This is a genomic window from Streptomyces sp. CA-142005, from assembly GCF_050942335.1.
Taxonomy (GTDB): Bacteria; Actinomycetota; Actinomycetes; order Streptomycetales; family Streptomycetaceae; genus Streptomyces.
On record NZ_CP192078.1, the window covers coordinates 6,328,671 to 6,555,040 of the forward strand.

At 71.7% G+C, this 226,370-nt stretch carries 204 protein-coding genes, 2 tRNA genes, 2 pseudogenes and 1 riboswitch (1 of these 209 only partly in view); of the genes and pseudogenes, 124 read left to right on the plus strand and 84 right to left on the minus strand.

Features of this window, described 5'->3' with window-relative positions; all coding sequences use genetic code 11:
• Nucleotides 1–298: 298 nt before the first annotated feature.
• Entirely contained in the window at nt 299–1,321 is a 1,023-nt protein-coding gene (locus ACQPXS_RS29665; RefSeq protein ID WP_433452306.1) for a GNAT family N-acetyltransferase, read from the minus strand.
• Nucleotides 1,322–1,461: 140 nt separating this feature from the next.
• On the opposite strand from ACQPXS_RS29665, the gene fdxA reads away from it, so the two are divergent.
• Nucleotides 1,462–1,782, plus strand: a complete 321-nt coding sequence (gene fdxA / locus ACQPXS_RS29670) for a ferredoxin (RefSeq protein WP_018561461.1) — start codon at nt 1,462–1,464, stop codon at nt 1,780–1,782.
• 125 nt (nt 1,783–1,907) lie between these two features.
• Complete coding sequence (locus ACQPXS_RS29675; protein WP_433456005.1) at nt 1,908–3,005, plus strand: bifunctional succinyldiaminopimelate transaminase/glutamate-prephenate aminotransferase; 1,098 nt, start codon at nt 1,908–1,910, stop codon at nt 3,003–3,005.
• An 83-nt stretch (nt 3,006–3,088) separates the two neighbouring features.
• Here ACQPXS_RS29675 and ACQPXS_RS29680 read toward each other — a convergent pair whose 3' ends face one another.
• Nucleotides 3,089–3,505, minus strand: a complete 417-nt coding sequence (locus tag ACQPXS_RS29680; protein ID WP_433452307.1) for an ATP-binding protein — start codon at nt 3,503–3,505, stop codon at nt 3,089–3,091.
• Between the two features lie 285 nt (nt 3,506–3,790).
• The gene (locus tag ACQPXS_RS29685) at nt 3,791–4,783 is read right to left on the minus strand and encodes a heavy metal transporter (RefSeq protein ID WP_433452308.1); all 993 of its coding nucleotides are present in this window, start codon (nt 4,781–4,783) and stop codon (nt 3,791–3,793) included.
• 96 nt (nt 4,784–4,879) lie between these two features.
• On the opposite strand from ACQPXS_RS29685, the gene dapE reads away from it, so the two are divergent.
• Nucleotides 4,880–5,959, plus strand: coding sequence for a succinyl-diaminopimelate desuccinylase (gene dapE / locus ACQPXS_RS29690; protein ID WP_356301379.1), 1,080 nt, complete (start codon nt 4,880–4,882; stop codon nt 5,957–5,959).
• Between the two features lie 104 nt (nt 5,960–6,063).
• Nucleotides 6,064–6,822, plus strand: a complete 759-nt coding sequence (locus tag ACQPXS_RS29695) for a TIGR00730 family Rossman fold protein (RefSeq protein WP_055707269.1) — start codon at nt 6,064–6,066, stop codon at nt 6,820–6,822.
• 71 nt (nt 6,823–6,893) lie between these two features.
• Here the strand turns inward: ACQPXS_RS29695 and folP are convergent, their stop codons facing one another.
• Complete coding sequence (folP, locus tag ACQPXS_RS29700) at nt 6,894–7,754, minus strand: dihydropteroate synthase (protein ID WP_433452311.1); 861 nt, start codon at nt 7,752–7,754, stop codon at nt 6,894–6,896.
• A 136-nt stretch (nt 7,755–7,890) separates the two neighbouring features.
• Here folP and ACQPXS_RS29705 point away from each other — a divergent pair, with 136 nt between their 5' ends.
• The 3 genes from ACQPXS_RS29705 to ACQPXS_RS29715 are packed head-to-tail and all read left to right on the plus strand — an operon-like array spanning nt 7,891 to nt 9,481.
• Nucleotides 7,891–8,247 carry a DivIVA domain-containing protein gene (locus ACQPXS_RS29705; protein WP_433452312.1) on the plus strand — a complete coding sequence of 119 codons (357 nt, stop codon included), beginning with the start codon at nt 7,891–7,893 and terminating at the stop codon, nt 8,245–8,247.
• Nucleotides 8,244–8,834: a DNA-3-methyladenine glycosylase I gene (locus ACQPXS_RS29710; protein WP_433452314.1), complete on the plus strand. Its 591-nt coding sequence runs from the start codon at nt 8,244–8,246 to the stop codon at nt 8,832–8,834. The genes ACQPXS_RS29705 and ACQPXS_RS29710 overlap by 4 nt, the downstream gene beginning before the upstream one ends.
• 5 nt (nt 8,835–8,839) lie before the next feature.
• Nucleotides 8,840–9,481: a GNAT family N-acetyltransferase gene (locus ACQPXS_RS29715; protein WP_433452315.1), complete on the plus strand. Its 642-nt coding sequence runs from the start codon at nt 8,840–8,842 to the stop codon at nt 9,479–9,481.
• A gap of 833 nt (nt 9,482–10,314) precedes the next feature.
• Here ACQPXS_RS29715 and ACQPXS_RS29720 read toward each other — a convergent pair.
• Nucleotides 10,315–11,118: an enoyl-CoA hydratase/isomerase family protein gene (locus ACQPXS_RS29720; RefSeq protein ID WP_433452317.1), complete on the minus strand. Its 804-nt coding sequence runs from the start codon at nt 11,116–11,118 to the stop codon at nt 10,315–10,317.
• Nucleotides 11,119–11,180: 62 nt separating this feature from the next.
• Here ACQPXS_RS29720 and ACQPXS_RS29725 point away from each other — a divergent pair, with 62 nt between their 5' ends.
• Together ACQPXS_RS29725 and ACQPXS_RS29730 are read left to right on the plus strand one after the other, a co-directional pair.
• Nucleotides 11,181–11,345 carry a hypothetical protein gene (locus ACQPXS_RS29725; RefSeq protein ID WP_433452318.1) on the plus strand — a complete coding sequence of 55 codons (165 nt, stop codon included), beginning with the start codon at nt 11,181–11,183 and terminating at the stop codon, nt 11,343–11,345.
• Between the two features lie 144 nt (nt 11,346–11,489).
• Nucleotides 11,490–11,657 carry a DUF3117 domain-containing protein gene (locus tag ACQPXS_RS29730; RefSeq protein WP_018544333.1) on the plus strand — a complete coding sequence of 56 codons (168 nt, stop codon included), beginning with the start codon at nt 11,490–11,492 and terminating at the stop codon, nt 11,655–11,657.
• Nucleotides 11,658–11,744: 87 nt separating this feature from the next.
• Here ACQPXS_RS29730 and ACQPXS_RS29735 read toward each other — a convergent pair whose 3' ends face one another.
• Complete coding sequence (locus ACQPXS_RS29735; protein WP_433456007.1) at nt 11,745–12,443, minus strand: O-methyltransferase; 699 nt, start codon at nt 12,441–12,443, stop codon at nt 11,745–11,747.
• Nucleotides 12,444–12,689: 246 nt separating this feature from the next.
• Here ACQPXS_RS29735 and sigE point away from each other — a divergent pair, with 246 nt between their 5' ends.
• The 5 genes from sigE to ACQPXS_RS29760 all read left to right on the plus strand — a co-directional run bounded on the left by sigE (nt 12,690) and on the right by ACQPXS_RS29760 (nt 18,353).
• Entirely contained in the window at nt 12,690–13,400 is a 711-nt protein-coding gene (gene sigE, locus ACQPXS_RS29740) for an RNA polymerase sigma factor SigE (protein ID WP_351799302.1), read from the plus strand.
• A complete protein-coding gene (locus tag ACQPXS_RS29745) occupies nt 13,397–14,440 on the plus strand; it encodes a zf-HC2 domain-containing protein (RefSeq protein ID WP_433452319.1) in 1,044 nt (347 codons plus the stop codon). Before sigE ends, ACQPXS_RS29745 begins: the two co-directional genes overlap by 4 nt.
• A gap of 743 nt (nt 14,441–15,183) precedes the next feature.
• Entirely contained in the window at nt 15,184–16,911 is a 1,728-nt protein-coding gene (locus ACQPXS_RS29750; protein ID WP_433456009.1) for a S1C family serine protease, read from the plus strand.
• 84 nt (nt 16,912–16,995) lie between these two features.
• Complete coding sequence (locus ACQPXS_RS29755; protein ID WP_399173419.1) at nt 16,996–17,448, plus strand: sec-independent translocase; 453 nt, start codon at nt 16,996–16,998, stop codon at nt 17,446–17,448.
• Between the two features lie 239 nt (nt 17,449–17,687).
• Entirely contained in the window at nt 17,688–18,353 is a 666-nt protein-coding gene (locus ACQPXS_RS29760; RefSeq protein ID WP_433452321.1) for a hypothetical protein, read from the plus strand.
• 83 nt (nt 18,354–18,436) lie between these two features.
• Here ACQPXS_RS29760 and ACQPXS_RS29765 read toward each other — a convergent pair whose 3' ends face one another.
• From ACQPXS_RS29765 to ACQPXS_RS29775, 3 genes are read right to left on the minus strand one after another with little or no spacing between them, the layout of a single operon-like run.
• Nucleotides 18,437–19,570: an Mrp/NBP35 family ATP-binding protein gene (locus ACQPXS_RS29765; RefSeq protein ID WP_351799313.1), complete on the minus strand. Its 1,134-nt coding sequence runs from the start codon at nt 19,568–19,570 to the stop codon at nt 18,437–18,439.
• A gap of 43 nt (nt 19,571–19,613) precedes the next feature.
• Entirely contained in the window at nt 19,614–20,228 is a 615-nt protein-coding gene (locus tag ACQPXS_RS29770) for a DUF1003 domain-containing protein (protein ID WP_433452322.1), read from the minus strand.
• Complete coding sequence (locus ACQPXS_RS29775) at nt 20,212–21,510, minus strand: magnesium transporter MgtE N-terminal domain-containing protein (protein WP_433452323.1); 1,299 nt, start codon at nt 21,508–21,510, stop codon at nt 20,212–20,214. Before ACQPXS_RS29775 ends, ACQPXS_RS29770 begins: the two co-directional genes overlap by 17 nt.
• Nucleotides 21,511–21,736: 226 nt before the next feature.
• Here ACQPXS_RS29775 and ACQPXS_RS29780 point away from each other — a divergent pair, with 226 nt between their 5' ends.
• Nucleotides 21,737–22,486, plus strand: coding sequence for a hypothetical protein (locus ACQPXS_RS29780; protein ID WP_433452325.1), 750 nt, complete (start codon nt 21,737–21,739; stop codon nt 22,484–22,486).
• Between the two features lie 84 nt (nt 22,487–22,570).
• On the opposite strand, the gene ACQPXS_RS29785 is transcribed toward ACQPXS_RS29780, so the two are convergent.
• Nucleotides 22,571–23,086, minus strand: coding sequence for a hypothetical protein (locus tag ACQPXS_RS29785; protein WP_433452326.1), 516 nt, complete (start codon nt 23,084–23,086; stop codon nt 22,571–22,573).
• 24 nt (nt 23,087–23,110) lie between these two features.
• The gene (locus ACQPXS_RS29790) at nt 23,111–24,241 is read right to left on the minus strand and encodes a magnesium and cobalt transport protein CorA (RefSeq protein ID WP_351799327.1); all 1,131 of its coding nucleotides are present in this window, start codon (nt 24,239–24,241) and stop codon (nt 23,111–23,113) included.
• 485 nt (nt 24,242–24,726) lie between these two features.
• Here ACQPXS_RS29790 and ACQPXS_RS29795 point away from each other — a divergent pair, with 485 nt between their 5' ends.
• Entirely contained in the window at nt 24,727–25,311 is a 585-nt protein-coding gene (locus tag ACQPXS_RS29795) for a suppressor of fused domain protein (RefSeq protein WP_433452327.1), read from the plus strand.
• Nucleotides 25,312–25,351: 40 nt separating this feature from the next.
• Here ACQPXS_RS29795 and ACQPXS_RS29800 read toward each other — a convergent pair whose 3' ends face one another.
• On the minus strand, nt 25,352–26,551 hold the full coding sequence (locus tag ACQPXS_RS29800; protein WP_433452329.1) for an MFS transporter: 1,200 nt from the start codon (nt 26,549–26,551) through the stop codon (nt 25,352–25,354).
• Between the two features lie 117 nt (nt 26,552–26,668).
• Here ACQPXS_RS29800 and ACQPXS_RS29805 point away from each other — a divergent pair, with 117 nt between their 5' ends.
• From ACQPXS_RS29805 to ACQPXS_RS29815, 3 genes are all read left to right on the plus strand, one after another.
• On the plus strand, nt 26,669–27,310 hold the full coding sequence (locus tag ACQPXS_RS29805; protein WP_351799333.1) for a DUF6758 family protein: 642 nt from the start codon (nt 26,669–26,671) through the stop codon (nt 27,308–27,310).
• A 214-nt stretch (nt 27,311–27,524) separates the two neighbouring features.
• Entirely contained in the window at nt 27,525–28,382 is an 858-nt protein-coding gene (locus ACQPXS_RS29810; protein WP_351799336.1) for a PHP domain-containing protein, read from the plus strand.
• Between the two features lie 62 nt (nt 28,383–28,444).
• Complete coding sequence (locus ACQPXS_RS29815; protein WP_351799339.1) at nt 28,445–29,050, plus strand: MarC family protein; 606 nt, start codon at nt 28,445–28,447, stop codon at nt 29,048–29,050.
• A gap of 55 nt (nt 29,051–29,105) precedes the next feature.
• Here the strand turns inward: ACQPXS_RS29815 and ACQPXS_RS29820 are convergent, their stop codons facing one another.
• Entirely contained in the window at nt 29,106–29,258 is a 153-nt protein-coding gene (locus ACQPXS_RS29820; protein WP_194294011.1) for a hypothetical protein, read from the minus strand.
• Between the two features lie 207 nt (nt 29,259–29,465).
• Here ACQPXS_RS29820 and ACQPXS_RS29825 point away from each other — a divergent pair, with 207 nt between their 5' ends.
• On the plus strand, nt 29,466–30,371 hold the full coding sequence (locus ACQPXS_RS29825; protein ID WP_351800187.1) for an NYN domain-containing protein: 906 nt from the start codon (nt 29,466–29,468) through the stop codon (nt 30,369–30,371).
• On the opposite strand, the gene ACQPXS_RS29830 is transcribed toward ACQPXS_RS29825, so the two are convergent.
• Nucleotides 30,368–31,249 (minus strand): alpha/beta fold hydrolase, encoded by an 882-nt coding sequence (locus ACQPXS_RS29830; RefSeq protein ID WP_433452330.1) that lies wholly within the window; start codon nt 31,247–31,249, stop codon nt 30,368–30,370. The genes ACQPXS_RS29825 and ACQPXS_RS29830 overlap by 4 nt on opposite strands.
• 153 nt (nt 31,250–31,402) lie before the next feature.
• The gene (locus ACQPXS_RS29835; RefSeq protein ID WP_433452332.1) at nt 31,403–33,925 is read right to left on the minus strand and encodes a DEAD/DEAH box helicase; all 2,523 of its coding nucleotides are present in this window, start codon (nt 33,923–33,925) and stop codon (nt 31,403–31,405) included.
• Between the two features lie 406 nt (nt 33,926–34,331).
• On the opposite strand from ACQPXS_RS29835, the gene ACQPXS_RS29840 reads away from it, so the two are divergent.
• Nucleotides 34,332–35,078, plus strand: a complete 747-nt coding sequence (locus ACQPXS_RS29840; RefSeq protein WP_199832851.1) for a ferritin-like fold-containing protein — start codon at nt 34,332–34,334, stop codon at nt 35,076–35,078.
• Nucleotides 35,079–35,226: 148 nt separating this feature from the next.
• Here the strand turns inward: ACQPXS_RS29840 and ACQPXS_RS29845 are convergent, their stop codons facing one another.
• The 4 genes from ACQPXS_RS29845 to ACQPXS_RS29860 all read right to left on the minus strand — a co-directional run bounded on the left by ACQPXS_RS29845 (nt 35,227) and on the right by ACQPXS_RS29860 (nt 37,066).
• A complete protein-coding gene (locus tag ACQPXS_RS29845; protein WP_351799351.1) occupies nt 35,227–35,487 on the minus strand; it encodes a hypothetical protein in 261 nt (86 codons plus the stop codon).
• 170 nt (nt 35,488–35,657) lie between these two features.
• The gene (locus tag ACQPXS_RS29850) at nt 35,658–35,885 is read right to left on the minus strand and encodes a DUF3107 domain-containing protein (protein ID WP_323375523.1); all 228 of its coding nucleotides are present in this window, start codon (nt 35,883–35,885) and stop codon (nt 35,658–35,660) included.
• A 134-nt stretch (nt 35,886–36,019) separates the two neighbouring features.
• Complete coding sequence (locus tag ACQPXS_RS29855; RefSeq protein WP_351799355.1) at nt 36,020–36,661, minus strand: TetR/AcrR family transcriptional regulator; 642 nt, start codon at nt 36,659–36,661, stop codon at nt 36,020–36,022.
• A gap of 180 nt (nt 36,662–36,841) precedes the next feature.
• Nucleotides 36,842–37,066, minus strand: coding sequence for a hypothetical protein (locus ACQPXS_RS29860; protein ID WP_433452333.1), 225 nt, complete (start codon nt 37,064–37,066; stop codon nt 36,842–36,844).
• 211 nt (nt 37,067–37,277) lie between these two features.
• On the opposite strand from ACQPXS_RS29860, the gene ACQPXS_RS29865 reads away from it, so the two are divergent.
• The 13 genes from ACQPXS_RS29865 to ACQPXS_RS29925 all read left to right on the plus strand — a co-directional run bounded on the left by ACQPXS_RS29865 (nt 37,278) and on the right by ACQPXS_RS29925 (nt 53,783).
• Nucleotides 37,278–38,261, plus strand: a complete 984-nt coding sequence (locus ACQPXS_RS29865) for an alpha/beta fold hydrolase (protein WP_433452334.1) — start codon at nt 37,278–37,280, stop codon at nt 38,259–38,261.
• Nucleotides 38,262–38,754: 493 nt separating this feature from the next.
• A complete protein-coding gene (locus tag ACQPXS_RS29870; RefSeq protein WP_433452336.1) occupies nt 38,755–40,311 on the plus strand; it encodes a DUF3152 domain-containing protein in 1,557 nt (518 codons plus the stop codon).
• 56 nt (nt 40,312–40,367) lie between these two features.
• Nucleotides 40,368–40,463, plus strand: a complete 96-nt coding sequence (locus tag ACQPXS_RS29875) for an Ms4533A family Cys-rich leader peptide (protein ID WP_351799366.1) — start codon at nt 40,368–40,370, stop codon at nt 40,461–40,463.
• A gap of 169 nt (nt 40,464–40,632) precedes the next feature.
• Nucleotides 40,633–42,351, plus strand: coding sequence for an ABC transporter substrate-binding protein (locus ACQPXS_RS29880; RefSeq protein WP_433452337.1), 1,719 nt, complete (start codon nt 40,633–40,635; stop codon nt 42,349–42,351).
• A gap of 4 nt (nt 42,352–42,355) precedes the next feature.
• On the plus strand, nt 42,356–43,390 hold the full coding sequence (locus ACQPXS_RS29885; protein WP_433452338.1) for an ABC transporter permease: 1,035 nt from the start codon (nt 42,356–42,358) through the stop codon (nt 43,388–43,390).
• Nucleotides 43,387–44,385: an ABC transporter permease gene (locus ACQPXS_RS29890; RefSeq protein WP_433452340.1), complete on the plus strand. Its 999-nt coding sequence runs from the start codon at nt 43,387–43,389 to the stop codon at nt 44,383–44,385. Before ACQPXS_RS29885 ends, ACQPXS_RS29890 begins: the two co-directional genes overlap by 4 nt.
• The gene (locus ACQPXS_RS29895) at nt 44,382–45,974 is read left to right on the plus strand and encodes a dipeptide ABC transporter ATP-binding protein (RefSeq protein ID WP_433452342.1); all 1,593 of its coding nucleotides are present in this window, start codon (nt 44,382–44,384) and stop codon (nt 45,972–45,974) included. Before ACQPXS_RS29890 ends, ACQPXS_RS29895 begins: the two co-directional genes overlap by 4 nt.
• 236 nt (nt 45,975–46,210) lie before the next feature.
• Nucleotides 46,211–47,872, plus strand: a complete 1,662-nt coding sequence (locus ACQPXS_RS29900) for a glycosyltransferase (RefSeq protein ID WP_433452344.1) — start codon at nt 46,211–46,213, stop codon at nt 47,870–47,872.
• Nucleotides 47,872–49,515, plus strand: coding sequence for a hypothetical protein (locus tag ACQPXS_RS29905; protein WP_433452345.1), 1,644 nt, complete (start codon nt 47,872–47,874; stop codon nt 49,513–49,515). Before ACQPXS_RS29900 ends, ACQPXS_RS29905 begins: the two co-directional genes overlap by 1 nt.
• A gap of 348 nt (nt 49,516–49,863) precedes the next feature.
• Nucleotides 49,864–50,823 carry an NAD-dependent epimerase/dehydratase family protein gene (locus tag ACQPXS_RS29910; RefSeq protein ID WP_351799385.1) on the plus strand — a complete coding sequence of 320 codons (960 nt, stop codon included), beginning with the start codon at nt 49,864–49,866 and terminating at the stop codon, nt 50,821–50,823.
• Nucleotides 50,811–51,560 (plus strand): spherulation-specific family 4 protein, encoded by a 750-nt coding sequence (locus tag ACQPXS_RS29915; RefSeq protein WP_356301283.1) that lies wholly within the window; start codon nt 50,811–50,813, stop codon nt 51,558–51,560. Before ACQPXS_RS29910 ends, ACQPXS_RS29915 begins: the two co-directional genes overlap by 13 nt.
• A gap of 63 nt (nt 51,561–51,623) precedes the next feature.
• Nucleotides 51,624–52,802: an adenylyltransferase/sulfurtransferase MoeZ gene (moeZ, locus tag ACQPXS_RS29920; protein WP_323375512.1), complete on the plus strand. Its 1,179-nt coding sequence runs from the start codon at nt 51,624–51,626 to the stop codon at nt 52,800–52,802.
• Between the two features lie 222 nt (nt 52,803–53,024).
• Nucleotides 53,025–53,783, plus strand: a complete 759-nt coding sequence (locus ACQPXS_RS29925) for a DUF6928 family protein (protein ID WP_433452347.1) — start codon at nt 53,025–53,027, stop codon at nt 53,781–53,783.
• 546 nt (nt 53,784–54,329) lie between these two features.
• Here ACQPXS_RS29925 and ACQPXS_RS29930 read toward each other — a convergent pair.
• From ACQPXS_RS29930 to ACQPXS_RS29950, 5 genes and pseudogenes are all read right to left on the minus strand, one after another.
• Nucleotides 54,330–54,743, minus strand: a complete 414-nt coding sequence (locus ACQPXS_RS29930) for a hypothetical protein (protein WP_433452349.1) — start codon at nt 54,741–54,743, stop codon at nt 54,330–54,332.
• A 461-nt stretch (nt 54,744–55,204) separates the two neighbouring features.
• Nucleotides 55,205–55,372: pseudogene (locus ACQPXS_RS29935) on the minus strand (NUDIX hydrolase); the annotation flags it as partial.
• 88 nt (nt 55,373–55,460) lie between these two features.
• Nucleotides 55,461–57,017: an alpha/beta hydrolase gene (locus tag ACQPXS_RS29940; protein ID WP_433452350.1), complete on the minus strand. Its 1,557-nt coding sequence runs from the start codon at nt 57,015–57,017 to the stop codon at nt 55,461–55,463.
• 177 nt (nt 57,018–57,194) lie between these two features.
• Nucleotides 57,195–58,739 carry an alpha/beta hydrolase gene (locus tag ACQPXS_RS29945; protein ID WP_433452351.1) on the minus strand — a complete coding sequence of 515 codons (1,545 nt, stop codon included), beginning with the start codon at nt 58,737–58,739 and terminating at the stop codon, nt 57,195–57,197.
• A 94-nt stretch (nt 58,740–58,833) separates the two neighbouring features.
• Nucleotides 58,834–61,626 (minus strand): lysylphosphatidylglycerol synthase domain-containing protein, encoded by a 2,793-nt coding sequence (locus tag ACQPXS_RS29950; RefSeq protein WP_433452353.1) that lies wholly within the window; start codon nt 61,624–61,626, stop codon nt 58,834–58,836.
• A gap of 186 nt (nt 61,627–61,812) precedes the next feature.
• Between ACQPXS_RS29950 and ACQPXS_RS29955 the strand changes: the two genes are divergently transcribed.
• From ACQPXS_RS29955 to nudC, 5 genes are all read left to right on the plus strand, one after another.
• Nucleotides 61,813–62,199: an MGMT family protein gene (locus tag ACQPXS_RS29955; RefSeq protein WP_433452354.1), complete on the plus strand. Its 387-nt coding sequence runs from the start codon at nt 61,813–61,815 to the stop codon at nt 62,197–62,199.
• Between the two features lie 257 nt (nt 62,200–62,456).
• Nucleotides 62,457–65,882: an ATP-dependent helicase gene (locus ACQPXS_RS29960; protein ID WP_433452355.1), complete on the plus strand. Its 3,426-nt coding sequence runs from the start codon at nt 62,457–62,459 to the stop codon at nt 65,880–65,882.
• A gap of 114 nt (nt 65,883–65,996) precedes the next feature.
• Complete coding sequence (locus ACQPXS_RS29965) at nt 65,997–69,584, plus strand: ATP-dependent helicase (RefSeq protein WP_433452357.1); 3,588 nt, start codon at nt 65,997–65,999, stop codon at nt 69,582–69,584.
• A 53-nt stretch (nt 69,585–69,637) separates the two neighbouring features.
• Complete coding sequence (locus ACQPXS_RS29970) at nt 69,638–71,041, plus strand: dipeptidase (RefSeq protein ID WP_433452359.1); 1,404 nt, start codon at nt 69,638–69,640, stop codon at nt 71,039–71,041.
• Between the two features lie 154 nt (nt 71,042–71,195).
• Nucleotides 71,196–72,140 carry an NAD(+) diphosphatase gene (gene nudC, locus ACQPXS_RS29975; RefSeq protein ID WP_433452360.1) on the plus strand — a complete coding sequence of 315 codons (945 nt, stop codon included), beginning with the start codon at nt 71,196–71,198 and terminating at the stop codon, nt 72,138–72,140.
• Between the two features lie 73 nt (nt 72,141–72,213).
• Here the strand turns inward: nudC and ACQPXS_RS29980 are convergent, their stop codons facing one another.
• Nucleotides 72,214–72,456, minus strand: coding sequence for a mycoredoxin (locus tag ACQPXS_RS29980; RefSeq protein WP_330337918.1), 243 nt, complete (start codon nt 72,454–72,456; stop codon nt 72,214–72,216).
• A gap of 125 nt (nt 72,457–72,581) precedes the next feature.
• On the opposite strand from ACQPXS_RS29980, the gene ACQPXS_RS29985 reads away from it, so the two are divergent.
• The 5 genes from ACQPXS_RS29985 to ACQPXS_RS30005 all read left to right on the plus strand — a co-directional run bounded on the left by ACQPXS_RS29985 (nt 72,582) and on the right by ACQPXS_RS30005 (nt 76,526).
• A complete protein-coding gene (locus ACQPXS_RS29985; protein WP_433456011.1) occupies nt 72,582–74,834 on the plus strand; it encodes an ATP-dependent DNA helicase UvrD2 in 2,253 nt (750 codons plus the stop codon).
• Between the two features lie 164 nt (nt 74,835–74,998).
• Entirely contained in the window at nt 74,999–75,319 is a 321-nt protein-coding gene (locus ACQPXS_RS29990; RefSeq protein ID WP_356317757.1) for a hypothetical protein, read from the plus strand.
• A 169-nt stretch (nt 75,320–75,488) separates the two neighbouring features.
• Entirely contained in the window at nt 75,489–75,857 is a 369-nt protein-coding gene (locus ACQPXS_RS29995) for a WhiB family transcriptional regulator (RefSeq protein ID WP_351799421.1), read from the plus strand.
• Nucleotides 75,854–76,177: a hypothetical protein gene (locus ACQPXS_RS30000; RefSeq protein WP_351799424.1), complete on the plus strand. Its 324-nt coding sequence runs from the start codon at nt 75,854–75,856 to the stop codon at nt 76,175–76,177. The genes ACQPXS_RS29995 and ACQPXS_RS30000 overlap by 4 nt, the downstream gene beginning before the upstream one ends.
• 136 nt (nt 76,178–76,313) lie before the next feature.
• The gene (locus ACQPXS_RS30005; protein ID WP_356317751.1) at nt 76,314–76,526 is read left to right on the plus strand and encodes a hypothetical protein; all 213 of its coding nucleotides are present in this window, start codon (nt 76,314–76,316) and stop codon (nt 76,524–76,526) included.
• Nucleotides 76,527–76,571: 45 nt separating this feature from the next.
• Here ACQPXS_RS30005 and ACQPXS_RS30010 read toward each other — a convergent pair whose 3' ends face one another.
• Both ACQPXS_RS30010 and ACQPXS_RS30015 read right to left on the minus strand, forming a co-directional pair.
• A complete protein-coding gene (locus ACQPXS_RS30010) occupies nt 76,572–77,948 on the minus strand; it encodes an ABC1 kinase family protein (RefSeq protein ID WP_356317749.1) in 1,377 nt (458 codons plus the stop codon).
• Nucleotides 77,941–79,155, minus strand: coding sequence for a TOMM precursor leader peptide-binding protein (locus ACQPXS_RS30015; protein ID WP_433452362.1), 1,215 nt, complete (start codon nt 79,153–79,155; stop codon nt 77,941–77,943). The genes ACQPXS_RS30010 and ACQPXS_RS30015 overlap by 8 nt, the downstream gene beginning before the upstream one ends.
• 321 nt (nt 79,156–79,476) lie before the next feature.
• Here ACQPXS_RS30015 and ACQPXS_RS30020 point away from each other — a divergent pair, with 321 nt between their 5' ends.
• From ACQPXS_RS30020 to ACQPXS_RS30035, 4 genes are all read left to right on the plus strand, one after another.
• Nucleotides 79,477–80,073 carry a M48 metallopeptidase family protein gene (locus ACQPXS_RS30020; protein ID WP_433452363.1) on the plus strand — a complete coding sequence of 199 codons (597 nt, stop codon included), beginning with the start codon at nt 79,477–79,479 and terminating at the stop codon, nt 80,071–80,073.
• A gap of 130 nt (nt 80,074–80,203) precedes the next feature.
• On the plus strand, nt 80,204–81,943 hold the full coding sequence (locus ACQPXS_RS30025) for a TerD family protein (protein WP_433452365.1): 1,740 nt from the start codon (nt 80,204–80,206) through the stop codon (nt 81,941–81,943).
• Between the two features lie 12 nt (nt 81,944–81,955).
• The gene (locus tag ACQPXS_RS30030; RefSeq protein WP_433452366.1) at nt 81,956–82,636 is read left to right on the plus strand and encodes an AIM24 family protein; all 681 of its coding nucleotides are present in this window, start codon (nt 81,956–81,958) and stop codon (nt 82,634–82,636) included.
• A gap of 16 nt (nt 82,637–82,652) precedes the next feature.
• Nucleotides 82,653–83,408, plus strand: coding sequence for an AIM24 family protein (locus ACQPXS_RS30035; RefSeq protein ID WP_351799442.1), 756 nt, complete (start codon nt 82,653–82,655; stop codon nt 83,406–83,408).
• A 61-nt stretch (nt 83,409–83,469) separates the two neighbouring features.
• Here ACQPXS_RS30035 and ACQPXS_RS30040 read toward each other — a convergent pair whose 3' ends face one another.
• Entirely contained in the window at nt 83,470–83,991 is a 522-nt protein-coding gene (locus tag ACQPXS_RS30040) for an NUDIX hydrolase (RefSeq protein ID WP_433452368.1), read from the minus strand.
• Nucleotides 83,988–85,445: a zinc-dependent metalloprotease gene (locus ACQPXS_RS30045; protein WP_433452370.1), complete on the minus strand. Its 1,458-nt coding sequence runs from the start codon at nt 85,443–85,445 to the stop codon at nt 83,988–83,990. Before ACQPXS_RS30045 ends, ACQPXS_RS30040 begins: the two co-directional genes overlap by 4 nt.
• Before the next feature lie 192 nt (nt 85,446–85,637).
• Between ACQPXS_RS30045 and ACQPXS_RS30050 the strand changes: the two genes are divergently transcribed.
• The 4 genes from ACQPXS_RS30050 (at nt 85,638) to ACQPXS_RS30065 (ending at nt 88,793) form a co-directional block, all read left to right on the plus strand.
• Nucleotides 85,638–86,750 (plus strand): SDR family oxidoreductase, encoded by a 1,113-nt coding sequence (locus tag ACQPXS_RS30050; protein WP_351799450.1) that lies wholly within the window; start codon nt 85,638–85,640, stop codon nt 86,748–86,750.
• A gap of 130 nt (nt 86,751–86,880) precedes the next feature.
• A complete protein-coding gene (locus ACQPXS_RS30055) occupies nt 86,881–87,342 on the plus strand; it encodes a molybdenum cofactor biosynthesis protein MoaE (protein ID WP_351799453.1) in 462 nt (153 codons plus the stop codon).
• A 129-nt stretch (nt 87,343–87,471) separates the two neighbouring features.
• A complete protein-coding gene (locus ACQPXS_RS30060; protein WP_433452371.1) occupies nt 87,472–87,645 on the plus strand; it encodes a hypothetical protein in 174 nt (57 codons plus the stop codon).
• Between the two features lie 50 nt (nt 87,646–87,695).
• Nucleotides 87,696–88,793 carry a YlbL family protein gene (locus tag ACQPXS_RS30065; protein WP_433452373.1) on the plus strand — a complete coding sequence of 366 codons (1,098 nt, stop codon included), beginning with the start codon at nt 87,696–87,698 and terminating at the stop codon, nt 88,791–88,793.
• A gap of 72 nt (nt 88,794–88,865) precedes the next feature.
• On the opposite strand, the gene ACQPXS_RS30070 is transcribed toward ACQPXS_RS30065, so the two are convergent.
• On the minus strand, nt 88,866–89,408 hold the full coding sequence (locus ACQPXS_RS30070) for a PPA1309 family protein (RefSeq protein ID WP_433452375.1): 543 nt from the start codon (nt 89,406–89,408) through the stop codon (nt 88,866–88,868).
• A 164-nt stretch (nt 89,409–89,572) separates the two neighbouring features.
• On the opposite strand from ACQPXS_RS30070, the gene ACQPXS_RS30075 reads away from it, so the two are divergent.
• The 4 genes from ACQPXS_RS30075 (at nt 89,573) to ACQPXS_RS30090 (ending at nt 94,755) form a co-directional block, all read left to right on the plus strand.
• Nucleotides 89,573–92,482 carry a UPF0182 family membrane protein gene (locus ACQPXS_RS30075; RefSeq protein ID WP_433456013.1) on the plus strand — a complete coding sequence of 970 codons (2,910 nt, stop codon included), beginning with the start codon at nt 89,573–89,575 and terminating at the stop codon, nt 92,480–92,482.
• 41 nt (nt 92,483–92,523) lie between these two features.
• Nucleotides 92,524–92,597 (plus strand) — tRNA-Met (locus tag ACQPXS_RS30080).
• 204 nt (nt 92,598–92,801) lie between these two features.
• Entirely contained in the window at nt 92,802–94,613 is a 1,812-nt protein-coding gene (locus ACQPXS_RS30085; RefSeq protein WP_433452376.1) for a sel1 repeat family protein, read from the plus strand.
• A 68-nt stretch (nt 94,614–94,681) separates the two neighbouring features.
• A tRNA-Met gene (locus ACQPXS_RS30090) sits at nt 94,682–94,755 on the plus strand.
• A gap of 105 nt (nt 94,756–94,860) precedes the next feature.
• Here ACQPXS_RS30090 and ACQPXS_RS30095 read toward each other — a convergent pair.
• The gene (locus ACQPXS_RS30095) at nt 94,861–95,277 is read right to left on the minus strand and encodes a Fur family transcriptional regulator (RefSeq protein ID WP_351799465.1); all 417 of its coding nucleotides are present in this window, start codon (nt 95,275–95,277) and stop codon (nt 94,861–94,863) included.
• A 156-nt stretch (nt 95,278–95,433) separates the two neighbouring features.
• Here ACQPXS_RS30095 and ACQPXS_RS30100 point away from each other — a divergent pair, with 156 nt between their 5' ends.
• Nucleotides 95,434–96,885: a catalase gene (locus tag ACQPXS_RS30100; protein WP_433452378.1), complete on the plus strand. Its 1,452-nt coding sequence runs from the start codon at nt 95,434–95,436 to the stop codon at nt 96,883–96,885.
• Between the two features lie 118 nt (nt 96,886–97,003).
• Here the strand turns inward: ACQPXS_RS30100 and ACQPXS_RS30105 are convergent, their stop codons facing one another.
• Complete coding sequence (locus ACQPXS_RS30105; protein WP_351799471.1) at nt 97,004–97,399, minus strand: CBS domain-containing protein; 396 nt, start codon at nt 97,397–97,399, stop codon at nt 97,004–97,006.
• 149 nt (nt 97,400–97,548) lie between these two features.
• Complete coding sequence (hisN, locus tag ACQPXS_RS30110; RefSeq protein WP_433452379.1) at nt 97,549–98,349, minus strand: histidinol-phosphatase; 801 nt, start codon at nt 98,347–98,349, stop codon at nt 97,549–97,551.
• A gap of 154 nt (nt 98,350–98,503) precedes the next feature.
• Here hisN and ACQPXS_RS30115 point away from each other — a divergent pair, with 154 nt between their 5' ends.
• Complete coding sequence (locus ACQPXS_RS30115; protein ID WP_433452381.1) at nt 98,504–99,109, plus strand: TetR/AcrR family transcriptional regulator; 606 nt, start codon at nt 98,504–98,506, stop codon at nt 99,107–99,109.
• Nucleotides 99,110–99,119: 10 nt separating this feature from the next.
• Here the strand turns inward: ACQPXS_RS30115 and ACQPXS_RS30120 are convergent, their stop codons facing one another.
• The 4 genes from ACQPXS_RS30120 to aroA all read right to left on the minus strand — a co-directional run bounded on the left by ACQPXS_RS30120 (nt 99,120) and on the right by aroA (nt 102,488).
• Nucleotides 99,120–99,719, minus strand: a complete 600-nt coding sequence (locus tag ACQPXS_RS30120) for a hypothetical protein (protein WP_433452383.1) — start codon at nt 99,717–99,719, stop codon at nt 99,120–99,122.
• A 21-nt stretch (nt 99,720–99,740) separates the two neighbouring features.
• Complete coding sequence (locus ACQPXS_RS30125) at nt 99,741–100,064, minus strand: DMT family transporter (protein WP_351799482.1); 324 nt, start codon at nt 100,062–100,064, stop codon at nt 99,741–99,743.
• 87 nt (nt 100,065–100,151) lie between these two features.
• Nucleotides 100,152–101,162, minus strand: coding sequence for a ribosome small subunit-dependent GTPase A (rsgA, locus tag ACQPXS_RS30130; protein WP_351799485.1), 1,011 nt, complete (start codon nt 101,160–101,162; stop codon nt 100,152–100,154).
• Nucleotides 101,163–101,171: 9 nt separating this feature from the next.
• The gene (gene aroA, locus ACQPXS_RS30135; protein WP_356312935.1) at nt 101,172–102,488 is read right to left on the minus strand and encodes a 3-phosphoshikimate 1-carboxyvinyltransferase; all 1,317 of its coding nucleotides are present in this window, start codon (nt 102,486–102,488) and stop codon (nt 101,172–101,174) included.
• 209 nt (nt 102,489–102,697) lie between these two features.
• Between aroA and ACQPXS_RS30140 the strand changes: the two genes are divergently transcribed.
• Both ACQPXS_RS30140 and ACQPXS_RS30145 read left to right on the plus strand, forming a co-directional pair.
• Nucleotides 102,698–103,126: a peptidase inhibitor family I36 protein gene (locus tag ACQPXS_RS30140; protein ID WP_433452384.1), complete on the plus strand. Its 429-nt coding sequence runs from the start codon at nt 102,698–102,700 to the stop codon at nt 103,124–103,126.
• Between the two features lie 94 nt (nt 103,127–103,220).
• A complete protein-coding gene (locus ACQPXS_RS30145; protein WP_433452385.1) occupies nt 103,221–104,144 on the plus strand; it encodes a hypothetical protein in 924 nt (307 codons plus the stop codon).
• 14 nt (nt 104,145–104,158) lie between these two features.
• On the opposite strand, the gene ACQPXS_RS30150 is transcribed toward ACQPXS_RS30145, so the two are convergent.
• Nucleotides 104,159–104,881: a M50 family metallopeptidase gene (locus tag ACQPXS_RS30150; protein ID WP_351799497.1), complete on the minus strand. Its 723-nt coding sequence runs from the start codon at nt 104,879–104,881 to the stop codon at nt 104,159–104,161.
• A gap of 49 nt (nt 104,882–104,930) precedes the next feature.
• Between ACQPXS_RS30150 and ACQPXS_RS30155 the strand changes: the two genes are divergently transcribed.
• The 10 genes from ACQPXS_RS30155 to ACQPXS_RS30200 all read left to right on the plus strand — a co-directional run bounded on the left by ACQPXS_RS30155 (nt 104,931) and on the right by ACQPXS_RS30200 (nt 114,926).
• Complete coding sequence (locus tag ACQPXS_RS30155; protein WP_433452386.1) at nt 104,931–105,746, plus strand: SOS response-associated peptidase; 816 nt, start codon at nt 104,931–104,933, stop codon at nt 105,744–105,746.
• The gene (locus ACQPXS_RS30160) at nt 105,747–106,373 is read left to right on the plus strand and encodes an alpha/beta hydrolase family protein (protein WP_433452388.1); all 627 of its coding nucleotides are present in this window, start codon (nt 105,747–105,749) and stop codon (nt 106,371–106,373) included.
• A gap of 256 nt (nt 106,374–106,629) precedes the next feature.
• Nucleotides 106,630–107,325: an RNA polymerase sigma factor SigR gene (gene sigR, locus ACQPXS_RS30165; RefSeq protein ID WP_351799505.1), complete on the plus strand. Its 696-nt coding sequence runs from the start codon at nt 106,630–106,632 to the stop codon at nt 107,323–107,325.
• Complete coding sequence (rsrA, locus tag ACQPXS_RS30170) at nt 107,322–107,627, plus strand: mycothiol system anti-sigma-R factor (RefSeq protein ID WP_433452390.1); 306 nt, start codon at nt 107,322–107,324, stop codon at nt 107,625–107,627. Before sigR ends, rsrA begins: the two co-directional genes overlap by 4 nt.
• Before the next feature lie 109 nt (nt 107,628–107,736).
• Nucleotides 107,737–109,050, plus strand: coding sequence for an HD-GYP domain-containing protein (locus ACQPXS_RS30175; protein ID WP_433452391.1), 1,314 nt, complete (start codon nt 107,737–107,739; stop codon nt 109,048–109,050).
• Nucleotides 109,047–110,339, plus strand: coding sequence for an HD-GYP domain-containing protein (locus ACQPXS_RS30180; protein WP_433452393.1), 1,293 nt, complete (start codon nt 109,047–109,049; stop codon nt 110,337–110,339). Before ACQPXS_RS30175 ends, ACQPXS_RS30180 begins: the two co-directional genes overlap by 4 nt.
• A 100-nt stretch (nt 110,340–110,439) precedes the next feature.
• Nucleotides 110,440–111,447: a tetratricopeptide repeat protein gene (locus ACQPXS_RS30185; protein ID WP_433452395.1), complete on the plus strand. Its 1,008-nt coding sequence runs from the start codon at nt 110,440–110,442 to the stop codon at nt 111,445–111,447.
• Between the two features lie 73 nt (nt 111,448–111,520).
• The gene (gene def, locus ACQPXS_RS30190; RefSeq protein WP_351799520.1) at nt 111,521–112,171 is read left to right on the plus strand and encodes a peptide deformylase; all 651 of its coding nucleotides are present in this window, start codon (nt 111,521–111,523) and stop codon (nt 112,169–112,171) included.
• Nucleotides 112,172–112,461: 290 nt separating this feature from the next.
• Nucleotides 112,462–113,547: an epi-isozizaene synthase gene (gene cyc1 / locus ACQPXS_RS30195; protein ID WP_433452397.1), complete on the plus strand. Its 1,086-nt coding sequence runs from the start codon at nt 112,462–112,464 to the stop codon at nt 113,545–113,547.
• Nucleotides 113,544–114,926, plus strand: coding sequence for a cytochrome P450 (locus tag ACQPXS_RS30200; RefSeq protein WP_433452398.1), 1,383 nt, complete (start codon nt 113,544–113,546; stop codon nt 114,924–114,926). The genes cyc1 and ACQPXS_RS30200 overlap by 4 nt, the downstream gene beginning before the upstream one ends.
• 36 nt (nt 114,927–114,962) lie before the next feature.
• Here ACQPXS_RS30200 and ACQPXS_RS30205 read toward each other — a convergent pair whose 3' ends face one another.
• From ACQPXS_RS30205 to nagB, 8 genes are all read right to left on the minus strand, one after another.
• Nucleotides 114,963–115,925, minus strand: a complete 963-nt coding sequence (locus tag ACQPXS_RS30205) for a GlxA family transcriptional regulator (protein WP_433452399.1) — start codon at nt 115,923–115,925, stop codon at nt 114,963–114,965.
• Nucleotides 115,926–116,182: 257 nt separating this feature from the next.
• A complete protein-coding gene (locus ACQPXS_RS30210; RefSeq protein WP_433452400.1) occupies nt 116,183–117,196 on the minus strand; it encodes a ribonucleotide-diphosphate reductase subunit beta in 1,014 nt (337 codons plus the stop codon).
• Nucleotides 117,196–119,571 (minus strand): ribonucleoside-diphosphate reductase subunit alpha, encoded by a 2,376-nt coding sequence (locus ACQPXS_RS30215; protein WP_433452402.1) that lies wholly within the window; start codon nt 119,569–119,571, stop codon nt 117,196–117,198. Before ACQPXS_RS30215 ends, ACQPXS_RS30210 begins: the two co-directional genes overlap by 1 nt.
• 126 nt (nt 119,572–119,697) lie before the next feature.
• Nucleotides 119,698–119,822, minus strand: a riboswitch (cobalamin riboswitch).
• A gap of 52 nt (nt 119,823–119,874) precedes the next feature.
• Nucleotides 119,875–120,381 (minus strand): GNAT family N-acetyltransferase, encoded by a 507-nt coding sequence (locus tag ACQPXS_RS30220; RefSeq protein ID WP_433452403.1) that lies wholly within the window; start codon nt 120,379–120,381, stop codon nt 119,875–119,877.
• 74 nt (nt 120,382–120,455) lie between these two features.
• Complete coding sequence (mctP, locus tag ACQPXS_RS30225; protein ID WP_356312909.1) at nt 120,456–122,084, minus strand: monocarboxylate uptake permease MctP; 1,629 nt, start codon at nt 122,082–122,084, stop codon at nt 120,456–120,458.
• On the minus strand, nt 122,081–122,344 hold the full coding sequence (locus ACQPXS_RS30230) for a DUF3311 domain-containing protein (protein WP_351799540.1): 264 nt from the start codon (nt 122,342–122,344) through the stop codon (nt 122,081–122,083). The genes mctP and ACQPXS_RS30230 overlap by 4 nt, the downstream gene beginning before the upstream one ends.
• 123 nt (nt 122,345–122,467) lie before the next feature.
• Nucleotides 122,468–123,232 (minus strand): GntR family transcriptional regulator, encoded by a 765-nt coding sequence (locus ACQPXS_RS30235; protein WP_351799543.1) that lies wholly within the window; start codon nt 123,230–123,232, stop codon nt 122,468–122,470.
• A gap of 165 nt (nt 123,233–123,397) precedes the next feature.
• Nucleotides 123,398–124,183 carry a glucosamine-6-phosphate deaminase gene (nagB, locus tag ACQPXS_RS30240; protein WP_433452405.1) on the minus strand — a complete coding sequence of 262 codons (786 nt, stop codon included), beginning with the start codon at nt 124,181–124,183 and terminating at the stop codon, nt 123,398–123,400.
• Between the two features lie 144 nt (nt 124,184–124,327).
• Here nagB and ACQPXS_RS30245 point away from each other — a divergent pair, with 144 nt between their 5' ends.
• Complete coding sequence (locus ACQPXS_RS30245) at nt 124,328–124,957, plus strand: TetR/AcrR family transcriptional regulator (RefSeq protein WP_433452407.1); 630 nt, start codon at nt 124,328–124,330, stop codon at nt 124,955–124,957.
• A gap of 399 nt (nt 124,958–125,356) precedes the next feature.
• Complete coding sequence (locus ACQPXS_RS30250; protein WP_433452409.1) at nt 125,357–126,832, plus strand: sensor histidine kinase; 1,476 nt, start codon at nt 125,357–125,359, stop codon at nt 126,830–126,832.
• A 218-nt stretch (nt 126,833–127,050) separates the two neighbouring features.
• Here ACQPXS_RS30250 and ACQPXS_RS30255 read toward each other — a convergent pair whose 3' ends face one another.
• Together ACQPXS_RS30255 and ACQPXS_RS30260 are read right to left on the minus strand one after the other, a co-directional pair.
• Complete coding sequence (locus tag ACQPXS_RS30255; RefSeq protein ID WP_003992873.1) at nt 127,051–127,308, minus strand: WhiB family transcriptional regulator; 258 nt, start codon at nt 127,306–127,308, stop codon at nt 127,051–127,053.
• A 331-nt stretch (nt 127,309–127,639) separates the two neighbouring features.
• A complete protein-coding gene (locus ACQPXS_RS30260) occupies nt 127,640–128,608 on the minus strand; it encodes a diacylglycerol/lipid kinase family protein (protein WP_433452412.1) in 969 nt (322 codons plus the stop codon).
• Nucleotides 128,609–128,757: 149 nt separating this feature from the next.
• Between ACQPXS_RS30260 and ACQPXS_RS30265 the strand changes: the two genes are divergently transcribed.
• Nucleotides 128,758–129,213, plus strand: a complete 456-nt coding sequence (locus tag ACQPXS_RS30265; RefSeq protein ID WP_433452413.1) for a hypothetical protein — start codon at nt 128,758–128,760, stop codon at nt 129,211–129,213.
• 6 nt (nt 129,214–129,219) lie between these two features.
• Here the strand turns inward: ACQPXS_RS30265 and ACQPXS_RS30270 are convergent, their stop codons facing one another.
• From ACQPXS_RS30270 to ACQPXS_RS30280, 3 genes are all read right to left on the minus strand, one after another.
• Nucleotides 129,220–130,356 (minus strand): RNA polymerase sigma factor SigF, encoded by a 1,137-nt coding sequence (locus ACQPXS_RS30270; protein ID WP_351799559.1) that lies wholly within the window; start codon nt 130,354–130,356, stop codon nt 129,220–129,222.
• The gene (locus ACQPXS_RS30275) at nt 130,353–130,769 is read right to left on the minus strand and encodes an anti-sigma regulatory factor (RefSeq protein ID WP_009190566.1); all 417 of its coding nucleotides are present in this window, start codon (nt 130,767–130,769) and stop codon (nt 130,353–130,355) included. Before ACQPXS_RS30275 ends, ACQPXS_RS30270 begins: the two co-directional genes overlap by 4 nt.
• A 323-nt stretch (nt 130,770–131,092) precedes the next feature.
• Nucleotides 131,093–131,353 (minus strand): UBP-type zinc finger domain-containing protein, encoded by a 261-nt coding sequence (locus tag ACQPXS_RS30280; RefSeq protein WP_356312896.1) that lies wholly within the window; start codon nt 131,351–131,353, stop codon nt 131,093–131,095.
• A gap of 61 nt (nt 131,354–131,414) precedes the next feature.
• On the opposite strand from ACQPXS_RS30280, the gene ACQPXS_RS30285 reads away from it, so the two are divergent.
• Complete coding sequence (locus ACQPXS_RS30285; protein WP_433452415.1) at nt 131,415–133,010, plus strand: Na+/H+ antiporter; 1,596 nt, start codon at nt 131,415–131,417, stop codon at nt 133,008–133,010.
• 2 nt (nt 133,011–133,012) lie between these two features.
• Here ACQPXS_RS30285 and ACQPXS_RS30290 read toward each other — a convergent pair whose 3' ends face one another.
• From ACQPXS_RS30290 to ACQPXS_RS30300, 3 genes and pseudogenes are all read right to left on the minus strand, one after another.
• Entirely contained in the window at nt 133,013–133,906 is an 894-nt protein-coding gene (locus tag ACQPXS_RS30290) for a 1-aminocyclopropane-1-carboxylate deaminase/D-cysteine desulfhydrase (RefSeq protein ID WP_433452416.1), read from the minus strand.
• Nucleotides 133,907–133,988: 82 nt separating this feature from the next.
• Nucleotides 133,989–134,147, minus strand: a pseudogene (locus ACQPXS_RS30295) (N-acetylmuramoyl-L-alanine amidase); the annotation flags it as partial.
• Between the two features lie 21 nt (nt 134,148–134,168).
• Nucleotides 134,169–134,762 carry an N-acetylmuramoyl-L-alanine amidase gene (locus tag ACQPXS_RS30300; RefSeq protein WP_433452417.1) on the minus strand — a complete coding sequence of 198 codons (594 nt, stop codon included), beginning with the start codon at nt 134,760–134,762 and terminating at the stop codon, nt 134,169–134,171.
• Nucleotides 134,763–135,046: 284 nt separating this feature from the next.
• Here ACQPXS_RS30300 and ACQPXS_RS30305 point away from each other — a divergent pair, with 284 nt between their 5' ends.
• On the plus strand, nt 135,047–136,453 hold the full coding sequence (locus ACQPXS_RS30305) for a family 2B encapsulin nanocompartment shell protein (RefSeq protein ID WP_433452418.1): 1,407 nt from the start codon (nt 135,047–135,049) through the stop codon (nt 136,451–136,453).
• A gap of 124 nt (nt 136,454–136,577) precedes the next feature.
• Nucleotides 136,578–137,753 carry a family 2 encapsulin nanocompartment cargo protein polyprenyl transferase gene (locus ACQPXS_RS30310; RefSeq protein ID WP_433452419.1) on the plus strand — a complete coding sequence of 392 codons (1,176 nt, stop codon included), beginning with the start codon at nt 136,578–136,580 and terminating at the stop codon, nt 137,751–137,753.
• Nucleotides 137,754–137,974: 221 nt separating this feature from the next.
• Here the strand turns inward: ACQPXS_RS30310 and ACQPXS_RS30315 are convergent, their stop codons facing one another.
• On the minus strand, nt 137,975–138,565 hold the full coding sequence (locus ACQPXS_RS30315; RefSeq protein WP_433452421.1) for a TetR/AcrR family transcriptional regulator: 591 nt from the start codon (nt 138,563–138,565) through the stop codon (nt 137,975–137,977).
• Nucleotides 138,566–138,709: 144 nt separating this feature from the next.
• On the opposite strand from ACQPXS_RS30315, the gene ACQPXS_RS30320 reads away from it, so the two are divergent.
• From ACQPXS_RS30320 to ACQPXS_RS30335, 4 genes are read left to right on the plus strand one after another with little or no spacing between them, the layout of a single operon-like run.
• The gene (locus tag ACQPXS_RS30320; protein WP_365322270.1) at nt 138,710–139,294 is read left to right on the plus strand and encodes a dihydrofolate reductase family protein; all 585 of its coding nucleotides are present in this window, start codon (nt 138,710–138,712) and stop codon (nt 139,292–139,294) included.
• Between the two features lie 26 nt (nt 139,295–139,320).
• Nucleotides 139,321–139,536 carry a hypothetical protein gene (locus ACQPXS_RS30325; protein ID WP_433452423.1) on the plus strand — a complete coding sequence of 72 codons (216 nt, stop codon included), beginning with the start codon at nt 139,321–139,323 and terminating at the stop codon, nt 139,534–139,536.
• Between the two features lie 31 nt (nt 139,537–139,567).
• Nucleotides 139,568–139,990 carry a YciI family protein gene (locus ACQPXS_RS30330; protein ID WP_351799579.1) on the plus strand — a complete coding sequence of 141 codons (423 nt, stop codon included), beginning with the start codon at nt 139,568–139,570 and terminating at the stop codon, nt 139,988–139,990.
• A gap of 40 nt (nt 139,991–140,030) precedes the next feature.
• A complete protein-coding gene (locus ACQPXS_RS30335; RefSeq protein ID WP_433452424.1) occupies nt 140,031–140,363 on the plus strand; it encodes a DUF952 domain-containing protein in 333 nt (110 codons plus the stop codon).
• A gap of 851 nt (nt 140,364–141,214) precedes the next feature.
• Here the strand turns inward: ACQPXS_RS30335 and ACQPXS_RS30340 are convergent.
• Genes ACQPXS_RS30340 through ACQPXS_RS30350 form a run of 3 tightly spaced genes read right to left on the minus strand, consistent with a single transcriptional unit; the run spans nt 141,215 to nt 142,861 of the window.
• The gene (locus tag ACQPXS_RS30340; protein WP_433452425.1) at nt 141,215–141,964 is read right to left on the minus strand and encodes a VOC family protein; all 750 of its coding nucleotides are present in this window, start codon (nt 141,962–141,964) and stop codon (nt 141,215–141,217) included.
• A 43-nt stretch (nt 141,965–142,007) separates the two neighbouring features.
• Entirely contained in the window at nt 142,008–142,424 is a 417-nt protein-coding gene (locus ACQPXS_RS30345; protein WP_351799586.1) for a VOC family protein, read from the minus strand.
• A 38-nt stretch (nt 142,425–142,462) separates the two neighbouring features.
• The gene (locus ACQPXS_RS30350; RefSeq protein ID WP_399173121.1) at nt 142,463–142,861 is read right to left on the minus strand and encodes a helix-turn-helix transcriptional regulator; all 399 of its coding nucleotides are present in this window, start codon (nt 142,859–142,861) and stop codon (nt 142,463–142,465) included.
• Nucleotides 142,862–143,000: 139 nt separating this feature from the next.
• On the opposite strand from ACQPXS_RS30350, the gene ACQPXS_RS30355 reads away from it, so the two are divergent.
• Both ACQPXS_RS30355 and ACQPXS_RS30360 read left to right on the plus strand, forming a co-directional pair.
• Entirely contained in the window at nt 143,001–144,155 is a 1,155-nt protein-coding gene (locus tag ACQPXS_RS30355) for an anion permease (RefSeq protein ID WP_433452427.1), read from the plus strand.
• A 17-nt stretch (nt 144,156–144,172) separates the two neighbouring features.
• Entirely contained in the window at nt 144,173–144,409 is a 237-nt protein-coding gene (locus tag ACQPXS_RS30360; RefSeq protein ID WP_433452428.1) for a hypothetical protein, read from the plus strand.
• A 79-nt stretch (nt 144,410–144,488) separates the two neighbouring features.
• Here ACQPXS_RS30360 and ACQPXS_RS30365 read toward each other — a convergent pair whose 3' ends face one another.
• The gene (locus ACQPXS_RS30365; protein ID WP_433456016.1) at nt 144,489–145,523 is read right to left on the minus strand and encodes a LacI family DNA-binding transcriptional regulator; all 1,035 of its coding nucleotides are present in this window, start codon (nt 145,521–145,523) and stop codon (nt 144,489–144,491) included.
• A gap of 302 nt (nt 145,524–145,825) precedes the next feature.
• Between ACQPXS_RS30365 and ACQPXS_RS30370 the strand changes: the two genes are divergently transcribed.
• Genes ACQPXS_RS30370 through ACQPXS_RS30385 form a run of 4 tightly spaced genes read left to right on the plus strand, consistent with a single transcriptional unit; the run spans nt 145,826 to nt 150,672 of the window.
• Entirely contained in the window at nt 145,826–147,124 is a 1,299-nt protein-coding gene (locus ACQPXS_RS30370) for an ABC transporter substrate-binding protein (protein ID WP_433452430.1), read from the plus strand.
• Between the two features lie 11 nt (nt 147,125–147,135).
• Nucleotides 147,136–148,176 carry a carbohydrate ABC transporter permease gene (locus ACQPXS_RS30375; protein ID WP_433452431.1) on the plus strand — a complete coding sequence of 347 codons (1,041 nt, stop codon included), beginning with the start codon at nt 147,136–147,138 and terminating at the stop codon, nt 148,174–148,176.
• Nucleotides 148,173–149,006, plus strand: coding sequence for a carbohydrate ABC transporter permease (locus tag ACQPXS_RS30380; RefSeq protein ID WP_433452432.1), 834 nt, complete (start codon nt 148,173–148,175; stop codon nt 149,004–149,006). Before ACQPXS_RS30375 ends, ACQPXS_RS30380 begins: the two co-directional genes overlap by 4 nt.
• A 28-nt stretch (nt 149,007–149,034) precedes the next feature.
• Nucleotides 149,035–150,672, plus strand: coding sequence for a glycoside hydrolase family 13 protein (locus ACQPXS_RS30385; RefSeq protein WP_433452433.1), 1,638 nt, complete (start codon nt 149,035–149,037; stop codon nt 150,670–150,672).
• Nucleotides 150,673–150,770: 98 nt separating this feature from the next.
• On the opposite strand, the gene sodN is transcribed toward ACQPXS_RS30385, so the two are convergent.
• On the minus strand, nt 150,771–151,166 hold the full coding sequence (gene sodN, locus ACQPXS_RS30390) for a superoxide dismutase, Ni (protein ID WP_351613554.1): 396 nt from the start codon (nt 151,164–151,166) through the stop codon (nt 150,771–150,773).
• 144 nt (nt 151,167–151,310) lie between these two features.
• Here sodN and sodX point away from each other — a divergent pair, with 144 nt between their 5' ends.
• Nucleotides 151,311–151,745 carry a nickel-type superoxide dismutase maturation protease gene (gene sodX, locus ACQPXS_RS30395; RefSeq protein WP_433452435.1) on the plus strand — a complete coding sequence of 145 codons (435 nt, stop codon included), beginning with the start codon at nt 151,311–151,313 and terminating at the stop codon, nt 151,743–151,745.
• On the opposite strand, the gene ACQPXS_RS30400 is transcribed toward sodX, so the two are convergent.
• Nucleotides 151,649–152,278 carry a CGNR zinc finger domain-containing protein gene (locus ACQPXS_RS30400; RefSeq protein WP_356312863.1) on the minus strand — a complete coding sequence of 210 codons (630 nt, stop codon included), beginning with the start codon at nt 152,276–152,278 and terminating at the stop codon, nt 151,649–151,651. The two genes, sodX and ACQPXS_RS30400, sit on opposite strands and share 97 nt — an antisense overlap.
• Nucleotides 152,279–152,375: 97 nt before the next feature.
• Between ACQPXS_RS30400 and ACQPXS_RS30405 the strand changes: the two genes are divergently transcribed.
• From ACQPXS_RS30405 to ACQPXS_RS30415, 3 genes are all read left to right on the plus strand, one after another.
• Complete coding sequence (locus ACQPXS_RS30405; RefSeq protein WP_433452437.1) at nt 152,376–153,134, plus strand: class I SAM-dependent methyltransferase; 759 nt, start codon at nt 152,376–152,378, stop codon at nt 153,132–153,134.
• A gap of 158 nt (nt 153,135–153,292) precedes the next feature.
• A complete protein-coding gene (locus ACQPXS_RS30410) occupies nt 153,293–153,781 on the plus strand; it encodes a SigE family RNA polymerase sigma factor (RefSeq protein ID WP_356312861.1) in 489 nt (162 codons plus the stop codon).
• Nucleotides 153,778–154,530 (plus strand): hypothetical protein, encoded by a 753-nt coding sequence (locus tag ACQPXS_RS30415; RefSeq protein WP_433452439.1) that lies wholly within the window; start codon nt 153,778–153,780, stop codon nt 154,528–154,530. The genes ACQPXS_RS30410 and ACQPXS_RS30415 overlap by 4 nt, the downstream gene beginning before the upstream one ends.
• Before the next feature lie 90 nt (nt 154,531–154,620).
• On the opposite strand, the gene ACQPXS_RS30420 is transcribed toward ACQPXS_RS30415, so the two are convergent.
• The 3 genes from ACQPXS_RS30420 to ACQPXS_RS30430 are packed head-to-tail and all read right to left on the minus strand — an operon-like array spanning nt 154,621 to nt 157,381.
• Nucleotides 154,621–155,373: an amino acid ABC transporter ATP-binding protein gene (locus ACQPXS_RS30420; protein WP_351800202.1), complete on the minus strand. Its 753-nt coding sequence runs from the start codon at nt 155,371–155,373 to the stop codon at nt 154,621–154,623.
• 50 nt (nt 155,374–155,423) lie between these two features.
• A complete protein-coding gene (locus ACQPXS_RS30425) occupies nt 155,424–156,380 on the minus strand; it encodes an amino acid ABC transporter permease (RefSeq protein ID WP_390680510.1) in 957 nt (318 codons plus the stop codon).
• Nucleotides 156,381–156,421: 41 nt separating this feature from the next.
• Nucleotides 156,422–157,381: an ABC transporter substrate-binding protein gene (locus ACQPXS_RS30430; protein WP_356312857.1), complete on the minus strand. Its 960-nt coding sequence runs from the start codon at nt 157,379–157,381 to the stop codon at nt 156,422–156,424.
• 555 nt (nt 157,382–157,936) lie between these two features.
• On the opposite strand from ACQPXS_RS30430, the gene ACQPXS_RS30435 reads away from it, so the two are divergent.
• The 4 genes from ACQPXS_RS30435 to ACQPXS_RS30450 all read left to right on the plus strand — a co-directional run bounded on the left by ACQPXS_RS30435 (nt 157,937) and on the right by ACQPXS_RS30450 (nt 161,207).
• Entirely contained in the window at nt 157,937–159,157 is a 1,221-nt protein-coding gene (locus tag ACQPXS_RS30435; RefSeq protein ID WP_433452441.1) for an NAD(P)-dependent malic enzyme, read from the plus strand.
• A 193-nt stretch (nt 159,158–159,350) separates the two neighbouring features.
• Nucleotides 159,351–160,316 carry a zinc-binding dehydrogenase gene (locus tag ACQPXS_RS30440; RefSeq protein ID WP_433452442.1) on the plus strand — a complete coding sequence of 322 codons (966 nt, stop codon included), beginning with the start codon at nt 159,351–159,353 and terminating at the stop codon, nt 160,314–160,316.
• A 115-nt stretch (nt 160,317–160,431) separates the two neighbouring features.
• On the plus strand, nt 160,432–160,641 hold the full coding sequence (locus tag ACQPXS_RS30445) for a helix-turn-helix domain-containing protein (protein WP_351799620.1): 210 nt from the start codon (nt 160,432–160,434) through the stop codon (nt 160,639–160,641).
• Nucleotides 160,641–161,207, plus strand: coding sequence for a Clp protease N-terminal domain-containing protein (locus ACQPXS_RS30450; protein WP_433456018.1), 567 nt, complete (start codon nt 160,641–160,643; stop codon nt 161,205–161,207). The genes ACQPXS_RS30445 and ACQPXS_RS30450 overlap by 1 nt, the downstream gene beginning before the upstream one ends.
• A 754-nt stretch (nt 161,208–161,961) precedes the next feature.
• On the opposite strand, the gene ACQPXS_RS30455 is transcribed toward ACQPXS_RS30450, so the two are convergent.
• Both ACQPXS_RS30455 and ACQPXS_RS30460 read right to left on the minus strand, forming a co-directional pair.
• Nucleotides 161,962–163,005, minus strand: coding sequence for a helix-turn-helix transcriptional regulator (locus tag ACQPXS_RS30455; RefSeq protein ID WP_433452443.1), 1,044 nt, complete (start codon nt 163,003–163,005; stop codon nt 161,962–161,964).
• 1 nt (nt 163,006) lies between these two features.
• On the minus strand, nt 163,007–164,017 hold the full coding sequence (locus ACQPXS_RS30460) for a DUF4097 family beta strand repeat-containing protein (protein ID WP_433452445.1): 1,011 nt from the start codon (nt 164,015–164,017) through the stop codon (nt 163,007–163,009).
• A 155-nt stretch (nt 164,018–164,172) separates the two neighbouring features.
• Between ACQPXS_RS30460 and ACQPXS_RS30465 the strand changes: the two genes are divergently transcribed.
• From ACQPXS_RS30465 to fxsT, 9 genes are all read left to right on the plus strand, one after another.
• Nucleotides 164,173–165,042: a hypothetical protein gene (locus tag ACQPXS_RS30465; RefSeq protein WP_433452446.1), complete on the plus strand. Its 870-nt coding sequence runs from the start codon at nt 164,173–164,175 to the stop codon at nt 165,040–165,042.
• A gap of 797 nt (nt 165,043–165,839) precedes the next feature.
• Nucleotides 165,840–166,019, plus strand: a complete 180-nt coding sequence (locus ACQPXS_RS30470; protein WP_046418474.1) for a DUF6104 family protein — start codon at nt 165,840–165,842, stop codon at nt 166,017–166,019.
• 116 nt (nt 166,020–166,135) lie between these two features.
• On the plus strand, nt 166,136–166,543 hold the full coding sequence (locus ACQPXS_RS30475) for a CU044_2847 family protein (protein WP_433452448.1): 408 nt from the start codon (nt 166,136–166,138) through the stop codon (nt 166,541–166,543).
• Between the two features lie 14 nt (nt 166,544–166,557).
• The gene (locus ACQPXS_RS30480; protein WP_433456020.1) at nt 166,558–168,768 is read left to right on the plus strand and encodes a trypsin-like peptidase domain-containing protein; all 2,211 of its coding nucleotides are present in this window, start codon (nt 166,558–166,560) and stop codon (nt 168,766–168,768) included.
• Between the two features lie 193 nt (nt 168,769–168,961).
• Nucleotides 168,962–169,978, plus strand: a complete 1,017-nt coding sequence (locus ACQPXS_RS30485; RefSeq protein WP_351799634.1) for an AAA family ATPase — start codon at nt 168,962–168,964, stop codon at nt 169,976–169,978.
• A 7-nt stretch (nt 169,979–169,985) separates the two neighbouring features.
• A complete protein-coding gene (locus ACQPXS_RS30490; RefSeq protein ID WP_433452450.1) occupies nt 169,986–173,216 on the plus strand; it encodes an SAV_2336 N-terminal domain-related protein in 3,231 nt (1,076 codons plus the stop codon).
• 91 nt (nt 173,217–173,307) lie between these two features.
• Nucleotides 173,308–173,583 (plus strand): hypothetical protein, encoded by a 276-nt coding sequence (locus ACQPXS_RS30495; protein ID WP_356315080.1) that lies wholly within the window; start codon nt 173,308–173,310, stop codon nt 173,581–173,583.
• Nucleotides 173,580–174,851: an aKG-HExxH-type peptide beta-hydroxylase gene (locus tag ACQPXS_RS30500; protein ID WP_433452453.1), complete on the plus strand. Its 1,272-nt coding sequence runs from the start codon at nt 173,580–173,582 to the stop codon at nt 174,849–174,851. The genes ACQPXS_RS30495 and ACQPXS_RS30500 overlap by 4 nt, the downstream gene beginning before the upstream one ends.
• 95 nt (nt 174,852–174,946) lie before the next feature.
• Entirely contained in the window at nt 174,947–177,949 is a 3,003-nt protein-coding gene (fxsT, locus tag ACQPXS_RS30505) for an FxSxx-COOH system tetratricopeptide repeat protein (RefSeq protein WP_433452454.1), read from the plus strand.
• A 153-nt stretch (nt 177,950–178,102) separates the two neighbouring features.
• Here fxsT and ACQPXS_RS30510 read toward each other — a convergent pair whose 3' ends face one another.
• From ACQPXS_RS30510 to ACQPXS_RS30525, 4 genes are all read right to left on the minus strand, one after another.
• On the minus strand, nt 178,103–181,906 hold the full coding sequence (locus ACQPXS_RS30510) for a multifunctional oxoglutarate decarboxylase/oxoglutarate dehydrogenase thiamine pyrophosphate-binding subunit/dihydrolipoyllysine-residue succinyltransferase subunit (RefSeq protein WP_433452455.1): 3,804 nt from the start codon (nt 181,904–181,906) through the stop codon (nt 178,103–178,105).
• 303 nt (nt 181,907–182,209) lie between these two features.
• Nucleotides 182,210–183,325 (minus strand): HAMP domain-containing sensor histidine kinase, encoded by a 1,116-nt coding sequence (locus ACQPXS_RS30515; protein ID WP_356315071.1) that lies wholly within the window; start codon nt 183,323–183,325, stop codon nt 182,210–182,212.
• Nucleotides 183,322–184,062, minus strand: a complete 741-nt coding sequence (locus tag ACQPXS_RS30520; protein ID WP_351799654.1) for a response regulator transcription factor — start codon at nt 184,060–184,062, stop codon at nt 183,322–183,324. Before ACQPXS_RS30520 ends, ACQPXS_RS30515 begins: the two co-directional genes overlap by 4 nt.
• A 113-nt stretch (nt 184,063–184,175) precedes the next feature.
• Complete coding sequence (locus tag ACQPXS_RS30525) at nt 184,176–184,853, minus strand: spermidine synthase (RefSeq protein ID WP_433452457.1); 678 nt, start codon at nt 184,851–184,853, stop codon at nt 184,176–184,178.
• A 196-nt stretch (nt 184,854–185,049) separates the two neighbouring features.
• Here ACQPXS_RS30525 and ACQPXS_RS30530 point away from each other — a divergent pair, with 196 nt between their 5' ends.
• From ACQPXS_RS30530 to ACQPXS_RS30555, 6 genes are all read left to right on the plus strand, one after another.
• Nucleotides 185,050–185,910 carry a rhomboid-like protein gene (locus ACQPXS_RS30530; RefSeq protein ID WP_433452459.1) on the plus strand — a complete coding sequence of 287 codons (861 nt, stop codon included), beginning with the start codon at nt 185,050–185,052 and terminating at the stop codon, nt 185,908–185,910.
• A gap of 94 nt (nt 185,911–186,004) precedes the next feature.
• The gene (gene lon, locus ACQPXS_RS30535) at nt 186,005–188,425 is read left to right on the plus strand and encodes an endopeptidase La (RefSeq protein WP_433452460.1); all 2,421 of its coding nucleotides are present in this window, start codon (nt 186,005–186,007) and stop codon (nt 188,423–188,425) included.
• 143 nt (nt 188,426–188,568) lie between these two features.
• On the plus strand, nt 188,569–189,519 hold the full coding sequence (locus ACQPXS_RS30540) for a serine/threonine-protein kinase (RefSeq protein WP_433452461.1): 951 nt from the start codon (nt 188,569–188,571) through the stop codon (nt 189,517–189,519).
• A 197-nt stretch (nt 189,520–189,716) separates the two neighbouring features.
• On the plus strand, nt 189,717–190,313 hold the full coding sequence (locus ACQPXS_RS30545) for a hypothetical protein (RefSeq protein WP_433452463.1): 597 nt from the start codon (nt 189,717–189,719) through the stop codon (nt 190,311–190,313).
• A 130-nt stretch (nt 190,314–190,443) separates the two neighbouring features.
• Nucleotides 190,444–190,890 (plus strand): DUF1153 domain-containing protein, encoded by a 447-nt coding sequence (locus ACQPXS_RS30550; protein WP_433452465.1) that lies wholly within the window; start codon nt 190,444–190,446, stop codon nt 190,888–190,890.
• Nucleotides 190,891–190,912: 22 nt separating this feature from the next.
• Nucleotides 190,913–191,446 carry a hypothetical protein gene (locus ACQPXS_RS30555; protein WP_433452466.1) on the plus strand — a complete coding sequence of 178 codons (534 nt, stop codon included), beginning with the start codon at nt 190,913–190,915 and terminating at the stop codon, nt 191,444–191,446.
• Between the two features lies 1 nt (nt 191,447).
• On the opposite strand, the gene ACQPXS_RS30560 is transcribed toward ACQPXS_RS30555, so the two are convergent.
• On the minus strand, nt 191,448–193,814 hold the full coding sequence (locus ACQPXS_RS30560; protein WP_433452467.1) for a SpoIIE family protein phosphatase: 2,367 nt from the start codon (nt 193,812–193,814) through the stop codon (nt 191,448–191,450).
• 196 nt (nt 193,815–194,010) lie between these two features.
• On the opposite strand from ACQPXS_RS30560, the gene ACQPXS_RS30565 reads away from it, so the two are divergent.
• The gene (locus ACQPXS_RS30565) at nt 194,011–194,217 is read left to right on the plus strand and encodes a response regulator transcription factor (protein ID WP_351799678.1); all 207 of its coding nucleotides are present in this window, start codon (nt 194,011–194,013) and stop codon (nt 194,215–194,217) included.
• A 4-nt stretch (nt 194,218–194,221) separates the two neighbouring features.
• Here ACQPXS_RS30565 and ACQPXS_RS30570 read toward each other — a convergent pair whose 3' ends face one another.
• The gene (locus ACQPXS_RS30570; protein ID WP_433452469.1) at nt 194,222–195,064 is read right to left on the minus strand and encodes a lysozyme; all 843 of its coding nucleotides are present in this window, start codon (nt 195,062–195,064) and stop codon (nt 194,222–194,224) included.
• 241 nt (nt 195,065–195,305) lie between these two features.
• On the opposite strand from ACQPXS_RS30570, the gene ACQPXS_RS30575 reads away from it, so the two are divergent.
• The gene (locus ACQPXS_RS30575) at nt 195,306–195,797 is read left to right on the plus strand and encodes a MarR family winged helix-turn-helix transcriptional regulator (protein ID WP_433452471.1); all 492 of its coding nucleotides are present in this window, start codon (nt 195,306–195,308) and stop codon (nt 195,795–195,797) included.
• 132 nt (nt 195,798–195,929) lie between these two features.
• Here ACQPXS_RS30575 and ACQPXS_RS30580 read toward each other — a convergent pair whose 3' ends face one another.
• On the minus strand, nt 195,930–196,718 hold the full coding sequence (locus tag ACQPXS_RS30580; RefSeq protein WP_433452473.1) for a protein phosphatase 2C domain-containing protein: 789 nt from the start codon (nt 196,716–196,718) through the stop codon (nt 195,930–195,932).
• 384 nt (nt 196,719–197,102) lie between these two features.
• Here ACQPXS_RS30580 and ACQPXS_RS30585 point away from each other — a divergent pair, with 384 nt between their 5' ends.
• The 5 genes from ACQPXS_RS30585 to ACQPXS_RS30605 are packed head-to-tail and all read left to right on the plus strand — an operon-like array spanning nt 197,103 to nt 202,869.
• Entirely contained in the window at nt 197,103–200,039 is a 2,937-nt protein-coding gene (locus tag ACQPXS_RS30585; protein WP_433452474.1) for a sensor histidine kinase, read from the plus strand.
• Nucleotides 200,036–200,533: a roadblock/LC7 domain-containing protein gene (locus tag ACQPXS_RS30590; RefSeq protein ID WP_433452475.1), complete on the plus strand. Its 498-nt coding sequence runs from the start codon at nt 200,036–200,038 to the stop codon at nt 200,531–200,533. The genes ACQPXS_RS30585 and ACQPXS_RS30590 overlap by 4 nt, the downstream gene beginning before the upstream one ends.
• Nucleotides 200,530–200,940, plus strand: a complete 411-nt coding sequence (locus tag ACQPXS_RS30595) for a DUF742 domain-containing protein (protein ID WP_351799692.1) — start codon at nt 200,530–200,532, stop codon at nt 200,938–200,940. Before ACQPXS_RS30590 ends, ACQPXS_RS30595 begins: the two co-directional genes overlap by 4 nt.
• The gene (locus tag ACQPXS_RS30600; protein ID WP_351799695.1) at nt 200,921–201,580 is read left to right on the plus strand and encodes a GTP-binding protein; all 660 of its coding nucleotides are present in this window, start codon (nt 200,921–200,923) and stop codon (nt 201,578–201,580) included. Before ACQPXS_RS30595 ends, ACQPXS_RS30600 begins: the two co-directional genes overlap by 20 nt.
• Before the next feature lie 35 nt (nt 201,581–201,615).
• Nucleotides 201,616–202,869 (plus strand): styrene monooxygenase/indole monooxygenase family protein, encoded by a 1,254-nt coding sequence (locus ACQPXS_RS30605; RefSeq protein ID WP_433452477.1) that lies wholly within the window; start codon nt 201,616–201,618, stop codon nt 202,867–202,869.
• Here ACQPXS_RS30605 and ACQPXS_RS30610 read toward each other — a convergent pair.
• The 4 genes from ACQPXS_RS30610 to ACQPXS_RS30625 all read right to left on the minus strand — a co-directional run bounded on the left by ACQPXS_RS30610 (nt 202,842) and on the right by ACQPXS_RS30625 (nt 206,071).
• Complete coding sequence (locus ACQPXS_RS30610; protein WP_433452478.1) at nt 202,842–203,915, minus strand: NlpC/P60 family protein; 1,074 nt, start codon at nt 203,913–203,915, stop codon at nt 202,842–202,844. The two genes, ACQPXS_RS30605 and ACQPXS_RS30610, sit on opposite strands and share 28 nt — an antisense overlap.
• 124 nt (nt 203,916–204,039) lie before the next feature.
• On the minus strand, nt 204,040–204,342 hold the full coding sequence (locus ACQPXS_RS30615) for a hypothetical protein (protein ID WP_351799703.1): 303 nt from the start codon (nt 204,340–204,342) through the stop codon (nt 204,040–204,042).
• Nucleotides 204,343–204,346: 4 nt separating this feature from the next.
• Complete coding sequence (locus ACQPXS_RS30620) at nt 204,347–205,006, minus strand: TetR/AcrR family transcriptional regulator (protein WP_356315026.1); 660 nt, start codon at nt 205,004–205,006, stop codon at nt 204,347–204,349.
• Nucleotides 205,007–205,132: 126 nt separating this feature from the next.
• Nucleotides 205,133–206,071, minus strand: a complete 939-nt coding sequence (locus ACQPXS_RS30625) for an AurF N-oxygenase family protein (protein ID WP_433452479.1) — start codon at nt 206,069–206,071, stop codon at nt 205,133–205,135.
• Nucleotides 206,072–206,194: 123 nt separating this feature from the next.
• Between ACQPXS_RS30625 and ACQPXS_RS30630 the strand changes: the two genes are divergently transcribed.
• Both ACQPXS_RS30630 and ACQPXS_RS30635 read left to right on the plus strand, forming a co-directional pair.
• Complete coding sequence (locus ACQPXS_RS30630) at nt 206,195–207,304, plus strand: ferritin-like domain-containing protein (protein WP_433452481.1); 1,110 nt, start codon at nt 206,195–206,197, stop codon at nt 207,302–207,304.
• A gap of 578 nt (nt 207,305–207,882) precedes the next feature.
• A complete protein-coding gene (locus ACQPXS_RS30635; protein ID WP_433456022.1) occupies nt 207,883–208,722 on the plus strand; it encodes a hypothetical protein in 840 nt (279 codons plus the stop codon).
• A gap of 37 nt (nt 208,723–208,759) precedes the next feature.
• Here the strand turns inward: ACQPXS_RS30635 and ACQPXS_RS30640 are convergent, their stop codons facing one another.
• The 5 genes from ACQPXS_RS30640 to ACQPXS_RS30660 form a co-directional block, all read right to left on the minus strand.
• Nucleotides 208,760–210,217, minus strand: a complete 1,458-nt coding sequence (locus tag ACQPXS_RS30640) for a penicillin-binding transpeptidase domain-containing protein (RefSeq protein WP_433456024.1) — start codon at nt 210,215–210,217, stop codon at nt 208,760–208,762.
• A gap of 23 nt (nt 210,218–210,240) precedes the next feature.
• Entirely contained in the window at nt 210,241–211,602 is a 1,362-nt protein-coding gene (locus ACQPXS_RS30645) for an FtsW/RodA/SpoVE family cell cycle protein (protein WP_433452483.1), read from the minus strand.
• A gap of 71 nt (nt 211,603–211,673) precedes the next feature.
• Nucleotides 211,674–212,924, minus strand: a complete 1,251-nt coding sequence (locus tag ACQPXS_RS30650; RefSeq protein WP_433452485.1) for an ATP-binding protein — start codon at nt 212,922–212,924, stop codon at nt 211,674–211,676.
• The gene (locus tag ACQPXS_RS30655) at nt 212,921–213,706 is read right to left on the minus strand and encodes a hypothetical protein (protein ID WP_433452486.1); all 786 of its coding nucleotides are present in this window, start codon (nt 213,704–213,706) and stop codon (nt 212,921–212,923) included. Before ACQPXS_RS30655 ends, ACQPXS_RS30650 begins: the two co-directional genes overlap by 4 nt.
• Before the next feature lie 126 nt (nt 213,707–213,832).
• Nucleotides 213,833–214,342 carry a protein-tyrosine phosphatase family protein gene (locus tag ACQPXS_RS30660; protein ID WP_351799723.1) on the minus strand — a complete coding sequence of 170 codons (510 nt, stop codon included), beginning with the start codon at nt 214,340–214,342 and terminating at the stop codon, nt 213,833–213,835.
• Nucleotides 214,343–214,441: 99 nt separating this feature from the next.
• Between ACQPXS_RS30660 and ACQPXS_RS30665 the strand changes: the two genes are divergently transcribed.
• Nucleotides 214,442–215,245 (plus strand): NERD domain-containing protein, encoded by an 804-nt coding sequence (locus ACQPXS_RS30665; protein WP_433452488.1) that lies wholly within the window; start codon nt 214,442–214,444, stop codon nt 215,243–215,245.
• A 16-nt stretch (nt 215,246–215,261) separates the two neighbouring features.
• On the opposite strand, the gene ligD is transcribed toward ACQPXS_RS30665, so the two are convergent.
• Entirely contained in the window at nt 215,262–216,149 is an 888-nt protein-coding gene (gene ligD, locus ACQPXS_RS30670; protein WP_433452490.1) for a non-homologous end-joining DNA ligase, read from the minus strand.
• A gap of 151 nt (nt 216,150–216,300) precedes the next feature.
• Between ligD and ACQPXS_RS30675 the strand changes: the two genes are divergently transcribed.
• The 5 genes from ACQPXS_RS30675 to ACQPXS_RS30695 all read left to right on the plus strand — a co-directional run bounded on the left by ACQPXS_RS30675 (nt 216,301) and on the right by ACQPXS_RS30695 (nt 226,031).
• A complete protein-coding gene (locus tag ACQPXS_RS30675) occupies nt 216,301–217,353 on the plus strand; it encodes a Ku protein (RefSeq protein ID WP_433452491.1) in 1,053 nt (350 codons plus the stop codon).
• Between the two features lie 232 nt (nt 217,354–217,585).
• Entirely contained in the window at nt 217,586–219,694 is a 2,109-nt protein-coding gene (locus tag ACQPXS_RS30680; RefSeq protein WP_433452493.1) for a protein kinase domain-containing protein, read from the plus strand.
• Between the two features lie 1,080 nt (nt 219,695–220,774).
• Nucleotides 220,775–223,294, plus strand: coding sequence for a DUF4132 domain-containing protein (locus tag ACQPXS_RS30685; protein WP_433452494.1), 2,520 nt, complete (start codon nt 220,775–220,777; stop codon nt 223,292–223,294).
• Nucleotides 223,294–225,639 (plus strand): DUF4132 domain-containing protein, encoded by a 2,346-nt coding sequence (locus ACQPXS_RS30690; protein ID WP_433452495.1) that lies wholly within the window; start codon nt 223,294–223,296, stop codon nt 225,637–225,639. Before ACQPXS_RS30685 ends, ACQPXS_RS30690 begins: the two co-directional genes overlap by 1 nt.
• Nucleotides 225,639–226,031: a hypothetical protein gene (locus ACQPXS_RS30695; RefSeq protein ID WP_433452497.1), complete on the plus strand. Its 393-nt coding sequence runs from the start codon at nt 225,639–225,641 to the stop codon at nt 226,029–226,031. Before ACQPXS_RS30690 ends, ACQPXS_RS30695 begins: the two co-directional genes overlap by 1 nt.
• A gap of 251 nt (nt 226,032–226,282) precedes the next feature.
• On the opposite strand, the gene ACQPXS_RS30700 is transcribed toward ACQPXS_RS30695, so the two are convergent.
• On the minus strand, nt 226,283–226,370 hold the final stretch of the coding sequence (locus ACQPXS_RS30700; RefSeq protein ID WP_433452498.1) for a hypothetical protein. Its footprint extends 629 nt past the window's final position; the window shows 88 of its 717 coding nt (coding positions 630–717); the start codon falls outside the window, past its right edge; the stop codon is at nt 226,283–226,285.

A 226,370-nucleotide genomic window follows, 5' to 3' on the forward strand; every position in this document is an offset into this window, starting at 1 on the left:
CCTTGTCCGCGGCCCTGGCCGTGTCGGCGGTTTCGGCTGCGCTGGCGGTGTCCCGATCGCCGGCCGGGTGCGAGGCGCCAACCTTGTCCGCAGCCCCGGCCGTGTCGGCTGTGTCGGCTGCGCTGGCGGTGTCCCGATCGGCGGCCGGAGCGTCGGCTGTGTCCTCAGCGCCTGCCGGCTCCTGGCCACCGACCGCGGCGGCTGCCCCGCCCCGGCCCGTGGGCGTCTCCGTCTCGTGGTCCTGAGTGTCGGGCCCCGCCGCATCCGGTGCCCGACCCCGGTCCGCGGGCGCGCCCGGCTAGTGGTCCCGGTCGTCCGACTCCGTCGTGTCCGGTGCCCGGTAATGGTGGTAGGCGTGGTGTGGGGTGAAGCCCAGTGCCGCGTACAGCGCGCGGGCGCCCTCGTTGTCCGTCTCGACCTGCAGCCAGGCCGCCGACGCGCCCTCGTCCAGCGCCCGCCGGGCCAGCGCGGCCATCACCTCGGTGGCCAGCCCCTGCCGGCGCCGCCCGGGATCCACCTCGACCGCCGCGAACCCGGCCCATCGCCCGTCCACGACACACCGCCCGATCGCCGCCGGGGGCTCGCCCTCGGCACCCGGCACGGTCGCGAACCACACCGACGGACCCCCGCCGAGCACCCGCAGGGCCACCTCGCTCACCCCCTTGCGCTGGTACCGGGCGAGCCATGCCTCGTCCGCCTGCCGGGACAGCACCACGCCGGTGCCCTCCGCCCGGTCCGCGATCGGCGCCAGGGCACCGGTCCACAGCTCGGCGGTCACCTCCCGCACCCAGCCGCGCCGCTCCAGCTCCGCGCTCAGCAACTCCTGCGTGCCCTCGGCGCCGGTGGCCGTCTGGACGTAGGCGGGCAGGCCACGCTCGCCGTACCAGCGTCGTACGGCGGCGAGGGCGGCGTCGAGGGGGAGGCCGGGGTCGCCGAGCGGCAGCACGCTGTTGGCCCGCCGGGTGAACCCGCCGGAGGCCCGCAACTCCCACTCGCCGAGCCGCTCGGTCTCCAGCGGACGCCAGCCGCGCGAGCAGACGCGCGCGAGCTCCTCGTACGAGGCGGCGGGGCCCCGGCGGCGCGCCGGGGCGGCCGGTACCACCTTGCCCGCGACCAGCGCGGACTCGGCGATCCGGACGCTCTGCCCGTCCCGCCGTGTGATCATGAGCACGCCACTGTCCCATGATGTGAGAACACCCACCGTGTCGGTGAACTTCTCCTGCGCCGCGCCGGGTTCGCTCAACCGCCGTACGGAGACACGTTTTCCCACGTCAGCAGGGGTGATACGGACTTCCAGACGTCCTGCAGCCGAGATTTCCACTGGTCAGTTCACCCCTCCTGTTCGGATCACGCTCCGGAACGGAGATACTAGGGGCGGGCATCGACGACGCCGCGCTCCCGCGCGCCAGGCGGCGGAGCCTGAGGAGGCCCGCCAGCGCCCTATCGAGGAGGAACGACAGCGTGACCTACGTCATCGCGCAGCCTTGTGTCGACGTCAAGGACAAGGCGTGCATCGAGGAGTGCCCGGTCGACTGCATCTACGAGGGCCAGCGGTCCTTGTACATCCACCCGGACGAATGCGTCGACTGTGGTGCCTGTGAGCCGGTCTGCCCGGTCGAGGCGATCTTCTACGAGGACGACACTCCGGAGGAGTGGAAGGACTACTACAAGGCGAACGTCGAGTTCTTCGACGAGCTCGGCTCTCCCGGCGGCGCCAGCAAGCTGGGGCTGATCGAGCGCGATCACCCCTTCATCGCCGCGCTGCCGCCGCAGGGCGAGTGACCGTCTAAGCGCCAAGCGGCCCGCACCGACCGCGCCGCCTCGGTCCCGTACGGCCCGATCGCCCCGATCGCGGCCGTACGGGACCGCGGCGTTTGCCGCACTGTACGAAAGAGAGCCTGATGCCCGTGTCCGCAGTCTCCGACCGGCTCCCCACCTTCCCCTGGGACAAGCTGGAGCCGTACAAGAAGACGGCCGCCGCGCACCCCGACGGGATCGTCGACCTCTCCGTGGGCACCCCGGTCGACCCGGTGCCCGAGCTGATCCAGAAGGCGCTGATCGACGCGGCCGACTCCCCGGGCTATCCGACCGTCTGGGGCACCCCGGCGCTGCGCGACGCGATCACCGGCTGGCTGGAGCGCCGCCTGGGCGCCCGCGGGGTCACCCACCGCCATGTGCTGCCGGTCGTCGGCTCCAAGGAACTGGTCGCCTGGCTGCCGACCCAGCTGGGCCTCGGCCCCGGCGACAAGGTGGCCTACCCGCGCCTCGCCTACCCCACCTACGAGGTCGGCGCCCGCCTCGCCCGCGCCGACTACGAGGTCTACGACGACCCCCGCGACCTCGACCCGGCGGGCCTGAAGCTCCTGTGGCTGAACTCCCCGTCGAACCCGACGGGCAAGGTGCTGTCGAAGCAGGAGCTGACGGACATCGTGGCCTGGGCCCGCGAGCACGGCGTGCTGCTGTTCTCCGACGAGTGCTACCTGGAGCTGGGCTGGGAGGCCGACCCGGTCTCCGTCCTGCACCCGGACGTCAACGGCGGCTCCTACGACGGCATCGTGGCCGTCCACTCGCTCTCCAAGCGCTCCAACCTCGCCGGTTACCGCGCGGCCTTCGTCGCCGGCGACCCGGCCGTCCTGGGCCCGCTGCTGGAGATCCGCAAGCACGGCGGCATGATGACCTCCGCACCGACCCAGGCGGCGGTCGTGGCGGCCCTCGGCGACGACGCCCACGTCCACGAGCAGCGCGAGCGCTACGCCGCCCGCCGTGACGCCCTCCGGGCGGCTCTGCTGGGCCACGGCTTCCGCATCGAACACAGCGAGGCCAGCCTCTACCTGTGGGCCACGAGGGACGAGTCCTGCTGGCGGACGGTCGCCCACCTGGCCGACCTGGGCATCCTCGTCGCCCCGGGCGACTTCTACGGCGAGGCGGGCGAGAAGTTCGTACGCGTGGCCCTGACGGCGACGGACGAACGCGTCCGGGCAGCGGTGTCCCGCCTGACGGCGTAGATCCCACCGGCCTGCGGTAGCCACAAAGGCGAACGGGGCCCAGGGAAACTCCCTGGACCCCGTGTCAGCGGTCACAGCGGCGCTCAGCCACCCAGCGGCAGCCCATGCACCGGCAGGTTGGGCACCCCGCCCTTCGTCACGTGGGACGTGGCGCCCCCGAGCACGTTCCCCGCCGCCCCGGCGGCGTCACCCGCGGCCTTCTGCGCCACCGGCGTCGTCTTCTTCACGGCACCGCCCGTGGTCCTGCCCGCGGCCGGCACCGTCTGCTCGACCGCCTTGCCGCCCGCGTGGCCCGCGAGGGAGGTGACGTTCTGCGCGGCACCGTCGACGGTGTGGCCGGCGTGTGCCGTGTCCAGGGCGCTCAGGCCGCCCAGGTTCGGGGCCGCCGCCGGCAGGTTCGTGGCCGCACCGGCGGAGCCGGCCGCACCGACCCCGGTTGCCGCTCCCGCTGCGACGAGCAGCGCGGCACGGGCGATCCGGCGGGTCAGAGGGAGGGACATGATGCTCCATTCGACGGGAGAGAACGGTGTGTGTCCGGGTCCGTGTCGTGGCCCGGACGCCGTGACTACCGCTCGAAGCCCGCGAAGGTTGCGGACGCGCCAGGTAAAGAATGGATAACGCATCGCATTATCAGGTGTGGATAAAAACGGGCAAAGAGCGTCTGCCCGAAATTCCGCAGAATCCTTACCGCCCTTGATTTCCAAGGGATTCCGGAGACGGCACGCGTCCCGTCCGAACCGCCGCCCGAACCGGCGCCGCACAACCCCCCGGAGTGATCTCCCGTACTACTGTCCGGTCACGATCCGGACGACGTCCATGGACGCCCCCGCGCGGCCGGTCCCGCCCGCAGCGGCCGTCTTCCACTGCCCGCCGTCGATCCCCGCGGCCCACTCCCGCCCCGCGTACGACACCCGCTCGATGTGCAGCGCCGAGGAGTTGGCCACGGCCCACTGCGCCAGCTGCCAGCCCCGCTGCCGCTCGCCGCGCCCGATCGTGTCCACCTTCGTGCCCTGCGGCACCGGCACGGTCACGGTCCGCCCCTGCGCGGTCGCGGTCACGCTCGGCGAGGGGGAAGGCGAGGGTACGGGCGTACCGCCCACCTCCGCACCGGTCTCCTGCAGCGCGTCCCGCCCGAAGTCCCGTACCAGCGCGGCCCGCACCGCGTCCGGGCCCGTCGCCGAGGCCGTGGTCTGCGGGCGCCCGTCACAGGTCAGCGTGGCCGCCGCGCGCCCGGTCAGCGCCGCCGCCAGCAGCTTCGCGTCCGACTCGTGCTTGGCGTACGCCTCCGGGTAGCCGCTGCGCTGGACCTCCTGGGCCGCCCTGGTCAGCGGCAGATCGGTGTACTTGGGCACCTTGGCCAGGTGCGCGTAGAAGATGCCCGCCGCGTACGCCGGGTCCATGATCTGCTGCTCGGTGCCCCAGCCCTGCGAGGGCCGCTGCTGGAACAGGCCCAGCGAGTCCCGGTCGCCGTGCTCGATGTTGCGCAGCCCCGACTCCTGCAGGGCGGTCGCCAGTGCGATCGTCACGGCCCGCTCGGGCATCCCGCGCCCGGTGCCGACGGCCGCGATCGTCGCCGCGTTCACCGCCTGCTCAGGCGTGAACTCGTACGACGTCCGGTCCCCGTCGGCCGAGACCACCTCGCAGCCGCGCGCTCCGCCGCCTCCGGTGACGTACTGCACCACGAGGTACGCGGCGACGCCGCACAGGACCAACAGGGCCGCAGCGAAACGGAAGAGGCGGCCGCGACGCTTGGGACGAGTGGGGGACGGCTCTGGCACGCGTACAAGGTACTGGAGGCCCGACGGACCCTCACCTGGGGTTACCGGACAGCGCTTACCACTGGTCCCGGTGAGCGGCGCGCTAGGGTCGACGCCATGGCCGACACCTCGCTTGACCTCACGCTCGACGCCGCCGCGCTCACCGCGCAGCTCGTGGACTTCCCCTCCGAGAGCGGCACCGAGAAGCCGCTCGCGGACGCGATCGAGACCGCCCTGCGCGCCCTGCCGCACCTTGCGGTCGACCGCTACGGCAACAACGTGGTCGCCCGCACGAACCTGGGCCGCGCCGAGCGCGTGATCCTGGCCGGCCACATCGACACGGTCCCGATCGCGGACAACGTGCCCTCACGCCTGGACGAGGACGGCGTGCTGTGGGGCTGCGGCACCTGCGACATGAAGTCGGGCGTCGCGGTACAGCTGCGCATCGCGGCAACCGTCCCCGCCCCCAACCGCGACCTGACGTTCGTCTTCTACGACAACGAGGAGGTCGCCGCCGAGCTCAACGGCCTCAGGCACGTGGCCGTGGCCCACCCCGAGTGGCTGGAGGGTGACTTCGCGGTCCTGCTGGAGCCCTCCGACGGCGAGGTCGAGGGCGGCTGCCAGGGCACCCTGCGGATGCTGCTGAAGACCACGGGCGAGCGGGCCCACTCGGCGCGCTCCTGGATGGGCTCCAACGCCATCCACGCCGCCGCCCCCATCCTGGCCCGCCTGGCGTCCTACGAGCCGCGCTACCCGGTCATCGACGGCCTGGAGTACCGAGAGGGCCTGAACGCGGTCGGCATCAGCGGCGGGGTCGCGGGCAACGTCATCCCCGACGAGTGCGTGGTGACGGTCAACTTCCGCTACGCCCCCGACCGCACGGAGGAGGAGGCGGTCGCGCACGTCCGCGAGGTGTTCGCGGACTGCGGAGTCGAGGAGTTCGTGGTCGACGACCACAGCGGCGGCGCGCTGCCCGGCCTCTCCCACCCGGCCGCCGCTGCCTTCATCGAGGCGGTGGGCGGCATCCCGCGCCCCAAGTACGGCTGGACGGACGTCTCCCGTTTCTCCGCGCTCGGCGTCCCGGCCGTCAACTACGGTCCCGGCAACCCGCACTTGGCCCACAAGCGCGACGAGCGGGTGGAGACGGCGAAGATCCTGGCGGGCGAGGAACGCCTGCGCGCCTGGCTCACCGCGTAGGACGCCCGTACGGCGCACGCGCTCCGGACATACGCATGTCCCCCCTCCGTAACCGGTGTGGATCTACGCTGAGGTGGAACCACCCCCGAGCGGAGGGAGCGCACATGCCTACCGGCAACCCCGAGGGGAAGAAGATCCCGCCGGACGAGCAGCGTCTGGGACCGGTCCTCCGCCGACGAGGACAGGTGACGGCGAGCACGACGGACCAGCGCCTGCTGGACGCCGGCGGCCCCTCGGACTGGGTCCACACCGACCCCTGGCGCGTGCTGCGCATCCAGTCGGAGTTCATCGAGGGCTTCGGCACGCTGGCCGAACTCCCGCCCGCCATCAGCGTGTTCGGCTCGGCGCGTACGCCGGTGGACTCGCCCGAGTACGACGCCGGCGTGCGGCTCGGCCGGGGCCTGGTGGAGGCGGGCTGGGCCGTGATCACGGGCGGCGGGCCGGGCGCGATGGAGGCCGCCAACAGGGGGGCGTGCGAGGCGGGCGGCGTCTCGGTCGGCCTCGGCATCGAGCTGCCCTTCGAGCAGGGCCTGAATCCCTATGTCGACATCGGCCTGAACTTCCGCTACTTCTTCGTCCGCAAGATGATGTTCGTGAAGTACGCGCAGGGTTTCGTCGTCCTGCCCGGCGGTCTCGGCACCCTCGACGAACTCTTCGAGGCGCTGACCCTCGTCCAGACCCAGAAGGTCACCCGCTTCCCGATCGTCCTCTTCGGCAGCGAGTACTGGGGCGGCCTGGTCTCATGGCTGAAGAACACCCTGGTCGCCCAGGGCAAGGCCGCGGAGAAGGACCTGCTGCTGTTCCACGTCACGGACGACGTGGAGGAAGCGGTGGCACTCGTGTCGAAGGAGGCGGGCCGCTAGGGCACGGCCACCGGGGGCTCCGCCCAGACCTTCCCGCGAGCGGGGGTCCGGGGGACGGGCCCCCTGGTCGGTCAGGCCAGGCCCCGGCGAGCCACCGCGGGGACCCGGTGTCCGGCGATGGACGCCACCATGTCCAGCACCTGCCGGGTCTCGGCGACCTCGTGGACCCGGTACACCTGCGCGCCGAGCCACGCGGACACCGCGGTCGTCGCCAACGTACCGATCAGCCGTTCCTTCACCGGCCGGTCCAGCGTCTCCCCGACGAAGTCCTTGTTGGACAGCGACACCAGCACCGGCCACCCCGTGGCGACCATCTCGTCCAGCCGCCGCGTCGCCTCCAGACTGTGCCGCGTGTTCTTCCCGAAGTCGTGCCCGGGATCGATCAGCACCGACTCACGCGGCACCCCGAGCGCCACCGCCCGCTCGGCCAGACCCACGGTGACGTCGAGGATGTCGGCCATCACGTCGTCGTACGTCACCCGGTGCGGACGCGTACGCGGCTGCACACCACCCGCGTGCGTGCACACCAGCCCCACCCCGTACCGCGCCGCGATCTCCGCGAGCCCCGGGTCGACGCCACCCCACGCGTCGTTCAGCAGATCCGCCCCCGCCTCGCACACCGCCTCGCCGACCTCGGCCCGCCAGGTGTCCACGCTGATGATCACGTCCGGGAAGCGCCGCCGTACCTCCGCCACGAAGCCGACCGTCCGCCGCGCCTCCTCCTCGGCCGTGACCTCCTCGCCCGGCCCGGCCTTCACCCCGCCGACGTCGATGATCACGGCACCCTCGGCCACCGCCTGCTCCACGCGCGCGAGGGCCGGCTCGTCACGGAACGTCGCCCCTTGGTCGTAGAAGGAGTCCGGAGTCCGGTTCACGATCGCCATGATCACCGGCTCGTGGGGCCCGAATTCCCGCCTGCCCAGCCTGAGCATCCGCTGTGACCTCTCCTAGTACGTTCCGCAGCACGGCCGCCTGCGACCCTAACTGTCAGACTCGCATGGCACGATCGGACCCAGACAGTTTCAGCGTCCGGCACACGGCCGGCACGGAGCGTGGGGACCCCTGGCGATGGTGATGTTCTTGTTCCTGGTCGTCGCGCTGGCCGTCGTGGTCGCGGCGGTGACGCTCGGCGTGGTGGGCGGCGGCGGGACCGGCCCGCTGCCCGAGGTGGCACCGGAGCGGCTGCAGGACCCGCTGCCCCCGGACCGCCCGGTGAGCCGCGCCGACGTGGACAGCCTGCGCTTCCCGGTCGCCCCGCGCGGCTACCGCATGGCGGACGTGGACGACGCCCTCGGCCGGCTCGGCGCCGAACTCGCCGAGCGGGACGCCCGGATCGCCGACCTGGAGTCGGCGCTGGCCGGCGCCAGAGCCGCGGCGGCACACGTCCGCATGGAGAAGCCCGATCACCCGGAGGGCCGGCGATGAGCGACGGCGCCGCCCTGGCCGGGCCCGACGGCGCCCTGCGCTGCCCCTGGGCGCTGTCCACCGAGGACTATGTGTCCTACCACGACGAGGAGTGGGGCCGCCCGGTGCACGGCGACGACGCCCTCTTCGAGCGGATCAGCCTGGAGGCCTTCCAGTCGGGCCTGTCCTGGATCACGATCCTGCGCCGCCGCGAGGGTTTCCGCGCGGCGTTCTCCGGCTTCCGCATCGAGAAGGTCGCCGCGTTCACCGACGAGGACCGCGAGCGCCTGCTGGTGGACGAGGGGATCATCCGCAACCGCGCCAAGATCGACGCCACGCTCGCCAACGCGCGCGTGCTCGCCGACTGGGCGGAAGGCGAGCTGGACGAGCTGATCTGGTCCCACGCCCCCGACCCGGCCGGCCGCCCGGCCCCTAAGACCCTCGCCGACGTACCGGCCGTGACCCCGGAGTCCACAGCCCTGTCCAAGACGCTGAAGAAGCGGGGCCTCAGATTCGTCGGCCCGACGACGGCGTACGCGCTGATGCAGGCGTGCGGCCTGGTCGACGACCACCTGGAGGCGTGCGTGGCGAGAGGAGCGGGCGCCTGACCGCCATGGCCCGGACCCTGGCCGACATCCTGGACGCGGCGGCGCGGGGCCGCTTCCCGGCACCCGACGGCGGTACGACCGTGGTGCCGCAGCCCAGCCGCCGCGACGCCGGAGTGATCGCGTTCACCGCGCACTCCGTGGTGTTCACCGACGAGGACCCGCAGTGGGTGCGAGGCACGCTCGCGTCCCTCGACTGCGACGAGCTGGCGGCGGCGATGAACCCCCGCTTCCTGAGCGCGTTCCTGGCCCGCACGGGCCGCACGACGGACTGCGTCGATCTGCTCACCGTGGCGGGCTCCCTGCCCGGCGACCCCCCGGTGGAGCTGCGCGAACTCACCGACCCGGACCATCCGCGCGTGCACAGCGCCCGCAAGCGCCGGGACGACGTGCGCGTCTGGGCGACGGACGGGGGAGTGCTCGTCCTCGGCCGGGGTGTCGCGGGCCGCTGGGAGACGGCCGTCGAGGTGGACGAGGACGTACGGCACCGGGGGCTGGGCCGGGCCCTGGCCACGGCCGCCCGGCACCTGGTGCCCCCGGGCCACTGGGTCTGGTCACAACAGGCCGCCGGCAACGCCCGCAGCGTCCGCGCCTTCCAGGCGGCGGGCTACCGCCCGGTCGGCGCGGAGGCCCTCCTCATCGCCCACTAGCCCCCCGAGCCCCCGCCCCGCCCCGACCGGCCCGCACATCGCGCGCGGGGGCCGCCCGGTCCGCTGTCGCTGCCGCTGTTCGTCGCCGTCCGGTGGGTGTGAAGGCCCGGCTCATCGCACGCCGGACCGCTGTGTCTGCGGCCTCGTCCGGCCGCCTGCCGGCGCGGAGGTCCCTGCGCGTCGCGTGCCCGGGGCTGTCCGGCCGCCGTCCGCCGCGGGGTCCGCTGTCGCTGGGGCCGGTCTGCCGCTGTTCGTCGCCGTCTGTGGGTGTGGAGGTCCGGCTGGTCGTACGCCGGGCCGCTGTGTCTGCCGCGTCGTTCGGCCGCCTGCCGGCGCGGAGGTCCCTGCGCGTCGCGTGCCCGGGGCTGTGCGGCCGCCGTCCGCCGCGGGGTCCGCTGTCGCTGGGGCCGGTCTGCCGCTGTTCGTCGGCGCCTGGTGGGTGTGGAGGCCGGGCTGGTCGCGCGCCGGGCCGCCCGTCGGCAGCACGCCGCCGCGTTCGCGGTCGCCGGTCTGCCTCTGTTCGTCGGCGTCCGGTGGGTGCGGAGCCCGGCTGGTCGTACGCCGGGCCGCCGCGTCTGCCGTCTCGTCCGACCGCCTGTCGGTGCGGGGCCTCTGCGCGTCGCGTGCCGGCAGGCGGTCCGCAGCCTGCCGCCCCGTCCGACCGGCTGCCGGCGCGGAGGCCCTGTGCACCGCGCGCCAGGGCCGTCCGGTCCGCCACTCGTCACCGGGCCCGCGGTCGCCGCTCGGGCCTGTCGGTATCCGGCAGGGCCGTGGCGAAGGGGGCACGGCGCTGCCGGGGCAAGCCGGTCACCGATCGCTGTGGTGCTCCGGCCTCAGCGGCCCAGGTACTTCGGCTTCTCCTTGTTCACGAACGCCTGCACGGCGATTGCGTGGTCCTCGGACTGGCCGGCGCGGGTCTGCAGTTCGTCCTCCTTCTCCAAGGTTTCGGCGAGGGAGTGCGTGAGGCCGTAGGACACCGCCTCCTTGATGGCCGCGTACGCCACCGTCGGGCCCTCGGCCAGTGCCCGTGCCGTCTTCTCGGCCTCGGCGCGCAGCTCGGCCGCGGGGACGACCCGGTTGGCGATGCCCAGCTCGAGCGCGTCCTGGGCGCTGATGCTGCGCGGGAAGAGCAGCAGGTCGGCGGCGCGGCCCGGGCCGACCACCCGGGGCAGGGTCCAGGAGATCCCGGAGTCGGCGGTCAGGGCGACGCCCGCGAAGGAGGTGTTGAAGGCGGCCGTGTCGGCGACGACCCGGTAGTCCGCGGCGAGCGCGAAACCGAAGCCCGCCCCGGCCGCCACGCCGTTCACCGCGGCGACCACCGGCTTGGGCGCCCCGGCGAGGGCCCGCACGATCGGGTTGTAGTGCTCCTTGACCGTGCTCATCGTCTGCCCGGACCCGGTCTCACGGTCCGCCGCGAGCAGCCCGATGTGCTCCTTGAGGTCCTGGCCGACGCAGAACGCCCGGTCCCCGGCCGCGGTCAGCAGGATCGCCCGTACGGCCGTGTCCCCGGCCGCGGATTCCGCCGCCTCCCGGAGGGCGACCTTGGTCGCGACGTTCAGCGCGTTCATCGCCTCGGGGCGGTTCAGCGTGATCGTCGCGAGTCCGTCGCTGACCTCGTAGAGCACGGTGTCGGCCATGGCGCATCCCCTCCGGTTAGCGGGTGACGTACCGCTCAGTACGTCCGTGTATGAAGCACAGCATGGCGGAGATCGCCGCCCAAGGGCCGGACCGGACATGTGACCTGCATCAAAGAAAAAAAGAGCGAAGCCAGCCGGCGGATGTCCGTGCGGCGGTGCAGTATCGCAGCCACATCGCCGAATTGGGTGGTTTTGCTCGCGCGCGTTGCCCAAGCGATGCCGACTGATGTTGGTCATCGGGTCCTGCGATGCGGGATAATGGCTGGGAAGCAATGTGTTCGATGCCGGTGTCGCGTGTCCGTTTCGGAGTCGCGGATGCCCTCCCAGGGCTCTCGGCAGACGATGAGCTGGTTTCAGGAAGGGGAACGAGCATGGCGGCCATGAAGCCGCGGACGGGTGATGGCCCGCTCGAGGTGACCAAGGAGGGGCGGGGCATCGTCATGCGCGTTCCGCTCGAAGGCGGCGGTCGACTCGTCGTCGAGCTGACCCCTGACGAGGCCGAGGCGCTCGGCGACGCCCTCAAGAAGGTCGTCGTCTGACGTCCCAGCGATCCTGTCCTTCGGACTGCCCCGGCATCGTACGCGGTGCCGGGGCAGTCGCGCTTCCGGACCCGCGCAGCGGGCCGTTCACCTCTTGACGGCGCACAGCAGGCCGTCGCCCACCGGCAGCAGCGACGGGACCAGTTCCTGGCTCTCGCGCACCGCGCGCAACAGCTCCCGCAGCCGCAGCACCTCCGTGGGCTGCGGTCCGGAGTCCACCGTACGGCCGTTGGCGAAGATGCCCTCGAACACCACCAGCCCGCCCGGCCGCAGCAGGCGCAACGATTCAGCGAGGTAGTCCAGGTACTCCAGCCGGTCGCCGTCGCAGAAGACGAGGTCGTAGCCGGCGTCCGCGAGCCGGGGCAGCACGTCGAGCGCGCGGCCGGGGATGAAGCGGGCCCGGTTGCTGGCGAATCCGCAGGCGCGGAAGGCCTGCCGGGCGAACTGCTGGTGCTCCGGCTCCGGATCGACCGTGGTGAGCACCCCGTCCGGGCGCATGCCGTGCAGCAGATGGATTCCGGACACTCCGCAGCCCGTGCCGATCTCCGCGACCGCCTTCGCGTCCACGGAGGCGGCGAGCAGTCGCAGCGCGGCGCCGGTGCCGGGCGACACCGAGCGCAGCCCTGCCTCGCGGGCCCGGTCGCGGGCCCACCGCAGCGCGTCGTCCTCGGCGACAAAGGCGTCGGCGAACGCCCAGCTCGTCTGCCGGTTGCCGGTAATGACCCTCTCCTGTCCCCGTGGTTGCCTGGGCGTGACTGTATCCGTTGGCGCCGGGAACCCGCAGATGGGACCGGGCGTTTAAAGGGTTGAGACGGTGGCCGGGACGCGACGGGGGGTAAGACGGGGGTGCAGGACGTGGATCGGGACGCCGAGCAACTGCTGACGCAGCCGTATGAGCCGTATCAGCCCAGATCAAATTCTCGTAAAACCGCTTATGGGGAGCTAACGGGCGAGGTGGCTATGGTAGGGGCTCCACTGGACACCACCAGAGCTGACAGGGGAGGTGCGGCTGCGCCCGGAGACCGGGGTGGAGTGCTGCGGCGCTTCCTCGGGTCGGCGGGCAGGCCGAAATCCGTGACCGACACCGCTGCTGACCACCACGCCGGTTTCGCCGCAGGCGAGGCCCAGACCGCGACCTTCTCCACCGACGCGGACGGGCAGGCGTGGACTCCGCCCACGTGGGAGGAGATCGTCAGCACGCACAGCGGCCGGGTCTACCGGCTGGCCTACCGTCTGACGGGCAATCAGCACGACGCCGAGGACCTCACCCAGGAGGTCTTCGTCCGCGTCTTCCGCTCCCTGTCGACGTACTCGCCGGGCACCTTCGAGGGCTGGCTGCACCGCATCACCACCAACCTGTTCCTGGACATGGTCCGGCGCAAGCAGCGCATCCGCTTCGACGCCCTCGGCGAGGACGCGGCCGAGCGCCTGGCCAGCCGCGAGCCCAACCCGCAGCAGCTCTTCAACGACGCGCACTTCGACGCCGACGTCCAGCAGGCCCTGGACACCCTCGCGCCCGAGTTCCGTGCCGCCGTCGTCCTGTGCGACATCGAGGGACTGTCGTACGAGGAGATCGCCGCGACCCTCGGCGTGAAGCTCGGCACCGTCCGCTCCCGTATCCACCGTGGCCGCTCCCAGCTCCGCAAGGCCCTCGCGCACCGGTCCCCGGAGGCGCGCGCGGCCGAGCGGCGCTCCTTCGTGGCCCGTGTCCCCGCTCTGGGGGGAGGGGGCGCGACCGCGTGAGTGGAACCCGGCCCAAACCTGCGGAGGCACACCTCGCAGAGCAGCACCTTGGAGACCGGCTCTCCGCCCTGGTGGACGGAGAGCTCGGTCATGAGTCGCGTGAGCGGGTCCTCGCCCACCTGGCCACCTGCGCCAGGTGCAAGGCGGAGGCGGACGCCCAGCGCCGGCTGAAGAACGTGTTCGCGGAGGCGGCGCCGCCTCCTCCCTCGGCGAGCCTCCTGGCCCGCCTCCAGGGCCTGCCCGCGGGAGGTGACCCGGACGGTGACGGCATGTCGCCGCCGGGGGGAGGACTCTTCGGCCCCGGCCCCGGTGACGACGAGACCACCGGGCCGGCGGGAGCCTCCGGCGTCTTCGGTGTCTTCGGAATGAGGCGCGGCGAGCGCTTCGCGTTCGGATACGTCCCCGCCCGCCCGCACGGCCCCGCGCATCCGGACAGCGCGCTCCCGTCCGCCGAGGAGCGCGGCTTCCGCATCCATCCCGTCGGCCGCCCGGACGACGGCCGCTCCGCCTCGCGCGGTCTGCGGTTCGCGTTCGCCGCCGCCGGCGCGGTGTCGCTGGCCGCGGTTGCCCTCGGCGGTGTGACCACCGCCATCCCCGGTGACAACACCGCGGACCCCCGCGGCGGCACCGGCACCGGCAGCAATGTGATCCCGGCGCGCTCGGCGGGCAGCGGCGGGGGCGCCGGGTCGGCCACGCCCGACACGCAGCGGCGCCGCTCGGGCGGACCGCTGCTCGCCCAGGGCGGCACCCAGCTCGGACCGACGCCGGCCGTCCCGACCTCGATGGCCGCGCCGCTGGTACCCGGACTGCCGACCCCCGGCACCGGCAGGATCCAGGGCGACGGCGTCATGCGCGGCCTGACCGCGCCGGTGATGGCCGGTGCGGCCGCGGTCTCCCCGCTGATACGTCCGCTCGACGACACCGTGGTCTATCCGCTCACCGCCTGGTCCGGGGTTCCCGGAGTGACCGGCTCCGGCCTGCCGTCCGCCCCCCTCCCCGCTCCCACACCGTCCCCCTCCACACCCCCCCAGACCCCCTGACCCGGCCCCTGCTCCACGGCCCGCGAACCTGGTTGAATCTGTGCGGGCCGTTCCCGCGGCGATGACCCGGGGGCGTAGTCGACGTTCCGCGCCCGCACGCTTCGGCGGCGGCCGCGTCCAGCCGTGGGGAGAGCATGAACGAGGGGAACCGTGTCCCACCGGAGGACGACCCGGAGGGAACGGCGGGGGCGCCACCGACCACCCGAACCGATGCCGAGCAGATACGGCTTGAGCCGACCGACTTCGAGTTGGCACGCCCGGAGACCGTGCGGATCTCCGAGGGGGAGCAGACCGGAGTGGCGGACGCCGGGGACTTCGAGCTGGCCAAGCCGGTGTCCGGGGTGACGGGCGGTGCCGGGGCGGACAGGGAGCCCGGGGACAGCGCCTGGGCGGCTCCCACCGAGCGGCCCAAGCCGTTGCACGACCCGGACCCCTACAGCACCCCGCCGTACGGCGAGCCGGGCCCCTGGGCGCCCGCACCGCCCGTACAGCACCCGGCGGTCACCGCGGCCCACGGAACGCCCGTGCCCGCTCCTACGGCCCCGCTGAGCGAGGCCGCCTCCGGGACTCCCACCCTCGTACCCGGGCCGTCTGCCCCGGCAGCCGGTGCACCCGCGCCCACACCCGTACCGGGCGCATCCACGCCCGCAACCGGCGCACCCGTGCCCGGCACCACCGCCGCCATCCCGGCTCCCGGCGCGCCCGCGCCCGGCGTTCCGGACGCCGGGGCGCCCGGCCCCGGCATTCCGGCCGCTGGCGTTTCCGTCCCTGCGGCCGTCGCTCCTGGCGTTCCTGCCGCGGGGTCTCCGGCCGCCGGCGTTCCGGCCCCTGCGGCCGCCGCCCCCGGTGTTACCGCCTCCGGCGTTCCCGTTCCCGGTGCTCCTGCTCCCGCCCCCGGCTCTCCTGCCGCTGGCAGTCCGGCCGCTGGCGTTCCGGCCCCTGCGGCCGCCGCCCCCAGTGTTACCGCCTCTGGCGTTCCCGTTCCCGGTGCTCCTGCTCCTGGCTCTCCCGCCCCTGGCGTCCCCGCCTCCGGTGCTCCCGTTCCCGACTCTCCAGGCGCTGGCGTACCAGCCCCCGGCTCCCCGGCCGCTGGCGTTCCCGCCCCCGCAGCCGCCGCCCCTGCCCCCGCCGCCCCCGGCGTTCCCGCCCCCACAGCCCCCGCCCCCGCCTCTCCAGCCCCCGGCGTCGCCGCCCCCGGCGTCCCCACCCCCGCAGGCCCCCCGGTACCGCCGGCCTCCTCGGTGGGGGAGTCGGGGGCGCGTTATGACCCCTGGGCCGCTGGGTCGCCCAAGGAGCAGATGTTCGGGCAGGGGGCCTTGCAGCAGACCGGTGTCGGGGTGTTGACGGAGGAGCAGCGGAAGCGGCGGGGGAGGCGGCTGTTGGCTGGATGGACCCTTGCGGTCGCCCTAGTCTCCGCGGCGATCGGCGGGGTGGCCGGTGCCTGGGTCGAGAAGGAGGGCCTCGGGGACGACGTACGTCTGCCGCAGGCCGGGCACGTGCCCGCCGGACGGGCGCCGGACAGCGTGGCCGGGATAGCCGCCCGCGCGCTGCCCAGTGTCGTCACCCTGCACGTGACCGGGACCGAGCAGAGCGACACCGGCACCGGCTTCGTGCTCGACACCCGCGGGCACATCCTCACCAACAACCACGTCGTCGCGCCCGCCGGGTCAGGCGGTGAGATATCCGTGACGTTCAGCAGTGGCGACACCGTCAAGGCCAAGGTGGTCGGCCGCGACAGCGGCTACGACCTCGCCGTCGTCCAGGTCCACGGTGTGCACGGACTCACCCCACTGCCCCTCGGCAACTCCGACGACGTCCGGGTCGGTGACCCCGTCGTCGCCATCGGCGCCCCCTTCGACCTCGCGGGCACCGTCACCTCCGGCATCATCAGCGCCAAGGAGCGGCCCATCACGGCCGGCGGGGAGAAGGGCGACGGGAGCGACGTCTCGTACGTCGACGCGCTGCAGACCGACGCCCCGATCAATCCCGGCAACTCCGGCGGGCCGCTGCTCGACTCGCGGGCCCGGGTCATCGGCATCAACTCCGCCATCCGTTCCGCAGACGGCGGCTCCGACTCGGACAGCGAACAGGCCGGATCCATCGGTCTCGGCTTCGCCATCCCCGTGAACCAGGCCAAACGCGTCGCCGAGGAACTGATCAACGACGGCCACGCGACCCACCCGGTGATCGGCGTCACGCTCGACATGGCGTACACCGGCGACGGCGCCCGTATCGACGGCAAGAGCGCGAACGGCGGCCCCGCCGTGACCCTGGGCGGCCCTGGTGAACGGGCCGGTCTCAAGGCGGGCGACGTCATCACCGAGGTCGACGGGCAGCGCGTGCACACGGCAGAGGAGCTCATCGTCAAGATCCGCGCCCACCGGCCCGGTGACCGGCTGCGGCTGACGGTCCGGCGCGACGGCACGGACCGGGAGGTCCCGCTCCGACTGGGCGCGGCAGCGCAGAACTGACAGAAGTCTCACCTCGGGACGGTACCGGTCGGACAGGAACGCCGGGTACCGTTGAGCGACCGAGGACATCGCAAGGAGCGTCAGGTGTTCAATGACATAGGACCGCTGGAGCTGGTGACGATCATCGTGCTCGCCGTGCTCGTCTTCGGTCCCGACAAGCTCCCGAAGGTCATCCAGGACGTCATGCGCACGATCCGGAAGATCCGCGAGTTCTCGGAGAGCGCCAAGCAGGACATCCGCGAGGAACTGGGTCCGGAGTTCAAGGACTTCGAGTTCGAGGACCTCAACCCGAAGACGTTCCTCCGCAAGCAGCTGGACAACGACGAGCTGGGCCTGAAGGAGATCCGCAACGGGTTCGACCTGAAGAAGGAGATGGCCGAGGTCACGGACGCCGTCCACGGTCGGGAGACCGAAGCGTCCTCCTCGTCGTCTGCGTCTTCCTCGGGTTCGGCCTCCTCCGGGCGTATCGACATGACGAAGAAGCCGGAGGAGCCCGGCAAGGACGAGCGGCCGCCCTTCGACGCGGACGCCACCTAGTCGCACAACCCGGCGCCGACACGCGCACGCGTGCGTATGCCGCGCACGTGACGCGTTTCATAGCCCGCACCCGTCGCACACGGCCTGAACAGGTCGTTCGCACGACCCACGCATCCAGCGCCTGCCCTGAGGCTCTCATCGGTGTGGATATGCTGCCGAGTTGTTGTGCGGACCGGCGAGTACGCCCGAAGGGGGGCGGGCCATCCCGGTCCGACGAGAGCGAGGAGGCGTCCGGGCAGATGGAGACGACGAGTCGGGTGGGCGCGCACGCGCCGGCCGCGGAGGATGGACAGCAGCTCCCCTTCGCCCGGCGTACGGTCGACGGTTATCTGCAGGCACCCTTCCCGTGGTACGGCCTCGACGAGGCGTTCACCGGGCCGCGCTGGCTGATGCAGGTGGGTACGGCGGCCGACGGTGCCGTCGAGCACGGTTCGATCGGGCACGGCGACGAGCCCACCGTACGGGGCGAGGCCGGCTCCGCCGGTGAGCCGCGGGAGAAGTTCGCGGTGGTCGTCACCGTCGCCGCGCAGCCGTCCCGCAGGAGCGCCGACGGTACCGGGCTGCTGGAGGCCACGTCGGTGTCCTCGGCGGCGTGGCTGGCCGGGGTGGGGCTGCTGTCGTTCACCTGGCCCGGGCAGATGGACCACAGTCTGCGGGACGACTGGCTGGAGCAGCAGACGGAGACCGCGTGGGCTCTGGCCGACGATCTCGAGGGGCCGGAGTGGAGCCGGCTCTCTCTTCCGGTGGACGGGGTCGCCGCCTCTTTCCATTACCGGGAGTCGGAGTTCGGGTGGGTGCTCGCCGGTACCACTGAGGCGGGGGTGCACTTGGGTGCGTACGGGCGGGGGATGAGTGCGTACGGGCTCGGGTTCGCCGTGGTGAAGGACATTTCCGCTTACGCATGACAAAGGGGCGCCGATCGGTTTCGGTGCCCCTTCGCCGTATTGCCCGTATTGCCCGTATTGCCAGGAACGCGCCGGAAGACTCTCTAGAACTTGTTCTTCGGCGTGATTCCCAGCGACAGGCCCGAAAGACCCCGCTGACGTCCTCCCAGCTTCCCGGCGATCGCCCTGAGCGCGCTGCCCGCCGGGGAGTCCGGGTCGGTCAGGACCACCGGCTTGCCCTCGTCGCCGCCCTCGCGGAGGCGGACGTCGATCGGGATGTTGCCGAGGACCGGGACCGTCGTACCCGTGGTGCGGGTGAGGCCGTCGGCGACCAGCTGGCCGCCGCCCGTGCCGAAGACGTCGACCATCTCGCCGCAGTGCGGGCAGGGCAGGCCGGACATGTTCTCGACCACGCCGACGATCTTCTGGTGGGTCTGGACCGCGATGGAGCCGGCGCGCTCGGCGACCTCGGCCGCCGCCTGCTGCGGGGTCGTCACGACCAGGATCTCGGCGTTCGGGACCAGCTGGGCGACGGAGATCGCGATGTCGCCGGTGCCGGGCGGCAGGTCGAGGAGCAGGACGTCCAGGTCGCCCCAGTACACGTCCGCCAGGAACTGCTGAAGGGCCCTGTGCAGCATCGGGCCGCGCCAGACGACCGGGGCGTTGCCCGGGGTGAACATGCCGATGGAGATGACCTTCACGCCGTTCGCCGACGGCGGCATGATCATGTTCTCGACCTGGGTGGGACGGCCGTCCGCGCCCAGCATGCGCGGCACGCTGTGGCCGTAGATGTCGGCGTCGACGACGCCCACCTTGAGGCCGTCGGCGGCCATGGCGGCCGCCAGGTTCACCGTCACCGAGGACTTGCCGACGCCGCCCTTGCCGGAGGCGACCGCGTAGACGCGGGTGAGGTTGCCGGGCTTGGCGAAGGGGACCTCGCGCTCGGCCTGGCCGCCGCGCAGGGCCGTCGCCAGCTCCTTGCGCTGCTCGTCGCTCATCACGTCGAGCGTGACGTCGACACGGGTGACGCCCTCGACCCGGGAGACCGCCTCGGTGACGCGCTGGGTGATCGTCTCGCGCATGGGGCAGCCGGAGACCGTCAGGTACACGGTGACCGCGACCGCGCCGTCCTCCCCGATCTCCACCGATTTGACCATTCCCAGTTCGGTGATGGGGCGGTTGATCTCGGGGTCGTTCACCGTCGCCAGTGCCTCGCGCACCGCGTCTTCCGTAGCCATAAGCACGATGGTACGGCGCGCCGAGGGGCGTCCGGGATGCCCCTCAGCGGTCGTCTGTGTCACGTCCCGGTGGCCGATCCGACCGTTCCGCCGGGAATACGACATGCCCGGCGTGCCCGTCGTGCCGTCGCCTGTCCTCCAACTCCTTGACCAGATCCTGCAGCTCCGAGCGGATCCAGTCGCGGGTCGCGACCTCGCCCAGGCCCAGCCGCAGCGCGGCGATCTCCCGGGTCAGGTACTCGGTGTCGGCGATGGACCGCTCGTTCTGCTTGCGGTCCTGCTCCAGGTTGACCCGGTCGCGGTCGTCCTGCCGGTTCTGCGCGAGGAGGATCAGCGGGGCCGCGTAGGAGGCCTGCAGGGACAGCGCCAGGGTCAGGAAGATGAAGGGATATTCGTCGAAGCGCAGGTGGCTCGGCGCGGCGATGTTCCACAGCACCCACATGATGATGACGGCCGTCATCCAGACGATGAAGCGTCCCGTGCCCAGGAAGCGGGCGATCCGCTCCGACAGCCGGCCGAAGGCCTCCGGGTCCCACTCGGGCAGCAACCGGCGGCGCGGCGGGCGCGGCTGGTCCAGCCGGGGCACACGGGGCCGGGTGGCGGCCGTGGCGCCCGACGCAGTGCGCTCGCGGGTCGCGGTGTCACGCTCCGGAGCCATAGGTACCCACCCCCTCGTTCTCGTCGTTCAGGTGGAACTCGGTCTCCCGCCAGTCCTCGGGCAGCATGTGGTCCAGTACGTCGTCCACGGTGACCGCGCCGAGCAGCGACCCGGACTCGTCCACGACGGGCGCGGCGACCATGTCGTACGTGGCGAAGAACCCGGCGATGACACGCAGCGCCGCATCCGGGTCGAGCGGCTGCAGGTCGGTGTCGACGATGGAGCTGACCAGGTTGTAGGGCGGCTCGCGCAGCAGCCGCTGGAAGTGGACCGTGCCCAGGTACTTGCCGGTCGGGGTCTCGTCCGGCGGGCGGCAGACGTAGACCTGGGCGGCGAGCGACGGGGAGAGGTCGGGGTTGCGGACCCGGGCGAGCGCGTCGGCGACGGTGGCGTCCGGGCGCAGCACGATCGGCTCGGTGGTCATCAGACCGCCGGCCGTGTGCTCCTCGTACGACATCAGCCGGCGTACGTCGGCCGCGTCGCTCGGCTGCATCAGGCTCAGCAGCCGCTCCTTGTCCGCCTCGGGCAGTTCGCCGAGCAGGTCGGCCGCGTCGTCGGGGTCCATGGCCTCCAGGACGTCCGCCGCGCGCTCCTCCTTCAGCTTGCCGAGGATCTCGATCTGGTCGTCCTCCGGGAGTTCTTCGAGCACGTCGGCCAGGCGGTCGTCGTCGAGCGCGGCGGCGACCTCGGCGCGCCGCTTGGGGGACAGGTGGTGCAGGACGTTGGCGAGGTCGGCGGGGCGCAGCTGCTCGAATGTGGCGAGCAGGCTCTCGGCGCCCTGTCCGTGCTCCTCCAGGGAGAAGCCGGTGACGGCCGACCACTCGACGGTCAGCGTCTCGCCCTTGGCCCGCCGGAAGGCGCTCGCCTTCCTGCCCTTGCGGACGAAGACGCGGTCGACCTCCCAGTCCCGGCGGGCCGGCAGCTGCTGCACGGACAGGTCGAGGACGGTGACCTCCTCGCGGGTCTCCACCAGCGTCACCCGCCGGTCCAGCAGCTCGCCGAAGACCAGCCGCTCGGTGGGCCGCTGCTCGAAACGCCGGACGTTCATCACGCCGGTGGTGATGACCTGCCCGGACTCGACACCGGTGATCCGGGTCATGGGCAGGAAGATACGGCGCCGGGTGGTCAGTTCGACGACCAGCCCGAGCAGCCGTGGGGGCTTGCGGCCCACGCGCAGCATCACGACCAGGTCGCGCACGCGGCCCACCTGGTCGCCGTTCGGATCGAAGACGGGGACCCCGGCGAGGTGCGAGACGAAGATCCGGGGGGCGCCGGCTGCCATGGCTCTGCTTCCTCTGCTGATGTGGCCTGGGAATCGCCCTTCACTGGGCCGTTCCGCTTTCTTTGTGAATTGCTCGGATTTGCCCGCTCGGGTGCGCTTCAGGCTAGCCCGTACCGGTCGGATACGCCCTGGTGGGGGGTCCGGACGGACTCGCTCCGCCCGGCGGCCGGGGCACCGGTACGCTGCCTCACGCCGCTCAGGAACCGTCAGAAAGGCGACCCCACCTGTGACTGCGATTCCCCAGGGCCGTACCCGCCGGGCCGCGCTGGCGACCGCGATCTGCGTACTCGCCGTGACGGGTTCAGCGGTGCTGACCGGGTGCGGCGGCGAGGATCCGGACGCGGGGACGAACGGCGTGGGCAAGCTGCCCGCCGGCCAGATCCAGGCGAAGACCCGGGCGGCGGCCCAGGGGGCAGCGGCGGTACGGCTGTCCGGCACCGTGGTCACCAGCGGCCGCACGTACCAGCTGGACATGCGGCTGAAGGCCGACGGCGGCACCGGGTCGGTGACCTCGAAGGGGGCGACCTTCAAGCTGCTGCGGGTCGGCAAACAGCTGTATCTGAAGGCCGACGCGGACTTCTGGAACCAGGCCGACGGCAAGGACGGCGGCGACGGCACGGCGCAGAAGCTGAACGGCAAGTACGTGAAGGTGCCGCAGGGAGACCCCGCGTACCGGAAGTTCAGCGGCTTCACGGACAAGGACGTCCTCCTCGACGGACTGCTCACACTGCACGGCACACTGGCGACGGACGGCCACCACGACGACGCGGGTACCCGCACCATCCGCATCACCGGCGACAAAGGCTCCGGCGGCAGCCTCGACGTCTCCCTGGAGGGCACGCCGTATCCCCTCCGCCTGGTCCGCGGCGGCGGCGCGGGGACCCTCAGCTTCTCCGACTGGGGTAAGGACTTCGCCGTGACCGAGCCCGCGAAGGGTGAGACCGTCGATTACGGCAAGCAGTTGCCGACGTCGTAGCCGTTCGGGCAGGCAGGCGTGGCGGACGGGCCGGGCAGGGTCCGGCACCGCCGATCACCGGGGCAAGGATGCCGGTACCGGGCGCTACCGTCCCTTGCGGCGTTTGGCGAGAAGCTTCGGCAAGCCCGCCGGGACCGGCCGGCGCGTGGTCGCCGGAGTCGCCACCGGCCGCTCCGCCAAGCTGCCGTCGGGCAGCGGCGCCACAGACCCGGCCGGAACCAGGCGCAGTACCCGGCACTCGCGTGCCCAGCGGGCCGGCATCTCCTCGCCGTCGGGGGCGTTCAGGCGCTTGCCCTTCAGCTCGGCGACGGCCGCCTCCCACTCCTCGGAGCCGGAGGGCAGCTCGGACACGGTCGCCGGGAACGTCACCAGCCGGCCGCCCTTGTCCTTGCTGCGCACGGTCACCTCGGCGGTGCCGCCGTCGACCAGCCCCTCCAGCGGCTGCTCACCGGGCCCGTCGCCGACCAGGCACACCGCGCCCTCGTGCCACACGTGCCACAGCGCACGCGCGGCGGAGGCCCCGGCGGCCCTGACCCAGATGAGGCCGGACTTCTTGGAGGCCTCCTCGATGAGGGCCCGGTCGAGCAGCTCGCTTGTCATGCGCCCAGCCTATCCAGCGCCCGCTCACAGCCAGCCGTTGCGCTTGAGCGTGCGGTGGATGCCGAGACAGATGGCGACCGTGATGCCCATGATCACCGGGTAGCCGTACTTCCAGTGCAGCTCCGGCATGTACTTGAAGTTCATGCCGTACACACCGCACACCATCGTCGGCACGGCGATGATCGCGGCCCAGGCGGTGATCTTGCGCATGTCCTCGTTCTGCGCGACTGACGCCTGCGCCAGGTTGGCCTGGAGGATGGAGTTGAGGAGTTCGTCGAAGCCCAGCACCTGCTCCTGGACCCGGGCGAGGTGGTCGGCGACGTCCCGGAAGTACTTCTGGATGTCCGGGTCGACCAGCCGCATCGGCCGCTCGCTCAGCAGCTGCATCGGGCGCAGCAGCGGTGCCACCGCGCGCTTGAACTCCAGCACCTCACGCTTGAGTTGGTAGATCCGCGCCGAGTCCACACCACGGGACACCCCGCCCTTGCGGCCCGGCGAGAAGACCTCGGTCTCCACCTCGTCGATGTCGTCCTGCACCGCGTCGGCGACCGCGATGTAGCCGTCCACGACATGGTCGGCGATCGCGTGCAGCACGGCCGAGGGGCCCTTGGCGAGCAGCTCCGGGTCGTCCTGCAGCCGGTGCCGGAGGGCCCTGAGCGAGCCCTGGCCGCCGTGCCGGACGGTGATGAAGAAGTCCCGGCCGGTGAAGCACATGACCTCGCCGGTCTCCACCACCTCGCTGGTGGCGGTGAGCCGGTCGTGCTCGATGTAGTGGATGGTCTTGAACACGGTGAACAGCGAGTCGTCGTACCGCTCCAGCTTGGGCCGCTGGTGGGCCTGCACCGCGTCCTCCACGGCCAGCGGGTGCAGCCCGAACTCGCTCGCGATACCGGCGAATTCGGCCTCGGTCGGCTCGTGCAGACCGATCCACACGAAGCCGCCGTCGCGCCGCACCTGCCGCATGGCCTCGTGCGGGCTGAGCGGCTTGGCGCTCGCGACCCGCTTGCCGTCGCGGTAGACGGCGCAGTCCACGACGGCCGACGGGGTGGCCGGGTCACGGGTGGTGTCGTACGACGCGTTCGACGCGCTCGTGGGCTTGCGCAGCGAGACGCGGGACGGACGGACCACGGCGCGCAGGTCGCGGATCATCGACATGGGCAGGCTCCTTCGCGACAGGCAACGAAAGACCGCCGGCGACGGGTGGAACTACCCGGAATGGGGACGTCCTGACTGCGGGATGTTTGGCACGTCCACAAAGCGGGGAGCACCGCACCGTCGCGGTGGCGACTTCGCTACTGATGCAGAACTGATTCGATCAGGCGATCGGGTGATCAGACGATCAGGGCAAAGCGAAACGAAGTGCTCTTCCGAAGGGCAACGCGCACGGGAAGGCGTCAGGCAGCCGGAAACCAGCCAGTGACTACATCAGCGGGCGGAAGAGCGAGTGGTACTGCACGGTCGACTTCGATCCATGACAGCCCCACCTCCTCCGGCCGGTCCCTCGTAAGGGAGTCTCATCGGCGTCGGGACTCGATAGCGACGCTTCTGCGTGCTGTCCCGAACCACCGGCTCAGCGTAGCAGCCGCCCGATGTGTCAAGGCGCAGCTTTGCCCGCTACTGACGAGTTCTATGCTCACGGCATGGTTGATGTTCTTCCTCTGGTCGAAGCACGGTTGACCACCGCGCTGGGCGAACCGGACGCGCGCGCCGCCGTCACCTTCCTCGGCACGGACCGCATCGAGGTGCTCCGATTCAGCGAGGGGGACCTCGTGCGGTACGCCACCCTCGGCATGTCCGCGCACCCCATGACCGATCCCGCCGCGATGCTCGCCGACCCGGTCAAGGGCCCCCGCGCCGAGCTGGTCCTCTCCGTTCGCGCGGGCCTCGCCGACACCGACAAGGTGCTCCGCCCGCTCGCCGTGCTGGCCGCGACCCCGCAGGTGGAGGGGCTGATCGTGACCCCGGGCGCCTCCCTGGACGTCGGCGAGCCGCTGTGGCCCGGCGCCCCCTTCACCTCGGTCCTGGTGGGCGAACCCGGCGGCCTGGTCGAGGACCTGGAGCTGGACGACCCGATGGAGCCCGTACGGTTCCTGCCGCTGCTGCCGATGACCCCGAACGAGGCCGCGTGGAAGCGGGTGCACGGCGCCCCGGCGCTGCAGGAGCGATGGCTCGCGAACGGGACGGATCTGAGGGATCCCGCCCGCAGGTCCGTCCCGCTCGACTGACCCGAAGTGACCGATCTCACCAACGCCAGGCCGGATTCGGTCAGTTGGCAAAGACGGTGACGCCGTCCTCGGTGGCGTGCGCCGTCTCCGGTTCCTCCGCCTCGTGGGCGAGGGCCCGTCGCCGTACGGCGACCACGGCCGCACCCAGCAGCGCGGTGACCGCCGCCACCACGAACGGGATGTGGATGTCGCTCCACTCCTCGATCTTGGGCGCGAAGTATGGCGCGGCGGCGGCCGCGAACCAGCGGACGAAGTTGTAGCCCGCGCTCGCCACCGGGCGCGGAGCGTCCGACACGCCGAGGGCCAGTTCGGTGTAGACGGTGTTGTTCACGCCGATGAGCGCTCCGGACAGGATCGTGCAGACGATCGCGGTGGTGTGGTCGCCGTAGCCGAGGACCAGGACGTCGGCGGCGAGCAGCACCAGCGAGCCGCCGAGCACCTTCGGCGAGCCGAAGCGCTCCTGCACGCGCGGCGCCACGATCACGGAGAAGACCGCCAGCAGCACGCCCCAGGCGAAGAACACCGCGCCGGAGCGGTACGGGGTCATGTCGAGCACGAACGGCGTGAAGGCTAGCACCGTGAAGAACGTGTAGTTGTAGAAGAACGCGGAGATCGCGGCCGTGGCGAGACCGCCGTGGCCGAGTGCCCTGATCGGGTCCAGGGGCGAGGTCCTGCGGGCCGGCTTCGGCTGCTCCTTCAGGAACGCCGTGATGCACAGGAAGCCGATCGCCATCAGCGTGGCCGTGCCGAAGAAGGGGTAGCGCCAGCTGAGGTTGCCGAGGACCGCGCCGAGCAGCGGGCCGCAGGCCATGCCGAGGCCGAGCGCGGACTCGTACAGCAGGATCGCCGCCGCGCTGCCTCCGGCGGCCGCGCCGACGATCACCGCGAGCGCCGTCGAGACGAAGAGCGCGTTGCCGAGGCCCCATCCCGCCCGGAAGCCGACCAGTTGGCCGACGCTGTCCGAGGTGCCGGCCAGGCCCGCGAAGACGACCACGAAGGCGAGGCCGAGCAGCAGGGTCTTCCGGCCGCCGATGCGGCTGGAGACGAACCCGGTCAGCAGCATCGCCACCGCGGTGATCAGGAAGTACGAGGTGAAGAGCAGGGACACCTGGCCGGCGGTGGCGTGCAGGCCCTGCGCGATCGAAGGCAGGATCGGGTCGACCAGGCCGATGCCCATGAAGGCGACGACGGAGGCGCCGGCCGTGGCCCAGACCGCCTTGGGCTGCCGCAGCAGGTCCATCTGTACTCACCACTCCCATCACAAGTTAGCTCTGCTAATTGATGTATATTACATCGAGTTGGCCGGACGGGTGATCGTCCTTGACGTGGGCGGGCCGGGGTAGGACCGTGGAGCCCTATGAGGGGCGAACCCAGTTGCCCGAGGTGCGGTGGCCGGGTCAGGGCGCCCGGACTCTTCGCCGATTCGTGGCAGTGCGATGTGCATGGCACGGTGTATCCGCTGCAGCCCGTGATCCCGCCCAGTGTGGAGGCCCTCGCTGCCGTCGTGCACCGCACGCACGTTCCGGTGTGGATGCCCTGGCCGCTCCCCGTCGGCTGGCTCTTCACGGGCGTGGCCTACGCGGGCGACGACCGCAGTGGTGGCCGCGCGACCGCCGTCGCCTGCTCCGGGCCCGGCCCGCTGGGCGGCCCGGCCGAACTCATCCTGGTCGCCGAGGAGCTCGGCGTCGGGCTCGGCGCGCGGTACGCGGGCATCGACGGCCCGGACCCGGGATCGTACATGAACGTCGAGAAGCCGCCCCAGGCCAAGGTGCTGGCCGTCGGCCGGCCGACCCCGCTCTGGCACGTCTACCGCACCCCCGACGACCGGGCCGTCTTCGCCGGTGAGGCGCTCGGCATGTGGCTGTGGGCGGTGATGTGGCCCGAGCAGGCGGGCCTGCTCATGTACGACGAGCTGGTGCTCACGGACCTGCGGGACGCGGGGGCGGAGCTGGATCTGGTGCCCTTCGGAGCGTTGTCGCCGCGCTTGCTCCGGCCGTGACGCCTCCTGGGGTGCAGGGTTCTCGTCCTTGGCGGCTGCGGGTCTCGTTGTGGTTGCTCGCGCCCACGCGGCGGAGTCGCGTATCGAGGACAGCCTCGCGCCCCTAGGGAGTTGCGGTAGGGGGCGCTGGGTGGGTGCGGGTGTGACAGTCGGGCTTCAAAACCCCGCTATCCTTAGGTGTCCCCTTCCGTAGCCGTCCCCGTCTGGAGTCACCGTGCGCGTCGATCTGCACTGTCACTCCACGGCGTCCGACGGTACGGACACCCCGGCCGAGCTGGTGCGCAACGCCGCCGCGGCCGGGCTGGACGTCGTCGCGCTGACCGATCACGACACCACCCGTGGGTACGCCGAGGCGATCGCCGCGCTGCCCAAGGGGCTCACGCTGGTCACCGGTGCCGAGCTGTCGTGTCGTGTCGACGGCATCTCGATGCACATGCTGGCCTACCTCTTCGACCCCGAGGAGCCCGCCCTGCTCGCCGAGCGCGAGCTGGTGCGGGACGACCGGGTGCCGCGGGCCAAGGGCATGATCGCCAAGCTCAACGGGCTGGGCGTGCCGGTCACCTGGGAGCAGGTCGAGCGGATCGCGGCCGGCGGTTCCGTGGGGCGCCCGCATGTCGCGACGGCACTGGTCGAGCTGGGCGTCGTACCGACCGTGGGCGACGCGTTCACCGAGCAGTGGCTGTCCGACGGCGGCCGGGCCTTCGTGGAGAAGCACGAGACGGACCCCTTCGAGGCGATCCGGCTGGTCAAGAACGCGGGCGGGGTCTGTGTGTTCGCGCACCCGGCCGCCGCCAAGCGCGGCCGTACGGTCCCGGAGGCGCGGATCGCGGAGATGGCCGAGGCCGGTCTCGACGGCATCGAGGTCGACCACATGGACCACGACGCCGACGCGCGCGACCGGCTGCGGGGCCTGGCGAAGGAACTGGACCTGCTGGTCACGGGTTCCTCGGACTACCACGGCAGCCGCAAGACCGTGACGCTGGGCGCGTACACGACCGACCCCGAGGTGTACGGGGAGATCACACGGCGGGCCACCGGGGCGTTTCCCGTGCCGGGGACCGGCGGGGCCTGAGGCCCCAAGGGGCCCCTCCGCGCCCGTAGTTCACCCCTTCCAGCAAGGCCAGTACTTCCCCCATGTTCGACATCGCCGTCTTCGGCTCTCTGTTCCTGACCCTTTTTGTCATCATGGATCCCCCCGGGATCACCCCGATCTTCCTCGCGCTCACCGCCGGCCGTCCGGCCAAGGTGCAAAAGCGCATGGCCTTCCAGGCCGTGTGCGTGGCGGGCGGGGTCATCGCCACCTTCGGCGTCCTGGGCCACCAGATCCTCGACTACCTGCACGTCTCCGTGCCCGCGCTGATGATCGCGGGCGGTCTGCTGCTTCTGCTGATCGCGTTGGACCTGCTCACCGGCAAGACCGACGAGCCGAAGCAGACCAAGGACGTGAACGTGGCGCTCGTGCCGCTGGGCATGCCGCTGCTGGCCGGGCCCGGTGCGATCGTGTCCGTGATCCTGGCCGTGCAGAAGGCCGGCAGTGTGGCCACGCAGATCTCGGTGTGGACCGCGATCCTCGCGATCCATGTCGTGCTGTGGCTGGTGATGCGTTACTCGCTGCTGATCATCCGGGTCATCAAGGACGGCGGCGTCGTGCTGGTGACGCGGCTCGCGGGCATGATGCTCTCCGCGATCGCCGTCCAGCAGATCATCAACGGGATCACTCAGGTCATCCGGGGGAGCTGAGCCCTCGTCGGCTCGGCTCCCCCGGAAAGCTTGAGTGGCGCGCAGCGCGTGAGCGTTACGAGGCCTGGGTGTCGGCCGGGCGGATCCACAGGCGCTGTCCGATGGCGGCGGCCTGCTGAACGATCCGGTTGACGGAGGCGGCGTCCACGACGGTGCTGTCCACGGTGGTGCCGTCGACCTCGTCGAGTCGCATGATTTCGAAGCGCATGGGCTTCTCCCTTCGTCTGGTCATCCTCCTGAGGAGAACTACTCGGTGGGCCGCAGACGTCTGCGGCCTCGTGAGTAGTCAACGGGCTGCTTGTTACAAACATTCCCTACGCTAAAGAAATTTTTCGAACGACTAATTACTGAGTGGTAAGTGGAGGGTGCGGGACCGATCGGGAGCGGTTGTGTTCGCAGCGTGACCAACGGGACAATGGAGGCGATGAACGACGACCTGGCGGCCCTGGGCGCCCGCATCGACCACACGAACGAGCTGCTGGAACGCATGCTCGCCGAAGTGGCGAAGACGCCCTCCACCCACGCGATCTTCGTCGACGCGGGTTACCTGTACGCGGCCGCGGGCCGGCTGGTCGCCGGGACCGAGGACCGCCGGGCCTTCGACCTCGACGCCGAGGGCCTGATCGAGGCCCTCATCGACCGGGCCCGCCAGGTCTTCGCGGACAGCCGCCTGCTGCGCGTGTACTGGTACGACGGCGCCCGCCGGCGCATCCACACCGCCGAGCAGCAGTCCATCGCCGAACTCCCCGACGTCAAGGTCCGCCTCGGCAACCTCAACGCCAACAACCAGCAGAAGGGTGTCGACTCCCTGATCCGCAGCGACCTCGAATCACTGGCGAGGCACCGCGCGATCAGCGACGCGGCCCTGCTCGGCGGCGACGAGGACCTGGTCTCGGCGGTCGAGGCGGCGCAGGGCTACGGCGCCCGCGTCCACCTGTGGGGCATCGAGGCCCCCGAAGGCCGCAACCAGGCCGAGCCCCTCCTCTGGGAGGTCGACAGCCAGCGCACCCTGGACCTGGAGTTCTTCAAGCCGTACGTCTCCCGCCGCACGGCCGCCGCCTACGACGCCACCGCCGGCACTCGCCCCACCCGCGAGGACGTCCGCTTCGTCGGCGCCCAGATCGCCGCGAAGTGGCTCGTCTCCCGAGGCCGCGAGGCCCTGGTCGAACTGCTCCCCGGCCACCCCTACCTCCCGGGCTCCGTCGACCAGGACCTGCTGGTCGAGGCCGAAGGCCTGCTCCAGTACTCCCTGCGCGGCCAGGCGGACCTGCGCCGCGCCCTGCGGGACGGCTTCTGGGACCATCTGCAGGCGCAGTACTAGCCCCGTCCGGCGGTGCTGTCCCAGAAGTCGGCGATGGCGCGGGCCGTGGCGAGGGGCTGGTCGGTGTTGGGGGAGTGCTCGGCGTTCTCGATCACCGTCCGCCGTGCGTTCAGCCGTGCCGCCATCTCGTCCAGCAGGGGCAGCGGCCAGGTGTCGTCCCGTGCGCCGGACAGGACGTGGAACGGCAGCGGCAGCGCGGCCAGTTCCGTGACACGGTCCGGTTCCGTGCACAACTGGCGTCCGGTGGCGAGGAGTTGGGCGGGCTTGGTGCTCAGCCAGCGGCGCTGCAGGTCGTCCCGGTCGTCGAGGCCGCCGTCGAGCGCCGCCGTCTCGGTCTCCTCCGGCGTCTCCATCGCCCGCATCGCGTCCCACACCTGGCCCATGGTCATCACCGCGAGCGCGTCCCGCAGCAACTTCACGCGCTGCTGCTGGGGTTCGGAGATCTGCGCGGGGCCGGACGCCATGAGGGTGAGCGACCGGAAGGGCGCGTGGTCGAGCAGGACGGCCGCACGCGAGATCTGCCCGCCGAGGGAGTGCCCCAGCAGATGCACCGGCTCCCCGAGCGCCTCGGCCTGCGCCAGCACGTCCCGCGCCAACTCCTGCTGGGCGTAAGCCGATTCGTCGGTCTCGGGCCCGTCCGACTCGTGCTGCCCGCGCCCGTCCACAGCCACGGTCCGGTACCCGCGCCGCGCGAGCGGAACGTGCAGCGGATTGAAGTCCTCCTTGCTCCCGGTGAACCCCGGCAGCAACAGCGCCACCCCCCGGGGCTCCACCCCGGCAGCCACGGGAGCGTCGACGACGGCGAACTCCCCGCGCGCGGTCCGCAGCGCGTACGCGCGGGCACCGGGAGGCGGGACAAAGGTGGCGGGCCTGCTCATGGGGAGAGGCTATCGGGCCGGGGACGTCCTGCGCTGCGACCGGGGCGGGGACGCCCCGAAGACGCGCGGAGCACGCGGGAGCGGCGCGGCATCCGGACACGGCGACGGCCCGGTCCCCATCGGGGACCGGGCCGTCGCTCGTCGGGTGCCGGATCAGCCCTCGGCGGCCTCGACGGCGGCCGTGGCCTTACGCGCACGGCGCCGCGGCTTGGCCTCCGGCTCCTCGGTGGCCTGTGCCGGGATCTCCGCGGTGACCGCCTTGGCGACGGCCTTACGGGTCCGCCGGACCTTCGGCGCGGCCACCTCGGCATCCCCGTCCGCCTCGACGACGGCGGCGGCCGTCTTGCGGGTGCGGCGGGGCTTGGCCTCGGCCTGGGGAGCCTCGGTGGTGTCCGGGGCGGCGGCGGCCTTCTTGCGGGTGCGGCGCGGCTTGGTTTCCGTGCCCTCGGCCGTGTCGACGGCGACCTCAGCGGCGGCGGCCGTCTTGCGGGTGCGGCGGGGCTTGGCCTCGGCCTCGGGAGCCTCGGCGGTTTCCGGCGCGGCGGCGGCCGTCTTGCGGGTGCGCCGCGGCTTGGCCTCGGCCTCCGGGGCTTCCGTCGTCTCGGGCGCGGCGGCGGCCGTCTTGCGGGTGCGGCGCGGCTTGGCTTCCGTGCCTTCGGCCGTGTCCACGGCGGCCTCGGCCTTCGGGGCCTCGGTCGTCTCCGGTGCGGCGGCGGCCTTCTTGCGGGTGCGGCGCGGCTTGGGCTCCGCCTCCGCGTCCGCCGGTGCCGCCTCGGTCGCTGCGGCCTCGGTGACGGCGGCGGCCGTCTTCCGCGTGCGGCGGGGCTTCGCTTCCGTGCCCTCGGCCGTGTCGACGGCTGTCTCGGCGGCGGGCTCGGCGGTCTTGCGCGTCCGGCGGCGCGGCTTCGCCTCCGCAGCCTCCACGGGCGCGGCCTCGGCCTGCGGCTCGGCGGCCACCTGCGCCGCCTCGGGGGCGACGGCCGTCTCGGTCGCGGCCGGCTCCGCCGACTTGCGGGTGCGGCGGCGGCGCGGCTTCTCCGGGGCCTCCGGGGTCTCCAGCTGGGCCGGGCCCTCCGCCGTGTCCACGGACTCGACGGCGGCCTCGGTGGCCGTCACCTGCTGCGCCGGCGCTCCGCCGCGCGTACGGCGACGGCGGCGCAGTGTGCGAGGAGCGCTGGACTCCTCCACGCCGGCGGCATCCGGGGCGCCCGAGTCGGACGCCGGAACCGCGGTGGTCGCGGCGGCGTCGACCGGTGCTCCGCCACGGGTGCGGCGGCGACGGCGCGCCGTACGGTCCGTACGCTCGTGCTCGGCGGTGCCGGACTGGGGCCGGCCGTCACGCTCGCCCCGGCCACCACGGCCACGGCCGCGTGCGCCACGCCCGCCGGTCTCGCCGAGGTCCTCCAGCTCCTCCGCGTCCAGACCGGCACGGGTCCGCTCCGAGCGCGGCAGGGTGCCCTTGGTGCCCTCGGGGATGCCGAGGTCGGAGAACAGGTGCGGGGACGAGGAGTACGTCTCCACCGGGTCGTTGAAGTCCAGCTCCAGCGCCTTGTTGATCAGCTGCCAGCGCGGGATGTCGTCCCAGTCGACGAACGTGATCGCCGTACCCTTGGCGCCCGCGCGGCCCGTACGCCCGACCCGGTGCAGGTACGTCTTCTCGTCCTCGGGGGACTGGTAGTTGATGACGTGGGTCACGCCCTCGACGTCGATGCCGCGCGCGGCGACGTCGGTGCAGACCAGGACGTCCACCTTGCCGTTGCGGAAGGCGCGCAGCGCCTGCTCGCGGGCCCCCTGCCCGAGGTCGCCGTGGACCGCGCCGGAGGCGAAGCCGCGGCGCTGGAGCTGCTCGGCGATGTCGGCGGCCGTACGCTTCGTACGGCAGAAGATCATCGCCAGTCCGCGGCCCTCGGCCTGCAGGATGCGGGCGACCATCTCCGGCTTGTCCATGTTGTGCGCGCGGTAGACGAACTGCTTGATGTTCGCGACCGTCGCGCCCTCGTCGTCCGGCGCCGTGGCGCGGATGTGCGTGGGGCGGGACATGTAGCGGCGCGCGAGGCCGATGACCGCGCCCGGCATGGTCGCCGAGAACAGCATGGTCTGGCGCTTGACCGGCAGCATGTCGATGATCTTCTCGACGTCGGGCAGGAAGCCCAGGTCGAGCATCTCGTCGGCCTCGTCGAGGACCAGGCACCTGACGTGCTTCAGGTTCAGCTTCTTCTGGCCCGCGAGGTCGAGCAGCCGGCCCGGGGTGCCGACGACCACGTCGACGCCCTTCTTCAGGGCCTCCACCTGGGGCTCGTAGGCCCGGCCGCCGTAGATCGCGACCACTCGTACGTTACGGACCTTGCCCGCGGTCAGCAGGTCGTTGGTGACCTGGGTGCACAGCTCGCGCGTGGGGACGACGACGAGCGCCTGCGGGGCGTCGGTGAGGGATTCGGGGGCGGCGCGTCCGGCCTCGACGTCGGCGGGGACGGTGACGCGCTCGAGGAGCGGAAGACCGAAGCCCAGCGTCTTGCCGGTGCCGGTCTTGGCCTGGCCGATGACGTCCGTGCCGGAAAGGGCGACGGGGAGCGTCATCTCCTGGATGGGGAAGGGAGTGATGATGCCGACGGCCTCCAGGGCCTCGGCGGTCTCGGGGAGGATCCCGAGGTCTCGAAACGTCGTAGTCAGGGTCATGCCTCTTCTGTGTGCGCGGCGCGAGGCGAGCGCGGGGGTCATGTGCGACCGTGCCGGGGACGTCGGCTGCCGTACGGGCGAGCCACTCAAGGCAAGCCGTATGACACGGGACCTCTGCCGACGCTCTAGCGCTCGTACCGCTGAGGGTGTCCCTCCGGTCGTCGTACGTACTGTGCCGTACGGCCACGGAGGGCTGTCGGGTCGGAGCCGATCGGGCCACCGACCGGGCATCCTCATGCGTGCGGCCTGTGCGGAGCCGTCGAACACCGTCGACGCACTCTGGCAGGCGCATTACCACCATACCCCGGATTCGCGCACATGCGATGGCCGATTTGGTCACGTCATGGTCGTCACACTGATCGGCCATGACCTTCCGGCGCCACGCGAGCGGGCTATTGTGCGCCTCATGACTAGCTCTGACAAGCCTGAGAACGCGTCCGCCGCCTCCGCCGAACCCACCGGTGTCGCCGCCCAGGACTGGGCGCAGGCCTCCGCCGACCCGCAGTACCGCGCCGCCGTCGTGGACCTGCTCGGCGCGCTCGCGTACGGGGAGCTGGCGGCGTTCGAGCGGCTCGCGGAGGACGCGAAGCTCGCGCCGACCCTCGCGGACAAGGCGGAGCTGGCGAAGATGGCCTCGGCCGAGTTCCACCACTTCGAGCGGCTGCGGGACCGGCTGACCGAGATCGGCGAGGAGCCGACGGCCGCGATGGACCCGTTCGTCGCGGCGCTGGACGGCTTCCACAAGCAGACGGCGCCCTCGGACTGGCTGGAGGGCCTGGTCAAGGCGTACGTCGGCGACTCGATCGCGAGCGACTTCTACCGGGAGGTCGCGGCGCGCCTCGACTCCGACACCCGTGAGCTCGTCCTCGCCGTCCTCGACGACACCGGGCACGCCGGGTTCGCGGTGGAGAAGGTGCGGGCCGCCATCGATGCCGACCCGCGGGTCGGGGGCCGGCTGGCGCTGTGGGCGCGGCGGCTGATGGGCGAGGCGCTGTCGCAGTCCCAGCGGGTCGTCGCCGACCGGGACGCGCTGTCCACGATGCTCGTGGGCGGGGTTGCCGACGGCTTCGATCTCGCCGAGGTCGGGAAGATGTTCTCCCGGATCACCGAGGCGCACACCAAGCGGATGGCTGCGCTGGGCCTCGCTGCCTGAGAAGCGGTGCGCTCTGTGGGGGCGCGGGGGCTCGAGGACGCGGGGCGCTCGCGGCTGCGGCTGCGGGTGCGTTTGCGGTTGCTCGCGCCCCGCGGCGGAGCCGTGGATCAAAAACAGCCGCCCCGCGCCCGTGGTGGCTCGGCGGCGCCTACGCCGTCAATGATCGTCGGCGGAGCGGGCGGAGCAGGAGGGACAGGGACGCCGCCGAGATGATCGCGGCGCCCAGCAGGCTCAGCCAGGCGGTGCCGGTGCCGAGGGCGGTGTGGGTGACGAAGTCGCCGAAGAGGGCGCCGGCGACGCCCGTGCAGAGCACCAGCGGGCGGGCCGGCAGGCGGTGGGACAGGCGGTAGGACGCCGCCCAGGCGAGGACGAGACCGAGCACGGCGGATCCAAGCGCTTCCAGGATCATCTCCAGGTCCCTCCCACGGCACGTCTGCCCTTGACGGTCGTAGCCCGTCATACCCGTGACCTGCGGAGTGCAATCCTCCGCTGTGGAGGAGTTGTGCTCCGTCCGTGTGCTTCGCTCATACAGAAGGGCCCGGCGGCTCGCGGCCGCCGGGCCCTTGTGCATGACGTCGTCTACAGCGCGCCGAACCCCACCTTGCGCACGGTCGGCTCGCCGATCTCCACGTACGCCAGGCGGTCCGTCGGCACCAGGACCTTGCGGCCCTTCTCGTCCTGGAGGGTCAGCAGCTGCGTCTTGCCGGACAGCGCCTCGGACACCAGGCGCTCGACCTCCTCGACACTCTGACCGCTCTCCAGAACGATCTCGCGGGGCGCGTACTGCACGCCGATCTTGACCTCCACGGCTATGTCCCTCCGACGGTCAGTGATGTGCGCGATCTTCCGCGCCGTACCCAGCACACATTAGCCCGGTGAGAGGACCCGCACGCTGTCGGCCGGAACGCCGTCAGCGAACAGCGAACGGGAACAAACGGCCGTCAGTGGTGTTCGGCGCCGTGCAGCGGGAAGCCGGCGATGCCCCGCCAGGCCAGCGAGGTCAGCAGCTGCACCGCCTGGTCGCGCGGCACGCTGCGGTCGCTGTGCAGCCAGGAGCGGGCCACCACCTGGGCCAGACCGCCGAGGCCCGAGGCGAGCAGCATCGACTCCGCGCGCGACAGGCCCGTGTCCTCGGCGATGACGTCGCAGATCGCCTCGGCACAGTCGTTGGTGACCTTGTCGACGCGCTCACGGACCGCGGGCTCGTTCGTCAGGTCCGACTCGAACACCAGCCGGAAGGCGCCGCCGTCGTCCTCGACGTAGGCGAAGTAGGCGTCCATGGTCGCCCGGACGCGCTGCTTGTTGTCCGTCGTCGACGCCAGCGCGTTGCGCACGGACTGGATCAGCGACTCGCAGTGCTGGTCCAGCAGGGCGAGGTAGAGGTCGAGCTTGCCGGGAAAGTGCTGGTAGAGCACGGGCTTGCTCACGCCGGCCCGCTCGGCGATGTCGTCCATCGCCGCCGCGTGGTACCCCTGCGCGACGAAAACCTCCTGGGCGGCGCCCAGCAACTGGTTCCGTCGGGCTCGGCGTGGCAGACGTGTGCCACGCGGGCGTGCTGCCTCAGTTTGCTCGATGGCTGTCACGCCGCCTCCCAAAGTCGTCCATATCGCGGTGTCAGCCGCGCGGCCATCGTACTTTTCGGTAACCGTGGTGTGCGCGGTGCGAGCGCAGAATTTCACGTACCGGACGGCGACGAAAGCTGCAGGCGGACTCCTCGCGAAGTGCAGCGGGCTCTTCGCACGGCCCGCGGGAGTCCGGCGAGGTCAGCGATAGTCGTCCTCGTCGAGTGAGACCACACGCGTCTGTTCGACCAGATCGGCCTCGTTCGCGCGGTCCGGATCCACGCCCGTCAGGGGGTCGTCACGGTCCGGCTTGATGTCGGCGTGCTGCTCGGCGGCGTCCACCTCGTTGGCTTCGACGTCGATCTCGGGAGCCGTTTCGGCTTCCAGTTCCTCGATCGTGTCGGGTTCGGTGGGGTCATAGGCCATGGTGGGCTCCCTTCCTACGAACGTCCCTGGAACAGCAGGGGCCACATACGGGTGCCCTGTGTACGAGCCTAGGAGACGGCGCAACCGGATGCCATGCCGTCCCGCCCGTTCGCAGCCCGGCCGGTTCGGCTCCGGTTCACTCGTGACCCGCGGGTCACTCTGTGACGCCGAACACATGAATCGCGACGTGATCACCTCGTAACATTGCCGCATGTCTTCGACCGAGTCGCCGTCCGTGCCGGCCGCCAGCGTCCTTCCGAGGGTGGCGCCCGTCCGGGTCGGCGAGGGCGAACGTCTGCGGTCCGTAGGGCTGCCCGGTGTCACCCTCTCGATCCGGTCCCGCCGTCCCGCGCGCGAGGGCCTGCCGCCCGCGCTGTACGTCCACGGGCTCGGCGGATCCTCGCAGAACTGGTCGTCGCTGATGGCCGAGCTGGACGGCGTCGTCGACAGCGAGGCGGTCGACCTGCCGGGCTTCGGCGACTCCCCGCCCCCGGACGACGGGAACTACTCGGTCACCGGCCACGCGCGCGCGGTGCTCCGCTATCTCGACGCCGCCGGCCGCGGCCCGGTCCACCTGTTCGGCAACTCGCTCGGCGGCGCGGTCGCCACGCGCGTGGCCGCCGTGCGCCCCGACCTCGTCCGTACGCTCACGCTCGTGTCGCCGGCCCTGCCGGAACTGCGCATCCAGCGCACCGCGGCGCCGACCGCACTGCTCGGCGTGCCCGGTGTCGCCGCCCTGTTCACCCGGTTCACCAAGCAGTGGACGGCCGAGCAGCGGGTGCGCGGTGTCCTGGCGCTCTGCTACGGCGACCCGGGGCGGGTGTCGCCCGAGGCGTTCCAGCACGCCGTGGAGGAGCTGGAGCGGCGGCTGCAGCTGCCGTACTTCTGGGACGCGATGGCCCGCTCCGCGCGTGGCATCGTCAACGCCTACACGCTCGGCGGGCAGCACGGTCTGTGGCGCCAGGCCGAGCGCGTGCTCGCGCCGACCCTGCTGATCTACGGCGGCCGCGACCAGCTGGTCGGCTTCCGCATGGCCCGCCGGGCCGCCCGCGCCTTCCGCGACTCGCGCCTGCTGTCCCTGCCGGACGCCGGGCACGTGGCGATGATGGAGTACCCGGTCGTGGTGGCCACGGCGTTCCGGGAACTTCTCGCGGAGGCCGGGGACGCCGGCACCGACTCGGGCACGGGGAGCTGAGGCCGGCGTGGGACGCCACAGCCGCCGCGGCCCGTCTCCCAAGAGCGACTCCGCGGACACGACCGCCGTCGGGCGGACGAGCGGTGCCCGGCCCGGACAGCCACTGCTGCCCGGCCAGCGCCAGGCACCGCCGAGCCCGACCGGCTCCGGTGCCGGGTTCCCGCCCCCCGACCGGCAAGAACCGCCGACGTTCCTCCCGGCCGGCCCGCCGGCACATGATGTGCCGCGGTTCGCGGAGGGGATCCTGGTGCAGGGCGTGCCGCCGCTCGCGGAGGGGAGTCCGGCGCAGCGTGCGCCGCGGTTCTCCGGGGGGACTTCGGCGCAGGGTGCGCCGCGTTTCACGGACGGCACCCCCGCGCATGGCGTGCCCCGTCTGCCTGACGGCACACCGGCACGTGGTGTGCCTCGGCTTCCGGAGGGGATGCCTGCGCGTGGTGTGCCGAGGTTCCCTGACGGCACTCCCGCGCACGGTGTCCCGAGGTTCCCGGACGGGATGCCGGCCCACGGTGTGCCGGGTTTCGGCGAGGGTGGTCCGGTGCGTGGCGTGCCCCGTCTGCCCGATGGCACACCGGCACGTGGTGTGCCTCGGCTTCCGGAGGGGATGCCTGCGCGTGGTGTGCCGAGGTTCCCTGACGGCACTCCCGCGCACGGTGTCCCGAGGTTCCCGGACGGGATGCCGGCCCAGGGTGTGCCGGGTTTCGGCGAGGGTGGTCCGGTGCGTGGTGTGCCCCGTCTGCCCGATGGCACACCGGCACGTGGTGTGCCTCGGCTTCCGGACGGGACGCCTGCGCATGGCGTACCCCGCTTCCCCGACGGGACGCCCGCGCGCGGTGTCCCCAGGCTTCCGGACGGCACTCCCGCGCACGGCATGCCCCGTCTTCCCGACGGCACCCTCGCGCACGGTGTCCCCCGTCTTCGTGAGGGGGCTCCCGCTCGCGGTGGGCACCCCGAGCAGCGGGAAGCCGGTGGTGGTCGGGGTGAGTACGCGGGGGCGGCCGGGCCCGGTGCCGTGCTTCCACGGCAGCGGCCCGCCGGCCCGGGGGGCGGGGCCGGGCCCCGACAGGAGTACCTCGACGCCTTCGCCGGGGGGCGCGCCGCCGGCGTCGGCCTCGACGACGACATCGACGTCTTCGCGCCCCGCACGGGGAAGCCTGGTCACGTCGAAGAACACCCGGCCGACGCGCCGGAGACGGACGCCGACGACGCACCCCCGGCCGGCCCGCCCGCGCAGCACCCCGTCGGCCTGCCCGCGCAGCGCTCCGGCGGCAAGGGGCGGGCGTTCACCGGAATCGCGGCGGCCGCCGTCACCACCGTGCTCGCCGTGGTCGTCGGCGGCCAGGTGACCGGCTCGCACCGCGACGGCGAACAGCCGAGCTCCGCCACCGACCAGGCTCAGGACGCACACGCCCCCGGCGCCGAGGGCCCGTCCGCCTCACCCGGCACGGTCGCGCTGTCGTACGAGCAGAAGATGGACCGGACGTACCCGCTCAGCGCCACGCTGAAGGGCTCGGGCAAGTTCGAGACCGTGCCCGGTTCCGCCAAGGCGCCCGGCAAGGGGCAGAAGTACACCTACCGCGTGGACATCGAGCAGGGACTCGGCCTGGACGGCCGGCTGTTCGCCGAGGCGGTGCAGAAGACCCTGAACGACGACCGCAGTTGGGCCCATGACGGCGCCCGTACCTTCGAGCGGATCTCCTCCGGCAAGCCCGACTTCGTGATCACGCTGGCCAGCCCCGGTACGACCGCCACGTGGTGCGCCAAGTCCGGGCTCGACACCACCGAGGACAACGTCTCCTGCGACTCGGCCGCCACCGAACGAGTGATGATCAATGCATACAGGTGGGCCCAGGGCAGCAAGACATATGGGGACAAAATCCACGCCTACCGGCAGATGTTGATCAATCATGAGGTCGGTCACCGGCTCGGCCACGGCCACGTGACGTGCCAGAAGGACGGCGAACTCGCCCCCGTCATGCAGCAGCAGACAAAGTTCCTCGACCATGACGGAATCCACTGTCTGCCCAACCCCTGGCCCTATCCCACGAGTTGACAGCCGCCGCTTATGTCACATTGACATGAGCCGCAAGTTCGTTCATATTTCTGCCCATGTGGTCTAGTCATGCCGTCCGTAAGAGCGCAGCCATCGAGCTGGCGCTCATCGGCGTGACCGCACTCTGCGTGGCCGACATCCACTGTCGCTGACGCCGCCCCCTGGCGTTCGCGTCGCGACCGTTTTCCTCTTTTTTGCGTCCGTGGCTGAGTCACGGGCTGAGCCATGGATTTTCGACGACCCGACGCCGGGGCTGACGTCTGCCCGCAATCGTCTCACTCCTTGTCTGTCAGTCTCAGTATTCGAGAGGTCGTCATTCCGATGCGTCAACCGTCCGTCATAGCGCGCCGCGTGGCAGCGGCATCCGTCAGCCTGGTCGTGGCAGCGGGCGCCGCCGCCTGTGGCCCGAAGGACAACGATGCCAAGGGCTCCGGTGGCGACTCCACGCCCCACAAGGGCGGCACCCTCACGGTGCTGAACTCCGAGCCGCAGACCGACTTCGACCCGGCCCGCCTCTACACCTCCGGCGGCGGAAACGTCCCTTCGCTGGTCTTCCGCACGCTCACCACGCGCAACCGCGAGAACGGCGCGGCCGGCGCCAAGGTCGTCCCCGACCTCGCCACCGACACCGGGCGTCCCAACAAGGACGCGACCGTGTGGACGTACACCCTGAAGAAGGGCCTCAAGTACGAGGACGGCACGCCGATCACCTCGGCCGACATCAAGTACGGCATCGAGCGCTCCTTCGCCCCCGAACTCTCCGGCGGCGCACCCTACTTGAGGGACTGGCTGGTCGGTGCGGCCGACTACCAGGGCCCCTACAAGGACAAGAAGGGGCTCTCGGCGATCGAGACGCCGGACGCGCGGACCATCGTCTTCCACCTGAACAAGCCCGAGGGCGAGTTCCCGTTCCTCGCCACGCAGACGCAGTTCACCCCGGTGCCGCAGAGCAAGGACAACGGCACCAAGTACGAGGAGCACCCCGTCTCGTCCGGCCCGTACAAGGTCGTCAAGAACGAGAACGACGGCGAGCACCTGGTCCTTACGCGCAACACGTACTGGTCGGCGGGCGTCGACGACCAGCGCAAGGCCTACCCGGACACGATCGACGTCCGCTCCGGGCTCGACTCGTCCGTGATCAACCAGCGGCTGTCCGCGTCCCAGGGTGCGGACGCGGCCGCGGTCACCACGGACACCAACCTCGGACCGGCCGAGCTCGCCAAGGTCAGCGGCGACAAGGAACTGGCCGCGCGCGTCGGCACCGGTCACTTCGGTTACACGAACTACATCGCCTTCAACCCCACCGTGAAGCCGTTCGACAACCCGAAGGTGCGGCAGGCGATCGCCTACGCCGTCGACCGGTCCTCGGTGGTCAACGCGGCCGGCGGCAGCGCGCTCGCCGAGCCCGCCACCACCTTCCTGCCGAACCAGAAGTCCTTCGGCTACACGCCGTACGACCCGTTCCCGGCCGGTGCGTCCGGCAACGCGGCCAAGGCCAGGGAGCTGCTCGCCCAGGCCGGCTACAAGAACGGGCTCACCGTCACGCTGACCCACTCCAACGCCAAGGACTTCGAGACCAGCCCCGAGATCGCGACCGCCGTCCAGGACGCGCTCAAGAAGGCCGGCATCACGGTCAAGCTCCAGGGTCTGGAGTACAACGACTACCGGGACAAGATCCACGGCGTGAAGACCGAGCCCGGCTTCTTCCTCGCGCACTGGGGTGCCGACTGGCCCTCCGGCGGCCCCTTCCTGGCCCCGATCTTCGACGGTCGCCAGATCGTCAAGGACGGCGCGAACTTCAACACGGGCCTGCTCGACGACAAGTCGGTCAATGCCGAGATTGACGCGATCAACAAGTTGACCGACCTTGACGCGGCCGCCAAGCGGTGGGGTGCACTGGACGAGAAGATCGGCGAGAAGGCCCTCGTCGTGCCGCTGTTCCACCCGGTCTACAAGCGTCTGTACGGCAAGGACGTCAAGAACATCGTCATCAGCGACTGGACCGGCGTCCTGGACATCTCCCAGGTCGCGGTGAAGTAGCGCCGTGAGCGAGGCACTCGTCGCCGTCGAGGCCGCCGGGACGGACGTCTCCGTCCCGGCGGCCTCGGGGGCCCGTCAGTTCTGGCGGCGGCTGCGCGCGCAGCGCGCCGCCCTGGTCGCCGCGGCCGTCGTCGCGCTGCTCGTCCTGGTCGCGCTCGCCGCGCCGCTGCTCACCGCGCTGGAGGGCCAGGACCCCACCACGTACCACCCGTCCCTGATCGACTCCGCGCGCGGGGGCGTGCCCACCGGTTCCCTCGGCGGTATCGGCGCCGACCACTGGCTGGGCGTCGAACCGCAGACCGGCCGCGACCTGTTCGCCCGCCTGGTGTACGGGGCACGGGTGTCGCTGGGCGTCGCGCTCGCGGCCACGGTGGTGCAGGTCGCCATCGGGGTCGCGGTCGGTGTCGGCTCCGCGCTCGGCAACCGATGGGTTGATCAACTGTTGAGCCGCGCCACGGACATCATCGTCTCGATGCCGTTGATGATCATGTCGTTGGCCCTGCTGGCGATCGTGCCGTCGAGCTTCCCGCGGCCCGTCCTGGTCACCCTGGTCATCGGCCTGATCGCGTGGGGCAACATCGCGAAGATCGTGCGGGCCCAGACGCTCTCCCTGAAGGGGCTCGACTACGTCTCCGCAGCCCGGCTGAGCGGCTGGGGCGCCTGGCGGGTCGCCCGCCGTGAACTGCTCCCCGGCCTCGCCGCGCCCGTCATCACGTACGGCGCCCTGCTGGTGCCCACGAACATCTCCGTCGAGGCGGCGCTGTCCTTCCTCGGCGTCGGCGTGAAGCCGCCCACCCCGTCCTGGGGACAGATGCTGACCGCCGCCGACGTCTGGCACCAGGCCGCGCCCCAGTACCTGCTGCTGCCGGCCGGCGCCCTGTTCGTCACCGTCCTCGCCCTCACCGTCCTCGGCGACGGCGTGCGCACCGCCCTCGACCCGCGCGCCGCCTCCCGCCTGCGCGTCGGCACCGGCCGCAAGGACGCCAAGGGCGTCAAGGGCGTCAAGGGCGTCAAGAGCGACAAGGAGGCAACCGCATGAGCGGCCTCGGCGGCTTCCTGCTGCGCCGCGCCGTCGGCGTGGTGGTCACCCTGCTCGCCATCTCGGTGATCGTCTACGTCGTCTTCTACGTCACCCCCGGCAACGTCGCCCAGATCACCTGCGGCCCGCGCTGCTCACCGGAACAGGTCCACCAGGTGGCAGAGCAACTGAAGCTCGGCGATCCGCTGTACCTGCGCTACTGGCACTTCCTGGAAGGGCTCTTCGTCGGCCAGGACTTCTCCACGGGCACCGCGGTGGAGCACTGCGCCGCGCCCTGCCTGGGGCAGTCGTACCAGACCGACCAGCAGGTCCTGGACATCATCCTGACCAAGCTGCCGGTCAGCCTGTCGCTGGTCGTCGGCGCCATGGTGGTGTGGCTCGTCCTCGGCATCGGCACCGGCGTGCTGTCCGCGTGGCGGCGCGGCCGTGTCTCCGAGCGCGTGCTGACCGCGATCACCCTCGCGGGCACGGCCACGCCCGTCTTCGTCATCGGCCTGGTGCTGATGATCGTCGTCTGCGGCGAACTGCAACTGCTGCCCTTCCCGCAGTACGTGGACTTCTCGGACGATCCCGAGCAATGGGCGTGGAATCTGCTGCTGCCCTGGCTCTCGCTCGCCCTGATCGAGGCCGCGGCCTTCGCCCGCCTCACCCGCGCCGCCATGCTGGAGACCCTCGCCGAGGACCACATCCGCACCTTGCGGGCGTACGGCGTCGCCGAGCGTTCCATCGTCGGCCGGCACGCCCTGCGCGGCGCCCTGGCGCCCGTGATCGCGCTGAACGCCAACAACGTCGGCTCGGCCGTCGGCGGCGCCGTCCTCACCGAGACCCTGTTCGGGCTGCCCGGCATCGGCCAGGAGCTGGTGCACGCGGTGAACGTCGTCGACCTGCCGGTGGTCGTCGGCATGGTCCTGGTCATCGGCTTCTTCGTGGTCCTCGCCAACGCCGTCGCGGACGTCCTGTACGCGGTGGCCGACCGACGGGTGGTACTCCAATGAGCCTGGTGGAAGTCACGGACCTCACCGTCGGGTTCGGCGCGCTGCGGGCCGTGGACGGACTCTCCTTCAGCCTGCCGAAGGGCGCCGCGCTGGCCCTGGTCGGCGAGTCCGGCTCCGGCAAGTCCACGGTCGCGAGCGCCCTGCTGGGCCTGCACCGCGGCACCGGGGCCCGGGTCACCGGCTCGGTCCGCGTCGCCGGCACCGACGTACAGGCGGCTTCGGACGAGGAGCTGCGGCGGCTGCGCGGCGCCAAGGCCGCCATGGTCTTCCAGGACCCGCTGTCCTCGCTGGACCCGTACTACGCGATCGGCGACCAGATCGCCGAGGTCCACCGCGTGCACACGCGCGTGTCGCGTCGTGCCGCACGCGCGCGTGCCGTGGAGGTGCTGGACCGGGTGGGAATTCCGGACGCGGCACGGCGGTCCCGGTCCCGCCCGCACGAGTTCAGCGGCGGCATGCGCCAGCGCGCCCTCATCGCCATGGCCCTCGCCTGCGAGCCGGACCTGCTGATCGCCGACGAGCCGACCACCGCCCTCGACGTCACCGTCCAGGCCCAGATCCTCGACCTGCTGCACACGCTGCGCGAGGAGACCGGCATGGGCCTGCTGCTCGTCACCCACGACGTGGGCGTCGCCGCCGAGAGCGTGGACGACATCCTCGTCATGCGGCACGGCAGGGTCGTCGAGCAGGGCACGGTCGGCACGGTCCTCGCCGCGCCCACCGCGGCGTACACCCGGGAACTCCTCGACGCCGTCCCGCGCGTGGACACCCGGCGTACCGGCTCCCAGGCCTCCGACGAGGTCGTGCTGGAGGCCACCGGGGTGCGGCGCGAGTTCGGCCGCGGCAAGCAGGCGTTCGCGGCCGTGGACGACGTCTCGCTGACCGTCCGCCGCGGCGAGACGCTCGGCGTGGTCGGCGAGAGCGGCAGCGGCAAGACCACGCTCGGCCGGATGCTGGTCGGGCTGCTGGAGCCGACCGCCGGCGCGATCCGCTACGAGGGACGCCCGCACACCGGCGTGAACCCGGCCGTCCAGATGGTCTTCCAGGATCCGGTCTCCTCCCTCAACCCGCGCCGCAGCGTGGGCGAGTCGATCGCCGATCCGCTACGCGCGCGTGGGGACCACGACGAGGAACGCATCCGGGGGCGTGTGAGGGAACTGCTGGAGCGCGTGGGGCTCGAAAGGGCGCACTACGACCGCTACCCGCACGAGTTCAGCGGCGGCCAGCGCCAGCGCATCGGCATCGCCCGGGCACTCGCCGCCGACCCGCGCGTCATCGTCTGCGACGAGCCGGTCTCCGCGCTCGACGTCACCACACAGGCCCAGGTGGTCGAGCTGCTCGGCGAACTCCAGCGGGAACTCGGCCTCGCGCTGGTCTTCATCGCCCACGACCTCGCCGTCGTACGGCAGGTCAGCGACCGGGTCGCGGTGATGCGCCAGGGCCGGGTCGTCGAGTACGGGTCCGCCGACGAGGTGTACGACAGCCCGCGCGAGCCGTACACCAGGCAGCTCCTGGCCGCCGTACCGGCGCTCGACCCGGAGCTGGCGGCACAGCGGCGTGCGGCGCGGCGTGAGCCGGCCGTGGCGTAACGTTTCGTGCACGGTCGATCGCCCTGTGAGGCCTTAGCGCGGCCGAACGCGACCCGCACGCGAAAGTTACGACCGTTCACCCCTTTTGGTGGCGCGATGGACAACCGTCCGTCGCGCCACCGCCTTGTCCCCTTACGTTCGTCCCGCTGCGAGCCTCCGAACGGCGGCTCACCGGACGGGAGATCGGGGGTGCACACGTGCGCATCGGACTGCTTACGGAAGGTGGCTACCCGTATGTGAGCGGTGACGCCGGACTCTGGTGCGACCGGCTCGTGCGCGGGCTCGACCAGCACGAGTTCGACATCTACGCGCTCAGCCGCAGCCGGCACCAGGAGGACGACGGCTGGGTCGCGCTCCCACCGCAGGTCAGCCGGGTGCGCACGGCGCCGGTGTGGATGGCCGAGGACGACGGGGTCGCCCACGGACGGCGCACGCGCCGGCGCTTCACCGAGTGCTACGGCGAACTGGTCGCCGCCGTGTGCGCCGGAGCCGACCCGGTGTCCGGGGACGGAGCGACCGACATGGCGGACCGTTTCGGCAGCGCGCTGTACGGACTCGCCGAACTCGCCCGCGAGGAGGGCGGCCTGGCCGGCGCCCTGCGCTCGGACGCCGCCGTACGCACCCTCGAACGAGCCTGCCGCGCCCCCGGCGCGCTGCGCACGGCGCGCGAGGCGCGCGTACCCGATCTGCTCACCGTCACCGCACACCTCGAACGCGCCCTGCGCCCCCTCTCCCTCGACTGGTACGGCGACGAGGACCTCGGCGCGGCCGACCTCTGCCACGCCACCGCCGGCGGCCCCGCGGCCCTCACCGGGCTGCTCGCCCGGCACTTCTGCGAGGTGCCGCTGCTCGTCACCGAGTACGGCGTGCAACTCCGCTCGCACTACCTGGCCCTCGGCCCCGACACCGCCGCCCCGGTCGTGCGCGCGCTGCTCGGCGCCTTTCACGGCAGGCTCGCGGCGGAGGTCTACCGGCGCGCCGAGGTCCTCACCCCCGGCAACGCACACGCCCGCCGCTGGCAGGAGCGGTGCGGCGCTGACCGGGCCCGGATCCGCACGGTCTACCCGGGCATGGACGCCACCGGCTTCGCGGAGGTCGGCGAGGCCCCGGACCGCGCCGACCCCGGCGCTCTGGTCTGGGTCGGGCGCGTCGAACCCGCCAAGGACCTGATCTCGCTGCTGCACGCCTTCGCCGAGGTCCGCAAGGAGGAGCCCAAGGCGCGCCTCAGGATCGTCGGCGCGCCCTCCGGACCCGAGGGCGCGGCCTACCTCGGTCACTGCCGGGCGCTCGCCGCGCAGCTCTTCCCGGACGAGGCGGAGGGCGTGCACGCCGTCGGCGACAACCCCGTCTCCTTCGAGGAGATCGGCGATCCGGAGGCGCCCACGCTGCCGGAGGTGTACGCGGCCGGCGCGGTCGTCGTGCTGTCCAGCGTGGTCGAGGGCTTCCCGATCGGCCTGATCGAGGCCATGTTCTGCGGCCGGGCCACGGTGTCCACCGACGTCGGTGCGGTGGTGGAGGTCATCGGCGGCACGGGACTCGTCGTACCCCCGCGCAATCCGCGGGCGCTCGCCGAGGCGTGCGTGGCGCTGCTGCGCGACCCCGAGCGCCGTGAGCGCCTCGGCGCCGCCGCACGCGCCCGCGCGCTCGAACTGTTCACCGTCGAGCAGAACATCGCGGCATTTCACGGCATTTACCTGCAGATCGTCTCGCACTGCCCGGTCCGCCGGGTCGTCCTCGACGAGGCCGGTGACCCCTTGCCGTTCGCCACGCCCGCCGAGTCCCACGTCCCGGGCCGCTGGACCGGCCCCACGGCCCGCGTCCTGCCCCGGACCGCCCCCAACTGGGCCACGGCCCCACCGGTACGCGCGACACGACTGGCCGCCGCAGAGGGGGCGTGATGAACACACGGGACGACCGCACGGGTGCCGACCGCACGGGCGGAGAGCGCACCGGGGCGCTGGACGAGCTGACCGAACGGGGCACACCGGGGGACCTCGGCCCGTGGGGCACGGGGGCGCCGGATGGGCTGGGGGACGCGGATTCCACCGCGAGTGTGCCGGAGGCGCTGAGCGGGTCGAGCGCGCGGGGCACTGGGGTGTCCGGAGAGGCGGAGGGCTTGGGTTCGGCTGCCGGGATTGCGGGGGAGCCGGGCGGGCTGGGCGGGCTGGATCGGCCCGGGATGCCCCGTGCCGCTGAGCCCTGGGACGCGCGGTCGGGGGCGTGGTTCGAGACAGAGCGCGGCGGTGAGGGGTGCCTGCCCGGCGAGGACTCGTCGGTGCCGTCCGCCTCCGTGTCCGATGCGGCGGGCTCAGCCGACGTCGCCGAGCCGGACGGGCGGCCGGGCCGCCCCGGGGCGCTCGACGCGGCCTCCGTCACCCAGGCGGCGCCGGACAACTCCCGGTCCGGCGAAGGCGAGTCGGGCAAGGGGCGCGTCGTCGCGCCCCGGCGGGGAGCCGCCGACCCGGTGAAAGCCCTGATGCACCGGCACCGTGAGCTGTGCGAGCGGGCCGTGGACCCGTTGGAGATCGCGGCCGGACTGGAGGCGCACGGCGTCACCGACCGGACCGCCGCCCGCTTCCGCCACCGCGACGTCTTCTCCCTCGCCGAGGAGCTCTACGCGCGCGTGCCGCGAGGCGGCGAGCACGGCCCGGAGTCCGAGCCCCCGCCCGTGCCCCGCGTGCGCGCGGACTGGATCCTGCTCACCCTCCTGCCCGGCGCCCTCGGCGCGGCCACCGTGGCCGGACTGCGCCTTACCCACGGCCAACCCCGCCTCGGGGCCGCCGCCGTCGGCATCCTCGCCGTAGCCCTCGCCACGCGTGCCGCACTGTGCCGCGGCCCCCTCGCCGGTCCGCCCGGCACGCGCGCGTGGCGCACCTACGGCACGCGCGCGTGGACCCTGTGGCTGCTCGGGTACGCCCTCCTCGGCGACGGCCTCCTGCACGCCGTCGTGACCGGTGGCCCCGAAGCCCTGCCGACCGGCGCCCCGGACGGCCCCTGGCCCACGGCCGTGGCGCCCGTCCTGGCCCTCACTATGGTCTGCGCCCCGGCGGCCTGGTGCGCCCACCTGCTCGGCGCGGGCGCCCGCCGCAGGCTCGCCGGCAGCCGGGGTCTGGGGGACTTCAAGGCCGCCGCCACGCCGTTGCTGTTCGGCACGTTCGCCCTGTTCATGGGCGCGCTCACCGCCCTGCTCCTGGTGTGCGGCGCCGTCCTGCACGACCCCGTGGCCTATCCACAGGCCCTCACCTTGGGCGCCCTGCTGCTGCTCGCCCGCCTGCTCACCGTGCACGGCCACCGGCACGCCCCGGCCGTGGCGCTCGGTGCCGCGGCGGCCATGGAGGCGATGACGCTCGCCCTGCCGCTGGCCGGAAGGCTGCCCGGTAGCGCCGTCCTGTCGTCCCCCGTACGGGCCCTCGTGGAGGCCTGGGGGGAGGCCGCCGTCCCGGCCCTCGCCTGCGGCACGGCCGCACTGGCCCTGTTGTTCCACGCCGGCCGCACCCTCACCCAGGCCTCGGCGCACGCACCCACGGCAGGCCCCGAGTGAATCTTCCGCCGCCGGCCCGAACCGCCGCCGGAGGCGACCGCATCACCCCTTTTTTGAAGGAGACCACCAGATGACCACCTCCCGACCCGGAGCGTCCGGAGCCCCCGGATCCTCCGGCGCGTCCGCAGCAGTCGCAGCCGCGGATGCACAAGCCGGGCCCGCCGGAGCCGGAGTCCGGGGAACCACCGGATCGGCCGTCACCGCGAGCGCGGGCGGACCCGTCGCACCCTCTTGGCCCAGCGCACGCCACTGGCCCACGGCACCTGCCGGCCCCGCCGGCCACAGCAGCGCCACCAGTCACATCGGTCCCGCCGGTCACACCGGCGCCCACACCAGGGGAGCCGCCCGATGAGGGTCCTGCTGATCGGAGCCAACGGATACATCGGCCGCTTCGTCGCCGACCGGCTGCTCGCCGACCCGGCCGTCCAGCTCACCGCGCTCGGGCGCGGCGACGACGCCGACGTCCGCTTCGACCTCGCCACCGGCAGTCCCGGCGCGCTCACCCGCTTCCTGGACGCGGTCCACCCAGGGGTCGTCGTCAACTGCGCCGGCGCCATCCGCGGCGGCGCCCGCGAACTGACCCGGCACAACACCGTGGCCGTCGCCACCGTCTGCGAGGCCCTGCGCCGCAGCGGCTGCGGAGCCCGTCTGGTGCAGATCGGGTGCAGCTCCGAGTACGGCCCGAGCCAGCCCGGCTCCTCCACCGCCGAGGACGCCGTACCGCGCCCCGGCGGCCCGTACGGCGTGAGCAAGCTCGCCGCGACCGAGCTGGTCCTCGGTTCCGGACTGGACGCCGTCGTGCTGCGGGTGTTCTCCCCGGCCGGCCCCGGCACCCCGGCCGGCTCCCCGCTGGGCCGGCTCGCCGAGGCGATGCGGCGCGCGATGCAGTCCGGCGACGGCGAGCTCAAGCTGGGCGGCCTCGGCGTGCAGCGCGACTTCGTCGACGTACGCGACGTCGCCCGCGCCGTGCACGCCGCCTCGCTCTCCGCGGCGCAGGGCGTCATCAACATCGGCTCCGGCCGCGCCGTCCGCCTCCGTGACGCCGCAGCAGTCCTCGCGCGCGTGGCGGGATACGGCGGCGCCCTGCACGAACTCGACGCCCCGCCCGGCCCGCTGCGCAGCGCCATCGGCCACCCCCGCGCCGACGCCGAACACGCGGGCCCGGTGGCGTACCCCTACCCGGACGGCTGCGGCAGCTGGCAGCAGGCCGACGTGCGCACCGCGCGCGACCGGCTCGGCTGGCGGCCCCGCATCAACCTCGAAGAATCCCTGGCCGACATCTGGATGGAGGCGGCATGCCGCATCTGACCAGCACCACAGCGGGCGCCACGAACACCGGCCTGCGCACCGCCATCGGCGTACCCGGCTACGCCCACCCGCTCGTCGCCCCCGCCCAGTGGGCCGAACTCGCCCGCCCGGGCACCCCACTGGACTGGGTGGTGCTGAACGTCGCCGCCGGCCCCGGCACCCGCCCGGACCCGCACTGCCTGGAGGCCGCGGGCCGGCTGCGGGGAGCGGGCGTCCGGGTCCTCGGCCACCTGGACCTCACCCACGGCGCCCGCGCCTTCGCCGACCTGCTCTCCGACGCCCACCGCCACCTCGACTGGTACCGGGTCGACGGCTTCCTGCTCGACCGCTGCCCCACCGACCGCAGCGCGCTCCCCGAGGTCCGCCGCGTGGTCACCACGCTCCGGACGATCAGTGACACCGCCCACATCGTCCTCGGCCACGGCAGCCATCCGCACCCCGGGTACGCGGAGAACGCCGATCAACTGGTGACCTTCTCCGGCGCCTGGGCCGACTACCGCTGGTCGCAGGTCGCAGAATGGACCGCCGACTACCCGCCCGACCGCTTCTGCCACTTCGTGCACGGCGTGCCCCGCGGCCATCTGGAGGAGGCGCTGCGCATCGCCCGCTGGCAGGGTGCGGCGACGATCTACTTCACCGACCGCACGGACCGCGGCGGCCGCACCGACCCCTGGGAGACCATGCCCGGCTACTGGGACGAAATCGTCTCGCGTATCGGAACAGGTGTCTCGGAATGAAGAAGGCCGTGGCAGTGTTACGGGGAGAACAACTGTAGTGATTGACCGACCAACGGAGTCCCCGTGTCGCTGCCACCCCTGGTTGAGCCAGCCTCTGAGCTCACCGTAGACGAGGTCCGCAGGTACTCCCGCCACCTGATCATCCCCGACGTGGGCATGGACGGGCAGAAGCGGCTGAAGAACGCCAAGGTGCTCTGTGTGGGCGCCGGCGGCCTGGGTTCGCCGGCGCTGATGTACCTGGCCGCCGCGGGCGTGGGCACCCTCGGCATCGTGGAGTTCGACGAGGTGGACGAGTCGAACCTGCAGCGCCAGATCATCCACAGCCAGTCCGACATCGGCCGCTCCAAGGCCGAGTCCGCCCGTGACACCGTCAAGGGCATCAACCCGTACGTGAACGTGGTCCTGCACGAGGAGCGGCTCGAGGCCGACAACGTGATGGACCTGTTCAGCCAGTACGACCTGATCATCGACGGCACGGACAACTTCGCGACCCGCTACCTGGTCAACGACGCGTGCGTGCTGCTGAACAAGCCGTACGTGTGGGGTTCGATCTACCGCTTCGACGGCCAGGCCTCCGTCTTCTGGTCCGAGCACGGCCCCTGCTACCGCTGCCTCTACCCGGAGCCCCCGCCCCCCGGCATGGTCCCCTCCTGCGCCGAGGGCGGCGTCTTGGGCGTGCTCTGCGCGTCCATCGGCTCCATCCAGGTCAACGAGGCCATCAAGCTCCTCGCGGGCATCGGCGAGCCGCTGGTCGGCCGCCTGATGATCTACGACGCCCTGGAGATGACGTACCGCCAGGTCAAGGTCCGCAAGGACCCGAACTGCGCGGTCTGCGGCGAGAACCCGACCGTCACCGAGCTCATCGACTATGAGGCCTTCTGCGGCGTCGTGTCCGAGGAGGCCCAGGCGGCGGCCGCCGACTCCACGATCACTCCGAAGCAGCTCAAGGAGTGGATCGACGACGGCGAGAACATCGAGATCATCGACGTCCGCGAACCGAACGAGTACGAGATCGTCTCCATCCCGGGCGCCAGGCTGATTCCGAAGAACGAGTTCCTCATGGGCACCGCCCTGGAGGGCCTCCCGCAGGACAAGAAGATCGTCCTGCACTGCAAGACGGGTGTCCGCAGTGCGGAAGTCCTCGCCGTCCTGAAGTCCGCGGGCTTCGCCGACGCCGTCCACGTCGGCGGCGGCGTCATCGGCTGGGTCAACCAGATCGAACCGCACAAGCCGGTCTACTGATCAAGGGTCTCGCCGACCAGCGGGACTGAGGAAGCCCACGGCTCTGAGCTGCTCAGAGCCGTGGGCTTCTGTCGTTTTCTGTCGTTGTCGGTCGGTCGGCATCAGGTGACCTCGCGCGGTCCAGGGACGGCCCGGCTTGGCAGCCGGGCTGAGTCGCCTCCGTTGTCGGTGCGTGCGGCTATGGTGCGTTCGCCATCAAGGGCAACGCTCTGGGGAGGGGCTTTGGGAGCCAAGACGGGACTGCTGGTGTACGCCGACGGCGACGTGCCGGGCCTGCTGCGACAGGTGGACGCGGCGGACCTGGACCGGACGACCGCCATGATGCGGCGGCTCTACCCGGGCTGGGAGATCGAGGAGTGCGGGGGCTCGAATCTCTGGGACGGCGTCTACCCCCCGAAAGGAACGGCGTACGCGGCCAGCTGGCCGGGCGTGGATGTCATCGGCGACCAGAGGGTGATGATCGACGCCCCCTCTGAGCTCCCGGAACACCTCGTGGCGGCAAGCGCCGGCCGACGACTCGTCCTGCACGGGATGCACAGCGTGGTCGACTGGCTGGCGTTCGCCGTATGGGAGGACGGGCGCCTCGTCCGCTCCCTGAGCCTGTCCCCGGACAGCGGCATCATCGAGAACATCGGCGAACCGCTCCCCTTCGAACTGCCCTACTGGGCCGGAGACCGCCCGGCCGACACCGTCCCCTGGCCCGACGAGGAGGAAGAGCCCTACGCCCTGCCCTTTCACCCCTTGGAACTGGGCGAAGATGCGTTGCGTGCGCTCTGCGGCTTCATCCAGGAAGGCCGTCCGCAGCCCGATGATGTCGACGCGGAGGCCATCGAGTTGTACGGATTCCACGTGCGAGACCCACAAGGGCGTGATCGTGCCGAGCAGGAAGCGGCGCTACGGAAGGCGGTCGAAGCGATGCAGCCGCCGCGCGTTTACACCCTGGGGCCCGACGGCTCGCTGATCGAGCGCGACGGCCTGTAGCTCAGCTCAGCCACAACTGATCGGCGGCCGTGACCTGCGGCCGCCTGATCGATCAACGTTCTGACCTGCTGCTGAGCTGTCGGCAGTTGTCGACGTCGGTCATCGCCGAGCGCCCTGCCGCGGCGTGTCGAAACGGGGCTAGGTGGTTGCTCGTCGATCCGGCTGGGGCCGCCTTGGTGCGCCATCGTTCGCCGCCGTTGATGTCAACCTGCCGGCCTGCGCACTGATGGGCAACCCCCGTGCCCGCCGCTGGGCTTCGGCCCTCAGTTCCTCTGGGCGGCCGTGGCCTCATGATTGGCCATGCTCGATCCAGAACACTCGCGTGTTCTCCGCCATCAACTGGCTGAGGAGCGCTTGTGCCTGCTCGAAGTGCCAACCGTAGACTCCTGCCACCGCTGGAATAGGGCACGAGCGCTTCAACACCCCCTGAGCCGACCACAGTCGGTCGGAACTGGCGAGAGCAGTAGCTTCCATGAAGTTTCCAGCTGCGCCATGGCTGAGAGCCGCAGGCTGCCGACTGCTGCCGACAGAGCATGCGTCTCCTGCTCACCGTTCTCCCGCTCCCGGCACAACTCGCCTGTATCCGGCCTCTGCTGCGCGGCGGTACCACTCTTGAGCCTCATCTTCTTCACCATGCCGGCTCAGCCAATACGCCAGATTCGCCATGGCCGGCGGAGATCCGTAGGCCGCCGCGTGCCGGTAGACCACAAGGGCGTCATCTTGATCGCCCGCATGATCGAGGGCGAGCGCGAGGTTGAACAGCTGAAGTCCGGCCTTGTAAGGCGTCAACTTGGACAGATACTGCTGTTCGACATACTCCAGTCCGTCGCGGCGGTAGGCCTTGAGCAGGAGATCCGTCGCGCCTCTGGTACCCAGCGGGGTGGAAGCCCAGGCAAGCGGCAGACCAATGAAGATCGCCAGTACCGCGATCATCCACGACGCCCAGGTCGGTGCGCCCATCACAGAATGACTCCACCCCGTGACGGCTCCCATGACGAGCATCGCCGGGACTCCCACTGAGACCGCGAAGAGCAGCACGAGCGAACGTCTACTCCAACCGTAAGTCACTTCATAAGGTGAGCATGCGGAGCAACGGGCCTTCAAGGGCCGGTCACTCACTAAGCCGACGGAGCCTCAGTCAGGGCACCATCGATCGGCCGACAGCTCGGCAACACCTCGGCCACCGTTTTCCGTACGTACTCGTCCCTGGACAGATCACAACGGCAACGGCGAACCCTCGACCACCATGGAGTGTTGACCTCGTCGTCCCCAAGCAACTTGCGCTTGGCCCCTGCCTCGGGCCGGGTGCCTCTCACCTCGGCGGATGGTCTGCGGGCGTCCGCGCTTGTTCGCGGTGTACGTCGGCGTTGTCACGCAGTTGGACACTCAGGGCGACGGTTCTCCGATCCAGTCCTCACTGTCAGCTCCGCTTGGCGGGCTGGGCCATCCAAGCGAGTGAGCCACTCGACGGCTGTCGACTCGGTCGACGTGCGCTTGGTGCCACCGGAAGGCTTGCAGCGGAAGACCAAGGCCACGATGCCTCAGGTCGTGTTCATATGGACGCCGGTGAGTTCGTCGACCTCGATGTATTGCCTGACTTGCCGGTTTACTGAGCCGGTTCCCCGGTGTGGATGGGGCGGACCTCGGGTGCGTACGGCGCCCGGGCCCCCGTCCGTGTCAGGAGCAGACCTTGCCGTCCTTCGGCACCGTTCCGTTCAACAGGTAGGCGTTCACCGTCGAGTCGACGCAGTCGCTGCCGTTGCCGTACGCGCCGTGTCCCTCGCCCTTCCAGGTGAGTTCGATGCCGACGCCCTTGCCCAGTTCGTCGGCCATTCTGCGGGCGCCCTCGTAGGGTGTGGCCGGGTCGCCGGCGTTGCCGACCAGCAGGATCGGCGCCGCTCCCGGTGCGCTGACCTCCGGAGTCGTGTACTGGCCGGGCACCGGCCAGTCGTGGCACCAGCCGGCCGTGTCCCAGCCCAGGTAGTCCCCGAACACGGGCGAGATCCGCTCGAACTCCGCCAGCCGCTTCTTCGTCTCGGCGGGCGTCGGCCGCTCCTTCTCGTCCAGGCACGATATGACCCGCTGGGAATGGGTCGTCGTGCCGTAGTGACCCGAGGTGTCCCGGTCGTTGTATTCGTCCGCGAGCGCCAGCAGCGGTGAACCGTCGCCCCTCTCCGCCGAGTTGAGAGCAGCGGTCAGCCTCGGCCAGCCGGCCTCGCTGTACAGCGGCACGACGATTCCGGTGACCGCGAGGGTCTCGGTCAGCTTCCGTCCGGACGTGGCCGGCAGCGGTTTCGCGTCGATCCGCTTGAGCAGGGTCGCGATCTTCCGGCTGCCCTGTTCCGGGTCCTGGCCGGTCGACTTCAGGTAGTCGTCCAGTGCCCGCTGGAAGCCGCGGGTCTGGTTCTCGGCCTGGCCCACGGTGTCCGCGGTCGGGTCGACCACCGCGTCCAGGATCATTCGTCCCACCCGCTTCGGGAACAAGTGGGCGTACACACCGCCGAGTTCGGTGCCGTAGGAGACGCCGAAGTAGTGCATCCGCGGGTCGCCGAGGACCTGACGCATCAGGTCCATGTCGCGTGCGGTGTCGGTGGTGGACACATGGGCCAGCAGCTTGCCGGCAGCCTTCTGGCAGCCTTTGCCGAAGTCGGCGGCGTCCTGGAGGAACGCCTTCTCCTCCTGTGCGGTGTCCGGTGTGCCGTCCACGGTCTCGGCGGCCTCGATCTGCCGGTCGCCGCGGCAGCGGACGCCCTCGCTGGCGCCGACCCCGCGCGGGTCCCAGCTCACCACGTCGTAGCGCTCGCGGAGTCTCGAGACGGTGTTCGCGTAGTACGGCATCATCTCCAGGCCCGAACCGCCGGGGCCGCCGAAGTTGAACAGCAGCGAGCCGATACGGCTCCCGCCCGTCGCCTGCGCGCGGATCAGCGCCAGACCGATCGTCGCACCGTCCGGCTCGGACCAGTCCAGTGGCACCTTGAGCGTCGCGCACCGCCAGTCGCCGCTCGGCGCGGGGGAGTCCCCTGTGGCCTTGCACCCGTGCCAGTCGAGGCGCTGGGAGGTGAGGGAGGCGGGCAGGTTCGTCGCTGGCGAGGGCGGGGGAGCCGCGCTCGTGCTCTTGTCCTCGCCGCCCTCGTGCCCCTTCCCGTTGTCGCCCCTGTCCGACGAGCCGCCGCCGCAGCCGGCCACCAGCAGCGCCGCGGCCACCGCGGCCGTCCAGCGCAGGAATCGCCTCATGCGCACCCCCCTCACAGGCCCTTCGCGTCGTGCCGCGCCGGGCGTCCAGGCCATGGTAGGCACACCCGGCCGATCCTGTGGCGGGCTGTGGATAACGCCCTGACCTGTGGTTCTCGCAACTGCGGGGTGCTTCAGGCTGCCGGGAGGAGGCTCGGGGCGTTTCAGGCTCGAGGTGTTTCAGAAGCAGACCGTGCCGGCCTTCGGTTCCCTTCCCTCCAGCAGATAGCCGTTCACCGCGCGCTGCACGCACCGGTTCTTGCTGTCGTACGCACCGTGCCCCTGGCCCTTGTACGTCAGCTCGACGGCGACGCCCTTGCCGAGCGCGTCCACCATCTTCTTCGCGCCCTCGTAAGGGGTGGCCGGGTCGCCGGTGTTGCCGACGACGAGGATGGGCGCCGAGCCGGGCGCGCTGACGTCGGGATGGTCGGCGGCACCCGCCACGGGCCAGTCGGTGCAGCTGAGCATGCCCCAGGCCAGGTAGTCCCCGAACAGCGGGGAGACGGCACGGAACTCGGGCAGCTTTTGCTGGACGTAGTCGGCGGTGTACCGCGGCTTCTCGTCGGCGCAGTTGATGGCGATGTTCGCTGCGGTGATGTTGCTGTACTCGCCGTTCTCGCTGCGGCCGTTCAGCGAGTCGGACAGCAGCATGAGGATCTTCCCGTCGCCCGCGTACGCCTGCTCCAGGCCCGCGGTGAGGTACTGCCAGAAGTCCTTTGAGTACAGGGACTGCGCGATGCCGTTCGTCGCGGCGGTCTGGGTGAGCTGGCGTGGCGCGATGCCGGGGATGGGCCTCTTCTCCAGGTCGTTCAGCAGTTTCGCGATGCGGTTCTTCACATCCTGCGCAGTGGTGCCGACAGGGCACTGTGTGGTCTTCGAGGTGCAGTCCTCGGCGTAGTTGTCCAGCGCGAGCTGGAAGCCCTTGGCCTGTCCGAGCGCGCTCTGTTCGGGGTTCTGCGTGGGGTCGACGACGGCGTCGAGCACGGCCCGGCCGACGTTCTTGGGGAACAGGTGGGCGTACACGCCGCCGAGTTCGGTGCCGTAGGAGATGCCGAAGTAGTGCAGCTTGTCGTCGCCGAGGACCTGGCGCATCAGGTCCATGTCGCGGGCCGCGTCGGTGGTCGCGACGTGCGGCAGGATCTTCTTGGAGTTCTTCTCGCAGGCCCCGTTGAACTGCTTGGTACGGGCGAGGAGTCGGGCCCGTTCGGCGCTGTCGTCGGGTGTCGCGTCCTGCTGGAAGTACGTGTCCAGTTGGGAGTCGGTCTCGCACTCCACCGGGGCGCTGCGGCCGACCCCGCGCGGGTCGAAGCTGACCAGGTCGTAGCGGGTGCGCAGGGCGGCGTAGTCCGAGCCGAACGCGGGCAGCGTGCTGACGCCGCTGCCGCCGGGGCCGCCGAAGTTGAACACGAGTGAGCCGATCCGCTTGCTCGCGGGGCCGCTGGCCTTGGCGCGGATCAGGGCGATGCCGATGGTGTCGCCCGTCGGCTTGCTCCAGTCCAGGGGGGCCTGCATGGTGGCGCACTGCCATCTGCCGCCGTTCGGCAGCGGAGACGGGGCGCTGCCGCCGCCCTCGGCCTCGGACGGAGCCGGGCAGTCCTTCCAGTCCAGCGTCTGCGTGGTGAGGTCGCCGGCCTCGGCGCGGTCGCCGCATCCGGCCAGCAGGGCCGAGAGCAGCAGGGCAGCGGTGGTCAGGGCGGCGGCGCGCAGCCGGGTGGGGTTCGCCATGCTTCCATCCTGGAGGCGCGCACGCCGGGGCGCGCGGGGCGCGAGCCGTACGAGGTACGCGCACACCCGCGCCGGCGGGATACGCGCGCGTGCCCTACAGGGCTCCCTTGCGGGTGAGCTGGTTGAAGGCCAGCCAGCCCGGCAGCACCGGCAGCCACAGCGTCAGCAGGCGGTACAGCAGCACGGCCGGGGCGGCGACCTCCTTGGGCAGGCCGACGGCGATCAGGCCGACCGTCAGGGTCGCCTCCACGGCGCCCACGCCGCCCGGGGTGGGCGCCGCGGAGCCGAGCGCGTTGCCGGCGAGGAAGACCACGGCGACGCTGGCGATGCTGAGCGAGGTCGAGCCGTCGCCGAACGCCCGGATGGAGGCGTCCAGGCACATCACGAAGCAGAACGTCAGCAGCAGGATGCCGCCGATGCCGGTGATCAGCTTCTGCGGCCGCTGCAGCACGTCGAGCATGCGGGGCACGACACCCGCGAAGAGCGACCGCACGCGCGTGACGACGAATTTCCGCATGAACGGCACCGAGGTCACCACCAGCACCAGCACCGCGACCGTCAGCAGGCCTGCGATGACCGTCCGGGACGGCGACAGGGACGGCGTCTTCTCGGTGCCGGTGAGATAGCCGAAGGAGAGCAGCATCAGGATGTGGAAGCCGAGCCCGGCCAGCTGTGAGGCGCCCACGCTGGCCACCGCGAGCCCCGGCCGGACCCCCGCGCGCTGCAGATACCGCGTGTTGAGGGCCACACCGCCGACCGCGGCCGGTGCCACGATCTTCACGAACGAGCCGGCCACCTGAGCCGCCACGGCCCGCAGGAACGGAACCCGCTCCGGCACGAACCCCAGAAGCTGCATCGCCGCCGCCACGTAGCTGACCGCCGAGAACAGCACGGCGGCGGCGACCCATCCCCACTGGGCGTTGGCCACGAGCGGCCCGAACTCGATGTGGGTGAGCTGCGTCAGCAGGAAGTACGCGCCGATGGCACCGGCGAAGACGCTGATCAGCGTGCGCGGCCGCACCCGCTCCAGCCGGGCCGGCTCCACCGGCGCCTGCGGCCTGATCCGCAGCACCTCATGGCGGATCAGGGTGAGCAGATCCTCCTCACGCGCTTCCTCGAGGGCCTCGTCGATGGCCCGCTTCTCCGCCCGCGCCTGGGCGCGTACGGCTTTCTTGTCGGCTTTGCCGACGGCCTCAGCGCCCTCCGCTGCGGCTTCCTCCGCCCGCACCTGCTTGGCCTGCCGGGAGGCCTCCAGAACCGCCTCGCGCTCTCGCTGGGCCTGTTCCCGGGCCAGTTTGCGCAGCGTCGCGCGCGTGGAGCGCGTCAGGGCGATCGGCTGGAGCAGCGGCAGGCAGTCGGCGACCGCGTCGGGTCCGAGCACCCTCACCGCCGAGGCCACCGCGCGCTCGGCGCCCACCCGCAGACCGAGCGTCGTGAGCAGCTGGGCCACGTCCATGCGCAGCAGCAGCTCGCCGGCCGCGATCTCACCGCCGCGCAGTTCGGTGAGGATCACCCTGCCGGAACGATCCACCAGAATGGCGTCACCCGCGAGCCTGCGGTGTGCGATGCGCCGCGACTGCAGCGCCTGCACCTGGTGCCAGGTGTTGCGCAGCAGCTCGTCGGTGATCTCCTCGTCGGCCAGTGAGTCGAGGGTGCGCCCGCCGGTGTGCTCGTAGACGAGCATGACGGCGTCGGGACCGAGTTCGGAGGTGGCGATCAGCTTGGGCGCGTTGGCGCCGGCCGCGATCGCCGCGTACGCCAGCAGTGCCTCCTGTTCCAGCGCCTGGCGCAGTGACTGGAGGCTGGAGCGGGTGGCGAAGCCGCGCAGGGTGAGATTGCGCCACGCGCGGTAGAAGAAGCCCTGGGCCTGCTGTTCCCGGTCCACGACCGTGACGTCCAGCGGCGGGCCGTCCTCCAGAGTGACGAAGTAGCGCCGGCCGCGGTCGCCGTTCTCCGTCTCCACGGCCTCCTCGCGGGCCGCGCTGACAGGGTGGAAGCCCACGTGCCTGAGGCCGGCCATCAGGGTCTGCCCGGTGGGGCGCACGTTGGGGGAGCCGACCGCGTACAGCGTGCCGTAGGCGATGGTCCAGCCGATCAGCACCGTCAGGATGATCGAGAACGGGGTCGTGTAGCCGGTGACCAGCATCGAGAACGCGTCGAGCAGCAGCACGATCCACAGCACCGCGCGCCATCTGGGTCTGCGGGACATGCCGACGGCCGTCATGTAGGCGATGACGGGTGCCAGATAGCCGTGTACGGGGTCGGTCAGGGCGTGGATGTCGCCCGGGGAGGGCTGGGTGAGCGCCTCCTGGATCGAGTCCGGGGCGGCTCGTGCGACCCACAGGTCGGTGGCGAGGGTCACTCCGTGGGCGAGGACCGCCGCGAGGACGCCGTCGGCGATGCGCAGCCCGTCACGTTTGATCAGCCGTTCGATCGCGAAGGCGACCGGCACCAGCAGGATGGCGATGCTGGACGCCAGACCCGCGATCTTGATGAGCAGGTCGGGGGCCTGACCGGTGCCCTTGTTGATGTCCTGCTCGAAGCCCGAGGTGGTGCCGTGCGCGAACGCGGCGATCGCGAGCAGCACCACGATGGCGAGCACGCCCACCAGGAGCCGCATGAGGTCCGAGGGGCGGTGCACGCGCGCGGGGAGCAACGGTTCGTCGCCCTCCACGGCCTCGGCGTGCGGATCGTCGTCGGCACCCGGACCATGACCGGGAGGCGTGTTCTCCGGGACGTGCGCTCCCTCGGTGTCGTCGCCTGCGTCGGCCGCGCTGTTCTCACGCGCGCGCGTGCTGTCGTCCTGCGCGCCGTCGGCGGTGTCGGGGCGCGCGGCGGCGGCAGGGGTGCCCGCCGCGCCTTCGGGGTGCACGCCCTGCTGCTTCATCGTCTCTTCTTGGTCTCGTATCACCAGTCACCGCCCGCACGATGGTGGCATGCCCCACCGACACACGGGGGCATCAGGGTGCGGATGCGCGGGCGCACAGTCTGCCGGAAGCGCCGCCCGGGGGCGAGAGGGCCGCTCCCCGCGGTCCGCGCCGCGATGTCGGTGGGGTGCGGCAGGATGGGGCGAATGAGCGAGCGGAGCCCTGGCGAGGACACCCACGAGGAGTACGCGGACGCGCTGCCGGAGTACGCCGAGCGGGTCCTCGAGGTCGCCGAGCGGATCCCGCCGGGGCGGGTCATGACGTACGGCGATGTCGCCGAGTGGCTTGACGAAGGCGGACCGCGCCAGGTCGGCCGGGTGATGTCGCTCTACGGAGGTGCCGTCCCGTGGTGGCGTGTGGTGCGCGCCGACGGGGCGCTGCTGCCCGGCCACGAACTGCGCGCGCTCGCCCACTACCGCGCGGAGGGCACGCCGCTGAAGGAGGCGGCCAGGAGCGCCGAGGGGCATCTGCCGCGGATCGACATGCGGCGGGCCCGATGGGACGGCGGAACGGACGCGGGTGGTCACATCTGACAGCTTCCGCCATCCGATGCCCTCGGGGAGAGCCCGTAGCCCGTATGGGTGACGTGGGGGACATCCGTGGCATGACGTACGTTCGTGGGTTGTGGGACTTACGTGGCACCAGCGCCGCGAGGGAAGAAGCGGAAGCCCTGCTTCCGTCCCCTGCGGCGGCGTAGCGTCGGCTGCGCGTGTCCCCCTCACCCCGCGGCCACCGCCCCGCACGCGTGACCGCCCGCCCATCAGCACGAACACCAGGACCGGCCGATCACGTGAGCTCCTCTTCCTCCACCAGGCGCCTGCCGCACCCCCCGGTGCGGCAGGCGGGTCGTGGCGCTTACCGACTGGTCCGTACCCCGCCGGCCGCCGTCGACCCCCCTCGTCTGGACGCGGCACAGCGCGCCGTGGTTGACCACCGCGCCGGCCCCCTGCTCGTCCTCGCCGGTCCCGGCACCGGCAAGACCACCACGCTCGTGGAGTCCGTGGCCGCCCGGATCGCCCGCGGCGCCGATCCCGAGCGCATCCTGGTGCTGACCTTCAGCCGCAGGGCCGCCGTCGACCTGCGCGACCGCATGGCCCTGCGGATCGGCGCCGCCCGCGCGCCCCGCGCGACCACGTTCCACTCGTTCTGCTACGCACTGGTGCGCGCCCACCAGGACAGCGATCTGTTCGCCGAGCCGCTGCGGCTGCTCTCCGGCCCCGAGCAGGACGTCACCGTCCGTGAGCTGCTCGCCGGGCAGCCCGAACTGCAGCGGCTCGGACTGGCGCACATGCGCTGGCCCGACGAGCTGCGCGCCTGTCTGACCACCCGTGGCTTCGCCGACGAGGTCCGCGCGGTCCTCGCCCGCAGCCGCGAGCTGGGCCTCGGTCCTGATGCGCTGGACGCCTTCGCCCGCCGTATCGGCCGCCCCGACTGGCGCGCCGCGGCCGCGTTCCTCGCGGAGTACCTGGACGTGCTCGACATGCAGGGCGTGATCGACTACGCGGAACTGGTCCACCGCGCGGTCCTGCTCGCCCGCCGCCCCGAGGCCGCCACGCGGCTCGCCGCCCAGTACGACGCCGTGTACGTCGACGAGTACCAGGACACCGACCCGGCCCAGGTACGGCTCCTGCACGCGCTGGCCGGCGGTGGACGGACCCTGGTCGCCTTCGGCGACCCCGACCAGTCGATCTACGCCTTCCGGGGCGCCGACGTGAACGGCATCCTCGACTTCCCGGCGGCCTTCCCGCGCGCGGACGGCCGTCCCGCCCCTATCGAGGTGCTGCGCACCTCCCGCCGCTCCGGCGCCGCCCTGCTGGCCGCCACGCGCCTGATCACCCAGCGCATGCCGCTGCCCAGGCTGCCCGCCGACAAGGTCCGCGCCCACCGCGAGCCGGCCGCCCTGCGGGACGGGGGCCGCGTCGAGGTCTACACGTACCCGACGGCCGGTACAGAACTGGACAACATCGCGGACATCCTGCGCCGCGCGCACCTGGAGGACGGCGTCGCCTGGAGCGACATGGCCGTCCTGGTCCGGGCCGGCTCCCGCACCCTGCCCACCCTCCGCCGCGCCCTCACCGCGGTCGGCGTTCCGCTGGACATCGACGGCGACGACCTGCCCCTGCGCCACGAACCGGCGGTTGCCCCCCTGCTGACGGCCCTGCGCGCGGTGGCCACGGCGGAGGCCCTGAGCCACGAGGAGAACGCAGGGGCTCCCGTCCTTTCCGAAGAACCCGGGGAACCTGGAGAACGCGAAAAGACCGCCTCTGAAGAGGCTGCCGCCGCGGACGCCACTCCCGCGGACGCCGCCCCCGAGGACACCGCAGAGCCGGCCCCGGACGTCTCCTGGCTCGACACCGAGACCGCGCTCACCCTGCTCGCCTCCCCCCTCGCCGGCATGGACCCGGCCGACCTGCGCCGCCTCGGCCGTGCCCTGCGCTGGGAGGAGCGGGCGGCCGGCAACCCGCTGCCGCCCCCCTCGGACGTACTGCTCGCACGAGCGCTCGCGGAACCCGAGCGCCTGGCCGTGCACGACCCGGCGTACGCGCGCGGGGCGCAGCGCCTCGGCGCGCTGCTCCGCAAGGCCCGCGAACGGCTCGCGGGCGGCGGTACGGCCGAGGAGGCGCTGTGGGACCTGTGGGAGGGCACGCCGTGGCCCGCGCGCCTGGAACGGGCCGCCCGGCGCGGCGGCGCGGCCGGCCGCAACGCCGACCGGGACCTGGACGCCGTCTGCGCGCTGTTCGCCACCGCCGCGCGCGCGGAGGAGCGCACCGGAGGCCGCGGCGCGCTGAACTTCCTGGAGGAGATCGACGCCGAGGACATCGCCGCCGACACGCTCACGCGCCGCGCCGTACGCCCCGACGCCGTCCGTCTGATGACCGCGCACCGCGCCAAGGGCCTTCAGTGGCGGCTCGTCGTCGTCGCCGGTGTCCAGGAGGGCCTGTGGCCCGACCTGCGCCGGCGTGGCTCCCTCCTGGAGGCCGACCGCATCGGCCGCGACGGACTCGCCGAACCGCTCACACCGGGCGCACTGCTCGCCGAGGAGCGCCGCCTGTTCTACGTGGCCGCCACACGCGCGCGCGACCGTCTCGTCGTCACCGCGGTGAAGGCACCGGCCGACGACGGCGACCAGCCGTCCCGCTTCCTGACCGAGCTCGGCGTCGAGCCCCGGGACGTCACCGGCCGCCCCCGCCGCCCGCTGTCCGTGGCCGCGCTCGTCGCCGAGCTGCGCGCCACCACGGTCGACCCGCGCGCGTCCGCCGCCCTGCGGGAGGCCGCCGCCCGCCGCCTGGCCCGGCTCGCCGCCCTCGCCGACGAGGACGGCCGCCCCCTGGTGCCCTCGGCGCACCCCTACCGCTGGTGGGGCATGTACGACCCCACGGAGAGCAAGGTTCCGCTGCGCCACCGCGACCGGCCGGTCGTGCTCTCCGGCAGCGCCCTCGACCAGCTCGCCAACACCTGTGCGCTCCAGTGGTTCCTCGGCAGAGAGGTGAAGGCGGACGCCCCGGCCACCACCGCACAGGGCTTCGGCAACGTCGTCCACGTCCTCGCCGACGAGGTCGCCTCCGGCCGCAGCCCGGCCGACCTCGACGTCCTCATGGAGCGCCTGGACTCGGTGTGGAACGCGCTGGCCTTCGACGCGCCCTGGAAGTCGCAGCAGGAGAAGGACAACGCGCGCGTGGCGCTCGAACGCTTCCTGAACTGGCATGTACTGGACCGCACCGGCCGCACCCCGGTGGCGAGCGAGCAGGACTTCGACGTCACCCTCGAAGCCGGTGACTACGAGGTCCGCATCCGCGGCCAGATGGACCGCGTGGAGACGGATGGCGAGGGCCGTGCCTACGTCGTGGACTTCAAGACGGGCAAGCAGGCACCGAGCGCCGCCGAGGTGGCCCGCCATCCCCAGCTCGCCGTCTACCAGCTCGCCGTCCGGGAAGGCGCCGTGGACGAGGCCTTCGACGGCGTACGTCCCGAACCCGGAGGCGCCGAACTGGTGCACCTCAGGCAGGGCGCCGCCAAGCGCGACGGGGGCGACAGCGTGCCCAAGGTGCAGACCCAGGAGCCGCTGGCGGGGGAGTGGGTCGGCGAGCTGCTGGCCACCGCCGCCGGCAAGGTCCTCGACGAGCGGTTCGCGCCGAACACCGGCCAGCACTGCACCCACTGCGCGTTCCGCGCCTCGTGCAGCGCCCGGCCAGAGGGGCGGCACGTCGTCGACTGAGCCACCGCCAGGTGCCGGAGTGACGCATGGCACCACATGGGCTGACCTGCGCTTCTTCCTCCCCGAAGGGCGGAACGGCGCTCGACTGTCAGTCCCCGCCGCTAGCCTTCCGGCATGCCCGCCCGTATCAGCGATCCCGAGCAGCTCAAGGAGCTCCTCGGCATCCCGTTCACCCCGGAGCAGACGGCCTGCATCACCGCGTCGCCCGCCCCGCAGGTGATCGTGGCCGGAGCCGGGTCGGGCAAGACCACCGTGATGGCCGCCCGCGTGGTCTGGCTGGTCGGCACCGGCCAGGTCGCTCCCGAACAGGTCCTCGGCCTGACCTTCACCAACAAGGCCGCCGGCGAACTGGCCGAACGCGTCCGCAGGGCCCTGATCAAGGCCGGCGTCACCGACCCGGACGTCATCGATCCCGACAACCCGCCCGGCGAGCCCGTGATCTCGACGTACCACGCCTTCGCCGGCCGCCTCCTCACCGACCACGGTCTGCGCCTCGGCCTGGAGCCCACCTCCCGGCTGCTCGCCGACGCCACCCGCTACCAGCTCGCCGCGCGCGTGCTGCGCGAGGCACCCGGCCCCTACCCCGCGCTGACCCGCTCCTTCGCCGACCTCGTCAGCGACCTGCTCGCCCTCGACTCCGAGCTCGCCGAACACCTCGTCGACCCCGAGGAACTGCGCTCCTGGGACGCGGACCTGCTGCGCACCCTCCAGAGCGCCAAGCTCACCAACGCCGACCTGCGCAAGGTGCCCGAGACGGCCGCCGCCCGCCGCGAACTGGCCGACCTCGTCCGCCGCTACCGGAGGGCCAAGCGCGAACGCGACCTGCTCGACTTCGGCGACCAGATCGCCCTGTCCGCCCGCCTCGCCCGCATCCCCGAGGTGGGCCGGCTGCTGCGGGAGGAGTTCCGCGTGGTGCTCCTGGACGAGTACCAGGACACCTCCGTGGCCCAGCGCGTCATGCTGGCGGGCCTGTTCGGCGGCGGCACGGGCCATCCGGTGACCGCGGTCGGCGACCCCTGCCAGGCCATCTACGGCTGGCGCGGCGCCTCCGTCGCCAACCTGGACGACTTCCCCGCGCACTTCGCGCACGCCGACGGCCGCCCAGCCACCCGGCAGGCCCTCAGCGAGAACCGTCGCAGCGGCGGCCGCCTCCTCGACCTCGCCAACGGCCTCGCCGAACCCCTGCGCGCCATGCACGCGGGCGTGGAGGCCCTGCGCCCGGCCCCCGGCGCCGAGTACGACGGCACGGTCCGCTGCGCCCTGCTCCCGACCCACGCCGAGGAGATCGACTGGATCGCCGGCTCGATCGCCCACCTCGTGCACACCGGCACGGCCCCCGGCGAGATCGCCGTACTGTGCCGTACGGCGACCGACTTCGCCGAGATCCAGGGCGCCCTCGTCGCCCGGGACGTCCCCGTCGAGGTGGTCGGCCTGTCCGGGCTGCTGCACCTCCCCGAGGTCGCCGACCTCGTCGCCGTCTGCGAGGTCCTGCAGGACCCCGGCGCCAACGCCGCCCTGGTCCGCCTGCTGACCGGCCCCCGCTGGCGCATCGGCCCCCGCGACCTCGCCCTGCTGGGCCGCCGCGCCCGCCTGCTGGTCGCCCACGCGCGCGTGGACGACACCGACGACCCCGACCGCAGGCTCGCCGCCGCCGTCGAAGGAGTCGACCCGGCCGAGGTGATATCGCTCGCGGACGCCCTCGACACCTTCCTCGAAGCACCCATGGACGCCGAGGCGGATGACGACGGGCTGCCGTTCTCACCGGACGCGCGCGTGCGCTTCGCGCGCCTGGCCGCCGAACTGCGCGATCTGCGCCGCTCGCTGTCCGACCCGCTGATGGACGTCCTGCACCGCGTGCTCGCCGTCACCGGCCTGGAGGTGGAGCTGTCGGCGTCCCCGCACGCCCTGGCCGCCCGCCGCCGCGAGACCCTGTCCAACTTCCTGGATGTCGCCGCGTCCTTCGCGGCGAGCGACGGCGAGGCCACCCTGCTCGCTTTCCTCGGCTTCCTGCGCACCGCCGCGCAGTACGAGAAGGGACTCGACAACGCCCTGCCCGGCGGCGAGAACACCGTCAAGGTGCTCACCGCCCACAAGTCCAAGGGCCTGGAGTGGGACGTCGTCGCCGTCCCCGGACTGGTCAAGGGCACCTTTCCCAGCGCACAGGGCCGCGAGAAGTGGACGGCGCAGGCCAAGGTGGTGCCGCACGCCCTGCGCGGCGACACCGACACCCTGCCCGACGTCGACAGCTGGGACGCGCGCGGCATGAAGGCCTTCCACGAGGCCATGAAGGACCACCAGCACACCGAGGAGCTCCGCCTCGGCTACGTCACGTTCACCCGCCCCCGCTCCCTCCTGCTCGGATCCGGCCACTGGTGGGGGCCCAGCCAGAAGAAGCCGCGCGGTCCCTCCGACTTCCTCCAGGCCCTGCACGACCACTGCGCCGCCGGATACGGCGAGATCGAGGCCTGGGCCGAGGAGCCCGCCGAGGACGAAGAGAATCCCGCCCTGCACGCGGCCGGCGCCGACCAGGTGTGGCCGCTCCCGCTGGACGCCGCGGCCCTGGCCCGCCGCCGCGCGGCCGCCGAGACCGTCCTCGCCCACCTGGACACCCTCGCCACCCAGGACACGGCCCACCCGCCGGCCGCCCACGACCCCGCCGCCCTCGACGACCCGGACTGGCCCCCGCCCCCGGACGACGATCCCTACGGCGAGGAGCCGTACGGTGACTTTCCGCACGACGGGGATCCGTACGACGAGGATTCGTACGGTGACGATCACTTTCTTTACGACGAGGACGTGCCGGCCGGCGAGGGCCCCCGGGGCGCCGCGGTCGCCGTCGGCGACGAGGAACCGCCGCACGACGCGTCCGCCCCCGCCCCGGACGCCCCCGCCCGCCGGGACGCCTGGCGCGCCGGCCGGCCCACGGTCCCGCACCAGGCGCCCGCCCCGCCGCACCACCTCCGCCCCGCCGAGCCGCGGAACCTTACCGACCTCACTCCGGAGGAGGCCCGCACCATCGCCTCCTGGGACCGTGACCTGGACGCGCTCACCGGAGAGCTGCTGCGCGCCCGGCAGACCGTCACCGACGTCCCGCTGCCCGCCGCGCTCACCGCCTCCCAGCTGCTGCGCCTGGCCGAGGACCCGGAGGGGCTCGCGCAGGAACTCGCGCGCCCCATGCCACGCCCTCCGCAACCGGCCGCACGCCGGGGCACCCGGTTCCACGCCTGGGTCGAAGCCCGCTTCGAGGAGCTGACGCTGCCCCTGCTGGAGCCCGACGAGCTGCCGGGCAGCGACGCCGAGATCGCCGACGAACAGGACCTGGAAGCCCTGAAGGAGGCCTTCGAACGCACCGAGTACGCCCGGCGCACCCCCTACCGGGTCGAAGCGCCCTTCCAGCTCACCCTCGCCGGCCGCGTCGTACGGGGCCGCATCGACGCGGTCTACAGACACGGCGACGGCGACGGCGCGACGTACGAGATCGTCGACTGGAAGACCAGCCGCACCCGCACCGCCGATCCGCTCCAGCTCGCCGTGTACCGGCTGGCCTGGGCCGAGCAGCAGGGCGTGCCGCCCGAGTCGGTCACGGCCGCCTTCCTGTACGTGCGCACCGGCGAGGTCGTACGGCTGCGGGACCTGCCGGACCGGGCCGCCCTGGAACGGCTCCTCACGGAAGACGCCGAAACGGCGAACCAGGCAAGCTGAGTGTGACGAACCGCCCGCCGAGGATGTCGGCGCGGGCCGATAGGCTCGTGAGCATGAGCCAGACCCCGGACAGCGCCGTCCGCACGTACATCGAGCAGCACCGCGCCGCCTTCCTCGACGACCTCGCGGCATGGCTGCGCATCCCCTCCGTGTCGGCCCAGCCCGACCACGCTCCCGACGTACGGCGCAGCGCCGACTGGCTCGCCGCCAAGCTCAAGGAGACGGGCTTCCCGACCGCCGAGGTCTGGCAGACCCCCGGCGCCCCGGCCGTCTTCGCCGAGTGGCCCTCCGGCGACCCCGAGGCGCCCACCGTCCTGGTCTACGGCCACCACGACGTGCAGCCCGCCGCCCGCGAGGACGGCTGGGACAGCGACCCCTTCGAGCCGGTCGTCCGCGGAAACCGTCTCTACGCGCGCGGGGCGGCCGACGACAAGGGCCAGGTGTTCTTCCACACACTCGGTGTCCGCGCCCACCTCGCCGCCACCGGCCGCACCGCCCCCGCGGTCAACCTGAAGCTGCTGATCGAGGGCGAGGAGGAGTCCGGCTCCCCGCACTTCCGGGCCCTGGTCGAGGAGCACGCGGGCCGGCTCGCCGCCGACGCCGTGATCGTCTCCGACACCGGCATGTGGTCCGAGGACACCCCGACCGTCTGCACCGGCATGCGCGGCCTCGCCGAGTGCGAGATCCGGCTGTACGGCCCCGACCAGGACATCCACTCCGGCTCCTTCGGCGGTGCCGTACCCAACCCGGCCACCGCAGCGGCCCGCTTGGTCGCCGCCCTGCACGACGAGCACGCGCGCGTGGCGATCCCCGGCTTCTACGACGGCATCGTGGAGCTGACCGACCGCGAACGCGAACTCTTCGCCGAGCTTCCCTTCGACGAGCAGCGCTGGCTGGACACCGCCAAGTCCCGCGCCACCCACGGCGAGGCCGGATACAGCACCCTCGAACGCATCTGGGCCCGCCCGACCGCCGAGGTCAACGGCATCGGCGGCGGCTACCAGGGCCCCGGCAACAAGACGATCATCCCGTCCTCGGCCATGGTCAAGCTGTCCTTCCGGATGGTCGCCGGCCAGGACACCGACCACCTCGAGAAGGCCGTCCGCGCCTGGGCCGAGACCCAGGTGCCCGCCGGGATCCGGTGCGAGATCGGCTTCGGCGCGGCCACGCGCCCGTGCCTGACCCCGCTCGACCACCCCGCACTGCAGTCCGTGGTCCGCGCCATGGGCCGCGCCTTCGAGAAATCGGTCCGCTTCACACGCGAGGGCGGCTCCGGACCCGCCGCCGACCTCCAGGAGGTCCTCGGCGCCCCCGTGCTCTTCCTGGGCATCTCCGTCCCCTCCGACGGCTGGCACGCCCCGAACGAAAAGGTCGAGCTCGACCTCCTCCTCAAGGGCGTCGAGACCAGCGCCTACCTGTGGGGTGACCTGGCCGAGCACTGGCGTCACACGCCCTGACCGGCCGGTGCCGTACGGGAGGGCATCGTGTACGGGGCACACTGGAAGGACCGTCCCGCCCGTCCCGCCCGCGCCCGGCCCGGTGCCCTCCCGCCCACGTCCCGCCGAACCGCCCGCCGAACGAACCGCTGCACTGGGGGAGTTGGAAGCACCCGTGACCACCTGGACCGACGACACAGCCGATCGACCCATCTCGCTGACCGCTCCGAGCGGCATCGACCGCGCCGCGCACCACCGGCTCGACGAGGCCTGGCTCGCGGCGGCGTGGAGCCACCCCACGACCCGCTGCTTCGTGGTCTCCGGCGGCCAGGTGCTCATCGACGAGACGCCGGACGGCCGGACCGAACTCGTCATGACACCCTCCTTCGAGGCCCCGCTCACCGAGGCGCACCGCTACTTCCTCGGCATCGACGAGGACGGCGTCAGCTACTTCGCGCTCCAGAAGGACGCGCTGCCCGGCCGTATCGACCAGTCCGCACGCCCCGCCGGGCTGCGGGAGGCCGGCCTGCTGCTCTCGCCGCGCGACGCCGGGCTGATGGTGCACGCGGTCGGCCTGGAGAACTGGCAGCGCACCCACCGATTCTGCTCCCGCTGCGGCGAGCGCACGGTCATCGCCGCCGCCGGTCACATCCGCCGCTGCCCGGCCTGCGGCGCCGAGCACTACCCGCGCACCGACCCGGCCGTGATCATGGCCGTGACCGACGCGGACGACCGCATCCTGCTCGGCCGCCAGGTCCACTGGCCCGAGGGCCGCTTCTCCACGCTCGCGGGCTTCGTCGAACCCGGCGAGTCCATCGAGCAGGCGGTGCGCCGCGAGGTGTCCGAGGAGGTCGGTGTCACCGTCGGTCCCGTGGAGTACGTGGCCAGCCAGCCCTGGCCCTTCCCGTCCAGCCTGATGCTCGGCTTCATGGCCCGCGCCACCTCGACCGCGATCGACGTCGACGGCGACGAGATCCACGAGGCCCGCTGGTTCTCCCGTGAGGAACTGCACGACGCCTTCGAGTCCGGCGAGGTGCTGCCGCCCTACGGCATCTCCATTGCGGCCCGCCTGATCGAGATGTGGTACGGCAAGCCGCTGCCGACGCGCAGCTTCGTCTGAGACACAGCGGGGCGGCCCCTGAAAGGATCAGGGGCCGCCCCGCTGTGTGGTCGCCGCGGAAACCCGCGGAGCGTCAGGCGGCGAGCTTCTGCTTCACCTGGGCGAGCGACGGGTTCGTCAGCGTGGTGCCGTCCGCGAAGAGCACCGTCGGGACCGTCTGGTTTCCGCCATTCGCCTTCTCCACGAAGGCGGCGGACTCGGGGTCCTGCTCGATGTTGATCTCGGTGTAGGCGATGCCCTCCCGGTCCAGCTGGCTCTTCAGCCGCCGGCAGTAGCCGCACCAAGTCGTGCTGTACATCGTCACAGTGCCCTGCATGTCTCTCGCGCTCCTCAGGCAGCTCGGAAAATCGTCCGGGGGGAGAACGTACGCGAGCCGCCCTCCATTCCCACCCCGGGTATCCACAGGTGGCTGTGACGCCTGCCGCATTCCTACGACTATGTGTGCCCGCCTGTGGACAACCGGCACGGCAGTCCCGGGCGACCTGGCAGCATGGCGGTGTGACAGCAGCAACGTACTCCACCCTCTTCCCGCAGGCACCGGACTCTGCCGACGCGGTGCTCGAAGGGCTCGACCCCGAGCAGCGCGCGGTGGCCACCGCCCTGCACGGCCCGGTGTGCGTCCTGGCCGGAGCGGGCACGGGCAAGACACGGGCGATCACGCACCGCATCGCCTACGGCGTGCGCGCCGGCATCCTCCAGCCCTCCAGCGTGCTCGCCGTCACCTTCACCAACCGCGCCGCCGGAGAGATGCGCGGCCGGCTGCGTCAGCTCGGCGCCCACGGCGTCCAGGCCCGCACCTTCCACTCCGCCGCCCTGCGCCAGCTCCAGTACTTCTGGCCGAAAGCGATCGGTGGCGGCATGCCCCGGCTCGTCGACCGCAAGATCCAGCTCGTCGCCGACGCCGCCGCAAGCCTGGGCACCCGGCTCGACCGGGGGGAGCTGCGCGACGTCACCGCCGAGATCGAATGGTCCAAGGTCACCCAGACCATCCCCGCCGACTACCCGTACGCGGCCGCGAAGGCCGGCCGAGAGGCCCCGCGCGACCCCGCCGAGATCGCCCACCTCTACGCGGCCTACGAAGACCTCAAGCGCGACCGCGCCGTGATCGACTTCGAGGACGTCCTGCTGCTGACCGTGGCCATCCTCCAGGACCGGCACGACATCGCCGAACAGGTCCGCGCGCAGTACCAGCACTTCGTCGTCGACGAGTACCAGGACGTCAGCCCCCTGCAGCAGCGGCTGCTGGATCTCTGGCTCGGCGACCGTGACAACCTGTGCGTCGTCGGTGACGCCAGCCAGACGATCTACTCGTTCACGGGAGCAACGCCCGACCATCTCCTGGACTTCCGCGCCCGGCACCCCGGCGCCACCGTCGTCAAACTCGTCCGCGACTACCGCTCCACCCCCCAGGTGGTCCACCTCGCCAACGGCCTCCTCGCCCAGGCCCGCGGCCGCGCCGCCGACCACCGGCTGGAACTGGTCTCCCAGCGCGCCCCCGGTCCCGAGCCCGTCTACACCGAGTACACCGACGAGCCGGCCGAGGCCGAAGGTGCCGCCCGCCGCATCCGCGAGCTGATCGACGCGGGCGTCCCGGCCGCCGAGATCGCCGTGCTGTTCCGGACGAACGCCCAGTCCGAGACCTACGAGCAGGCCCTCGCCGACGTCGGCGTGCCCTACCAACTGCGCGGGGCGGAGCGCTTCTTCGACCGGCCCGAGGTACGCAAGGCCGGCATCGCCCTGCGCGGCGCGGCCCGCTTCGGGGGCAACGACTCCCTGCTGGACGACGCCGTGGACCTGCCCTCCCAGGTGCGTGCCGTCCTGTCCGGAGAGGGCTGGACCACTGAGCCTCCGGCCGGCTCCGGCGCCGTCAGGGAGCGCTGGGAGTCCCTCGCCGCCCTGGTCAGCCTCGCCCACGACCTCGCCGCCGCCAGACCCGGCGCGACCCTCGGCGACTTCGTGACGGAACTCGACGAGCGGGCGGGCGCCCAGCACGCCCCGACCGTCCAGGGCGTCACCCTCGCCTCCCTGCACGCCGCCAAGGGCCTGGAGTGGGACGTCGTCTTCTTGGTCGGCATCGCCGAGGGCATGCTGCCCATCACCTACGCCAGAACAGACGAGCAGATCGAGGAGGAACGCCGGCTGCTCTACGTGGGCGTCACCCGGGCGCGGGAACGGCTCCACCTTTCCTGGGCGCTGTCCCGGTCACCCGGCACCCGCCCCAACCGCCGGCCCAGCCACTTCCTCGACGGTCTGCGCCCCGGCACCACAGCGACCGTCGGCCACACGGGCGGCGCCGTCCCCGGAGGCATCGAGCGCGGGACCGTCACCGGCACCATCGCCGCTCCCCGGCGCGCCCAGCGCACCCCCGCCCGCTGCCGGGTCTGCGGTCGCACGCTCACCGAGGCCGGCGAGATGAAGCTGATGCGCTGTGAGGACTGCCCCTCGGACATGGACGAAGGGCTCTACGAACGGCTGCGGGAGTGGCGTGCGGTCCAGGCCGAGCGCAGCGGGCAGCCGGACTTCTGCGTCTTCACCGACCGCACCCTGATGGCCATCGCCGAGGCGCGGCCCGGGAGTCCCGCCGAGCTCTCCCGCATCCCGGGCGTCCTCAGCCGCAAGCTGCGCAGCTACGGAACCGACGTTCTGGCCATCTGCGCAGGCCACGAGGTCGGCGAAGCCGACGAGGACGGCTGATGCGAACTCGTCGAAAAAATAGTTTGCGCATGCCCACCAATCCCCATAGGTTCTAGGCACGGAAGCAGCGGCCTTCTCGAAGGGGCCTGCTCCGTGATGTACTTGCATATCCGAACGGGCTGGTTCACCCCAGTCCCTTGAGACGCCGAGAGGAGGCGAGTCCAGTGATCAGCATCAACACCAGCACCATCAGCACGGCCAAACTGACCGATCGCTCGGCCGTCTCCCTGTGCATGCTCGGCGCCTCCCACCAGGGCACCGGTCTGTCCGGCATTCGTGCCGACCGTCCGGCGTCCTCCCTCGTTCTCGCGGGCCTCCCCGTCCGTGAGCGCAATGAGCGACCGACCAAGGCACTGGAAGCGGTAGCGGCACAGGCGCAGGCCTATGCCTTTGCGGCGGCCGGTGCCGGATTCCGGAAGCAGACGACGCAGCACCACCTGATGTGGGCCTTCCGTGGGCCAAAACCCTGGAGTGATCCAGCCTGATCCGATCAGGCCGGCGCCTTCAGGGCCGCGGAACCCCATCCGGGATCCGCGGCCCTTCTGTTTTCCCCGAACGGGGACGACGGAGCGAAGGGGCCTCGGGACAAAAGAACCCGGTACCAAGCCGACACCCGGTCAACCGGCCGGACCGACCAGACGAGGAAGACCAACCGTGCAACTCGAAGCGCACGCCCCGTCCGTACCGCCTTCGCAAACGATCCCCCCGCCCGGCCTCACGGAGGACCCCACCTTGATCCCCCTCACCGCGCTCACCGCGCTCGACGACGCCATCGAGAACCTCGGCGTACCCGTCCCCTGCCGCTCCTACGACCCGGAGGTCTTCTTCGCCGAGTCGCCCGCGGACGTCGAGTACGCCAAGTCCCTCTGCCGGACCTGCCCGCTGATCGAGGCCTGCCTCGCCGGCGCCAAGGAGCGGCGTGAGCCCTGGGGCGTCTGGGGTGGCGAGCTGTTCGTCCAGGGTGTCGTCGTCGCCCGGAAGCGGCCGCGTGGCCGCCCGCGGAAGAACCCGGTCACGGCATGAACACCACAGGAACAATCGACCGTCCTCTCACGCACGACCCCCAGAAGCAGGCCCCGATGAAGCCGTCCACCAGCGAGCCCGCAGGCTCCGCGACTCCAGATGTCACCACCTCCGGCGCGACCGAAGCGCGCCAGAACAGGACCCGAGAGATGCAACTCATGCAAGAAGCCCTGGCTCGTGCGCATATGCACGAGCGACACCGTGACGCCGTGCGGGAACGCCGGGCCGTGCGCCTGGCGGTCGCCCAGCGGATGCAGCGCCGGGCCGAGCGTGCCTCGCTGCGCGCCCGGCGCGCGCTCGCCATGGCGGTCATGCAGTAACGATCACCTGCGGAAGCGGTGGCCTCCCGGTCCGGGAGGCGAAGTCTTCTGAAACGGGGGCCGGTCCGGCCGAACGGACCGGCCCCCGCGGTGCGTTGCGCAGGCGATCCGCGGCCGACGGGGTTATCGTCGCCAGGTGACGAGTCTTCCCGGAGGAAGTGATCAGGGCGGCTCCACCCCGGAGCGCCGCGTGCTCGTGTGCGCCCGCTGCGGCACCCCCGCCCACGGCACCCAGCCGGCCACCTGGACCTGCTCCGTGGAGAACGGCGTCCGCCAGTATTTCTGCGACCGCTGTTCCAGGGAGAACCTGAGGGCGATCGAGGGGCGGCTGGACTCGTCCTGGTGGTGAGTCGTTCACCCACGCCGCGGAACGTGCCCCCGCCAGGAGTCCCGGTCAGGCCTCCGCTGCCGTCTCCTCCTCCGTCTCGGCCGGGTCTTCCTCGAGGACGAAGCCCGGCAGCCAGTCCTCCAGCTCCTCGCGCAGCCGTACCGTGGCGCCGAGTTGGCACAGGACGCCGATGGTGCTCAGGGTCACCCGGTGGATCAGCAGATAGGCGGGCGGCAGGTTGAGCCGCTTGCCCAGCTGGTAGGCGGGGGAGCGGGGGTCGGCGATGCGGGCGGCCTGGTTGCGCATCCAGGTGCGGTTGAAGGCGAAGGCCTCGACCCGGGCCGGTTCGATGATCGGCAGCAGGTAGTCGAGCACCGCGTCGGGGTCCAGCTCTATGGACTCCTTGACGAATCCTTCCTCGCAGAGGAGTTCGTAGACCGGTTCGGCCTCGCCGTCCAGTGTCATGCGCAGCGAGATGCCGATCGGTGTCGGCAGACCGCCGGGCAGCCGGTCGACCGTGCCGAAGTCCAGGACGCCCAGGCGCCAGTCGTCCTCGCCGGCCGGGCCACCGGGCAGCAGCCGGAAGTTGCCGGGATGCGGGTCGGCGTGCAGCAGGCCGGTGCGGGCCGGGCCCGAGAAGAGGAACCGGGCCAGGAGCTGGCCGGCGCGGTCGCGCTGCTCAGGGGTGCCGTCAGAGATCACCTCCGACAGCGGGATGCCGTCGATCCACTCGGTCACCAGGACCTGGTCGCACTGGTGCACCACCGCCGGGACCACCACGTCCGGGTCGCCCGCGAACTCCTCCGCGTGGACGGTCTGGGCTTGCGCCTCCAGGGCGTAGTCCAGCTCCTCGGAGACGCGGTCCCTCAGCTCCGCGATGAGCGGCTTGATGTCCATGCCGGGAATCAGCGGTCCCAACAGGCGAGCGAAGCGGCTCAGTTGGCCCAGATCGGAGAGCAGGGCCTCGCCCGCGCCCGGGTACTGCACCTTGACCGCCACCTCACGGCCGTCGTGCCACACGGCCCGGTGCACCTGCCCGATCGAGGCCGCGGCGGCCGGCTTGTCCTCGAACTCTTCGAACAGATCACGCCAGTCCGGTCCGAGCCGTTCCTCCAGCACCGCGTGCACCGTGCGGGTCGGCATCGGCGGCGCCGCCTCCTGGAGCTTGGTCAGCGCGGCGCGGTAGGGCCCGGCGATCTCCTCGGGCAGCGCGGACTCGAAGACGGACAGGGCCTGCCCGAACTTCATCGCACCGCCCTTCAGCTCGCCCAGCACCTTGAACAGCTGCTCCGCCGTGCGCTGTTGCAGCTCCCTGCCGACGATCTCCGCGGACTCACCCACGATCCGCTTGCCCAGCCCCCAGGTCGCCCGGCCGGCGAAGCCGAGCGGGAGCGCGGCGAGCTTGGCGGTCCGGGTGACCGCCTTCCGGGGAAGATCAGACATGCGCCCTCCAAGTCCCTGCCGGCCGCTCCGCGCCTGCCTTGCGTCGTCGCTTCGTCGACGGCCGTTGCACCGCCATTGTCGCGCGTGCTTCGCCGCCGGTTGAGGAGTGCTCCCCTTTAGGTCTGTCCGCAGCGCCGCAACCGCATGCCGGATGTGGCCCGACCGGTCGGGCGTGCCAGTTCAGACCGGGTGTGGTCACCTCCCAGCGGGTGCCCGTGCTGGACGGCGACTCCCCGTCGAGAAAGGCGAGCGCGTGCGCCGCGGCCAGTCCGGCGACCGCCGTGGCCAGCGTCAGATCGCAGGCCGCGACCCGGCGGGCCCTGGCGCACCGCCACTGGGCGGTCAGCCGCGGCCAGGCCGGGTCCCGGTCCCCGCGCTCGAGGTGCAGACAGCCGGCGCAGGACGACTCGCCGGGCAGGACGAGCGGTCCGACGACTCCGGTGCCCTCCACGACGCCGGCGTACAGGTGGGGGGTCCCGGAGGCCATGAGCGGCTCGGCGTCGGCCGGGTCCGGGGCGTGCACGGCGACGTCGTCCCGGGGAGCGAGGATCACCAGGGAGAACCCGGGGTCCTGGGCACCGGAGCCGGGGGAGTGGGCGCGGCGCGGCGGGCGGTCGGGTGCCGCACGGCGCACGGCGGCCCGCGCGGCCGTGTCCCGCCGCTCGCCGAGCGACTCGGCGGGCAGCCCGCCCGGCGCCACGTCCCACGGCTCCACGCGCCCCACGTCGCGCACGTCGACCTCACCGACTCCGGCGCCCGACAGTGCCGATGCCAGCACCGCGCCGACCCGTCCCGCGCCCCGCACCTGCACGCGCAGGGCGCGGCGGGCGGCGAGCCGGGCGAGCGCGCCGCCGGGCTCGGCCGTGGTCAGGGACAGCGCGGCGAGGTCGGCGCGCAGCCGCCGCAGGACGTCCGTCCTGGCGCGCAGCGCTTCGGCGGCCGGTCCGCCGCCGCGCGCGTCGTCGACCAGGCCCGCGCGGGTCAGCCGTTCCAGCAGGGTGTCGACCTGGCCGGCCGGGAGGTCCAGACGGCGGCCCTCCTCGCGGATCAGGGGCACCCCGCGGGTGCCGTCGAGCAGATCCAGGAAGCCGCGCGTCGCCGGGTCCATCGGCCCCAGTGTCAGCGCGTGCGCCGGGGTCATCCCGAACTGCACGTTCTCGCGATCACGCCAGCCGCGCCGCAGCGCGGGCTTCATCACCGGATGCATGACTGGCCCCCGTATCCCTTGAAAGCATCCCGAACCGAAAGCAACCCGAAGATTTCGTCGCCGGTGGAACCGGTCACGCTCCCCCGACGCCTGCCAGCATGCCGTGCCCGTCTGCCCGGCGCCGAGAGTTATCCACAGGTTGGGGGTGTTCGTCGCATAAGCGGACTGAACAAACTGCGCCAAACCAGACGTGCGGGGCGCCGTAAACCGGATGTGCGGATCAGTCGTAGGAATCACAGGAATCAAACGCAAGGTGGTGGATCGGCGTCCAACCGTTCCGGAGCCGGGACTTCGGCCCTGCCCAGCGGGTAACGTCGGGGCGTGCCCGCCGACCCACTGCACCGCGCCGGAATGCCACAGCGCAGCACGACGAGCCAGCCGCCCGGCGGCTCGGGGGCGAGCGCGATCGAGGTCCGCAGGAGTTCCCGGCGCCGCCGGACGGTCTCCGCGTACCGCGAGGGCGATCGCACCGTCGTGCTGATCCCCGCCCGGATGTCGAAGGCGGAGGAGCAGCGCTGGATCACCGTCATGCTCGACAAACTCGCCGCCCAGGAGAGCAGGCGGGTGCTCGGCGACGCCGAGCTCGCCGAGCGTGCCGAGCGGCTGTCCGCCCAGTACTTCGACGGCCGGGCGCGGCCCGCCTCCGTACGCTGGGTCACCAACCAGAACACGCGCTGGGGTTCCTGCACCCCGGCCGAGGGCAGCATCCGGCTTTCGCACCGGCTGCAGGGGATGCCCGAGTACGTCGTCGACTACGTCCTCTGCCATGAGCTGGCCCATCTGCTGGTCCCCGGCCACGGGCCGGACTTCTGGCGGGTGTTGGAGGCGTACCCGCGCACCGAGCGGGCCCGGGGGTACCTCGAAGGCGTGGTCGCCGCGGACCGGCTGCCGCATGTGCCAGGGGCGCGCGGGGAGTGAGCCGGGCGCCGTCCGTCCGCCTCAGGGCGCGGTTGTGTACCGGGTCTGTACCGGCTGCGTCCGCTGTCCGACTTTGCCGTTAGCCTGGCGCGACGCAACTCACATTCGGGATGGGGGACGGTCGTTACGCATGGCCAGGGAATTCCAACGCGGCCACAAGGCCAGGATCAGTGACCTCACGGCGGGCACGGATCTGTACGTAGGCGTGCAGATCTCCGCCCCCGGGCTGACCTTCGACATCAGCTGCTTCGGTCTGGACGCCGACGAGCGCCTCTCGGACGACCGGTACTTCGTCTTCTTCAACCAGCCGAAGTCCCCGGAGGAGTCCATCCAGCTGCTGGGGGCCCAGGCGGGCGACACCGAGTCGTTCCGGGTCACCCTGGACCGTATCCCGTCGCACATCCACAAGCTGTCCTTCACGGCGACCATCGACGGCACCGGGCAGATGTCCCAGGTCGCCCCCGGCTACCTGCGGATCGTGGCGGGCGGCGAGGAGGTCGCGCGGTACTCCTTCAACGGCACGGAGTTCTCCACCGAGCGGGCCGTGATGCTCGGCGACATCTACCTGAAGGACGTGTGGCGGTTCGCCGCCGTCGGGCAGGGCTTCGACGGCGGACTGGACGCACTGCTGAAGAACTTCGGCGGCGAGGTGCTGGAGGAGGAGGCGCCCGCCGCCCCGCAGCAGCCGCAGACCGGTGCCGCCCCCGGCTTCGCCCCGCCCGCCCAGGCCGCGGCCCCGCCCCCGTTCGCCGCCCCGCCCGCCCCCGCGCCGGCCTCCGCGCCCGCCCCGGCACCCGCGCCTGCTCCCGCGCCCCAGCCCGCCGCCCAGGGCTTCGCGCCGCCGTCCGGGGCCACACCCCAGCAGGGCTTCACCCCGCCCCCGGCACCGGCCCCGGCACCCGCGCCCGCGCCGAACGTGCACGCCGCGCCGACGGTCATCGCCCCCCTGACCCCGCCCGCCGGCGGCACCGTCCCGCCGCCCGCCCCGGCCCCCGCACCGTACGGACAGCCCCAGCAGCAGCCGTACGGCCAGCCGCCCCAGCAGCCGTCCTACGGCGGTCAGCCGGCCGCGTCGATGCCCCCTGGCTACGGCCAGCAGCCGCCCTCCTACGGCGGCCAGCCCGCCCCGCCCATGCCCCCGGGCTACGGGCAGGTGCCCGGCCAGCAGCCCGCCGGTTACGGAGTGCCGCAGGGCGCCCCGCAGGGCGGTGCCGGTGTGACGGCCGCGCTCCAGGCGTTCAAGGAGACGCCGACCGGGCAGCGCTGGACGCAGCAGAACAAGAAGCTCATCCGCGTCGACCTCGGCATCGGCGGGCAGCCCGTGCTGGCCAGGCAGGGCAGCATGGTGCTCTACCAGGGCAAGGTCGACTTCAGCTACAAGGGCGCCGGGTTCGCCGGGCGGATCGTCGGCAACGCCACCGGCCAGGAGATGCAGCTGATGCGCTGCACCGGCAACGGCCAGGTGTTCCTCGCCGAGAACGCCACCCATGTGCACCCCGTCGAGCTGCAGGGCGACGCGATCTGCGTGTCCGCGGAGAACGTCCTCGCCTTCGACGAGAGCCTCCAGTACGAGGTGCGCCGCATCGAGGGCCACGGCATCCCCGGCGGCGCCCTGTTCACGATGCAGTTCCAGGGCACCGGCACGATCGTCGTCAAGACGCACGGCACGCCCGTGGTCCTGCCGGTCACGCCGACCACCTTCGCCGACTGCAACGCGGTCGTCGCCTGGTCGGCCGCCGCCCAGGTGATCGTCTCCAGCCAGGTCCGCATGCGCCGCAACGCCTACCCGGGCGACACCGGCGAGAGCGTGAACCTCCAGTTCCGGGGCGCGCCCGGCAACTTCATCGTCGTCCAGCCGTACGAGGTCTAAGGGGAGCCCGTCATGAACCAGCCGCTCGCGGGCTACGCCCCCGCACCCGTCACCGCCCGCATGGAGAACCACGGCAGCCACATGCTCAAGGTCGCCATGCAGACCGGGAACGACCTTCTCGCGCGCGTGGGCTCGATGGTCGCCTACGAAGGCTTCATCCAGTACGAGCCCAACCCGCGGGCCGTCCGTCAGATCGCCCGCGACTGGATCACCGGCGAGGGCGCGCCCCTGATGAAGTGCACCGGGGACGGCCTGCTCTACCTCGCCGACTACGGCGCCGACGTCGTCGTGATCAACCTCAACGGCGACGGCATCTCCGTCAACGCCACCAACCTGCTCGCCTTCGACGCCCACCTCAGCTGGGGTGTGGAACGGGTCAAGGGACTCGCGAAGTTCGCCGGGCAGGGCCTGTGGAACACGAAGATCTCCGGGCAGGGCTGGGTGGCGCTGACCTCCCGGGGCAAGCCGATCGTCGTCGACTGCGGCGGCGGCGAGGACGAGACGTACGTCGACCCGGACGCGCTCGTGGCCTGGTCGCCGAACCTGAAGGTGAAGGGCAAGCGCAGCTTCAAGGCGCAGTCGCTGATCGGCCGGGGCAGCGGCGAGGCCTACCAGATGGCCTTCTCCGGCCAGGGCATCGTCGTCGTCCAGCCCAGCGAGGACAGCACCGACCGCCTCCGGGTCCGGGGCTGAGGGGAGCCAGAAAGCCATGCAGAGCCCGCTTTTCGCATACAACGACCTCCAGACCCAGGAGCGCTGGAGCCTGCAGAACGCGCAGCTGCTCCGCGTCACCCTGGAGGGCCACGACGACATCCTCGCCCGCAAGGGCACCATGGTCGCCTACCAGGGACTGATGGAGTTCGACGCCGAGTACCGGAGCAACAACCAGGCACGCGCGCGTGCGCACACCGGCGAGGGCCTGGACCTGATGCGCTGTCACGGGCAGGGCACGGTGTATCTCGCCAACCTGGCCCAGCACGTGCACATCATGGACGTCGAGCAGGACGGGCTGACCGTCGACAGCTCCTACGTCCTCGCCATGGACTCCTCGCTGCACTACGAGGTAATCGCCGTCGACAGCCTCTACGGCATCTCCGGCTCCGGGAAGTACCAGCTGAACATCACCGGGCGCGGCAAGGTCGCCCTGATGACCTCGGGCGCGCCGCTGCTGATGCAGGTCACGCCGGACAAGTACGTCAACTGCGACGCGGACGCGATCGTCGCCTGGTCCACCGGGCTGCGCGTGCAGATGCAGGCCCAGACGCATTCCTCCGGGGTGTGGCGCCGGCGCGGCAACACCGGTGAGGGCTGGGAGCTGAGCTTCATGGGCTCCGGGTTCGCGCTGGTCCAGCCCAGCGAGCTGCTGCCGCCGCAGAACGCGGTGATCGGGCAGGGCATCGCCGCCCAGTTCGGCATGGGGCAGCACGGAGCGCGCGGGCAGAACCAGGGGAACGTCTGGAGCTGAGCGAGAGGCAAGGGGTGACCGCCGTGAGCGGTCATCCCTTACCCCGGAGCCGGGTGCGGCATCAGAGCCGGGTGCGGGCCGCCTGAAGCAGGCGTACGACCGATTCGTCGGCCACGTCCGCCACCTCGTCGTAGGCGAACCAGCGCAGGTCGAGGGACTCGTCGCTGATCGCGTGCTCGGCGCCCGCCGGGGCCAGGGCCGCGTACTGGACGTCGTAGTGACAGTGGCACGGCGCCGGGATCGGATGCCGGTCCAGGCGCACCGGGCCGCCGGGCAGCAGGGTCAGCCCCGGAACACCGGACTCCTCCGTGGCCTCGCGCAGGGCCGCCGCCGCGAGCGAGGCGTCGCCCGGCTCGCAGTGGCCGCCCATCTGCAGCCACATCCGCAGCTTCTTGTGCAGGGTGAGCAGCACCCGGCCGCGCTCGGGATCGATCACCAGGGCGCTCGCCGTGACGTGGCCCGCGTGGCAGGCCTTCCATATGCCGTCCGGGTGGGCCGCCAGATGGTCGAGGTAGGCCTGGCGCAGCGCGTCCTGGCCCTCGTACCCCTTCAGCACGAGGACCGCGTCGTCGTACAGGCTCACTCGGCGTCGTCACCCTCCGTGTCGTCGCCCTTGACGTCGTCGTCCTTCTTGCGCAGGTCCGGCTTGCCGTGCGAGCCGCCGGCCGCCTCGCCCAGCATCTTGTCCAGCTCGGAGAAGTCCAGCTGCTCGCGGTGCACGAAGCCGTCCGGGTCGTCCAGGTCGGTCGCGGTCGGCAGCATGTCCGGGTGGGCCCACAGGCCGTCCCGGCCGTCGACCCCGCGCGCGTCCGTGAGCGAGGCCCACAGGCGGGAGGCGTCGCGCAGCCGGCGCGGGCGCAGCTCCAGCCCGATCAGCGTGGCGAACGTCTGCTCGGCGGGGCCACCGGTCGCGCGGCGGCGGCGCAGGGTCTCGCGCAGCGCGTCGGCGGACGACAGACGCGGCTTCGCCGCCGCGTGGACCACCGCGTCCACCCAGCCCTCGACGAGCGCCAGAGCGGTCTCCAGGCGCGCCAGGGCCGCCTTCTGCTCCGGGGTGTCCTCCGGCTGGAACATGCCCTGCTGGAGCGCGTCCTGCAGCTGCTCGGGGTTCTGCGGGTCGAACTGGCCGACCACGTCCTCCAGCTTGGCGGTGTCGACCTTGATCCCGCGCGCGTACCCGTCGACCGCGCCGAACAGGTGCGAGCGCAGCCAGGGCACATGCGCGAACAGGCGCTGGTGGGCCGCCTCGCGCAGGGCCAGGTACAGCCGCACCTCCTCCTGCGGCACGCTGAGGTCCTTGCCGAACGCCTCCACGTTGCCCGGGAGCAGCGCGGCCTTGCCGGCCGGGCCCAGCGGCAGGCCGATGTCGGTGGAGCCGACGACCTCGCCCGCGAGCACGCCGACGGCCTGCCCGATCTGCGTGCCGAACATGGCGCCGCCCATCGAGCGCATCATGCCGATCAGCGGGCCCGCCATGGCCTGCATCTCCTCGGGCAGGACGTCGCCCATGGCCGCGCCGACCCGCTCGGCGACCGGGTCGACCAGCTCCTGCCAGGCCGGCAGGGTCGCCTCGACCCACTCCGCGCGGGACCAGGCCACCGCGGAGGCCGAACCCGACGGCAGGGACGTCACGTCGTCCAGCCACAGGTCGGCCAGGCGGACGGCTTCCTCGACCGCCTTGCGCTCGGCCGGGCCGACGCTGGCGTCCTTCGTGCCGTCCGGGGTGCCCTGGGCGACCGTCTGGCGGGCGATCTGCTTGGCCATGTCCCAGTTCACCGGGCCGCCCTCGTAGGAGAGCATCTGGCCCAGCTGCTGGAACGCGGCGCCCAGATCGGTGGGGTTCAGAGACCCGAACATCGCTGCGAGCGGATTGTCGGCGCCGGGGCCGCCAAAGCCTCCGGCTCCTGGCAGGCCGCCGAAGCCGAACGGGTTGGCCGGTCCCTGCCCACCACCGCTCTGCTGGTCCTTCTTCTTGCCCTCGTCGCCGTCCTCCGGCTCCTCCGGCGGAAGGCCGAAACCGAATGGGGTGTCACTCACGGGATTCCTCGGCTGGTAAGGCCACCGGCTTCTCTCCGGCGGCGCGGCTGCCCGACAACACCACCCAGCGTAGACACCCGGACCCGATCGGGCCTCGATGCTTCGCCCACGGCAGGCCTGCGGCAGGATGGATGCACCTGGTACGGGCGCGTCACTCGCGCTCGTACTGAAGACAACCGCTGGAGACGCCCGGTGAGTTCCCCAGATCCGCAGGTTCGCGCAGCGCGAAACCCCTCAACCCCTCCCGCCCTGCGCGGACCCGTCGTGGCGGTCACCGGCGCCGCCACCGGGGTCGGTGCGCTGCTCACCGAGCGGCTCGCGGCCTCCGAGGAGATCAAGCAGGTCGTCGCCATCGACGAGCGGCGCGGCGAGTGCGCCGCCGCCACCTGGCACATCCTCGACGTGCGCGACCCCGCCATCGCGGACAAACTCCGGGGCGCCGACGTGGTCGTCCACCTCGCGCTCGACCTGGACCTGGAGACCGATCCGGCCGCTCGCACCGCTTACAACGTCCGGGGGACGCAGACCGTCCTGACCGCCGCCGCCGCGGCCGGCGTGCACCGGGTCGTGCTGTGCACCTCGGCGATGGTCTACGGCGCGCTGCCGGACAACGAGCTGCCCCTGTCGGAGGACGCCGAACTGCGCGCGACCGCCGAGGCCACCGGGGTCGGGGACCTGCTGGAGATCGAGCGGCTGGCCCGGCGGGCGCCGCGGGCGCATCCGGGGCTGAACGTCACCGTCGTACGGCCCGCGGTGCTGGTCGGGGGTACCGACACCGCGCTGACCCGGTACTTCGAGTCGCCGCGGCTGCTCGTCGTCGCCGGGTCGCGGCCCGCGTGGCAGTTCTGCCACGTCGAGGACCTGTGCAGCGCCCTGGAGTACGCCGTCCTGGAGAAGGTCGACGGGGAACTGGCCGTCGGCTGCGACGGGTGGCTGGAGCAGGAGGAGGTCGAGGAGCTGAGCGGGATCCGGCGCATGGAGCTGCCGTCGGCGGTCGCGCTCGGCGCGGCGGCCCGGCTGCACCGGATCGGGCTCACGCCGTCCCCGGCGGGGGATCTGGCGTACACGATGTACCCGTGGGTGATCAGCGGGAGCCGGCTGCACGACGCCGGGTGGCGGCCGCGGTGGACCAACGAGGAGGTGCTCGCGGAGCTGCTGGAGGAGGTCTCCGGGCGGCACACGGTGGCCGGGCGGCGGCTCGGGCGCAAGGACGCGACGGCCGCGGGCGCCGCGGGGGCGACGGTCGCTCTGCTGGGCGCGGCGGCTGTCGTACGACGGGCCCGCAAGGCCCGGCGGCGGGCCTGAGCCGGGCCTGGCCCGGACGCAGTGGGCCCCGGGCCCGCGGCCGCGTCGTAGGAGCATCCAAAACGCCCCGCGCGCGTGCCTGGTGAATCTCGTATTCCCCGGTGTCACAGGCGTGCGGCACGATGGGGGTATGGCACACGCGAACGAGCACCCCGGTGAGCAGGCGGCACAGGATCCCATCAGGTTGATCGGTGTCCGGGAGACCGCGCTCTCCGTGGACGAGGTGTTCCAGGCCGTCGGGGACGACGCGGCCGGGGGCATCGCCCTGTTCGTGGGGACCGTGCGCAATCACGACGGGGGTGCGGACGTGGACGCGCTCGGGTACTCCTGCCATCCCAGCGCCGAGGCCGAGATGCGGCGGATCGCCGAGAAGGTGGTCGCCGAGTATCCGGTGCGGGCGCTGGCCGCCGTGCACCGGGTGGGGGACCTGCGGGTCGGGGATCTCGCCGTGGTCGTCGGCGTCGCCTGTCCGCACCGGGCCGAGGCCTTCGACGCCTGCCGGAAGCTGATCGACGACCTCAAGCACGAAGTGCCCATCTGGAAGCACCAGAGATTCTCCGACGGTACGGAGGAGTGGGTCGGCGCCTGCTGAGCCAGGTCACTCGGAGCACACGGGCTACCCCGTGTTGCGTAACCGGCACCCTCGCGTGAGCGTTGTCAGTGCGGATGGTTAATCTGCTGATCAGTCAGTTGCGGACGCTCATGGCGTTGGGAGGTCGGCATGGGGGCGCTTGTCTGGCTGCTGATTCCGCTGGTGGCCGCGGTCGGCGGCGGGCTGTGGAGTAGTTGGGCCAGCCGGACGCGCAAGGTGCGCGGCGACGGCCCGGAACTGGACGGATATGCCCGGTTCCGTGAGGCCATGGAGAGATCCCACACGGGTGCCGGCGGTGTGTGACGGGGGTGCCCTGACGGTGCGCTGACAGCGGCGTCCCGTACTGTCGTGGCATGCCACGCCGCACCGCGACGATGCTCGCCTCCACCCTGATGCTGATCGCGCTCCTGTGCGCGGGAGTGCTCATCCCCGTGCCGTACTCGGAGATGTCTCCCGGCCCGACCGTGAACACGCTCGGGGACCACGACGGCGAGCCGGTGCTGCAGATCACCGGGCACGACACGTACAAGACCAGCGGCAACCTGAACATGACGACCGTCCGGGTCACCAGCGCGAATTTCCGGATGAACCTGGTGGAGGCCGTCTACGGCTGGCTGGACCACGACACCAAGGTCGTCCCGCACGACACGCTCTACCCGAACGGGACGACCGAGGAGCAGTCCTCGCAGCAGAACGCCGAGGAGTTCAGCCAGTCCCAGGAGAGCGCCAAGGTCGCCGCCCTGAAGGAACTGGGCATCCCGGTGAAGTCCTGGGTGATCGTCTCCGCCGTCGTCAAGGACTCGCCCGCCGAGGGCAGGCTGCACGCCGGTGACGTGATCAAGGCCGTCGACGGCACGGCCGTGAAGCAGCCCTCCGACGTCGCCAAGCTCGTCACCAAGCACAAGCCCGGGCAGAACGTGGTCTTCACCGTCGTCCCCGCCAAGGAGCAGGCCGCCGCCGAGAAGGCGCACAAGACGGCGACGAAGACCCGGGACGTCACCATCACCACGGCCACCTCCCACGACAGCGGCGCCAAGCGGGCCATCGTCGGGATCTCCGCCGGGACCGACCACACGTTCCCGTTCGGCATCGACATCAAGCTCGCCGACGTCGGCGGGCCCAGCGCCGGTCTGATGTTCGCCCTCGGCATCTACGACAAGCTGACCCCGGGCAGTCTGACCGGCGGCACGTTCGTCGCCGGCACCGGCACCATCGACGACGACGGCACCGTCGGGCCGATCGGCGGCGTCGAGATGAAGACCGTCGGCGCGCGCGAGAAGGGAGCCCGGTACTTCCTGACGCCCGCCGACAACTGCGCGGCCGCCGCCAAGGACACCCCGGGCGGGCTCACCCTGGTCAAGGTGAAGAACATCGGCGACGCGCTCGACGCGCTGAAGGACATCCGCAGCGGGAACACCGCCGCGCTGCCCAAGTGCACCACCAAGAGCTGACCGGCCCGTGACACGGCTGGGGGCGCCCCCCGAGGCAGGGGCGCCCCCAGCGCCGCAGCGAACCGGGCGGGATCAGTCCTCGAACGTCGCCGCCAGGGCCGCGGCCAGGCCGGGCACCAGGTCCGGGCCGGTCAGGACCTCCGTCGGGGAGTCCTTCTCGCGCAGCCGCAGCGCCGACTCGCGGCCGCCGTCGCGCAGCACCGCGACCGTCATGCGCACCTCCTGGCGCTCGGGGTGGTCGGCCACCCACTGGGCCAGCTTGGCCTCGCTCAGGTTCTCCGGGACCTGAGTCTCGGCGGACGGCGGCAGCATCAGGCGCTCCACCGAGAGCGCGCAGCCGGCCACCGCGTCGGGCCAGGCGATGGTGCCGAGGAACTCGTCCAGCGGCTTGCCGGACGGGATCTCGTCCTGCTCGATCGGGGTGAGACCGGTGGAGGCGGACTCGTCCTCAAGGCCCAGCTGGGCCGCGAGCGCGGGTTCCTGGGCCCGCAGCCGTGCGGTGTCGACAAGGGCGAAGAGGCGAGCGGGCTGGTCCCAGCCGAGGCCGGAGACGTACTCGTCGATCTCGAGTACGGCCCGGGTGAGCGGGCTCGCTGCCATGGGAGTGTTGGACATGGTCACAATCCTGCCTCGTTCCCCGGCCGAATCGGGAACCGAGGAATGCGTGAGTAAGTTGCATAGGTGTGGGTCCGCGATCACGGGGGGCCACGGCGGGTCCGCGAACACGAGGGCCTGACGGATCGACAGCGAACTTCGAGGTGCGCACCTTGGCTTTCCAGATGCCGGACCGCGGCGGAGGCCCGACGGGGCCGCGGATCAGAGCGGGACGACCGTCCCGGGGTGTCCGGACCCTGCTCGTGACGCTGGGCGTCCTGGCCGTCCTCGGCATGGCGTTCACCATGTTCGCGGGCTTCTGGACGGACTGGCTGTGGTACCGGTCGGTGCACTACTCGTCGGTGTTCACGACCATGCTGTGGACCAAGATCGGCCTCTTCTTCGTCTTCGGTCTGCTGATGGCGGTCGCGGTGGGGGTCAACATCTGGCTGGCGCACCGCCTGCGGCCCCCGCTGAGCGCCATGTCCATGGAGCAGCAGAGCCTCGACCGCTACCGGATGGGCATCGCGCCGTACAAGAAGTGGCTGCTGCTCGCCGTCGCCGCGCTCGTCGGGCTGATCGCCGGCGCCTCCGCGGCCGGCCAGTGGCGTACCTGGCTGATGTGGGTCAACGGCGTGCCCTTCCACCAGAAGGACCCCCAGTTCCACCTCGACGTCTCCTTCTACGCCTTCGATCTGCCCTGGTACCGCTTTCTGCTCGGCTTCGGCTTCGCCGCCGCCATCCTGTGCCTGATCGCCGCCGCCCTCACGCACTATCTGTACGGCGGGCTGCGCGTCACCAGCCCGGGCGCGCGGGCCACCGGTGCCGCGACCGGGCACCTGTCGGTGCTGCTCGGCATCTTCGTCGCCCTGAAGGCGGTCGCGTACTGGCTCGACCGGTACGGCCTCGCGGTCAAGTCCAGCGACTTCAAGGCGACCGGCAACTGGACCGGGCTGCGCTATGTCGACGCCAACGCGTATCTGCCGGCGAAGACCATCCTGTTCTGCATCGCCGTCATCTGCGCGCTGCTGTTCTTCGCCACGCTGTGGCGGCGCACCTGGCAGCTGCCGGTCATCGGCTTCGGCCTGATGGTCCTCTCGGCGATCCTGATCGGCGGGCTGTACCCGGCGATCGTGCAGAAGTTCCAGGTCCAGCCCAACGAGCAGGCCAAGGAAGCCCCGTACGTCCAGAAGAACCTCAAGGCGACCCGCGAGGCCTACGGCATCGACGACACCAAGGTCACCGAGTACGCTGGCAAGTCCACGACCTCGGACAAGACCAGGCTGCGGGGCGACGCGGACGACGCGGCGAGCATCCGCATCATGGACCCGAACATCGTCTCGCCGACGTTCCAGCAGCTGCAGCAGATGCGGAACTACTACGGCTTCCCGACCAACCTGGACGTCGACCGGTACCCCACCAAGGACGGCAAGGAGCAGGACACGGTCCTCGGCCTGCGCGAGCTGAACCTGGACGGGGTCCCGAAGAACAACTGGATCAACGACCACTTCCGGTACACGCACGGCTACGGCGTGGTCGCCGCCAAGGGCACCGAGGCCGGCGACGGCGAGCCGGTCTTCACCGAGTCCGACCTGCCGTCCAAGGGCGACCTGCCCCGGTACCAGCAGCGGATCTACTACGGCGAGAAGACCACCACCTACTCGATCGTGGGCGGCCCCCAGAAGGAGGTCGACTACTCCGACGACAGCGGTGAGAAGACCACCAGTTACACCGGCAAGAGCGGGGTCAACCTCGACAACCCGGTCAACCGGGCCGCGTACGCGGCGGCGTTCAACGAACCGCAGATCCTCTACTCGGGAGCGATCGGCAAGGGTTCGCGGATCCTGTACAACCGTACGCCCAAGGAGCGCGTCGAGGCGGTCGCGCCCTGGCTGACCATCGACGGCGACGCCTATCCGGCGGTCGTGGACGGCCGTATCCAGTGGATCGTCGACGCGTACACGACGTCGAACGGCTTCCCGTACTCCTCCCGTACGACCCTCGGCGACACGACGGCCGACTCGCTGACCGCCACCAACAACAACCGCGCGGTGGTGGCCCAGCAGAACCAGGTCAACTACATCCGCAACTCGGTGAAGGCGACCGTCGACGCGTACACCGGCCAGGTCAGGCTCTACCAGTGGGACACCCAGGACCCGGTGCTGAAGACCTGGATGAAGGCCTTCCCCGACACGGTGCAGCCGCGCACCGCCATCTCCGCGGACCTGATGGCCCATCTGCGCTATCCGCAGGACCTGTTCAAGGTGCAGCGCGAGCTGCTCTCGCGGTACCACGTGACGGACGCGCAGACGTTCCTCAGCGGCAGCGAGGTGTGGCAGGTCCCCGACGACCCGACCAACGACTCGGGCAGCGCGGTGCCGCCGTACTACCTGAGCATGAAGATGCCGGACCAGAGCAGTCAGGCGTTCTCGCTGACGACGACGTTCACACCGAACGGACGCGACAACCTCAGCGCCTTCATGGCGGTGGACTCCGATCCCCGCAGCGGCGACTACGGCAAGATCCGCGTCCTGAAGCTGCCGACGAGCACGACCATCGACGGCCCCAAACAGGTCCAGAGCAAGTTCAACTCCGAACAGGACATCGCGGAGACCATCAGCCTGCTCAGCCGGGGACATTCGAAGGTCGAGTACGGCAATCTGCTGGCCGTGCCGCTGGACGGCGGACTGCTGTACGCGGAGCCCGTCTACGTCCGCGGTGGTGAGCTCAAGTACCCCTTGCTGCGCAAGGTCCTGGTCACCTACAACGGCAAGACGGCCTTCGAGAACACGCTGGACGAGGCGCTCAACAAGGTGTTCGGGGTGCAGGGTTCGACCACCCCGCCGGACACCGGCACCACCAAACCGCCCACGTCCGCCAACCCGACCGTCCAACAGGCCCTGGACGACGCCCAGAAGGCGTACGACGCCGGTCAGAAGGCCCTCCAGGCGCCGGACGGACCGGACTGGGCCGCGTACGCCAAGGCCCAGAAGGACCTGAAGGACGCGCTGCAGCGGGCGCAGGACGCGGAGGCCAAGGCCGGCCAGTCCGGCGGCGGCAAGAACGGCGACAAGAGCACCGAGAAGGGCACTTGATCAAGCGCACCTCGCGTCGTGGTACGGTTGACCTGCAACGGCGCGGGGTGGAGCAGCTCGGTAGCTCGCTGGGCTCATAACCCAGAGGTCGCAGGTTCAAATCCTGTCCCCGCTACTGCAGTCGAAGGCCCGGATCCTCAAGGGATCCGGGCCTTCGTGGTGTGCGAACTCATGTACTGAGGGGAGGGACGGCCGCGCCGCCATGGGGAGTTGAGGGGGGTGTGTTTGACTTGTCGTCCTGTGGGCATGTCGACAAAACGCTGAAGTGACCTCACGGGCTGCGGTATACCAGGTGTACCCAGGTGCAGGTGGTGCGACGATGGACGTTATGGGGGACAAGGCAACTCTGTTCGAGTCAGGGCGATTTGTGCAGCCTTCCGGTGAGGAACCCTCCCGTGACGAGATGGCCGACATGGGAGATGCCGCCGAGGAGGTGCGCCTCGGACTCGCCGCGCAGAGCGGCGACGCCGAGGCGGCGAGCGTCCTCGGAGCCATGCTGCTGCGCCGCGGTGACCTCGACGGAGCCGAAACCCATCTGCGGACCGCCACCGCGGCCGGCGACCGGGCCGCCGCCAACAACCTGGGTGTCCTGCTGCACCAGCGCGGCTACCCCGAGGAGGCCGCCGGCTGGTGGCGCATCGCCGCCGTCGCCGGCTCCGCGGCCGCCGCGCACGCCCTGGGCCGCTACCACCGCGAGCGCGGGGACGAGCCCGCCGCCGAGTACTGGCTGCGCCAGTCCGCCGAGCAGGGCCATGTCCTCGGCGCCTACGCGCTCGCCGACCTGCTGGAGCACCGCGGGGACGTCGGTGCCGAGCACTGGATGCGGGCCGCGGCCGAGCGGGGGCACCGGGAGGCCGCCTACCGGCTGGCGCGCACGCTCGACCAGCGGGCCGGGCGCGAGGACGAGACCGGGGCCGACAACGCTGTCGCCGAGGCCGAGCAGTGGTACCGCCAGGCCGCCGCGCGCGGCCACCGGCGTGCCGCGCTGCACCTCGGGGCGATCCTGGAGAAGCGGGGGGAACTGAAGGAGGCCGGGCGCTGGTACCTGACCTCCGCCAAGGACGGCGAGTCCCGGGCCGCCTGCGCGCTCGGCTTCCTGCTGCGCGACGCCGGGGACACGGAGAGCGCGGCCGTGTGGTGGCTGCGAGCGGCCCAGGAGGGCGACGGCAACGCGGCCAACGCGCTCGGCGCGCTGCACGCCGAGCGCGGCGAGACCCAGACCGCCGAGCGCTGGTACCGGGCGGCGCTGGACGCCGGTGACGACAACGGCGCGTACAACCTCGGGCTGCTCTGCGCCGAGCAGGGGCGGACCGCGCACGCCGAGCAGTGGTACCGGCGGGCCGCCTACGCCGGGCACCGGGAGGCCGCCAACGCGCTGGCCATCCTGCTGCTCCAGGGCGGCGACACCACCGGCGCCGAGCCGTGGTTCTCCAAGGCCGCCGAGGCCGGCAGCGTGGACGCCGCGTTCAACCTCGGCATCCTCTACGCCGGACGCGGCGAGGAGACCATGGCGCTGCGCTGGTACGAGCGGGCGGCCGCCGCGGGGCACACCGAGGCCGCGCTCCAGGTCGCGATCGCCCGGCTGCGCGCGGGTGATGAGCAGGAGGCCGAGCGGCATCTGCGGTGCGCGGCGGGCGGGGGCAGCGCGGAGGCGGCGTACCGGCTGGCCGCGCTGCTCGACGCGCGGCGGCCGCCGGAGCCGGCGCATGAGCTGGGCGAGATCGTGCACGAGAAGACCGAGTGCGAGGAGTGGTACGAGCGGGCGGCGACCCAGGGGCACCGGCGGGCGCAGGTGCGGGTCGGGATGCTCGCGGCGGCGCGCGGGGACGTGGTCGAGGCGGCGCGCTGGTACCGGGCGGCGGCCGAGGCCGGGTCGCGCAACGGCGCCTTCAACCTCGGGCTGCTGCTGGCGCGGGAGGGGAGCGAGCCGGAGGCCGCGGTGTGGTGGACGCGGGCGGCGGACGCCGGGCACGGCCGGGCGGCGCTGCGGCTGGCCCTGGTCTACGCGCGTCGGGGGGAGCTGGCTGAGGGGCAGCGGTGGGCCGACCGTGCGGTCGCGCTGGGGCCGGCGGAGGTTTCGGAGCGGGCGGGGCGCTTGCGGGACGCGCTGCGGGAGGAACTCTCGGCGTGAGCCCGGACACGTCCCCGGTAACTGATTTGCTTCCGCCCACCTCCCTCACGTAATGTCGTGTTCACCGACGCGGGGTGGAGCAGCTCGGTAGCTCGCTGGGCTCATAACCCAGAGGTCGCAGGTTCAAATCCTGTCCCCGCTACTGAAGGCCGAGGGCCGGAATCCAGAAATGGGTTCCGGCCCTCGGCCGTATCCAGGAACAGCACAGAAAAAAAGAGGGGGCTTTCGCCCCCTCTCCAGCGTCCGCTTACGCCCGCGCGCAGTCCGGGCACAGTCCCCGGTACGTCACCTCGACGTCCGACACCGTGAAGCCGAAGCGCTCGGTGTCGGGGAGGTCGGCGAGCGGGTTGCCCGTGGGATGGACGTCACGGATCGCGCCGCAGTGGGCGCAGACCAGGTGCTGGTGCGGCCGGTGCGCGTTCGGGTCGTAGCGCTTGGCGCGTTTGTCCGTCGTGACTTCCAGCACCTCGCCGAGCGTGACCAGCTCACCCAGCGTGTTGTAGACGGTGGCCCGGGAGATCTCGGGCAGCTTCGCGACAGCCCGTGCATGGACCTCGTCGGCCGTCAGATGGACATGCTCGCCGTCGAGGACCTCTGCGACGACGCGCCGCTGCGCGGTCATCCGCCATCCGCGTCCACGCAGCCGTTCCAGAAGGTCGCTCATGGACACCAGCCTAACAGCAAGGGGGACCAGGACGGGAATAGGTGTGAGTTTAGATCGACATTTGACTTAGAACTTGTCCAATGTAGGATCCAGAACGGCTTTGGCCACAGGACAGGACTGGTACAGGACTAGTCAGTAGTGACGCAGGAGGCGCGCGTGACGCAGGAACCGCTCACCACGGAGGCCGGTGCTCCGGTCGCCGACAACCAGAACAGCGAGACGGCGGGCGTCGGCGGACCGGTCCTCGTCCAGGACCAGCTCCTGCTGGAGAAGCTCGCCCACTTCAACCGGGAGCGCATTCCGGAGCGGGTCGTGCACGCACGCGGCGCCGGTGCCTACGGCACCTTCACGGTGACCGCTGACGTCACCCCGTACACCCGCGCCGCCTTCCTCTCCGAGGTCGGCAAGGAGACCGAGGTCTTCCTGCGCTTCTCGACGGTGGCGGGCAACCTCGGCGCGGCGGACGCCGTCCGTGACCCGCGGGGCTTCTCGCTGAAGTTCTACACCGAGGAGGGCAACTACGACCTCGTCGGCAACAACACCCCGGTCTTCTTCATCCGGGACGCGATCAAGTTCCCGGACTTCATCCACACCCAGAAGCGCGACCCGTACACCGGCTCCACGGAGGCCGACAACGTGTGGGACTTCTGGTCCCTGTCGCCGGAGTCGACGCACCAGGTGACCTGGCTGTTCGGCGACCGCGGCATTCCGGCGTCGTACCGCCACATGGACGGCTTCGGCTCGCACACCTTCCAGTGGAACAACGCTGCCGGCGAGGTCTTCTGGGTCAAGTACCACTTCAAGACCGACCAGGGGATCAAGAACCTCACCGCCGAGGAGGCGGAGGCGCTCGCGGGCAAGGACCCCGACTCGCACCAGCGCGATCTGCGCGAGGCGATCGAGCGCGGGGAGTTCCCGAGCTGGACCGTGGGTGTGCAGATCATGCCGGCGGCGGACGCGGCGACGTACCGCTTCAACCCGTTCGACCTCACCAAGGTCTGGCCGCACGCCGACTATCCGGTCGTCGAGATCGGCCGGCTGGAGCTGAACCGCAACCCGCAGAACATCTTCGCCGAGGTCGAGCAGTCGATCTTCAGTCCCGCGCACTTCGTGCCGGGCATCGGCCCCTCGCCCGACAAGATGCTCCAGGGCCGCCTCTTCGCGTACGGCGACGCGCACCGCTACCGCGTCGGCATCAACGCCGACCACCTGCCGGTGAACCGTCCGCACGCCACCGAGGCGCGCACCAACTCCCGTGACGGCCACCTCTACGACGGCCGGCACGGCGGGGCGAAGAACTACGAGCCGAACAGCTTCGGCGGGCCGCAGCAGACGGGCCGGCCGCTGTGGCAGCCCGTCGCCGTCGACGGCCCCACCGGCGACCACCCGACGCCGGCGCACGCCGAGGACGACGACTTCGTGCAGGCGGGCAACCTCTACCGGCTGATGTCGGAGGAGGAGAAGGAGCGGCTGGTCGCGAACCTGGCGGGTGCGATCTCGCAGGTCTCGCGCGAGGACATCGTCGAGCGCGCCGTCGGCAACTTCCGCAACGCCGACGCCGGCTTCGGCAAGCGACTGGAGGCGGCGGTTCAGGCGCTGCGCGGCTGAACCGGCCGTACCGGGTCGGCGGCACGTCCGTGTGCCGCCCCCGGTGCCTCGAGGCCTGGGGGGCGACCCCAGGCGGGCCGGACCCCACGGTGCTCGGGGTCCGGCCCGTTCCGCGTGGTCAGAGCGCCGGTGCGGGCTCGCGGACCGGGGCCCAGCAGCGGATGATGTCGCGGACCGAGACGATTCCGGCCACCTCGCCGCGGTCGAGGACGACCAGGTGCCGGAAACCGCCGTGGGCCATGGCGCGTGCGGCCTGCTCCAGCGTCCAGGTGGGGGCCGCGAAGACGACGTCGGTGGTGGTGTGGGCGTGGGCGCGTTCCTTGTCGGGGTTCTGGCCGAGGCCGACGGAGTTGAGGATGTCGCGTTCGGTAAGGATGCCGATGCCGCCGGCGTCCGGGTCGAGGACGACGGCGGCACCGACGCGGCGGGCGGACATCAGGGCGGCTGCCTGGCGGAGCGTGTGGGCGGGGCCGACGGTGAGGATCACCGTGCTCATGGCGTCACGGACGAGCATGGGTGGGGCCACCTCCTCGGAATCCTGGGCGCTAGTTCCCGGATTCACAAATTCACAAGTGGGGGTAGCCTCAGAGTGACAGGTAAAGCGTGGGTCAACAAGGGGGCGCGCGATGTCAGTTGAGGGCGTACCGGGCGTGCCCTCCCTGCTCAGTGGCGCGGGTTGAGATACCCCAGCAACTCGTCGTGCAGCAGACCGTTGGACGCCGCCGCGTTGCCGCTGTGCGGGCCCGGGCGGCCGTCGAGGCCGGTGAAGGTGCCGCCGGCCTCCGTGACGACGATCGCGTTGGCGGCCATGTCCCAGAGCGACAGCTCCGGCTCCGCACAGAGGTCCACGGATCCCTCGGCGACCATCATGTACGGCCAGAAGTCGCCGTACGCGCGCGTGCGCCACACCTGGCGGGTGAGGTCGAGGAAGCCGTCGAGGCGGCCCTGCTCCTCCCAGCCGGAGAGGGAGGAGTAGGCGAAGGACGCGTCGGCGAGCTTGCCGACGCGTGAGACGTGGATGCGGGACGCGGAGGTCAGGCTGCGGCCGGTGAAGGCGCCGTGGCCCTTCGCCGCCCACCAGCGGCGGCCGAGGGCGGGGGCGGAGACGACGCCGACGACGGGCTGGTAGCCGCCCTCGCCGGCTTCCATCAGCGCGATGAGGGTCGCCCAGACGGGGACACCGCGTACGTAGTTCTTGGTGCCGTCGATGGGGTCGATCACCCAGCGGCGGGGGCCGGAGCCCTCGATGCCGTACTCCTCTCCGAGGACCGCGTCTCGCGGGCGGGCGCGCTGGAGGTGGCCGCGGATCAGTTCTTCCGCCGCCTTGTCCGCCTCGCTCACCGGGGTCATGTCCGGCTTCGTCTCCACCTTCAGGTCGAGGGCCTTGAAGCGCTCCATCGTGGTGGCGTCGGCGGCGTCCGCGAGGACGTGGGCGAGACGCAGATCGTCGTGGTAGTCCGGCATGTGAGGAACGGTATCTGTCGGGGTCGGTACGGGGCTACCAGGGGAAGGGGCGGTGTCGGGGGCGTGTGGCAGTCGGCCGAACCCCCGCGAACCCTTGACAGTGCATACAAGCGCGTCAAATCTGAGCGCAGAGCCGCTCCGCCCCAGGGAGGCGATGATGCCTGCTGCCCGGGAGTCCCTACTGGACGCCGCCTACACGGCGCTCGCGCGCCGGCCGTGGTCCGCGGTGCGGATGGTCGACGTGGCCGCGGCGGCGGGCGTGTCCCGGCAGACCCTGTACAACGAGTTCGGCAGCAAGGACGGGCTGGCCCGCGCGCTGGTGCGGCGGGAGGCCGACGGCTACCTCGCCGGAGTCGAGCGGGCGCTCGCCGTACCGGGTGAGCCGAGGGAACGGCTCACCGCCGTCGCCGAGTGGACGCGCTCCGCCGCGCGGGACAACGTGCTGGTACGGGCCATGCTCACCGGCTGCTGGAGCGAACGGCTGCCCGCCCCGCCACCGGCCGCAGTGCCGTCCTCCTCCTCGGTGCCGGCCCAGCGCCGCGCGGACGGCCCGCTGCCCACGCCGCGCGACTTCGTGCGGATCGTGCGGGACCGTGCCGTCATCGCCCTGACGGGCCCCGCCGCCCACGCCGACCCCGCCGAGCTGACCCGCCCCTGCGAACTGGCCGTACGCCTCGCCCTGTCCTGCGTCGCGGCACCACCGGGGGAGGGCGGCGTGGCGGAGCTCATCCAAGCGGTCGTCCCACGCCGGCCGGTGTGATTCCCAGGGCTCAGTACGGTCCGCCCCGGAAGTACCGGGCGCCGTACGGCCGGGCGTGGTCGCCGTGCTCGTGGGCCGCGTCGGACCGGTCGGCGGGAGCCGAGCGTTCCGAGAGCGCGCGCAGCCGCTCCAGGCCGGCCAGCACCTCGGCACGACGGCCGGCCTCCTTCGTCCACCGCGGCAGCCGCGGGAACATCGCCCGCGTGGCCCCGGTGCCGCCCTCGCGCAGCGTGGCGCCGACGTAGGCGGCCAGCGCGTCGACGTGCGCCGCGTTGTAGGCCCACAGGACGTGGCCCGCACAACGCGTCTGCAGCCACAGGGGACGCAGGAAGAACGGCTCCTCGGTGCCCCCGAGTTGCGCCGCGACCAGCCCGCCGCCCCGCACGTCCGCCTCCCACTCCGCGGTCGCGCCGCACGCCACGCACGTGAGCCGACGGGGCCGGAACAGCAGTTCGGAGAAGTACCGCAGGGCCGGAAGACCGGGGCGCTCGGTCACCTCCGCCCGGCCGCCGCAGCGGGGGCAGACCACCAGAATGCGGTCGGCGAACCGGGCGAGCCATTCCCCCTGGTCGCGATGCCGCAGTGGGCCGGCGCTCGGTTCGGAACCCATGAAAACGTCCTCGGACACCCCTCAGTGCGCCGACCCCGAAAGCTGCAGTCCGATCACCCCGACGATGACCAGGCTGATCGAGACGATCTTCAGGGTCGACACCAGGTCGCCGAGGAAGACCATGCCGTAGATCGCGGTGCCGGCCGCGCCGATGCCGGTCCACACGGCGTAGGCGGGGCCGACGTCGAGCTTCTTCAGGGACAGGGTCAGCAGGCCGAAGCTGCCGAGGGCGAACGAGGCGAAGGCGATGGTCGGCCAGAGGCGGGTGAACCCGTGCGAGAGCTTCAGGCACACGGCGAAACCGGTCTCCAGAAACCCGGCCACGATGACCAGCAGCCACGCCATGTGCGGTCCTCCCGTTGATCCGGATCTCCGGCTCGGTGCGATTATGCACTTACCGAACCCGGGCCCCGGCAAACAACGCAGAGCTCCTCAGTCGCCTTCCTTGCGCTCCCGCGTGGCCAGCAGACGGCGCAGCGAGTACAGGCGCGCCGGGTCCGCGTGACCCTCCTCGACCCACGCGTCCAGCGCGCAGTCCGGCTCGTCGTGGCTGCACGCGCGCGGGCAGCCCTCGGTGCCGGGTTCGAGATCCGGGAAGGCGTGGATGACGCGGGACGGGTCGATGTGGGCCAGGCCGAAGGAGCGGACGCCGGGGGTGTCGATGACCCAGCCGTCCGTGTCGGAGAGGGGCAGGGCGAGGGCGGACGTCGTGGTGTGGCGGCCGCGGCCCGTCACCGCGTTGACGTGTCCCGTCATACGCCGGCGCTCCTGCGGGACCAGCGCGTTGACCAGCGTCGTCTTGCCGACGCCCGAGTGGCCCACGAACGCGGTGACCCTGCCGTCCAGGTACTCCCGCACCCGGTCCGCGGCGTCGCCGTTCTCCAGTTCCTCGCGGCTGGTGACGACGTACGGGATGTCGAGGGCGCCGTACAGCTCCAGCAGCTTGTCGGGCGGGGCCAGGTCCGACTTGGTCATCACCAGCAGCGGTTCCAGACCGCCGTCGAAGGCGGCGACCAGGCAGCGGTCGATCAGGCGGGGGCGCGGTTCCGGGTCGGCCAGGGCCGTGACGATCGCCAGCTGGTCGGCGTTGGCGACGACCACGCGCTCGAAGGGGTCGTCGTCATCGGCCGTGCGCCGCAGCACCGACGTGCGCTCCTCGATCCGCACGATCCGGGCGAGCGTGTCCTTCTTGCCGGACAGGTCGCCGACCAGGGCCACCCGGTCCCCGACCACCGCCGCCTTGCGGCCCAGCTCGCGGGCCTTCATCGCGAGCACGGTCCGGTCGTCGACCAGGCAGGTCAGCCGGCCGCGGTCGACCGTGAGGACCAGGCCCTCGGCGGCGTCCTCGTGCTTGGGCCGGATGTTCGTACGCGGCCGGGTGCCCCGGCGGCCGGGGCGGGTGCGGATGTCGTCCTCGTCGGTGTGCTTGCCGTAGCGGCGCATGGCGTGTCCCTACTGCCCGAGCATCCCGGTCCACAGCTCGGGGAAGTCCGGCAGCGTCTTCGCCGTGGTCGCCACGTTCTCGATCCGCACGCCCTCGACCGCCAGGCCGATGATCGCGCCGGCGGTCGCCATGCGGTGGTCCTCGTAGGTGTGGAAGACGCCGCCGTGCAGCGGGCGCGGGCGGATGTGCAGGCCGTCGGCGGTCTCGGTGACGTCGCCGCCGAGTTCGTTGATCTCCTTGGTGAGCGCGGCCAGCCGGTCCGTCTCGTGCAGCCGCAGATGGGAAACGCCCCGCAGGGTCGAGGGGGAGTCCGCGAGGGCGGCGACGGCCGCGATGCCCGGGGTCAGCTCGCCGACGTCGCCGAGGTCCACGTCGATGCCGTGGATGGCGCCGGAACCGGTGAAAACCAGCCCGAACTCGGTGAGTTCGCAGGAGCCGCCCATCTCGGTGAAGATCTCCCGCAGCCGGTCACCCGGCTGCGTGGTGCGCTCCGGCCAGTCCGGGATCAGCACCTTGCCGCCCGTCACCAGGGCCGCCGCCAGGAACGGCTGCGCGTTGGACAGGTCCGGCTCGATCGTCAGGTCCCGGCCGAGCAGCGCGCCCGGCGTCACCCGCCACACGTTCGGCTCGCCGCCCGACTCCGGGGTGTCCACCTGGGCGCCGACCGCGCGCAGCATGTCGACGGTCATCCGGATGTGCGGCATGGAGGGCAGGCTCGCGCCGGTGTGCCGGACCTCGACGCCCTGGTTGAAACGGGGTCCGGAGAGCAGCAGGGCGCTCACGAACTGGGAGGACGAGGAGGCGTCGATCGACACCGGGCCGCCGTCCAGGGCCCCGCCGCCGTGCACCGTGAGCGGCAGCGCGCCGCGGCCGTCGTCGTCGATCCGGGCGCCGAGGGCGCGCAGCGCGTCGATCACCCCGTGCAGGGGACGCTCGTACGACCGCGGGTCGCCGTCGAACCGGACGGGGCCGTCGGCCAGCGCGGCCACCGGCGGCAGGAAGCGCATCACCGTGCCGGCGTTGCCGACGTCGACCGTGGCCGGGCCGTGCAGGCCGGTCGGCAGCACCCGCCAGGCCTCGCCGGTGCCGTCCGGGCCGACCCCCTCCTCGATCTCCACGCCCATCGCGCGCAGCGCACCGGCCATCAGCAGGGTGTCGCGGGAGCGCAGCGGGCGGCGCAGCCAGCCGGGCTCGGAGGCGAGGGCGGCCAGCACCAGCGCGCGGTTGGTGACCGACTTGGACCCGGGCACGTGGACCGTCGCGTCGACGGCTCCGCTCGCGTGCGGGGCGGGCCAGAGGGCGGTGTGTGCGGGGTTAACGGTCATGCGCCCCACTTTAGTGGCTGGGGACGGCCGCACCCCTGCATGCCGCGGGGGGCTGTGGGCCGGCCGGGCCGCCGTGCCAATTCGGCTTTTTTCAATTGCTTCGGGTTCCTTCAGGGGCAAATCTTCGCGGGTAAAGAAGTCACTTACATATTTCCGGTGCCCGCGCTAAGATCATCGCGCATCCTTCGTGTGATCGGAGTGGAACTTTCGTGTCTTCTTTCCGTCGCCCTCTCATTGCCGCGCTTCCCGTCGTAGCGGCCCTGGCCACCGTTCTTCCCGCCGCGGCGTCGGCGAGCGCCTCCGCGGGAACCAGTTGTACGTCCACGGACTGCGCCCGGTTCTTCTACAACAGCAACCGGCAGGGTTCCTCGACCTACTTCAACGCCACCAACGTTCCGGACTTCGCCGGCTACACCTTCCTCACCTCGGGAAGCGGCCAGGGCCAGCCGGTCAAGAACAATGCCGCGAGCGCGCTGAACGACTCGCCCGACCTTATGACCGTGTACTACAACAGCAACTACGTCGGCGCGTGCGACACCCTCTCGGACTTCGCCATCGCCGACCAGCTGCACTACACGTACAACGAGAACGCGTCGTTCCGCTGGAACTACACGCGTTCGGACTGCTACAAGTTCTAGTCTTCCTTTTTCCGTGAATTCTCCCGTGGCCGCATACCGTGTTCGTGCGTGCGGCCACGGGAATCCCGGGCACGAAACGAACGGCGGGCGGGTCATGCGGGCGACCACGGGCTGGATGGCGGCGGTGGGCCTTCTCTTCCTCACGGCGGCGGGCTGCGGCGGCCAGGGCGGGCACGAGGGCGTCGCACCGGGGAGTTCGCCGGCCCCCGCGGCCACGGGATCCCCGGCCGCGGCCGCGCGGAAGCCGCCGGCCGACGCGGAGCAGTACACCTTCCGGCTGCCCATCGCCGCCTACAGCTACAGCGCGGCGGAGCAGAACGTCATCGAGCGGGCGAAGAACGCGCTGACGGATTCCTGCATGGCGGATTTCGGCGTCACCTACCATTCGCCCGCACCCCTCTCCGGCCCCATATCGGCGGACCGCAGATACGGTATTTCCAGCGCCGTGGAGGCGAAGGAATACGGCTACCATCTCCCGCCGGATCCCTCCATGGCCGCGTCCGCGGTGAGTCCCGACATCGCTCGCGTGCTCTACGGAAAAGCGCCGGACGGCAGCAGGGAAACGACATACGCGGGCAAGACCGTGCCCGCGAACGGCTGCCGGGGAAAGGCCGTGGCAGATCTCGGCGCCAAGTTCAGGGAAGGCGCCGGTGCGAGTGTGGCCCGCGACATCTCCGTCGCCGCCTATCGACAGTCGGAAAAGGACTCCCGTGTCGTGGCCGCCGTCCGGAAATGGTCGACCTGCATGAAGGGGAAGGGCCTTTCGTACAGCTCCCCGACGGCCGCGGCGAGCAGTTTCTCACTCAACAGCGCGAACCCTTCCGGGAAAGAGCGCACGACAGCCGTAGCGGACATCTCCTGCAAGCGGGAAACCCATCTGCTGGACATCTGGTTCACCGCCGAGTCCGGCATTCAGAAAGCGATGATCCGCGAGCACCGGGCCGCCCTGGAGGGCCTGAAGAAGGACCACGCGGCCAACGCCGAGACGGCACGGGCCGTCCTCGCGCGGCAGCGCTGATCCCCGGGCCGCTCTCAGACCTCCAGCAGCCAGCGGCCCCCGCCGATCAGCGAGCACAGCGACACCGCGTGGAACAGGAACAGCCACAGCGCCGCCGGTACGTGCGTGAGCCGCGACAGCTGGTCCGCGTCCGAGTCCCCGGCGCCGCCCCGGGACCGCTTCAGCTGCAGCTCGAACGGCGGCCGCACCCCGCCGAACAGCAGGAACCAGACCACCACGTACGCGAACGCCGCCTGGACCTGCGGTCCCGTCAGCCAGGACACGAGCAGGAAGGCGCCCCCCGCCAGCACCACGGTCAGGACGCCGTACGCGTTGCGGATCATCACCAGCATCGCCACCAGCAGTGCCGTCGCCGCCCACAGCAGCAGCGTGATGCGGCCGGCGGCCAGCAGGGCGGCGCCGCCGAGGCCCAGCAGCGAGGGGGCCGTGTAGCCGGCGGCGGCCGTCAGGATCATGCCGAGCCCGTACGGCTTGCCCCGGCTGACCGTGAGGCCGCTGGTGTCGGAGTGCAGGCGGATGCCGGTGAGCTGCCGGCCGGTGAGCAGGGCGATCAGCCCGTGGCCGCCCTCGTGCGCGATGGTGATCGCGTTGCGGGATATCCGCCACAGTGTGTGCGGGACCACCACGGCGAGTGCGGCCACCGAGGTGGCGAGCACCACCCACAGGTCGGGATCCGGCTGGGTACCGGTGAGCCGGTCCCACAGGTCGGGCAGCGCGAGGGCGGCGAGGCTGTCCATGTTCCGAGTGGCTCCCTGCGGTCGTGCGGAATCTGGCAGTGTGGCACGTATGTGCGGACGGTATGCATCGAGTCGTAGGCCCGAGGATCTCGCAGGAATCTTTGAGATCGAGAAGTGGGAACCCGAGGAGACCCTGGAGCCGGACTACAACGTGGCTCCGACCAAGGAGGTCTACGCCGTCCTCGACCGTCCCCTGAAAGACGCGGACTCCCCGGATCCGGTTCGCCAGCTGCGCAAGCTGAAGTGGGGACTGGTGCCGTCCTGGGCCAAGACGCCCGAGGGCGGCGCCCGGATGATCAACGCGCGGGCCGAGACCGTGCACGAGAAGCCCGCCTACCGCAGGGCCTTCGCCGCCCGCCGCTGCATCATCCCCGCCGACGGCTACTACGAGTGGGTCACCGGCACGCAGGAGCGCGAGCTGGAGGTCGAGGGCAAGAAGAAGCGGCCGCGCAAGCAGCCGTACTTCGTGCTGCCGGCGGACGGCTCGGTGTTCGCGATGGCCGGGCTGTACGAGTTCTGGCGCGACCGGACCCTGCCCGACGACCACCCCCAGGCCTGGTGGGTCACCTGCTCGGTGATCACCACGGAGGCGGAGAGGACCCCGCTCGCCGTGGCCCCCGCCGACGGCCCGCGCTCCCTGGTCGACATCCACCCCCGGATGCCGCTGATGCTCACCCCCGACCGCTGGGACGCCTGGCTCGACCCGGCCCGCACCGACCCCGACGCACTGCGCGACCTGCTGGCCCCGCCCCCGCCCGGCCTGATGCGCGCCTACCCGGTTTCCACGGCCGTCAGCACCGTCCGCAACAACGGCCCGGAACTGCTGAAGGAGCTCCAGGCGCCGGAAGAGGGCACACTCTTCTAGGTGATCGAGATTGTCGAGACCGACGCCGGGACCGCACGCATCACCTGGCACAAGGCGAAGAAGGCGCGGCTGGTCCTGGCCCTGGGCCACGGCGCGGGCGGGGGCATCGAGGCACGCGATCTCCAGGCGCTCGCCGGGACCCTTCCCGCGCACGGGGTGACCGTCGCCCTCGTCGAACAGCCCTGGCGGGTCGCGGGCAAGAAGCTCGCCCCCGCGCCGCAGACCCTGGACACCGGCTGGCGCGGCATCTGGCCCGCGCTGGCCGGGATGGAGCTGCCGGTGGTCTCCGGCGGGCGCAGCGCCGGCGCCCGGGTCGCCTGCCGTACCGCCGCCGAGCTGGGCGCCCACGCCGTACTCGCGCTGGGCTTCCCGCTGCACCCGCCGGGCAAGCCGGAGAAGTCCCGCGCCGAGGAACTGCTGGGCACGGGGGTGCCGACGCTGGTCGTGCAGGGCGGCAACGACCCCTTCGGCAGGCCGGAGGAGTTCCCAAAGGGAGGCTACGAGATGATCGAAGTGCCGTACGGAGATCACGGGTTCGCGATCCCCAAGCGCGCGGAGATCACCCAGGAGCGGGCCCTGGAGATCCTCACCGAGGGTGTCGTGGAGTGGTGCGCGTCACTCGGGTGACCCCCGGGAATGTTGCGGGCTGGACCTCTGTTGAGCGGGACAGAAGTGCTGAGGCCTCGGCACCGACGTCGCAGGAGAGGGAGTCCGCCGCATGGGTTCGACCATCTGCCCGGCCCGCAGCAGCCGTACCGACCTGGACTGGACGGTGCTGCACGCGGCCAAGGCCACTCCTGTTCGAGGGGCGGCAGGCACGGGTCGTGTTCTATCCTCCGAAACGAGTGGGACCGGTCTCGGTCCTGCCCGGGATCTTGAGGAGGTGGGTCCGGTCACCGGTACCGACGCAGGGACCGACAACGGCCAGGCGGAGCAGCCCGAGGGCCAGGGCGTGAGCGCGGAGTCGATCTCCGAGTCCACCGCCGAGCGCAGTGCGCGCTTCGAGCGGGACGCGCTCGAGTTCCTCGACCAGATGTACTCGGCCGCGCTGCGCATGACGCGCAACCCCGCCGACGCCGAGGACCTGGTGCAGGAGACGTATGCCAAGGCGTACGCGTCCTTCCACCAGTTCCGCGAGGGCACCAACCTCAAGGCGTGGCTGTACCGGATCCTCACCAACACCTTCATCAACTCCTACCGCAAGAAGCAGCGGGAGCCGCAGCGCTCCGCCGCGGAGGAGATCGAGGACTGGCAGCTCGCCCGCGCCGAGTCGCACATGTCGACGGGTCTGCGCTCCGCCGAGTCGCAGGCGCTGGACCACCTGCCCGACTCGGACGTGAAGGAAGCGCTGCAGGCGATCCCCGAGGAGTTCCGCATCGCCGTCTATCTCGCGGACGTAGAGGGCTTTGCGTACAAGGAGATCGCGGACATCATGGGGACACCCATCGGTACGGTGATGTCCCGGCTGCACCGGGGCCGCCGTCAACTGCGCGGCATGCTGGAGGACTACGCCCGTGAGCGCGGTCTGGTCCCGGCGGGCGCCGGAGAGTCGAACGAAGCGAAAGGCTCGGGCTCATGAGCTGCGGAGAGCCGCACGAGACGGACTGCAGTGAGGTCCTGGACCATCTGTACGAGTTCCTCGACAGTGAGATGCCGGACGTCGATCGCGACAAGTTCCAGCACCACTTCGAGGAATGCTCTCCGTGTCTGGAGAAGTACGGCCTGGAGCAGGCCGTGAAGAAGCTGGTCAAGAGGTGCTGCGGACATGACGACGTACCCGCGGACCTGCGAGCGAAGGTCATGGGCCGGATCGACCTGATCCGCTCGGGCCAGACCGTGCCCGAGCACGACGTGACCGCCACCACCCCGCAGGAGAGCTGACCGCCGGGTCGTCACCCGAACGTGCTAATCCTCAGGTCGCATACCCCGCACCCCCCGATCCCCGTCCTAGGCTCCGAGCCCGGACAGGCATGGTCGGGGGAGGGGCACGATGGAGGCGGTACCCGCGAGGGCACGCGGCTATGTGGTCTGTGTCGCCCTGCTGGCGCTGCTCTGCCTCCTGCCGCTGCCGACGATACGCACCCCCTGGCCGGCGCTCGGCCTGCTCTGCGCGCTCTACGCCGCCTGTGAGCACGTCGTACGGCGCCGCTTCGGCGGCACCTTCTACCCCGTGCTGCTCGCCGGGGCGTTCCTGCTGCCGCCGCCGGCCGCCGCGCTGGTGCCGCTGCCCGCGGCCCTGCTGTCCCCGGTCGGGCAGGCCGGGGACCGGCCCGCGCCGCTGCGGCGGGTCTGGCGGGCCGCGCAGCCCGCGCTCGCCGTGTGGGGCGCCGCCCGGGTGCACGGGGCGCTCGGCGGCCGGGACGCGGTCGTCGCCTCCGACTTCCCGTACGCGCTGCTGCCCGCCGGCGCGGCCGTCCTCGCCTTCTGCCTGATCCTCACCGCCCTCGACGGCGGCATCCGCGCCGCCGCCCTCGGCATCCCGCTGCGCAGGGCCTGGCGCGGGCTGCTGCCGCGCTCCCTCGCGCCGGTCGCGGTGCACGGACTGGCCGGGCTGATGACGGCCGTGCTGTGGCGCAGCCCGTACGGTCCGGTCGCCGCGCTGCTCGTGCTGCTGCCGATGTGCGTGTCCTGGTGGGTCTTCGCCCAGTACCACCGCGAACGCGCCGCCCACCAGGCCACCATCCGCGCCCTCGTGCAGGCCGTCGACATCAAGGACGGCTACACCCGCGGCCACAGCGAACGCGTCGGACAGGCCTCGGTGATGATCGCCCGCGAACTCGGCATGGACGACGACCGCGTCGAGATCCTGCGCTTCGCCGGCATCCTGCACGACGTCGGCAAGCTCGGCGTCCCCACCCGGCTGCTGCGCAAGGACGGACCGCTGACCCCCGAGGAACGCCGGATCATCGAACTCCACCCCGAGTACGGCCACGAGATGGTCCGCGGGATCTCCTTCCTCGGCGAGGCCCGCGCCGCGATCCTGCACCACCACGAACGCCTCGACGGCAGCGGCTACCCGTACGGCCTCGTCGGCGGCCAGATCCCCGAGTGCGCCCGGGTCGTCGCCGTCGCCGACGCCTTCGACGCGATGACCTCCACCCGCTCCTACCGCCGGGCCCGGCCCGTCGCGGCGGCCGTCGCCGAGCTGGAGCGCTGCGCGGGCGCGCAGTTCGACCCGCGCATGGTGGACGCGCTCGTCCGCGCGCTGGGCCGCTACGGCTGGCACCCCACCGTCACCTCCGAGGACACCGGGACGCCGCAGGAGAGCGAGGGCCGGTCACCGGTCATCGGGGCACCCCGGTGACCGCCCTGCGGATCGTGCACGGCGCCGCCGCCCTCGCCGGGGCCGGCTCCCTCGCCGCCACCCTGTGGACCGGACTCGACGAACGCGGCGTCGCCCTCGCCTTCGGAGTGCTCATAGCCGTCGGCGAGCTGACCCGGTGGAGCGACGCCGAGGTACGGCAGGCCGCCCCCCTCGCCACCGCCGGCTCGCTGTCGTACGCCCTGCTCGGCGCGGTGGCCGGACGGCCCACGCAGGCCGACGCGGCGCAGGTCGTCACCGTGGTCCTCGCGGCCGCACTGCTCGGCGCCGTCCCGCACATCTGGCACGGACGCACCCCCACCCTCGACCATCTGGCCCGCCGGGTGCTCACCGTCGGCTTCGCCGCCGTCTGCTTCCAACCCCTCTACAACGAGGGCGTGTTCGTCTCCTGGAGCGGCCCCGCCTACGCCCTGCTCCTCGTCGCCCTGCTCTGCCTCACCGCCCTGTGCGACGCCGTTCTGGCCGCCGCTCTCGCCCACTCCCGCACCCGCTGGCCGTTCGGCCCGCTGCTGCGCGAGGAGCTGCGCGGGCTGCTCGGCATCGGCTCCGCCGTCTGTGCGACCGGCGCGGTGATGGCGCTCGGGGTCGCGGTCGCCGGGCTGTGGGCACTGCCCGTGTTCTGCCTGCCCCTGCTGCTCACCCAGTTGTCCCTGCGCCGGTACGCGGCCGTCCGCGCCACCTACCGGCAGACCATCGCCTCGCTCGCCCGGGCCACCGAGATAGCCGGCTGCACCCCCACCGGGCACGCCCGCCGCGTGGCCGCGCTCAGCCTCGCCGTCGGCCGGGATCTCGGCCTGACGGGGGGCGAACTGACCGTCCTGGAGTACGCGGCCCTCATGCACGACATCGGCCAGCTCAGCCTGGTCGACCCGGTCCCGGCCGGCGCCACCGCCGATCTGCCCGCCGCGCAGCAGCGGCGGATCGCGCTGCTCGGCGGGGCCGTCGTACGCCAGACCGGTGTGTCCGCGGCCGTCGCCGTGGTGGTGGAGCGGCAGGCGGACCCCTACCGCGAACAGCCCGTCGCCGCCCGGATCATCCGGGCCGTGAACGCCTACGAGGAGAAGACCCGGGACGCCGGCCCCGAGGGGCCTCTGCGGGCGCTGGAGGAACTGCGCCTCGGCACCGCCGGTGACTACGCTCCACAGGTGGTGGAGTCCCTCGCCAGGGTCCTCGCCGAGCCCCGGGCCTGGCGGGAGAGCGCGCCGGTGGCGGGCGACGGGAGACGCACGGCACTGTCTGACCCTCCCCGCGGCTGGGTAACCCATGGGTAATGAGCGCCTTTCCCACCGTACGTGGTTGGATGCGAGGGAGAGGGTGTCCGGGGGCACAAGCCAGCCCACTGAGCGGAACTGGAACTGGCAGGCGGGAATCGTGAGGATCTTCGGCAAGGGACGGCACCGGCCCTCCGCCTCCTGGCGGCAGGCCACCGACCGCGCGTTCACGCTGATCGGCGACGGCCGGTACGAGGACGCGGGCGAGCTGCTGACACGGGCCGCCGATCTGGAGCCCTGGCTGTCGGAGTCCTGGTTCAACCTCGCCCTGCTGCACAAGTTCCGGCACGACTGGGAGCAGGCCCGCGCGGCCGGTCTGCGGGCGGTCGCGCTGCTGGACCGGGAGGCCGGGGCGCCCGACTGGTGGAACGTCGGCATCGCCGCCACCGCCCTGCAGGACTGGCCGCTGGCCCGCCGAGCCTGGCAGGCGTACGGGCTGAAGGTGCCTGGGGGCAGCGCCCGGCCGAAGGCTGGGGGAGGGGCCACCGTGGCCGGGGAACCGGTCGGCATGGAGCTGGGCAGCGCGGCGGTACGGCTCTCCCCGGAGGGCGAGGCCGAGGTCGTGTGGGGCCGCAGGCTGGACCCGGCGCGGATCGAGGTGCTGTCCATCCCGCTTCCCTCGTCCGGGCGACGCTGGGGCGAGGTCGTGCTGCACGACGGGGTTCCGCACGGCGAGCGCACCACGTCCACCGGGCACGCGTACCCGGTCTTCGACGAGATCGAGCTGTGGGCGCCGTCACCCGTGCCGACCTGGGTCGTGCTGCTGGAGGCGGCCACGGAGGCGGATCGGGACGCGCTGGAGCAGCTCGCCGCGGACGCCGGCTTCGCGGCGGAGGACTGGTCCTCCTCGGTGCGGCTGCTGTGCCGGATGTGCTCGGAGTCGCGGATGCCGTCGGACGAGGGCGAGGGCGAACATCTGGACCCGCACGACCACAGTGAGCCCGGTCATCCCGGGCCGCTGGGGCATCGCACGGACGGGCAGCTGTGGGTGCCGGAGCGGGAGTGCGGGGTGGCCGCGCCGGCTTCGCTGGTGCGCGGGCTGCTGGACGGGTGGGTCGCCGACAGCCCGGACTCGCGGGACTGGCGGGACCTGGAAGAGGTTTGCTGAGCCGCCGACGACCTGCCGCCTTTAGGCTGTACCCGAGACTTTTTCCCAGGTTGCAGGAAGGCGTACGTCGGTCATGGCGCAGCAGGACACCGATCAGCAGCACGCGGGCGTGCTCCCCGTCGACGACGAGGGATACGTCGTCGACACGGAGGACTGCGAGGAGCGCGAGAAGGCCTGGCGGGAGCGCGGGACCTCGCGGCCGATCACGGTCGTCGGCAACCCGGTGCTGCACAAGGAGTGCAAGGACGTCACCGAGTTCGGCGAGGAGCTGCAGCAGCTCGTCGCCGACATGTTCGCCAGCCAGCGCACCGCCGAGGGCGTGGGCCTGGCCGCCAACCAGATCGGTGTCGACCTGAAGGTCTTCGTCTACGACTGCCCGGACGACGAGGGCGTCCGGCACGTCGGCGTGGTCTGCAACCCCAAGCTCGTCGAGCTGCCCGCCGAGCAGCGCCGCCTGGACGACAGCAACGAGGGCTGTCTGTCCGTGCCGACGGCGTACGCACCGCTCGCCCGGCCCGACTACGCCGAGGTGACCGGCCAGGACGAGCGCGGCAACCCGGTCAAGGTCCGCGGCACCGGCTACTTCGCACGGTGTTTGCAGCACGAGACCGACCACCTCTACGGCTACCTGTACATCGACCGGCTGTCCAAGCGGGACCGCAAGGACGCGCTGCGGCAGATGGCCGAGAACGAGCCACGTTATCCGGTGGTCGCCAACGACTAGCCGAGGCCGGGGACTTGGGGCGTCCGGCCGGGATCACTCCCGGTCGGGCGCCCTTCCCATGCCCGGACTCGCTCGTCCGTGCGTCGTACAACCGATCCCTTCTGCCCGCCTAGTGATCCTTAATCGGTCACACAAGGGGGGATTCTCGGCACCGTGGGGTGGTGAATGGAGCAAATCCGTTCCCATGACGGTCAGTTGTGGTGCTGAATGTAAGTGCGGGGATACGCAACGGCGCACGCCCGGTACGACAGGAGGGGTGTGCGCTCCTGGCGGCGGAGAGGGGTTTGTACGTGCATGCTTTCCCACGCGGCACCACAGCGACGCCGATGGCGGTCGTAGTACCACCCTCACTGGCACTCCCGGTGATCGAGTCCGCCTTTCCTCGGCAACTGCACCCGTATTGGCCGCGACTCCAGGAGAAGACACGGCTCTGGCTGCTGGAAAAACGGCTCATGCCGGCGGACAAGGTGCGGGAATATGCCGATGGACTGTGCTACACCGACCTCATGGCGGGCTACTACCTCGGTGCCCCCGACGAGGTCCTGCAGGCCATCGCCGACTACAGCGCATGGTTCTTCGTCTGGGACGACCGCCACGACCGATACGTCGTCCACGGCCGGGCCGACGACTGGCGGCGCCTCAGGCACCGTCTCCACACGGCCCTCGACGCGCCCCGGCACCATCTGCACCACCCGGATCCGCTGGTCGCGGGGTTCGCGGACAGCGTGCTGCGACTGTACGGCTTCCTGTCGCGCACCTGGAACCAGCGGTTCGCCCGGCACTTCCACGCGGTGATCGAGGCCTACGACCGCGAGTACCGCAACCGCACCGAGGCATACATACCCGGCGTCGAGGAATACCTCGCCCTGCGCCGGCACACCTTCGCGCACCGGATATGGACGGACCTGCTGGAGCCGAGCGCCGGGTGTGAACTCCCGGATTCCGTAAGGAAAAACCCGGCCTATCGCCGGGCCGCGCTGCTCAGTCAGGAATTCGCCGCCTGGTACAACGATCTGTGCTCCCTCCCGAAGGAAATAGCAGGCGACGAGGTCCACAATCTCGGCATCAGTCTCATCACCCATGAGGGGTTGACTCTCGAGGAATCGGTGGACGAAGTCAGGCGGCGCGTCGAGGAATGCATCAGTGAATTCCTCCAAGTCGAGCAGGACGCCCTGCGTTTCGCCGACGGCCTCGCCGACGACACGGTCCGCGGAAAGGAACTGAGCGCCGCGGTGCGCGCCTGCGTCGGCAATATGCGGAACTGGTTCAGCTCCGTCTACTGGTTCCACCACGAGTCCGGCCGGTACATGGTCGACACCTGGGACGACCGGTCCACGCCCCCGTACGTCACGAACGAAACGGCAGGTGAGAAATGACCGTCGAGTCTGTGCGGCCCGAAACCCCCGAGGCCACCACCGGCACCACCGAACTGCGTGAACCGCCCCTGGCCGGGGGCGCCGTGCCGGGCCTCGGGCACGGCCTGAAACTGGTCCGCGACCCGCTCGCGTTCATGTCCCGGCTCCGCGACCACGGCGACGTCGTACGCCTCAGGCTCGGCCCCAAGACCGTGTACGCCGTCACCACCCCGGAACTCACCGGCGCACTCGCGCTCAACCCCGACTTCAAGATCGACGGGCCCCTGTGGGAGTCCCTCGAGGGGCTGCTCGGCAAGGAGGGCGTGGCCACCGCCAACGGCCCCCGGCACCGGCGTCAGCGGCGCACCATCCAGCCCGCGTTCCGGCTCGACGCGATCCCCGGCTACGGGCCGATCATGGAGGAGGAGGCGCACGCGCTGACCGAGCGCTGGCGGCCCGGCGAGACCGTCGACTGCACCTCCGAGTCCTTCCGGGTGGCCGTCCGCATCGCCGCCCGCTGCCTGCTGCGCGGCGAGTACATGGACGAGCGCGCCGAGCGGCTCAGCGTCGACCTCGCCACCGTCTTCCGCGGCATGTACCGGCGGATGGTCATCCCGCTCGGGCCGCTGTACCGGCTGCCGTTCCCGGCCAACCGCGAATTCAACCGGGCGCTGGCCGATTTGCATCTGCTGGTCGACGAGATCGTCGCCGAGCGGAGGGCATCTGGTCAAAAGCCGGACGATTTGCTGACGGCATTGCTGGAGGCGAAGGACGACAATGGGGAACCCATCGGGGAACAGGAGATCCACGACCAGGTCGTCGCGATACTCACCCCCGGCAGCGAAACAGTGGCGTCCACGATCATGTGGCTGCTCCAGGTCCTCGCGGAACACCCGGAACACGCCGAGAAGGTACGGACCGAGGTCGAATCCGTGACCGGTGGTCGACCGGTCGGATTCGAACACGTCCGCTCACTGCGGCACACCAACAATGTCGTCGTCGAGGCCATGCGGCTCCGGCCCGCCGTATGGATATTGACGCGGCGAGCGGTGACCGACACCGCGCTCGGCGCATATCGCATTCCGGCCGGGGCGGACATCGTCTACAGCCCCTACGCGATCCAGCGCGACGCCCGCTCCTACGACCGCCACCTCGACTTCGACCCCGACCGCTGGCTGCCGGAGCGGGCCAAGGACGTGCCGAAGTACGCCATGAGCCCCTTCAGCGTCGGCAACCGCAAGTGCCCCAGCGACCACTTCTCCATGACCCAGCTGAGCCTGATCACCGCGGCGATCTCGGCGAAGTACCGCTTCGAGCAGGTCGCGGGGTCGAACGACACCACCCGCGTGGGCATCACGCTCCGCCCGCACAACCTGCTGCTGAGGCCGCTGCCTTGGTAGGAGGGTCAGGGTAGGACACCTGGTACCGGCGCGCGCTCAGGCGGCCTCAGGGCCCCGGAACGCGCGCCGGTAGGCGTTCGGGGTGGTGCCGAGCGCCCGGACGAACTGGTGCCGCAGCGCCGCCGCCGTACCGAACCCGGTCCGCCAGGCGATCGCGTCCATGGTCTCGTCGGTCCCCTCCAGCAACTCCTGTGCGCGCAGCACCCGTTGCCGCAGGATCCACCGGTAGGGAGTGGTCCCGGTCTCCTGCTGGAAGCGGCGCGCGAAGGTGCGCGGCGCCATGTGGGCACGGGCGGCGAGCTGCTCGACGGTCACCTCCTGCTCGAGGTGCTCCTCCATCCACACCAGCACCTCGCCGACGGTGTCGCACGGCCCCTTCGGCAGCGGCCGCTCGATGTACTGCGCCTGCCCGCCGTCCCGGTGCGGCGGTACGACCATCCGGCGGGCGATCTTGTTGGCGACCTCGGGTCCCTGCTCCTTGCGCACCAGGTGCAGACAGGCGTCGATCCCGGCGGCGGTGCCGGCCGAGGTGATCACGGGGTCCTCGTCGACGTAGAGCACGTCCGGCTCCACGGTCAGCCGCGGATACTGGCGGGCCAGCTCCGCCGCGTGGTGCCAGTGCACGGCACAGCGCCGGCCGTCCAGCAGCCCGGCGGCGGCGAGCACGAAGACGCCCGAGCAGACGCTGAGCACCCGGGCACCGCGGTCCACCCCGCGGCGCAGGGCGTCGAGCAGCTCCGGCGGGAACGCGCGCGCGTCGTAGCGGGCCCCGGCCGGTACGGCGATCAGATCGGCCTCCTCCAGGCGCTCCAGGCCGTGCTCGACCTGCAGCGTGAACCCCGCGTTCGAGCGCAGCACCGGGCCCTCGGCCGAGGCGACCGCGAAGTCGTACACCGGCAGACCCTCGTCACTGCGGTCGATGCCGAAGACCTCGCAGACGACGGCCATCTCGAAGGGGTTCACGCCGTCCAGCAGCACGGCGGCCACGTTCTGCAGCATGCTGCCAGTGTGCCTCGCCGGTGGCAGTAAATCGAGGGTGTACGGCAGTCCTGCCACTCCCGGTAAGGAGCATTCGGCGTGACAGTGGTGTCCATGAACGTGACACAGACAGAAGGACTGCTCGGAATGATCGCCGTGATCGGGATCCTGGGCCTCCTGGTCCTCCCGGCGGTGATCGGCATCGCGCACGACAAGATCATCGACCGCCAGATCAGGAGGGCCCAGGAGGCCCGGGGTGATCGGGGTGAAAGGAGGGATCAGAAGTCCTCGTCCAGGTCGACGGTGCCCTCCACCGCCACCTGGTACGCCGACGGGCGGCGCTCGAAGAAGTTCGTCAGCTCCTGAACGCCCTGCAGCTCCATGAAGGAGAACGGGTTCTGCGAGCCGTACACGGGGGCGAAGCCGAGGCGGACGAGGCGCTGGTCGGCGACGCACTCCAGGTACTGCCGCATCGACTCGGTGTTCATGCCCGGCAGGCCGTCGCCGCACAGGTCCCGCGCGAACTGCAGCTCGGCCTCGACGGCCTCCCTGAGCATGTCGGTGACCTGCTGCCCGAGCTCGTCGTCGAACAGGTCCGGCTCCTCCTTGCGGACGGTGTCGACCACGTCGAACGCGAAGCTCATGTGCATGGTCTCGTCGCGGAACACCCAGTTGGTGCCGGTGGCGAGGCCGTGCAGCAGGCCCCGGCTGCGGAACCAGTAGACGTACGCGAAGGCGCCGTAGAAGAACAGGCCCTCGATGCACGCGGCGAAGCAGATCAGGTTGAGCAGGAACCGACGGCGGTCGGCCCTGGTCTCCAGCCGCTCGAGCTTCTCGACCTCGTTGATCCACTTGAAGCAGAACCCGGCCTTCTCCCGGATGGAGGGGATGTTCTCCACCGCGGCGAAGGCGGCCGCGCGGTCGTCCGGGTCGGGGAGGTAGGTGTCCAGGAGCGTCAGGTAGAACTGGACGTGCACGGCCTCCTCGAAGAGCTGACGGCTCAAGTAGAGCCGGGCCTCGGGGGAGTTGATGTGCTTGTACAGCGTCAGCACCAGGTTGTTGGCGACGATCGAGTCACCGGTCGCGAAGAAGGCGACCAGACGGCCGATGAGGTGCTGCTCCTCGGGCGTCAGCTTCGCGAGGTCGGCGACGTCCGAGTGGAGGTCGACCTCCTCCACGGTCCAGGTGTTCTTGATCGCGTCCCGGTAGCGCTCGTAGAAGTCGGGGTAGCGCATGGGGCGCAGGGTCAGCTCGAAGCCCGGGTCGAGAAGGTTCTGGGGACGGTTGGACATTACTGGCAGGCCTCGCAGGACTCGGGGTTTTCCAGGGAGCAGGCGACGGCGTCGGGGTCGGCGGCCTGCTGGACGGGGATGGGGGTCTTGGTCTGCGCCTGGCCCTGGGCGGCGCGGGCGATGCGGGTCGCCGGGCGGGAGCGCAGGTAGTACGTCGTCTTCAGGCCCGACTTCCAGGCGTACGCGTACATCGAGGAGAGCTTGCCGATGGTCGGCGTCTCCATGAACAGGTTCAGGGACTGGGCCTGGTCCAGGAACGGGGTGCGGGCCGCCGCCATGTCGATCAGCCCGCGCTGCGGGATCTCCCAGACCGTTCGGTACAGCGCCCGCACCTCGGCCGGGATCCACGCGAAGTCCTGCACCGAGCCGCCCGAGTCGCGCAGCGCCTCACGGGTGCGGGCGTCCCAGACGCCCAGCTCCTTCAGGTCCTGCACCAGATAGGAGTTGACCTGGAGGAACTCGCCGGACAGCGTCTCGCGCTTGAACAGGTTCGACACCTGCGGCTCGATGCACTCGTACACGCCCGCGATGGAGGCGATGGTGGCGGTGGGCGCGATGGCCAGCAGCAGGGAGTTGCGCAGGCCGACCTCGGCGATACGGCCGCGCAGGGCCGCCCAGCGCTCCGGCCAGGCCAGCTCGACGCCGTAGTGGTCGGGGTGCAGCACGCCCCGGGCCGTACGGGTCTTCTCCCAGGCCGGCAGCGGGCCGTTGCGCTCGGCCAGGTCGGCGGAGGCCTCGTACGCGGTGAGCATGATCCGCTCGGCGATCCGCGTGGACAGGGCCTTGGCCTCCGCTGAGTCGAAGGGCAGGCGCAGCTTGAAGAAGACGTCCTGCAGACCCATCGCGCCGAGGCCGACGGGACGCCACTTGGCGTTCGACCGCCCCGCCTGCTCGGTCGGGTAGAAGTTGATGTCGACCACGCGGTCGAGGAAGGTGACGGCGGTGCGGACGGTGTCGTCCAGTCGCTGCCAGTCGAGGTCCTCGGTCGCCATGTCGACGAACGCACCCAGGTTGACGGACCCCAGGTTGCAGACCGCGGTCTCCCCGTCGTCCGTGACCTCCAGGATCTCCGTGCAGAGGTTGGAGGAGTGGACGACGTGCCCCGGCAGGGCCGTCTGGTTGGCGGTGCGGTTGGCCGCGTCCTTGAAGGTCATCCAGCCGTTGCCGGTCTGCGCGAGGGTGCGCATCATCCGGCCGTACAGCTCGCGGGCCGGCATGGTCTTCTTCGCCAGGCCCGCCGCCTCGGCCTTGCGGTAGGCGGCGTCGAACTCCTCGCCCCACAGGTCCACCAGCTCCGGCACGTCCGACGGGGAGAACAGCGACCACTGCCCGTCGGCGTTGACCCGGCGCATGAACTCGTCCGGGACCCAGTGCGCGAGGTTCAGGTTGTGCGTACGGCGGGCGTCCTCACCGGTGTTGTCCCGCAGCTCCAGGAACTCCTCGATGTCGGAGTGCCAGGTCTCCAGGTAGACGGCCGCGGCGCCCTTGCGCCGGCCGCCCTGGTTCACGGCGGCCACCGAGGCGTCCAGGGTCTTCAGGAACGGCACGATGCCGTTGGAGTGCCCGTTGGTGCCGCGGATCAGCGAACCGCGGCTGCGGATCCGGGAGTACGACAGACCGATGCCGCCGGCGTGCTTGGAGAGCCGGGCCACCTGGTGGTAGCGGTCGTAGATGGAGTCCAGCTCGTCCAGCGGGGAGTCGAGGAGGTAGCAGGACGACATCTGCGGGTGCCGCGTACCGGAGTTGAAGAGCGTGGGGGAGGAGGGGAGGTAGTCGAGCCGGCTCATGAGCCGGTAGAGCGCTGCCACTTCGTCCACCGACCGGGTGGTGTCGTCCTCGGCCAGGCCGCTCGCGACCCGCAGCATGAAGTGCTGGGGCGTCTCGATGACCCTGCGGGTGATCGGGTGCCGGAGCAGGTAACGGCTGTGCAGGGTGCGCAGGCCGAAGTAGCCGAAGCGGTCGTCGGCCCCGCGGTCGATCAGCGCGTCGAGCCGCTCGGCGTGCAGCCGCACGAACTCCGCGGTGCGGTCGGCGATGAGTCCCTCGCGGTGCCCCACGGCCACGGACTCGGTGAAGCAGGTCACGCCCTGCGAGGCGGCCTCGGCGCGGATGGAGAGGGTCAGCAGCCGGGCGGCCAGCCGGGAGTAGGCGGGGTCCTCGGAGATGAGCCCGGCGGCGGCCTCGGTGGCCAGCTCGCGCAACTCCGACTCGTCCGCGCGCGCCGACCGGCCGCGCAGCGCGGCGGCGGCGACCCGGCCGGGGTCGGCGTCGGGGAGGTCGGCGGTCAGCTCGGTCAGGGTCCGCAGCAACGCGGTACCGGGACCGTCGGTCTCCAGGCCGCTGGCTGAAGCCGGATCTGCTGGCGCGATGGTCACGTGGGGCTCTCCCTCGCTCGGCACGGGGGCCTTGCGGAGGGCAGGGGGCAGCCACGAGCGCACACGGCGTCGCGTCCACCGGCCCATCCCACGAGGCCCGGACGTCTGAAGGTCACCCGAACCGGACGGCCGGGTGCGCTGTCGGCAGGTCCTCGGACTGACTCCTGGGCGCAGACGCGCACAAGTACACCGTTGCGGGACAGTTCCGGATTCGCACCGGATTCCCCTGCGGCGACAGCGAGCATGAGCATACATCTAGTGCCGGGCTGTCGTGTCACCCCCAGATGTTGTGTCGTGGCGGTGTCAGAGCGTCAACTCATAGGTGAGCAGAGTGATGTCGTCCAGCTCGGGCAGCGGATTCCAGTCCCGCTCGGGTGTGCGAACGAAACCCAGCCGTTCGTAGATGCGGTGGGCGGCGTGCATGGTGCGCTGGGTCGACAGGACGACGGCCCGGCAGCCCGCGGTGGCCCGTGCGCGGTCGATGCAGGCCCGGACGAGGGCCTCGCCGGCGCCCTGGCCGCGGCCGGCTCTGGCGACGGCCAGCATGCGGATCTCGGCCTCTCCGGGCCGCGCGATGTCGGCCATGGGACCGGGGGAGGGCACGAAGGTGACGCCGCCGAGGAGGGTGTCGTCCCGGGTGGCCACGAGTACGTCGGCCGCGGCCGCTCGCTTGGCCACGTCCTTGAGTTCGCCGAGGTACGCGTCGCTCTCGCCGAAGTCCAGGAGCCCGTCCTGGAGGTACGCCTGGGCGGTGATCTCGCCGAGGGTGTCGTACTCGGCGGGGGCTGCGGGGCGGATCCGGATGTCCATGGCACCGAGTCTGCCCGAGGGGTACGACAACGGGCCGCCGGATTTCCTCCGGCGGCCCGTCGTACGGCAGTCGCTCAGTGACCGGCGCCCGCGGTGGCCGGCGGCAGCTCCACCTGGACCCCCGGGTCGCCCGCGTCCGCCGTGTAGTCCTCCGGCTTGGTCTCGTCGGCGCCCTCGGGGGCCTTCACGGCCTTGAGGACGAAGGTGAGGACCACGGTGACCACGACGTTGAGGACGAAGGCCGTGAGGCCGATGTAGCCGATCTCGCCGATGCCGGGGATCTCCTTCGCCGAGCCGCCGAAGTGCTTCTGCGTCGGGGAGGCGACGCCGTACGCGGCGACCGTGCCGTACACCATGCCGACCGCCCAGCCGGCGAGCAGGGCCCAGCGGTGGAACCAGCGGGTGAACAGCCCGCCGACCAGGGCCGGGAAGGTCTGCAGGATCCAGATGCCGCCCAGCAGCTGGAAGTTGATCGCCACTGTCTTGTCCATCGTCAGCACGAAGACCAGCGCGCCGACCTTCACCAGCAGCGAGACGACCTTGGAGACCTGGGCCTCCTGCTTCGGCGTCGCGTCCGGCTTGATGAAGTCCTTGTAGATGTTGCGGGTGAAGAGGTTCGCCGCCGCGATCGACATGATCGCCGCGGGGACCAGGGCGCCGATGCCGATCGCCGCGAAGGCCACGCCCGCGAACCAGTCAGGGAACATGTTCTCGAACAGCTGCGGGATGGCCAGCTGGCCGTTGGTGACCTTGACCCCGGCCGCGATCGCCATGAAGCCCAGCAGGGCCAGCAGGCCGAGCATCAGGGAGTACAGCGGCAGGATGGTGGTGTTGCGGCGGATCACCTCACGGCTCTTGGAGGACAGGGTCGCGGTGATCGAGTGCGGGTACATGAAGAGCGCGAGCGCGGAGCCCAGGGCCAGGGTCGCGTACGTCCACTGGCCGGCCTCCGGAGGCGCGAGCGCGCCGCGCGGCTTGCCCGTCGCCGGGTTGACCTGGCTGAAGGCGTGGCCCGCCTTGGCGAAGATGTCGTCGAAGCCGCCCAGCTTGATCGGGATGTAGATGATCGCCACCGCGATGACGATGTAGATCAGCGTGTCCTTGACGAACGCGATCAGGGCGGGGGCGCGCAGGCCGGACGAGTAGGTGTACGCCGCGAGCACGCCGAACGCGATCAGCAGGGGCAGGTCCCGCACGAACCAGTTGGTGCTGCCGTCCCCGCCGACGCCCATCACGTCCAGCACCGCCTGGATGCCGACGAGCTGGAGCGCGATGTACGGCATCGTCGCCAGGATGCCGGTCAGCGCCACCGCCAGCGACAGGCCCTTGGAGCCGAAGCGGCCCCGGACGAAGTCGGAGGTGGTGACGTACCCGTGGCGGTGCGAGACCGACCACAGGCGCGGCAGGAACGTGAAGATCAGCGGGTAGACCAGGATCGTGTACGGCACCGCGAAGAAGCCGGCCGCGCCCGCCGCGTAGATCGCCGCCGGTACGGCGACGAAGGTGTACGCCGTGTACAGGTCGCCGCCGAGCAGGAACCATGTGATCCAGGTGCCGAACGACCGTCCGCCCAGACCCCACTCGTCCAGGGAGTGCTCGTTCTCGGCCCTGCGCCAGCGGGCGGCGAGGAAGCCCACGACCGTGACGGCCAGGAAGAAGAAGATGAAGACGCCGAGCGCGACGCCGTTGACGCCGTCCTTCACTTCACCTCACCGCCCTTCTGGGAGGCGCGGCCGCGCTGGTCGCGCTGCCACAGCTTGTACGCGGTCATCGTGAGCGCGGTGGAGATCAGTACCCAGGCCATCTGGTACCAGTAGAAGAACGGGATCCCGATGAAGGCGGGGTCCGTCTTGGCGTAGGAACCGACCCAGAGCATCGCCACGAAGGGCGCGAATAGACACAGGCCGATGACCACGCGTACCGGTGTCACCACCGGTGGTTTCACTTCAGGCGTTTCGGACATGGCACGGCTCCGTCCCCTCGCTGATCACCTGTGTAATGCGCAGGCAATGTAGGTGACGGTGCCATGGAAGCGGAAGACCTCGTCCGGATCTCGGTATATCGATTCAGCGACGGTCCGCGGGTCCTACTCGACCGGCCGCTTCAGCCGCGCGACGAACTTGTACCGGTCGCCCCGGTACACCGAGCGCACCCACTCCACCGGCTTGCCCTCGTGGTCCAGGGAGTGGCGGGAGAGCATCAGCATCGGCAGGCCCACGTCGGTGCCGAGCAGGCCCGCCTCGCGCGGGGTGGCCAGCGAGGTCTCGATGGTCTCCTCGGCCTCGGCGAGGTGGACGTCGTAGACCTCGGCGAGGGCGGTGTAGAGGGACGTGTACTTCACCAGGGAGCGGCGCAGGGCCGGGAAGCGCTTGGCGCTCAGGTGGGTGGTCTCGATGGCCATCGGCTCGCCGTTGGCCATGCGCAGCCGCTCGATGCGCAGCACCCGTCCGCCGGCGGCGATGTCGAGCAGCCCGGCGAGCCGGTCGTCGGCGGTGATGTACCCGATGTCCAGCAGCTGCGAGGTCGGCTCCAGGCCCTGGGCGCGCATGTCCTCGGTGTAGGAGGTGAGCTGGAGCGCCTGGGACACCTTGGGCTTGGCCACGAAGGTGCCCTTGCCCTGGATGCGCTCCAGGCGCCCCTCGACCACCAACTCCTGCAGGGCCTGGCGGACGGTGGTGCGGGAGGTGTCGAACTCGGCCGCCAGCGTGCGCTCGGGCGGGACCGGCGTGCCCGGCGCCTGGGTCTCCGTCATGTCGAGCAGGTGCTTCTTCAGGCGGTAGTACTTGGGCACGCGCGCCGTACGGACGGTGGTGCCGGCCTCGTTCTCCGCACTGCTGACGTCGGTGCTCATGCTCTGCCTTCCCGGCTCCGGATGCCGAAAGCGACCGACATCCCATCGGCCACGGCTCACATCGTGGCACGGGTTCCTCTGTCAGGACTCCACCCGCACGCTCCGTGATCCCCTCTATATACAGTGGTGACCAAGGCTGGTCTAGTCCATAGGGGCGAGCCGGCGTCAGATCCCCTGCCAGTCCGGCTTGCCCGCGTAGGTGTGCCGGAAGTAGTCGGCCAGCTTCAGCTTGGACGCGGCCGCCTCGTCGACGACCACCGTGGCGTGCGGGTGCAGCTGGAGCGCGGAGGCCGGGCAGACGGCCGCGACCGGGCCCTCGACGGTCGCGGCGACGGCGTCCGCCTTGCCCTCGCCGGTCGCCAGCAGCACCAGGTGCCGTGCCTCCAGGATGGTGCCGATGCCCTGGGTGATGACGTGGTGCGGCACCTGCGCGATGTCGCCGTCGAAGAAGCGGGCGTTGTCGACGCGGGTCTGCTCGGTCAGCGTCTTGATCCGGGTGCGCGAGGCGAGGGACGAACAGGGCTCGTTGAAGCCGATGTGCCCGTCGGTGCCGATCCCGAGCAGCTGCAGGTCCACCCCGCCGGCCTCGGCGAGCGCACGGTCGTACGCCGCGCAGGCCGCCCGGACGTCCTCTGCGGTGCCGTCGGGTCCGAGGAACTTGTCCATGCCGATGCCGAGCGGCTCCAGGACCTCCCGGCGCAGCACCGAGCGGTAGGACTCGGGGTGGTCGGCGGGCAGCCCCACGTACTCGTCGAGCTGGGCGATGCGCGCCCGCGAGGTGTCCACGGCGCCGGAGCGCACCTTCGCGGTGAGCGCCTGGTAGATGGGCAGCGGGGTGGAGCCGGTGGCCACGCCGAGCAGGGCGTCGGGCTTGCGTCGCAGCAGCTGCGCCATGGCCTCGGCGATCAGCTCGCCGCCCGCCGCGGCGTCCGGAACGATGACAACTTCCACGCTGGGCCTGCCGTTCTGAAGTGGGCTCTGGACGTCTATGTGGTTTAGACCAATCTAACAGAACCGGGTCCCCGGGGGAGTGCGCCCGCCCTGTGGTTCCGCGGGCCCCGCACTTCTCCAAGGGCCGCTATAAAGTGCCCTCCCATGGTGAGCGGTCAGGACACGAGCACACGGGCCGGAGCCTCCAGATCGCGGGGCCGCCCGCGCTCCTTCGATCGTGCCACCGCCCTGGAGAAGGCGCTCATGGCCTTCTGGGAGCACGGCTACGAGGCCACCTCGGTCGCCGACCTCACCCACATCATGGGCATCGGCACTCCCAGCCTGTACGCGGCCTTCGGTGACAAGCGGTCGCTGTTCGAGGAGGTCGTGCGGCTCTACACCGCCACCCACGGCGCCTTCGGCGAGCGCGCCCTCGCCGAGGAGCCCACCGCCCGCGCCGCCGTCGCGCGCATGCTGCGCGAGGCCGCCGCCGCGTACACCGACCCCGCCCACCCCTACGGCTGCCTGGTCGTGCACGCCGCCACCAACTGCACCAGCCCCGAGGTGGCGCGGCTGCTGCGCGATCGGCGCAACGCGGACATCGCCGCCTTCGAGTCGCGGATCCGGGCGGACGTCGCGGCGGGGCGGCTCCCGGCCGGCACCGACGCCGCCGCCCTCGCCCGGCACACCGGCGCCATGGTCCAGGGCATGTCCCAGCAGGCCCGCGACGGAGCGAGCCGTGGGGAACTGGAAGCGCTCGCGGAAATTGCCCTGTCCATCTGGCCCCAAGGGTGACCTGCGCGGGCTAGTCTGCATGGCATCGGGTGCCATCACTTCCGTGCACGGGGTGCACCGGTCTTGTGCGTCGGTGTTACCGGTCGTCGTGCATGCCGACAAGACCATGGACACATCGTTGTGGTCTAGTCCAGAATCACCAGTGGACATCCAAGTGAACAAGCCTCCGCCTTCCCCGCACAGGAAGGCGGACCGAGGAACCGGTGCTCTCTGCCCTGACTGCCCCGGCTCCTCGACCTTCGGCCGACCGGGACCGCACACCCCACGGCCGATGATGCTCCGGGCTGCGGTGCCGGGAGGGTTGAGGGTCCCTTCCAGGCGCCGCGGCCCGCGGGTGTTTCGGGGCCCGGCCGCAGATGTTTTTCAGCCATGTTCAAACGTGCGGGTACGCTCGCAGACGTGCCCTCCATGAACGAACTGGTCCGCCAGCACACCGCCCTCGACGACTCCGACCTCGAGTGGCTCCATCTGCTGGTCTCGGAGTGGCAGCTGCTCTCCGACCTCTCCTTCGCCGACCTGGTTCTGTGGGTCCCCACCCGGGACGGCACCCGGTACGTCTCGGTCGCCCAGATGCGCCCCAACACCGGCCCCACCTCCTACCAGGACGACATGGTCGGCCACCTGGTCCCGCGCGGCCGGCGGCCCATGCTGGACGCGGCGCTGGACGAGGGCCGGATCGTGCGCGAGGGCGACCCGGAGTGGCGCGAAGAGGTCCCCGTACGGGTCGAGTCCATCCCCGTGCGGCGCGAGGGCCGCGTCCTCGGTGTGATCGCCCGCAACACCAACCTGCTCACCGTCCGCACCCCGAGCCGCCTGGAGCTGACCTACCTCCAGAGCGCCTCCGACCTCGCGCAGATGATCGCGGCGGGATCGTTCCCCTTCCCCGACCAGCAGGTCGACATGGACGCCTCGCCGCGCGTCGGCGACGGCCTGATCCGGCTGGACGGCGACGGCATCGTCCAGTACGCCTCCCCGAACGCGCTGTCCGCCTACCACCGCCTGGGCCTCGCCGCCGACCTGGTCGGCCAGCACCTCGGGCAGACCACCGCCGAGCTCGCCCCCACCCGGGGTCCGGTCGACGAGGCGCTCGCCAAGGCGGCCAGCGGCTGGGCGCCGCGCGAGTTCGAGATCGAGGCCAACGACGGCGTCATCCAGTTCCGGGCGATCCCGCTCAAGCCCAAGGGCACCCGGATCGGTTCGCTGGTGCTGTGCCGGGACGTCACCGAACTGCGCCGTCGCGAGCGCGAGTTGATAACGAAGGACGCGACCATCCGGGAGATCCACCACCGGGTGAAGAACAACCTCCAGACGGTCGCCGCGCTGCTGCGGCTGCAGGCCCGGCGCATCGAGTCCGAGCGCGGCCGGGAGGCCCTGGAGGAGGCCGTCCGCCGGGTCGGCTCCATCGCGATCGTGCATGAGACGCTGTCTCAGAACCTGGATGAGCGCGTGGAGTTCGACGACATCGCCGACCGGGTGCTGGCGATGGTCGCCGAGATCTCGCCGGGCAAGGTGACCGGCCGGCGCAGCGGGCGGTTCGGGATCCTCGACGCCGAGGTGGCCACCCCGCTGTCGATGGTGCTCACCGAGGTCCTGCAGAACGCCCTGGAGCACGGCTTCCGCGAGGGCGACACGGGCACGGTCGAGGTCTCCGCGGTCCGCGGCGGTACGACCAAGGAGGCCCGACTCCTCGTCACCGTCCAGGACGACGGCGTCGGCCTGCCCGAGAACTTCGACCCGCACCGCTCGGGCAACCTCGGGCTGCAGATCGTACGGACGCTGGTTGAGGGCGAGTTGGGCGGCACGTTCGACATGGTGCCGGCGCCGGGGCGGGGGACCAGGGTGATCCTCGATATTCCGGTGCGGGCGCAGAAGTAGCCCAACCGGCGTACGGCGAAGGGGGCTTTGCCGGTAGGCGCGGCCCGGCGCGGACAGCAAAAAGCCCCGGACCGCCGTTGGTCCGAGGCTCGTGCTCGTTGCTGCTCTGCTATATGGCTAAGCGCATCGGGGGATACTGCGCGCTGCGGCTCGGGGGCGGGAGATGCGTGCGTGCTGCACGCGCCGCCAAGCTCAGGCTGTCAGCAGGGGTGGGTATGTCAGGCGGAGGCCTGACGAGCCCGGTTGCGGGCGGCGCGGCGCTTCATGGCGCGGCGCTCGTCCTCGCTGAGACCACCCCAGACGCCGGAGTCCTGACCGGACTCGAGCGCCCACTGCAGACACTGCTCGATCACCGGGCAGCGACGGCAGACGGCCTTGGCTTCCTCGATCTGCAGCAGCGCAGGACCGGTGTTGCCGATGGGGAAGAAGAGCTCGGGGTCTTCCTCGCGGCAAACGGCGTTGTGACGCCAGTCCATGGCTGCTACCTCTCCTAGGTTCTCTGAACGTATTACGTGCAGGTTGCTTGTGAATGTGAACGCTTTCACGAATCCCTCAACAAGTGAAGGGCCGACCGCCGAGTCTTCCCCGGCGTGGTCCTTGGTTTGAAGAGGGGTTCCGGTGATCAGTGGAGGCCGGTGTTGCGGGCCGTCCCGATCGCCACGTAGAGACTCGCAAACCTCAGCGACGGATACAACCCCTTCCGGAAAGTTTTTTTTGATTCCTCGGTGTCGACTAGGTCACAGCCGTACTTCCATGGGGTGGATCCTGGCCTAAACGTTCGAGTGAAAGGACTTTTGCCTGTTCCGCTCACACAATCACACGCAGTGCACGGCGTACGCCTGTGAACGTCACGCTCCTACGCAGTCCCAGGTGGTCACCGTCCATCTGCAGGGGCAGAGGAACCTTCGAATGCAAGGTGAACTGGTCCAGATCGTGCAGCGAGACGACATGTCGACCATGGGGTCCGCGCTCGGGGGACGAAGTGAGCAACTGGGTGCCATACCGGGCAACCGCGGCGGTCGACAGGCGGCTGAGACCGAGCACGTCGATGCCGGTATCGAACGAGGCCTTAGGCGACGTGTACATGGGGCGATTGCCGAGATACGTCCAAGGGGACGTGTTCGAGACTATGGCGACCACAAGATCGGCGATCGGATCCTCACCCGTTCGCTCCAACGTGATCGAGCCGTGCCGGCGGTTGGGCTCACCGAGGAACTGCCGGACCACCTGACGTACGTACAGCGCGTGCGTCGACTTCTTCCCGCGCTCGCGCTGCTGCTCCACCCGGCCGACGACACCCGCGTCGAACCCCAGTCCCGCGTTGAAGGTGAACCAGCGGTCCGGGACCGCCTCGTCCTCGGTGCCGGGCGTACCCGAGGTCAGCCCGAGGCCGACGACCCGCTCCCGGCGCTCCCGCAGCGCGTCCAGCAGGGCGCCGGTGGCCTCGACCGGGTCGTTGGGCAGGCCCAGGGCGCGGGCGAAGACGTTGGTGGAGCCGCCGGGTACGACGGCGAGACCGGGCAGACGCTCGGGGTCGGGTCCGGCGTGCAGCAGGCCGTTGACGACCTCGTTGACCGTGCCGTCACCGCCGAGGGCCACGACCAGGTCGATGTCGTCGCTGTCCGCCGCCTGCCGGCCGAGGTCGCGCGCGTGCCCGCGGTACTCGGTGGTGACCGCCTCGAGCTTCATCTCGCTCGCCAGCGCGTGGATCAGCACGTCACGCCTGCGTGCGCTTGTGGTGGTTGCCGCCGGGTTGACCACGAGAAGTGCACGCATGGACTGCAGCGTACCTACTGGGGGGTACCGGGCCCATACCGAGGTAGGGATCGGGTAAGAGGTGATGGCGTGACACTGGACACTTGGCGCTCCGTGGTTCCCCGCGCCCCGTTCCGGACGCCCGACACCGGCCCCGCTACCCTGCTGGGGTGAGCAGTGAGCAGAACCCCGGCCCCGACCCCGCCGACACCGCCGAAGCCGGCGCGGCGGGCCGTCCCCGCCGGCTGACCTACGCCGCCGTGCTGGCCGCCCTCGAAGGTGTCGCGCTGGCGGTCGGCGGGCTGTGGGTGCTCGTGCTCGGGCTCACCGGAGACCCGGACGACCGGCAGCAGGCCGTGACCCTGGGCATCACGCTGGTCGTGCTCGCGCTGCTGCCGCTGCTCGCCGCGCGCGGGCTGCTGCTGCGGCGCGGCTGGAGCCGCGGCCCCGCGGTGATCACCCAGATCATGGCACTGCCGATCGCCTACAACCTGCTCAAGGCCGACAGCATGGCCATCCCGGCCGGCATCGCCCTCGCGGTGGTCGCCGTGGCGGCACTGGTCCTCCTCGTCAACGGAGAGACGACCCGGGCCCTCGGGATCAAGGGCCCGGGTCGCACGGAGTAAGCGCCCTCACTCCTCGACGAGCAGCTTCTCCCGCAGCTGGGCCAGGGTGCGGGCCAGCAGCCGGGAGACGTGCATCTGGGAGATGCCGACCTCCTGAGCGATCTGCGACTGGGTCATGTTCCCGAAGAAGCGCAGCAGCAGGATCCGCTTCTCCCGCGGCGGCAGATCCTCCAGCAGCGGCTTGAGGGACTCCCGGTACTCCACGCCCTCCAGCGCCTCGTCCTCCGCGCCGAGGGTGTCGGCGACCGCCGGGGACTCGTCGTCGGTGTCGGGGACGTCCAGGGACAGCGTGGAGTACGCGTTGGCGGACTCCAGGCCCTCCAGGACCTCCTCCTCGGAGATCGCGAGCTTCTCGGCCAGCTCGTGGACCGTGGGGGAGCGGCCGTGCAGCTGGGACAGCTCGGCCGTCGCCGTGGTCAGCGCGAGCCGCAGCTCCTGCAGCCGGCGCGGCACGCGGACCGCCCAGCCCTTGTCGCGGAAGTGCCGCTTGATCTCGCCGACCACGGTCGGGGTGGCGTACGTGGAGAACTCCACGCCGCGCTCCGGGTCGAACCGGTCGACGGACTTGATCAGCCCGATCGTGGCGACCTGGGTGAGGTCGTCGAGCGGCTCGCCGCGGTTGCGGAACCGGCGCGCCAGGTGCTCCACGAGCGGCAGATGCATACGCACCAGCTGATTGCGCAGCTCCGCGTACTCCGCGCTGCCCGCGTTCAGCTTGCGCAGCTCCACGAACATCGCCCGCGCCCCGCTGCGGTCCGCCGGGTCGTGCTGTACCGCCTGCACGGCCTCCGCGCTCAGCGCCTCGTCGTCGGCGTACCGCTCGTGCTCGCTCATCGTCCCGCCCGTAGCCCTTCCCCGAGCAGCCCTGGCCCCCGTGCGGCCGGTGGGCCCGGCGCCGCCGGGCCCTTCCGGCGGTACGTCCTGCACGGCACCGTCACCGGCGATCCGCGCGGAGTCGTCCTCCGGGTGTGGCCTGGCCTGCTCGGGGATGCCGTCGATGCCGTCCGCCATGCGCCGGGAGCCGTCCCCGGGAGACTCCCCGGAGACCTCGCCCGTGCTGGGCCAGGGGGCACCCCCGTCCCCGGCCGGCAGCTCGCGTGTGCCGCGCTCTTCGTCCCGCACCGGACCGTCCCCGTTCCTCACGCCGGGCCAGGGCCCGCGCCGCGCTGTTTGTAGAGGCTGATCGACACGGTCTTGTCCTCGTCGACGGCGGACGAGACCTTGCCCGCGAGGGCCGAGAGCACGGTCCAGGCGAAGGTGTCCCGCGAGGGGGCGTGACCGTCCGTGGTCGGCGCCGAGACCGTGACCTCCAGCGAGTCGTCGACGAGCCGGAAGACACAGCTGAGCACGGAGCCGGGCACGGCCTGCTGGAGCAGGATCGCGCAGGCCTCGTCCACGGCGATGCGCAGGTCCTCGATCTCGTCCAGGGTGAAGTCCAAGCGGGCCGCCAGACCGGCCGTGGCCGTCCGCAGCACCGACAGGTAGGCACCCGCGGCCGGCAGCCGGACTTCCACGAAGTCCTGGTTCGCCGCGGGCTCGCCTGCGATCTGGGACACCCTCACCTCCATGGTGGTACAAGCTTTACGGGGCCGGGGGGGTCGCCCCCCGGGGTAACGCGTACGTGGTTCCGCGGTGACGCTATCGCGCTCCGAACGGTCCTGTCCCGGGACCCCAACCCCCCTGACGTCACTCACAGTAAAGCTGCGCATACGCTCCGTGTCTAGAGGGTTTGCGGGCCCAAATGGGAAGAGCGTGCGCCGGGTTGACGTACCCAGACGTCCGACGCTCGAACCGTCGTGCGGTCGCCGCCGCATGCAGTGTCACACGAGAACACGGTCGAGCGGGAATGCGATCACCCGGGAACCCGCTCGTAAGAGGGTCAGACGAGCACGTGGTCCACGAAGCACCACCGCCAGTCCTCGCCGGGCTCGAAGGTCCGCATCACCGGGTGACCGGTCGTCTCGTGGTGCTGCGTCGCGTGCCGTCCGGGCGAGGAGTCGCAGCAGCCGACGTGGCCGCAGGTGAGGCACAGCCGCAGCTGCACGGGGTGCGTGCCGTCGCGCAGGCACTCCGGGCAGGTCGGGGCGAGCGGATCCGGCTCCGGGTGCGGCAGCGCGTCGGAGTGCGTGCACTGTTTCATGATTGCCAGATTACGACGGGCGTGCGGGTGGCCGCGCGGAAAACGAGGGTGGGGGAGGATCATGGACGTGATGCCGCTGCTGTTGCTGGTGGCGGGCAGTGCGGCGATCGCGGGGGCCGCCCGGCGCACTCCGGTGCCGGCACCGCTGCTGCTGGTCGCCGTGGGCCTCGCGGTCTCGTACATCCCCGGGATCCCGCCCTACACCCTGGACCCGCAGGTCGTCCTGCCGCTGGTGCTGCCGCCGCTGCTGTACAAGGAGGGCACGGAGAGCTCGTACCTGGACCTGCGCGCCCAGATGCGGCCGGTGGGGCTGCTGTCGATCGGGTACGTGCTCTTCGCGACCTTCGCCGTCGGCTGGGTCGCCTATCTCGTCGTACCGGGGCTGCCGCTGCCCGCCGCGCTGGTGCTGGGCGCGGTGGTGGCGCCGACGGACGCGGTCGCGGCCGCGGCGATCGCGCGCCGGGTCGGCCTGCCCTCCCGGCTCACCACCATCCTCCAGGGCGAGTCCCTGCTCAACGATGCCACCGCGATCACCGCCTACAAGGTGGCCCTCGGCGCGGCCGTCGGCGCGGGCGCCACCTGGGCCGACGGGTTCGGCGAGTTCCTGAGGGCCGCCATCGGGGGTGTCGTGGTCGGCCTGGTGCTCATGGTGCCGATCCACTGGCTGCGCACCCACCTGAAGGAGGCCCTGCTCCAGAACACCCTCTCCCTGCTGATCCCGTTCGTCGCCTACGGCGTCGCCGAGCAGTTCCACGGCTCCGGGGTCCTCGCGGTCGTCGTGGTCGCGGTGTACCTCGGGCACCACGCGTGGGAGGTCGACTTCGCCACCCGGCTCCAGGAGGACGCGGTGTGGCGGATGGTCGCGTTCGTGCTGGAGTCGGCGGTGTTCGCCCTGATCGGGCTCCAACTGCCCACCATCCTCAAGGGATTGGGCGCGTACGAGGGCCGTGACGCGGCCTGGTACGCCATCGCGGTCTTCCTCGTGGTCGTCGTGGCCCGGTTCGTCTGGGTGTATCCGTCGGCCTTCCTGCCCCGGCTGCTCTTCCGCCACATCCGGGAACGCGAGGACAACCCCACCTGGCGGGCGCCGGCCGTGGCGTCGTGGGCCGCCATGCGCGGTGTGGTGTCCCTGGCCATCGCCTTCTCGATCCCGCTCACGGTGCACGGCGGCGCCCCCTTCCCGCAGCGGAACCTGATCCTCTTCCTGACCTTCACCACGGTCATCGGCACCCTCGTGGTGCAGGGCCTGACGCTCGCGCCGCTGATCCGCCTGATGAAGTTCCCCGGCCGTGACGCGCAGGCCGAGACCCTCGCCGAGGCCAACGCCCAGGCGCAGGCCTCCCGGGCCGCCGAGAGGCGCCTCGACGCCCTTCTCGCCGACGAACGCAACGAACTGCCCCCGCCGCTGGCCGACCGGCTGCGCACGGTCCTGGAGCGCCGCCGCAACGCCGTCTGGGAGCGCCTCGGCCAGACCAACCCCATCACCGGCGAGTCCGTCGACGACACCTACCGCCGCCTCTCGCGCGAGATGATCGGCGCCGAACGCGAGGTCTTCGTCAAGCTCCGCGACCACCGCTACATCGACGACGAGATGCTGCGCGCGCTGCTCAGACGCCTGGACCTGGAGGAGGCGGCGGCCTACCGGGAGGCGGAGTAGCGCTACGGGAACGGCCGCCCGGTGATGACGGCGGCGACCGTCGTCCCGCGCGCGAAGGCGCCCTCCTCCGCGAGGGTGACCAGTCCGTAGAGCAACTTGGCGACATAGAGACGTTCGACGGGCAGCCCGTGGCGGTCCTCGAAGTCCTCGGCGAACGCGTGCAGTGCGGGTGTCGTGCGGGCGTACCCGCCGAAGTGGAAACGCTCGTCCAGCGACCAGGAGCCGGTACGGCCGCCGAAGGCACGTTCCTGCAGTGCCTGTACGTCGTCTGCCAGGAAGCCGCCCCTGAGGACCGGCACGCCGAGCGCCCGCTGCCCCTGGGCCAGACCCGCGGCCAGCCCGGCGAGCGTGCCACCGGTGCCGCAGGCGACGCCGACGACATCGGCGAACCCGCGCAGCTCCGCTCCCAGCGCCCGGCAGCCGTGGACGGCCGCGCTGTTGCTGCCGCCTTCGGGCACGACGTACGCCTCCTCGGCCCCGGCCGCGCGCAGGACCGCATCCAGGGTCTCGGGGTCGGTCTTGCGGCGATATGTCGCTCTATCGACGAAGTGCAGCCGCATGCCGTCCGCCGCGCACCGGGCGAGCGAGGGGTTGAGCGGACGGTCGGCCAGCTCCTGGCCGCGGACCACGCCGGTGGTCGCCAGCCCGAGGATCCGGCCCGCTGCGGCGGTGGCCCGCAGGTGGTTGGAGTAGGCCCCGCCGAAGGTGACCAGCGGCCGCCCTGCCGCGGCCTCGATGTTCGGCACGAGCTTGCGCCACTTGTTGCCGACGAGGTCGGGGTGGATCAGATCGTCCCGCTTGAGGAGGAGCCGGAGCCCGCGCCGCCCGAACCGGTCGTCCCCGACCTCCTGGAGGGGGGAGGGGAGGCGGGGGGCGAGGGCGGTCCGGCTGGTCACCGCTCCATTGTCGCCCGGCACCGGGGCCGGGCCCGGCTGGGACGCTCACCGGCACAGGCGACGGCAAGGAGGCCCTGCCGCGCTATCCCTTCAGTCGCTCGGCCACGCGATCCCGCAGCCAGTCCATGCCGAGCCCCCGCGGATCCACTTTCCCCGGCTGCCACTCCAAGTGGCCGATGGCCGACCTCTCGGTCCACCCGTGCGGGCGGCACACCGCGGCGGCGACCCGCTCGTTCGCGTCCGGCAAGGAGGCCCTGCCGCGCTATCCCTTCAGTCGCTCGGCCACGCGATCCCGCAGCCAGTCCATGCCGAGCCCCCGCGGATCCACTTTCCCCGGCTGCCACTCCAAGTGGCCGATGGCCGACCTCTCGGTCCACCCGTGCGGGCGGCACACCGCGGCGGCGACCCGCTCGATCGCGTCCAGCTGGGCCTCGGGCCACGGATCCTCCCCGTCGCCCAGGTTCTCGCACTCGAAGCCGTAGAAGTGCCGGTTGCCGTCGGTGCCGGCCTCGTTGTCCGGCGGCAGCGCCTTCTCGGCGATGACGGCCCGCAGCACGTCGTCGTCGCCGAGGCCGGCGTGGTTGGCGCGGCCGTAGCCGACCAGGTGGACCGTGCCGTCCTTGGTGATCACGCCGTGGCACAGCGGGCCCGGCAGCCCCGGATGGCCGTCCCGGCAGACCTGCACGGTGTGCGCGCTGCCCCGGGTCACCGTGTGGTGGATCATCACGCCGTGGACGGGCCCCCACGGGCCCTTGTGGTTGCGGTTGTGGTTCCGCCAGTCGCCGACCTCGACGACCGCGACGCCCTCCGCTCGCAGTGCGTCCAGAAACCCGCTCGCGGACATGGGTGGGGCCATGCCGCCTCCTTCGTGCCATGCCGGTCCGTGTACCGACACCTCTACCGAAACCGGACGCCCCGGAGCACGTCGTTCGCACACTGTGCGAGCCGATCCGGCCAGGTGGCGCGGGTCTGCGGCGTCCCGGGGCGCTGGACCGGAGCCCCTCTTCGTGCCCGGTGATCCGATGATCCATTCCCGCTCTTTCGGGTAATGGCACGGCCACGTTCCGTGATGGAAGCTCGGATACCGAGACCGGTGCCCCCTGCGATTCGGTGCCGGGCATACCTGGGAGGCAATTCTCTATGTCGGTAGGCGAAGAGGTCCGCACGGATCAGGGCAAGCCGCAGCAGTCCCTCGGGACGGCGGCCGCGCGGAACCTGGCCACCACGACCAAGTCCGTTCCTCAGATGCAGGAGATCAGCTCCCGCTGGCTGCTGCGCACACTCCCGTGGGTCGACGTACAGGGCGGCACGTACCGCGTCAACCGGCGCCTGACGTACTCCGTCGGCGACGGCCGCATCACCTTCGTCAAGACCGGGGACCAGGTCGAGGTCATCCCGGCCGAGCTCGGCGAACTGCCGGCCCTGCGCTCGTACGAGGACGAGGAGGTGCTGACGGAGCTCGCCCGGCGCTGCCGCCAGCGCGACTTCGCGCCCGGCGAGGTGATCGCCGACTTCGGCAACCAGACGGGCGAGGTGTACCTGCTGGCGCACGGCAGGGTCGAGAAGATCGGCACCGGCCCCTACGGCGACGACGCGGTCCTCGGAGTCCTCGCCGACGGCGCCTACTTCGGCGAGCAGGCGCTGCTGGACCCGGACGCCATCTGGGAGTACACCGTCCGCGCCGACACCGCGACCACCGTGCTGATCCTCAGCCGTCAGGACTTCCAGCAGGTCGCCGAGCGCTCGGACACCCTGCGCGACCACCTCGAACAGCTGCGCTCGGTGCCGGAGCAGCGGACCAACAAGTACGGCGAGAAGGAGGTCGAGCTGGCGGCCGGCCACTCCGGCGAGCCCGACATCCCGCACACCTTCGTGGACTACGAGGCGCGGCCCCGCGAGTACGAGCTGAGCATCGCCCAGACCGTGCTGCGCATCCACACGCGCGTGGCCGACCTCTACAACCAGCCGATGAACCAGACCGAGCAGCAGCTCAGGCTCACGGTCGAGGCGCTCAAGGAGCGCCAGGAGCACGAACTGATCAACAACCGCGACTTCGGCCTGCTCCACAACTGCGAGTACGACCAGCGGATCCAGCCGCACGACGGCGTGCCCGGCCCGGACGACATGGACGAGCTGCTCAGCCGCCGGCGCAGCACCAAGCTGTTCCTGGCCCACCCTCGCGCGATCGCCGCGTTCGGGCGTGAGCTGAACAAGCGCGGCCTCGTCCCGGAGACCGTCGAGATCGGCGGCAACCGCATCCCGACCTGGCGCGGAGTGCCCATCTACCCCTGCAACAAGATCCCGGTCACCCCGGAGCGCACGACCTCGATCATCGCGATGCGTACCGGTGAGCAGGACCAGGGTGTCATCGGCCTGCGGCAGTCGGGCATCCCCGACGAGATCGAGCCGAGCATGTCCGTGCGGTTCATGGGCATCAACGAACAGGCCATCATCAAGTACCTGGTGACGGCCTACTACTCGGCCGCCGTGCTGGTGCCCGACGCGCTCGGCGTGCTGGAGAACGTCGAGATCGGCCGGTGGAGGTGACGTTTCCGCACTTCGCGGCCGTGTCCCCGCCCGCAGGGAGGGGTAGACCCTCGGAATATGCGTCCGGCCGGGCCGGCGTTGCCGGTGTCCGCGGACCTGGCGAGGGGGAGACATGGCCGAGTTCATGACGGAGACAGAGCAGCGTTCCTCCGCCGTGCCGCACCCTGGCACGGCGGCGGAACGGCAGGGAAGGAGCGACGACACCGGTGCCGATCCGGTCGAAGGAGAACCGGGACGGCATCCGGAACGGCAGACCGCGGGGCATGCCGAAGGGCAGGAGGCGCCGGCGCTCCTGGAGCGCACCCGGGCCGTCGTCGACCCGGAGCTGCGGGCGGCCGTGGAGTCGCTGCCCGCCCCGATGCGCCGTATCGCGCTCTACCACTTCGGCTGGCAGCAGGCGGACGGCAGCCCGGCAACGGGCAACGCCGGCAAGGCGATACGGCCCGCGCTCGTCCTGGCGGCGGCCGCCGCCCTCGGCGGACCGCAAGCCCGCGCGGCGGCGGTACGGCCGGCGGTGGCGGTCGAACTGGTCCACAACTTCACGCTGTTGCACGACGACGTGATGGACCGGGACACCTCCCGCCGGCACCGGCCCACCGCCTGGACCGTGTTCGGCGACACCGACGCGATCCTCGCCGGCGACGCCCTGCAGGCGCTGGCCCTGCGGCTGCTCGCCGAGGACCCGCACCCGGCCTCCGGCCCGGCCGCGGCCCGGCTCGCGGACTGTGTCATGGAGCTGTGCGCCGGTCAGCACACCGACACGGACATGGAGCACCGCGCCCCGGACGAGGTCACCCTCGACGAGGTGCTCGCCATGGCCGAGGCGAAGACCGGCGCGCTGCTGGGCTGCGCCTGCGCCCTCGGCGCGCTGTACGCGGGCGCGGGCCCGGAAGAGGTGGCGGCGCTGGACGGCTTCGGCCGCCAGGCCGGGCTCGCCTTCCAGCTGATCGACGACGTCATCGGCATATGGGGTGACCCCCTGCGCACCGGTAAGCCGGCCGGTGCCGATCTCGCCGCCCGCAAGAAGTCGCTGCCCGTGGTGGCGGCCCTCGCCTCCGGCACCGAGGCCGCGGCCGAACTCGCCGAGCTGTACGGCAAGCCGCATGTCCCCGGTGACGCCGAGGGCGTCGCGCGTACGGCACGGGCTGTGGAGCTGGCCGGCGGCCGGGACTGGGCGCAGGCCGAGGCGGCCGACCGGATGGCCCGTGCCATGCAGGAGCTGTCCCGCGCGGTCCCCGCCCCCGATGCGGCGGGCGGTCTGCTGGCGCTCGCCGAGTTCGTGACCCGGCGCAGGAGCTGAGCGCCGCCGGCACCGGGAGCCGGGAAGACCCCGGAGCCCCGGGCCCGCGCGGCTCCTGACCCCGTGCGGCCACCGGGGCTCCGGCCACGCGGGTCCCGCGCATCCCCACGGTGCGCGGGGCCCGCCGCTTCTCCGAGCCGGCGCAGCTTCTCCGAGCCGGCGCAGCTTCTCCGAGCCGGCCCAGGGGCATGCCGAGCCGTCCGGCGATCGTCCCCGCCGGCCTACTCGGTGGGCACGATCGTCGTCACGATCCTCTCGACCAGCCCCTCCGGCACGCTCACTCCCTCCAGAGCTCCGTCCAGGACGCCGGGGAGTGTCAGGTGCTCCAGGATGAGGCCGAGCATCGCGAGATAGAGGACGGTGACGGTCTCGTCGCCGCCGGGCAGACCGCTCTGGCGGTGGAAGGCCATGCCCTGTTCCAGGTCCCCGCGCACCGACCGGGTGAAGGAGGCACGCAGCTCGGGCCGCCGGGTGGCCTCCAGACGCATCTCCAGCAGGGCCAGATAGCCGGTGCGGTCGCGGACGGCGCGGTCCATGAGATCCCGCATGAAGGCCATGACCAGGGAGCGGTCGCGGGCCCCGCGCAGCAGCGTCTGCACCACCTGCGGATCGGGCGCGAGCCGGAGATGCAGCCGGGCGTCGATCTGACGGAGCAGGTCGTCGCGGTTGGTGAAGTAGTTGGAGGCGGTGCCCGTGGGTACGCCCGCCTCGCCGTCCACCGCGCGGAACGTCAGCCCGCGTGCGCCCTCCCGTGCCAGCACCGCGATCCCGGCGTCCACCAGCGCCGCCCGCCGTTCCGGATTGCCCGCCATGCGGAATCCCCTCTCCCACTTGTCCTCGGTCCCGACAGCATCCCTGAAAGACCTTGCCACCACTACAACCGGAGTACTACAAATGAAGCACTACATGTGGAGTGGTTACCGGGTCGCTCCGCAGCCTACGAAAAGAGACCAAGCTTGCGAAAGCTCACGTACTTCATCGCCTGCTCGCTCGACGGCTTCATCGGCGACGAGCACGGCGACGGCTCCGCGATGTTCCGCTTCCTGGACGAGGAGTACCTCGCGTTCCTCGGGACGGAGTTCCCGGAGACCCTCCCCACCCACGTCCGCAAGCCGATGGGCCTGGACGACCTGGAGAACAAGCGGTTCGACACCGTCATCCAGGGCCGGGCCAGCTACGAGCTGGCGCTGAAGGAGGGCATCACCAGCCCCTACGCCCATCTGCGCGAGTACGTCGCCTCACGCACGCTGGGCAGCTCCCCCGACCCGAACGTCGAGGTCATCGCCGACGACCTGGTCGGCCGGGTGCGCGAACTGAAGGCCGAGGAAGGCGGGTTGGACATCTACCTGTGCGGTGGTTCGCTGGTCGCGGGCGCGCTGCTCGAGGAGATCGACGAACTGCTCATCAAGACCTACCCCATCGTCTACGGCGCCGGCATGCCGATGTTCGGCACCGGTCTCGACATCAAGGAGTTCACCCTGGACTCGGTGCGCGCCTTCGGCAACGGCGCGCTGGTGCGGACGTACCGCAGGAAGCGCTGAACCCCCGCCCGCCCTACCCTGAGGACATGGACAGCGAGGACCATGTCTGTCCCGTCTGCGGGCAGCCCGTCGACACGGTCGTCGGTCGGCGCAAGACGCTGGGCGCCTGGGTGCCGGTGTGGGGCCCCGGCCCCTGCCGCAACCCCGACTGCGCGGCCTACGGCGCGCCCGTCGAGACCGTGGCCGCGGACGACGGGACCGAGCAACCGCGCCCCGGTGAATCCGAGGCCGAGAAGACCTGAGCCGGGTGGTCGTGAGCCGAAGGAGCGGACCATGAAGTACCTGGTGATGGTGCAGGGTACGCAGGCGGACTACGACGCGATGGCCGGCCGGCCCACCCGGCACGCCCCGGCCTGGAGCGAGGTGCGGCTCAAGGCCATGTATCTGTACATGAACGCGATCAACGACGACCTCGCGGAGTCCGGCGAACTCCTCGACGCCCAGGGCCTGGCCGAGCCCGCCCGGACCCGGCTGGTCGCGCGCGGCGCGGACGGCGAGACCGTGATCACCGACGACCCGTACGGCGAGACCGAGGCGGTGATGGCCGGTTACTGGGTGGTGGACTGCGCGAGCCTGGACCGGGTCACCGAGATCGCCGAACGCGTCACCCGCTGTCCCGGTCCCGAGGGGCTGATCGACTACCCCGTGGTGATCCGCACTGTCATGGACGGCGCGGACGACATCGGTGCCGGTTGAGGAGACGCGCGCGGCCAGGCCGGGGCCGTAGCGTGGCCGCATGCCGAAACTTCCGTACATCGTCCACATCACCGAGCGCTCCCTGTGGGAGGCGGCGCGCGAGCGCGGCACCTACGAGCTGTCGACCCGTGGCCGCACCCTCCAGGAGGAGGGCTTCATCCACTTCTCCACCCGCGAACAGCTCCCGCGCATCGCCGAGTTCCTCTACGGCGACTACGACGGCCCGGACGAGCTGGTCGTGCTGGTCGTGGACCCGGCCCTGGTCGGCGCGCCGGTGAAGTACGAGGCCGTGGAGCCCGGCGGGGAGGAGTTCCCGCATGTGTACGGTCCGGTGCCGGCCGAGGCCGTGGTGGACGTGGAGCCCTGGGGGTGACCGGGCAGGCGATGGGCGGTGATGCTCTGGGCGGTCGCCGTGGCCGTTGGGGGGAGGACTCACGCTCCTGCTCCAGGAGGACGCCCGGCCCCGTGGGCCGTACGTCTGGGACGACGACCACGGAACCGGTCAGTCGCCGGATGCCCGGCGCCTGCGGCGGCTGCCAGGCGACGACCGCTCCTGTTCGCCGGTTCCGGCCGAGGCCACCTCTCGCACGGGGGCGGGACGACGGCTCGCTGCCCGGTATCCGTCGCCCGTCTCATCGGCCGGCGTCTGGCGGGCCGCCGGTGTCCGGGTCGCGGCTGGTCAGGCAGTAGACGCCGGCCGCTGGGTGCCCGGCGCCCGCGGCAGCGGCCTCGCGTACGAGGGTCGTGTGCCTCCACAGGACGACGGCTCGCTGACCGGTGTCCGTCGCTCGTCTCATCGGCCGGCGTCGGGCAGGCTGCCGGTGTCCGGGTCGCGGCCGGTCGGGCAGTAGACGCCGCACGCCGGTGCCCAGCGCGTGCGGCCGCGGCGGGGTGACGACCGCTCCTGTCCGAAGAGTCCGTGGGCGGTTCGGGCCGAGGCGGCCTCTCGTACGGGGGTCGTGTGCCTCTATGGGACGACGGTTCGCCGACCGGCATTCGTCGCCTGTCTTATCGGCCGGCGTCCGGCAGGCCGCCGGTGTCCGGGCCGGGGCCGGTCGGGCAGTAGACGCCGCACGCCGGGTGCCCGGCGCCTGCGGCAGCGGCGGGGTGACGACCGCTCCTGTCCGCCGAGCCCACCGGCGGATCCGGCCGAGGCGGCCTCTCGTACGGGGGTCGTGTGCCTCTATGGGACGACGGTTCGCCGACCGGCATTCGTCGCCCGTCTCACCGGCCGGCGTCCGGCAGGCCGCCGGTGCTCGGGTCGCGGCCGGTCAGGCAGTAGCTGCCGGCCGCCGGGTCGCGCAGCACCGTCCAGTGCGGGCCCCCACCCACCACGACGGCGCCGAGCTGCTCGTGCCGGGCGCGGACGGCGGCGAGGTCCGCGCAGGCCAGGTCGAGGTGGGCGGAGGCGGGGCGCTCGGCGTCGAGCCGCTGGAGCAGGATCCGCACGGGCAGCCCCGCCGGCGGCTTCAGCACCTCGAACTCCGGCCGCGACCCCTTCAGCCGCTCCCAGCCGGTGAGACCGGCCCAGAAGTCCGACTCGGCGGCGTACGCCGACGGCGGGATGTCCAGGCACACCTGGTCCAGTCGGCTGCCTGCCACCACCGGCGGCCGTACCGTCTCGCCGTGCCAGGGCACGGCACAGAACAACTGCCCCGCAGGAGAACGCAGTACGGCCCAGTCGCCGTGGTCCGCCACCAGCTCCGCGCCGAGTTCCAGGGCCGCCCCGGTCACTTCCCGTACGTCCTCGGCGCAGAGGTCGAGATGGGCGCCGCCGTCGCCCTCGGTGACGCCCTGGAGCTTCACACACGCGTCCGCGCCGGCCGCCTCCTCGGGCAGCAGGGTCATGAACTCGCCCCGCTCGCCCCGGGGTTCGGAGGCGTGGGTGCCGGTGACGGCGGTCCAGAAGGCGCGCGCCTCGGGTAGCCGCGCGGCGGGCCGGTCGACGAAGGCGTACGTCCAGCGAATGATCACGGCCTGGAGTCTAGGCGCGAACCCCCCGAAGGTCCGCGGACTTTCACTCCGCGGGCCGCTGGAGGAAGCGCAGCTGGTTGCCCGCCGGGTCCCGGAAGGCACAGTCGCGCACCCCGTACGGCTGGTCCGTCGGCTCCTGGAGCACATCGGCGCCGGACTCCCGCACCCGCTCGAACAGCGCGTCGCAGTCCTCGGTCGTGAAGATGACACCCCTCAGCATGCCCTTGGCGAGCAGCTCCGCGAGCGCCTGCCGGTCGGCGGGGGAGGCGTCCGGGTTCGCGCCGGGCGGCTCCAGCACGATCTCGACGTCCGGTTGCAGCGGCGAGCCCAGCGTCACCCAGCGCATGCCCTCGAAGCCCACGTCGTTGCGGACCTCCAGGCCGAGCACGTCACGGTAGAAGGCGAGCGCCTTGTCATGGTCGTCCACCGCGATGAAGCACTGCTTGAGTTTCACGTCCATGCGCTCACGCTAGGCCCATCCGGGCCGGGGCGCGCGGTTCAGTACGAGCGGCGGCGTGGGCGGGTGAACGTACGGGCCACGCAGGACGGGATCACGGCGCTCTCCTCGTGGTCGCGGGCCCGGTAGGCGCTCGGCGTCTCCCCGACCAGCTCGGTGAAGCGGGAGCTGAAGGAGCCGAGCGACGTACACCCCACGGCGAGGCACACCTCGGTCACGGTGAGGTCGCCCCGGCGCAGCAGTGCCTTGGCGCGCTCGATCCTGCGGGTCATCAGATAGCTGTACGGCGTCTCCCCGAAGGCCTTGCGGAAGCTGCGCTGGAAGTGGCCCGGGGACATGTGGGCGCCCCGGGCCAGCTCGGTCATGTCGAGCGGCTCGGCGTACTCACGGTCCATGCGGTCGCGCACGCGCCGCAGCCGTCTGAGGTCCTCCAGGGTCACGTCCACAGCTTGGCACAGGGCACCGACATCGAGAGATGAAACGATTTCGCACTGGACTGCACAACAGGCTCCCCCGTCTTCGACACGTCGTTCGCCCTCAGTTCTCCGCGCATTGGCCGGCTCTTGCTTGCCTTGGGGAATGGACCACATCACGTTCCTCGTGGCGGTCGTCATCGTCACGGCACTGGCGTTCGACTTCACGAACGGGTTCCACGACACCGCGAACGCGATGGCCACCTCCATCGCCACCGGCGCCCTCAAGCCGCGCACCGCGGTCCTGGTCAGCGGGATCCTCAACATCGTCGGGGCCTTCCTCTCCACCGAGGTGGCCAAGACGATCTCCGGCGGGATCGTCGACGACACCCTGGTCAGCCCGGCGATGATCTTCGCGGGGCTGGTCGGCGCGATCCTGTGGAACCTGCTGACCTGGCTCGCCGGGCTGCCCTCCAGCTCCTCCCACGCCCTCTTCGGCGGCCTGATCGGCGCGGTCTGGGTCGGTGCGGGCTCCCACGGGGTGCACTTCGACAAGGTCGTCGACAAGGTGCTGATCCCGGCCGTGGCCTCGCCGGTGGTGGCCGGCGTGGCCGCCCTGGTCGCCACCTACCTCGCCTACAAGCTCTCCACCCGCGCCCGCCAGGACTCGGTGACCAGGGGCTTCCGCCTCGGCCAGATTGCCTCCGCCTCCCTGGTGTCCCTCGCGCACGGCACCAACGACGCGCAGAAGACGATGGGCGTGATCACGCTGACCCTGATCTCGGCGGGCGCGCTCGGCCATGACGCGGGCCCGCCGGTGTGGGTGATCGGCGCGGCGGGCCTCGCCATCGGTCTCGGCACCTACCTGGGCGGCTGGCGGATCATCCGCACCATGGGCAAGGGCCTGGCGGAGATCCAGTCACCGCAGGGCTTCGCCGCCGAGACGGCCTCCACGACCGTGATCCTCACCTCGGCCCACCTGGGCTTCGCGCTGTCCACGACCCAGGTCGCCTCGGGCAGCATCCTGGGCGCGGGGCTGGGCCGCCGCCTCGCGGAGGTCCGCTGGGGCGTGGCCGGCCGCATGGTGTTGGCCTGGCTGATCACCCTGCCCGCCGCCGCGCTGGTCGGCGGCCTCGCGGCGAGCGTGGTCAAGCACGGCGGCGACCTCGGTACGGCGGTCATCGCCCTGGTCGCCGTGGCCCTCGCCGGCGCCATCGTCGCCGCTTCCCGCCGTAACCCGGTGCGCGCCGACAACGTCAACGACCACCACGAGGTCACCGTCCGCACCCCGGCCCCGACGAACGTCGGCACGGCCGCCTGAACCCTCGGGGAGCCCCCATGCATGTCGACTGGTCCGCCCTCGGCAAGGTCGCCGCGGTCAGCCTCGGTGTCACCGTCGCCGTGGTCGTCGTCTTCACCTTCGGCGTCCTGGGCCTGTCCCGGGCCGAAGCCGACCGTGCCGAAGCCGGAGCCGGAGCCGCCACCGTGGGCCGGGCCCTGGCCGGCCTGTGCTTCCTCGCCTGCGCGGCGGTGGTGGCGTACGGGATCTATCTGATCGTGCCGCAGTTCCACTGACGGCGAGTCCGCACGAGCAGGGGCCCGGTCGAGGGGGATCCGACCGGGCCCCTTTCCCGGACTCGTCCGGCGGAAGGCCTCAGGCGCGCGGAGGTTCGCCGTCGGTGTCCCGCTCGCCGTGCGGGGCGGGCGCGGTGGTGGCCCGTGGGATCAGATGGGTGGGCAGCACGATGTGCTGCTCGTGGTCCGCCTCGGAGTCGTCGATGAGGCTCAGGGCCAGCCGGCCGGCCTCGCGGCCGATGTCCGAGGGCGACTGGGCGATGGTGGACAGGTCGAACCAGTCGGCCGCCGGCTGGTCGTCGAAGCCCAGGACGGACATCTGCGCGGGTACCTCGATGTGGGTACGGCGCAGGGCCCGGATGACGGCGACGGCGACCTGGTCCTGTTCGGCGAAGACGGCGGTGGGCGGCTCGCGCAGGCTCAGCAGCTTTCCGAGCGCTTCGGCGGTGGCCCGTTTGTCGCCGACCGGCAGTCCGGCCACGAGGTCGTCGTCGAGCGGGATGCCCGCTTCGGTGAGCGCCTGCTGGTAGCCGAGCAGCCGCTCGTTGGAGCTGAACGAGAAGCCGCTCGCGCCCACCGTCTTGAGGAAGGCGATCCGGCGGTGGCCCAGGTGGAGCAGGTGCCGGGTGCCGCGCAGGGCGCCGGCGACGTCGTCGACGTACACGCTGGGGCGGCCGTCGACGTGCTGGCTCACATAGATGACCGGCATCCCGAGCGTGTCCAGCCGGTCCGTCTCCTCCTCGGTGAGGTCGAAGGAGAAGACCAGGAGCGCGTCGGCGTTCCGGCGGGCGGGCAGCCGGTCGAAGAACGAGGTGCGCTCGGCGAGGTCGGGTATCACGTAGACCGTCAGCTCCATGCCCGCCGCCCGCAGCAGCGGGGCCAGGCTGGAGAGGGCCGAGCCCATGAACCACGCGTTGAGGGTGGGGACGAGCACCGCCACGGTCCCGGTCCTGCCCGTGACAAGGCTCGCGGCCTGCCGGGAGACGGCGAAGTTCAGTTCGCGGGCGGCCTGTTCGACGCGGGCGCGGACCTCCGGCGAGACGGTGGTCAGGCCGCGCAGGGTCCGCGAGACGGTGGACGTGGACACCCCGGCCCGTTCGGCGACGTCAGCCATCGTGGGGTGTCGCTGAGCTGGTGGCATGTAACGGACGGTAGCACAGCGAGCCTTGTTCAGAGGCCCCGTGAGACAGCGCTTTCATAGCGCGGAGCGTCCTGCTGCCTCTCGTTACCCGGAAGTAACGCATTGACTTCCGCTTACGCCACTCCTACCGTGCAAGCGTTGTCTCAACCCCGGTCAAATCATTTTCCTGTGGGCGCAGGAAAGTGGCTTTGACCTGCGTGTTTGATCAATAAGTTGCCGTGACAACGCAGTCTCGCAACAGAGTCGCCTCAGGTTCCGCACGACCAGGAGAGACAGTGAAGACCACAACCGCCAGAGCCCTTCGATGCTCGGCCGCGCTCGCCGCCGCCGGGCTCCTCCTCGCCGCCTGCGGCTCGTCCGACGACGGCGGTGGCGCGGGGAAGTCCGGGTCCACCTCCTTCACCGGCCGCGGCCCCATCACCTACGTGGCCGGCAAGGACACCACCGGCGCGGTCCAGCCGGTCCTCGACCAGTGGAACAAGCTGCACCCCAAGGAGAAGGTCACCTTCATCCAGCTGCCGACGGACGCCGACGCGCAGCGCCAGCAGATGATCCAGAACGCGGAGACGAAGTCCGACGCCTACACGGTGCTCTCCCTGGACGTCGTGTGGACGTCGGAGTTCGCCGCCCACCAGTGGATCGACAGGCTGCCGGAGGGGAGCTTCCCGCTGGACAAGATGCTCAAGCCGGTGGTGGAGACGGCCAAGTACCGCGGCGGTCTGTACGCGGCCCCGGCCAGTTCCGACGGCGGACTGCTGTACTACCGCACCGACCTGCTCAAGCACGCCGGAGTCACCAAGCCCCCGACGACCTGGGCGGAGATGAAGACCGACTGCGCCAAGGTGAAGAAGCTGCCCGAGGCCAAGGGCATGTCCTGCTACGCCGGGCAGTTCCAGAAGTACGAGGGCCTGACGGTGAACTTCTCCGAGGCCGTGAACTCCGCCGGCGGTTCCGTCACCGACGCGAACGGCAAGCCCGACGTCGACACCCCCGAGGCGGCGAAGGGACTGGACTTCCTCGCCGGCTCCTTCCGGGACGGGACGATACCCAAGGCGGGGATCACCTACCAGGAGGAGGACGGCCGGCAGGCGTTCCAGGCCGGCAAGCTGGTCTTCCTGCGCAACTGGCCGTACATGTACGCGCTCGCCGGCAAGAGCGAGGTGGCCGGCAAGTACGCCGTCGCGCCGCTGCCCGGCCTGAACGGACCCGGCGCCTCCAGCCTGGGCGGTCACAACCTGGCCCTGTCGTCCTTCGCCAAGAACAAGGCCACGGCCCTGGACTTCATGAAGTTCTACAGCGGCGAGACCACCGCGAAGACCTTCCTGGAGAAGGCCTCCCTCGCCCCGCCGTACGCGGCCCTGTACGACGACCCGTCACTGTCCCGGCAGTATCCGTACCTTCCGGTCCTCAAGCAGTCGATCCTGCGCGCCGTGCCGCGCCCGCGCGTCGTCCAGTACGGCGATGTCACCTCGGCGGTCCAGCAGGAGGCGTACGCGGCGCTGACCGGCACCAAGAGCAGCGCCCAGGCGCTGAAGGACCTGCAGCGGGAGCTGCTCAAGGCCACGGCGCAGTGAGGGGCGGGGCCATGACCGACATCGAGATCCCGTCCGGACCCGCCGCCGACGAGTCCCACCCCCCGTCCCGTACACCGGTGAAGGCCCTGCGGTCCCGCTCCCGGGCCCGCGCCACGGCCGGTGCCGGGCGGATGGCGGCCCTGCTGGTGTCCCCGACGCTGCTCGTCCTGACGATCGTCGTGCTGTACCCGACGGTGATGGCGCTGCGGGAGTCGCTGTACGGGGCGAAGGGGCTGGACCCGAGCACCGGCTTCATCCGCAGCACCGAGCCGTTCGTCGGGCTGAGGAACTACGCCGACATCTTCGGCGCGGCCGGGGACCGGTTCTGGAACGCCTTCTGGAACACCACCTTCTTCACCGTCGTCACCGTCGGTCTGGAGACGGTGATCGGTGTGGCCATGGCCCTGATCATGCACCGTGCGTTCAGCGGCCGGGCCCTGGTCCGGGCGAGCATCCTCATCCCCTGGGCGGTGCCCACGGCCATCTCCGGCCTGCTGTGGCGGTGGATCTTCAACAGCGACGGCATCGCCAACGCCCTGATCGGCCACCAGATCCTGTGGACCACCGAGGGCTTCCACGCCAAGGTCGCGGTCATCGTCGCCGAGGTGTGGAAGACCGCCCCGTTCATCGGGCTGCTGGTCCTGGCCGGACTGCAGGTGATCCCGAACGAGGTCTACGAGGCGGCCCGCATCGACGGGGCCCGGGCGCTGCGCCGGTTCTGGCACATCACGCTGCCGCTGGTGAAGCCCGCCCTGCTGGTGGCGATGCTGTTCCGCTGCATGGACGCGCTGCGGATGTTCGACCTGCCCTACATCCTCATCGGCGCGCAGAAGAACTCGGTGGAAACCCTGTCCATGCTGGCGCAGAACGAGGCGTCCAACGTCCGCTTCGGGCCCGCCTCCGCCTACGCGGTCCTGCTCTTCCTGTACGTCTTCCTCATCGCGCTCGCCTTCGTACGGCTGCTCGGCGCCGATCTCGTCGGCGACACCGGCGGCAGCCGTCGCAGGAGAGGCGGGCTCGTGTTCGCACGCCGCGCGGAGGTGACGGCATGACGACCACGGCGAAATGGCGCGGCCGGCTGCTGTACGTGGGGGTCGCCGCGGTGGTGGCCTACTGCCTGGCCCCGTTCTACTGGATGCTGGTCTCCAGCCTGCGCCGCACCAGCGACATCTTCGACACCTCGCCCGTCCCGTCCCCGGTGTCCTTCGCGAACTACCGGTCGCTGTTCGGCGCCTCCCAGGGGTTCACCCGGGCGCTGCTCAACAGCCTGGTCGTGGCCGGCACCACCACCGTGCTGGCGCTGGCGCTGGCCACGTTCACCGCCTACGCGATGGCCCGGCTGGAGTTCCGGTTCAAGCGGCTGATCCTCACCCTGATCATCGCCACCTCGATGTTCCCGGTGGTGTCGATCGTGGTCCCGCTGCTGAAGCTGTTCACGGACTTCGGCTGGATCAACACCTACCAGTCCATGATCGTGCCGAGCATGTCCTTCACGCTGCCGCTGGCGGTGTGGAACCTGACCACGTTCTTCCGGCAGATGCCGGACGAGCTGGAGCACGCCGCCATGGTCGACGGCTGCACCCGCGGCCAGGCGTTCCGCAAGGTCATCATCCCGCTCGCCGCGCCCGGCATCTTCACCACCGCGATCATCACCTTCATCGCCGCCTGGAACGAGTTCCTCATCGCCCTGTCGATGACCAACCGCCCGAACATGCAGACCGCACCGGTCGCCATCTCCAAGTTCACCGGCGCCACGACGTACGAGACCCCGTTCGGCAGCCAGATGGCCGCGGGCGTCCTCGTCACGATCCCGCTGGTGGTCATGGTGCTGCTCTTCCAGCGCCGCATCGTCGCCGGCCTGACGGCCGGTGCCGCGAAGTGAACCCCTCGTCTAAGGAGCACCACACCTGATGCCCGGTACCGCACCCTGGTGGCGCAGCGCCGTCATCTACCAGGTCTACATACGCAGCTTCGCCGACGGGAACGGTGACGGCATCGGTGACATCGCCGGCATCCGCTCCCGCCTGCCGTACCTGAAGTCGCTGGGAGTGGACGCCCTCTGGATCAACCCGTGGTACAAGTCGCCGCAGGCGGACCACGGTTACGACGTGGCCGACTACCGCGCGATCGACCCGCTGTTCGGCACCGTCGCCGAGGCCGAGCAGCTCATCGAGGAAGCCCACCGGCACGGGATCCGTATCATCCCCGACATGGTGCCCAACCACACCTCCGACCAGCACGCCTGGTTCCAGGCGGCGTTGGCGGCCGGCCCGGGCAGCCCGGAGCGCGAGCGCTACGTCTTCCGCCCCGGCCGCGGCACCGACGGCGACCTGCCGCCCAACGACTGGGTGTCCTCCTTCGGCGGCCCGGCCTGGACCCGGCTGCCGGACGGGGAGTGGTACCTGCACCTCTTCGCCCCCCAGCAGCCCGACCTGAACTGGCAACACCCCGAGGTGCGGGCCGAGTTCGAGTCGATCCTGCGCTTCTGGTTCGCGCGGGGCGTGGACGGCTTCCGTATCGACGTGGCGCACGGACTGATCAAGCACCCCGAACTGCCCGACCTGCCGCCGCGCCCGGCCGGGGCCGACCGGCGCCGGCTCCACCTCGACCACCCGCACTGGGACCGCGACGAGGTCCACGACGTCTACCGCGCCTGGCGCAAGGTGGCCGACGAGTTCCCCGGCGACCGGTGCTTCGTCGCCGAGGCCTGGGCCGACACCCCCGAGCGGCTGGCCGCCTACGTCCGCGCCGACGGCCTGCACACCGCGTTCAACTTCGACTTCCTGATGTCCAGTTGGGACCCGAAGGACCTGCGCACGGTCATCGACGACTCGCTCGCCATGCTCGGCGCGGTCGGCGCGCCCGCCACCTGGGTGCTCTCCAACCACGACGTCATGCGCCACGCCAGCCGGTACGGCCGCAGGGCGACCAAGCGCTGGGTGGCCAACGAGCGCTACGAACCCGAAGGCCCCCTCGACCTGGAACTGGGCACCCGCCGCGCCCGGGCCGCCGCCCTCCTCATGCTCGCCCTGCCCGGCGGCGCCTACATCTACCAGGGCGAGGAACTCGGCCTGCCGGAGGTCGAGGACCTGCCCGAGGCGGTGCTGCAGGACCCCGTCTGGGAACGCTCCGGCCACACCGACCGCGGCCGCGACGGCTGCCGGGTGCCGATCCCCTGGTCCGGGCGGAGCACACCGTACGGCTTCAGCCCCGGGGACGCCTCCGCCGCGCCCTGGCTGCCGCAGCCCGCGGACTGGGCCGCGTACACCGTCGAGGCGCAGACCGGCGACGAGACCTCCATGCTGGAGCTCTACCGCGCCGCGCTGCTCCGCCGCCGCGAGCACCCCGCCCTCGGCGACGGCACCCTCACCTGGCTGGACGCCCCCACCGGAGTCCTCGCCTTCCGCCGCGACCCCGGCTTCGTCTGCGTGGTCAACCTCTCCACCGAGCCGTACCCCCTCCCCGACCACACCGCGGTCCTGCTGACCAGCGGCCCCGTGGAGAACGGCCACTTGGCCCCCGACCAGGCGGCCTGGCTCACGGTGTAGCACGCCCCCGGCGGCCTCGGCTGCCACCCCGTCCGCACCCAGGCAAGGGGCCCGGTCGGAGCAACCGACCGGGCCCCTTTCGCGTGGGGGAGAAAGCCTCAGGCCTTCTTGGTCTCCCAGAAGATCTTGTCGATCTGGGCGATGTAGTCCAGCGCCTTCTGGCCCGTCGCCGGGTCGGTGGACGCCTTGGCGGCCGAGAGGGCCTTCAGGGTGTCGTTGACCAGCTGGTGCAGCTCCGGGTACTTCTCGAAGTGCGGGGCCTTGAAGTAGTCGCTCCAGAGCACGGAGACGTGGTGCTTCGCGAGCTCCGCGCGCTGCTCCTTGATGACGGTGGCACGCGCCTGGTAGTGGGGGTCGTCGTTGCCGGCCATCTTGTCCTGGATGGCCTTCACCGACTCCGCCTCGATGCGGGCCTGGGCCGGGTCGTACACGCCGCAGGGCAGGTCGCAGTGGGCGCTGACCTTGACCTTGGGGGCAAACAGGCGGGAAAGCATGGAGCATTCCTTCCTCGTGATCGTCTTCTCAGGTGCGACATTACTCCCTGAGCAAGGCGATTTCTCGGGTGCCCCCTAGGGCTTAGGACAAAAGTCCAGGGTCAGACTGAGACTGGTGGAGGAACGGACCGGGAGGTGCCGGGGATGCCGGAGCTGTCGCAGGAGACCGAGCGGGGGAGGGCCGTGGCGCCCTTCGGAGTGGCGGAAGTGACCGGGCCGTCCATGGTGCCCACCCTCCTGCACGGGGACCGGCTGCTGGTGCAGTACGGCGCGCCGGTCCGGACGGGGGACGTCGTCGTGCTGCGGCATCCGTTCCAGCAGGACCTGCTCGTCGTCAAGCGTGCCGTGGAGCGGCGCGACGGCGGCTGGTGGGTGCTGGGCGACAACCCGTACGCGGGCGGGGACAGCACGGACTACGGCGTCGTACCCGATGAGCTCATCCTCGGGCGCGCCCGCTTCCGGTACCGGCCGTTCCCCTCCGGTCAGCGTTCGCCGCTGACGCTGGTGCGCTGGGCGTTCTCCGCGGCGAGGCCGCTGCTGCCCGACCGGTCGGCCTCCAGGCGCTTGCGGGCCCGGTAGGCGGCCACGTTCGCGCGGGTCGCGCAGCGGTCGGAGCAGTAGCGCCGGGAGCGGTTGGTGGAGGTGTCCAGGTAGGCGTTGCGGCAGGGGGCCGCTTCGCACAGGCCCAGGCGGTCCACGCCGTACTCGGTGAGGTGGAAGGCCAGACCCATCGCGGCGATCGCCGCGTAGCCCGCGGTCGCGTTCGACGGGTGGTCGGCCAGGTGCATGTGCCACAGCGGACGGCCGTCCTCGTCGCGGTAGTCGTGGCCGGAGATCTGCGGCGACACCGGGAACTCCAGCAGCAGTGAGTTCAGCAGGTCCACGGCCAGCGTCTCGTCGCCCGAGTCGGCCGCCTCGAAGACCGCGCGCAGCCGCGCCCGCACCGAGCGGAAGCGTGTGACATCGGCGTCGGTGGCGCGGCGGGCCGCCGACGCGTTGGCGCCGAAGAGGTCGCGGACGGCCTCGACCGAGGTCAGCGAGTCCTTGCCCCGGGCCGGCTCCTCGCTGTTGACGAGACGGACGGCGTAATCCGAGTAATAGGCCAGTTCCACTTGTAGTCCTTACGAGGGCGCTTTATGGTCGTGTCTGCGGTCGGGTAACAGCCGGTCGTACTTCCAGGGTATTACGCAGACAAGGGGGACGGGCTTCATGACTACGAGCACGGGCACCGACTGGGCCGCGTGGCAGGAGAGCTGGGACCGGCAGCAGGAGTGGTACATGCCGGACCGCGAGGAACGCTTCCGGATCATGCTCGACATGGTCGAGGCGCTGGTCGGCACCGCCCCGCGGGTCCTCGACCTGGCCTGCGGCACCGGCAGCATCACCGCCCGGCTGCTGCGCCGGTTCCCGGCGGCCACCAGCACCGGCGTCGACCTCGACCCGGCCCTGCTCGCCATCGCGCGCGGCACCTTCGAGGGCGACGACAGGGTCACCTTCGTCGCGGCCGACCTCAAGGACCCGCACTGGCCGGCGAGGCTGCCGTACGACTCCTACGACGCCGTCCTGACCGCGACGGCCCTGCACTGGCTGCACAGCGAACCCCTCGCGGCCCTCTACGGTCAGGTCGCGGAGCTGGTCCGCGACGGCGGTGTCTTCATGAACGCGGACCACATGATCGACGACAGCACGCCCCGGATCAACGCCGCCGAGCGCGCCCGGCGCCACACCCGTATGGATCAGGCCAAACGGGACGGTGCCCTGGACTGGGCCGAATGGTGGCAGCTCGCGGCCGAGGACCCGGTCCTCGCCGAACCGACCGCCCGCCGCTTCGAGATCTACGGCGAGCACGCGGACGGCGACACGCCCTCGGCCGCCTGGCACGCCCGCACTCTGCTGGCACAGGGCTTCGGCGAGGCCCGGCCGGTGTGGTGCTCGCCGTCGGACACGCTGCTGCTCGCCCTCAAGTAGCGGCCGGTACGCGGCGGAGGCGAGCGGGACAGCGGGACAGCGGGAAACGGAGGCGGTACGGACATTCGTACCGCCTCCGCTGCGTCCCCGGGGGACTCCCACCGCACTGGTACGGGTGAGACGGTCCGTATCCGGTGGACCGGCGGAAAGGGGGAGGGATGACGCGGGGCGCGGAAGCGACTCTGCACGCCTTCGTCGAGGGCAGACGCACGGCGCTGTTCCACAGCGCCTATCTGCTGTGCGGCAACCGCGACGAGGCCGAGGACCTCGTCCAGACGACGCTCGTGAGGGTCGTGCTCGGCGCGCGCCGGCACGGGCGTCTGGAGAACCTCGACGCGTATGCGCGCAAGACGCTGGTCAACACCTTCATCTCGGCCCGCCGCCGGTTCTGGCGGCGCGAACAGGCCTACGGCGAACTGCCCGACCTGCCGGGCCGGCCGGTGGACAACGACACCGGTCTGATGGTCCGGGCCGCTCTCGCGGGACTCGCGCCCAAACAGCGGGCGGTGCTCGTGCTGCGCTACTGGGAGGACCTCAGCGTGGCCGCCACCGCCGAGCTGCTCGGGATGCGGGAGAGCACGGTCAAGAGCCACACGGCGAGGGGACTGGCGGCGCTGAAGGCCGCGGTGCGGGAGGAATACGTATGAGCGAGAACGAAGTCGTGCGGGAACTGCTGTGGAAGGCGGCCGCCACCGTACCCGTACCGGAGAGCCGGGGGAGTGAGGCCGTGTTCGCACGGGCCTCCCGGCTGCGCCGGCGGCGGCGCGCGGCGGTGACCGGTGCCCTGGCGGCGGTGGTCGCGGGGGGCGTCGCCCTCGGCTCCGGCGTGCTGCCCGGCGGGAACGGGCAGAGCGTGGCCGCCTCGCCCACCGCCGGGGAGTTCGGCGGCGGTGCGGCGGGGTTCGCCAAGCTGCTGCCCCGGGACGTCGGCAAGGTCCGGGAGGTCTCGCTGCTGCGGCTCATCAAGGGGCTGCCGAAGGCGCCGCTGCTCAAGGACGTGGGGCCGTACGACGGTGACTACGCCATCGCCCGCAAAGACGGGGTCGGGTACGTCACCGTGGGCGTGATGACGGCAAAGGCGGTGCAGGCCAAGCGGGCCGACCGGGACCCCTGCAAGATCGGCAACGTGACACCGCCGGTGCTGAAGTGCACCAACGAGAAGGTGCCCGGCGGCCTGCTGTCCATCTGGCTCACCCCCGCCCAGAAGCTCATCCAGCCGTCGTACTACGGCGCCGAACTTGAGGCGCGGCTGCTGCGGAAGGACGGCAGCGTGCTCTTCGTCCGTGACTGGACGGGCTTTCTGGGCCAGGGCTCGCAGGGCCCGGTGCTCAAGACGTTCCCGTTGACCCGGGCGCAGCTGCGCGAACTGGCGCTGAGGCCGCAGCTGCTGCCGTAGCGGCGCAGCCGTCGTGGCCGGGAACCCGAAGAGGGCACACGAAAAGGGGCGGTACGAGGATCCCGTACCGCCCCTTTGCCGTGCGTACCGCTACAGCACCTTGGACAGGAACGCCTGCGTCCGCTCGTGCTGAGGGTTCGTCAGGACGTCGCGAGGATGGCCCGATTCGACCACGACGCCCTCGTCCATGAACACCAGGCTGTCACCCACCTCGCGGGCGAAGCCCATCTCGTGGGTGACGACGACCATGGTCATACCGGACTCGGCGAGGTCCCGCATGACGTCCAGGACGTCACCGACCAGCTCCGGGTCCAGGGCCGAGGTCGGCTCGTCGAACAGCATCAGCTTCGGGTCCATGGCGAGGGCCCGGGCGATCGCCACCCGCTGCTGCTGGCCGCCGGAGAGCTGCGAGGGGTAGTGCCCGGCCCGGTCGGCCAGGCCCACGCGCTCCAGCAACTGCATGGCCCGCTCCCGGGCCTGCACCTTGCCCACGCCCTTGACCTGCACCGGCGCCTCCATGACGTTCTCCAGCGCCGTCATGTGCGGGAACAGGTTGAAGCGCTGGAAGACCATGCCGATGTCCCGGCGCTTGCGCGCGACCTCGCCGTCCTTCAGCTCGTACAGCTTGTCGCCCTTCTGGCGGTAGCCGACCAGCTCGCCGTCGACGTACAGCCGGCCGGCGTTGATCTTCTCCAGATGGTTGATGCAGCGCAGGAACGTCGACTTGCCGGAGCCGGAGGGGCCGATCAGGCAGAACACCTCGCCCGGCTTCACCTCCAGGTCGATGCCCTTGAGCACCTCGACATGACCGAAGGACTTGTGCACGCCCTGCGCCCTGACCATCGGGACCGTGCTCTTGGGCGCGGTGTCCTGCGTCTTGCTGAGCTTGTCGGTCATGCCGTGACCTTCCTGCTCGAGAAGGTCGTCAGGTGTCCCTTGACCTTCTGCCACGGGGTCGGCGGGAGGCTGCGGCTGGAACCACGGGCGTAGTAGCGCTCGATGTAGTACTGGCCGACGCTCAGCACCGAAGTCATGATCAGGTACCAGGCCGCGGCGAGGAAGTACATCTCCACCGGGGCGCCGGAGTTCTGGCCGATGTCCTGGGCGTAGCGGAACAGCTCGGGGAACTGCACGGCCGCCACGAGCGAGGTCGTCTTCAGCATGTTGATGACCTCGTTGCCCGTCGGCGGCACGATGACGCGCATCGCCTGCGGGATGATCACCCGGCGCAGGGTCTTGCCGTGGCTCATGCCCAGCGCGTGGGCCGCCTCGGTCTGGCCCTCGTCCACCGCGAGCAGACCCGCCCGGCAGATCTCGGCCATGTACGCCGCCTCGTTCAGACCCAGGCCGAGCAGCGCCGTCAGCAGCGGCGTCATGAAGTTCGACCACTCGTCCTTGTAGAGCGGCATCAGGTTGATGTAGTGGAAGACCAGGCCCAGGTTGAACCACAGGAACAGCTGGACCAGGACCGGGGTGCCGCGGAAGAACCAGATGTAGAACCAGGCGATGGACGAGGTCACCGGGTTCTTCGACAGCCGCATCACCGCGAGGACGATGCCGCCGACGATGCCGATCAGCATCGACAGGACCGTCAGCATGAGGGTCTTGTAGACACCGGTCATGATCCGGTGGTCGAAGAAGTAGTCCGGCACCGCCTGCCAGTTGATGTCGCCCTGGCCGAAGGCGTAGACGATCGCCACGAGGAGCGCGATGGCGATGAGGGCGGAGACGTACCGCCCGTAGTGCCGGACCGGGATGGCCCGGATGGCCTCCGGGCCGGCCGGGGGAACGGGGTTGTCCCCGGCGCTCTCCCCCGGGCCCTGTCCGGCCGTCTTCTCGATGTCAGTCACGGGTGTTGCCTCTCAGTGGCCGCTTCTGGTGCTTGTGCGGGTCACTTGCCGCCGTTGATCACGGACTCCGTGACGGCGCCGTCCTGGGCGCCCCACTTCTTGAGGATCTTCGCGTACTCGCCGTTCTTGATGATCGCGTTCATCGCGGCCTGCAGCGCGTCGCGCAGCTGGGTGTCCTTCTTGGCCACGGCGATGCCGTACGGGGCCGCCTCGACCTGCTGGCCGACGATCTGGAAGTCCTTGCCGCCGCCGGAGGTCTTCACCGCGTACGCGGCGACCGGGAAGTCGGAGGAGGCCGCGTCCACACCGCCCGAGCGGAGCCGGGTCTGGGACTGCTGGTCGTCGTCGAAGGGCTCGATGGTGAGCTTCTTGCCGCCCGGACACTTCTTGGCCTCCTGCTTGGCCAGGTCCTCCGAGACGGTGCCGCGCTCCACGGCGATCTTCTTGCCGCACAGGTCCGACCAGCCGTTGATGCCCTGGGTGTCGCCCTTGCGGGTGTAGATGGAGACACCGGCGGTCAGGTAGTCGACGAAGTCGACGCCCTCGCCGACCTTCTTGCCCGAGTCCGGGTCGACGCCCTCCTGGCGGTTCTTGTTGTCGGTCATGGCCGACATGGCTATGTCGTAGCGGCCCGAGCGCAGACCGGTGAGCAGGGCGTCGAACGTGCCGTTCTGGAACTCCAGCGTCACGCCGAGCTGCTTGCCCATGGCCGCCGCGAGGTCCGGGTCCAGGCCGACGGCCTTGCCGGAGGAGTCCTTGAACTCCACCGGGGCGTACGCGATGTCCGAACCGACCTCGATCTTGCCCTTGTCCCGGATCTCCTGCGGGAGCTTGCCGGCCAGCGGGGCGCTGGCCGTGGACGCGCTGCCGGAGGCCTTGTCGTTGTCCTTGGTCTGGTCACCGCAGCCGGTGAGCAGCAGGGTGCCCGCGACCGCGATCGCACCGGCCGCTGCCAGACGGGAGCGTGCGGCGGTCGTACGACGGGTGGAGCTTGCGGTCATCGTGGTTCCTCCGGCGGATGGGAAGAGGTGCGATGGGTCAGCGAGAACACACACCTTCGGGTGTCGCGACCTCGTGGGTTTACCGCATCTTGCCATTCGGACCAGCCCATTCAGGGGCGCGGCTATGTCAAAATCGGATAACGGGTCACCCCCGAACCGCATCAGGCCGGTACATCCTTGGTCGTTCCCCCCGAACCATCTGCGGGAATCCAGCCCTCCGGCCGGAAAATCTTCGCCGTGTCTCACGATGTGGTCGCCGCAGGCGCCGATCTGCCGGCGTTCTCACCTGCTCGGGCGTGGTTGTCAGCCGCGTGTCATTTCGCCGTGGCTTTCCGGTTCCGAGATGTGACCTTGCACCTAATGGACTCGTCCTGGGCACCGTCCGTCCGGTAAGAAGGTTCTTTACACCCCTCATCCGGGGCTCAGGGCGCGTGTGCGGCGCGCCCGTCGCGTATGGCCCGTACGTATCAGCAATCGGGCGGTACGCGGTGCCCGCCCACCCCTCACCAGGAGTGGTCGACCCTCAAACCATGCATACCTAAGGGGTACAACGAAGTGGCAGCGGAGATCGTCAATCCTCGCAGCGACAAAACGGACCAGGACGGCGGGGCGGAGCCCCTCGATTCCTTCGATCCGGCGTTCGCGCTGCACCGCGGCGGCAAGATGGCCGTGCAGGCCACCGTGCCGGTCCGCGACAAGGACGACCTTTCCCTCGCGTACACGCCCGGCGTCGCTCGCGTGTGCACCGCGATCGCGGAACAGCCGGAGCTGGTCAACGACTACACATGGAAGTCCTCCGTGGTCGCCGTCGTGACGGACGGTACGGCCGTGCTCGGACTCGGGGACATCGGTCCCGAGGCCTCCCTCCCCGTGATGGAGGGCAAGGCGATCCTGTTCAAGCAGTTCGGCGGCGTCGACGCGGTTCCGATCGCGCTCGACTGCACCGACGTGGACGACATCGTCGAGACCGTCGTCCGGCTCGCCCCGTCCTTCGGCGGAGTGAACCTGGAGGACATCTCGGCACCCCGATGCTTCGAGATCGAGCGCCGGCTCCAGGAGCGCCTGGACATCCCGGTCTTCCACGACGACCAGCACGGCACGGCCGTCGTGACGCTCGCGGCGCTGCGGAACGCGGCGCGGCTCAGCGGGCGGGAGATCGGGCAGCTGCGGGCCGTCATCTCGGGCGCCGGCGCGGCCGGTGTCGCCATCGCCAAGATGCTGGTCGAGGCCGGCATCGGGGACGTGGCCGTGGCCGACCGCAAGGGCGTCGTGTCGGCCGACCGGGAGGACCTGACCCCGGTCAAGCGGGAGCTCGCGGGCTTCACCAACAAGGCCGGCATCAGCGGCTCGCTGGAGGACGCCCTCGCGGGTGCGGACGTCTTCATCGGCGTCTCCGGCGGTACGGTCCCGGAGGAGGCCGTGGCCTCCATGGCCGAGGGCGCCTTCGTGTTCGCGATGGCCAACCCGAACCCCGAGGTGCACCCGGAGGTCGCCCACAAGTACGCGGCCGTGGTCGCGACCGGGCGGTCCGACTTCCCGAACCAGATCAACAACGTGCTGGCGTTCCCGGGCATCTTCGCGGGCGCGCTGCAGGTGCGCGCCTCTCGGATCACCGAGGGGATGAAGATCGCTGCGGCGGAGGCGCTGGCCGCGGTGGTGGGGGACGACCTCGCCGCCGACTATGTGATTCCGTCGCCGTTCGATGAGCGGGTCGCTCCTGCGGTCACGGCCGCGGTGGCTGCGGCCGCTCGGGCCGAGGGCGTCGCTCGTCGCTGAGGTCGCGCTCGATGGCCCCGTCCGTTTGGGCGGGGCCATTTTTTTGCCCGTTCGCCCGCCTGAATCGGGTGTCGGAGGGTTGCCCCGGTGGCGTGGTGTCGGCCTGCGCTGGATGGGTGGCCCTGTGCAAGAGGGTATGTGTCACAGGTCCCCGCGGTTCCGTCGGCTGATCGGCGCACCTATCGTCGGCTGCATGTTCGCTGTCTACGCCGCCCGAATCGACCGCGACCAGCCGCTCAACGGCCTGGAGTTGGGGGAGCGTCCGGCTCCCGAGGCCCGGCCCGGCTGGAGCACCATCTCGGTGCGCGCCGCCTCCCTCAACCACCACGACCTCTGGTCCCTGCGGGGCGTCGGCCTCCCGGAGGACCGGCTCCCGATGATCCTCGGCTGCGACGCCGCCGGCCTCGACGAGGACGGCAACGAGGTCGTCCTGCACTCCGTCATCGGCCAGACCGGCCACGGCGTCGGCCCGAACGAGCCGCGCTCCATCCTCACCGAGCGCTACCAAGGCACCTTCGCCGAGCAGGTCGCCGTGCCGACCTGGAACGTGCTGCCCAAGCCCAAGGAGCTCTCCTTCGCGGAGGCGGCCTGTCTGCCGACGGCCTGGCTGACCGCCTACCGGATGCTGTTCACCAACGCCGGGGTACGGCCCGGTGACTCGGTCCTCGTGCAGGGCGCGGGCGGCGGTGTCGCCACGGCCGCGATCGTGCTCGGCAAGGCGGCGGGACTGCGCGTCTTCGCGACCAGCCGGGACGAGGCCAAGCGGAAGCGGGCACTGGAGCTCGGTGCCGTCGAGGCGGTGGAGCCGGGGGCCCGGCTGCCGCAGCGGGTGGACGCCGTCATCGAGACCGTCGGCGCCGCGACCTGGTCGCACTCGGTGAAGTCGCTGCGGCCCGGCGGCACGATCGTCATCTCCGGTGCCACCAGCGGGGACCGGCCCTCGCACGCCGAGCTGACCCGGATCTTCTTCCTGGAGCTGAAGGTCGTCGGCTCCACCATGGGCACCAAGGAGGAGCTGGAGGACCTGCTCTCCTTCTGCGCCGCGACCGGGGTGCGGCCCGTCATCGACGAGGAACTGCCGCTGGACCGCGCCCGCGAGGGCTTCGAACGGCTCGCCTCGGGCGGGCAGTTCGGGAAGATCGTGCTCACCAACTCCTGAGGTCCTTCGGGAGAGCCGCCGTCGGGCGGGTCCGGATGTCCGGGCCCGCCCTTTTGCGCGCCGTGTCTGTCAACGTTGGTTGACAGGAGCGGCGATGTCAACGTAGGTTGACATCATGACCGAGGCAACCGATCTCGCCGAGCGCGCCGGTGACCGTGATCCGCGGGTCGGGCTGCGGGCCGTGGCCGCGCTGCGCCGGCTGCTGGAGCAGCTGGAGGCGGTACAGGTGCGCAGTGCGCGCAACAAGGGCTGGTCGTGGCAGGAGATCGCCGCGGAGCTCGGAGTCAGCAGGCAGGCCGTGCACAAGAAGTACGGGAGGCAATGATGTTCGAACGCTTCACCAAGGACGCCCGTGAGGTCGTGAAGGGGGCGTTCGTCCACTGCGAACGCTCCGGTGAACAGACCGTCGGCGCCGAGCACCTGCTGCTCGCCCTTCTCGACCGCGAGGGCGGCCGTGCCTCCTTCGCGCTGGCCGCGCTGGGGCTCGGGGAGCGCAAGGCGTCCGTACGGGAGGCGCTGGACGAGGCGCGGCGGCGGGCCGGGCTGTCGCGGGCCGACTCGGACGCGCTGGCGGGGCTGGGGATCGATGTGTCGGAGATCGTCGCCCGGGTCGAGGAGGTGCACGGCGTCGGGGCCATGTCCGGCGACCCGGAGGACCGGCGCCGGTGGTCGGGACGGCGGCCGGGTTTCGGCCCGGGTGCCAGGAACGTCCTGGAACGGTCGCTGCGGGTCGCCGTCGGCCACTACGACCGGCACATCGGTGACGAGCACCTGCTGCTCGCGCTGACCCTCCTGCCCGGGGTGGCCGGCGAGGTCCTGGCGGACCACGGCGTGACCCACGCGTCGATCACCCGCGTGCTGTACGGCGCGGACGAGGCACAGGCCGGCTGAGGCGCGGCTCGGCGTGGGGCGGCTCGGGGCCTGGAGCGGCTCGGTTGAGGTGCGGCTCGCTGGGTTGTGGGGCCGGTCGGCTGGCGCCCGCTTGGGTGGTCGGCGCCGGCGAGAGACGCGTGGGTGGGCTGAGGGGTGGCTCGGTTGAGGTGCGGCTCGCTGGGTTGTGGCAGCGGTCGGCTGGCGCCCCGCTTGGGTGGTCGGCAGCGGTGGGGGATGCGTGGGTCGGCTGGGGGATGGCTCGGTTGAGGCGCGACTCGGGGCCGGTCGGCTGGCGCCGGCTCGGGTGGTCGGCGCCGGCGAGAGACGCGTGGGTGGGCTGAGGGGTGGCTCGGTTGAGGTGCGGCTCGCTGGGTGGTGGTACCGGTCGGCTGGCGCCCGATTGGGTGGTCGGCAGCCGTGGCGCGCAGGTCGGCTGAGCGTAAATCGGTTGTGGCATCGGGCGGCTGGTGCCCCGTCTCCGTGGTCGGCAGCGGCGGGAGATGCGCAGGGCCGCTGAGGGGTAGCCCGGGTGAGGCGCAGGCCGGCCGCCGTCCCGGCTCCGCGGTCGGCAGCCGCCTTGGTCTCCCTCGACCGGCAGTCGTTCTGCCCTTCCCGGGGTCGGCAGCCGGCTTGGTCTCCCTGGCCGGCTGCGGGCCCTGATCCCCCTGGACGGCGGCTCGTCCTGCTGCTTCTCAGGGCGGCAGCTCGTCCTGCTCCGTCCCGGGACGGGAGCCCGACCTTGCTCCCCACGACCGGTTGCCGGCCTCCCCGCTCAGGCCTTCGGTGTCCGCAGGAGCGCGGCGATGTGGGCCGCTGCCGTGGACAGATGGCGGCGGGCCTCACCGAGTTGGGTGGGGGTGACTCCGTGGTCGCGGGCCGCGTCGCGGATGTCGTCGCGGAAGCGGTCCAGGAGGCGGTCCAGGTCGCGGGCCGGGTCACCGGTGGGGTCCTCGTGGGCCCAGGCGGGTTCGTACTCGGCCGGGAACTCCTCGTCGGCAGAGACGTAGTGCGCGTCCGACGGTGCGGCGGTGGGCTTCGCGGCCGGTTCCCCGGGGGTGCGGGGGGAGCCCCAGTACTTGCCGAAGTCGCCCAGCTCCCGGGCGAGTTCGGACAGGCCCTCGCGGACGCCCGTCGGCCAGTCGCCCTGGGCGAAGTGGTCCTGGACGCGGTCCTGGACCTGGCGGGCGATGCGCTGCATCTCCTCCTGCGCCTGGGCCCGCGCCCGTGTCTGCGCCTCCTGGGCCTGGCGGCGGGCCCGCTGGGCCTCCTCGCGGGCCCGGCGGCTCTCGTCCTTGGCGCGGCGGGCCTGCTCCTTCCACTCCTGCTTGACCCGGCGCATCTCCTCCTTGGCGGCCTTCCAGGCCTCCTTGTCGCCGAGGTCGCCGTACTCCCCGAAGGGGCCCGCGGCGCCGCCCGCCTTCGCGCCCCGGCGGGCCTCGGACGCGGCGGCACGCATCTCGCGGCGCAGATCGCCGGCCGCGCCGCGCACGTCAGCCTGTATCTCGGCGGCCAGTTCGGCGACCGACTCGCGGATCTCCACTTCCAGGTCGGCCAACTCGCCGCTGCGGTCCGCCAGTTCGGCGCGCCCCGCGTCCGTGATGGAGTACACCTTGCGGCCGCCCTCGGTGGTGTGCCTGACCAGGCCCTCGGCCTCCAGCTTGGCCAGCCGGGGGTAGACCGTGCCCGCCGAAGGGGCGTACAACCCCTGGAAGCGCTCTTCGAGGAGCCTGATCACCTCGTAGCCGTGGCGCGGAGCCTCGTCGAGCAGCTTGAGCAGATACAGGCGGAGGCGCCCGTGGGCGAAGACGGGGGGCATGTCAGAGCACCTTCTTGTCGGTCGTACCGTCGGCCGGGGCGTCGGGGCCGCCGGAGGCGTCGGCGCCCCGGCCGGAGACGGAATTGTCCCCCGGAGCGGCCGGGGCGCCGGCGGCGGGGGCGGTGTCCCGTGGCGACCCGGCGGGGCCGGCGGGGCCGGTCGGCTCTGCGGGCCGGGCTTCCCACGGGGTGTCCGCCTCGTCGTCCTCGCGCGGCGGGCGGCGCAGCAGGGCGATCGAGCCGGAGACCGTGGTGGCCCGCAGTCTGCCGGTGCCCGCGCCGAGGCGGCCGGTGATCTTGTGGGCGCCCCACTGGCCGTGCACCCGCAGTCCTTCGAAGGCGTTGGAGACCGTGCCGCTCGCGGTGTTCGCCTCCACCTCGGCGTCTGCCGGGTGTGGCAGGCGGATGGCGATCTCGCCGGAGACACTGGTGAGGCTGACCTCCGTCGGGCCGTCCGGGTCCAGGTCGACGATCATGGAGCCGCTGACGGAGTCGGCGCGGACGGAGCGGCCGGAGCCCGCGACCACCGTCAGGTCTCCCGAGACCGAGTTGAACCGCAGGTCGCCGGTGACGGCCTGGGCCTCCAGGTTGCCCGACACGGTGTCCGCGCGGACCGGGCCCGAGAGGCCGACCAGGGTCGTGTCGCCGGTCACCCCCTTGACCACCGCCGGGCCGCGGATGCCGGAGACGACCGCGCCGGCGCCGACCACGCCCACCTCCACGCGGGTGTCGGCGGGGACCGCCAGGGAGACGACCGCGCTGCGCCGCCAGCCCTTGCGGTCGAGCCACTTGAGGAAGCCCTTCCAGGGCAGGTCCTCGTACGCCACCGTGAGGGTGTCGCCCTGCTGGGTGACCACCAGGGGTGGGCCCTCGATCTCCGAGATCTCCAGGCGGGCGGAACCTTCGTCCGTGCCCACCACGTTCACCGTTCCGTTGACGATGCGGACCTGGAGGTCGCTCACGCGGGAGTCGAAGGTCAGCTTCTGGGGCTCGTTGACGGACCACTCGGGCATGGGAGACCTCCTAGGGCCGGGCACGGACGACACGCCATATCGCGTCCTCTGAGAAACACGATATATCGTGGCCGCCGGAAGTCAAGGCACCCTTTCGCGTGAGTGCGTATGCGTCATATCGGGCGCGATGCGGGCGAACTGCCTAGCGTGTTGGCATGCCGACGGACGCGCTTCGGGGCGGATACCGGGCCGTCCCCGCCACCGGGGCCCTGCTGCTGTGCCGGGCCGAGCCGGAGTCCGTCGCGCTTCTCGCCCCGCTGCTGCGCGAGCGGATGGCGATCACGCATGCGGGTGAGCGGTGGACCGTACTGGTGCCGGAGGGGAGTCCGTGGCGGGGAAGCGGTACGGGGGGCGAACCGGTCGACCGGGTGCTCACCGGCTGGGCCTCCGCGCTCGCCGTCGGGTCCTCCTGGCCCGTGCTCGCGCTGTGGTGGGACGCCGACCGTGTCGGTTACACCCTCGCGTCCGGCTTCCGCCGTCCCGTCGCGTACGTCTGGCTGGCCAACGGCACGCCGGCGGGCGAGGCCGAGGCGATGCACACCTTCGCGGCTCGGCTGGGGCTGGATCCCGTGCTGGACGTGCAGGCCCTGGACGGGCTGACGGCGGTGGACTCCGACGCGGACGGGCCGGCACGGATGCGGGGGCTGATCACGGTCCTCACGCGCGCGGGTGTGGCGTTGCCGGCGGGGCTCGTGCCGGGGGCGAGCGCCGAACGGCTGCTGGAGGCCGCGGCGGGGGTGCCGGGCGAGGTGCGGTGGGTCGAGGGGACCGGGTGGCGGGAGGCAGCGCGGGCGGAGTCCGGGCCGGGCGAGACGGGCGGGGGCGGCGGAGGGCTTGGCGTGTGGGTGCCGGGGTCGGGGGATCCGCGGGCTCGGTGGCTCGGGATGGTCCAGGTGGGGGTGGGGGTGCCGGTCACCGTGTGGGGGATCTGGCGGCGGAGCGCGGGATGGGTGGCGGCGGGGGCGCTGCTGCTGGCGCACGGGGCGCTGGGGATGGCGTACGAAGGCGTGCGCGGGCGCGGGTGACCACGTGCGCCGGGGTGCGTTGCGGGTCCGCTGCCGCTGGTCCGCCGGTTTCCGGGATGCCCTGAGCTGCGGCTGGGCGGGATTTGCGAGGCGCCCGGTGCCCCGGCCGGCCAAGGGACGTTTCGCTCGCCCGCACCGCCGGGGTAACGCTGCGCCCACCTGTGCCGCCCCAGCGGCACGTCTGCCCGCTGCTGCGCAGGGGTGGCGGTGGGGGAGTGTCCCGAAGGGTGCGGGGAGCCGCGGGTCCGGCCGCGGGTGGCCCGTAGTGACGGAGGGTTTCCGGTGGCTCGGTGCGTGGGGCGCCGCCCCCCGCGGCACGTCTGCCCGCAGCTGCGCAAAGGTGGCGGTGCGGAGTGCCCCGAAGGGTGCGGGGAATTGCGGGTCCGGCGCGGGCGGCCCGCAGTCGCGCAGAGTTTCAGGCGGTTCGGCGGGTGGGCGGCGCCTCAGTGGCGCGTCTGTCCACAGCTAGGCAGGGCGGTGCCCCGAAGGGTGCGGGGAGCTGCGGGGCCAGCTACGGACGGCCCGCAGCGGCGCACGGTTTCCGGTGGCTCGGTGGGTGGGCGCCGGCTCAGTGGCACGTCTGCCCGCAGCTGAGCGGGTGTGACCGCCCGCAGGCTGCGGCGCCGGCGAGTGCCCTGAAGGGGCGTGGGGAACTGCGCGACCCTCCCACCACCGGCCCGCACCCGGCGGCGACGGCCCGGCCCCCCGGCGCGAACCCCGCGCCGCCCGCCCCGAAACGTTGCATACGCTGTCTGTAGCCACCACCGGCATGGATGTTCACGCAGGAGACGCACCCCATGTACTTCACCGACCGCGGTATCGAGGAGTTGGAGAAGCGGCGCGGCGAGCAAGAGGTCACCTTTGAGTGGCTTGCCGAGCAGTTGCGCACGTTCGTCGATCTCAACCCCGACTTCGAGGTGCCCGTAGAGCGGCTGGCCACCTGGCTCGCCCGGCTCGACGACGAGGACGACGAGTAGCCCATCGCAGACCATGGCGCGGGAGTACGGCGATCACCAGCCGTATCGTTCGTTGCCTCTCCCCCTCCCCTTTCCCGGGAGTTAGCCTTCTTCTCCCATCGGCGAACGGGGGCGTCATGGCTGGCGGAGTCGAGCGGATACGGCTGGACGACGGGACCGTCGTCTGGGCCAGGATCGGGTACGGGGACGAGGGCGGTTACGGCGGGGAGTACCGGGACACCTCACTCGGGGACCGGGTCATCGACATGGCCGGCGGACTCGCCGGCACGGTCGGCGGAGTCGTGCGCTCCCTGCGCGCCGGTCTGGACACACCGGCCCCCGTCGAGGTCTCCGTCAGCTTCGGCATCGAACTGACGGCGCAGGCGGGCAAGATCGTGAGCGCGATCGCGGAGGGCGGCGGCAAGTCGTCCCTGACCGTGTCCCTGACCTGGACCGAACCGGCCACCGTGGCCGACGGCGCGGATCCCGCACGGCCCGGCGGCACGGTCGTACCGCCGCGGTCCCCGGCCTCCGGCGCCGTATGAGCGCCTTCGCCGAGATGGTGCGCCCCTCCCTCGCGCGCATCGGCGCACCGGGTGACGGGTATGCAACGGACCGTGACCCGTACTGGGGATCGGGCTTCTTCATAGCCCCGGGCTGGCTGTTGACCTGCGCCCATGTCGTGGGGAAGGGGGGAGCCGCGGTGTGCCGAGGGGAGAGCGCCATGAGCGTGACCTGGCTGGAGCGCACCCGCGCCGACGGCTGGGCGGAACGCACCGGCACCGGCACCGCCCGGCTCCTCGCTCCCGGCCTGGAGGCCGCGCAGGCGGTGCGTGACCGCTGGTCGTTCCCCGACCTCGCGCTCGTCCGGGTCAGCGGCGCCGACGACGTGCCCTGCCTGTGGCTGGCCGACCGGGAGGCCGGCCCCCGTACCCCGGTCGGCCTCTACGGCTGGTCCGTGCAGACCGGCGAGCTGGGCATCCGGCACGGCGACGGGGAGATCGCCGGCGCCGACGCGCGTGCCCTGCTGCTCACCGGGAGCCTGCCGGTCGGCGGGCTGTCCGGCGGACCCGTGCTCGACCTGAGGCACGGCTCGGTCATCGGCGTGATCAAGGGGCGGCGGACGGAGGACGGCGTGGCCGTTCCGGTCACCGCGCTGTCCGAACTGCTCGACCTCAGGGACGGGGGCCGCACGGTCCGCGAGGTGCTGCGCGCGCACGACCTGCATCACCTGCGCCGCCTCGAGGACTCTTCCCTCTCCGCACCCTTCCCGGCGTACCCCGACTGGACCGCCTTCCAGGCCGAACTGCCCGGGCACGCGCCCTCGGTCACCGGGATCGGGGCCGAACTGCGCACCAGGCTGTACGGCCATCTCGCGCACCTGCCGCCGCCGGCCGGCGCGGGCGAGGTGGTGCACCTCGTGGAGGACGTGAAGGAGCAGGTGCGCGGCGAGCGCCTGCTGTCGCTGGTGCTGCGCAACGTGCGCACCTGGCGCGAGGGCGCCGGGCTGCTGTCCGGGCTGCGGACCCTGCAGCCGGGCGGCGGGGGCACGCTGGTCGATCTGGACGCCGTCCTGCTGTACGCGGCGAAGGTCGCCCGCAAGACGGCGTGGGAGCGGGCGGACGAGGTGGACCCGGAGCGGCTCGGCGCCTTCACCTCCTGGATCGCCGGACAGGCCGCCGGGCACCGGCACTGGGCGGTCGGCGAGGCCATCCGCGCCCTGTTGGAGGGCATCGACAACCCCCAGCGGCCCATCGACCACCGACAGGGCCCCATCGACAGCCCCCAGGGCCCATCAGACACCCGTGAGGGCGAGGGGCCCCTCGTATCGGAGCTCCCCCCACCACAGCACCCCGCACCCCCCGCCGCCCGGACCGACGTTCTGGTCAAGGTCGGCGCGCCCATGTACGACGGCCGGTATCCGTGGAGTGTGCAGCTGATCTACGACGGCCGGGACGTCACGCCGGTCGCCGCCGACGACCGGGGCGTGCGCGCCGACGAGCTGGCGCGGGTGCTGCGCGAGCCGCTGGCCCGGGCGCTGAGCCAGGGTGATCACGGCGAGCATCTGGCCGCCATCGAGGTGTTCCTGCCGCGCAGGCTGTTCGACCTGCCGGTGGACGAGTGGCAGCTGCTGCCCGAACCGCCCGGCGGGGAGGGGACCGTGGGCGACGAGGACGCCGAGGACGAGTTCGTGGACGAGCGGGCCATGCCGCTCGGGATGCGGCGGACCGTCGTCGTCCGGGACGTGCGCCGCAACGCCCAGGCGCCCTCCCCGGAGTGGCGCCGGCGCTGGAACGGCGTGCGCAAGGGGCCGCTCACGGCCGAGACGCTGCACGGGCGGCCGGCGGCCGACGGGCATCCGCCCGGTGCGCGCCCCGGCGGCCGCTTCGCCTACTACGGCGCCCTGACCGGGATGGCCGACGAGGGCGTACCGGTGTACTGCGGGCCGGTCGGCGGCGGAGAGGGGCTGGCCGCGATGAATGACGCGCTGCGGGCCGGGCACTCGGTGGTGCTGTGGCGCCGGGACCGGCACGACCACGAGGAGTGCGGGGCGTTCCACCGGCAGGCCGCCGACCTGCTGAAGGCGGCCCGGCACGCGAGCGGGCTGCACGGGCCGGTGCGTGACCTGCGCATCCGCCTCGCCGACGCGGACGCCGCCCGCGGGTACGGGCTGTGCGGCAAGATCGCCGTGCTCTTCGACCCGCCGGAGCGGCCGCCGTTCGGCGCGGAGGCGATGCGGCCGCCGCCGCAGGCCGCGCCCGGCGCTTGACCCGGCCGCGCGCGGAACACGCCGCCAGGCCGCGGACACGCCGTCAATCCGCTCGGTCCGCAAGGGCGTTCGTCCGGCCGGAAGTGAACGCCGGCCGCCCCGAACCTCGGCAGGCACGGCCCGCTGGCGGTAGCCTCGTAGGCCGGACGACCGGGACCCGCTGCATGATCACCAGAGCCGGGAGGAGCCCAAGGTGAACGACTGGCGGATCTACCGCGGAGTGGGTCAGCCGCACGACGGCGTACGGCGGTTGCCGGCGCCGCCGCCCTGGCGTGACTTCGCGGCGTCCCGGGAGAGCGGGGAGGCGGGCCCGGAGGACCCGAGCAGCGCCCGCCGGCTCGGGGTCCGCCGCCGGCTGGTGGAGAGCTATGCTCCCCGGCCCGCCGAGGTCGACGCCGTCAACGCGGCCCTCTATCTGCGTAGGCCGCTGCTGGTGACCGGCAACCCGGGCACCGGCAAGTCCACCCTGGCGTACGCGATCGCGCACGAGCTGGGCCTCGGCAGAGTGCTGCGCTGGCCGATCGTCAGCCGTACGACCCTCCAGGACGGCCTGTACCGCTACGACGCGATAGGCCGCCTGCAGGACGTCCAGCTGGAGCGGGCCCGGGGCGGCGGCCAGGACGCGGCGAGCGCCTCCGGCATCGGGTCGTACATCCGGCTCGGCCCGCTCGGCACCGCGCTGCTGCCCGCCGGCGAGCCGCGCGTGCTGCTCATCGACGAACTCGACAAGAGCGACCTCGACCTGCCCAACGACCTGCTGAACACCCTGGAGGAGGGGGAGTTCGCGATCCCGGAGCTGGAGCGGCTGGCCGACCGCGAACCCGTCGTCGAGGTGCTCGACCACGACGGCGACCGGGTGGCCGTGCACGGCGGACGCATCGCCTGCACCGCCTTCCCGGTGATCGTCCTGACCTCCAACGGCGAACGCGACTTCCCCGCCCCGCTGCTGCGCCGCTGCATCCAGCTGGAGCTGGAGGCGCCCGGCGAGGAGCAGCTGACCGCCATGGTCGAGGCGCATCTGGGTCCGGAGGGCGTCGCCGCGGGCGGAGAGCTGATCCGGCGGTTCCTGGAGCGCGAGCCGGGCGAGGTGCTCGCCGCGGACCAGTTGCTCAACGCCCTCTTCCTCACCCGGCACGACCCGCGCGCCCAGAGCCTCACCCGGGAGCGCATCGCCGAGATGCTCATGCAGCCGCTCGACCGTACGAGGTGATGGCCGGATGCCCGGCATGGGTCTGGACGAGCTGATCGGCAAGCTGCGCCAGGGCGGGCTCGACCTCACCGCCGAGGACGTGGCGGACGCGCTCTGGCTGGCCCGGCGGCTCGGCACCGGCCCGGCGCGCGACACCCCCGGCCCGTCCCCGGCCGAGCCCGGCCGGCCCCTCGGCGACGGCGCGCCGACGCCGGAACCGCCGGATGCCCCGCACGCCCCGCCGGATCCCGGCACCGGCCCGCGTCCGTCCCGCCCGGAGAACTCCACCGCCCCCGTTCCGCTGCACATGCCCACGCCGGGCCCGAGCTCCGGCCCCGCGCGTCCGCAGCCCGAAGGCGCCGCGGCCGCGTTCCCCGTGCGCGCCCCGGCCGCCGGCGCGCTGCCCGGGCTGCTCGGCCTGGAGCAGGCGCTGCGCGCCCTCGGCCGCTACCGGACCGCCTCCGCCCGCGCCGAGGACGAGCGGATCGACGAGGAGGCCACCGCCGACCGGGCCGCCGCGGGCGGCATCCTGCTCCCCGTCACCCGGCCCGGCCGCCGCCGGCGCTGCGACGTCCAGCTCCTCATGGACACCGGCCCCGCGATGGCCGTCTGGGGCCGGATGGTGGAGGAGCTGAGGCAGGCCTGCCAGCAGTCCGGCGCGTTCGCCTCGGTCCGCGTCCACCACCTGTACGCCGACGACTCCGGGGACACCGCCGTCCCGCTGGTCGGTACGACCGCCGGTCCCGGCCGGCGCACCCGGTTACGCCCCGCCGACGAGCTGCACGACCCCACCGGCCGCCGGGTCACCTTCGTCATCAGCGACTGCGTGGGCCTGCTGTGGCAGAACGGCAGCGCCCAGCGGCTGCTGCACCGGTGGCCGCGAGGCGCCCCGCTCGCCGTCGTCCAGCCGCTGCCGCCGCGCCTGTGGGGCCGTACCGCGCTGCCCGCCGAACCCGGACTGCTGGTGCGCGACGCCGAGACCGGCGGACGCCTGACCTTCATCCCCGACGACGAGCCCTGGGAGGAACCGGCCGCCGACGCCCGGCCGGTGCCCGTCCTCACACCCACCCCGGACGCCTTCGGCGCCTTCGCCCGGCTGCTCGCGGGCACCGGCCCCACCAGCGAGCGCGCCTGGGCCGCGCTCACCGGCCCCGGCACGGCCCCGCCGCCCGCGCCCGCCGGCGCCGGCCCGCCGAGCGACGACGACCTGCTGCGGGCCTTCCGCGCCGGAGCCTCGCCCGGTGCGCTGCGCCTCGCGGTCTACCTCGCCGCGGCCCCGCTCACCCTGCCCGTGATGCAGCTCGTGCAGCGGGCCATGCTGCCCGACACCGGCCCCATGGAGCTGGCCGAGGTGCTGCTCGGCGGGCTGCTGACCCAGCTCCCGGGCACCGCCGAGCAGCCCTGCTTCGCCTACCCGCCCCGGGTGCAGGACCTGCTCCTGTCCTCCCTGGACCAGGACACCGCCGGACTCGTCCTCAAGCACTGCTCGGCCTATGTGGAGCGGCACTTCGGCCGGGGCACCCGGAACTTCGCCGCGCTCGCGGCCGCGCGGCTCACCGACCACGACCCGGACGGCGGTGCCGGGCCGCTGCCCGAGGACACCGGGACGCAGGGCGGGGGCGGCAGCGTCGAGGCCGAGCTGTTCGCCCGGGTCCCCGCCCGTGTGCTGCGCTTCTACCAGCCCGAGCGCCCCGCCCGCGACCCGCTCACCGAGGGCGGCAGGCTGTTCGAGGAGTGGCGGCGCCGCGGCGACCCGGAAGTGCTGCGGCAGGCCCGGGACCTCGCCCGCACGGCGGTGACCGGTTCGGGCGCCGCCCAGGTCTCCGCCGCACGGGCCCGGCTGCTGCTCGGCCGCGTGCTGCGCGCCGAGGCCGGCACGGCGGCGGCACGCGCCGCGGGCCGCCGCGAGGAACTGCTCCGCGAGGCCGTCACCGAACTCGCCGTCGCGCACGGGACGGCAGCCGCCGACAGCCGCGAACAGGCCGAGGCCGCCCTCGAAATCGCCTTCTCACGCAGGGAGTTGTGGCAGCTGACGGGGGAGGACGAGCTCCTGACGGCCGCGCTGGAGGTACTCGACCCGGATCGTGCGCCGTGGCCGGGGCTCGCAGAGGCAGCGCGCGCGTGGGTGCGTCTGCGACAGGCCGGGCCCGACGGCACGGGCGAAGGGGCCGTCGACGCCGAGGACGTCCCCTGGGCCGTCGGTGTGCACCGGGCCCGGCTGTTGTTGCGCGGCTGGATGCTGCTCAAGTTGCGGCAGGCCGGCACCGCCGTGCCCGAACTGAAGGAAGGCTGTGCGCTGTTGGACCTCGAAGAGGCCACCGACGCCGTACGGGCCCCGGCGCTGCTCGATCTCGTGCGGGCACTGCGGGCCACAGGGGCCGCCGACGCGGAGACGCGCCGGACGCTGGAGCGGGCCGAGCGGGCGGCCGGTGACGATCCGACGCTCCTGCTGCCCTGCCTCGCCGCCCGGGCCGCGTTCCACGACGCGGCGGGGGAGGCGCGGGAGGCCGACGCGGCCTACGAGCGGGCCGTGCTGCTCGCCCCGCCCGACAGCACCCCACGCTGCGAACTTCTCACCGCCTGGGGCGAGTCGCTGCTCCGGCGGGCCTCGGCACCGGACGGCGCCGGCATCGTCGACCGGGCCGAGTACGTGCTGCGCGAGGCGCTGCAGGCCCTGCCGGTGCGCTCCACGCAACGGGGCCGGCTCCAGGGCCTGGTCGGCAGCGCGCTCGCCCAGCGGTTCCGGCACCTCGGTTTCCTTCCCGACCTGTTCGAGAGCCGGCATCTGCTCGGCCAGGCGGTGCGCGTGGCGGCCGACGCGGCCGTACGCGCCGAGGCGTGGCTCCAGCTGGGGCGTGTACGGCTGGAGGGCTGGCACCACGCCGGGGCGCCCGTGCTGATGGACGCGCTTCAGGCGTACGAGAACGCCGAACGGGAGGCACACGCGGCCCGCGCCGGCGATCCGTGCTCGCTGACGGCGGCCCGAGCCCGGCACAGCAGCGCGGCGGTGCTCGCCCTGATGGGACGCCCGGGAGCGGCGCGCAGCGCTTTCCGGGCGGCCCGGGAGCAGTGGAGCCGGCTCGTCGGCGCGCTGCGGGAGGTCGACTGGGCCGACGTCGAGCTGACCCGCACGGCGGAGGACCGGCTGACGGCACTTGACGCACAGTGGACGCCGGAGGAGCGGTGGCGGCAGATGGCTCCGCCCTGGTGGCCCTGGACGCAGGAGTGGAGCAACCCGGCAGGTGCTGACCGGAGTTGAGCCGTCCGGGGTTTCTGCCTCCGGCCTGTCGGGAAGAACTGGGCAGCCATGACGGCCGTGCGGGGCGGACGTGGGCAGGGAGGAGCCGAGCGTGGCGGAGCGGACGAAGGGGGCGGTCGGCCCGGGCGAGGAAGCTGGCCGGTCCGTGTTTCTGCCCGACTTCACCGGTGTGGACCTGCACACTCTGCGCGCCATGGACGATCCGGGGCTCACGGCGCTCGTCGACGAGATCCTGGCGTCGGCCCGAGGCAGTGGTGAAGTCTGGTACACCGGCGGGGACTACAGCCCCGTAGACCCGGAACAGCCGGGCCGCTCGTTTCCAGCCACCCGTACGGAGCTGCTACGGGGTGAGGAACGGCCGGGATGACTCTGGTGTCCGTGCCGCGCGATGCCCTCGCGGAACTCGCCGGGACCCGGCCCCGCCCGGCCGCCCTGGCCGCGCTCACGGAAGGGTTGCACGCCCGACGCCTGCTCCTGCTCAAAACGCTCGCCGTCCGGGTGGAGCGCGCAGGTGGTCCGGCCCGCCAGGACTTCGAGGCGGACTGGGCCCTGCTGGAAGAGGCCGAGCGCACCGACGCCCGGGCGGTCCGCGAGGTCGTCGACTACCCGCTGACCGGTGCCTGGCTGGCCGAGACGCTTGCCGCGCCCGACGGCCCCGCCCTCCACGGACAGCTCGCGCAGTTCCGGGGCCTGGCCGCCGCCGCGGCCGTCCGCGCGGGCCACCGGATCACGGTGACGGTCCCGCCCGCCGCAGGCTTCCTCGTGCTGCCCGGACTCGGCGTCCTCGACCCGGCGGCGGGCCGCGCACACCTGGACGGCCGTAGCGGCAGTGTCCGGGTCCCGGACGGCCCCGGCGGCGGGAGCGTCGTGCCCCTGCACGCCCCGGCAGCGAGGTGGGCGGCGCCACGGCGGCCGGCCCAGCGCGGCTGGTCGGCCCTCGGCACGCTTCCGGGCGGGGCCGTCGTACTCGATGATCTGCACCCCGAGCGGGTGCCGCCCGGAGGCATCGGCCCCGGGGCGTTGCCCCCGGCCGAGCGCCCGCGCTCCGCCCACCGTGTGTGGGCCCGGCGGTGGCGGGAGGCCCACGCGATACTCCGGACGACGGATCCCGAGCGTGTCGCCGAGATCGGTGCGGTGTTGCGGGCCGTGGTGCCCCTGGCCTCGCCCCGGCGTGGCGGCCCCGCCATGAGCGCCACCCTGCAGACCGCGCCGGGCGCCATGCTCTCCCAGCTCCCGATGAGCGGCACGGACCTGGCGGAGTCCCTGGTCCACGAGGTGCACCACACCAAGCTGGCAGCGCTGCACGAGCTGGTTCCGCTGTGCCGTACCGGTGGAGCCGCTGTGCACCGGGTGGGCTGGCGCTCCGATGCGCGGCCCGTGGCGGGCGTCCTCCACGGGGCATACGCCCATCTGGCGCTGAGCGACCTGTGGTGGAGGGCGAGGAGCGGGGCGACGGCCGGACGGGTCTGGCGGCGGCGGGCCGCCGAACAGTTCGACCAGCACCGCGCGCACGTCGGCCAAGCCTTGTCGATTCTCCTTGAATCCGATGAACTGACATTTGCGGGTGGGCAGTTCGTCCGTGAGATGGCCAGATCCCACGCCCGGCTCGGCGTGGCGAGCCGGTGGCATGAGTAACACTGTGTGCGTGATCGGTCGCACCTGGTGGTGGCCGGTGGAAGGGCCGCAGGCAGACGTACGGCGGCGGCGGACGTGGAACAGGGAGTTGGCGCATGGCGGAACAGCGCAGGACGGGCGGGGGCGATACGGGGGCGACCGAGCACTTCCTCGTGGTCTTCCCGGGCTATCACCGCTCATGGGCGGCCTGGATCGCGCAAGTCCTGGAGCGCCACGGCCACCGGGTCACCCTCCAGCGCTGGGACCCGCCCCGCGAGGTGCCGCTGGAGGACTCCCTCGGTGACCTGCTGCTGTCCTCCGGACGGGTACTGCTCGTCCTGGACGACTGGTTCTTCGAACTCGGCCCGCGCCCCGCCGGGGAGTGGAACGACGTCCTGCGCGGCTTCGTCGCCGCCCACGCCGACCGCTTCACCGCGGTCAATCTCACCAACCGGCCCCTGCTGCCCGCCACCGCAGTCCTGGAACCGGCCAGCCTGTGGGGAATGGGCGAGGAAGGCGCCGAGGAACGGCTACTGGGCCGACTGGGCCTGGAGCGCCTCCGCACCCCCAGACCTCCGACCACTCGCGTCCGCTATCCCGACACCCGCTGCGAGATCTGGGGCGAGGTCCCGCGCCGCAACCCGCGCTTCACCGGACGCGACGACCTGCTGGCCGAACTGCACCAGCGACTTGCCGACGCCGAGCGCGGCGCCGCCGCCTGCACTCTGCTCGGCATGTCCGGCATCGGCAAGACCCAGCTGGCCGCCGAGTACGCCCACCGGTTCAGCCCCGACTACGACGTGGTGTGGTGGGTCAACTCCGACGACCGCACCATCCAGCGCGACCGGTTCGGTGAACTCGCCGTGGAACTGGGGCTCGGGATCGGCAGCGAGCCCGGCGAGCGCATCCGTGCCGTGCGCGACGCGCTGCGCCGGGGCGAGCCGCATGCCAACTGGCTGCTGATCTTCGACGGCTGGGACGACACCGAGGGCATCAACGCGCTCCTTCCGCAGGGCTCCGGACACGTGCTGATCACCTCCCGCAACCGCGGCTGGAGCGAGCACACCGACATCCTCGAGGTCCCCGCCTTCCTGCGGGCGGAGTCCACCGGCTATCTGATGCGCCGCGCCCCGCACATCACGGCGGCCGAGGCGGACGAGGTCGCCGCCGAGTTCGGCGACGTTCCGCTGCCCCTCGTCCAGGCCGCCTCCTGGCTCGGCGAGTCCAGCATGGAGGTGCCGGAGTACCTGCGGATGGTGCGCGAGCGCAGGCTCTCCACCGTCGACGAGCCGGTCACCGGGGACGGCTTCCCGCAGTCCTCCATCACCTCCTGGTCGATACTGCTCAACCGGCTCCGCCGCGCCCAGCCGCAGGCCATCGACATCCTCGGCCTCTGTACGTCCTTCGCGCCCGGACGCATCCCACTCGGCCTGATCCGCGCCTACCCGCAGGCCGACCTGCCCGAGGAACTGCGCTGGATGGCCACCGACCTGCCCGCCTGGACCCGGGCCCTGGACACGCTGGTCAACTACTCGGTGCTGACCCGCGAGACCCGCGGTCCCGTCGGCGCCGACATGGGCCCGCACCAGGAGTCGGTCCACATGCACCGCCTCGTCCACGACATCGTCTCCAAGCTGATCAGCGACGACAGCCGCGCCGTGCACCGCAGGGCCGTGCACACGCTGCTCGCGGAGGCCGACCCGGGCAATCCGGTGGACTCCAGGAACTGGCCCCGCTACGCCGAGCTGCTGCCCCACCTGGAACTCTCCGGCGCCCTCGGCAGTGATCAGCCCCGGGTGCAGGAAACCGTGCTGAACTGTCTGCGGTACTGCTTCCGCAGCGGGGAGTACAGCGGTGGTCTCAAGCTCGCCCAGCAGATCCGCGAACACTGGTCGCGCACCATGGACCCGCTGGCCCAGCCCATGCTCGACCTCGCCAACCAGGAGAGCTACATCCTGCGGGCCAGCGGCCGGTTCCGCGACGCCTATGAACTGGACCGGCGCGTTCTGGAGCGTCTCCAGACCGCTCCCCGGCGCAACGAACTCGCCGAGCTGACCACCAAGAGCGCCATGGCCAACGGCCTGCGGCACCTCGGGCGGTACGGCGAGGCGCACTCCCTCCAGCAGGAGGTGCTCGAAGGCACCACGCAGCTCCTCGGCTCCGACGAGGTCACCACGCTGGCGGCCCGGCACAACCTGGGCGTCGGCCTCAGACTGCTGGGCCGGTACGCGGAGGCGTACGAACTCGACCTCGAGACGCTGGCCCGCCGGGAGAACGTCCTGCGCGCCCGGCACATCAACACCCTCAACTCGGGCAACGCCGTCACCAACAGTCTGCGCCTGCTGGGCCGTTACCGGGACGCCGTGGCCCGTCAGGAACCCGTGGTCCGGCTGCATGTCCAGGTGCTCGGCCCGCAGCACCCGCAGACCCTGGAGGCTCGCGCCCAGCTGGCCATGGGCCGGCGCCGTGAGGGCGGGTTCACTCAGGACGTCGGGCGCTCGATGGCCGCCCTCCTGGACCAGCTGGTCCAGCTGCACGGCCGGGAGCACTACCGGACGCTGGCGTTCCTCACCAGCTACGGCAACTACCTCAGGGAACACGGGGATCTGAGCCGGGCCCGGGAACTGATCGCAGAGGCCGAGGCCGGCTACCGGGTGCTCCTCGGCCCCGCCCACCCCGTGGCCACCGGCATGCTCGCCAACACAGGTCTGGTGATGCAGGTGTCGGGCGAGCGGGCCGAGGCCATGTCGATGTTCGAGGCGTCCTTCGCGGGTCTCACCGCCACCCTCGGGCCCGACCACCCGTGGGTCCTCGGCTGCGCCCTCAACGCGGCCAGCGCCCGCAACTTCAACGGGCGTATCGCCGACGCCGTGGAGCTGAGCCGCGACACCCTGAGGCGGGCCCGGCACACGCTCGGCGACGAGCATCCGCTGACCCTCTCCTGCGTGATCGCGCTCGCCGCCGATCTGCGGGCCGCGCGCGAGCACGAGGAGGCCGGAAAGCTGGAGGAGGACGGGCTGCTGGGGCTCACCCGCACGCTGGGCGCACAACACCCCCACACTCTCTCCGCCCGGCAACGGACCAGGCCGTACTGGGACTTCGAGCCGTACCTGGGCTGAAGACGCCCCAAAGGCGTGCGGGGAACCGCGCGAGCAATCCCACACGGCTGGCGGCCGCACATGCTCTCGACCACCCCCGTGAACAGGCGAAGGGCCCGGCACCGAGCAAGAACTCGGCACCGGGCCCTTCGTGTCGGCTGAACCGCCGGAGGCCTACGCCTCGAACACCTCACGCACCAGCTGCTCCTGCTCGGCCTGGTGCCGCTTCGCGGAGCCGACGGCCGGGGACGAGGAGTGCGGACGCGAGATGCGCCGCAGCCGCTCGCCGTGCGGGACGTCCGCGCCGACCGCGAGGTCCAGGTGGTCGATCAGGTTGAGCGCGATGAACGGCCAGGCACCCTGGTTCGCCGGCTCCTCCTGCGCCCACAGGTACTTCTCTGCGTTCGGGTACTTCTTGATCTCCGCCTGGAGCTCGGCACCCGGCAGCGGGTACAGCCGCTCGATACGGATGATCGCGGTGTCCGTGACGCCGCGCTTGACCCGCTCGGCCTCCAGGTCGTAGTACAGCTTGCCGGCCACGAAGACGACCTTGCGGACCGCGGCCGGGTCCACCGTCGCGTCGCCGATGACGGGACGGAACTGACCCGACGTGAACTCCTCGGTCTTCGACGCGGCGGCCTTCAGGCGCAGCATCGACTTCGGCGTGAAGACGACCAGCGGCTTGTGGTGCGGGTTGTGCACCTGCCACCGCAGAAGGTGGAAGTAGTTCGACGGCAGGGTCGGCATGGCGACCGTCATGTTGTTCTGGGCGCAGAGCTGGAGGAACCGCTCGACACGGGCCGAGGAGTGGTCCGGGCCCTGGCCCTCGTAGCCGTGCGGCAGGAGCAGGGTGACGCCGGACGTCTGGCCCCACTTCTGCTCGGCCGCCGAAATGTACTCGTCGACCACCGTCTGGGCGCCGTTGACGAAGTCACCGAACTGCGCCTCCCACATCACGAGCGCGTCGGGGCGGGCCAGCGAGTAGCCGTACTCGAAGCCCATGACCGCGTACTCGGACAGCAGGGAGTTGTAGACGTTGTAGCGCGCCTGCTCCTCGGCGAGGTACTGCAGCGGGGTGTACTCCTCGCCCGTCTCGCGGTCGATGAGGACCGCGTGGCGCTGGCCGAAGGTGCCGCGCTGGGAGTCCTGGCCGGAAAGCCGGACCGGGGTGCCCTCGAGCAGCAGGGAGCCGATCGCGAGGGTCTCGCCCATGCCCCAGTCGATCGTGCCGTCCTCGACCATCGTCGCCCGGCGCTGCAGCTGGGGCAGCAGACGCGGGTGCACGTGGAAGGTGTCCGGGATGTTGACCTGGGACTCGGCGATGCGCTTGACGACCTCCGAGGAGATCGCGGTGTTCACAGCGACCGGGAAGTCGGCCTGCGGGTCCGACACCGGAACGGTGCCCGGCTGGGCCGTGACGGCCTCGCGAACCTCGGTGAAGACCTTCTCCAGCTGCCCCTGATAGTCCTGCAGGGCCTGCTCGGCCTCTTCCAGGGTGATGTCGCCGCGACCGATCAGGGACTCGGTGTAGAGCTTGCGCACCGAGCGCTTCTTGTCGATCAGGTCGTACATCAGCGGCTGGGTGAAGGCCGGGTTGTCCGACTCGTTGTGACCGCGGCGGCGGTAGCAGATGAGGTCGATCACCACGTCCTTGTTGAACGCCTGGCGGAACTCGAAGGCCAGACGGGCCACGCGGACCACGGCCTCCGGGTCGTCGCCGTTCACGTGGAAGATCGGGGCCTCGATCATGCGGGCCACGTCCGTCGCGTACATGGAGGAACGCGAGGACTCCGGGGCCGCGGTGAAGCCGACCTGGTTGTTGATGACGATGTGGACCGTGCCGCCGGTGCGGTAGCCGCGCAGCTGCGACATGTTCAGGGTCTCGGCCACCACGCCCTGGCCCGCGAAGGCCGCGTCGCCGTGGATCGCCACCGGCAGGACCGTGAAGTCCGTCCCGCCCTTGTTGATGATGTCCTGCTTGGCGCGGGCGATGCCCTCGATGACCGGGTCGACCGTCTCCAGGTGGGACGGGTTGGCGGCAAGCGAGACCTTGATCTGCTCGCCGTCCAGGCCGGTGAAGGTGCCCTCGGCGCCCAGGTGGTACTTCACGTCGCCGGAGCCGTGCATCGACTTCGGGTCGAGGTTGCCCTCGAACTCGCGGAAGATCTGCGCGTACGACTTGCCGACGATGTTGGCCAGCACGTTCAGGCGGCCGCGGTGGGCCATGCCGATGACGACCTCGTCCAGGCGGGACTCGGCGGCGGAGTCGATCACCGCGTCGAGCAGCGGGATGACGGACTCGCCGCCCTCCAGCGAGAAGCGCTTCTGGCCGACGTACTTCGTCTGCAGGAAGGTCTCGAAGGCCTCCGCCGCGTTCAGGCGGCGCAGGATGCGCAGCTGCTCCTCGCGCTCCGGCTTGGAGTGGCCGCGCTCGACCCGGTCCTGGATCCACTTGCGCTGCTTGGGGTCCTGGATGTGCATGAACTCGATGCCGGTGGTGCGGCAGTACGAGTCGCGCAGCACGCCGAGGATGTCGCGCAGCTTCATCATCGACTTGCCGGCGAAGCCGCCGACGGCGAACTCGCGCTCCAGGTCCCACAGGGTGAGGCCGTGCTCGACGATGTCCAGGTCGGGGTGCTTGCGCTGGCGGTACTCCAGCGGGTCGGTGTCGGCCATGACGTGGCCGCGGACCCGGTAGGAGTGGATCAGCTCGAAGACGCGGGCGGCCTTGGTGACGTCGTCGTCGTGGCTGGCGTCGATGTCACGCAGCCAGCGGACCGGCTCGTACGGAATCCGCAGCGACTCGAAGATGTCGTCGTAGAAGCCGTTCTCGCCGAGCAGCAGGTTCGCGACCTGGCGCAGGAACTCGCCGGAGGCGGCGCCCTGGATCACCCGGTGGTCGTAGGTCGACGTGAGCGTCATGACCTTCGAGATGCCGAGCTTGTTCAGGGTGTCCTGGCTGGTGCCCTGGAACTCCGCCGGGTAGTCCATGGAGCCGACGCCCATGATCACGGACTGGCCGGGCATCAGGCGCGGCACGGAGTGGACGGTGCCGAGGCCGCCGGGGTTGGTCAGGGAGACCGTGACGCCGGTGAAGTCGTCCATCGTCAGCTTGCCGTCGCGGGCGCGGCGGACGATGTCCTCGTAGGCCTGCCAGAACTCGAAGAAGTTCAGCGTCTCGGCCTTCTTGATGGCGGCCACGACGAGCTGGCGGTCGCCGTTGGGCTTCACCAGGTCGATGGCCAGGCCGAGGTTGACGTGCGGCGGCTTGACGAGGGTCGGCTTGCCGTCCTTCTCGCCGAAGGACCAGTTCATCGACGGCATGGCCTTGATGGCCTGCACCATCGCGTACCCGATGATGTGCGTGAAGGAGATCTTCCCGCCGCGGGCGCGCTTGAGGTGGTTGTTGATGACGATCCGGTTGTCGAACAGCAGCTTCACCGGGACCGCGCGGACCGACGTGGCGGTCGGCAGCTCCAGCGAGGCGTTCATGTTCTTCGCGACCGCGGCGGCCGGGCCGCGCAGCGTGATCAGCTCCGGGCCCTCGGGGGCCTGGGCGGCGGGAGCGGCCGTGGGCTTCGGCTGAGCGGGCGCCTGTGCGGGCTGCGCCGGCTTGGCCGGGGCGGGGGCCGCGGCCTTCGCCGCGGGGGCTGCGGGAGCCGGGGCCGGAGCGGCGGCGGGCTTCGGGGCCGCCGGGGCTGCGGGAGCCGGCGCGGGCGCGGCCTGGGGCTGAGGGGCCGTGGTGGTCCCTGCGGCCCCCGCGGCCGCAGTACCCGCCGCAGCCGGGGTGACAGGAGCACCTGGCTTGTAATCGGCGAAGAAGTCCCACCAGGCTCGGTCTACCGAGTTCGGGTCCTGGAGGTACTGCTGATAGATCTCGTCGACGAGCCACTCGTTCGGACCGAACGCGGCAGCGGGGTTCTTCCCGGCTTGGTCGTCGGTCGAGACGCTCGGGTTACTGGGGGACTGTGGCGACACGGCGGCAACCGCCCTCTTCCGCTTCACAAGGTGATGGACAGCGGAAATAAAGGCTACGCCCCAACGGCCGGGAAGGTCAGGTCGAGCAAGGTCATCGTCGCGTAAGTCACATCAGAAATCTTGTTTCAGGGCTTGAAATGGCGGGAAACAAGCGTGGTTCCGCATGGGGGAGGGTGCACCGGCACCGGCCCTGCGCGGCTTCGTTCGACCTCTCGCGCGGGCCTGCTCCTGATCACACGTGTCCAGCTGCGCGGAAAGGGCGCGGACGCTCGTGGATCTTGTGCTTCCGGTTCGAACTTTACGTCAACTTGAGACGGAAGACGGTCCCGGAAGGGTGACGATGATCCGGCAGCCCCGCTCGGATTCGGCCACACCGATCCGGCCGCCGTGCAGATCCACCGCCCAGCGGGCGATCGCCAGACCGAGCCCGGTGCCGCCGTCGCTGCCCGGCCCGTGCGGCCGGGTCACCGCACCCCGGTTGAACCGCTCGAACACCCGGTGCCACTCCGACCGGGGGATTCCGGGGCCCTCGTCCAGGACCTCCAGCTCCAGCGACTCCGGCTGCGGCCCGCGCCGCGCCTTCACCGTCACCCGCCCGTGGGGCGGGCTGTGCTTGACCGCGTTGTCGATCAGGTTGGCCATGACCTGGTGGATGCGCTCGGGATCCGCGTGCGCGGTCAGCTCCGGGGGGGAGACGTCCAGGTGCAGATGGACGTCGGTGCGGGTGTGGCTGCCGGAGCCGGAGGCGATGCCCGCGCGCGCCGAGGCGACCATGTTGGCCTCCTTCAGCACGCCCGAGAGGTACGGCCACACCTCGAAGCGCCGCTTCCTCAGCGGTACGACGCCGTTGTCGAGCCGGGAGAGGTCCAGCAGGGTCTCCACCAGCCGGCCGAGCCGCTCGGTCTGCTTCAGCGCCGTCCGCATGGTCTCGGGGTCGGCCTCGGTGACCCCGTCGACGATGTTCTCCAGCACCGCGCGCAGGCCCGCGATGGGGGTGCGCAGCTCGTGGGAGACGTTCGCGACCAGCTCTTTGCGCTGGCGGTCCTGGGCCTCCAGCTCGTCCGCCATGACGTTGATCGTCTGGGCCAGGTCGCCCAGCTCGTCCCGGCGGCCGTCGCTCACCCGGCGGGTGTAGTCGCCCTCGGAGATCGACCGCGCCACGGCGTTCATCTCGTCCAGCGGCATGGTGAGCGAATGCGCCACGAACTGCGTGATCAGCAGGGTGGCGATCATGGAGAAGACCGTGATGAAGCGCAGCTCGGTCTTGGTGTGCACCGCGATCATCGACAGACCGGTGGTGATCAGCACCGAGATGACGACGAGCGCGCCCAGCTTGGTCTTGATCGAGAACGGGCGTACGCCGCCCCAGGGTTCCTCCCCGGGGCTCCTCCGTGCGGCCTGCCGCCCGTCGGCGCTCATGGGGTGGGCGTCTCCAGCGCGTATCCGACGCCGTGCACGGTACGGATCCGCTCGGCGCCGATTTTCCGGCGCAGCGCCTTGATGTGGCTGTCGACCGTACGGGTGCCGGAGGCGTCCGCCCAGTCCCACACCTCGGCCAGCAGCTGCTCCCGGGAGAGCACGGCGCGCGGGGTGTTCGCCAGGCACACCAGCAGGTCGAACTCGGTGGGCGTGAGGTGGACGTCCTCGGACTTCACCCGCACCCGGCGCTGTGCGTGGTCGATCTCCAGCTCACCGAGCCGCAGGATGCCGGAGCGCGGGGTGGTGGCCGCGATCGCCGCCCGCTCCACCCGGCGCAGCAGCACATGCACCCGCGCGGCCAGCTCCCGCATCGAGAACGGCTTGGTCATGTAGTCGTCCGCGCCGACCCCGAGACCGACCAGCATGTCCGTCTCGTCGTCCCGCGCGGTCAGCATCAGCACCGGCACGGGGCGCTGCGCCTGCACCCGCCGGCAGACCTCCAGGCCGTCGAAGCCCGGCAGCATGATGTCGAGGATCAGCAGGTCGGGCTGCCAGGCCTCGGCCGTGTCGACGGCTGCCGGGCCGTCCGACGCGGTCTGTACGAGAAATCCCTCGGCGCGCAGCCGGGCCGCGATGGCGTCGACGATCGTGGGATCGTCCTCGACGACCAGCACCCGGCGCTGTGCGCCCGGGGTGGTCGTCGCCGCGCCGCTCTGGGAGGTGTGTGTCTGCTCCATCGCCCGCCCCTGCTTGTTGCTTTCCGGAACCCGTGGGGTGATCCCATGACTGCGATTGACGCTTGAATGACCCGCGTCAGGGCAGCACATTACGGGGATCCACCATGCTGTCGCTATCCAGGGCGGAGGGCGAGGTGCACGGCGTCCGGAACGCCCCGGGCAACGGGCACCTCTTCGGTACGCACCTGCTGGAACCCGGCATTCCGCAAGCTTCCTTCAAATTCCGGAGAGGGTTCGGCGGACCATACGGCCAGCACCCCGCCGGGGCTCAACACCCTTGCGCAGGCGGCCAGTCCGGCCGGTGAGTAGAGAGTGTCGTTGTCATCCGTGACGGTCCAGCCCGGGCCGTTGTCGATGTCCAGACAGAGCGCGTCGAACGTGTCGGATGTCTCATTGACGAACGCCACGAGATCGTCCTGCACGATCTCGGTGCGCGGATCGCCGAGCGCTCCGGCGGACACCTCCGCCAGCGGCCCGTCCCGGTGCCAGTCGATGACGGCGGGTTCCCGCTCGACGACGGTGATCCGCCCCCACCCGGGGTCCGCCGCGGCATGTGCGAGTGAGAATCCCACGCCCAGCCCGCCGATCAGCACTTTTGGCTCCGGCCGCCCGTCCAGCGCCCGGTGCGCGGCGTCGACCAGCAGCCGCTCGGAGCGCCCGTCGGAGGTGTCCATCAGAAAGCAGCCGTTGGCGATGATCTGCAACAGCTCTCCGTGCCGGCGCAGCACCACCTCGCCGTACGGGCCGTCGCGCCGGTCGAGGACCACGGGGGAGTCGTACGCGGCAGTCATGCCCCCATCCTGCTTGAACGGGCCTTGACCTGCACGGGAATTAGGGATGTCGCACGGATGTGCGGACCCTTCGGGCGGGGAACGGACGCGCGCGATACGTAGGAGGTTGCTGTGAATCGGGTCTCGCGTGGCGTCGGTCATAGACAGCGGCCCCTGGAACACGAAGGGTTGGGTATGACGGAAGGAGTGCCGCATCGTGGAACGGACCGCGACGGGCCCTGCGGCGGCCGCGTCCGCGCCCCTGTCGGACGCGCCCCTCCCGGACGGCACCGCCGTCGTCCCGGTCCCCGCGATCGCGGACCTGCTGGAGGGGATGCCACGTCAGCGGCACGCCACAACCCCCGCTCCGGCCCCCGAACCCGCCGTCGCCGGCCTCCGCCCGGCCACACCGCTTCCGTCTCTCCCGTTCCCGTTCCCGTTCCCGCTCCCGCGGCCGTGGCGCCTGCTGCCCACTCCCACCGGCACCCCGTTCACCTTCGCCTACGTCGCCGTCCTGGCCGCCACCTCCGTGTTCGCGGCCCTGGCCGACCCGGCCCTGGTGCACGCCCTCCACCAGGACTCCAGCACGGACGTGGCCCACCTGGTGCGCACGCCGGGGCTGGTGCTGCTCGCGAGCGCGCTGTGGATCGCGGGCGGTGTCCTCTCGCCGTACGCGCTGGCGTTCGTGCTGGTGCTCACCGCCCTGGAGCGGCGGATAGGCGGCGCGCGTACGGCCTGCGTCTTCCTCGCCGGGCACGTCCTGGCCACGCTCGCCACCGAGGTCCCCGTGGGCCTGGCCGTGCTCTTCGGTCACCTCCCGGCCACCTCGCTGCACCGCCTCGACTACGGCATCAGCTTCGGCGTCGCCGCCGGCATCGGCTCTCTCGCGGGGCTCCTGCGCCCCTGGCTCCGCTGGCCCCTCCTGACCCTGACGGCGGGCACCCTCCTCGACGACCTGATCGCCTTTCAGGACCCGATGACGAACTGGGGCCATCTGATCGCGCTGACGACAGGCGTGGCGAGCTGGCCTTTTGTGCGGCGGTGGGCGCAATCCGCCCAGGGGCGCGGGGAACTGTGAACGTGATCGCTCACAGCGAACAGGCGTAGGGAACACCAGCCCGTCCCCAGCAGTTGAGTCGGCATAGCTCAACTTGACTGCCGAAGGGGAGATCATGGCTACTGAGTCACCGGCGTTCACGCTCGTCCTACCCGTGCTGCCGCTCGACGACGAGGTCGTGCTGCCCGGCATGGTGGTCCCGCTGGACCTGAGCGACGCCGAGGTCCGGGCCGCGGTGGAGGCCGCGCAGGCCGCCGCCCGGTCGGAACCGGGCAAGCCCAGGGTGCTGCTGGTGCCCCGCATCGACGGCACGTACGCGAAGACCGGTGTGCTGGGAACCGTCGAGCAGGTCGGCCGGCTGGCCGACGGCGACCCGGGGGCTCTGATCCGCGGCCGCAGCCGCGTGCGCATCGGCGCCGGCACCACCGGTCCCGGCGCGGCCCTGTGGGTCGAGGGCGCCCGCATCGACGAGAGCGTGCCCGACCCGCTGCCGGGCCAGGTCGCGGACCTCGTCAAGGAGTACAAGGCGCTCGCCACCACCTGGCTGAAGAAGCGCGGCGCCTGGCAGGTCGTGGACCGCGTCCAGGCCATCGACGACGTCTCCGCGCTCGCCGACAACTCCGGCTACTCGCCGTTCCTCACCACCGAACAGAAGGTCGAACTGCTGGAGACCGCCGACCCGGTGGCCCGGCTCAAGCTCGCCACGCAGCAACTGCGCGACCACCTCGCCGAGCAGGACGTGGCCGAGACCATCGCCAAGGACGTCCAGGAGGGCGTCGACAAGCAGCAGCGCGAGTTCCTGCTGCGCCGTCAGCTGGAGGCCGTCCGCAAGGAACTGCGCGAGCTGAACGGCGAACAGGACGGCGAGGAGTCCGACGACTACCGCGCCCGCGTCGAGGCCGCCGACCTGCCGGAGAAGGTCCGCGAGGCCGCGCTCAAGGAGGTCGACAAGCTGGAGCGGTCCAGCGACCAGTCCCCGGAGGGCTCCTGGATCCGCACCTGGCTGGACACCGTCCTGGAGATGCCCTGGAACGAACGGACCGAGGACGCGTACGACATCCAGGGCGCCAAGGCGGTCCTGGACGCCGAGCACGCCGGTCTGGAGGACGTGAAGGAGCGCATCACCGAGTACCTCGCGGTGCGCAAGCGCCGCAACGACCGAGGGCTGGGCGTCATCGGCGGCCGGCGCGGCGGTGCCGTCCTGGCCCTGGTGGGCCCGCCCGGCGTCGGCAAGACCAGCCTCGGCGAGTCGGTCGCGCACGCCATGGGGCGGAAGTTCGTCCGCGTCGCGCTCGGCGGCGTCCGCGACGAGGCCGAGATCCGCGGCCACCGCCGTACCTACGTCGGCGCGCTGCCCGGCCGCATCGTCCGGGCGGTCAAGGAGGCCGGGTCGATGAACCCGGTGGTGCTGCTGGACGAGATCGACAAGGTGGGCTCCGACTTCCGCGGCGACCCGGCCGCGGCCCTGCTCGAAGTCCTGGACCCGGCGCAGAACCACACCTTCCGGGACCACTACCTGGAGGTCGAACTCGACCTGTCGGACGTCGTCTTCCTGGCCACCGCCAACGTCCTCGAGGCCATCCCCGAGGCGCTCGCCGACCGGATGGAGATCGTCCGCCTGGACGGCTACACCGAGGACGAGAAGGTCGTCATCGCCCGCGACCACCTGCTCCCGCGTCAGCTGGAGCGGGCGGGACTCGGCGAGGACGAGGTCGCTCTGGAGGAGGGCGCCCTGCGCAAGCTGGCCGGCGAGTACACCCGCGAGGCCGGCGTGCGCACCCTGGAGCGCTCGATCGCCCGGCTGCTCCGCAAGCTCGCGGCGCAGCACGAACTCGGCGAGCGGGAGCTGCCGTTCACCGTCCGCGAGGAGGACCTGCGCGGTCTGATCGGGCGCCCGCACCATGTGCCCGAGTCCGCCCAGGAACCGGCCGAGCGCCGTACGTCCGTGCCCGGCGTGGCGACCGGTCTCGCGGTCACCGGCGCAGGTGGTGACGTGCTCTTCGTGGAGGCGTCCCTGGCCGACCCGGAGACGGGCGCCGCGGGTCTGACCCTGACCGGCCAGCTCGGTGACGTGATGAAGGAGTCGGCGCAGATCGCGCTGAGCTTCCTGCGCAGCCACGGCGCCGAACTGGAGCTGCCGGTGGCCGACTTGAAGGACCGGGGCGTGCACATCCACTTCCCGGCGGGCGCGGTCCCCAAGGACGGCCCGAGCGCGGGCGTCACGATGACCACGGCGCTCGCGTCGCTGCTCTCCGGCCGTCTGGTCCGCACGGACGTGGCGATGACCGGCGAGGTCTCGCTGACCGGCCGGGTGCTGCCCATCGGCGGCGTCAAGCAGAAGCTGCTCGCCGCCCACCGCGCCGGGGTGACCACCGTGATCATCCCCAAGCGCAACGAGCCCGACCTGGACGACGTCCCGGCCGAGGTGCTGGACAAGCTCGACGTCCACACCGTGACCGACGTCCGCCAGGTCCTGGAACTGGCACTCGCGCCCGCGACGAGCGGCGCGGCGCCGGAGGTTCCCGTGGCGGCGTGACGGACGCCGCGGGAAAGGCGAGGCCCGGGTCCCGTGAGGGAGGCCCGGGCCTTCGCCATGCGCCGGCAGGGGGCAGCAAGGGGGGACCGCAGAGGGGGCCGTCGCATCGCGCTCATACCGGGATGTCTCGGTAGAATTCAGGCGTGAGTTGGCCCCCCAAGACCCCCTCCGGTCTGATCGGGGCCGAGATCGCGGGCTACAAGGTGGAGCGCGAACTCGGTCGCGGCGGGATGGCCGTCGTCTACCGCGCCAGGGACCTGCGGCTCGGCCGGACGGTCGCCCTCAAGCTGCTCGCCCCCGAGTACACCAGGAACGACGCCTTCCGCCGCCGCTTCGCCCAGGAGTCGCGGGTGGCCGCCGCCATCGACCATCCCAACATCGTCCCCGTCTTCGAGGCCGGCGAGTTCGACGGGGTCCTGTACATCGCCATGTGCTGCGTCTCCGGGCAGGACCTGCGCGCCCTGATCGACGCCGAGGGCCCGCTGGCGGTGCCGGTCGCGGTGCGCATCGCGGCACAGCTGGCCTCCGCCCTGGACGCGGCCCACGCGCGCGACCTGGTGCACCGGGACGTCAAGCCCGGCAACGTACTGATCGCCAAGGGCGTCGACAGCGACCACCCCGAGCACGTCTACCTCACCGACTTCGGTCTGGCGAAGAAGTCGCTGTCGCTCACCGGGTTCACCACCGTGGGCGAGTTCGTCGGCACCCTCGACTACGTGGCGCCCGAGCGCATCGCCGGACGCCCGGTGGACGGCCGGGCCGACCTGTACAGCCTGGCCTGTGTGGTCCACGAGATGCTCGCGGGCGCCCCGCCCTTCCAGCGGGAGGACCACCTGGAACTGCTGTGGGCCCACCAGTACGACCCGCCGCCCGCGCTCAGCAAGGAGCGGCCGGACATCCCGGTCGCCGCCGACGGCGTGCTGAAGAAGGCCCTGGCGAAGGCCCCGGACGGCCGTCACGACAGCTGTCTGGAGTTCGTCGCGGACCTGCGGGCGGCCGTCGCCGACTGCGTGCCCCGCCGTCGTACGCCGACCCTGGTGGACCGCGTCGCGCCGCCGGAGCCACCTGCCTGGGCCCGGCCTTTCCTCATCTGATCGGCACCGCTTACGCGGGCTTTAACCCGACGCCTGTGAGTGCGTCAAGTCCCGAGTCCTCGGAACGTGACCCTGATTTCCCGATCGGGCCTACTTGAAGCACGGCCTCACCGCAACGGAAATGAGGCGGTCCGAGGGAAACGGCAATCCTCCGGTATTCCTCTCGGGAAATCCTCACAGTAATCGGGAGAAAGCTTATGACTCGTAACGTTCACACCCCCGCCGACGCCCGTCCGAAGCGCCGCGGTCTCCGTTTCGCGACCCTCGCCGCCTCCGCCGCGCTGGTCACCGGAGGTGTCCTCCTCCCCGTGTCCAGCGCGATGGCGGCGCCGATGCCCACGTCGACCGTGGCCTTCGTCAAGGGCGGCGGCGCCGGTGGCGCCGGTGGCGACGGCGGTGGCGGGCTGGTCGGCGGCGGAGGCGGCGCCGGTGGATCCGGTGGCGGCAGCGTCCTGGGCACCGGCGGTGACGGCGGCAAGGGCGGCAAGGGCGGCGACGGCGTCCTGGCCGGTGGCGGCGGCGGTGGCGGCGGTGGCGGAGGCGAAGGTGTCATCGGCGGTAAGGGCGGCGACGGCGGCGACGGCGGCTTCGGCATCCTCTCCGGCGGTGGCGCCGGCAGCGGCGGTGGCGGTGGCGACGGCACCCTCATCGGCGGCAAGGGCGGAAACGGCGGCAAGGGCGGCGACAGCGTCTTCCAGGGCGGCAACGGCGGCAAGGGCGGCAAGGGCGGCTTCGGTGGCCTCTTCGGCGGCGCCGGTGGGACCGGCGGGGCCGGTGGCGCCAGCATCTTCTGACCGTCCCCAGCGACCGTGAACGGGGTGGAGGCCGTCCGGGCCTCCACCCCCGACCGGGCCACGGCGCCCGCACCCGAAACGCCTCACCGCACCGCCTCCCCACACCCATGACCGGAAAAGGAGACCCCCGATGTCCAGGAACTCCTGGCGGCGTCCCTTCACCCTCGCGGCGGCCTCCGTGGCTCTCGCCACCGCCACCGCGTGCGCCGCCCAGGCGGCCACTCACACGACCCCGGCACCCAGCGGCCACGCGGCCGCGCCGGCTCATCCGTCCTCGCACTGCGGAGAGGGCGGCGAAGGCGGCAAGGGCGGCGCGCCCGGCAGGCCGGGTGAGCCGGGCAAGCCGGGCAAGCCGGGCAAGCCGGGCTGCTCCGCGTTCGACCTGCACGACCTGCCCGACAAGCCGAAGTCGGATCTCTCGCGGCTGGACAAGGCGCGGATCGCGCTGGCGGTGCTGGCCGGCCGGGTGACCCAGGCCGACGCGGCCAAGAAGTACAAGATCCCGGAGAAGGAAATCAGCACGTGGGAGCGGCAGCTCCAGAACGGCGACTGGCTCGCATTTCTGCAGACCGACTGAAATTCAGAGAAAGGGAAATCCCATGCGCAGCCACTCCTGGAAATTCGGTGTCGGTCTCGCGGTCTCCACCGTGGTGATCGCCGGTGGCGCGATGGCCCCGGCCGCGACGGCCGCCACCGGCCCCGTCGGCGGCGGAACCGGCAGCAGTCCGCCCGGCGTCAGCAGCGTCCACCCCGGCAGCGGGGACATCCACGTGGGCAACGGCAGCGTCCGCATCGGCGACTCGTTCTGCGCGGGCAACTGCAACGGCACCGTCAACGGCACCAAGGGCGGCAACGGAGGCATCTGCGCCGGGCTCTGCAACGGCAGCGCCAACGGCGGCGACGGCACCGACGGCGCACCGGGCCGGGACGGCGGCAGGGGCGGCAACGGCGGGATCTGCGTCGGCGTCTGCTCGGGCAGCGTCAACGGCGGGAACGGCGGGCGGGGCGGCGACGCGGTGGGCGCGGGCGACGGCGGGAACGGGGGGCGGGGCGGGAACGGCGGTATCTGCCTCGGCGTCGGCTGCGAGACCAGCGGTCAGGGCGGCCGTGGCGGCGACGGCGGCGACGGCTGACTCAGCCGACGGCCTCGGAGACGGACTGCTCCGCCCACACCGTCTTGCCGACCCGGTCGTGCCGGGTGCCCCAGCGTTCGGCGAGCTGCGCGACCAGCAGCAGGCCCCGGCCGCCCTCGTCGAAGATGCGGGCGCGGCGCATGTGCGGGGTGGTGCCGCTGGAGTCGTACACCTCGCAGATCAGGGTCGAGTCATGGTGGATCAGCCGGAGCTGGATGGGCGGACGGCCGTAGCGGATGGCGTTGGTGACCAGCTCGCTGACCATCAGCTCGGTGGTGAAGGAGACCTCGTCCAGGCCCCAGGCGGACAGCTGGGCGCAGGTCAGATGGCGGGCCTGGGCGACGTCCTCGGGGTCGCTCGGCAGCTCCCAGGCGACGACCCGGTCCTCGTGCAGGACCCGGGTGCGGGCGATGAGCAGGGCGATGTCGTCGTCGGGGCGATGGGTCAGCAGCTCGGTGAGCACGTGGTCGCAGACCGCGTCCAGTGACCGCGCGGGGCGGCCGAGCGCGGCGAACATCTTGTCCAGCGCCTCGTCGATGTCGTGCTCGCGGGCCTCGAACAGCCCGTCGGTGTACAGGGCGAGCATGCTGCCCTCGGGCAGTTCGGCCTCGATGGCCTCGAACGGCAGCCCGCCGAGCCCGAGCGGCGGGCCGGCGGGTACGTCCAGGAAGCGCACGGTGCCGTCCGGCGTGACCACCGCGGGCGGCGGATGGCCGGCCCGGGCCAGGGTGCACCGGCGGGAGACCGGGTCGTAGACCGCGTACAGACAGGTGGTGCCGATGCCGCCGGCGCTCTCGGCGGTCGGGTCCGTGCTGCCCTCGTCGGCGGCGAGCCGCAGCACCAGGTCGTCGAGGTGGGTGAGGAGTTCGTCGGCCGGCAGATCGACGTCGGCGAGGGTGCGTACGGCGGTGCGCAGCCGGCCCATGGTGGCCGAGGCGCGGATCCCGTGGCCCACCACGTCCCCCACCACGAGCGCCACCCGCGCCCCGGACAGCGGGATCACGTCGAACCAGTCGCCGCCCACCCCGGCCCGGGTCGCGGCGGGCAGATAGCGGGTGGCGATCTCCAGGGCCGCCTGGTCGGGCAGCGTGTGCGGGAGCAGGCTCTGCTGGAGGGCCATGGTGGTGGTGCGGGACCGCACGTAGGAGCGGGCCTGCCGGATGCCGGTGGCCGCCTTCTCCGTGAACTCCTGGGCCAGCCGCAGATCCTCCGGGCCGAACGGCTCCCGGCCGGGGCCCCTGCCGAACAGCGCCACCCCGAGCGTGCTGCCCTGCGCGAGCAGCGGCACCGCCAGCAGCGAGCGCGCCCCGGACGCGCGCAGCCAGGCCGCACCCGGGTCCACCGCCGCCCACTCGGCGACGAGCGGGTCCGCCGTGTCGTACAGCAGGGGCCGGCCGGCCGTCAGACACCGGGCCGGAGGCGAGTCCGGCGGGCAGACGACCGCCTCGCCGACGCCGCTGCCGTAGGCCGGTCCGACGCCGTCGGGTACGGCGCGCAGCGCGGCGCGGCGCAGGACGACCGGACCGGGCCGCTGGGCCGGTTCCTCGTCCGTGGCGCGGGGGGAGTCGAGCAGGTCGACCGCCATGACGTCGGCGAGCCGGGGGACGGTGACCTCGCCGAGTTCCTGCGCGGCGCGGGCCTGGTCGGCGACCGTGCCGACGCGCGTGCCGCTGTCGGCCGACGGGCGTGGCCGGGCGACGGACTCCTGGGCGGGCGTCTGCGTGGACAGGCAGACGGCGCGCACCCGGCCGTCGGCGTCCTTCAGCGGGGTGAGCACGGCACTGCGGCCCAGTTCCGCGCCGAGCCGGGCCCGGACCTCCTGCGGCCGGCCGGACTCCAGCGCGAGCCGCAGCGACCGGTCGGCCTCCTCGCTGGCCGGGCCGGGCACGATGTGCGGCAGCCGCAGTCCGCGCATCGCGGCCTCGGGCAGGGCGAGCGCGTGCTCCATACGGCGGTTGGCGCGCACGAGCCGCAGCTCGGCGTCGAAGATCGCCAGCGGGAAGGGGGACTGCAGGAACGTCCACTCCTCCAGCGGTTCGCCCCGGGGCGGCTGCACGCGGGCCGTCACGGCGCTCACCACGAGCCAGTCGGTGACGCCGGTCGCCGAGGTCCGGCGGTGCGCGAGCACGCCCAGTTCCAGGAGGTGGCCGTCGCGGTGGCGCAGCGGCACGGTGCCGTTCCAGCGGTCCCGGCCGGCGACGATCCGCCGTGCCGCCGAGCCGTCGGCCGCGAGGAGCGCGGAGGCGGGCCGTCCGACGACGGCCGGTGAGTCGTAGCCGAGCAGCCGCTGTGCGCCTTCGCTCCACGCGGTGAGGATGCCCTGCTCATCGATGGTGGCCGTGGCCGTGTACGTCGACTGTCGCTCCATCGCCGCTCATCTCGCCCTTGCTCGGCAGGCTCTCCTGACCAGCATGATCCCGGGCGGGGCGGAGCACCAACGCAGGGCCGTGGCAGGAAATCCGCGGTCGTCCGCAACCGGTCGGAGGCTTCCGGGCGTGAAGGAGGCAAATGCCCTTATTCCGGCATTACCCATCCTGCTGGGGGGTGACAACAGGGAGGACCCGATGACTGGCGTTACGGACCGGACACTGACCCACCGCGAACGGGAGACGCTCCGACATATCGCGGCGGGCCGCACCTATCTCCAGACGGCCCGCGCCATGGGCGTGTCCCGGCACACCGTGGACACCTACATGCGCCGCATCCGCGCCAAGCTCGGCCACACGAGCATGGCCGAGCTGACGCGGATCGCGATTTCCCTGGGTCTGTGAGGACTCAGCCGTTGGCCAGGGCCTGCACCCGGTCGAGCGCCCCGTTGAACTTGTCGTGGTCGCCGACGGTCGGGCCGGAGGAGGTGTACTGCCACATCGTGTAGTACGACCAGCCGGCCGGCAGCGTCCCCGGGTCCGAGGCGTAGCGGGCGATCCACAGCGGGTTGTTCACCGCGAAGCCGCCGTAGTTGCCGGTGCACTGGGTCCACCAGCTGGTCGCCGTGTAGATCACGGGGTAGCGGCTGGTGAGCGAGTGATAGGTGTTGATGAAGTCGGCGATCCAGCTGACCATCTGGCTCGCGGTCTTGCCGTAGCAGGCGGCGCCGTACGGGTTCCACTCGATGTCGAGCGCGCCGGGCAGGGTCTTGCCGTCCCCGGACCAGCCGCCGCCGTGGCTGACGAAGTAGCTCGCCTGGGTGGCGCCGCTGGTGGTGTCCGGGGTGGCGAAGTGGTAGGCGCCGCGGATCATGCCGACGTTGTACGGGCCGTTGTACTGCTGGGCGAAGTACGGGTTCGTGTAGTACGTGCCTTCCGTCGCCTTCGTGTACGCCCAGCGCACCCCGCTGTTCCACAGGGTCGACCAGGCGACGTTGCCCTGGTACCCGGAGACGTCCACGCCCTCGGTCTGGGTGACGTCACCGGAGGTGGGGCTGCCGTGCTGGCCGTCGTGCGCCAGGACGCCCATGCCCATGTAGGCGGAGCCGCGGCTGGGTGTGGTCGCGGCGTGGGCGGAGGTGAGGGGCAGGGTGAGGGAGAGCGCCGCGAGCAGGGCCGTGACCAGGACGGCGAGGGGGCGCGGGCGCGGGGAGCGGGCGGAGCGGTCGGAGCCGGGTCTGTGCACGGGCATGACGTGCCTCCGGAGAGTGGGGTGGGGGGAACGTGGCTGTGACCGTGTACCGGATGGCTGCCGCACTGGCGTGGGCATGCCATTCATTGCCTGGTAAAGAAGCTACGCACGTAGATGACGGCGTGGGAAGGGGGTCCGGGCGCCGCCGTTGGTCTAGCCCTGCGAAATACTTACAGAGCTGCGGCAATGACGACTTTTGGCAGAAACTTTCAGGACCGCGAAACCGGGCAGGGGTGCTGACGTGCACGAGGACGGAAACGGCGACGCACATCGCGGCGCCCAGGACATGACACCCAGCGGGGCAGACCAGGAATTCCTGGCACTGGAACGGGAGTTGACCGTGCTGCTCAGGCGGGCCCGGGCCAACCAGGGCGAGATGGCCCGCGAGGTCCATCCCGACCTGGAGTCCTCCGCGTACGGCCTGCTCATCCGCCTGGACGAGTGCGGCGGCCAGCGGGCCACGGAGCTCGCCGGCTACATCGGCGTCGGCAAGGCCACCATGTCCCGCCAGCTGCGCGCTCTGGAGGAGCTGGGCCTGATCGCCCGCGAACCCGACCCCGCCGACGGCCGCGCCTGGCTCGTCACCCTGACCGAGGAGGGCCGCGGCCGGGTCGGCAAGGTCCGCGAGGCCCGCCGCGCCCGCTACGTCCGGCAACTCGCCCACTGGGACCGCCGCGAGGTAGCCGAACTGGCCCGGCTCCTACACCAGTTGAACGGCGTCATGGAGAGGTAGGTCTGTCCATCCCGGCCAGGCGGCCCCGAGGGGGCCGCTCGGAGGGGGTCGTCCCGAAGTGGTCGTCCCGAAGTGGCCGTCCCGGCGTCGCCGCCGAGGGCGCCGCCCCGAGGCAGGTCGGGGTCGGTGGGGTCAGAGTTCCGCGTACAGCGCCGTCGCGTCGTCGTGTGTCTTGCTCCGGCCAAGGAACGCCCGTTCCTCGCGGTCCGCCGTCTCCAGCTCCCGTACCCGGTCCACCAGCGACCGGGCGCCCTCCTTGGCGACCAGCTCGAACAGGGACTGCCAGTCGCCCTCGTGGAACTTCTCCGTCCAGCGGGTCGCGCCGTCCGTCAGTGCGGCCAGGGCGCGGACCTCGCCACGGGGCACCGTGCCGGTGACCGCGCGGGCCGCCACCGAGGGATCGGCGGCGGCCGTGAAGAAACCGCCCTCCTTGTTGCGCAGGGTGGCGTCCACCAGGGTGTCCGTGGCGAGCGCGGAGCGCGGCAGCCGGGCGAGGCGGTCGTCGAGGACCGGGGTGACCGTGCCGTCGGTGCCCTGCAGCAGCAGCGCGGAGTCGGACAGCACCAGGTACTCGACGGCCTCGGCGGACCACCGGGCCAGGGCGACGGTTGCCTGGGGCGTACGCGGGTGAGAAAGGTCACAGGTTCGGGCGTGGGCCTCGGCGGTGCGGCCGATCGCCCGCGACAGAATCTCCGGGAGCGTCAGATCTCCGCGCGAAACGGTCAGTTCGGTCAGCGCGCCGCCCAGCCGGGCGGTGAACCAGGGGACGGAATGGAGACACCCCGTCTCACTCCGTGGCGGAGTCACCCCGTCCAGGACGATCACACAACCCCCCTGTCCGGAGGCGGGTAGTCCGACACCGGCGAAGTCCTCGTTGGGTCGGTTCACGTCGCCGGGTTCCGAAACGAGATCAGTGCGCATTCAGCCAGTCTGCACGAGCTCTTCACAGGATTCGCCAAAGGCTGGCAAGGGCCCTCGAATTGACACGACCCCGCAGGTCAGGCGCCTGATTTGGGGTGGAATGCTCCACTCCGGGAAGGCGTGGTGGCGAATACTGCCAAAGCCTGCCCCGCTCGTCCAACCGGCATGCCGTACAGGGGCACCGCACGCGCCACGGGAACTTGCCCGCCAACTCCCCTCCGATGTTCACTCCTTCGGGTGGCGGGTCAGGTGATGCGCGACCCCTGCCCACCGGCGCTGGGAGGGTCGGGAACCGTACGAACCGGGTGTACGCACCACTTGGCACCGCGATGACGAAGTGCCACCCGGGTCCTTGGCTAGTCGAGTTCAGGAATGCGAGCACCGGTGCAGATGAAGCGGCCTCGGCGCACAGGCAGGCAGACGGCCCCCGCGGGGACCGAACCGCAGAACCCCGTGGGCACCGGTCGCGCCACCCATGTGCGCACCCGGCTGATCGTCGCGGTCGCCGTGGTGGCCGCCGCCGTCGCGGGAGCCGGCGCGCCCGCCGTCCTCACCGCGTCCCAGGACGTCGGCGACTCCCAGGACCTGGTGACGCTGGCCGCCCGCACCCAGGACGCCCTCGCCCTCGCGAACTCCCTCGCCGACGAGCGCGACGAGGTCACCTCCTACATCGCCGCGGGGCGCCCCCGGGCGAAGGCCCCCTCCGAGGACCGCAGCGCCCGCGTCGACCGGCAGGTCGAGGACCTGCGCGCCGAGGAGGACACCCCGGCGAGCCTGCGCGGCGACCTCGACGGCATCGCCGCCGTCCGCCGGGCCGCCCTCACCGGCAAGAGCACGGCCCTCCAGACCCACCAGGCGTACTCCGCCGCCATCGAGGAACTGCACCGGCTCGCCGAGCAGCTCGCCGACCAGACGCCCCCGCGGGCCGGCTCCGGCGCCCACGCGCTCGCCGAGCTGGACACCGCCGTCCAGCAGTCCGCCGCCGCCCGCGGCCTGCTGCTCGCCGCGCTGAACGTGCCGTCCTCCACCCGGACGGTGATCAGCCCCGTCACCGGCCTGCCCACCACGACCTCCACCACCTCCGAGGCCGACCGGAAACAGCGCGACCAGCTGACCGCCGCCGCCCAGCAGGCCCGGCTGCGCGCCGACGCCGCCCTCGCCGACTTCCGCGCGACCGCCCCCAAGACGGCCGTCGACTCCTACGACTCCACGGTCACCGGCCCCGAGGTCAACTCGGCGGAGAAGTACCTCGCCACGCTCACCGACCAGCCGACGCTGGCCGACAGCGAGCTGACCACCAGCACCAAGAAGCTGGACGCGGCCCTGTCCGCCCGCGTCGACCTGATGCGCGGCGCGGAATCGGCCCTCTACGACCACCGCACCAAGGACCTGGCGAAGCTCCGCGACGACGACGTCACGGCCCTGGAGATCCGCATCGCCGTACTGGGCGCGCTGATGCTGGTGGCCGTGGGCCTCGCCACGGCCATGGCCCGCACCCTGACCCGCCCGTTGTCGGTGCTGCGCCGCGGCTCGGCCCGCCTGGCCCAGTCCGCGGACCCGGCGGCCCAGGAGCCCATCGCCTTCACCGGCCGCAACGACGAGTTCGCCCAGGTCGTCCGCTCGGTCAACGCCCTGCACGCGCACGCGGCGGCCCTGCACGAGCGCGTGGCCACGCTGGAGACGGACCGCAAGCACCTGGTCGGCCAGCGCCAGAAGATGGCCGACGCCCGCGAGGAGCTGCGCGCCGAACTCGCCGACTCCGCCGCCCAGCTGGAGCGGCTGCGCACCAGCATCGGCGGCACCTTCGTCAACCTGGCCCTGCGCACCCTCGGCCTGGTCGAACGCCAGCTCGCGGTCATCGAGGGCCTGGAGGAACGCGAACAGGACCCGGACCGCCTCGCCACGCTCTTCAAGCTGGACCACTTCGCCACGGTCATGCGCCGCCACAGCGAGAACCTCCTGGTCCTGGCCGGCGCCGAGCACGTGCAGCAGCACCACGGCCCGGTCCCGCTGGTCGACGTGGTCCGGGCGGGCGTCAGCGAGATCGAGCGCTACGAGCGGGTCCGCATCGCCGCCCTGCCCCCGCACGCGCACGTGGCCGGTTACGCGGCGGACGACCTCTCCCACCTGCTGGCCGAGCTGATGGAGAACGCCACGTCGTTCTCCCCGCCGGACCTGCCCGTCGAGGTCTCCGGCTGGCTGCTGGAGAGCGGCGAGGTCATGCTCTCCGTCCAGGACGAGGGCATCGGCATGGCGGCCGACCGCCTGGTCCGCCTCAACACCCGCCTGGCCGACTTCGACCCCGAGAGCCACTACGACAGCGAGGGCGACGCCGGCCTCGGCCTCGGCCTGTACGTCGTCGCCCGCCTCGCCCACCGCCACGGCGTCCGTGTGCAGCTGCGCGAGCAGAAGCAGGGCGGCATCGCGACGGTCGTCGTCCTGCCGGCCACCCTCCTCACCGAGGCGCCGCCCGCCGCCCTGCCCCCGCAGACCTCGTCCCCGAGCACCACGGGCACCTTCTCCCTCCCCGGCGCCGACGCCGAGGTCAACTCCAACGTCCTCCACGGCCGCGCCAAGAACACCGACCCGCTGGTCGCCCTGGCGGAAGAGGCGGTCCGGGGGGCGTCCGCCTCCCACCGCCCGGCCGACGAGACCGACACTCCACCGGAGCCGACGCTTCCGGCCACGTCGACGGCCCCCGCGGGCGAGACCACGACCGCCTTCGGCACCCTCGCCGAGGAAACCGCCTCCACGGGACCGGCCACCGAGACCGAGGGCGCCTTCGGCGGTTCGGCCCAGGACGCCGTGCGGGAGGCCTTCGGTGCCGAGCGGGGTACGGCCGGTGACCGGGTGGAGCATGCGGTTCACGAGCAGGCCGCCCCGGCCTTCCAGGACGCGGAGGCCCGCCCGAAGGCTCCGGCGGAGACGTTCGCCGAGTCGACGATGGAACTGCTGCTCCCGGACGTCACGGCGGACCCCGCGGACCCGGCGGCCGCCGACGGCGGCCGCGCGCCACAGGGGCCGCCGGCACCCGACGAGGAGAGCGGCACGGCCGGTGCGGGTGGCCACGCATCCGCCGAAGCCGAGGACGAGGCGGAGGAACGGCTCACCAGCAAGGGCCTCCCCAAGCGCACGCCCAAGATCACCGCACCCGCCGCCCCACCCCGCCAGCGCACCGCGAGCGTCGACGCCGAAGCCCTCCGCAGAAGGCTCGGCGGCTTCCGCCAGGGCGCCCAGGCCGGCTACCGCGACGTAGAGGCAGAGCTCACAACGCGTACCGAAACAGCCACGGGGGGCACAGCCGAGGAGGCAAGCAGTTGACCGCGCCCAGTACCTACGGACTGAGCAGTGAAGCCCGCAACCTGCACTGGCTGCTGACCAACCTGGTGGAGGAAGTCCCCGGCATCGAGTCGGTCGCCGTGGTCTCCTCGGACGGCCTGTTGCTCCTCTCGTCCGACCCGGGCCACACCGAGCAGTCCCGTCGGACCCGCCCGGCGAAGGGGCCCCGCGGCTCCTCCGCCGACCTGGCCACCATCGTCTCCGGCATCGGCAGCCTCACGGTCGGCGCCGCGAAGCTGATGGACTTCGGCGGCGTCAAGCACACGATGATCGCGATGGAGGAGGGCAGCCTGTTCGTGATGTCGATCAGCGACGGCTCGCTGCTCGGCGTGCACGGTTCCGCCGAGTGCGACATGAGCGTGGTGGCGTACCACATGGCGCTGTTCGTCGGCCGCGCCGGCCATGTGCTCACCCCGGAACTGCGCAGCGAGTTGCGCAGGTCCCTGGAGTCCGAGTCGGCGGGGAGCGCCCGATGAGCGGCAGCGCGAAGAAACTCCCCGTGCGCGGCGGGGAACGCAAACCCGCCCGCGTCCGCCCCTACTCGCTCACCGGCGGCCGTACCCGCTTCGGCCACGTCCTCCTCGTGGAGACGTTCGTGGCGGCGCTGGAGGCCCCGGAGGAGCGCAAGGAACTGACGAATGGTTCCCTCACCAGCCGGGTCATGCCGGAGATGCGGGCCATCGTCGAACTGTGCCGCCGTATGCGCACGGTGGCCGAGATAGCCGCGCTGCTGAAGATGCCGCTCGGCGTGGTCCGCGTGCTCCTGAGCGATCTCGCGGACCAGGGAAAGATCCGTGTGTACGGCACCGGGACCGGTCACGGCACCGGCCGACCGGACCGCGCTCTGCTGGAAAGGGTGCTGAGTGGACTCCGTCGTCTCTGACGCCGCCGCCTCCGCCGTCGGAGGCGCTCCCCTCGTCGCCGGATTCACCGAGCCCGACGAGGACCTGAGGTCCTGGCAGACGGACCGTACCCGGGCCCCCATCGCGACGAAGATAGTCGTGGCGGGAGGCTTCGGCGTGGGCAAGACCACGCTGGTCACCGCCGTCTCGGAGATCACGCCCCTGCAGACCGAGGCGCTGATGACCGAGGCGAGCGAGGAGACCGACGACCTCACCGCCACCCCGGGCAAGCTCACCACCACCGTGGCCATGGACTTCGGCCGCATCACGCTCGACGACGACCTGGTGCTCTACCTGTTCGGCACGCCGGGCCAGCAGCGGTTCTGGTTCATGTGGGACGACCTGGTGCGTGGCGCGATCGGCGCGGTCGTCATGGCCGACACGCGCCGGCTGAAGGACTGTTTCCCGGCGCTGGACTACTTCGAGAGCTGCGGGCTGCCGTACGTCGTCGCGGTCAACCACTTCGACGGCAGCGAGCTGTTCGAGCCGGAGGACGTACGGGAGGCGCTGACGATCCCCCCGCACGTCCCTGTCATGATCATGGATGCGCGGCGCCGCATCTCGGTCATCGAGACACTGCTGTCCCTGGTCGGCCACGCGCTGGACGAAACCCCCGAGTAGTCCCCGAGCAGTACCCGTTAGGAGTCCCCACCCGCATGCGGAAGATACTCGTCGTCGGAGCCGGCCAGTCCGGTCTCCAGCTCGCCCTCGGCCTGCAGTCGCACGGCTACGAGGTCACCCTGATGTCGAACCGGACCGCGGACGAGATCCGCACCGGCCGGGTCATGTCGACGCAGTGCATGTTCCACACGGCGCTGCAGCACGAGCGCGATCTGAAGCTGAACTTCTGGGAGTCCCAGGCCCCGAAGATCGAAGGACTCGGCGTCTCGGTCGCGGCTCCCGGCTCGCACGACCCGGGCCCCACGCAGCGGGCGATCGACTGGGTGGGCAGGCTCGACGGGTACGCGCAGTCGGTCGACCAGCGGGTGAAGATGGCCGGCTGGATGGAGACCTTCGCCCAGCGCGGCGGCCAGCTGGTCATCCACGGCGCGGCGGTCGGCGACCTCGACTACTTCTCCCGTACCTACGACCTCGTCCTGGTCGCGGCCGGCAAGGGCGAGCTGGTGTCGATGTTCGCCCGCGACCCGGAGCGCTCCCCGTACAGCGAGCCGCAGCGCGCGCTGGCCGTGGCGTACGTCCACGGCCTGGGTCCGCGCCCGGAGCACCCGGAGTTCGACGCGGTCCGCTGCAACCTGGTCCCCGGGGTCGGCGAGCTGTTCATCATGCCGACGTTCACCACCTCCGGCCGCGCCGACATCCTGTTCTGGGAAGGCATACCCGGCGGCCCGCTCGACGTCTTCAACGGCGTCAAGGACCCGGCGGAGCACCTCTCCCTGACCCTGGAACTCATGGAGAAGTTCACGCCCTGGGAGTACGCGCGGGCGACCAAGGTCGAACTGACCGACGCGGGCGGCACGCTGGCCGGCCGCTACGCCCCGACGGTCCGCAACCCCATCGGCCGGCTGCCCGGCGGCGGTCTGGTCCTGGGCGTCGCGGACGTCGTCGTGGCCAACGACCCGATCACCGGACAGGGCTCCAACTCGGCCGCCAAGTGCGCGGCCGCGTACCTCGCGTCGATCCTGGAGCGGGGTGACAAGCCGTTCGACGAGGAGTGGATGCAGGCCACGTTCGACCGGTACTGGAACACCGCTCAGCACGTCACCAAGTGGACGAACGCGATGCTCATGCCGCCGCCGGAGCACATCCTGAACCTCATCGGCGCGGCCGGCCAGCTCCAGCCGGTGGCCGACCGCTTCGCCAACGCGTTCAACGACCCGTCCGACTTCGAGAACTTCTTCTACGAGCCGGAGAAGACGGCCGCCTACCTGGCCTCGGTGACCGGAGCCTGATCCGGACGTACGGCACCGAGGACCGGGTTCGAGGCCAGAGGTGACACCTCGATGCGCGCGCCCGGTCTCGGTGCCTGCACGACCTTGCCGCCGCCCACGTACATCGCCACGTGGGTCGCTTCCGGGAAATACACCACCAGGTCCCCCGGCCGCAGCTCGCTCAGCGGGATCCTCGTCAGCCGCCGCCACTGCTCCTGGCTCGTCCGAGGGATGGATCGGCCCGCGTGCCCCCAGGCCTGCGAGGTGAGGCCCGAGCAGTCGTAGGCGCCCGGGCCCTGCGCGCCCCACTGGTACGGCTTGCCGAGCTGGTCCATGGCGTAGCGGACCGCGAGGGCGCCCTCGGGGGAGGCGAGCCGGCCCGCCGGCAGGGAGCCCGAGGTGGCGAGCTTCTGCTGGGCCTCGGTGACGCCCCGCTGTTCCAGCGCGGCGACCGCGGCCAGCTGGGCGGGGGTGAGGGCGGCCAGCAGGCGTTCCACGTCGGCCAGCTTCTTCTGCACGTCGTCGCGCTGCTTCTGCTGCTGTTCGGCGAGGGTGAGCCGGGTGTCCAGGGCCTTGCGGGCCAGCCGCGCCACGATGTCCCGCTGCTTCTCCGTGGCGGTCAGCCGGGTCACCGTACGGGCCTGCGCGCGGGCCAGCTCGCCGATGACATGGCCCTCGTCCAGCGCGTGCTGCGGATCGGGCGCGAGGAGCAGGCGGAGGTACGGGCCCAGGCTGTCGTCGCTGCTCTGGTACTGCCGGCGGGCCAGCCGGCCGGCGTCGGTCCGGCTGGCCTGCAGGGCGAGGCGGGTGCGGGCCAGTTCGCCGTCGAGGCGGGCCACCGCGGCGCGCTGCCGCTTCAGTTTCTCGGCGGTGGCGTTGTAGGTCTCGGTGGCCTTCTCGGCCTGGTGGTACAGCTGCTGAAGGTCCGTCAGCAGCTGGGAAACGGTCCGCTGCGATCCCGCGCCGGGCCGCTGCGGGTCCGGTGCGGCCGCGGCCGGTGCGGGCACGAGGACGGCCTGGGCCGCCAGCGCGGTCGTACAGGCCAGACGCAGAACCATTCCTGACACGTCATCACCTCGGGTGCGGGGAGGGATTCCCGGCGGGCGGGCTGGTCGCCTCCTATCGCACCGCGATTATCAGATGTATCCGTGCGGGGCGCGCTCCTGGCGTGCGCGGTTCGGCGCACGCCTGTCACCCGTTCGTGTCGCCCGGCTCGCGCGGCGGTGCGGCAGCGGGCTTCGACCAGGGCCACCGGAGCCTTCCGCCGGAGGTGTCGTCCGGGTCGTACTGGTACTTCCACCCCTGGATCAGGCCCAGCCGCCTGCTGTGTCCGCGCGGCACGCGGCGGTAGACCAGCACCGTGGGCGGGCCGCCGTCCGGGTCCGGGACGGGGATGCGGTACGTCTTCGGAGGGTGCCCGGTGGGCCCGACCATGACCGGCAGCACGCGCCCGTCCATGGGGCCGCCCTCGAAGGGGGTGATCTGGCTCTTCACGGCTTCAGTCTCGGCCATCCTCGCCGAGGGCGCCGACGACGGCGGCCGTCTGCGGGTCCCGGGCCGCGGTGACCGTGAGGACGGCCATGAACTGCTCCACCAGCCAGGTGCGCAGCTCCTCCACCGGGGGCTGCTTGCCCTCGTCGAGCCAGATCAGGGAGGCCGCCTCCACGGCCGTGATCCACGTGCGGACGGTCATGCGCAGCCGGGGGCCGGGCTCGGCGACGCCGAGGTGGCTGTAGATGTGCTCGGCGGCGGCCCGGCGCACCCCGTCCACGATGGCGGTCGTCCGCGAGGTCTCCACCACGCTGCCGCCCTGGAGCAGTGCGCTGAAGCCGGTGTCGTGCTCGTCGACGAAGCTCAGATAGCGGTCCAGGGCGCGGGACAGACGGGGCAGCAGGGGTCCCTCGCGCGGCTCGTCGAAGCACAGCCGGAGCTCTTCGGCGGCCGAGCGCAGCGCGGCCTCGTACAACTGCTGTTTGCCGCCCGGGAAGTACCGGTACACCAGGGGGCGCGACACCCCGGCGGCCTCCGCCACGTCGTCCAGCGACACGTCCTCGGGGGCGCGGTGCGCGAAGAGGCCCAGGGCGGCGGCGAGCAGCTGGCTTCGCCGCTCCTCGACGCTGAGGCGGCGGTAGGCGGGGGTGGCGGCGGACGGGGTCATGGCCGCCAGCGTAATCGCTCCGCTCGGGGGCCGTCCGTGGTCCGCCGGTCCGTTGTGGCTGGTCGCGCGCACGCGGCTCGGCCGCATGCCGCTACAGCCCCGCGCCCCTCGGGCCGGCACGCCCGCCTACGCCAGGAGGCCGGACGACCTCCACAGCCGCCGCCCCATCCCGCGCAGCACCCCGATGTCGTCCAGGAAGTCCGTCAACCGCTTCGCCCCCGTCTGCATCACCTCGCGCCGATGCCCGCTGGCCTTCACCTGGGCCATCGCCTCCCGCTTGTCCAGGCCCACGTTCGTGTAGACCTCGGGGTTCACGAAGGCGACCGAGAAGACGCGGGCGAACTCACCCGAGGTGATCCGGGTGAACTCCTGGGACCACTTCGGCGCCGTCACCATCTGGCGCCGCAGCTCCTCGCGGGCGTACCGGACGTGCCGGGCCTCCTCGACCACGTGGATGCGGGTCACGCCGCGGATGAGGGGCTGGACCCGCTCGTCGGGGAACGTCAGCCGCTGCATCCAGTCGAGGACCTCCTCGCCGAGCAGCGTGGCGGTGAAGGAGCCCGGGGTCGTGGAGATGGTCTTGAACAGGCGGCCGAGGTTCTGGTGGACCCTGCTGACCGGGTACCAGGGCGTGCCGCCGTGCGAGATCAGGCGCGCGAACATCTTGGAGTGCCGGCACTCGTCCTCGATCTCGGTCAGCGCGTAACGCACATGCGCGCTCGTCGCCGCCTTGTCGTAGATGTGCCGGACCAGCAGCTGCATCAGGATGATCTCGAACCAGATGCCGAGCGAGGCCAGCGCCGCCGCCTCGTGCTGGGAGAGCAGGATCCGCTGCTCCTCGCTCATCCGCCGCCACATCGGCGTGTCGTAGAGCGAGACCAGCTCCGGCGGCCAGAACCACTTGCCCTCCTCGAAGGGCGCGTCCCAGTCCAGCTCCTTGTCCGGGTCGAAGGAGTGCTTGGCGGAGGAGACGAGCAGCCGTTCGGCCACCTGCTCCCGGTCCTTGAGCAGGCCGAGCGCATCGCGCAGACCGTCCAGCGCGTCCGCTTCCGTCAGGGTCGTCATGGCTCCCTCACCTCGTTACCGGGGGTACGTCATCCTGCCCCTTATGAGACTGCCTGTCAGCAAGGCCGTCAATCCCTTGCACGTGACTTGTTGACTTCGCGTCTACGTGTGAGCCTGCGGGGTATGCCGACCCATGACCTGTACGCCAACGACCCCGGTGACCCCCTCTGGCGGGTGCCCGCGAGCGGCGCCGCCCGGTTCAGCTGGGAGTACGACGACGGCCGCGAACGGCTGCTCGCCCTGTACCAGAAGGGCAAGGACAAGCAGTGGGACGGGCAGCAGCGCATCGACTGGGACCTGGAGGTCGACCCGTACGACGCGCTCGGCACGCCCGAGGAGGCCATGTCCCTGTACGGCACCAGGTACTGGGACAAGATGACGGAGAAGGACAAGGGCGAGCTGCGGCGGCACTACGCCTCCTGGCAGTTCAGCCAGTTCCTGCACGGCGAGCAGGGCGCGATGATCTGCGCGGCGCGGATCGTGGAGTCGGTGCCCGACCTGGACGCCAAGTTCTACTCCGCTACCCAGACCATGGACGAGGCCCGGCACGCCGAGATCTACGGCCGGTTCCTGCACGAGAAGATGGGGCTCGTCTACCCGATCAACGACAATCTGCAGTCGCTGCTCGGCGACACGCTCCGGGACAGCCGCTGGGACATGCCCTACCTGGGCATGCAGGTCCTCATCGAGGGTCTGGCGCTGGCCGCGTTCGGGATGATCCGGGACACCACCGACAAGCCGCTGCCCAAGCAGATCCTGACCTACGTCATGCAGGACGAGGCCCGGCACGTGGCCTTCGGCCGGCTGGCGCTCAGGGACTACTACAAGCAGCTCACCGACGCCGAACTGCGCGAGCGCGAGGAGTTCGTCATCGAGGGCTGCTATCTGATGCGCGACCGGCTCCGGGGCGTGGAGGTCCTGGAGAACTTCGGCATCCCCAAGGCCGAGGCGGAGGAGCTGAGCGAGCGCTCCGAGTTCCTCCAGCTGTTCCGCAAGCTGCTGTTCAGCCGGATCGTGCCCTGCGTCAAGGACATCGGGCTGTGGGGCAAGCGGCTCCAGCAGGCCTATGTGGACATGGGCGTGCTGGAGATGGGGGACGCCAACCTGGATCTGCTGATGGCCCAGGACGAGGAACTGGCCGAGCAACTGGACGCGAAGCGCTTCGCCGCCGAGGAGCGGGAGCGGATCGCCGAGGTCCGGGAGGCGATCGAGTCGGGCGCGGCGGAGGACTGAGGCGGTGACCGCCCGAGGCGGCGGAGGGCTGGCGCGGCGGGGGGCTGGCGCGGCGGGGGGCTGGCGCGGCGGGGGGCTGAGGCGGCGGGGGGCTGAGGCGGCGGGGGGGCTGAGGCGGCGGAGGGCTGGCGCGGCGGGGGCTGAGGCGGCGCAGGGCTGGCGCGGCGGAGCGCTGAGGCGGCGGAGGACTGAGGCGGTGAACGCCCCACGCGGTGAACGCCCCACGCGGTGAACGCCCGAGGCGGCGGAGGACCGAGGCGGCGAAGGACCGAGGCGGCGAAGGAGTGGCGCGGCGGAGGGCTGAGGCGGTGAAAGCCCCGAGGCGGCGGCGGACTGGCGCGGCGAACGACCGAGGCGGCGGAGGAGTGACGCGGCGGAGCGCTGAGGCAGCGGAGGACTGAGGCGGTGAACGCCCGAGGCGGTGAACGCCCGAGGCGGTGCAGGACTGGCGCGGCGGAGGGCTGAGGCGGTGAACGCCCCGAGGCGGGGAACGACCGGCGCGGCGAACGACCGGTGCGGCGGAGCCCCGGGCGGCCGGCGGGGTGTTCACTCGCGTGCAGTAGCGTGCGGGCGTGTCCATGCCTCCGCCACCGCAGCAGCCGTACCCGAACGGCCAGCCGTACCCCAACGGCCCCCAGCAGCCGCCGAACCCGTACGCCCCGCCCCCGCAGGCCGCCCCCGGCCCGTACGGCTCCCCGTATCCGCCGCAGCAGCAGCCGTACCCGCCCCAGCAGCCCTACGCCCAGCAGCCGTACCCGGGCTGGGGCGCGCCGCCCATGGCCCCGCTGCCGAAGAAGCGGCGGATCGGGCTGATCCTCGGGATCGTGGGCGGCGTCGTCGTGGCGATCGTCGTGGTGCTCGCGCTGATCGGGATGGCGGTGGAGAGCGGCTTCCCCGAGGCGAAGAACAAGCTCACCCTGCCCCGGACGCTGCTCGACGGGAAGTACCGGCTCGCCCAGGACCTCTCCGACTCCGAGGGCAGGAAGATCGAGGACGAGGCCCACGGGGCCTGGGACGCCAAGGACCTCCACGGCGTGGTCGGCACCTACGACGTGGGCGGCGACGCGAGCAAGGGCACCCTGGTGGTCTCGGGCATGTACGGCCGGTTCAAGAACACCGACGCGGCCCGCAGGAACATGATGAAGGGCGCCGCCCAGGGCGCCAACGCCAAGGTCGCCGTCCCCGCGAAGGACTTCGAGCTCGGCGGCGTGACCATCAGCTGCGAGGTGGTGACCCAGGAGCAGATGGGCACGAAGTTCACCGTTCCCATGTGCGCCTGGGCGGACGGCAACACGGGCGCCACGGTCGCCACCGTGAACACGCCGCTCGCCTCGCAGAGCCCGTCGGACATCGACCTGGAGGCGGCCGCGAGGAACACCCTCCAGGTCCGCTCCGAGGCGGTCAAGCCGATCGGCTGACCGCCGGGCGCCCCTCAGGACGTGATGCGGCCGGTGCTCACCGGCCGAGGACCGCCCGCATCACGTCCCGCGCGATCGGCGCCGCGTCGCCACCGCCGCTGATCTCGCCCCGGTTCGCCGAGGCGTCCTCCACCACCACCGCGACCGCCACCTGCGGGTCCATGGAGTTGTCGGCCTGCGCCCAGGAGACGAACCAGGCGTACGGCATCCCGGAGTTGCCGACCCCGTGCTGCGCGGTGCCGGTCTTGCCGCCGACCAGGGCGCCGGGGATCGCCGCCCGGGTGCCGGTGCCCTCCCGGACCACATCGGCCATCAGCTCCTTCAGGCGTTCGGCCGTCGAGGGGTTGATCACCTGCCGCACCGGGTGCGCCCCGCTCCCGGCGAGCGTCTCGCCGCCGCGCCGGGTCGTCCGCTCCACCAGGTACGGCGTCCGCAGCTGCCCGCGGTCCGCCACGGCCGCCGCGACCATCGCCATCTGCAGGGGCGTGGCCCGCGTGTTGTACTGCCCGATCGAGGACAGCGCCAGCTGCGCCCGGTCCACGTGCGGGTCGAAGGTGCTGGGCGCCACGGAGAAGGGGATCCGCAGCCCGCTGTCGTTGAACCCGAACGCCCGCGCCGTGGCCACCATGTTCCGCACCCCGACGTCCACGCCCAGCTTGGCGAACACCGTGTTGCAGGACCACTCGAAGGCCGACCGCAGCGAGGCGTCCCGGCAGCCGTCGGCCTCGTTGGTCAGCCGGTTCGTGGCGCCGGGCAGTTGGTAGGGGTCCGGGGAGTCGGTGCGCGCGTCCAGGTCGGTCACCAGGCCCGCGTCCAGCGCCGCCGCCGCGGTGACCACCTTGAACGTCGACCCCGGCGGATAGGTCTGCCGTACCGCCCGGTTGAGCATCGGCTTCTCCGGGTCGTGGTTGAGCCGCGACCACGCCGCGGCGACCGCCTCGCCGTTGCCGGACAGCACCCCGGGGTCGTACGACGGACTCGACACCAGTGCCAGGACGCGGCCCGTGGCCGGCTCGACCGCGGCCACCGCGCCCTTGCGCCCGGCCAGCCCCCGGTAGGCCGCCTCCTGCGCGGCCCGGTTCAGCGTGGTCACGACGTTCCCGGCCGGAGCGAGCCGGCGCGTCACGTCGTTCCACAGCGGCAGCGGCGACAGCTCCGGATCCGTGCCGGAGAGCACCCCGTCCCCGGCGTGCTCCAGGAACGTGGTGCCGTACGACTGCGAGGCGAAACCGGTGACCGGCGCGTACAACGGGCCGTTCTTGTAGGTGCGTTCGTAGCGCAGCTGCTCGCCGGTGTCCACGGAGCCGGTGACCGGCTCGCCGCCGACCAGGATGTCGCCGCGCGGCCGGCCGTAACGGGCGATCTCGGCGCGCCGGTTGGCCGGGTTGTCGTCGTAGACCCGGGACTGCACCACCTGTACCCGGGCCGCGTTGACCAGCAGCGCCGCCAGCAGCAGCGCGCAGAACGCGCAGGCGTGCCGGATGTAGCGTCCCATCGGCCGCCCGTCGCCGTAGTCGCTCACGCCGCCTCCCGGCCGTCGTACTGGCTGCGCGCCGAGTCGCTCACCCGGATCAGCAGGGCCACGATCGCCCAGTTGGTGACCACCGAGGAGCCGCCCTGGGCGAGGAACGGCATCGCCATGCCGGTCAGCGGGATCAGCCCGGTGACCCCGCCCGCGATCACGAACACCTGCAGCGCGAGGATCGAGGCGAGCCCGACCGCGAGCAGCCGGCCGAAGGGCTCGCGCAGGGCGAGGCCCGCCCGGTAGCCGCGCTCCACCAGCAGCGCGTACAGCAGGAAGATCGCCGCGAGCCCCGCGAGGCCCAACTCCTCGCCCGCCGTGGCCAGGATGAAGTCCGACTTGGCGGCGAAGCCGATGAGGACGGAGTGGCCGAGCCCGAGCCCGGTGCCGAGCAGTCCGCCGGCGGCGAAGGCGAACAGCGACTGGGAGAGCTGGTTCGGGCCCAGCCCGGCCTCGATGGTGGCGAAGGGATGCAGCCAGTCCTCGATCCGCTGGTTGACATGCGGCTCCATCCGGCCGACGGCCACCGCGCCGAGGACGGCGAGCAGCAGACCGACGGCGGTCCAGCCCGTCCGCCCCGTGGCGACGTACAGCAGCACCACGAACAGCCCGAAGAACAGCAGAGAGGTGCCGAGGTCCCGCTCCAGGACGAGCACTCCGACGCTCAGCAGCCAGATCGTCACGATCGGCCCGAGCACCCGCCCGGTCGGGAACTGCAGCCGCCACAGCCGGCGGCCCGTGTACGCGAGCGCGTTGCGGTTGGCGGACAGGTAGGCGGCGTAGAACACCGCGAGCAGCACCTTCGCGAACTCGCCCGGCTGGATGGAGAACCCGGCGATCCGGATCCAGATCCGGGCGCCGTTGACCGCCGGGAACAGGATCGGCAGCGCGAGCAGCCCGAGCGCGGCGGCCACGCACACGTACGCGTACCGCTGCAGCGAGCGGTGGTCGCGCAGCACCAGCACGACGGCGATGAACAGCCCGACCCCGAGCGTGGACCACACGAGCTGGGCGGGAGCGGTCTGGTTGTGCGGGGTCTCCAGGTCCAGCCGGTAGATCAGGATCAGTCCGAGCCCGTTGAGCAGCACGGCGATCGGCAGGAACAGCGGGTCGGCGTACGGCGCCCGGACACGCACCGCGAGATGCGCCAGCAGCGCGAGCCCACCGAGCCCGGCGCCGTAGGCGGCGGCGCCGGGCGGCACGGTACCGGTCCGGGCCACCCCCACCGCGCAGTAGCCGTACACGGACAGCAGCACGGCCAGCACGATCAGGGCGAGTTCGATGCCACGGCGCCGGGGGAGGCGTACGACGGGTGCGGGAGCCTGCGCCGCCGCCACGGTGGTTCCGGCCTTGGTCATGCCCGGAACCTACCCAAACGGGACGTCTTGTGTGCTATGCCCGCTTGCGCCAGCGTGGCGTGGGGGGCGCTTCACCGCCCCCCGACCGCGGGCAGGATCAACGTGGCGACGGCCCCACCGTCCACCGCGTTCGCGAAGAGCAACCGCGCCCCCAGGACCTCCGCCTGCCCCGCGGCAATGGTCAGCCCCAGCCCGTGCCCGGTGGCCCCGCCCTCCGTACGGAACCGCTGCGGCCCATGCGCCACCAGATACTCCGGATACCCCTCCCCGTGGTCCCGTACGGTCACCACAGCGCCGTTCACCGTGAGAACCACCGGCGGTGCGCCGTGCTTGTGCGCGTTCGCCACCAGGTTCCCCAGCACCCGCTCCAGCCGCCGCCGATCGGTCTCCACCCGCGCGTCCACCAGGACGCGCACCTCGGTGTCGGTGCCCGAGGCGCGGACCACCCGCCGGGCCAGCGCCCCCAGTTCCTCGGTGTCCACCGCCGGCTTCTCCCGCCCGGTGTCCAGCCGGGAGATCTCCAGCAGGTCCTCGGTGAGGGTGCGCAGCGCCGCCACCCGGTCCCGCACCAGCTCCGTCGGCCGGCCCGGTGGCAGCAGCTCCGCCGCCGCGTGCAGCCCGGTGAGCGGAGTGCGCAGCTCGTGTGCCACGTCCGCGGTGAACCGCTGCTCGCTCAGCAGCTTGCTCTGCAGGCTCGACGCCATGGAGTCCAGCGCCGCCGCCACCGCGGCCACCTCGTCCTGCGGGCGGGACGGGTCCTTCGTACGGGGGTCGTCGACGCGGGCGTCCAGGTCGCCCGCGCTGATCCGCCGGGCCACCCGGGCGGTGCCGTGCAGCCGACGGGTCACCCGGGTCACCGCGAACACGCCGACCAGCACCGTCGCCCCGATCGCGAGCGCCGACGACCACAGGATGGACCGGTCGAGCCCGGCGATGGTGCGGGACTGCTGCGCGTAGTCGACGGCCACGGCGAGCGCCCGGTGCCCGGCCACCGGGCCCGCCGCCCACATGGTCGGGTGGCCGTCGTGCTGGGAGACCATGGTGCCGCGCTCGCCGGACGCCGCGAGCGCCCGCAGCGGCGCGGGCAGTCCCGCCGGGTCGACCCCGGCGTTCGGCAGCAGCGAGTCGCCGGCCTCGTACGCCTCGGTGGCGTCCGCGAGGCGGGACAGGGCCGTGCTGCGGGCCTGGCCGACGGTCTGGTTGGTCACCGAGACGTGCACCAGGACGCCGAGCAGCGCGGCCAGCGCACAGCACATCACCGTGATGAACGCGGCCGCCTTCACCGCGAGCGGCCCCGCCCAGCGGGGGAGCGCGAGCCTCATCGCGCGCCCGCGGAGGCGGCGGTGGAGGAGCCGGCGGAGGGGAGTGCGGCGGAGGGGAGTGCGGCGGGGGAGGCGGAGGACGAGGGCGCGTGCTTCTTGCCGTGCCGGCCCTTGCCGGTGTGCAGGTACTCGTCGCGGGAGAACACCATCGCGCGCTGCCCCGGGTCCCACACCCAGGTCGTGCGGTACTCGTAGCCGGAGATGTCGGCCGGCGAGCGCTCGATCAGCGCCCGCCCGGCCAGCTCCACGCCGATGATCGCGTCGTTGTCGGACAGCACCTGCACCAGCCTGTGCTTCTCCACGGTGTAGACCCGCACCCCCGTCTGGTTGGTCGGGTAGAGCCGGAAGCCGAGGGTCATGTCGTCCCGGCCGTCGCCGGTGAGGTCCTGGTAGTACGGCTTCAGCAGCGGGCAGCGGGCCCGGTCGCCGCCCGCCCGGCAGTCCTTCAGCCGGTCCACGGTCGCGTGGTACGCCCCCTTGGACCCGTAGTCGTCCGGATGCGCCTTGACCTCGGCCTCGACCACGTCCACCGGGTCCACCTCGCGGATGTCGTCGCGGGGGACGGTGATGCCCTTGACGACCTCCCTGGTCGCCACGTCGTAGGGGTAGGCGGGGCTGGACGCCGGGCGCAGGTCCGGCCAGAGCTTGGCGGGGCTGACGGCGGTCGGGGTGGCGCCCGCGCCCCGCAGCCCGCCGGTGTCCCCGCAGGCCACCGCCGTCGCCGACAGCAGGGCGACGGCGGCAGCGGTGAGGGCGGTGCGCGCGGGACGGCGGGCTGGCACGGTGCTCCTGGGGCGTCGGGGCCGGTCGTGGCCCCGTACACCTTATTCGTAGACGAGGAAAATTCTTATGTAAGTCGTACGTAAGTCCTTTTTGCTCCCGTTGGGGGCCGGGCGCTGGGAGAGAGGCTACTCGGCCAGCTCCTCCAGCAGCCGCACCGTCGACAGGCCCGCGCGCAGGTACTCCACGAACAGCTTGTTGTGCAGCGCCCACGCCGAGCGCCGGGCCCGGATCAGCTGGATCACCTCGTCCGGCGCGGCATGCCCCCGCTGCACCAGCGCGTGCGCGACGACCAGGCCCGAGCGGTTGTACCCGTGGTAGCAGCGCACGAGCACCCGGCGCCCGGCGTCCAGCGCCTCGTTCGCCGCCCGCGCCAGCCGGATCACCCCGGCGAGCTGCGTCCCGTCCAGCGGGCCGTCCGGTATCGGCCACACATGGTGCTCGACCCCCGGATCGGGGCCGTACCCCGGCAGCCGCAGCAGCGTCTGCACCACATCGAACTCGTCGCGTACGACGGCGAGCTCCGTCCGTCCCGAGCGGCCCCGGAACTCGTGCCCGCCCATCCACAGGCCCGGCACGATCTCGTCCCAGGCGCTCTCCGGAGCCGGTACGTCGGGCTGCTTTCCGCGGATCCGCAACGGCGCCTCCCCAACTCCCCTCGCAGGGCTGTCCTCCACGGTAACCGGTCTTGCCCCGAGAGCACCCCGCCTGTTCCCATGGTCGAGGGGTGATGGCGCATGAGCGCACTGCGCGTGGTGCCGGCCTATCGGCACGGCCGGGAACGGCTGTACGTCTGCCGCCCGGACGGAAGCAACGCCGCCTGGTACGACCGTGAGACAGGCCGGGTCAACCTGCTCGCCGAGGACAGCAGGGACGACGTACTGGAAGCCCTGAAGCCGTTCCTGACCGGCCCGGTGACCGTGGGCCCGCCACCCGTGCCCACCCCCGCGGAACTCGCCCGGCTGACCCTGCACCCTGACGACGACCTGGCGCCCAACCGCCCCGGCGAGGCCCTGCTCGTCGCCCTCGACCGCGACCCCGGCCCCGCCCGCCGGTTCCGCCCCGACCCGCGCCGCCGCGCCCTGGCCGCCGAGGAGGCCGTCGGCACGGTCCTGGACGGCCTGGAGGGGGCCGGCTGGCACACCCTGCACTCCATCGCCCTGCCCGGCGGCGACCGCATCCACCATTTGCTCCTCGGCCCCGGCGGCCTGTTCGCCGTACACGCCCTGTACGCCCGCAAGTCCCGGGTCCTGATCGCCGACCCGATGGTCACCGTGGGCCGTCGCGACGCCGAGCCGCTGCTGCGCCGGCTGCGGTCCGTCGCCGACCGGGCCTCCTACGCCCTGACCGCCGAGGTCCGCCCGGTCCTGGCCCTCGCGGGCCCGGCCGAGCTGACGGTGAGCGTCCCGCCGCGCTCGGTACGCGTCCTCCAGGACACCGAACTGGCGGGCCTGGCCCGGTTCGGCGGGGTGCTCAAGCCGGCGGACGTGGAGGCGCTGCACGGGATGGCGCGGGACCGGAACACGTGGGGGAGGGTGTAGCTCAGCTCAGCTCAGTTCAGGGGAGGGGGGCCGCCCTTTCCGGGTCCAGCACGGGTGCCATCAGGTCCCCGAGGTCCTGCAGCCGCGACGCGATGTCCTCCGCCCGGAACTCCAGCTGCGCCGGGTCGCTGCAGTCGGCGACCTCCTCCCAGGTCACCGGCGCGGACACCAGCGGGGCCCGGCGGGCGCGCAGCGTGTACGGGGTGGCCGTGGTCTTGCGTGCCGCGTTCTGGCTCCAGTCGACGAACACCTTGCCCGGTCTCAGGCTCTTCGTCATCCGGTGCACCACGAGCCGCGGCATCGCCCGCTCGGCCTCCACGGCCAGCGCCTTCGCGTACTCGCTCGTCCGCTCGGAGGACGAGCCCCGCACCGACGCCAGCAGATGCAGACCCTTCGACCCGGCCGTCTTCGGATACGCCTCGATGCCGTCCGCCGCGAGCCGCTCACGCAGCCACAGGGCCACCTCGCAGCAGTGGACGACGGTCGCGGGCGCCCCCGGGTCGAGGTCGAAGACCAGCCGGTCGGCCTCGTACGGGGTCTGCACCAGCCACTGATGCGTGTGGAACTCGGCGACCAGATTCGCCGCCCAGACCAGGCTCGCCAGATCCTGCAGGACGACCATCCGGGCCGGGCTGTCCGCCGAGGACCGCGGCACCTCCGCGGTGGTGACCCACTCGGGCGTACCGGGCGGAACGTTCTTCGTGAAGAACAGCTGCCCCTGCGGACCGTCCGGATAGCGCAGGAAGGACACGGCCCGGTCGCGCAGGTGCGGCAGCAGCACATCGGCGCTGGTCGCGTAGTAGTGGACCAGCTCCGCCTTGGTGAAGCCGGTCTCCGGATACAGCACCTTCTCCAGGTTGCTGAGCGCGAGCCGCCGCCCCTCCACCTCTGTGATAGGCGTCATACGATGACAATCCCAGACAAACGGCAGTAAGCGGTGTAACCGGCGGATTCGACAGATTGGGCGGATCGGTCAGATCCGGCAGCTTGAGCCGGCAGCTCGATCCGGCAGATCAGCCGTGTCCGCCGGCTCCGGCAGAGGAAGGGTGCGGCACGTGCGATCCATCTGGAACGGGGCCATCTCCTTCGGGCTCGTCAGCATCCCGATCAAGCTGGTGAACGCCACGGAGAGCCATGCGATCTCCTTCCGCCAGATCCACACCGAGGACAACGGCCGCATCCGCTACCGCAAGGTGTGCGAACTGGAGGACCGCGAGGTCAGCCAGGCCGAGATCGGCAAGGCGTACGAGGACGCGGACGGCACGATGATCCCGATCACCGACGACGACCTCTCCCACCTGCCGATCCCGACCGCCCGCACGATCGAGATCGTGGCCTTCGTACCGGCCGACCGGATCGACCCGCTCCAGATGGGCGCGGCGTACTACCTGGCCGCCGGCGGGGCGCCCGCGGCCAAGCCGTACACCCTGCTCCGCGAGGCCCTCAAACGCAGCAACAAGGTGGCCATCGCGAAGTACGCCCTGCGCGGCCGCGAACGCCTCGGCATGCTCCGGGTCGTCGGCGACGCCATCGCCATGCACGGCCTGCTCTGGCCCGACGAGGTCCGCGCACCCGAGGGCGTCGCCCCCGACACCCACGTCACCCTCCGCGACAAGGAACTCGACCTCGCCGACGCCCTGATGGACACCCTCGGCGAGGTCGACCTCGAAGACCTCCACGACGAGTACCAGGAGGCCCTGGAGGAGGTCATCGCCGCGAAGGCCTCCGGCGAGGCTCCACCGGAGGCCCCGGCCCCGGCCGCCGCCGGCAAGGTGCTGGACCTGATGGCCGCACTGGAGAACAGCGTGCGGGCGGCCCGCGAATCCCGCGGTGAGGCACCCGCCGCGGCCGAGGCCGAGGTCAGACCCCTCACGCGCAGGGCCGCGCCCAAGGCGGCGGGGGGCAAGAAGTCGACGGCCACGGCGAAGAAGACGACGACTGGGAAGAAGCCGGAACCGGCCCGCAAGTCGACGTCCAAGGCCGCCTCCAAGACGGCGTCCAAGACGGCGTCCAAGGCGGCCCAGGGTGCGAAGAAGACGGCGGCGACGAAGAGCACGGAGAAGAAGACGGCGGCGAAGAAGGCGGCGTCGCGGAAGCGGACGGCTTGAGGAGGCGACGGCCGACGCGACACCTGAGCGGGCCCGCGAAACGAGGCGTCCGGCCCACTGGACGGCCGCCGGCGAGGTCTACGGCGGGCGTCAACCACGCACGCGGATACGCGAGCCGAGCTGCACCCGTTCTGGGTGACTTGCCGCTCTCCGGGCGATGTGCGATACGTGGAGAGGGCCCGTTAAGCGCTCGCCGAGGACCCCCTGTCGGCCGTCCTGGAAGAAGAGTGCCATGACAGGAGCGCAAGAGGCCGCCGGGCGCGTGATCACCGGACGTTACCGGCTTCTGCGCCGGCTCGGCACCGGCGGCATGGGACGTGTGTGGCTGGCGTACGACCAGGAACTGGCCTGCGAGGTCGCGCTCAAGGAGATCATTCTGCCGCCGGACATCCCCGAATGCGAGGTGAGCTCCCGGATCGCCAGGGCCCGCGGCGAGGCCCGGCACGCCGCCCGGCTGCGCAACCATCCGCATGTCGTCACCGTGCACGACATCGTGGAGGAGGACGGCCTGCCGTGGATCGTCATGGAATACGTCCCCGACGCCATGGACCTGGAGGCGGTGGTGCGCGAGCGGGGGCCGCTGCCGCCCCGCGAGGTCGCCCGGATCGGTCTGGCGGTCCTCGACGCCCTGCTGGAGGGACACCGGCTCGGTGTCCTGCACCGGGACGTCAAACCGGCCAACATCCTGCTGACCCGTCCGGGGCCCCACCCCTCGTATCCGACAGAGGGCGGCGACCGGGTGATGCTCACCGACTACGGCATCGCGCTGGAGCCGAGCTCCGGGGAGGACCGCCTGACCGCCACCCTGGAGATCCTCGGGACGCCGCGCTTCATGGCCCCGGAGCGGGCCAACAGCCGGCCGCCCACCCCTGCCGCCGACCTGTTCTCACTCGGGGCCACCCTGTACTACGCCCTCGAGGGGACCGGTCCCTTCGACCGCGACACCGCCCTCACCTCGCTGAGCGCCCTGCTGTTCGAGTCCCCGAACCCGCCGCGCCGGACGACGGAGCTGACCCCGGTCCTCGTCGGGCTGCTGGCCAAGGACCCCGCGGACAGGATGGACGGTGAGGAGGCCGCCCGGCGGCTCGCCGCCATCGCCGACCAGCCCCACCCCGCCCCTTCGCAGGAACCGGCTCCCTCGCCGGAGGTGCCGCCGCCCGAGCGGCCCCCCGCCCCGAAGCCGCCGCGCCCCCAGGAACCGGCCCCGCCGACCGAGATCCTGTCGCCGGCCGAGCCGGAGGTACCGACCGCCCCGCCCCCGGAACCGCCGCCGTGCAAAGGGGACGAGGCCCGGCAGCAGCTCCGCCCGCCGCGGCCCGGAGACCGACGGCCCGGAAACCGACGGGCCAGGCTCATCGCGGGGGCGGCGCTGGTGGCGCTCGCCGCGGCGGGCGGCGGCATCTACCTGGCACAGTCCGGTTCCTCGGGTCCTGAAGCCACCACACCGTCCGTGTCCTCGATCCGGGTCGGCAACTCCCCGGGCGGGGTGGCGGTGTCGCCGGACGGGCGCCGGGCCTACGCGACCAACTACTTCGACCCGGCCTCGGTGTCGGTGATCGACACCGCCACCAATCGCACCGTGGGCAACCCCATTCCCGTCGGCAGCAAGCCGCAGGGGGTGGCGGTCTCCCCGGACGGACGCCGGGCCTATGTGGCCAACTCCGGCTCGAATTCGGTGTCGGTGATCGACACCGCCACCAACCGCACGATGGGCAACCCCATCGATGTCGGCAAGAACCCCATCAGGCTGGCCGTCTCCCAGGACGGACGCCGGGCCTACGCGGCCAACGCCGGCTCGGATTCGGTGTCCGTGATCGACACCGCCACCAATCGCACCGTGGGCAAACCCATTCCGGTCGGCGACAACCCGCAGGGGGTGGCGGTCTCGCCGGACGGTCGCCGGGCCTACGCGGCGGATGCCGGTTCGGATTCGGTGTCGGTGATCGACACGGCCACCAACCGCACGGTGGGCGCCCCCATCGTCGTCGGCAAGAACCCGGTCGGGGTGGCGGTCTCCCAGGACGGTCGCCGGGCCTACGCGGCCAATGCGGGCTCGGATTCGGTGTCGGTGATCGACACGGCCACCAACCGCACGGTGGGCGCCCCCATCGTCGTCGGCAAGAACCCGGTCGGGGTGGCGGTCTCCCAGGACGGTCGCCGGGCCTACGCGGCCAATGCGGGCTCGGATTCGGTGTCGGTGATCGACACGGCCACCAACCGCACCGTGGGCACCCCCATCACTGTCGACGGATACCCGGTGTGGGTGGCCGTCTCCCAGGACGGACGCCGGGCCTACGCGGCCAACGCCGGCTCGGCCTCGGTGTCGGTGATCAAGTTCTAGCTCGCCCTTTTCGCTTGGGGCGGCGGGGTCGAGTTGGTCGCGGTGGTCGAGGTGGGCGAACGCGGTGACAGGTTCGTGCGCCATGGCCAGGTCGTCGCGGACCTCGTCCGCAGGCCAGTGGCCAAGGGACAGCAGGTGCTGCAGTCCGTTGCGGGGCGGCGTGGCCGGCGTACTCGGCGATCTGCCACTGTCGCCCACTGTCGCTCCTGCATGCGGCAGGGGCACACGACTGCGGAACGGCTCCGCACACACCGCCCCACTACCGCCCCGCCCCACCCCGCTGCATTCTGCACATCCAGGCCTTTGACCAGGGAAAATGCAGTGGTCCGGCTGTAGCGGCAAACTGTAGTGCTAACCTGACAAACCAGGAGCAATCCACCACCCGAGCCACGGGAGATCATGATGGCGACAAGCGCCCGGAAGCGCATCCGACACCTCGTCGGTGCGTTTTGCCTTGCCGCGCTGCTCGCCGCAACGGTGGGCGTGACGAGTGCTGAGGCACTGCCTCAGACAACGAAGGCCACGGCGGAATCACTGAGCGCGGCATCAAACGACCCGTGCGTGGGTCCCCAGGACCCGCCGGGCTGTATCCCCGAGTGAGGCAACCGCCACTGACACGACAGCTGTAGATCGTGATCTCGTGGTCGACAGTCACGTGGTTGCCGCTGCGGCGACCACGTTCCAGCGGCGGTGACAGGCGATAGCGCGATGCTCCCAATGCCTTTGGCCGTTTAGGCTCGTGCGTGCAGTGACTCTTCTGGCGACGGCGCAGCAGTTCCTTCCCATCCCGCTCCCAGGTGAACGCGGGCTTGCGCAGGAGCGCGCGGAAGTTGCCCATTGCGTCAGCACGGCGGGCAAGAGCATGCGGTACTCCTGATCGAGTACGGCTCGAGTACGGCCTTGCGGGGCAGCCAGTCCTCCAGGAAGCCGGCGGCCTGGCCGGGACTCCAGCACAGCGGACCGCGACGTTGCCGTTGCGGGTGTCGAACCGGGCCGACAGCAGCCGGACCTCGTGATTCAACAGGCCTGAGCAGCCCGCGGATCGACCCCGTTGTCAGTCCCCCCTGTCATCATCCCGCCATGCTGTACGAAGCCCTGGTGGCCGAATCCCGCAGGAACGACTCGCTCGACGACGTGAGGTCTGCCGCGCTCGACCGCGCGCGCTGGCTCGTCGAGCTTCTGGAACGTCAGCGGACGGAGCCCCGGTGGGACGCCGCAGCGGCGTTGCGAGGAACGGACACACTGGAGCGGATTCAGGCGATACGAGCAGCGACCCAGGCCGAGATCGACGGGCGGCTTGCGGCCTGCTCGGAGGAGGAGGGCAGGGCCGCGGCCCTGTGCCTGATGCTGGCAGCCTGCTTCGACCACACGGCCTTTTGGCAGTATGAGACCGAGATCGCGTCCCTGGTCTCGCGGTTGCGCGGCTGGACGCCCGACGAGGTCGCGGTGATGCTGCTCCGGGCCACCGAGTACGACATGGGTTTCTGGTTCGCCGCTGCGCTCGGGCTGGTGCTGAAGGCCGCCGAGCAACTCGACGCCGACGGCCGCCGTGCGGTCATGCCCTGGCTGCGGCACGCGCACGCGGAGCTCATGGACACCGATGTGGCGGCACGCCGGCGCGGACAGCTCACCAAGCGCCTGCGCGCACTGCTCGCGAGCGTGGAGGAGGCGTCCATACCCGACGGACTGATCCCCGCTTACGCTCCTTGGGCCGCCCCGCTGAACGACCGTGCGAAGACGTCGCCGACACCCCAACTGGCGGACCTCCTGCGGCACATGGCGAGCCTGTCGGGCCCGCGTCCCACGCAGAGGTGGCGGCGGACCTGCCTCGAACTCGCGGAGGCGGCGTCGGCGCAGGAGGTCCTGGCCGACGTCCTGCGGGTGCTGGCCGAGGGCGACCCGCTGTGCAGCAGCGGAAGCGGTGCGCACACCGGCTGGATCGGCGGTGGTTACCACTACCACTACGTCGTCCACCAGAACGACGGGGACCTGGCGCGCGGTGTCGTCTGGGCGGCCGCGCTGACCGGCGGCCCGGCCGCGGTCCGGCACCTCGGCGCGCTCGCTCTGCGGACCGGCGCGGCCGGAACCGGTGTGATCGAGGATCCCAAGCTCGCGGGCGCGGCGATCAACGCGTTGGCCGAGACCGGCGATCCGGCCTCCCTGGAGGCCCTGTGGCGGCTGCAGTCCCGGATCAAGCACCGGGCGCTGCGCAAGCAGCTCGACACCGCGCTGGTGACGGCGGCCGGCAAGCAGGGCATCACGGCGGAGCAGCTCATCGAGCGCAGCGTCCCGGACCACGGTCTGGCGCCGGACGGCTCGCTGGAACGGGAGCTGGGCGGACACCGGGTACGGGTGGCGATCGAGGACGCGGCGACCGTGCGGCTCACCTTCACGCGTCCCGACGGGGCGACGTCCCGTACGGCTCCGGCGGCTGTGAAGGAGGGCTTCCCGGAAGAGCTGAGGGAGTTGAAGGATCTGGCCAAGGCGGTGCGGGGGACGCTGTCGGGGGAGCGGGCCCGCGTCGAGGCGTTGATGTCGGCCGGGCGCGAGTGGCCGTACGACGAGTGGTGCCGCCACTACCGCGACCACCCGGTCACCGGCGTTCTCGTCCGCGGCCTGATCTGGGAGTTCCGGAACGCCGGGGATGCGGACGGCGAGTGGCGTGCGGTGGCACCGACGGCCGACCCGCCCGGCGAGCCCGAGCGCGTCCGGTTGTGGCATCCGATCCGGGCGCAGGCACACGACATCAGGGCGTGGCGGGAGCGGCTCGTCGCCGAGCGGCTGCGGCAGCCGTTCAAGCAGGCCTTCCGGGAGATCTACCTGCTCACCCCGGCGGAGGAGGAGACCGGCGTCTACTCCAACCGGTTCGCCGCCCACATCGTCCACTACCGGCAGCTCTACGCGCTGTTCAAGGAACGCGGCTGGCAGGCCAACTTCCTCGGCCGCTACGACGGCGGCTACCACGGGCAGGCGCGGGCCGAGTTCGGCGACGGCCAGTGGCGGGCCTGCTTCCACCACGAGCCCGCAGCCGACGACGGGGGCTACGCGCCCGAGCACGCCGCGACGGACCAGGTCCGCTTCGAGCGGCGGGACGGCCGGCGCTGGCGGGAGGTTCCGCTGACGCAGGTGCCCCCGCTGGTGTTCAGCGAGGCGATGCGCGACGTCGACCTGTTCGTGGGCGTGACCTCGATCGCAGCCGACCCCGACTGGACCGACCGGGGCGAGGACCGCTACGCCGGCTACTGGCGGACGGCCACGTTCGGCGCGCTGACGGCGAGCGCCGAGGTCCGCCGCGAGGCGCTGGAACGGATCCTGCCGCGCCTGAAGATCGCCGCCCGGTGCTCGCTCGAAGGCCGATTCCTGCTGATCCGCGGGGACCTGGGCACGTACAAGATCCATCTGGGCTCGGCCAACATCCTGATGGAACCGGACGACAGGTACCTGTGCATCGTCCCGACACGTGGCAAGGGCGACGGAAAGGTCTTCCTGCCGTTCGAGGACGAGCGGCTGTCCTTGATCCTCAGCAAGGCGTTCCTGCTCGCCGCCGACACCGAGATCACGGACAGGACGATCGTCCGCCAGATCAAGAGGGGTGCCTGATGGACCTCGCAACGCGGCTGATGCGCGCGCTGACCGACCCTGACTTCACACTCGACGACGAGGACAGCCACCCGGACCTGACGCAGGTCTCCGACGAGGAGCTCGGCGGCCTGCTCGCGGCGGCCCAGCGGGTGGACGCCTCGGCCACGCACCCGATGACGAGGGTCCGCTTCGCGGTCGAGGACGCGGCCAGGGAACGGCAGCCGCGTTACACGCCCGACGCGTGCCGCCGGGTGTTCGAAGCACTCGCCGAAAGGTACGAGGCGCGCGGGTGGGCGGACCTCACCCTGGGGCCGGCCGCGCTGGAGCACTGCACCGGGCCCCTGCCCGACGTCTCCGAACCCGCCCGTGCCGTGGTCGAGCTGTGGGTGGAGAAGGACACGGTACGTCAGCCGTACGCGCTCCTCGCGATCGCCAGGCTCGCCGGCGACGGACCACTGCGCGCGGCCATGGAGCGTCTCTCCCGTGACGTGGGCCCCATCGTCGCGGACGAGATCGCCGCCATCGCCGGCCTCGCCCCGGCCGAACAGGCACCGCTGTCCGAGTTCGACCGGTACCACGGGCTCGACTCGCCGCCCGCGTACGTGTGGCGCCGGTCGGCGGACAACCCCGCCTATGCGGCGTTCGCCCGCCGTGCCCTGGAAGCGGCGGCCGCCCGCACCGACGCCATCCGGGCGGGCGAGATCCCCTACCGGGCGGACAAGGCGTTCACGGACCGGGAGATCACCACGCTCGGACGGGCCCTGCGGGTGGCGCTGCTCCGCGACGAGCCCTGGCTGCCCGAGCTGTTCGAGCGGCTGCTGCCCGGCATCGCTCTCGCCCCGACGCCGGCCAAGACGCTTCCGTCGCAGGCCTTGCTGTACGAGGTGGTCCGCGCCGCGCAGGACTTCCCGACACCCGAGCTGGTGACCGCGATCCGCACCGTGCGCCGGACCGTCCGGCACGCCGGGGTACCCAAGCAACTCGACAAGATGCTCAAGAAGGTCGACGCGGCCCTGGCCGAACGCACCGACGTGGCGCTACGGCTCCCGCGGCTGGGGTTCGACACCGCACCCATCGGCGGCTCCACCACGGGCGGCGTCCTGCGCCGGACGGCCGGCGACTACCAGGCCGTCGTCACGGTCACCGAGACGGCGACGCTGACCTGGGAGAAGGACGGCCGTCCGCTGCGCAGCGTCCCGGCGCCGGTCCGCCGCGACCATGCGGCCCTGGTCAAGGAACTTCGCGAGCTGGTGAAGCGAGTGAACGCCCAACTCGCCACCCTGATCCGCGCCTTGGAAGGCGGCTACACCGCCGACGCCGTTCACCCGTACGGCTGGTGGCGCACCGAGCTGGCCGGCCACCCCCTCGCCCGCACCCTCGTACGCCGGCTGATCTGGGAGATCGAGGTGGCACCGGGTGAGTGGCGGGCCGTACTGCCCGAGACGGACGAGCACCTTCCCGACGCGCCCGACGACGCCTCCGTACGACTCTGGCACCCGCTCCGCTCCGAGCCGGACGCCGTGCGGGCCTGGCGGGACCTGCTCACTGAGCGGTGCATACGGCAACCCTTCAAACAGGCGTTCCGCGAGATCTACCTCCTCACCCCGGCCGAGGAGCACACCCGCGGCTACTCCAACCGCTTCGCCGCGCACCTCGTCCACTACCGCACGATGTTCGCCCTGTTCCGGGCCCGGGGATGGAAGAGCCGCCTGCTCGGCCCCTGGGACGGCGGGGACTGCGACGCAGCCGAGCGCACCCTGGCGGCCGGGGGATGGCGGGTCCGCTTCATCCACACCTGGGCCGACTGGTCGGGCGAGGACGAACTGGCCTCGACCGACCAGGTGCGATTCGACCGCCGGGTGGAGGGCGCCTGGCGCGAGGCACCGCTCGCCGACGTGCCCCCGCTGGTGTTCAGTGAGGCGATGCGCGACGTGGACCTCTTCGTCGGCGTGACCTCGATCGCCGCCGATCCCGACTGGACCGACGGCGGCCCCCGGCGCACCTACTGGGAACGGGCAGGGTTCGCCGAGCTGACGGAGAGCGCCGAGGCGCGCCGCGACGTGCTGCGGCGTATCCTGCCGCGTCTGAAGATCGCCGACCGGTGCACGCTCGAAGGCCGCTTCCTCGTCGTCCGCGGCGAGTTGCGCACGTACAAGATCCACCTGGGCTCGGCCAACATCCTGATGGAGCCGGACGACAGCTACCTGTGCATCGTCCCGTCGCGGCGCTCGGGAGAGGGCACGGTGTTCCTGCCGTTCGAGGACGCCCGGCTCTCCCTGATCCTCAGCAAGGCATTCCTGCTCGCGGCCGACACCGAGATCACCGACGAGTCCATCCTCATGCAGATCAAGCGAGGTGTCTGATGGCCACCGTGACGTTCCGGGACGAGACCGCGACGGGCAAGCCGCTCACCGAGTGGGAGGTCACCGGCGTGCCGGAACGGATGACCGTAGGGGAGCTGATCAGGCTCCGGGTCCGCGAGGAGGTCGCCCGGCACAACGCCCGCCCGAGCAACCGCTTCAACGGGCTCGTCCGCCCCGACGACGCCGAGACGGAGCTCAATGGCTACCGACTCCGCGAACCCCGCCGCATCGACTGGGAACGCCAGGCCGAGATCGCCGAAAGCGCCTTCCTGGCCAACGGATTCTTCATGCTGGCCGGCGATCGCCAGGTCGAGGACCTCGATGAGATCGTGGACCTCACCGTCGATCCCGACCTGGTCTTCATCAAGCTCGTCGCCCTCGTCGGCGGCTGAGAGACCGGCCGTGGTTCCCCGCCCGACCTGGCACGCGTCTGGCACGTGTGGCGGGGTGGCACGGTCCGACGTCATCAGGTTTTCACTGGCGGGTTGCCAGCTTCTGACGTGATGGGTCGGTTCGGTTCGATGAGGACCTCTGTAGCCAAAGGGACGGGAATGAATCCTGAATTGTGCGCCTGACCGGAGGACGCCGGCCCAATTCCGGTGAGCCGGCGTTCTCCAGCATGCGCATCAGGCGGTCGCTGGCTTTAGCCTCGGCCGAATCCGCCGCCCGGGCCGAATCCGCCGCCCTCAATCCCGTGGCCCCAGATGACGCGGAAGCTGGCGATGACTCCG

What these genes read in the sequence shown, in the direction of transcription:
- ACQPXS_RS29710 (WP_433452314.1), top strand. Translation starts at nt 8,244, where the DNA reads ATGAGCGACGGCGCCGCCCTGGCCGGGCCCGACGGCGCCCTGCGCTGC.
- ACQPXS_RS30055 (WP_351799453.1), top strand. Translation starts at nt 86,881, where the DNA reads ATGGCACACGCGAACGAGCACCCCGGTGAGCAGGCGGCACAGGATCCC.
- ACQPXS_RS29905 (WP_433452345.1), top strand. Translation starts at nt 47,872, where the DNA reads ATGAACACACGGGACGACCGCACGGGTGCCGACCGCACGGGCGGAGAG.
- ACQPXS_RS30075 (WP_433456013.1), top strand. Translation starts at nt 89,573, where the DNA reads ATGCCGGACCGCGGCGGAGGCCCGACGGGGCCGCGGATCAGAGCGGGA.
- ACQPXS_RS30115 (WP_433452381.1), top strand. Translation starts at nt 98,504, where the DNA reads ATGATGCCTGCTGCCCGGGAGTCCCTACTGGACGCCGCCTACACGGCG.
- dapE (WP_356301379.1), top strand. Translation starts at nt 4,880, where the DNA reads ATGGCCGACACCTCGCTTGACCTCACGCTCGACGCCGCCGCGCTCACC.
- fxsT (WP_433452454.1), top strand. Translation starts at nt 174,947, where the DNA reads ATGGCGGAACAGCGCAGGACGGGCGGGGGCGATACGGGGGCGACCGAG.
- ACQPXS_RS29800 (WP_433452329.1), bottom strand. Translation starts at nt 26,551, where the DNA reads ATGGACCTGCTGCGGCAGCCCAAGGCGGTCTGGGCCACGGCCGGCGCC.
- ACQPXS_RS30680 (WP_433452493.1), top strand. Translation starts at nt 217,586, where the DNA reads ATGACAGGAGCGCAAGAGGCCGCCGGGCGCGTGATCACCGGACGTTAC.
- ACQPXS_RS29790 (WP_351799327.1), bottom strand. Translation starts at nt 24,241, where the DNA reads ATGTCGATGATCCGCGACCTGCGCGCCGTGGTCCGTCCGTCCCGCGTC.
- ACQPXS_RS30640 (WP_433456024.1), bottom strand. Translation starts at nt 210,217, where the DNA reads ATGGGACGCTACATCCGGCACGCCTGCGCGTTCTGCGCGCTGCTGCTG.
- ACQPXS_RS30570 (WP_433452469.1), bottom strand. Translation starts at nt 195,064, where the DNA reads ATGCCCGTGCACAGACCCGGCTCCGACCGCTCCGCCCGCTCCCCGCGC.
- ACQPXS_RS30035 (WP_351799442.1), top strand. Translation starts at nt 82,653, where the DNA reads ATGCAGAGCCCGCTTTTCGCATACAACGACCTCCAGACCCAGGAGCGC.
- ACQPXS_RS30280 (WP_356312896.1), bottom strand. Translation starts at nt 131,353, where the DNA reads ATGAAACAGTGCACGCACTCCGACGCGCTGCCGCACCCGGAGCCGGAT.
- rsgA (WP_351799485.1), bottom strand. Translation starts at nt 101,162, where the DNA reads ATGCGCCGCTACGGCAAGCACACCGACGAGGACGACATCCGCACCCGC.
- ACQPXS_RS30470 (WP_046418474.1), top strand. Translation starts at nt 165,840, where the DNA reads ATGTACTTCACCGACCGCGGTATCGAGGAGTTGGAGAAGCGGCGCGGC.
- ACQPXS_RS30690 (WP_433452495.1), top strand. Translation starts at nt 223,294, where the DNA reads ATGGACCTCGCAACGCGGCTGATGCGCGCGCTGACCGACCCTGACTTC.
- ACQPXS_RS30550 (WP_433452465.1), top strand. Translation starts at nt 190,444, where the DNA reads ATGTCCAGGAACTCCTGGCGGCGTCCCTTCACCCTCGCGGCGGCCTCC.
- ACQPXS_RS30025 (WP_433452365.1), top strand. Translation starts at nt 80,204, where the DNA reads ATGGCCAGGGAATTCCAACGCGGCCACAAGGCCAGGATCAGTGACCTC.
- ACQPXS_RS30635 (WP_433456022.1), top strand. Translation starts at nt 207,883, where the DNA reads ATGCCTCCGCCACCGCAGCAGCCGTACCCGAACGGCCAGCCGTACCCC.
- ACQPXS_RS29880 (WP_433452337.1), top strand. Translation starts at nt 40,633, where the DNA reads ATGCGTCAACCGTCCGTCATAGCGCGCCGCGTGGCAGCGGCATCCGTC.
- ACQPXS_RS30440 (WP_433452442.1), top strand. Translation starts at nt 159,351, where the DNA reads ATGTTCGCTGTCTACGCCGCCCGAATCGACCGCGACCAGCCGCTCAAC.
- ACQPXS_RS29845 (WP_351799351.1), bottom strand. Translation starts at nt 35,487, where the DNA reads ATGATCCTGGAAGCGCTTGGATCCGCCGTGCTCGGTCTCGTCCTCGCC.
- ACQPXS_RS30630 (WP_433452481.1), top strand. Translation starts at nt 206,195, where the DNA reads ATGCCGACCCATGACCTGTACGCCAACGACCCCGGTGACCCCCTCTGG.
- ACQPXS_RS29680 (WP_433452307.1), bottom strand. Translation starts at nt 3,505, where the DNA reads ATGTCCCTCCCTCTGACCCGCCGGATCGCCCGTGCCGCGCTGCTCGTC.
- ACQPXS_RS30060 (WP_433452371.1), top strand. Translation starts at nt 87,472, where the DNA reads ATGGGGGCGCTTGTCTGGCTGCTGATTCCGCTGGTGGCCGCGGTCGGC.
- ACQPXS_RS29950 (WP_433452353.1), bottom strand. Translation starts at nt 61,626, where the DNA reads ATGAAGCAGCAGGGCGTGCACCCCGAAGGCGCGGCGGGCACCCCTGCC.
- ACQPXS_RS30545 (WP_433452463.1), top strand. Translation starts at nt 189,717, where the DNA reads ATGACTCGTAACGTTCACACCCCCGCCGACGCCCGTCCGAAGCGCCGC.
- ACQPXS_RS30245 (WP_433452407.1), top strand. Translation starts at nt 124,328, where the DNA reads ATGGTGAGCGGTCAGGACACGAGCACACGGGCCGGAGCCTCCAGATCG.
- ACQPXS_RS30095 (WP_351799465.1), bottom strand. Translation starts at nt 95,277, where the DNA reads ATGAGCGACCTTCTGGAACGGCTGCGTGGACGCGGATGGCGGATGACC.
- ACQPXS_RS30580 (WP_433452473.1), bottom strand. Translation starts at nt 196,718, where the DNA reads ATGCGCACTGATCTCGTTTCGGAACCCGGCGACGTGAACCGACCCAAC.
- ACQPXS_RS30455 (WP_433452443.1), bottom strand. Translation starts at nt 163,005, where the DNA reads ATGCCCCCCGTCTTCGCCCACGGGCGCCTCCGCCTGTATCTGCTCAAG.
- ACQPXS_RS29965 (WP_433452357.1), top strand. Translation starts at nt 65,997, where the DNA reads ATGCCCGCCCGTATCAGCGATCCCGAGCAGCTCAAGGAGCTCCTCGGC.
- ACQPXS_RS30200 (WP_433452398.1), top strand. Translation starts at nt 113,544, where the DNA reads ATGACCGTCGAGTCTGTGCGGCCCGAAACCCCCGAGGCCACCACCGGC.
- ACQPXS_RS30380 (WP_433452432.1), top strand. Translation starts at nt 148,173, where the DNA reads ATGACGACCACGGCGAAATGGCGCGGCCGGCTGCTGTACGTGGGGGTC.
- ACQPXS_RS29785 (WP_433452326.1), bottom strand. Translation starts at nt 23,086, where the DNA reads ATGACAAGCGAGCTGCTCGACCGGGCCCTCATCGAGGAGGCCTCCAAG.
- ACQPXS_RS29970 (WP_433452359.1), top strand. Translation starts at nt 69,638, where the DNA reads ATGAGCCAGACCCCGGACAGCGCCGTCCGCACGTACATCGAGCAGCAC.
- ACQPXS_RS30605 (WP_433452477.1), top strand. Translation starts at nt 201,616, where the DNA reads ATGCGGAAGATACTCGTCGTCGGAGCCGGCCAGTCCGGTCTCCAGCTC.
- ACQPXS_RS30490 (WP_433452450.1), top strand. Translation starts at nt 169,986, where the DNA reads ATGCCCGGCATGGGTCTGGACGAGCTGATCGGCAAGCTGCGCCAGGGC.
- ligD (WP_433452490.1), bottom strand. Translation starts at nt 216,149, where the DNA reads ATGACGCCTATCACAGAGGTGGAGGGGCGGCGGCTCGCGCTCAGCAAC.
- ACQPXS_RS30105 (WP_351799471.1), bottom strand. Translation starts at nt 97,399, where the DNA reads ATGCTCGTCCGTGACGCCATGAGCACGGTGATCCTCACCGTCGGCCCC.
- ACQPXS_RS29805 (WP_351799333.1), top strand. Translation starts at nt 26,669, where the DNA reads ATGAGGGGCGAACCCAGTTGCCCGAGGTGCGGTGGCCGGGTCAGGGCG.
- rsrA (WP_433452390.1), top strand. Translation starts at nt 107,322, where the DNA reads ATGAGCTGCGGAGAGCCGCACGAGACGGACTGCAGTGAGGTCCTGGAC.
- ACQPXS_RS29770 (WP_433452322.1), bottom strand. Translation starts at nt 20,228, where the DNA reads ATGGCTCCGGAGCGTGACACCGCGACCCGCGAGCGCACTGCGTCGGGC.
- ACQPXS_RS30695 (WP_433452497.1), top strand. Translation starts at nt 225,639, where the DNA reads ATGGCCACCGTGACGTTCCGGGACGAGACCGCGACGGGCAAGCCGCTC.
- ACQPXS_RS30565 (WP_351799678.1), top strand. Translation starts at nt 194,011, where the DNA reads ATGACTGGCGTTACGGACCGGACACTGACCCACCGCGAACGGGAGACG.
- ACQPXS_RS30230 (WP_351799540.1), bottom strand. Translation starts at nt 122,344, where the DNA reads ATGTCCGAAACGCCTGAAGTGAAACCACCGGTGGTGACACCGGTACGC.
- ACQPXS_RS30645 (WP_433452483.1), bottom strand. Translation starts at nt 211,602, where the DNA reads ATGACCAAGGCCGGAACCACCGTGGCGGCGGCGCAGGCTCCCGCACCC.
- ACQPXS_RS30070 (WP_433452375.1), bottom strand. Translation starts at nt 89,408, where the DNA reads ATGTCCAACACTCCCATGGCAGCGAGCCCGCTCACCCGGGCCGTACTC.
- ACQPXS_RS29930 (WP_433452349.1), bottom strand. Translation starts at nt 54,743, where the DNA reads ATGGGCGCACCGACCTGGGCGTCGTGGATGATCGCGGTACTGGCGATC.
- hisN (WP_433452379.1), bottom strand. Translation starts at nt 98,349, where the DNA reads ATGCCGGACTACCACGACGATCTGCGTCTCGCCCACGTCCTCGCGGAC.
- ACQPXS_RS29980 (WP_330337918.1), bottom strand. Translation starts at nt 72,456, where the DNA reads ATGCAGGGCACTGTGACGATGTACAGCACGACTTGGTGCGGCTACTGC.
- ACQPXS_RS30405 (WP_433452437.1), top strand. Translation starts at nt 152,376, where the DNA reads ATGACTACGAGCACGGGCACCGACTGGGCCGCGTGGCAGGAGAGCTGG.
- ACQPXS_RS29715 (WP_433452315.1), top strand. Translation starts at nt 8,840, where the DNA reads ATGGCCCGGACCCTGGCCGACATCCTGGACGCGGCGGCGCGGGGCCGC.
- ACQPXS_RS30410 (WP_356312861.1), top strand. Translation starts at nt 153,293, where the DNA reads ATGACGCGGGGCGCGGAAGCGACTCTGCACGCCTTCGTCGAGGGCAGA.
- ACQPXS_RS30325 (WP_433452423.1), top strand. Translation starts at nt 139,321, where the DNA reads ATGGACAGCGAGGACCATGTCTGTCCCGTCTGCGGGCAGCCCGTCGAC.
- ACQPXS_RS30385 (WP_433452433.1), top strand. Translation starts at nt 149,035, where the DNA reads ATGCCCGGTACCGCACCCTGGTGGCGCAGCGCCGTCATCTACCAGGTC.
- ACQPXS_RS30560 (WP_433452467.1), bottom strand. Translation starts at nt 193,814, where the DNA reads ATGGAGCGACAGTCGACGTACACGGCCACGGCCACCATCGATGAGCAG.
- ACQPXS_RS30650 (WP_433452485.1), bottom strand. Translation starts at nt 212,924, where the DNA reads ATGAGGCTCGCGCTCCCCCGCTGGGCGGGGCCGCTCGCGGTGAAGGCG.
- ACQPXS_RS30335 (WP_433452424.1), top strand. Translation starts at nt 140,031, where the DNA reads ATGCCGAAACTTCCGTACATCGTCCACATCACCGAGCGCTCCCTGTGG.
- ACQPXS_RS29945 (WP_433452351.1), bottom strand. Translation starts at nt 58,739, where the DNA reads ATGGCGAACCCCACCCGGCTGCGCGCCGCCGCCCTGACCACCGCTGCC.
- ACQPXS_RS30625 (WP_433452479.1), bottom strand. Translation starts at nt 206,071, where the DNA reads ATGACGACCCTGACGGAAGCGGACGCGCTGGACGGTCTGCGCGATGCG.
- ACQPXS_RS29830 (WP_433452330.1), bottom strand. Translation starts at nt 31,249, where the DNA reads ATGAGCAGGCCCGCCACCTTTGTCCCGCCTCCCGGTGCCCGCGCGTAC.
- ACQPXS_RS29915 (WP_356301283.1), top strand. Translation starts at nt 50,811, where the DNA reads ATGCCGCATCTGACCAGCACCACAGCGGGCGCCACGAACACCGGCCTG.
- ACQPXS_RS29910 (WP_351799385.1), top strand. Translation starts at nt 49,864, where the DNA reads ATGAGGGTCCTGCTGATCGGAGCCAACGGATACATCGGCCGCTTCGTC.
- ACQPXS_RS30620 (WP_356315026.1), bottom strand. Translation starts at nt 205,006, where the DNA reads ATGACCCCGTCCGCCGCCACCCCCGCCTACCGCCGCCTCAGCGTCGAG.
- ACQPXS_RS30430 (WP_356312857.1), bottom strand. Translation starts at nt 157,381, where the DNA reads ATGACCGCAAGCTCCACCCGTCGTACGACCGCCGCACGCTCCCGTCTG.
- ACQPXS_RS30285 (WP_433452415.1), top strand. Translation starts at nt 131,415, where the DNA reads ATGGACGTGATGCCGCTGCTGTTGCTGGTGGCGGGCAGTGCGGCGATC.
- ACQPXS_RS29795 (WP_433452327.1), top strand. Translation starts at nt 24,727, where the DNA reads ATGGTTGATGTTCTTCCTCTGGTCGAAGCACGGTTGACCACCGCGCTG.
- ACQPXS_RS29895 (WP_433452342.1), top strand. Translation starts at nt 44,382, where the DNA reads ATGAGCCTGGTGGAAGTCACGGACCTCACCGTCGGGTTCGGCGCGCTG.
- ACQPXS_RS30210 (WP_433452400.1), bottom strand. Translation starts at nt 117,196, where the DNA reads ATGTCCAACCGTCCCCAGAACCTTCTCGACCCGGGCTTCGAGCTGACC.
- ACQPXS_RS30010 (WP_356317749.1), bottom strand. Translation starts at nt 77,948, where the DNA reads ATGTCTGATCTTCCCCGGAAGGCGGTCACCCGGACCGCCAAGCTCGCC.
- ACQPXS_RS30685 (WP_433452494.1), top strand. Translation starts at nt 220,775, where the DNA reads ATGCTGTACGAAGCCCTGGTGGCCGAATCCCGCAGGAACGACTCGCTC.
- ACQPXS_RS30475 (WP_433452448.1), top strand. Translation starts at nt 166,136, where the DNA reads ATGGCTGGCGGAGTCGAGCGGATACGGCTGGACGACGGGACCGTCGTC.
- aroA (WP_356312935.1), bottom strand. Translation starts at nt 102,488, where the DNA reads ATGACCGTTAACCCCGCACACACCGCCCTCTGGCCCGCCCCGCACGCG.
- ACQPXS_RS30300 (WP_433452417.1), bottom strand. Translation starts at nt 134,762, where the DNA reads ATGGCCCCACCCATGTCCGCGAGCGGGTTTCTGGACGCACTGCGAGCG.
- ACQPXS_RS30415 (WP_433452439.1), top strand. Translation starts at nt 153,778, where the DNA reads ATGAGCGAGAACGAAGTCGTGCGGGAACTGCTGTGGAAGGCGGCCGCC.
- ACQPXS_RS30355 (WP_433452427.1), top strand. Translation starts at nt 143,001, where the DNA reads ATGGACCACATCACGTTCCTCGTGGCGGTCGTCATCGTCACGGCACTG.
- ACQPXS_RS29870 (WP_433452336.1), top strand. Translation starts at nt 38,755, where the DNA reads ATGCCGGCCCACGGTGTGCCGGGTTTCGGCGAGGGTGGTCCGGTGCGT.
- ACQPXS_RS30480 (WP_433456020.1), top strand. Translation starts at nt 166,558, where the DNA reads ATGGTGCGCCCCTCCCTCGCGCGCATCGGCGCACCGGGTGACGGGTAT.
- ACQPXS_RS30665 (WP_433452488.1), top strand. Translation starts at nt 214,442, where the DNA reads ATGAGCGCACTGCGCGTGGTGCCGGCCTATCGGCACGGCCGGGAACGG.
- ACQPXS_RS29840 (WP_199832851.1), top strand. Translation starts at nt 34,332, where the DNA reads ATGACTAGCTCTGACAAGCCTGAGAACGCGTCCGCCGCCTCCGCCGAA.
- ACQPXS_RS30125 (WP_351799482.1), bottom strand. Translation starts at nt 100,064, where the DNA reads ATGGCGTGGCTGCTGGTCATCGTGGCCGGGTTTCTGGAGACCGGTTTC.
- ACQPXS_RS30375 (WP_433452431.1), top strand. Translation starts at nt 147,136, where the DNA reads ATGACCGACATCGAGATCCCGTCCGGACCCGCCGCCGACGAGTCCCAC.
- ACQPXS_RS29815 (WP_351799339.1), top strand. Translation starts at nt 28,445, where the DNA reads ATGTTCGACATCGCCGTCTTCGGCTCTCTGTTCCTGACCCTTTTTGTC.
- ACQPXS_RS29865 (WP_433452334.1), top strand. Translation starts at nt 37,278, where the DNA reads ATGTCTTCGACCGAGTCGCCGTCCGTGCCGGCCGCCAGCGTCCTTCCG.
- ACQPXS_RS30460 (WP_433452445.1), bottom strand. Translation starts at nt 164,017, where the DNA reads ATGCCCGAGTGGTCCGTCAACGAGCCCCAGAAGCTGACCTTCGACTCC.
- ACQPXS_RS30520 (WP_351799654.1), bottom strand. Translation starts at nt 184,062, where the DNA reads ATGGAGCAGACACACACCTCCCAGAGCGGCGCGGCGACGACCACCCCG.
- ACQPXS_RS29835 (WP_433452332.1), bottom strand. Translation starts at nt 33,925, where the DNA reads ATGACCCTGACTACGACGTTTCGAGACCTCGGGATCCTCCCCGAGACC.
- ACQPXS_RS30305 (WP_433452418.1), top strand. Translation starts at nt 135,047, where the DNA reads ATGTCGGTAGGCGAAGAGGTCCGCACGGATCAGGGCAAGCCGCAGCAG.
- folP (WP_433452311.1), bottom strand. Translation starts at nt 7,754, where the DNA reads ATGCTCAGGCTGGGCAGGCGGGAATTCGGGCCCCACGAGCCGGTGATC.
- ACQPXS_RS29775 (WP_433452323.1), bottom strand. Translation starts at nt 21,510, where the DNA reads ATGGCAGCCGGCGCCCCCCGGATCTTCGTCTCGCACCTCGCCGGGGTC.
- ACQPXS_RS30260 (WP_433452412.1), bottom strand. Translation starts at nt 128,608, where the DNA reads ATGCGTGCACTTCTCGTGGTCAACCCGGCGGCAACCACCACAAGCGCA.
- ACQPXS_RS30205 (WP_433452399.1), bottom strand. Translation starts at nt 115,925, where the DNA reads ATGCTGCAGAACGTGGCCGCCGTGCTGCTGGACGGCGTGAACCCCTTC.
- ACQPXS_RS30155 (WP_433452386.1), top strand. Translation starts at nt 104,931, where the DNA reads ATGTGCGGACGGTATGCATCGAGTCGTAGGCCCGAGGATCTCGCAGGA.
- ACQPXS_RS29760 (WP_433452321.1), top strand. Translation starts at nt 17,688, where the DNA reads ATGGAGACGACGAGTCGGGTGGGCGCGCACGCGCCGGCCGCGGAGGAT.
- ACQPXS_RS30085 (WP_433452376.1), top strand. Translation starts at nt 92,802, where the DNA reads ATGGACGTTATGGGGGACAAGGCAACTCTGTTCGAGTCAGGGCGATTT.
- lon (WP_433452460.1), top strand. Translation starts at nt 186,005, where the DNA reads ATGGCTACTGAGTCACCGGCGTTCACGCTCGTCCTACCCGTGCTGCCG.
- ACQPXS_RS29890 (WP_433452340.1), top strand. Translation starts at nt 43,387, where the DNA reads ATGAGCGGCCTCGGCGGCTTCCTGCTGCGCCGCGCCGTCGGCGTGGTG.
- sodN (WP_351613554.1), bottom strand. Translation starts at nt 151,166, where the DNA reads ATGCTTTCCCGCCTGTTTGCCCCCAAGGTCAAGGTCAGCGCCCACTGC.
- ACQPXS_RS30015 (WP_433452362.1), bottom strand. Translation starts at nt 79,155, where the DNA reads ATGCATCCGGTGATGAAGCCCGCGCTGCGGCGCGGCTGGCGTGATCGC.
- ACQPXS_RS29820 (WP_194294011.1), bottom strand. Translation starts at nt 29,258, where the DNA reads ATGCGCTTCGAAATCATGCGACTCGACGAGGTCGACGGCACCACCGTG.
- ACQPXS_RS30360 (WP_433452428.1), top strand. Translation starts at nt 144,173, where the DNA reads ATGCATGTCGACTGGTCCGCCCTCGGCAAGGTCGCCGCGGTCAGCCTC.
- ACQPXS_RS30555 (WP_433452466.1), top strand. Translation starts at nt 190,913, where the DNA reads ATGCGCAGCCACTCCTGGAAATTCGGTGTCGGTCTCGCGGTCTCCACC.
- ACQPXS_RS30145 (WP_433452385.1), top strand. Translation starts at nt 103,221, where the DNA reads ATGCGGGCGACCACGGGCTGGATGGCGGCGGTGGGCCTTCTCTTCCTC.
- ACQPXS_RS30150 (WP_351799497.1), bottom strand. Translation starts at nt 104,881, where the DNA reads ATGGACAGCCTCGCCGCCCTCGCGCTGCCCGACCTGTGGGACCGGCTC.
- sodX (WP_433452435.1), top strand. Translation starts at nt 151,311, where the DNA reads ATGCCGGAGCTGTCGCAGGAGACCGAGCGGGGGAGGGCCGTGGCGCCC.
- ACQPXS_RS30120 (WP_433452383.1), bottom strand. Translation starts at nt 99,719, where the DNA reads ATGGGTTCCGAACCGAGCGCCGGCCCACTGCGGCATCGCGACCAGGGG.
- ACQPXS_RS29705 (WP_433452312.1), top strand. Translation starts at nt 7,891, where the DNA reads ATGGTGATGTTCTTGTTCCTGGTCGTCGCGCTGGCCGTCGTGGTCGCG.
- ACQPXS_RS29695 (WP_055707269.1), top strand. Translation starts at nt 6,064, where the DNA reads ATGCCTACCGGCAACCCCGAGGGGAAGAAGATCCCGCCGGACGAGCAG.
- ACQPXS_RS30445 (WP_351799620.1), top strand. Translation starts at nt 160,432, where the DNA reads ATGACCGAGGCAACCGATCTCGCCGAGCGCGCCGGTGACCGTGATCCG.
- ACQPXS_RS29940 (WP_433452350.1), bottom strand. Translation starts at nt 57,017, where the DNA reads ATGAGGCGATTCCTGCGCTGGACGGCCGCGGTGGCCGCGGCGCTGCTG.
- ACQPXS_RS30315 (WP_433452421.1), bottom strand. Translation starts at nt 138,565, where the DNA reads ATGGCGGGCAATCCGGAACGGCGGGCGGCGCTGGTGGACGCCGGGATC.
- ACQPXS_RS30465 (WP_433452446.1), top strand. Translation starts at nt 164,173, where the DNA reads ATGCCGACGGACGCGCTTCGGGGCGGATACCGGGCCGTCCCCGCCACC.
- ACQPXS_RS30220 (WP_433452403.1), bottom strand. Translation starts at nt 120,381, where the DNA reads ATGGACATCCGGATCCGCCCCGCAGCCCCCGCCGAGTACGACACCCTC.
- ACQPXS_RS29955 (WP_433452354.1), top strand. Translation starts at nt 61,813, where the DNA reads ATGAGCGAGCGGAGCCCTGGCGAGGACACCCACGAGGAGTACGCGGAC.
- ACQPXS_RS30595 (WP_351799692.1), top strand. Translation starts at nt 200,530, where the DNA reads ATGAGCGGCAGCGCGAAGAAACTCCCCGTGCGCGGCGGGGAACGCAAA.
- ACQPXS_RS30235 (WP_351799543.1), bottom strand. Translation starts at nt 123,232, where the DNA reads ATGAGCACCGACGTCAGCAGTGCGGAGAACGAGGCCGGCACCACCGTC.
- ACQPXS_RS30420 (WP_351800202.1), bottom strand. Translation starts at nt 155,373, where the DNA reads ATGGTCAGGGCGCAGGGCGTGCACAAGTCCTTCGGTCATGTCGAGGTG.
- ACQPXS_RS30000 (WP_351799424.1), top strand. Translation starts at nt 75,854, where the DNA reads ATGAACACCACAGGAACAATCGACCGTCCTCTCACGCACGACCCCCAG.
- ACQPXS_RS30500 (WP_433452453.1), top strand. Translation starts at nt 173,580, where the DNA reads ATGACTCTGGTGTCCGTGCCGCGCGATGCCCTCGCGGAACTCGCCGGG.
- ACQPXS_RS30450 (WP_433456018.1), top strand. Translation starts at nt 160,641, where the DNA reads ATGTTCGAACGCTTCACCAAGGACGCCCGTGAGGTCGTGAAGGGGGCG.
- ACQPXS_RS29720 (WP_433452317.1), bottom strand. Translation starts at nt 11,118, where the DNA reads ATGGCCGACACCGTGCTCTACGAGGTCAGCGACGGACTCGCGACGATC.
- ACQPXS_RS30065 (WP_433452373.1), top strand. Translation starts at nt 87,696, where the DNA reads ATGCCACGCCGCACCGCGACGATGCTCGCCTCCACCCTGATGCTGATC.
- ACQPXS_RS30365 (WP_433456016.1), bottom strand. Translation starts at nt 145,523, where the DNA reads ATGGCTGACGTCGCCGAACGGGCCGGGGTGTCCACGTCCACCGTCTCG.
- ACQPXS_RS29875 (WP_351799366.1), top strand. Translation starts at nt 40,368, where the DNA reads ATGTGGTCTAGTCATGCCGTCCGTAAGAGCGCAGCCATCGAGCTGGCG.
- ACQPXS_RS30310 (WP_433452419.1), top strand. Translation starts at nt 136,578, where the DNA reads ATGACGGAGACAGAGCAGCGTTCCTCCGCCGTGCCGCACCCTGGCACG.
- ACQPXS_RS29860 (WP_433452333.1), bottom strand. Translation starts at nt 37,066, where the DNA reads ATGGCCTATGACCCCACCGAACCCGACACGATCGAGGAACTGGAAGCC.
- ACQPXS_RS30525 (WP_433452457.1), bottom strand. Translation starts at nt 184,853, where the DNA reads ATGACTGCCGCGTACGACTCCCCCGTGGTCCTCGACCGGCGCGACGGC.
- ACQPXS_RS29765 (WP_351799313.1), bottom strand. Translation starts at nt 19,570, where the DNA reads ATGGCTACGGAAGACGCGGTGCGCGAGGCACTGGCGACGGTGAACGAC.
- ACQPXS_RS30175 (WP_433452391.1), top strand. Translation starts at nt 107,737, where the DNA reads ATGGAGGCGGTACCCGCGAGGGCACGCGGCTATGTGGTCTGTGTCGCC.
- ACQPXS_RS29725 (WP_433452318.1), top strand. Translation starts at nt 11,181, where the DNA reads ATGGCGGAGATCGCCGCCCAAGGGCCGGACCGGACATGTGACCTGCAT.
- ACQPXS_RS29730 (WP_018544333.1), top strand. Translation starts at nt 11,490, where the DNA reads ATGGCGGCCATGAAGCCGCGGACGGGTGATGGCCCGCTCGAGGTGACC.
- ACQPXS_RS30345 (WP_351799586.1), bottom strand. Translation starts at nt 142,424, where the DNA reads ATGGACGTGAAACTCAAGCAGTGCTTCATCGCGGTGGACGACCATGAC.
- ACQPXS_RS30515 (WP_356315071.1), bottom strand. Translation starts at nt 183,325, where the DNA reads ATGAGCGCCGACGGGCGGCAGGCCGCACGGAGGAGCCCCGGGGAGGAA.
- ACQPXS_RS30330 (WP_351799579.1), top strand. Translation starts at nt 139,568, where the DNA reads ATGAAGTACCTGGTGATGGTGCAGGGTACGCAGGCGGACTACGACGCG.
- def (WP_351799520.1), top strand. Translation starts at nt 111,521, where the DNA reads ATGGCGCAGCAGGACACCGATCAGCAGCACGCGGGCGTGCTCCCCGTC.
- ACQPXS_RS30255 (WP_003992873.1), bottom strand. Translation starts at nt 127,308, where the DNA reads ATGGACTGGCGTCACAACGCCGTTTGCCGCGAGGAAGACCCCGAGCTC.
- ACQPXS_RS30030 (WP_433452366.1), top strand. Translation starts at nt 81,956, where the DNA reads ATGAACCAGCCGCTCGCGGGCTACGCCCCCGCACCCGTCACCGCCCGC.
- ACQPXS_RS29825 (WP_351800187.1), top strand. Translation starts at nt 29,466, where the DNA reads ATGGAGGCGATGAACGACGACCTGGCGGCCCTGGGCGCCCGCATCGAC.